This window comes from Dentiradicibacter hellwigii (genome assembly GCF_041770905.1).
GTDB classification, from domain to species: domain Bacteria; phylum Pseudomonadota; class Gammaproteobacteria; order Burkholderiales; family Rhodocyclaceae; genus Propionivibrio; species Propionivibrio hellwigii.
The window spans coordinates 917,755-1,148,440 of record NZ_JBEUWX010000002.1 but is presented as its reverse complement, the minus strand read 5'-3'; the positions used below and the strand labels follow the sequence as shown (position 1 = coordinate 1,148,440).

213 protein-coding genes and 5 pseudogenes (2 of these 218 running past the window's edge) are annotated in these 230,686 nt (G+C 54.0%); 86 read left to right on the top strand and 132 right to left on the bottom strand.

The genetic code is table 11. The annotated features are described in order from the left end of the window. A protein-coding gene (locus tag ABCS64_RS07580) for a cation-translocating P-type ATPase (RefSeq protein WP_418891254.1) crosses the window boundary here: on the top strand, positions 1-2,362 show its 3' portion. It extends 464 nt beyond the left edge of the window; 2,362 of the gene's 2,826 nt are visible here — the last part of the coding sequence; the start codon falls outside the window, past its left edge; the stop codon is at positions 2,360-2,362. A 455-nt stretch (positions 2,363-2,817) separates the two neighbouring features. Further along, positions 2,818-3,051 carry a DUF3567 family protein gene (locus ABCS64_RS07575; protein ID WP_418891253.1) on the top strand — a complete coding sequence of 78 codons (234 nt, stop codon included), beginning with the start codon at positions 2,818-2,820 and terminating at the stop codon, positions 3,049-3,051. A gap of 186 nt (positions 3,052-3,237) precedes the next feature. Here the strand turns inward: ABCS64_RS07575 and ABCS64_RS07570 are convergent, their stop codons facing one another. Further along, complete coding sequence (locus tag ABCS64_RS07570; protein WP_418891252.1) at positions 3,238-4,455, bottom strand: MFS transporter; 1,218 nt, start codon at positions 4,453-4,455, stop codon at positions 3,238-3,240. A gap of 800 nt (positions 4,456-5,255) precedes the next feature. Between ABCS64_RS07570 and ABCS64_RS07565 the strand changes: the two genes are divergently transcribed. Together ABCS64_RS07565 and ABCS64_RS07560 are read left to right on the top strand one after the other, a co-directional pair. Then, positions 5,256-5,558, top strand: coding sequence for a hypothetical protein (locus tag ABCS64_RS07565; protein ID WP_418891251.1), 303 nt, complete (start codon positions 5,256-5,258; stop codon positions 5,556-5,558). Positions 5,559-5,571: 13 nt separating this feature from the next. Then, positions 5,572-5,958 carry a hypothetical protein gene (locus ABCS64_RS07560; protein ID WP_418891250.1) on the top strand — a complete coding sequence of 129 codons (387 nt, stop codon included), beginning with the start codon at positions 5,572-5,574 and terminating at the stop codon, positions 5,956-5,958. Positions 5,959-6,867: 909 nt separating this feature from the next. Here the strand turns inward: ABCS64_RS07560 and thiD are convergent. After that, complete coding sequence (gene thiD, locus ABCS64_RS07555; protein ID WP_418891249.1) at positions 6,868-7,689, bottom strand: bifunctional hydroxymethylpyrimidine kinase/phosphomethylpyrimidine kinase; 822 nt, start codon at positions 7,687-7,689, stop codon at positions 6,868-6,870. A 288-nt stretch (positions 7,690-7,977) separates the two neighbouring features. Between thiD and ABCS64_RS07550 the strand changes: the two genes are divergently transcribed. The 6 genes from ABCS64_RS07550 to ABCS64_RS07525 all read left to right on the top strand — a co-directional run bounded on the left by ABCS64_RS07550 (position 7,978) and on the right by ABCS64_RS07525 (position 13,678). Continuing rightward, positions 7,978-8,826, top strand: a complete 849-nt coding sequence (locus tag ABCS64_RS07550; RefSeq protein ID WP_418891248.1) for an IspD/TarI family cytidylyltransferase — start codon at positions 7,978-7,980, stop codon at positions 8,824-8,826. 1 nt (position 8,827) lies between these two features. Beyond that, positions 8,828-9,331, top strand: a complete 504-nt coding sequence (gene ispF / locus ABCS64_RS07545) for a 2-C-methyl-D-erythritol 2,4-cyclodiphosphate synthase (protein WP_418891247.1) — start codon at positions 8,828-8,830, stop codon at positions 9,329-9,331. 353 nt (positions 9,332-9,684) lie between these two features. Next, positions 9,685-10,908 (top strand): methionine ABC transporter ATP-binding protein, encoded by a 1,224-nt coding sequence (locus ABCS64_RS07540; RefSeq protein ID WP_418891246.1) that lies wholly within the window; start codon positions 9,685-9,687, stop codon positions 10,906-10,908. Further along, a complete protein-coding gene (locus tag ABCS64_RS07535) occupies positions 10,905-11,558 on the top strand; it encodes a methionine ABC transporter permease (protein ID WP_418891245.1) in 654 nt (217 codons plus the stop codon). The genes ABCS64_RS07540 and ABCS64_RS07535 overlap by 4 nt, the downstream gene beginning before the upstream one ends. 34 nt (positions 11,559-11,592) lie before the next feature. Beyond that, complete coding sequence (locus tag ABCS64_RS07530) at positions 11,593-12,393, top strand: MetQ/NlpA family ABC transporter substrate-binding protein (protein ID WP_418891244.1); 801 nt, start codon at positions 11,593-11,595, stop codon at positions 12,391-12,393. A 187-nt stretch (positions 12,394-12,580) separates the two neighbouring features. Then, positions 12,581-13,678, top strand: a complete 1,098-nt coding sequence (locus ABCS64_RS07525) for an oxidoreductase (protein WP_418891243.1) — start codon at positions 12,581-12,583, stop codon at positions 13,676-13,678. A gap of 337 nt (positions 13,679-14,015) precedes the next feature. Here the strand turns inward: ABCS64_RS07525 and ABCS64_RS07520 are convergent, their stop codons facing one another. The 12 genes from ABCS64_RS07520 to ABCS64_RS07470 all read right to left on the bottom strand — a co-directional run bounded on the left by ABCS64_RS07520 (position 14,016) and on the right by ABCS64_RS07470 (position 21,541). Further along, on the bottom strand, positions 14,016-14,396 hold the full coding sequence (locus tag ABCS64_RS07520; protein ID WP_418891242.1) for a hypothetical protein: 381 nt from the start codon (positions 14,394-14,396) through the stop codon (positions 14,016-14,018). Positions 14,397-14,513: 117 nt separating this feature from the next. Then, complete coding sequence (locus ABCS64_RS07515) at positions 14,514-14,924, bottom strand: RHS repeat-associated core domain-containing protein (protein ID WP_418891913.1); 411 nt, start codon at positions 14,922-14,924, stop codon at positions 14,514-14,516. Between the two features lie 731 nt (positions 14,925-15,655). After that, positions 15,656-16,114, bottom strand: coding sequence for an RHS repeat-associated core domain-containing protein (locus ABCS64_RS07510; RefSeq protein ID WP_479686663.1), 459 nt, complete (start codon positions 16,112-16,114; stop codon positions 15,656-15,658). Between the two features lie 52 nt (positions 16,115-16,166). Next, complete coding sequence (locus tag ABCS64_RS07505; RefSeq protein WP_418891241.1) at positions 16,167-16,394, bottom strand: hypothetical protein; 228 nt, start codon at positions 16,392-16,394, stop codon at positions 16,167-16,169. A 359-nt stretch (positions 16,395-16,753) separates the two neighbouring features. After that, entirely contained in the window at positions 16,754-16,897 is a 144-nt protein-coding gene (locus tag ABCS64_RS12605) for an RHS domain-containing protein (protein WP_479686653.1), read from the bottom strand. Positions 16,898-16,934: 37 nt separating this feature from the next. Beyond that, a complete protein-coding gene (locus tag ABCS64_RS07500) occupies positions 16,935-17,318 on the bottom strand; it encodes a hypothetical protein (protein ID WP_418891240.1) in 384 nt (127 codons plus the stop codon). Positions 17,319-17,592: 274 nt separating this feature from the next. Further along, a complete protein-coding gene (locus ABCS64_RS07495; RefSeq protein WP_418891239.1) occupies positions 17,593-18,093 on the bottom strand; it encodes a hypothetical protein in 501 nt (166 codons plus the stop codon). 2 nt (positions 18,094-18,095) lie between these two features. Then, entirely contained in the window at positions 18,096-18,791 is a 696-nt protein-coding gene (locus tag ABCS64_RS07490) for an RHS repeat domain-containing protein (RefSeq protein WP_418891238.1), read from the bottom strand. A gap of 216 nt (positions 18,792-19,007) precedes the next feature. Further along, entirely contained in the window at positions 19,008-19,457 is a 450-nt protein-coding gene (locus ABCS64_RS07485; protein WP_418891237.1) for a hypothetical protein, read from the bottom strand. A 2-nt stretch (positions 19,458-19,459) separates the two neighbouring features. Next, positions 19,460-20,011, bottom strand: coding sequence for an RHS repeat domain-containing protein (locus ABCS64_RS07480; protein ID WP_418891911.1), 552 nt, complete (start codon positions 20,009-20,011; stop codon positions 19,460-19,462). A gap of 59 nt (positions 20,012-20,070) precedes the next feature. Next, positions 20,071-20,559, bottom strand: a complete 489-nt coding sequence (locus tag ABCS64_RS07475; protein ID WP_418891236.1) for a hypothetical protein — start codon at positions 20,557-20,559, stop codon at positions 20,071-20,073. A gap of 313 nt (positions 20,560-20,872) precedes the next feature. After that, positions 20,873-21,541 carry an IS1595 family transposase gene (locus ABCS64_RS07470; RefSeq protein ID WP_418891910.1) on the bottom strand — a complete coding sequence of 223 codons (669 nt, stop codon included), beginning with the start codon at positions 21,539-21,541 and terminating at the stop codon, positions 20,873-20,875. Positions 21,542-21,728: 187 nt separating this feature from the next. On the opposite strand from ABCS64_RS07470, the gene ABCS64_RS07465 reads away from it, so the two are divergent. Next, on the top strand, positions 21,729-22,445 hold the full coding sequence (locus ABCS64_RS07465; RefSeq protein ID WP_418891235.1) for a hypothetical protein: 717 nt from the start codon (positions 21,729-21,731) through the stop codon (positions 22,443-22,445). Between the two features lie 220 nt (positions 22,446-22,665). Here the strand turns inward: ABCS64_RS07465 and ycaO are convergent, their stop codons facing one another. From ycaO to ABCS64_RS07435, 6 genes are all read right to left on the bottom strand, one after another. Continuing rightward, a complete protein-coding gene (gene ycaO, locus ABCS64_RS07460; protein ID WP_418891234.1) occupies positions 22,666-24,504 on the bottom strand; it encodes a 30S ribosomal protein S12 methylthiotransferase accessory factor YcaO in 1,839 nt (612 codons plus the stop codon). 12 nt (positions 24,505-24,516) lie between these two features. Beyond that, positions 24,517-25,749: a cystathionine gamma-synthase family protein gene (locus ABCS64_RS07455; RefSeq protein ID WP_418891233.1), complete on the bottom strand. Its 1,233-nt coding sequence runs from the start codon at positions 25,747-25,749 to the stop codon at positions 24,517-24,519. 170 nt (positions 25,750-25,919) lie between these two features. Then, complete coding sequence (locus ABCS64_RS07450) at positions 25,920-26,726, bottom strand: class II glutamine amidotransferase (RefSeq protein WP_418891909.1); 807 nt, start codon at positions 26,724-26,726, stop codon at positions 25,920-25,922. 683 nt (positions 26,727-27,409) lie between these two features. Continuing rightward, complete coding sequence (locus ABCS64_RS07445; RefSeq protein ID WP_418891232.1) at positions 27,410-28,273, bottom strand: SPFH domain-containing protein; 864 nt, start codon at positions 28,271-28,273, stop codon at positions 27,410-27,412. 5 nt (positions 28,274-28,278) lie between these two features. Then, on the bottom strand, positions 28,279-28,713 hold the full coding sequence (locus ABCS64_RS07440; RefSeq protein WP_418891231.1) for an NfeD family protein: 435 nt from the start codon (positions 28,711-28,713) through the stop codon (positions 28,279-28,281). A gap of 144 nt (positions 28,714-28,857) precedes the next feature. Then, a complete protein-coding gene (locus ABCS64_RS07435; protein ID WP_418891230.1) occupies positions 28,858-29,496 on the bottom strand; it encodes a class I SAM-dependent methyltransferase in 639 nt (212 codons plus the stop codon). 49 nt (positions 29,497-29,545) lie between these two features. Here ABCS64_RS07435 and ABCS64_RS07430 point away from each other — a divergent pair, with 49 nt between their 5' ends. Next, positions 29,546-29,968, top strand: coding sequence for a hypothetical protein (locus tag ABCS64_RS07430; protein ID WP_418891229.1), 423 nt, complete (start codon positions 29,546-29,548; stop codon positions 29,966-29,968). Between the two features lie 21 nt (positions 29,969-29,989). Continuing rightward, positions 29,990-30,991 (top strand): AAA family ATPase, encoded by a 1,002-nt coding sequence (locus ABCS64_RS07425; RefSeq protein WP_418891228.1) that lies wholly within the window; start codon positions 29,990-29,992, stop codon positions 30,989-30,991. A 27-nt stretch (positions 30,992-31,018) separates the two neighbouring features. Here the strand turns inward: ABCS64_RS07425 and ABCS64_RS07420 are convergent, their stop codons facing one another. Together ABCS64_RS07420 and ABCS64_RS07415 are read right to left on the bottom strand one after the other, a co-directional pair. Beyond that, positions 31,019-31,462 carry a universal stress protein gene (locus tag ABCS64_RS07420; RefSeq protein WP_418891227.1) on the bottom strand — a complete coding sequence of 148 codons (444 nt, stop codon included), beginning with the start codon at positions 31,460-31,462 and terminating at the stop codon, positions 31,019-31,021. Positions 31,463-31,801: 339 nt separating this feature from the next. After that, positions 31,802-32,485, bottom strand: coding sequence for a spore coat protein U domain-containing protein (locus tag ABCS64_RS07415; protein WP_418891226.1), 684 nt, complete (start codon positions 32,483-32,485; stop codon positions 31,802-31,804). A gap of 307 nt (positions 32,486-32,792) precedes the next feature. On the opposite strand from ABCS64_RS07415, the gene hemN reads away from it, so the two are divergent. Beyond that, positions 32,793-34,238: an oxygen-independent coproporphyrinogen III oxidase gene (gene hemN / locus ABCS64_RS07410; RefSeq protein WP_418891908.1), complete on the top strand. Its 1,446-nt coding sequence runs from the start codon at positions 32,793-32,795 to the stop codon at positions 34,236-34,238. 94 nt (positions 34,239-34,332) lie between these two features. Here the strand turns inward: hemN and ABCS64_RS07405 are convergent, their stop codons facing one another. Next, the gene (locus tag ABCS64_RS07405) at positions 34,333-34,656 is read right to left on the bottom strand and encodes a branched-chain amino acid transporter permease (RefSeq protein WP_418891225.1); all 324 of its coding nucleotides are present in this window, start codon (positions 34,654-34,656) and stop codon (positions 34,333-34,335) included. Then, entirely contained in the window at positions 34,653-35,423 is a 771-nt protein-coding gene (locus ABCS64_RS07400) for an AzlC family ABC transporter permease (protein ID WP_418891224.1), read from the bottom strand. The genes ABCS64_RS07405 and ABCS64_RS07400 overlap by 4 nt, the downstream gene beginning before the upstream one ends. A gap of 415 nt (positions 35,424-35,838) precedes the next feature. On the opposite strand from ABCS64_RS07400, the gene ABCS64_RS07395 reads away from it, so the two are divergent. From ABCS64_RS07395 to greA, 9 genes are all read left to right on the top strand, one after another. Continuing rightward, positions 35,839-38,352 carry a heavy metal translocating P-type ATPase gene (locus ABCS64_RS07395; RefSeq protein WP_479686662.1) on the top strand — a complete coding sequence of 838 codons (2,514 nt, stop codon included), beginning with the start codon at positions 35,839-35,841 and terminating at the stop codon, positions 38,350-38,352. Positions 38,353-38,404: 52 nt separating this feature from the next. Continuing rightward, the gene (locus ABCS64_RS07390) at positions 38,405-38,617 is read left to right on the top strand and encodes a heavy-metal-associated domain-containing protein (protein WP_418891223.1); all 213 of its coding nucleotides are present in this window, start codon (positions 38,405-38,407) and stop codon (positions 38,615-38,617) included. Positions 38,618-39,020: 403 nt separating this feature from the next. Next, positions 39,021-39,515, top strand: coding sequence for an outer membrane protein assembly factor BamE (locus ABCS64_RS07385; protein WP_418891222.1), 495 nt, complete (start codon positions 39,021-39,023; stop codon positions 39,513-39,515). A gap of 21 nt (positions 39,516-39,536) precedes the next feature. Then, positions 39,537-40,343, top strand: coding sequence for a 4-hydroxy-tetrahydrodipicolinate reductase (gene dapB, locus ABCS64_RS07380; RefSeq protein ID WP_418891221.1), 807 nt, complete (start codon positions 39,537-39,539; stop codon positions 40,341-40,343). A 468-nt stretch (positions 40,344-40,811) separates the two neighbouring features. Then, positions 40,812-40,958, top strand: a complete 147-nt coding sequence (locus ABCS64_RS07375) for a hypothetical protein (RefSeq protein ID WP_418891220.1) — start codon at positions 40,812-40,814, stop codon at positions 40,956-40,958. Between the two features lie 589 nt (positions 40,959-41,547). Further along, positions 41,548-42,693, top strand: a complete 1,146-nt coding sequence (gene carA, locus ABCS64_RS07370; RefSeq protein ID WP_418891219.1) for a glutamine-hydrolyzing carbamoyl-phosphate synthase small subunit — start codon at positions 41,548-41,550, stop codon at positions 42,691-42,693. Between the two features lie 39 nt (positions 42,694-42,732). After that, on the top strand, positions 42,733-43,095 hold the full coding sequence (locus tag ABCS64_RS07365) for a hypothetical protein (RefSeq protein WP_418891218.1): 363 nt from the start codon (positions 42,733-42,735) through the stop codon (positions 43,093-43,095). A 223-nt stretch (positions 43,096-43,318) separates the two neighbouring features. Then, positions 43,319-46,525 (top strand): carbamoyl-phosphate synthase large subunit, encoded by a 3,207-nt coding sequence (carB, locus tag ABCS64_RS07360; protein WP_418891217.1) that lies wholly within the window; start codon positions 43,319-43,321, stop codon positions 46,523-46,525. 66 nt (positions 46,526-46,591) lie between these two features. Beyond that, a complete protein-coding gene (gene greA / locus ABCS64_RS07355) occupies positions 46,592-47,068 on the top strand; it encodes a transcription elongation factor GreA (RefSeq protein ID WP_418891216.1) in 477 nt (158 codons plus the stop codon). A gap of 67 nt (positions 47,069-47,135) precedes the next feature. Here greA and ABCS64_RS07350 read toward each other — a convergent pair whose 3' ends face one another. Beyond that, positions 47,136-47,498: a YhbY family RNA-binding protein gene (locus ABCS64_RS07350; protein WP_418891215.1), complete on the bottom strand. Its 363-nt coding sequence runs from the start codon at positions 47,496-47,498 to the stop codon at positions 47,136-47,138. A gap of 108 nt (positions 47,499-47,606) precedes the next feature. Between ABCS64_RS07350 and ABCS64_RS07345 the strand changes: the two genes are divergently transcribed. The 3 genes from ABCS64_RS07345 (at position 47,607) to folP (ending at position 51,242) form a co-directional block, all read left to right on the top strand. Next, positions 47,607-48,251, top strand: a complete 645-nt coding sequence (locus ABCS64_RS07345; RefSeq protein ID WP_418891214.1) for an RlmE family RNA methyltransferase — start codon at positions 47,607-47,609, stop codon at positions 48,249-48,251. A gap of 99 nt (positions 48,252-48,350) precedes the next feature. Continuing rightward, positions 48,351-50,234 (top strand): ATP-dependent zinc metalloprotease FtsH, encoded by a 1,884-nt coding sequence (gene ftsH / locus ABCS64_RS07340; RefSeq protein ID WP_418891213.1) that lies wholly within the window; start codon positions 48,351-48,353, stop codon positions 50,232-50,234. A 186-nt stretch (positions 50,235-50,420) separates the two neighbouring features. Further along, positions 50,421-51,242, top strand: a complete 822-nt coding sequence (folP, locus tag ABCS64_RS07335; RefSeq protein ID WP_418891212.1) for a dihydropteroate synthase — start codon at positions 50,421-50,423, stop codon at positions 51,240-51,242. 1,466 nt (positions 51,243-52,708) lie between these two features. Here folP and ABCS64_RS07330 read toward each other — a convergent pair. Both ABCS64_RS07330 and ABCS64_RS07325 read right to left on the bottom strand, forming a co-directional pair. After that, positions 52,709-53,908, bottom strand: coding sequence for a sugar transporter (locus ABCS64_RS07330; protein ID WP_418891211.1), 1,200 nt, complete (start codon positions 53,906-53,908; stop codon positions 52,709-52,711). Next, positions 53,908-54,561: an NUDIX hydrolase gene (locus tag ABCS64_RS07325; RefSeq protein WP_418891210.1), complete on the bottom strand. Its 654-nt coding sequence runs from the start codon at positions 54,559-54,561 to the stop codon at positions 53,908-53,910. Before ABCS64_RS07325 ends, ABCS64_RS07330 begins: the two co-directional genes overlap by 1 nt. 73 nt (positions 54,562-54,634) lie before the next feature. Here ABCS64_RS07325 and ABCS64_RS07320 point away from each other — a divergent pair, with 73 nt between their 5' ends. Further along, positions 54,635-55,537 carry an acetamidase/formamidase family protein gene (locus tag ABCS64_RS07320; protein ID WP_418891209.1) on the top strand — a complete coding sequence of 301 codons (903 nt, stop codon included), beginning with the start codon at positions 54,635-54,637 and terminating at the stop codon, positions 55,535-55,537. A gap of 113 nt (positions 55,538-55,650) precedes the next feature. Then, entirely contained in the window at positions 55,651-56,241 is a 591-nt protein-coding gene (locus ABCS64_RS07315; protein ID WP_418891208.1) for a methyltransferase family protein, read from the top strand. Between the two features lie 193 nt (positions 56,242-56,434). On the opposite strand, the gene ABCS64_RS07310 is transcribed toward ABCS64_RS07315, so the two are convergent. Further along, positions 56,435-57,088 carry an NAD(P)-dependent oxidoreductase gene (locus ABCS64_RS07310; protein ID WP_418891207.1) on the bottom strand — a complete coding sequence of 218 codons (654 nt, stop codon included), beginning with the start codon at positions 57,086-57,088 and terminating at the stop codon, positions 56,435-56,437. 105 nt (positions 57,089-57,193) lie between these two features. Between ABCS64_RS07310 and ABCS64_RS07305 the strand changes: the two genes are divergently transcribed. Further along, complete coding sequence (locus tag ABCS64_RS07305; protein ID WP_418891206.1) at positions 57,194-57,610, top strand: DUF2251 domain-containing protein; 417 nt, start codon at positions 57,194-57,196, stop codon at positions 57,608-57,610. Then, positions 57,610-58,500 carry a LysR family transcriptional regulator gene (locus tag ABCS64_RS07300; RefSeq protein WP_418891205.1) on the top strand — a complete coding sequence of 297 codons (891 nt, stop codon included), beginning with the start codon at positions 57,610-57,612 and terminating at the stop codon, positions 58,498-58,500. Before ABCS64_RS07305 ends, ABCS64_RS07300 begins: the two co-directional genes overlap by 1 nt. 443 nt (positions 58,501-58,943) lie before the next feature. On the opposite strand, the gene ABCS64_RS07295 is transcribed toward ABCS64_RS07300, so the two are convergent. Both ABCS64_RS07295 and ABCS64_RS07290 read right to left on the bottom strand, forming a co-directional pair. Beyond that, positions 58,944-59,324 carry an endonuclease/exonuclease/phosphatase family protein gene (locus tag ABCS64_RS07295; RefSeq protein WP_418891204.1) on the bottom strand — a complete coding sequence of 127 codons (381 nt, stop codon included), beginning with the start codon at positions 59,322-59,324 and terminating at the stop codon, positions 58,944-58,946. Next, positions 59,236-59,517, bottom strand: coding sequence for an endonuclease/exonuclease/phosphatase family protein (locus ABCS64_RS07290; protein ID WP_418891203.1), 282 nt, complete (start codon positions 59,515-59,517; stop codon positions 59,236-59,238). Before ABCS64_RS07290 ends, ABCS64_RS07295 begins: the two co-directional genes overlap by 89 nt. 652 nt (positions 59,518-60,169) lie before the next feature. On the opposite strand from ABCS64_RS07290, the gene ABCS64_RS07285 reads away from it, so the two are divergent. The 3 genes from ABCS64_RS07285 (at position 60,170) to ABCS64_RS07275 (ending at position 66,514) form a co-directional block, all read left to right on the top strand. Then, on the top strand, positions 60,170-62,041 hold the full coding sequence (locus ABCS64_RS07285; protein ID WP_418891202.1) for a site-specific DNA-methyltransferase: 1,872 nt from the start codon (positions 60,170-60,172) through the stop codon (positions 62,039-62,041). Positions 62,042-62,071: 30 nt separating this feature from the next. Beyond that, complete coding sequence (locus ABCS64_RS07280) at positions 62,072-64,942, top strand: type III restriction-modification system endonuclease (protein ID WP_418891906.1); 2,871 nt, start codon at positions 62,072-62,074, stop codon at positions 64,940-64,942. Positions 64,943-65,263: 321 nt separating this feature from the next. Continuing rightward, positions 65,264-66,514, top strand: a complete 1,251-nt coding sequence (locus ABCS64_RS07275; protein WP_418891201.1) for a tagaturonate epimerase family protein — start codon at positions 65,264-65,266, stop codon at positions 66,512-66,514. A 188-nt stretch (positions 66,515-66,702) separates the two neighbouring features. On the opposite strand, the gene ABCS64_RS07270 is transcribed toward ABCS64_RS07275, so the two are convergent. Together ABCS64_RS07270 and ABCS64_RS07265 are read right to left on the bottom strand one after the other, a co-directional pair. Further along, entirely contained in the window at positions 66,703-67,422 is a 720-nt protein-coding gene (locus tag ABCS64_RS07270; protein ID WP_418891200.1) for an SAM-dependent methyltransferase, read from the bottom strand. Further along, positions 67,410-67,994 carry a Maf family protein gene (locus ABCS64_RS07265; RefSeq protein WP_418891199.1) on the bottom strand — a complete coding sequence of 195 codons (585 nt, stop codon included), beginning with the start codon at positions 67,992-67,994 and terminating at the stop codon, positions 67,410-67,412. Before ABCS64_RS07265 ends, ABCS64_RS07270 begins: the two co-directional genes overlap by 13 nt. Before the next feature lie 190 nt (positions 67,995-68,184). Between ABCS64_RS07265 and ABCS64_RS07260 the strand changes: the two genes are divergently transcribed. The 21 genes from ABCS64_RS07260 to nagZ all read left to right on the top strand — a co-directional run bounded on the left by ABCS64_RS07260 (position 68,185) and on the right by nagZ (position 85,167). Then, positions 68,185-68,691, top strand: coding sequence for a YceD family protein (locus ABCS64_RS07260; protein WP_418891198.1), 507 nt, complete (start codon positions 68,185-68,187; stop codon positions 68,689-68,691). 44 nt (positions 68,692-68,735) lie between these two features. Next, the gene (rpmF, locus tag ABCS64_RS07255; protein ID WP_418891197.1) at positions 68,736-68,915 is read left to right on the top strand and encodes a 50S ribosomal protein L32; all 180 of its coding nucleotides are present in this window, start codon (positions 68,736-68,738) and stop codon (positions 68,913-68,915) included. Positions 68,916-68,985: 70 nt separating this feature from the next. Next, on the top strand, positions 68,986-69,987 hold the full coding sequence (plsX, locus tag ABCS64_RS07250; RefSeq protein WP_418891196.1) for a phosphate acyltransferase PlsX: 1,002 nt from the start codon (positions 68,986-68,988) through the stop codon (positions 69,985-69,987). Between the two features lies 1 nt (position 69,988). After that, a complete protein-coding gene (locus ABCS64_RS07245) occupies positions 69,989-70,951 on the top strand; it encodes a beta-ketoacyl-ACP synthase III (RefSeq protein WP_418891195.1) in 963 nt (320 codons plus the stop codon). 24 nt (positions 70,952-70,975) lie between these two features. Next, the gene (gene fabD, locus ABCS64_RS07240) at positions 70,976-71,914 is read left to right on the top strand and encodes an ACP S-malonyltransferase (RefSeq protein ID WP_418891194.1); all 939 of its coding nucleotides are present in this window, start codon (positions 70,976-70,978) and stop codon (positions 71,912-71,914) included. 5 nt (positions 71,915-71,919) lie between these two features. Next, complete coding sequence (fabG, locus tag ABCS64_RS07235) at positions 71,920-72,663, top strand: 3-oxoacyl-ACP reductase FabG (protein WP_418891193.1); 744 nt, start codon at positions 71,920-71,922, stop codon at positions 72,661-72,663. 133 nt (positions 72,664-72,796) lie between these two features. After that, positions 72,797-73,036 carry an acyl carrier protein gene (gene acpP / locus ABCS64_RS07230; RefSeq protein ID WP_418891192.1) on the top strand — a complete coding sequence of 80 codons (240 nt, stop codon included), beginning with the start codon at positions 72,797-72,799 and terminating at the stop codon, positions 73,034-73,036. A 113-nt stretch (positions 73,037-73,149) separates the two neighbouring features. Next, positions 73,150-74,388 (top strand): beta-ketoacyl-ACP synthase II, encoded by a 1,239-nt coding sequence (gene fabF / locus ABCS64_RS07225; protein WP_418891191.1) that lies wholly within the window; start codon positions 73,150-73,152, stop codon positions 74,386-74,388. A gap of 29 nt (positions 74,389-74,417) precedes the next feature. Continuing rightward, complete coding sequence (locus tag ABCS64_RS07220) at positions 74,418-74,879, top strand: protein YgfX (protein WP_418891190.1); 462 nt, start codon at positions 74,418-74,420, stop codon at positions 74,877-74,879. Positions 74,880-75,040: 161 nt separating this feature from the next. Continuing rightward, positions 75,041-75,640, top strand: coding sequence for an RNA polymerase sigma factor RpoE (gene rpoE, locus ABCS64_RS07215; RefSeq protein ID WP_418891189.1), 600 nt, complete (start codon positions 75,041-75,043; stop codon positions 75,638-75,640). A gap of 36 nt (positions 75,641-75,676) precedes the next feature. Further along, positions 75,677-76,093, top strand: a complete 417-nt coding sequence (locus tag ABCS64_RS07210; RefSeq protein WP_418891188.1) for a SoxR reducing system RseC family protein — start codon at positions 75,677-75,679, stop codon at positions 76,091-76,093. 286 nt (positions 76,094-76,379) lie between these two features. Next, positions 76,380-77,051 carry a uracil-DNA glycosylase gene (ung, locus tag ABCS64_RS07205; protein WP_418891187.1) on the top strand — a complete coding sequence of 224 codons (672 nt, stop codon included), beginning with the start codon at positions 76,380-76,382 and terminating at the stop codon, positions 77,049-77,051. A 315-nt stretch (positions 77,052-77,366) separates the two neighbouring features. Next, the gene (gene lepA / locus ABCS64_RS07200; RefSeq protein WP_418891186.1) at positions 77,367-79,157 is read left to right on the top strand and encodes a translation elongation factor 4; all 1,791 of its coding nucleotides are present in this window, start codon (positions 77,367-77,369) and stop codon (positions 79,155-79,157) included. 27 nt (positions 79,158-79,184) lie between these two features. Next, positions 79,185-79,973, top strand: coding sequence for a signal peptidase I (gene lepB, locus ABCS64_RS07195; protein ID WP_418891185.1), 789 nt, complete (start codon positions 79,185-79,187; stop codon positions 79,971-79,973). Between the two features lie 11 nt (positions 79,974-79,984). Continuing rightward, positions 79,985-80,341, top strand: a complete 357-nt coding sequence (locus tag ABCS64_RS07190) for a DUF4845 domain-containing protein (protein WP_418891184.1) — start codon at positions 79,985-79,987, stop codon at positions 80,339-80,341. Positions 80,342-80,361: 20 nt separating this feature from the next. Next, positions 80,362-81,030, top strand: coding sequence for a ribonuclease III (gene rnc, locus ABCS64_RS07185; protein WP_418891183.1), 669 nt, complete (start codon positions 80,362-80,364; stop codon positions 81,028-81,030). Beyond that, entirely contained in the window at positions 81,027-81,923 is an 897-nt protein-coding gene (era, locus tag ABCS64_RS07180; protein WP_418891182.1) for a GTPase Era, read from the top strand. Before rnc ends, era begins: the two co-directional genes overlap by 4 nt. A 94-nt stretch (positions 81,924-82,017) precedes the next feature. After that, on the top strand, positions 82,018-82,737 hold the full coding sequence (gene recO / locus ABCS64_RS07175) for a DNA repair protein RecO (RefSeq protein WP_418891181.1): 720 nt from the start codon (positions 82,018-82,020) through the stop codon (positions 82,735-82,737). Then, positions 82,734-83,522, top strand: a complete 789-nt coding sequence (locus tag ABCS64_RS07170) for a pyridoxine 5'-phosphate synthase (RefSeq protein WP_418891180.1) — start codon at positions 82,734-82,736, stop codon at positions 83,520-83,522. The genes recO and ABCS64_RS07170 overlap by 4 nt, the downstream gene beginning before the upstream one ends. Beyond that, the gene (locus ABCS64_RS07165) at positions 83,519-84,046 is read left to right on the top strand and encodes a holo-ACP synthase (protein WP_418891179.1); all 528 of its coding nucleotides are present in this window, start codon (positions 83,519-83,521) and stop codon (positions 84,044-84,046) included. Before ABCS64_RS07170 ends, ABCS64_RS07165 begins: the two co-directional genes overlap by 4 nt. Then, positions 84,043-85,167 (top strand): beta-N-acetylhexosaminidase, encoded by a 1,125-nt coding sequence (gene nagZ / locus ABCS64_RS07160; RefSeq protein ID WP_418891178.1) that lies wholly within the window; start codon positions 84,043-84,045, stop codon positions 85,165-85,167. The genes ABCS64_RS07165 and nagZ overlap by 4 nt, the downstream gene beginning before the upstream one ends. A gap of 713 nt (positions 85,168-85,880) precedes the next feature. Here nagZ and ABCS64_RS07155 read toward each other — a convergent pair. Continuing rightward, positions 85,881-87,260, bottom strand: coding sequence for an IS1380 family transposase (locus ABCS64_RS07155; RefSeq protein WP_418891177.1), 1,380 nt, complete (start codon positions 87,258-87,260; stop codon positions 85,881-85,883). Between the two features lie 300 nt (positions 87,261-87,560). Further along, a complete protein-coding gene (locus tag ABCS64_RS07150; protein WP_418891905.1) occupies positions 87,561-87,791 on the bottom strand; it encodes an RHS domain-containing protein in 231 nt (76 codons plus the stop codon). A gap of 133 nt (positions 87,792-87,924) precedes the next feature. Here ABCS64_RS07150 and ABCS64_RS07145 point away from each other — a divergent pair. Further along, positions 87,925-88,718, top strand: a protein-coding gene (locus ABCS64_RS07145; protein WP_418891176.1) for an IS5 family transposase whose coding sequence is annotated in 2 segments (ribosomal slippage) — positions 87,925-88,201 and positions 88,201-88,718 — 795 coding nt in all. Because the reading frame shifts where the segments join, the coding sequence is not laid out codon by codon here. Here ABCS64_RS07145 and ABCS64_RS07140 read toward each other — a convergent pair. From ABCS64_RS07140 to ABCS64_RS06990, 31 genes and pseudogenes are all read right to left on the bottom strand, one after another. Further along, the gene (locus ABCS64_RS07140; protein ID WP_418891175.1) at positions 88,713-89,066 is read right to left on the bottom strand and encodes a hypothetical protein; all 354 of its coding nucleotides are present in this window, start codon (positions 89,064-89,066) and stop codon (positions 88,713-88,715) included. The genes ABCS64_RS07145 and ABCS64_RS07140 overlap by 6 nt on opposite strands. Before the next feature lie 574 nt (positions 89,067-89,640). Further along, complete coding sequence (locus tag ABCS64_RS07135) at positions 89,641-90,291, bottom strand: RHS repeat-associated core domain-containing protein (RefSeq protein WP_418891904.1); 651 nt, start codon at positions 90,289-90,291, stop codon at positions 89,641-89,643. A 407-nt stretch (positions 90,292-90,698) separates the two neighbouring features. Next, positions 90,699-91,274 (bottom strand): hypothetical protein, encoded by a 576-nt coding sequence (locus ABCS64_RS07130; protein ID WP_418891174.1) that lies wholly within the window; start codon positions 91,272-91,274, stop codon positions 90,699-90,701. Positions 91,275-91,287: 13 nt separating this feature from the next. Beyond that, positions 91,288-91,764, bottom strand: coding sequence for a hypothetical protein (locus tag ABCS64_RS07125; RefSeq protein WP_418891173.1), 477 nt, complete (start codon positions 91,762-91,764; stop codon positions 91,288-91,290). A gap of 16 nt (positions 91,765-91,780) precedes the next feature. Continuing rightward, on the bottom strand, positions 91,781-92,014 hold the full coding sequence (locus ABCS64_RS07120) for a hypothetical protein (protein WP_418891172.1): 234 nt from the start codon (positions 92,012-92,014) through the stop codon (positions 91,781-91,783). Next, positions 92,014-92,313, bottom strand: a complete 300-nt coding sequence (locus ABCS64_RS07115; RefSeq protein WP_418891171.1) for an RHS repeat-associated core domain-containing protein — start codon at positions 92,311-92,313, stop codon at positions 92,014-92,016. Before ABCS64_RS07115 ends, ABCS64_RS07120 begins: the two co-directional genes overlap by 1 nt. A gap of 267 nt (positions 92,314-92,580) precedes the next feature. Beyond that, the gene (locus ABCS64_RS07110; RefSeq protein ID WP_418891170.1) at positions 92,581-93,033 is read right to left on the bottom strand and encodes a hypothetical protein; all 453 of its coding nucleotides are present in this window, start codon (positions 93,031-93,033) and stop codon (positions 92,581-92,583) included. 18 nt (positions 93,034-93,051) lie between these two features. Then, positions 93,052-93,177: pseudogene (locus tag ABCS64_RS07105) on the bottom strand (RHS repeat-associated core domain-containing protein); the annotation flags it as partial. 63 nt (positions 93,178-93,240) lie between these two features. Next, on the bottom strand, positions 93,241-93,567 hold the full coding sequence (locus ABCS64_RS07100) for an Imm58 family immunity protein (RefSeq protein ID WP_418891169.1): 327 nt from the start codon (positions 93,565-93,567) through the stop codon (positions 93,241-93,243). A gap of 9 nt (positions 93,568-93,576) precedes the next feature. After that, complete coding sequence (locus ABCS64_RS07095) at positions 93,577-94,584, bottom strand: RHS repeat-associated core domain-containing protein (RefSeq protein ID WP_418891168.1); 1,008 nt, start codon at positions 94,582-94,584, stop codon at positions 93,577-93,579. A gap of 386 nt (positions 94,585-94,970) precedes the next feature. Beyond that, on the bottom strand, positions 94,971-95,318 hold the full coding sequence (locus ABCS64_RS07090; protein ID WP_418891167.1) for a hypothetical protein: 348 nt from the start codon (positions 95,316-95,318) through the stop codon (positions 94,971-94,973). After that, on the bottom strand, positions 95,315-95,719 hold the full coding sequence (locus tag ABCS64_RS07085; RefSeq protein ID WP_418891166.1) for a hypothetical protein: 405 nt from the start codon (positions 95,717-95,719) through the stop codon (positions 95,315-95,317). The genes ABCS64_RS07090 and ABCS64_RS07085 overlap by 4 nt, the downstream gene beginning before the upstream one ends. A gap of 54 nt (positions 95,720-95,773) precedes the next feature. Then, positions 95,774-96,184 carry a hypothetical protein gene (locus ABCS64_RS07080; protein WP_418891165.1) on the bottom strand — a complete coding sequence of 137 codons (411 nt, stop codon included), beginning with the start codon at positions 96,182-96,184 and terminating at the stop codon, positions 95,774-95,776. Continuing rightward, on the bottom strand, positions 96,181-101,064 hold the full coding sequence (locus tag ABCS64_RS07075; protein ID WP_418891164.1) for an RHS repeat-associated core domain-containing protein: 4,884 nt from the start codon (positions 101,062-101,064) through the stop codon (positions 96,181-96,183). Before ABCS64_RS07075 ends, ABCS64_RS07080 begins: the two co-directional genes overlap by 4 nt. A 99-nt stretch (positions 101,065-101,163) precedes the next feature. Beyond that, complete coding sequence (locus ABCS64_RS07070; RefSeq protein ID WP_418891141.1) at positions 101,164-101,652, bottom strand: hypothetical protein; 489 nt, start codon at positions 101,650-101,652, stop codon at positions 101,164-101,166. Positions 101,653-101,655: 3 nt separating this feature from the next. Continuing rightward, positions 101,656-101,847, bottom strand: coding sequence for a hypothetical protein (locus ABCS64_RS07065; protein WP_418891163.1), 192 nt, complete (start codon positions 101,845-101,847; stop codon positions 101,656-101,658). A gap of 22 nt (positions 101,848-101,869) precedes the next feature. After that, positions 101,870-102,379 (bottom strand): hypothetical protein, encoded by a 510-nt coding sequence (locus ABCS64_RS07060; protein ID WP_418891162.1) that lies wholly within the window; start codon positions 102,377-102,379, stop codon positions 101,870-101,872. A 141-nt stretch (positions 102,380-102,520) separates the two neighbouring features. Beyond that, the gene (locus ABCS64_RS07055; protein ID WP_418891161.1) at positions 102,521-103,147 is read right to left on the bottom strand and encodes a hypothetical protein; all 627 of its coding nucleotides are present in this window, start codon (positions 103,145-103,147) and stop codon (positions 102,521-102,523) included. Positions 103,148-103,184: 37 nt separating this feature from the next. Continuing rightward, on the bottom strand, positions 103,185-104,510 hold the full coding sequence (locus tag ABCS64_RS07050; RefSeq protein ID WP_418891160.1) for an RHS repeat-associated core domain-containing protein: 1,326 nt from the start codon (positions 104,508-104,510) through the stop codon (positions 103,185-103,187). Positions 104,511-104,573: 63 nt separating this feature from the next. Next, positions 104,574-105,367 (bottom strand): IS5 family transposase gene (locus tag ABCS64_RS07045; protein WP_418890083.1). Its coding sequence is split into 2 segments (ribosomal slippage): positions 104,574-105,091 and positions 105,091-105,367, totalling 795 coding nucleotides; the frame shifts between segments, so codons are not numbered across the junction. A 1,078-nt stretch (positions 105,368-106,445) separates the two neighbouring features. Next, positions 106,446-108,899: pseudogene (locus ABCS64_RS12600) on the bottom strand (DUF6531 domain-containing protein); the annotation flags it as partial. A 15-nt stretch (positions 108,900-108,914) separates the two neighbouring features. Then, positions 108,915-109,403, bottom strand: coding sequence for a hypothetical protein (locus tag ABCS64_RS07035; protein WP_418891159.1), 489 nt, complete (start codon positions 109,401-109,403; stop codon positions 108,915-108,917). A 109-nt stretch (positions 109,404-109,512) separates the two neighbouring features. Next, positions 109,513-109,833 (bottom strand): hypothetical protein, encoded by a 321-nt coding sequence (locus ABCS64_RS07030; RefSeq protein ID WP_418891158.1) that lies wholly within the window; start codon positions 109,831-109,833, stop codon positions 109,513-109,515. A gap of 607 nt (positions 109,834-110,440) precedes the next feature. Further along, positions 110,441-110,809, bottom strand: coding sequence for a hypothetical protein (locus tag ABCS64_RS07025; RefSeq protein WP_418891157.1), 369 nt, complete (start codon positions 110,807-110,809; stop codon positions 110,441-110,443). 17 nt (positions 110,810-110,826) lie between these two features. Continuing rightward, the gene (locus ABCS64_RS07020; RefSeq protein ID WP_418891156.1) at positions 110,827-111,459 is read right to left on the bottom strand and encodes an RHS repeat domain-containing protein; all 633 of its coding nucleotides are present in this window, start codon (positions 111,457-111,459) and stop codon (positions 110,827-110,829) included. Between the two features lie 26 nt (positions 111,460-111,485). After that, a complete protein-coding gene (locus tag ABCS64_RS07015; RefSeq protein WP_418891155.1) occupies positions 111,486-111,902 on the bottom strand; it encodes a hypothetical protein in 417 nt (138 codons plus the stop codon). Positions 111,903-112,173: 271 nt separating this feature from the next. Beyond that, positions 112,174-112,791, bottom strand: coding sequence for an RHS repeat-associated core domain-containing protein (locus tag ABCS64_RS07010; RefSeq protein WP_418891154.1), 618 nt, complete (start codon positions 112,789-112,791; stop codon positions 112,174-112,176). A gap of 267 nt (positions 112,792-113,058) precedes the next feature. Next, positions 113,059-118,026, bottom strand: coding sequence for an RHS repeat-associated core domain-containing protein (locus ABCS64_RS07005; protein ID WP_418891153.1), 4,968 nt, complete (start codon positions 118,024-118,026; stop codon positions 113,059-113,061). 99 nt (positions 118,027-118,125) lie between these two features. After that, positions 118,126-118,605, bottom strand: coding sequence for a hypothetical protein (locus tag ABCS64_RS07000; protein WP_418891152.1), 480 nt, complete (start codon positions 118,603-118,605; stop codon positions 118,126-118,128). A gap of 24 nt (positions 118,606-118,629) precedes the next feature. Next, complete coding sequence (locus ABCS64_RS06995; RefSeq protein WP_418891151.1) at positions 118,630-119,145, bottom strand: hypothetical protein; 516 nt, start codon at positions 119,143-119,145, stop codon at positions 118,630-118,632. A gap of 171 nt (positions 119,146-119,316) precedes the next feature. Then, the gene (locus ABCS64_RS06990; protein WP_418891150.1) at positions 119,317-119,883 is read right to left on the bottom strand and encodes a hypothetical protein; all 567 of its coding nucleotides are present in this window, start codon (positions 119,881-119,883) and stop codon (positions 119,317-119,319) included. 144 nt (positions 119,884-120,027) lie between these two features. On the opposite strand from ABCS64_RS06990, the gene ABCS64_RS06985 reads away from it, so the two are divergent. Continuing rightward, positions 120,028-121,407 (top strand): IS1380 family transposase, encoded by a 1,380-nt coding sequence (locus tag ABCS64_RS06985; protein ID WP_418890032.1) that lies wholly within the window; start codon positions 120,028-120,030, stop codon positions 121,405-121,407. Here ABCS64_RS06985 and ABCS64_RS06980 read toward each other — a convergent pair. The 16 genes from ABCS64_RS06980 to ABCS64_RS06905 all read right to left on the bottom strand — a co-directional run bounded on the left by ABCS64_RS06980 (position 121,337) and on the right by ABCS64_RS06905 (position 142,659). Continuing rightward, entirely contained in the window at positions 121,337-122,470 is a 1,134-nt protein-coding gene (locus ABCS64_RS06980; protein ID WP_418891149.1) for an RHS repeat-associated core domain-containing protein, read from the bottom strand. The genes ABCS64_RS06985 and ABCS64_RS06980 overlap by 71 nt on opposite strands. After that, the gene (locus ABCS64_RS06975) at positions 122,467-122,805 is read right to left on the bottom strand and encodes an Imm58 family immunity protein (RefSeq protein ID WP_418891148.1); all 339 of its coding nucleotides are present in this window, start codon (positions 122,803-122,805) and stop codon (positions 122,467-122,469) included. The genes ABCS64_RS06980 and ABCS64_RS06975 overlap by 4 nt, the downstream gene beginning before the upstream one ends. Positions 122,806-123,014: 209 nt before the next feature. After that, a complete protein-coding gene (locus tag ABCS64_RS06970) occupies positions 123,015-123,551 on the bottom strand; it encodes a hypothetical protein (protein WP_418891147.1) in 537 nt (178 codons plus the stop codon). Between the two features lies 1 nt (position 123,552). Continuing rightward, positions 123,553-124,467 (bottom strand): RHS repeat domain-containing protein, encoded by a 915-nt coding sequence (locus ABCS64_RS06965; protein ID WP_418891146.1) that lies wholly within the window; start codon positions 124,465-124,467, stop codon positions 123,553-123,555. Positions 124,468-124,924: 457 nt separating this feature from the next. Next, positions 124,925-125,506 carry a hypothetical protein gene (locus tag ABCS64_RS06960; protein ID WP_418891145.1) on the bottom strand — a complete coding sequence of 194 codons (582 nt, stop codon included), beginning with the start codon at positions 125,504-125,506 and terminating at the stop codon, positions 124,925-124,927. Next, positions 125,503-126,270: an RHS repeat-associated core domain-containing protein gene (locus ABCS64_RS06955; protein WP_418891144.1), complete on the bottom strand. Its 768-nt coding sequence runs from the start codon at positions 126,268-126,270 to the stop codon at positions 125,503-125,505. The genes ABCS64_RS06960 and ABCS64_RS06955 overlap by 4 nt, the downstream gene beginning before the upstream one ends. Positions 126,271-126,442: 172 nt before the next feature. Next, the gene (locus tag ABCS64_RS06950) at positions 126,443-126,685 is read right to left on the bottom strand and encodes a hypothetical protein (protein ID WP_418891143.1); all 243 of its coding nucleotides are present in this window, start codon (positions 126,683-126,685) and stop codon (positions 126,443-126,445) included. 4 nt (positions 126,686-126,689) lie between these two features. After that, positions 126,690-131,594, bottom strand: coding sequence for an RHS repeat-associated core domain-containing protein (locus ABCS64_RS06945; protein WP_418891142.1), 4,905 nt, complete (start codon positions 131,592-131,594; stop codon positions 126,690-126,692). A 99-nt stretch (positions 131,595-131,693) separates the two neighbouring features. After that, entirely contained in the window at positions 131,694-132,182 is a 489-nt protein-coding gene (locus ABCS64_RS06940; protein WP_418891141.1) for a hypothetical protein, read from the bottom strand. Between the two features lie 125 nt (positions 132,183-132,307). Then, positions 132,308-132,754, bottom strand: coding sequence for a hypothetical protein (locus ABCS64_RS06935; protein ID WP_418891140.1), 447 nt, complete (start codon positions 132,752-132,754; stop codon positions 132,308-132,310). 4 nt (positions 132,755-132,758) lie between these two features. Further along, a complete protein-coding gene (locus ABCS64_RS06930; RefSeq protein WP_418891139.1) occupies positions 132,759-137,819 on the bottom strand; it encodes an RHS repeat-associated core domain-containing protein in 5,061 nt (1,686 codons plus the stop codon). Between the two features lie 137 nt (positions 137,820-137,956). Then, positions 137,957-140,206, bottom strand: coding sequence for a type VI secretion system Vgr family protein (locus ABCS64_RS06925; RefSeq protein ID WP_418891138.1), 2,250 nt, complete (start codon positions 140,204-140,206; stop codon positions 137,957-137,959). Positions 140,207-140,455: 249 nt separating this feature from the next. Next, entirely contained in the window at positions 140,456-140,860 is a 405-nt protein-coding gene (locus ABCS64_RS06920; RefSeq protein ID WP_418891137.1) for an STY0301 family protein, read from the bottom strand. 186 nt (positions 140,861-141,046) lie between these two features. Then, entirely contained in the window at positions 141,047-141,466 is a 420-nt protein-coding gene (locus tag ABCS64_RS06915; protein WP_418891136.1) for a hypothetical protein, read from the bottom strand. Further along, complete coding sequence (locus ABCS64_RS06910) at positions 141,454-141,918, bottom strand: N-acetylmuramoyl-L-alanine amidase (protein ID WP_418891135.1); 465 nt, start codon at positions 141,916-141,918, stop codon at positions 141,454-141,456. Before ABCS64_RS06910 ends, ABCS64_RS06915 begins: the two co-directional genes overlap by 13 nt. 252 nt (positions 141,919-142,170) lie before the next feature. Continuing rightward, on the bottom strand, positions 142,171-142,659 hold the full coding sequence (locus tag ABCS64_RS06905; RefSeq protein ID WP_418891081.1) for an Hcp family type VI secretion system effector: 489 nt from the start codon (positions 142,657-142,659) through the stop codon (positions 142,171-142,173). Positions 142,660-142,974: 315 nt separating this feature from the next. Here ABCS64_RS06905 and ABCS64_RS06900 point away from each other — a divergent pair, with 315 nt between their 5' ends. The 27 genes from ABCS64_RS06900 to ABCS64_RS06770 all read left to right on the top strand — a co-directional run bounded on the left by ABCS64_RS06900 (position 142,975) and on the right by ABCS64_RS06770 (position 174,812). Continuing rightward, entirely contained in the window at positions 142,975-144,003 is a 1,029-nt protein-coding gene (locus ABCS64_RS06900) for a type VI secretion system protein TssA (RefSeq protein ID WP_418891134.1), read from the top strand. A gap of 49 nt (positions 144,004-144,052) precedes the next feature. Continuing rightward, on the top strand, positions 144,053-144,607 hold the full coding sequence (gene tssB / locus ABCS64_RS06895; protein WP_418891133.1) for a type VI secretion system contractile sheath small subunit: 555 nt from the start codon (positions 144,053-144,055) through the stop codon (positions 144,605-144,607). A 2-nt stretch (positions 144,608-144,609) separates the two neighbouring features. Then, entirely contained in the window at positions 144,610-146,109 is a 1,500-nt protein-coding gene (gene tssC / locus ABCS64_RS06890) for a type VI secretion system contractile sheath large subunit (protein ID WP_418891132.1), read from the top strand. A 59-nt stretch (positions 146,110-146,168) separates the two neighbouring features. Continuing rightward, entirely contained in the window at positions 146,169-146,798 is a 630-nt protein-coding gene (locus ABCS64_RS06885) for an OmpA family protein (RefSeq protein WP_418891131.1), read from the top strand. Continuing rightward, positions 146,791-147,339 carry a type VI secretion system lipoprotein TssJ gene (tssJ, locus tag ABCS64_RS06880; protein WP_418891130.1) on the top strand — a complete coding sequence of 183 codons (549 nt, stop codon included), beginning with the start codon at positions 146,791-146,793 and terminating at the stop codon, positions 147,337-147,339. The genes ABCS64_RS06885 and tssJ overlap by 8 nt, the downstream gene beginning before the upstream one ends. 29 nt (positions 147,340-147,368) lie before the next feature. Then, positions 147,369-148,736, top strand: coding sequence for a type VI secretion system baseplate subunit TssK (gene tssK / locus ABCS64_RS06875; RefSeq protein ID WP_418891129.1), 1,368 nt, complete (start codon positions 147,369-147,371; stop codon positions 148,734-148,736). A gap of 48 nt (positions 148,737-148,784) precedes the next feature. Further along, positions 148,785-150,011: a DotU family type VI secretion system protein gene (locus ABCS64_RS06870; protein ID WP_418891128.1), complete on the top strand. Its 1,227-nt coding sequence runs from the start codon at positions 148,785-148,787 to the stop codon at positions 150,009-150,011. A 14-nt stretch (positions 150,012-150,025) separates the two neighbouring features. Next, positions 150,026-153,649: a type VI secretion system membrane subunit TssM gene (gene tssM, locus ABCS64_RS06865; protein ID WP_418891127.1), complete on the top strand. Its 3,624-nt coding sequence runs from the start codon at positions 150,026-150,028 to the stop codon at positions 153,647-153,649. Between the two features lie 12 nt (positions 153,650-153,661). Further along, positions 153,662-155,539, top strand: a complete 1,878-nt coding sequence (tssF, locus tag ABCS64_RS06860; protein WP_418891126.1) for a type VI secretion system baseplate subunit TssF — start codon at positions 153,662-153,664, stop codon at positions 155,537-155,539. Further along, positions 155,532-156,563, top strand: coding sequence for a type VI secretion system baseplate subunit TssG (tssG, locus tag ABCS64_RS06855; protein ID WP_418891125.1), 1,032 nt, complete (start codon positions 155,532-155,534; stop codon positions 156,561-156,563). The genes tssF and tssG overlap by 8 nt, the downstream gene beginning before the upstream one ends. Before the next feature lie 237 nt (positions 156,564-156,800). Then, the gene (locus ABCS64_RS06850) at positions 156,801-157,907 is read left to right on the top strand and encodes a DUF2169 family type VI secretion system accessory protein (protein ID WP_418891124.1); all 1,107 of its coding nucleotides are present in this window, start codon (positions 156,801-156,803) and stop codon (positions 157,905-157,907) included. Position 157,908: 1 nt separating this feature from the next. Then, complete coding sequence (locus tag ABCS64_RS06845) at positions 157,909-159,219, top strand: Tle-like phospholipase domain-containing protein (protein WP_418891123.1); 1,311 nt, start codon at positions 157,909-157,911, stop codon at positions 159,217-159,219. 128 nt (positions 159,220-159,347) lie between these two features. Next, on the top strand, positions 159,348-160,052 hold the full coding sequence (locus ABCS64_RS06840) for an ankyrin repeat domain-containing protein (protein WP_418891122.1): 705 nt from the start codon (positions 159,348-159,350) through the stop codon (positions 160,050-160,052). Between the two features lie 114 nt (positions 160,053-160,166). After that, the gene (locus tag ABCS64_RS06835; protein ID WP_418891121.1) at positions 160,167-160,964 is read left to right on the top strand and encodes an ankyrin repeat domain-containing protein; all 798 of its coding nucleotides are present in this window, start codon (positions 160,167-160,169) and stop codon (positions 160,962-160,964) included. Continuing rightward, entirely contained in the window at positions 160,961-162,049 is a 1,089-nt protein-coding gene (locus ABCS64_RS06830; RefSeq protein ID WP_418891120.1) for a polymorphic toxin type 15 domain-containing protein, read from the top strand. Before ABCS64_RS06835 ends, ABCS64_RS06830 begins: the two co-directional genes overlap by 4 nt. Positions 162,050-162,076: 27 nt before the next feature. Then, positions 162,077-162,709, top strand: a complete 633-nt coding sequence (locus tag ABCS64_RS06825) for a GAD-like domain-containing protein (protein ID WP_418891119.1) — start codon at positions 162,077-162,079, stop codon at positions 162,707-162,709. A 207-nt stretch (positions 162,710-162,916) separates the two neighbouring features. Beyond that, positions 162,917-163,258, top strand: a complete 342-nt coding sequence (locus ABCS64_RS06820; RefSeq protein ID WP_418891118.1) for a polymorphic toxin type 15 domain-containing protein — start codon at positions 162,917-162,919, stop codon at positions 163,256-163,258. 41 nt (positions 163,259-163,299) lie between these two features. Then, positions 163,300-163,932, top strand: coding sequence for a GAD-like domain-containing protein (locus ABCS64_RS06815; RefSeq protein WP_418891117.1), 633 nt, complete (start codon positions 163,300-163,302; stop codon positions 163,930-163,932). A 145-nt stretch (positions 163,933-164,077) separates the two neighbouring features. Beyond that, entirely contained in the window at positions 164,078-166,888 is a 2,811-nt protein-coding gene (gene tssH / locus ABCS64_RS06810; RefSeq protein WP_418891116.1) for a type VI secretion system ATPase TssH, read from the top strand. 12 nt (positions 166,889-166,900) lie between these two features. Further along, positions 166,901-168,724 (top strand): serine/threonine protein kinase, encoded by a 1,824-nt coding sequence (locus ABCS64_RS06805; protein WP_418891115.1) that lies wholly within the window; start codon positions 166,901-166,903, stop codon positions 168,722-168,724. 118 nt (positions 168,725-168,842) lie between these two features. Then, complete coding sequence (locus ABCS64_RS06800) at positions 168,843-169,424, top strand: hypothetical protein (RefSeq protein WP_418891114.1); 582 nt, start codon at positions 168,843-168,845, stop codon at positions 169,422-169,424. Positions 169,425-169,431: 7 nt separating this feature from the next. Next, complete coding sequence (gene tagH, locus ABCS64_RS06795; protein ID WP_418891113.1) at positions 169,432-171,312, top strand: type VI secretion system-associated FHA domain protein TagH; 1,881 nt, start codon at positions 169,432-169,434, stop codon at positions 171,310-171,312. Beyond that, the gene (locus tag ABCS64_RS06790) at positions 171,309-172,079 is read left to right on the top strand and encodes a PP2C family protein-serine/threonine phosphatase (protein ID WP_418891112.1); all 771 of its coding nucleotides are present in this window, start codon (positions 171,309-171,311) and stop codon (positions 172,077-172,079) included. The genes tagH and ABCS64_RS06790 overlap by 4 nt, the downstream gene beginning before the upstream one ends. 21 nt (positions 172,080-172,100) lie before the next feature. Next, the gene (gene tagF / locus ABCS64_RS06785; RefSeq protein ID WP_418891111.1) at positions 172,101-172,781 is read left to right on the top strand and encodes a type VI secretion system-associated protein TagF; all 681 of its coding nucleotides are present in this window, start codon (positions 172,101-172,103) and stop codon (positions 172,779-172,781) included. A 35-nt stretch (positions 172,782-172,816) separates the two neighbouring features. Continuing rightward, positions 172,817-173,281: a type VI secretion system baseplate subunit TssE gene (gene tssE, locus ABCS64_RS06780; protein ID WP_418891110.1), complete on the top strand. Its 465-nt coding sequence runs from the start codon at positions 172,817-172,819 to the stop codon at positions 173,279-173,281. A 50-nt stretch (positions 173,282-173,331) separates the two neighbouring features. Further along, positions 173,332-174,111 carry a type VI secretion system accessory protein TagJ gene (locus tag ABCS64_RS06775; protein WP_418891109.1) on the top strand — a complete coding sequence of 260 codons (780 nt, stop codon included), beginning with the start codon at positions 173,332-173,334 and terminating at the stop codon, positions 174,109-174,111. A 14-nt stretch (positions 174,112-174,125) separates the two neighbouring features. Next, entirely contained in the window at positions 174,126-174,812 is a 687-nt protein-coding gene (locus ABCS64_RS06770; RefSeq protein WP_418891108.1) for an OmpA family protein, read from the top strand. A gap of 81 nt (positions 174,813-174,893) precedes the next feature. Here the strand turns inward: ABCS64_RS06770 and ABCS64_RS06765 are convergent, their stop codons facing one another. From ABCS64_RS06765 to ABCS64_RS06725, 9 genes and pseudogenes are all read right to left on the bottom strand, one after another. Then, entirely contained in the window at positions 174,894-176,168 is a 1,275-nt protein-coding gene (locus ABCS64_RS06765; protein ID WP_418891107.1) for an RHS domain-containing protein, read from the bottom strand. 461 nt (positions 176,169-176,629) lie between these two features. Beyond that, the gene (locus ABCS64_RS06760; RefSeq protein ID WP_418891106.1) at positions 176,630-177,400 is read right to left on the bottom strand and encodes a pentapeptide repeat-containing protein; all 771 of its coding nucleotides are present in this window, start codon (positions 177,398-177,400) and stop codon (positions 176,630-176,632) included. After that, on the bottom strand, positions 177,400-178,224 hold the full coding sequence (locus tag ABCS64_RS06755; protein WP_418891903.1) for an RHS repeat-associated core domain-containing protein: 825 nt from the start codon (positions 178,222-178,224) through the stop codon (positions 177,400-177,402). The genes ABCS64_RS06760 and ABCS64_RS06755 overlap by 1 nt, the downstream gene beginning before the upstream one ends. 399 nt (positions 178,225-178,623) lie before the next feature. Continuing rightward, positions 178,624-179,238, bottom strand: a complete 615-nt coding sequence (locus ABCS64_RS06750; RefSeq protein WP_418891105.1) for a hypothetical protein — start codon at positions 179,236-179,238, stop codon at positions 178,624-178,626. A gap of 10 nt (positions 179,239-179,248) precedes the next feature. After that, a complete protein-coding gene (locus ABCS64_RS06745; RefSeq protein ID WP_418891104.1) occupies positions 179,249-179,548 on the bottom strand; it encodes a hypothetical protein in 300 nt (99 codons plus the stop codon). Between the two features lie 111 nt (positions 179,549-179,659). After that, positions 179,660-179,821: pseudogene (locus ABCS64_RS06740) on the bottom strand (RHS repeat-associated core domain-containing protein); the annotation flags it as partial. A 35-nt stretch (positions 179,822-179,856) separates the two neighbouring features. Continuing rightward, positions 179,857-180,162, bottom strand: coding sequence for a hypothetical protein (locus ABCS64_RS06735; RefSeq protein WP_418891103.1), 306 nt, complete (start codon positions 180,160-180,162; stop codon positions 179,857-179,859). Positions 180,163-180,282: 120 nt separating this feature from the next. Continuing rightward, positions 180,283-180,708 carry a hypothetical protein gene (locus ABCS64_RS06730; protein ID WP_418891102.1) on the bottom strand — a complete coding sequence of 142 codons (426 nt, stop codon included), beginning with the start codon at positions 180,706-180,708 and terminating at the stop codon, positions 180,283-180,285. Positions 180,709-180,727: 19 nt separating this feature from the next. Beyond that, positions 180,728-182,527, bottom strand: coding sequence for an RHS repeat-associated core domain-containing protein (locus tag ABCS64_RS06725; protein ID WP_418891101.1), 1,800 nt, complete (start codon positions 182,525-182,527; stop codon positions 180,728-180,730). An 88-nt stretch (positions 182,528-182,615) separates the two neighbouring features. Between ABCS64_RS06725 and ABCS64_RS06720 the strand changes: the two genes are divergently transcribed. Beyond that, complete coding sequence (locus ABCS64_RS06720) at positions 182,616-183,995, top strand: IS1380 family transposase (protein ID WP_418890446.1); 1,380 nt, start codon at positions 182,616-182,618, stop codon at positions 183,993-183,995. A 224-nt stretch (positions 183,996-184,219) separates the two neighbouring features. Further along, on the top strand, positions 184,220-184,495 hold the full coding sequence (locus ABCS64_RS06715) for a hypothetical protein (protein ID WP_418891100.1): 276 nt from the start codon (positions 184,220-184,222) through the stop codon (positions 184,493-184,495). A 489-nt stretch (positions 184,496-184,984) separates the two neighbouring features. Here ABCS64_RS06715 and ABCS64_RS06710 read toward each other — a convergent pair whose 3' ends face one another. From ABCS64_RS06710 to ABCS64_RS06605, 22 genes are all read right to left on the bottom strand, one after another. Beyond that, positions 184,985-185,359, bottom strand: coding sequence for an Imm1 family immunity protein (locus tag ABCS64_RS06710; protein ID WP_418891099.1), 375 nt, complete (start codon positions 185,357-185,359; stop codon positions 184,985-184,987). A 61-nt stretch (positions 185,360-185,420) separates the two neighbouring features. Continuing rightward, positions 185,421-186,023 (bottom strand): hypothetical protein, encoded by a 603-nt coding sequence (locus ABCS64_RS06705; protein ID WP_418891098.1) that lies wholly within the window; start codon positions 186,021-186,023, stop codon positions 185,421-185,423. 12 nt (positions 186,024-186,035) lie between these two features. Next, positions 186,036-186,806: an RHS repeat-associated core domain-containing protein gene (locus ABCS64_RS06700; protein ID WP_418891902.1), complete on the bottom strand. Its 771-nt coding sequence runs from the start codon at positions 186,804-186,806 to the stop codon at positions 186,036-186,038. 303 nt (positions 186,807-187,109) lie between these two features. Next, positions 187,110-192,413 carry an RHS repeat-associated core domain-containing protein gene (locus ABCS64_RS06695; RefSeq protein WP_418891097.1) on the bottom strand — a complete coding sequence of 1,768 codons (5,304 nt, stop codon included), beginning with the start codon at positions 192,411-192,413 and terminating at the stop codon, positions 187,110-187,112. 2 nt (positions 192,414-192,415) lie between these two features. After that, a complete protein-coding gene (locus ABCS64_RS06690) occupies positions 192,416-192,853 on the bottom strand; it encodes a DcrB-related protein (RefSeq protein ID WP_418891096.1) in 438 nt (145 codons plus the stop codon). Positions 192,854-192,872: 19 nt separating this feature from the next. Beyond that, entirely contained in the window at positions 192,873-193,301 is a 429-nt protein-coding gene (locus ABCS64_RS06685) for a hypothetical protein (protein ID WP_418891095.1), read from the bottom strand. A gap of 5 nt (positions 193,302-193,306) precedes the next feature. After that, the gene (locus ABCS64_RS06680; protein WP_418891094.1) at positions 193,307-196,438 is read right to left on the bottom strand and encodes a type VI secretion system Vgr family protein; all 3,132 of its coding nucleotides are present in this window, start codon (positions 196,436-196,438) and stop codon (positions 193,307-193,309) included. Between the two features lie 220 nt (positions 196,439-196,658). Next, a complete protein-coding gene (locus ABCS64_RS06675; RefSeq protein WP_418891093.1) occupies positions 196,659-197,387 on the bottom strand; it encodes a hypothetical protein in 729 nt (242 codons plus the stop codon). A 2-nt stretch (positions 197,388-197,389) separates the two neighbouring features. Next, a complete protein-coding gene (locus ABCS64_RS06670) occupies positions 197,390-198,289 on the bottom strand; it encodes a hypothetical protein (protein ID WP_418891092.1) in 900 nt (299 codons plus the stop codon). A 19-nt stretch (positions 198,290-198,308) separates the two neighbouring features. Continuing rightward, positions 198,309-198,671: a hypothetical protein gene (locus ABCS64_RS06665; protein ID WP_418891091.1), complete on the bottom strand. Its 363-nt coding sequence runs from the start codon at positions 198,669-198,671 to the stop codon at positions 198,309-198,311. A gap of 85 nt (positions 198,672-198,756) precedes the next feature. Then, positions 198,757-199,782 (bottom strand): hypothetical protein, encoded by a 1,026-nt coding sequence (locus ABCS64_RS06660; protein WP_418891090.1) that lies wholly within the window; start codon positions 199,780-199,782, stop codon positions 198,757-198,759. 2 nt (positions 199,783-199,784) lie between these two features. Continuing rightward, positions 199,785-200,834, bottom strand: coding sequence for a hypothetical protein (locus tag ABCS64_RS06655; RefSeq protein WP_418891089.1), 1,050 nt, complete (start codon positions 200,832-200,834; stop codon positions 199,785-199,787). Between the two features lie 19 nt (positions 200,835-200,853). Further along, positions 200,854-201,303, bottom strand: coding sequence for a hypothetical protein (locus ABCS64_RS06650; protein ID WP_418891088.1), 450 nt, complete (start codon positions 201,301-201,303; stop codon positions 200,854-200,856). A gap of 6 nt (positions 201,304-201,309) precedes the next feature. Beyond that, positions 201,310-202,239: a DUF4150 domain-containing protein gene (locus tag ABCS64_RS06645; protein ID WP_418891087.1), complete on the bottom strand. Its 930-nt coding sequence runs from the start codon at positions 202,237-202,239 to the stop codon at positions 201,310-201,312. After that, the gene (locus tag ABCS64_RS06640) at positions 202,232-203,434 is read right to left on the bottom strand and encodes a DUF2169 family type VI secretion system accessory protein (RefSeq protein ID WP_418891901.1); all 1,203 of its coding nucleotides are present in this window, start codon (positions 203,432-203,434) and stop codon (positions 202,232-202,234) included. The genes ABCS64_RS06645 and ABCS64_RS06640 overlap by 8 nt, the downstream gene beginning before the upstream one ends. Before the next feature lie 140 nt (positions 203,435-203,574). Beyond that, positions 203,575-205,800 (bottom strand): type VI secretion system Vgr family protein, encoded by a 2,226-nt coding sequence (locus ABCS64_RS06635; RefSeq protein WP_418891086.1) that lies wholly within the window; start codon positions 205,798-205,800, stop codon positions 203,575-203,577. A 41-nt stretch (positions 205,801-205,841) separates the two neighbouring features. Further along, on the bottom strand, positions 205,842-206,240 hold the full coding sequence (locus ABCS64_RS06630) for a T6SS amidase immunity protein Tai4 family protein (protein WP_418891085.1): 399 nt from the start codon (positions 206,238-206,240) through the stop codon (positions 205,842-205,844). Positions 206,241-206,321: 81 nt separating this feature from the next. Continuing rightward, positions 206,322-206,903, bottom strand: coding sequence for a hypothetical protein (locus ABCS64_RS06625; RefSeq protein ID WP_418891084.1), 582 nt, complete (start codon positions 206,901-206,903; stop codon positions 206,322-206,324). 71 nt (positions 206,904-206,974) lie between these two features. Next, on the bottom strand, positions 206,975-207,364 hold the full coding sequence (locus ABCS64_RS06620) for an STY0301 family protein (protein WP_418891083.1): 390 nt from the start codon (positions 207,362-207,364) through the stop codon (positions 206,975-206,977). Next, on the bottom strand, positions 207,351-207,713 hold the full coding sequence (locus ABCS64_RS06615) for a BPSL0067 family protein (RefSeq protein ID WP_418891082.1): 363 nt from the start codon (positions 207,711-207,713) through the stop codon (positions 207,351-207,353). The genes ABCS64_RS06620 and ABCS64_RS06615 overlap by 14 nt, the downstream gene beginning before the upstream one ends. A 96-nt stretch (positions 207,714-207,809) precedes the next feature. Continuing rightward, entirely contained in the window at positions 207,810-208,298 is a 489-nt protein-coding gene (locus ABCS64_RS06610; protein ID WP_418891081.1) for an Hcp family type VI secretion system effector, read from the bottom strand. Positions 208,299-208,355: 57 nt separating this feature from the next. Then, a complete protein-coding gene (locus tag ABCS64_RS06605; protein ID WP_418891080.1) occupies positions 208,356-210,116 on the bottom strand; it encodes an RHS domain-containing protein in 1,761 nt (586 codons plus the stop codon). A 177-nt stretch (positions 210,117-210,293) separates the two neighbouring features. Between ABCS64_RS06605 and ABCS64_RS06600 the strand changes: the two genes are divergently transcribed. Next, on the top strand, positions 210,294-210,557 hold the full coding sequence (locus tag ABCS64_RS06600) for a hypothetical protein (RefSeq protein ID WP_418891079.1): 264 nt from the start codon (positions 210,294-210,296) through the stop codon (positions 210,555-210,557). Positions 210,558-210,728: 171 nt separating this feature from the next. On the opposite strand, the gene ABCS64_RS06595 is transcribed toward ABCS64_RS06600, so the two are convergent. The 20 genes and pseudogenes from ABCS64_RS06595 to ABCS64_RS06500 all read right to left on the bottom strand — a co-directional run. Further along, entirely contained in the window at positions 210,729-210,998 is a 270-nt protein-coding gene (locus tag ABCS64_RS06595) for a DUF7660 family protein (protein WP_418891078.1), read from the bottom strand. Positions 210,999-211,002: 4 nt separating this feature from the next. Further along, positions 211,003-212,064 (bottom strand): RHS repeat domain-containing protein, encoded by a 1,062-nt coding sequence (locus ABCS64_RS06590; RefSeq protein WP_418891077.1) that lies wholly within the window; start codon positions 212,062-212,064, stop codon positions 211,003-211,005. Between the two features lie 296 nt (positions 212,065-212,360). Further along, positions 212,361-212,798, bottom strand: a complete 438-nt coding sequence (locus ABCS64_RS06585) for a hypothetical protein (RefSeq protein WP_418891076.1) — start codon at positions 212,796-212,798, stop codon at positions 212,361-212,363. 5 nt (positions 212,799-212,803) lie between these two features. Then, positions 212,804-213,457, bottom strand: a complete 654-nt coding sequence (locus ABCS64_RS06580) for an RHS repeat-associated core domain-containing protein (RefSeq protein WP_418891075.1) — start codon at positions 213,455-213,457, stop codon at positions 212,804-212,806. A gap of 148 nt (positions 213,458-213,605) precedes the next feature. Beyond that, entirely contained in the window at positions 213,606-213,899 is a 294-nt protein-coding gene (locus ABCS64_RS06575) for a hypothetical protein (protein WP_418891074.1), read from the bottom strand. Continuing rightward, entirely contained in the window at positions 213,859-216,636 is a 2,778-nt protein-coding gene (locus ABCS64_RS06570) for an RHS repeat-associated core domain-containing protein (RefSeq protein WP_418891073.1), read from the bottom strand. Before ABCS64_RS06570 ends, ABCS64_RS06575 begins: the two co-directional genes overlap by 41 nt. A 63-nt stretch (positions 216,637-216,699) precedes the next feature. After that, complete coding sequence (locus ABCS64_RS06565; RefSeq protein ID WP_418891072.1) at positions 216,700-216,969, bottom strand: DUF7660 family protein; 270 nt, start codon at positions 216,967-216,969, stop codon at positions 216,700-216,702. A gap of 185 nt (positions 216,970-217,154) precedes the next feature. Continuing rightward, the gene (locus ABCS64_RS06560; protein WP_418891071.1) at positions 217,155-217,730 is read right to left on the bottom strand and encodes a hypothetical protein; all 576 of its coding nucleotides are present in this window, start codon (positions 217,728-217,730) and stop codon (positions 217,155-217,157) included. Next, positions 217,717-218,079 (bottom strand): DUF2380 domain-containing protein, encoded by a 363-nt coding sequence (locus ABCS64_RS06555; RefSeq protein ID WP_418891900.1) that lies wholly within the window; start codon positions 218,077-218,079, stop codon positions 217,717-217,719. Before ABCS64_RS06555 ends, ABCS64_RS06560 begins: the two co-directional genes overlap by 14 nt. A 27-nt stretch (positions 218,080-218,106) precedes the next feature. Next, positions 218,107-218,226, bottom strand: a pseudogene (locus ABCS64_RS06550) (RHS repeat-associated core domain-containing protein); the annotation flags it as partial. Between the two features lie 175 nt (positions 218,227-218,401). Continuing rightward, positions 218,402-218,755 (bottom strand): hypothetical protein, encoded by a 354-nt coding sequence (locus tag ABCS64_RS06545; protein ID WP_418891070.1) that lies wholly within the window; start codon positions 218,753-218,755, stop codon positions 218,402-218,404. A gap of 1 nt (position 218,756) precedes the next feature. After that, positions 218,757-224,495 carry an RHS repeat-associated core domain-containing protein gene (locus tag ABCS64_RS06540; protein ID WP_418891069.1) on the bottom strand — a complete coding sequence of 1,913 codons (5,739 nt, stop codon included), beginning with the start codon at positions 224,493-224,495 and terminating at the stop codon, positions 218,757-218,759. A 9-nt stretch (positions 224,496-224,504) separates the two neighbouring features. After that, positions 224,505-225,518 carry a DUF2169 family type VI secretion system accessory protein gene (locus ABCS64_RS06535; protein ID WP_418891068.1) on the bottom strand — a complete coding sequence of 338 codons (1,014 nt, stop codon included), beginning with the start codon at positions 225,516-225,518 and terminating at the stop codon, positions 224,505-224,507. Between the two features lie 15 nt (positions 225,519-225,533). Beyond that, positions 225,534-226,229, bottom strand: coding sequence for a bacteriophage T4 gp5 trimerisation domain-containing protein (locus ABCS64_RS06530; protein WP_418891899.1), 696 nt, complete (start codon positions 226,227-226,229; stop codon positions 225,534-225,536). Between the two features lie 42 nt (positions 226,230-226,271). Beyond that, positions 226,272-226,670, bottom strand: a pseudogene (gene tssI / locus ABCS64_RS06525) (type VI secretion system tip protein TssI/VgrG); the annotation flags it as partial. Next, entirely contained in the window at positions 226,568-227,791 is a 1,224-nt protein-coding gene (locus ABCS64_RS06520; protein WP_418891067.1) for a type VI secretion system Vgr family protein, read from the bottom strand. The gene ABCS64_RS06520 and the pseudogene tssI, both read right to left, overlap by 103 nt. Before the next feature lie 202 nt (positions 227,792-227,993). Next, complete coding sequence (locus ABCS64_RS06515) at positions 227,994-228,353, bottom strand: DUF4150 domain-containing protein (RefSeq protein WP_418891066.1); 360 nt, start codon at positions 228,351-228,353, stop codon at positions 227,994-227,996. Positions 228,354-228,355: 2 nt separating this feature from the next. Continuing rightward, the gene (locus tag ABCS64_RS06510) at positions 228,356-228,808 is read right to left on the bottom strand and encodes a hypothetical protein (protein ID WP_418891065.1); all 453 of its coding nucleotides are present in this window, start codon (positions 228,806-228,808) and stop codon (positions 228,356-228,358) included. After that, complete coding sequence (locus tag ABCS64_RS06505; RefSeq protein WP_418891064.1) at positions 228,805-229,662, bottom strand: hypothetical protein; 858 nt, start codon at positions 229,660-229,662, stop codon at positions 228,805-228,807. The genes ABCS64_RS06510 and ABCS64_RS06505 overlap by 4 nt, the downstream gene beginning before the upstream one ends. Then, positions 229,659-230,686 carry the 3' portion of a DUF2169 family type VI secretion system accessory protein gene (locus tag ABCS64_RS06500; protein ID WP_418891063.1) on the bottom strand. The gene runs 70 nt beyond the window's last position, so only the last 1,028 of its 1,098 coding nucleotides appear in the window; its start codon lies beyond the right edge, outside the window; the stop codon is at positions 229,659-229,661. The genes ABCS64_RS06505 and ABCS64_RS06500 overlap by 4 nt, the downstream gene beginning before the upstream one ends.

Genomic DNA, 230,686 nt, shown 5'->3' with positions numbered 1-230,686 from the left:
TCTGCGCCTGATCGAAAGCGTCAACCTGAAAATCGAGGAAGCTTCGCTGACCGGCGAATCGGTGCCGGTAGAGAAGGATGCCTCGGCACTGCTGGACCCGGCCGCACCGCTGGGCGACCGGACCAATTCGGCCTTTATGGGCACCATGATCAGTTACGGCCGGGGCAAGGGGCTGGCCATCGGCACCGGCATGAATACCCAGATGGGCATGATTGCCGAGATGCTGCAATCGTTTGAAAACGAGCAGACGCCCTTGCAAAAGAAGCTGGAACACCTGGGCAAGGTACTCGGTTCCGTCTGCCTGATTATCTGCGCCTTGGTGTTCATTTATGGTTTGTTCCGCGACACGCATCTGGCCCAAGCCATCGGCGGCGATTTCATGGCCTATCTGCGCGCCGAGGAAAAGGACATCATCAATTTGTTCATGACCGCCGTCAGCTTGGCGATTGCGGCCGTGCCGGAAGGTCTGCCGGCGATCGTCACCGTTTGCCTGGCGCTCGGCATGCAGCAGATGATCAGAAACAACGCGCTGATCCGTAAGCTGCCCGCCGTAGAGACGTTGGGCTGCGCCACCGTCATCTGCTCGGACAAGACCGGCACCTTGACGCAGAATGAGATGACTGTCCTGCAAGGTGTTGCCGGAGACTGTCAATTCAAGGTCAGCGGTGAAGGCTACGTACCGCAGGGCGAGTTTTTTACAGGCGCGTCGGCCAACGATTTTGCCGACGCACAACGTTTCCAGCCGCAGGAATATCCCGACGTTTCCCTGCTGTTGCGGGGCGCATTGTTGTGTAACGATGCGACGCTGAAAGAGGAGCCTCAGGACGGTGGCGCGTCCGTCTGGCGCATTACCGGCGACCCGACCGAGGCCGCGCTGGTCGTGGCTGCTGCCAAGACAGGGCTTTGGCGCGATGCGCTCAATGAACAGCTGCCGCGCGTACAGGAAATCCCCTTCGATTCCGACCGCAAACGGATGACGACCATTCACCGCGTTGATGGCGCGCCGGACATCGTCGCGGCAGTCGGCAGCGCTGTCACCGCTTTTGTCAAAGGCGCGCCCGATGTCATTCTCGACCTGTGCACGCAGCGCCTCGAAGGCGGTAAAACCGTCCCGCTGACGGCGGAAGCGCGGGCGACAATTCTGGCGCAGAACCATGGTATGGCGACTTCGGCCCTGCGCGTGCTGGCGGTTGCCTGCCGGCCGCTGGATAGTGTGCCGGATGCGCCGGTGCCGGAAGCGGTGGAACGAGACCTGGTCTTCATCGGACTGCTCGGCATGATCGACCCGCCGCGCCAGGAAGTCGTCGAGGCGCTGAAAGTGGCGCATGGCGCCGGCCTCAAGTGCGTGATGGTGACGGGTGACTACAAGGACACGGCGGAAGCGATCGCGCGCGATATCGGTATGTTCAAGCCGGGCGGGCTGGTGCTCACCGGCAGCGAAATTGAAAATCTCAGCGATGCCGAACTGGCGAAATGCGCCGAACGCCTGCAAGTGTGCTGCCGCGTGTCGCCGCAGCACAAGACGCGTATTGTCGATGCGATGAAGGCCAACGATCATGTCGTGGCGATGACCGGCGACGGCGTCAATGACGCGCCGGCGCTCAAACGCGCCAATATCGGCGTCGCTATGGGCATCACCGGCACGGACGTTGCCAAGCAGACGGCCGACATGGTGCTGACCGACGACAATTTCGCCAGCATCATCGCCGCCATCCACCAGGGGCGGATCATCTACGCCAACATACGCAAGTTTGTCTACTTCTTGCTGGCCTGCAATGTCGGCGAAATTCTCATCATTTTCTCGGCGATGCTGTTTGGCCTGCCGATTCCGCTGCGCCCCGTGCAGCTGCTCTGGCTCAACCTGGTCAGCGATGGCGCGCCGGCGCTGGCGCTGGGCATGGAAAAGGGCGAGCCGGATATCATGACGCGGCCGCCGCGTTCGCCGGGCGAACCCGTCATCGACAAGATGATGGCGATCAGTATCGGCGTCATCGGCATTGTGGACGCCGTTGCCGTCCTGAGCGTATTTTTGCTGGCGCAGGCGCGTTATCCCGACCATCTGGCCGCTGCGCAGACCATGGCCTTCATTACGCTATGCACGTCTGAGTTGTTGCGCGCCTTTACCGCGCGCTCTGAAACGCACAGCGTTTTCTCGCTCGGGCTGATGAACAACCGCTGGATCGTATGGGCGGTCATCGTATCGTTCCTGCTGGTTTTGATGGTGGTCTATGTGCCGTTCCTGCAACCTGTCTTCGATACCGTACCGCTTGGCCTGAATGACTGGCTGCTGATGCTGCCGTTTTTCTTCATTTCTCCGCTGACGATGGAAGTTCTCAAGGTGTTCGCCCGCCGTAGTCGTTAGTGCGACAGTGTTGGCCGGCGCCCGGCGGGCAAGGCCGGACATTTCCGGGCGGGCGCTCTGAACCCCGCGTGGATAGGGTGTTTCCGGGCACCCCCTCGGAAACCCGCGTGGATAAAGGATCTCCGGGCGTCTGCCCGGAGATGCCCTGTTGATAAGGGTTTCAGAGCCCCCACATGCTGTAGGCGCGCGGCGCAAAATCCGCCATCGCCGCCCTGCCGACCGTATCCATTTTGCCCATGACGCGCCAAAACGCCTGTTTTGTCCGTTACGCCGAATCCGGATGTGTGGTAGAAGGTATCTGCGTGCATCGACCGGGGACAAGCCGGCCGGCACGGGCCCGCGTGAAGCGGCATCAGCGGGCGGGGCGGCGGGCTTGAAACTATAAAAACCGGCCGCATCTTCTTCTCCTGCCGGGCGGCTTCTCGTTCGGCGCCATCGGGCAGAAAGGAGTCACCATGGATATTGTCTATAACAGCGAAAACTATGCCATCGTCGCTTATCCGACGCGGCAGGCTTTCGAGCTGGTCGACAAACAGTCCAGCCGCAGCCTGTTCGTGCAAGGTTCGGTGGCCATGGGGCTGCGTTCGGCCATCGACAATATTCCCGACGCCGAGCGCAGCCAGGAGTCGATTGATGCGCTGCTCGATGATTTCTGCGCCGGTGCGGCGCGGCCGATTGTGATTCACTGAATGACGGAGCATCGCCGGCGGGCGCCTCCTCTGGAGCCCGCGTAAACAGGGCGTTTGCCGGCAGGCGCCTCTGAAACCCGCGTAGATAAAGGGCTAGCGGGCAGGGCGCTTGGAGATGCCCTGTTTATAAGGGCTTCAGGGCGTTCCCCCGGAAACCCGCGTGGATAAAGGAGCTCCGGACGGCTTCTAAAATCGCCGGCGTTTCTCCGCCGCTTGCGCGCATTGCGACAGCGTTTCGGCGCGGGTTGCAGCCCAGGCCAGCGCACATTCGCCGACCATCATCGCCGTGAGAACGCCCATGGGTATCCGCCACGAGCCGAACCCGTCATAGAGCATGCCCATGCCCAGCGGGCCGAAGATTGCGATTGTGTACCCCACTGACTGCGCCATGCCGGATAAGGCGGCCGCTTCCTGCGGCGAGTCGGTACGGAGGGCGAACAGCATCAATGAAACGGAAAATAGCGCCGACCCGCTGATGCCTACGCACGTCACCCACAGCCACATCGTCCCCAGGCCGCCCAGCCAGATGCCGCCGATGCCCGCAACCAGCATCAGCGCCATGCCCAACCCCAGTGCCTGCTTGTGGCGGCTGTGTGCAAAGAGGGCCGAAGCGCCCAGTACGCCGAGCAGCGATACGGCCTGGAACAGCGAGCCGTATGCACCCGCTTCCAGCGCACTCATGCCTTTTTCCGCCAGTACGGAGGGTAGGAAATTCGCCATGGCGTAAAACATGAGTGACTGCACGCCCATCATGGCGCTGATGCACCAGGCCGCAGGCGAAGCCCAGACATTCAGGCCGCCCGCCGCGTGGGGTGTCTGCGTGGGGTTTTGCCCATAGGCAGGCGATTCGGGGGGCGCCGGCGGCGTCTGCCGCTTCAGATACAGCCATACCGGCAGGGCAAGCAGGGCGGTCGTGATCCAGACGCCCAGCGACCAGCGCCAGTTTAGCCAGTGCGCCAACGGCACGGCGACGGCCGCGGCGACGGCCGCTGACAGCGACATGGTGAATGTCATGGCGCCGATAACCAGCCCGACGCGGTGAGGCAGGCTGCGCTTGGCCAGCGCCGGCAATAGCACATTACCCATGGCAATCGCCGCCGAGAGAATGACTGTCCCGGCCACGAGCAGTGCGGCGGAAGGACAGGCCGAACGCACGGCAATGCCGATCGCCAGTAGTATCGACGAGCCGATCAATACGTTTTCGATGCCCCAAAGGCGGGCGAGCCGTGCCGCCAGCGGAGAAAACAGGGCGAACGCCAGCATCGGCAAAGCGGTGACGAGGCCGACGAACGATCCTGAAACGCCCAAATCTTCCCGAATCATGCCAACGACCGGCCCCACCGCCACCAGCGGAGTACGCAGATTCAGAGCCAGAATCACCACCGCACCGATCAGAAGCGGCAACGAAATCGCCACCGCAGACGGAACAGGCGCCGAGCCTGTTTGTGCGGCATTTGGCGCGGGGGGAGCAACCGGCTCAGAAGCAGGGTCGGGGGGAGAAGGAGCGGTCATCGTAAGGGGCGGTCATCGTAAGGGGCGGTCATCGTAAGGGGCGGTCATCGTAAGGGGCGGTCATCGTAAGGGGCGGTCATCGTAAGGGGCGGTCATCGTAAGGGGCGGCAGCATGCTTCCGTCGAAAAATATCGGGCAATGTCTTGCCCGTAAATTTTGGGGCTATGGTTTGAAATTAGAAGGTGTGGCGGTCTGGGAATGATACGCACAGGCCGGGCTGGCCGGCACGCTGTTTTATGGCGGCTTTGATACTACCAGACTGCCCGTGCGGCCTGCGCTGAACGGGCATCCATTCCGCATCAGTGCCAGATGGCAGCCCTAAACCAGGGGGCCGCCCTAAACCAATGAAGCCGCCCTAACCGTCCGATGCAAAACAGCGATGACCCGCGCCAGCATGGGTTCTCGCGATCGGACTTTTCATGATTTCACACCCGAAATTGGATTTCCCATCCCGTTTTGGCGCCACCGAATGGTCGGGAAATGGTTTGCACCCGATTCCGGGCCGCATCTGCCGCGTAATTGCATCCAGCGGTAATTGATGCAATTAATTTGCGATTAATACCCATATTTGGTGTGGCATAAAACAGGATGTAATTTATCGCGTTGGCTTACCGTCGCTGCTTGACGGTGTGATGTTTCATGAATACAGTGCGAGTGAATCCTTATGTGTTTCTGTTTCAAGGAGACCATTTATGGCGAAGACGCTGGCACAGGGTATTGCAGAATTGAAACAGTATATCCAGACCTTGGAGCAAATGCTTGAACGGGCTTACGTCGGTATAGAAAGCTACCGTGATTTTACGCGGGAAATTTTTGTCACGCCGGAAGAGCGCGCGCAGGTAAATTACCGGCGCAGTCGGCACGAAGACCGGCACATTGAGGAACGCCTGCGTGACGGCCGCCTCAGTCATGACCCGCGCAAAGACCCGGAGTGGGCTAAGTATTACGTCCCGCCCCATCAAAAAGTAGCGGCCACCGCTCCGAATCCGAGGTAACAGGAGAACGCTTATGTTTGGCTTTCTTGGCATGTTTCTTAATCGCGCCGATGCGGAGGCGATTTCCAGCGAGCGGCATTACGCCATCATGGATGCCATCAATCAGCGGGCACGGGATATTGATGAGTACAATGCCTTGAGCAAAGAAGCCCGAAGACTGGAGCAAATGCTTGAACGGGCTTACGTCGGTATAGAAAGCTACCGTGATTTTACGCGGGAAATTTTTGTCACGCCGGAAGAGCGCGCACAGGTAAACTACCGGCGCAGTCGGCACGAAGACCGGCACATTGAGGAACGCCTACGTGACGGCCGCTTGAATCATGACCCGCGCAAAGACCCGAAGTGGGCTAAGTATTACGTCCCGCCACGGCCAGAGGATATGCCCGGACACGGGAAGTAGCGTCATGGCGCGGCGTGATACCGGCTTGCGCTCCTGAAATTATGGCGATCTTACGGTCACGGAAAGTTTGCCCCATGAGGATAGGTGGGCGCATCCGGCATGTTCCGCGAAGCCACGTAAGTTAAGCCGTAGGCGTAGGCGAAACGAAGCGCGCCCCAAAGCGCACCCCAAGACAACTTTTCTGATCACTCTGCCGGCACAGTGGTATTTCCTGAAATGATCGGCATCGAAGCAGTTTGTGGGCTTCTCCCAGCCGCGTGAAATGCAGGGGGATCAAGTGGACAAATTATCCTGCGACTGAAAAATAGATTCTTATCGCTGCGTAAAATGCAGTAGCACCGCACCTGCCAGAAACGCAATGACTTGACTAGGTGCTTCCCACCACTGCGCAGGGCGCAGCAGATTCCAAACGAGATCAATAAAAAAGGGGGCGATAAATGCAGGAAGGGTCGGATCAGCTGGGAAGAAAGGGGAAGCGATTGGGAAAAAATTTACAACCGAGGTAATCAATTTTAGCTAATTGATTTTGCCAAGAGTCGCCTCCGCGTCTCAACGATCTCTACCTCGACAGCGGCCTGCAGTTGCCCATCAAAAAACGCCATGTAGGGGCGCGCCGGAAACTGAATTGTGAATGCGCCGGTGCTAAAGCTATGCTCAACCGCTTATTTGTGCTGTTTGCCGGCAAAGACAGGCAGGTTTTGGATATGCCTTGTTGCGCATTAGGTCACCACGGACGTTGTGGGTCCGCAGGCGCGCCATGCCAGCACACGCCGCACGCGCGATCCGTGATCCCGCCACCCAACGAGACAGTCCTGCAAGTAGCTTAATGCATTAAATGCCGTCATTTTTTCGGCTTTGTACCGATGCATTCGTCTGCCGGTTCGTGGCCCGGTATTTTTCTCTTCGACGTCAGCCAAGGGCGGGGCCGTTTGTCTGGCATGCCCAGTGGTTGACCGGGCCGTGCCCTGAACCGATGTTGAGCGGCTGCGAGATGGCGGCGGTAATAAACGCTTTGGCCGACCGGATGGCCGCTTCCATGCCGTGTCCTTTGGCCAGTTCCGCCGTGATGCAGGCGGAAAAGGTGCAGCCCGTGCCATGTGTGTGCGGCGTGTCAAAGCGCGGGCATTCGAGCACAAAAGTGCGGTCAGGCAGGAATACCCGGTCGCGGCAGACGGCATCCTGCGAATTGCCGCTGTGTCCGCCTTTGATGACGATGCTTTTGGCGCCGAGTGCTTGCAGACGTGCGGCAGCCTCGGCGGCGCTGGCATCGTCGGTAATCGGAATGCCGGTGAGCGCTTCGGCCTCGGGCAGGTTCGGCGTGATGATGTCGGCTTGCGGCAGCAGGCAGGCAATCAAGGCAGCGATGGCGTTTTGCTGCAAGAGCGGTGCGCCGCCTTTGGCGATCATCACCGGATCGAGTACCAGCGGGCCGAGGCGGTGTGTTTGCAGGCAGGCGGCCACGCATTCGATGATGTCCGCCGTGCTGAGCATGCCGATTTTCAATGCGGTGGGCGGGAGGTCTTCCGCAATCGCCTGAATCTGGGCGCGCACGGTAGATTGCGGAACGGTGTGGATATCGAAAACGCCGCGCGTATTTTGCGCTGTGATGGCTGTGATCACACTCATGCCATAAACGCCACGCATCTGGAAGGTTTTCAGATCAGCCTGTATGCCTGCGCCACCGCCGCTGTCCGAGCCGGCAATGGTGAGCGCCATGGGAATGCGTGTCATCTCGGAACTCCTCTGTTAAAGCGGGATACCCGCGTGCGGAAAACCACCAGAATGGCTGGTAAAGGCGCCGTCAATCTTGCGCGCCCGATGTTTCCCATTCGACCAAGCCGGCGCCGTTTAGCGACCGAAACCACCTGCCTTGGATTGGTCGCCATGCTATCAGCTTCTCCGGGAAATGGCGCGCCGTCCGGCGTGTATTTGGCGGGGCTTTAAGCGCGCCATCGGTTCATGTTATCGGCGCGTCCATCAGGGCCATCGCTGAACAGCCTTTCCGCTAAAATGGCGGCCATGTCCTCTCCGTCACGTTTTCGGCCGGGTGGCCGGTCTGATTCACGTTCCGATGTTCAGGCCGATGCCCGGCCGCGCCATTTTGCCCTCGTGCCCGCGGCCGGAAACGGCGTCCGTCTCGGCTCACAAACTCCCAAGCAGTATCTGCCGCTGGCTGGGCGGCCGATGATTTGGCACGCGTTGTCGGTACTGTGCCGCCAGACGCGAATCGCGCAGGTCTATGTCGTACTTTCCGCAGGGGATGCCTGGTGGGCTGGCTATGACTGGTCGTCGCTGGGCGATACCTTGCGGCCGGTGTTTTGCGGCGGTGCGACGCGCGCGGAAAGCGTTGTTAACGGCCTGGCTGCAATGGCCGGCGAACTGGCGGAGGACGATTGGGTGCTCGTCCATGATGCGGCGCGTCCCTGTTTATCGCCGATTTTGCTGGATGCGCTGCTGAATGCGCTGGCGGATGATCCGGTCGGCGGTTTGCTCGCCCTGCCGGTGGCCGATACGCTCAAGCGCGCCCACGCGGAGGCGGGGAGTTTGGCTGGGGTGGCTGATTTGGGCGGACAGCCGAATCAGGCCGCGCCGCGACGATGCAACATGCCGCATGGCGCGCAAGCCCCGCGTGTCGCTGCTACGGTCACGCGCGACGGACTGTGGCAGGCGCAGACGCCGCAAATGTTCCGCTACGGTCTGCTGCGCACCGCGCTGGCGGCCGCACCGAGGGGAGTGACGGACGAGGCGAGCGCGCTGGAAATGGCCGGCTATCAGCCCCGACTGGTGCCTTCCGAGTTGCGCAATTTCAAGGTGACGTACCCCGCCGACCTGGCATTGGCGGAGTTGATTCTGGCAGGGAGCCGGTAATATGAACACGATGATTCGTGTGGGATTGGGCAGCGATATTCATGCGCTGGTCGAAGGGCGGCGGTTGATCATTGGCGGTGTCGAGATTCCTTTTGCAAAAGGGCTGCTCGGCCATTCCGATGCCGACGTTCTGCTGCATGCGGTGACTGATGCCTTGCTTGGTGCTGCGGCGCTGGGCGACATCGGCCGCCATTTTCCGGATACCGACGCGCATTACCAGGATGCCGACAGCCGCGTGCTTCTGCGCGCTGTCCGTGATCTGCTGGCAGAGGCCGGCTGGCGCATCGTCAATATCGATGCCACGATTCATGCCGAGCGCCCGAAAATGGCGCCGTATATTCCGCAGATTGTTGCCTGTTTGGCCGAGGATCTGCGGTTGTCTCCCGGGTGTGTCAACGTCAAGGCCAAAACGGCGGAAAAACTCGGCTTTATCGGCCGTGGCGAAGGCATCGCCTGCGACGCCGTAGCGTTGATCGAACGGGATGCCGAGCTTCATGACGCCTGAGGGCGAGCGTATTTTTCAGTCTTTCCGCGCCGCGCCACTGTGGTGAAAAGCCGGTCATCTAACTCGGTCGGGTCATGCCATTGGGCGGTTTTTTTACCGTTCAAGCCATGTCTGCGCCATAATGCACAATTCACCCGTCGGCATCCATTGGCGCGCCCGTGTTGCATCATCCATGTCTTTTCGATGGACGCGTGGATGATGATCTGAGGCCGTCACGACGGGGAATATACTGTTTTGATATATGAAAATAAACAATAATTCTTTTGTTGGAATAAGCGCTGCTTATACAATCGCAATTCGTATTCAGTCTGCTGATTTGAACCGGCCATTATTTCAACCGAATTGCAATCAACATGGATTTGACCCAAGCCTTGATTCCGGCGCCCGGTGTGCGCCGCCGTTTGCCCGAGTACATCGCGCGCTTGCGTACGATGCGCACGCGATTACCCAGGGAGGCGCCCGTGCCATCCGCGCATAATCTGGAGCAAACGCAGCAGCGCGACGCGGCGCGGCCGGAGGCGGCGTTGTTCGACGCGCCGGCGGGGGCCGGTACGGCGCTGTTTTCCCTGCGTAACGCGAGTAAGACTTTTCCGGGGGGCGTGCATGCCTTGCATGGCGTCGACCTCGACATTTACGAAGGCGAGATATTCGGCATCATTGGGCGTAGCGGTGCGGGCAAGAGTACGCTGCTGCGCTTGCTGAACCGGCTGGAGCGCCCGAGTGCCGGGCAGGTGATCTTTGATGGCCGGGACCTGATGACGCTCGATAATGCGGCGCTGCGCCAGATGCGCCGCCGCATCGGCATGATCTTCCAGCATTTCAACCTGCTGTCGTCGCGCACGGTCGCCGGCAACATTGCCCTGCCGCTTGAACTGGCCGGGACGCCGAAAGAAAAGATTGCCCGGCGCATCAATGAACTTCTTGAACTGGTCGGCTTGACGGATCAGCGCGACCGCTATCCGAGTCAGATCAGCGGCGGTCAGAAGCAGCGCGTCGGCATTGCTCGCGCGCTGGCGACGGAACCGCGCGTACTGCTGTGTGATGAGGCCACTTCGGCGCTTGATCCGGAGACGACGCAGTCGATCCTTGCCCTGCTGGCGGACATTAATACGCGGCTTGGGCTGACTATTGTGCTGATCACGCATCAGATGCAGGTTATCAAGGCAATCGCCCACCGTGTGGCGGTGCTCGACGGCGGGTATCTTGCCGAACAGGGGACGGTGACCGATATTTTTACCGTGCCGAAACAGGCCATTACGCGCACGCTGCTCAGTGAGGTGATCGGCAATGAAATTCCGCCGGGCGTGCGTGAGCGGGCATCTGCCCTGGTGGCGAGCGGGGCGGGGCGCATTTGGCGCCTGGCGTTCAAGGACGATGGCTTTGACCGCTTGTCGCTGACCGAAATATCCAACCGCTTCAATGTCGAAATCAAGTTGCTGCATGGCTATATCGATGAGATCCAGGGCGTGAGCTTCGGTTCGCTGGTCGCTGCGGCCAGCGGCGAGGCATCCGCGCTTGAAGCGGCGGCGGCTTCGATCAAGGCGCACGACATTATTCTTGAGGAGGTTGTGTTATGAGTCCCGAGCTGCTGCGCCTTTTTCAGACGTCCCTGCTGGAGACCTTGTGGATGGTTGGCGTTTCCGGCTTTATCGGTACGGCGCTCGGCCTGCCGCTGGGCGTGCTGCTGGTGATTACCGATCAGCACGGTCTGCTGCAGAACCGCCCATTGAACCGCATCCTCGGTGTACTTGTCAATGCAGTGCGTTCGACGCCGTTCATCATTTTGCTGGTGGCGGTGATCCCGCTTACGCGCTGGATCGTCGGGACTTCGATTGGGACGAAGGCGGCGATCGTACCGCTGACCATCGCTGCCATTCCTTTTGTTGCCCGTCTGATTGAAAGCGCGCTGCGCGAGGTCGATCGCGGGTTGATCGAGGCATTGCAGTCAATGGGCGCGACGCCGTGGCAAATAATCCGCACGGTGCTGATTCCCGAGGCCATGCCCGGCATCATCGCCGGCCTGACGATTACCCTGGTCAGCCTGATCGGCCATTCGGCCATGGCGGGCGCGGTGGGTGGCGGCGGGCTGGGGGATCTCGGCATTCGCTATGGCTACCAGCGTTTCCTGCCGGAGGTCATGGCCTTGGTCGTCCTCGTGCTGATTGTGCTGGTGCAGTTTATCCAGTCTGCGGGTGATCGCCTGGCGCACCGCATCAGCCACCGCTGATTTTTATTCTTTGATGACTTTTGAAGGAAGACACATGCTGATACCCAAGATCATTCGTAGTCTGGCGGCCGTATTTGCCCTGGCCGCGTTTTCTGCCCATGCGGCGCTGAGTGAGGATAAACCGCTGCGCGTCGGCGTGACTGCCGGGCCGCATGCCCAGGTATTCGAGGCCGTGAAGAAAATTGCTGCGCGCGATGGCCTCAAGATCGACATCATCGAATTTTCCGATTACGTTCAGCCCAATGCCGCGCTTGCCGCTGGCGATCTGGATCTGAACAGCTACCAGCACCAGCCGTACCTGGACAGCGCCGTCAAGGATCGCGGCTATAAGCTGGTATCCGTTGCCCGTACGATTCTTTTCCCTATCGGCCTGTATTCGCGCAAGATCAAGTCGCTCGACCAGATTCCTGAAGGCGCGCGCCTGGCAATGCCTAATGATCCGACGAATGGCGGCCGTGTATTGCTGCTGCTGGAGGCGAAGGGACTCATTAAACTCAAACCCAACGCCGGCCTGAAGGCGACGCCGATCGATGTGGTCGAAAATCCGAAAAAACTCAAGTTCATTGAGCTGGATGCCGCGCAGTTGCCGCGTGCGCTGGACGATGCCGACGTGGCGGCGATCAATACCAATTTTGCCATTCAGGCTGGGCTGATGCCGGCGCGTGACGCAATCGCTATGGAAAGCCTCCAGTCGCCTTACGCCAACATTATCGTGGTACGCGCTGAAGACAAGGATAGCCCGGTCATCAAGAAGCTGATCAAGGCATTCCAGAACGATGAAATCAAGGCCTTCATCAAGAAAGAATTTAAGGACTCCATTTTCCCCGTCTGGTAATTCTTGTTTCTTCATATGATCCAACCCGCCCGGCAAATCCGCGCATCGACAATATGGTGCGCGTCTGCCGAGCGTCGATATTTCGATCGATATCTCGATGAAACCAGGGGCTCGCCAGGCAGGCGCGAGCCGGCGGGGCTATGTAATGCCGGTTTGAGCGGCGCGATAAATACGGAAGCGAGCGGACATGAGCACGTTTGACGGAATCCGGGTGCAAGCTGGTGCAGCCAACTATTTTTCCGGTGTCGGCGCGCTGGCCCATTTCGATGCATTTTTTCCAGACGCCACCTTGCGGCAGGCGCTATGGATCGGCGGGCCGCGTGCCCTGGCGGCCGCCCGGCCGTATCTGCCGCCGGTATTCGATGACGATGCACGCTCGATCCGCCGCGTATTTTCTGGCCATTGCAGCGAAAGCCTGGTTGCCGGCTACGCTCGGGACGGGCGGAACGCCGATCTGGTGATCGGTATTGGCGGCGGTTCCGCGCTCGATACCGCCAAGGCGGTCGCCGCCCGTTTGGACAAACCCTTCGTCGCCATTCCCACCGTGGCCGCCACGTGCGCGGCATGGACGCCGCTTTCGGTCTGGTACGACGATGAAGGCTGTGCGCTCGGTTTTGAGCTTTTTTCGCTGGCCAGCCGGCTTGTTCTCGTCGATCCGCGCATCATACTGGCGGCGCCGCCGGAATATCTGCGCGCCGGCATCGGCGATACGCTGGCCAAATGGTACGAAGCGCGGGTGTTGTGCGATGCCGCGCCGGCTCTGCCGCTGACGGCGCAGCTCGGCCTGTCGGTTGCCCGTCAGATTCATGACGTATTGCTGGCGCAGGGCGCTGCGGCGTTAACGGCCATTGCGGCCGGTGCGGTGAATGAAGCGTTGGTTCAGGTCATTGATGCCATTATTGCCGGCGGTGGCCTAGTTGGCGGCCTGGGTGAGCGCTATACACGTGTGGCCGCCGCGCATGCCGTCCATAACGGGCTGACCGTCATCCCGGCAACGGCGGGTATCTTGCATGGTGCCAAGGTGGCTTATGGCATTCTCGTGCAATTGGCGCTGGAAGGGCGGAGCGAGGAATTGCTGCATTTAGGGGCAGCACTACGTGCGCTTGGCCTGCCGCGGCGGCTGGCCGATCTGGGCGTCGATCCGATGCAGGAAAGCGATATGGCCGCCTTTGTCGCGCGTATCCTGCGTCCGGAAGAAAGCATTCATTTTTTGCCGGGCATCGTCGATGCCGAGCGGCTGCGCAAGGCGCTGGCCGAAGTTGAAGCGCTGCCAGCAATAACCTGAATGCGCAGTTGATTATCTGCACTGAGTGCTGGATGAAATTAAGGGTGGTCATCTAGGCTCGGACGCTGTAGCAAGGGCCTCGCGAACTTCCGTCAATACTGTTGGCGATCTATTTTTCAAGTAGCTTATTTCGAATGAGATATTGCTGGTTGTATCTGTATTCAGTTAAATCAATATGCCTGAGACAGTCCTGATTGGATTTGCTGTAATTTATAATAGATGTAAGCCATAGAAACTGGTACCAAAAATACCTGAGACTGTTTTATAAAGGGCTATATAATTAACTAAAATGTGGAAATAGATAATACTCAATTTTTAATATAATTATAAGTATTTTCTACTCATCATAAGAACCTATAATCTTTTGAGATAAGACTATTCCTAGAATACTGCCGATGATACTTAATGTCATATTATAGGTAAAAAGAATTATGAATGTTGTTCCTGTGTCGCCAATACGGTCTACATGTCCACCAAAATATTCATAAATACATGCCATTAGTTCTCCAATTATAGTTCCGTATATGGCCATAGAAATTCCTATAAATATCTTCCAATGTGGCGCTAAATAAGCAGATATTAATGCAGCGAAACTAGGTGTGCAAAGTAATATCAGCCGTAGTGGTTCATGGTTGCTAAATGCGACATATAACGCTTGCCCAAGCATGAATACACTAATCCCAACTAATGAAGCTCGTAGTGTAGTCCAATGAGTCATCGCTTATATCCAGATTCTCCTAGCTGTGGCCCTGGATTAATGGGCCAATTAGGCCACTGCCTAGAAGTAATATACTGTCCACAAGCTTTTAAAGCTTGTTCTATACAATAACAACAGTTATTTCTGAAAAAAATTATAGTTTTGACATTTTTGTATTTCCTGTTTTACGCAATCATCCCCTTCCCGACCTTCTGCTTTTCTACAAGTTGCTCCTTGATGCACAGGGTCTGGATGGATTCCATCGGGGTCAAAACTCAATGTGTCACTATCATTGCCATTAAATCGAATAAAGCAATGTTGGCCAGGAATCAACCGAAATTTAATTAAACGGTAACACATCTCTGCTTCGAGGCCTAATAGGTCAATCCAACTTAACGGATTACCTTCGACATAGGCATAAGTATTGATTCTGCCGTACAGTCCGATGGGATCGGACTGCAGATAGTACCCGGAAAGAGGATCATAATCACGGAAGAAATTGTAATGAGTAAAAGACTCCGTGTCGAAATACTGACCGGGGAAGTACAGATTGAGGATGAATCGCCACCCACGTAATGGTAGGCCGTGGTATGGGAGCGCGCGCCGAACGTGCGGGTTTCCTGCCGGAGACGTCCCTGGGCATCGTAGGCGTATTGGTGGCTGCCGGTGATGCTGCCGTTCTCCACTTCATCAATCCGGGAAAGCCGTCCGACGCCGTAGGTTCCTGCATCCCAGGTATAGCGGGTCTGTCGTCCATCGGCATAGGTGATGTGTATCGGACGGTTCAGCGCGTCATAGGCGATACGGGTGATCTGGCCCTTGGCATCGGTATGGGTGATCTCATTGCCAGCAGCGTCATAAATGCTGACGGTGACGCCGGTGTCCGGACTTCGGGTCTGAAGGTGGTTATCCAGGCCGTCAAGGGTATAAGCCGTCACGAGGTTTCTCGGGTCAATTATGCCAATACCGAACCAAGCGTGGCACAAACACAAACCATTGCAGATACCCGGCCATGGTTAGTGGCCCCCACGTCATCACCATCCAAGTCAAAAATGCCGTACCCGTATTAAGCTGATCAATCGGCGTAATTAAAGTCAACCCAGTGTAGATCAACTGAACCGCTAAACTTGCCGGGAACGCCAACGCATATAGCACAATCGATGAAATGAATAATGCTTTATTCTTATATTGAGGCAAAGCGTCTGACCATGATGACCACGCATACCACGCTAACCCAATATGGAAAAGAATAAATAGAGCCCGTACCAATCGACCGCACATTATTGTCTGCCCCTATGTATATTGCAAAGAATCTTGCAACCATAATAGAGATCGTCTGCGTACTCTTGGCAGTCTGTCAGTGGTCCGATGCCATAGCGTGGTTTGCTCGGCTTGGCAAAGTTGCGAAGGACACATTGCTCGAAACATTGCTCCTTGTCGTCATCAACTTCCTTGCAGGATCTCCGGTCGTAATAGTCCTCGTCTGGGCGCGTCAGGCGCGGCTCTCCAGACAATGGATTGCCATCAGTGGTAAGCCCTCCACAGGAAACGGAACCATCAGCACGAGTCACGCAGAGGTATTGATGATTGAATAGTAGTGGCTCTTGAGTGCCGGGGGCAAGTGGACGCTGGCAGTACCAACCTTTCAACCCCTCCGGATCAATCATCATAGTTGGTCGATTTTCGACATAGGCATAAGTATTGATTCCACCGTCTAGTCCGATGGGATCGGAATGCAGATAACGTCCGAGAGGGGATCGTAATCACGGAAGAAATTGTAAGCCCCGGTAGTTACTCTCGTTTTGCAACAACGATGATGTCCCTGTCGAGTTCCGGGGGATTCCCCAAAAAATCTCCAAAATGTGCATGTTCCCAATTTTTTTCCATCTGAATTTCAAAAGCACATTTTGCAAAAAATGCAGCCAAGGCAAGCAACTCTTCCCTGCTCGCCAAAATAGATACCTCACGCAGAGATTGAAGAGCCTCGCTGTCCGTCAAAGAATAACCATAGATATTCATTTAATCAGCCTCAAATTTCAGAACTATCCTGAATAGTATCACTCATGCCTTGGAAAATCTGACATGCAGTTAGATCACCTGCTACACATTGGTAAACAGCCATGCTCATAACTAAATTATTTAGGAATGGCGGGCACCACATGATCTTGAATTCCTTTCCGCGTAAGAAGTTTTTTTCACGGTTCTTGAGTTTCGATGGGTCAGAGCCATGACTACCGGTGCCATCTTTGTTGACCACAATTTCTTTGCACCCCTTCTCATAAGCGTGAGCATGGGATTGCTGTCCCGACACATGCGGAGGGTCGATTCTAATCGTAGTCGAATTACCCCCGGAATTCGAGTGGGTTGGCCAGAACTGGCTAACCCCCGTCCGGATCCTCCTCGGGTGGCATCAAGCCGAAGGGCTCGGAAAGCGGCGGATTTTGCCACAACACCGTATTGTGCTCATCAGTGACCCGGCGCGGCGTATTCAAATGATCCAAATGCACGTAATAAACCTGCATCTGCGCCAGGACGGGAAAGGCATTGATGTTGTTATGTTTAATAAGGTTGGGAATAACTGTTGAAAAAACCTGCGCACGAAAATGTTATAGCATCAGAGCGTGATAAAGCTATTCCTAGATTAATTCTTTGGCGTTCCAAGAAAAATCCTCCTTTTGTTACATACCCAGTACTACCGGTTTTTAGGCGAACCAGAATTACCTGATTGGTTTTTATATCTTCACAAGAGATAACTTCAGCTGTTTCATCTTTGTTTATTATAGCAACTAGATTGCTTCCAACAATAGGTTCTACTGGATTAGTACCGACAGAAATGCTCTCAGTAGCATGCAAAGTAATGACTTCCGCTTTAGATAACAACCAAATTAGGGTAGTTGTCACTACTATGCAAAATAAGATTAAAAATTTTTCCGTGCAATTCATCAGTCAATGATTCACTTTCTGTATGGTAGATTTGTACCAAGGTAACTAGTATTTCCAATAATCTGAGGGGAGGTGGATATAATTTGATAAACATCTTGAGGCAATATCCATTGGTTAGTCGATTATCTATCTTATCATTAATAGATAGCAGTGCTATAAGTCATTTTTACTCTTTTACTCACAGTCCTTGTTGTAATCAAGTATGTATTGCGAGAGTCAATATTCATCCTGTTGTATTTTTCAAACACTAATTGATTATCTCCCGTGTGTAGTGTTAATTTTCATCGGGATTTCTTAATTTTTCTACTAAGCGTGAATAAACAACTGGTAAATCTTTTTCTATAAAGTGCTTAGATTCCTTATGTCCTTCGCTAGAAGCTTGTTTGAATAAGTTAATAGCATATTCTACAGTTTTCCATGATTTATTTCGACGGCCATATGAAAACATTATTGTGGCTAAATCATATTTATCGCTAGTTTTTTTTAGATCAATGTCTTGGCAAAATTTTTCAAGGTTTTCTTTGCTAATCTCTTTCAGCAAGTGAGAATAGTTTCCGAAACCTAATCCGTTAGGCGTCAGTTTTTCTAAGTAATAAAGAATCAATTGACCTAAGGTTTGTTCTAATTCTTGGGTGTTAATCTCAGATTGATCTTTAAAAGAGAAATCTAATAGTTGATAAAAATCATTTTTTTCTCCTTGAGTGATTTTCTGTTTAACAAAGACCAGCTTTTTTAAACTTTCATCATAGTAGATAAATATTCCAATATTATTCATAGTTATTTACACTCTTTTTGGCATTTCTTGTAACATTGTATCCATCGGTCACGAGCCATTTGTATGCACGCACGAACGCTTTCCCGATTACTACGCCCTCCCATTTTGTAGCGCCATTCGCAGTCTACTACTTCCCGTTCTTCAATTTCATCACACTCGTTTTTACATTCCTCTTGCAAATTCTTCTTTATGGTCCAATCTGGCCATGAAAATGGTGGTGATTCCGATTTTGGAGGGGCCAGCAGATTACTTGGGTCATTTGACTTGGGTGGTCGGTTTCCTGGGAGCGGGAATCCGGGAATGTATGGAAATGGAACCGGAATCGCTTGCAACCCCTCCGGATCAATCATCATAGTTGGTCGGTTCTCGACATAGCTATAAGTATTAATTCCGCCGTCTAGTCCGATGGGATCGGACTGCAGATAACGCCCGAAGAGGAGATCATAATCACGAAAGAAATTGTAATGGGTAGAAGACTCCGTGTCGAAATACTGACCGGGGAAGCGCAGATTGAGGATGAATCGCCGCCCATCGCCATCCGGATCCTCCTCGGGTGGCATCAAGCCGAAAGGTTCGGAAAGCGGCGGATTTTGCCATAACACCGTATTGTGCTCATCAGTGACCCGGCGCGGCGTATTCAAATGATCCAAATGCACGTAATAAACCTGCATCTGCGCCAGGACGGGAGAGGTACCCATGAAGCCTAAAAACGACCAAGAATACTCCAATTAACAAGCGGGACAAACAGACAATGAACACTGGGCGAGACAACTTCAAGCTATTTGTACGGATATGCAAACGCTCAGAGAAGAAATCACTTATGCACGCCCACGCCCCTCATTCAAAACAGATGTATCAAGCGACGCGCTTTTTCTTTAGCAGCTATCAGCTGAAGATAGAGAAGTAAGTTTTTGCTATTTACTTTCTTCTTCATCACCAAACATTAAATATCCATCAAAAAAAAGCGATGCACGTATTTCGGCTAAAAATGATATTTGCGTACTGGATAGATAAAAGTAAGGTCGTTCCTCAGGACCCATCAAGTTAATATTGATTACAAAACTGTTAACCACCGAAGGTGTGTTGACCAACTTAGAAAGTACCGCTTGATTGTTATGCAATTCTTCAAAAAGAAAGTTTGTGTACTGCTCGAACAATTCAATATCATATCTAAATAGGGAATAGCCTATCAGCACGGTTGAGAAAGGTTCTTGATAGATACATCCTTTACTTTGTTGGAATTTGACAAACAGTTCTTCAGAAATAAGCTGCCTAAGCTGTCCTGCTGCCGTCGCCATCTCGATACTAGCGTAGGAATCACTTGGGCACTGCGGAGCCAGATACATCTGAATTAACGGGATCATTGCTATTTCCATCGCTCATAAACGTATTCACCACCAGGCGCTTTGCAATTTGAACTGCGTTTTAAAACGATACGCCCATCTTTGCAACCACAAAGATTATAAGCCCCCAAACCTCTGCCTCCAAGCAAATCATTCTTAATCTTATGAGCATCTATACCTAGGCGTCGTAGTAGTTTCTCGTCCAATTTCTTGTCGCAAGGATCTTCTGGGGGTAGAGGTGGGCAAGTTTGGCGAAAAATTCCATTATTATTTGATGAAGAACCTGAACTACTTCCTCTACCGCCTTTAAGTGCTTCATCAATATACGAATTTCCGGTGCTGCTACCTAGTGGCAGAGGTACGCTCTGACATATATAGACGCTGCCAATCAACCGGCAATTGATTGCTAGCCCTTGGGGGTCTATATAACTTAATGGATTACCTTCGACATAGGCATAAGTATTGATTCCGCCGTCTAGTCCGATGGGATCGGACTGCAGATAACGCCCGGAGAGAGGATCATAATCATGGAAGAAATTGTAAGAGCTATAAGTGGCCCCCTTTCTCTTTAGCAGCTATCAGCCGAAGACAGGGGATAAGGTTTACACTTTTTACTATAAGCTTCATCAGCAAGTTATGTTATGAGTAAGAAACGTATTTCGTGCTCAGCAATCAACGCATGCGCTCCAACTAGATCAGGCCTTGTATCCATTCTTGCAATGTAAACTTGCACCAAGGACATGTTTATTTGCTCGTATGGATTCCAATCAAAGAACTGGACGAATTCAAGCTTGGTACTCCCTTCGACTTTAAACCGAACAGGAGAATCCCATACTTTATAACTACTACCCAATAATCCTATTTGAAACTCCAAGTCGGGTATTTCGGGACGAGGCACAACTTGTATAAATGGCAGGGGTGCTTCCCGGTATCTACAGGGTAAGACATAAGCACACTTACACAATACTATTCCCTGAAATAGTCCTTGTTCCACGAGAGTAAAAGCCTCTTGAATTTCCGGACCCATCGGCTCATCAGCATCTTGGAAGTATGTATTCCAGTTGTGCCTAACTGATTCGCGAAATTGAAGCATGACAGAAGTGATGTCGTTAAGCTTGTCCACTATTAACCTCCTACTAAACCTTGGCTTGGACTTTCTTATTTATCTTCCTGTTGTCTGTTGCTATAACTATTACTATTGAGCCGCTTGCGCAGAACTGGCCAACTATCATTCAAAAACCTTTTAGCACCGATATTTGTAATGGATGCATCCTTAAGAATTTCATCAACAAGTTCTAATCGATTCTTGGATGTACCCCCAGAAAATCTATCAATAAGGCTCATTGCTACAGCAAAATCATCAATTTCACTTTTGGAGCCATAACTACACCTGTCCCAACCTTTAAATACCTCTTTGTGCCAGAGCTTGAGAATTCCTAGGGGGGCTTAGGAAGCAAACGCATCAAAGGGGGGACATCTCTGAGCATTTTAAGCACTGTCTTGTAGAGGTCAAGGTGTCGGTGATTGAAGCGAAACTCGGTTTCCTCGATGTGCAGCTCGAACTTGTCCCTTCGCACGCCATGAAACTGCGTCAGCCGATGTTTGGCATCGCTCCAGAAAGACTCGATGCCGTTGATATGCCTGGAGCCTTTGACAAATTCGTTGTTGCCGTGATTGACCCGAAAGTGCTTTTCTAGGCCGAGGTCAACCCGCCCATCGTAGCCTCGCCAGCCATCGGTGTGAATGATGCTGTTAGGATCCACTTTACTCTGGATGATGGCTTGCAGCGTGGCTTTGGAAGCATCGGGGACAATTTCGGTATAAACGCAATCGGCACGTTTGAGCAGACCAAAGACGATGGTTTTGCCATCCGCGCCACGCCCGCGTTTGCCTCGGATACGCTTGGGACAGAAATAGGACTCATCGGCTTCAAGCTCGCCCGAGAACGGAGAGTGCGCAGCGCATTCTTGGGCCAGGCGGACACGGATGCGTTGGTATACCGCATTGACCGAGCGCACGGAAAGGCCGCACAACTGCGCGACATCCGTGGCGGTCAAGTCCATGGCAAACAGGCGCAGTAGCTGGCGAAACTTGGCTTCACTGATTTTTCAATGGCGGTAGTATTTGTTTTTACCTCGCATCTCAAGAATCAAACATGTGTTGAACACTTGTTTGCTTCCTAAGACGCTAATGTATTAGGCTATTCAGCTATTATGCAGATCAACAGGTTAACGCTGGACTCGTTTGATTCTGTTCGTGATGCTAGGGGCTGCCTAATAAAAAGGAGCAAAAATGGTGACGGAAAAATTTAAAAATATGGCTCTTTCATTTGCAGGGTGTGATGGCGGTAACCTGCAGTCTGAAGTTTGGTTTTGCGGGATGGAGTGGGGCGGTACGCAAAATAATGATGAAAAAATAGCGTCAGACTTTGACGCGCAACCTGAGCCCACTTCTTGGCAAGACAAGAATTTTGAAGGCAGCTGGAGCGCACAATATAACCAAAAAATCTGCTGGTTTTTGCACTATTTCTACGATCTTTATTGGGAAAAGATGAGCTATCAGCAGTTTGTCGAAACCTACAAGATCATGTATCGCAAGCCTGATGGCTGTGGGTTCAAGATGAACATGTTCCCTATTCGTTTTAAAGGGCGCAAAGACGTGAAATGGGATGAGTTGTTGGGCAAGGCTACAGGGTTTGATTCATTTCATGCGTACCGTGAGTGGTGCGTGACACATCGCGGTGAGTTTTTTCGAGAACAGATGCGTAAAAATCAACCTAAACTTGTGATGTGCACTGGTATAGAAGAAAAAGAAAACTTTTTCCGATTCTTTGCCGGGGAGTCCAATTACCAAACGCTTGACTGCGGTCGCTTCACTCTCTTTTACGCAATGCACGGCAATACGCTTGTTTGTGTATCACCATTTTGGGGCGGGAAAAACGGCATCAACTCTTACGAAAAAATGGAAGTGCTTGTCCGCAAAGTGCAGGATTTGCTCCGAAAGAGTTGAGAACGGACGCTTAAGTCTCATTTCCACGTCACGGTCGCGGCGCGATGGCGCGGAATGGCCGATGAGACTCGGGCGCGCATAGCGCACAAGTCGTCATGTAGTCATGAAGATGCGGCTACGGCGCGGCAGGCGGGTTGGACGCGCTGCACTCATGTCCCGTCATTCTTGGTTCTTCAATGGTTGCTGTGGGTTTGAGCCAGTCCCATCGCCCGCCTCGAATTTAGTCGACGGCCTGGCGGAGGGCGCGGCGCACTTTTTCGTACGCTTTAAGCAGGCGGCGATGTGTTGTGCAACCGTTGAAATCCCGACCCGGTGCGGTATCGAGGCCGAAAAAGCGTTCTTTACCGGCTAGCAGGGCTTCCGCCTGCTGTAAGGTCTCGGGCGTATACAGGCTGGCGAGTGCTTGCTGGCAGGTTTTTTCCAGCCCCGCTTCGCGCAGATTGAGCAGGGTTTCGATGCAGCGATAGACCCTGCGCCGCGCGGCGTCAATCTGGCCGAACTGGTGAATCCAGTCGCAGCCTTCGCGGATGGCCGTTGCCTCGCCCGCGGCGAGCGCGAGCAGTGTTTTTAGTTCGCCCAGGCGCAGCGTCTCCCAAAATGAGCTGGCATCGGGCGCCAGGCCGATCAGCGCGGCGACCAGATGCTCGTCGGCCAGGCCGGATTCGTTGAGTGCGGCGAGCAGGTCGCGGCAGGCTGCGCCGTCCAGCTGGGGCAGGTTGAGAATGGCATCCCGGAGAGCGTCGGCGGCAGCGTTGTTTTCGTATTCCAGATCGTCGACCGGGTAGATTTCCGACATGCCGGGTACGAGCAGGCGGCAGGCATAGACGCCCAGGTGGGTGTAGTCGGCCGCGTAGATATCGAACCCTTGCGCCTCGATCAGGTGAACCAGCCAGGCGTATTCCTCATCCGTCGTCGCGGAAAAATTCCAATCATGGAAGGCAAAGTCGGGCACATTGCCGAGGAAAGGCCAGCCGACGATGCCGCTTGAATCGACAAAGTGGATTTCCAGATTCGGTGCGCTGGCGATTTCGTCGAGATCAAAGCCGGGTTCCGGAAAGCCGTCGAGCGCATCGAGCGCGCGCCCTTGCAACAGCTCGGTCAGCGCGCGTTCAAGGGCGATCTCAAAGCGCGGATGCGCGCCGAAACTACAATAGCAACCCTGATCATGGGGGTTGAGTAAAGCGATGCAGAGCACCGGGTATCGGCCACCGAGCGAGGCGTCGCGCACCAGAATGCCGAAACCGGCGCTGCGCAGCGCGGCGATGCCGGCGGCAAGGCGGGGAAAGCGGGCAAGCATCGGTTCCGGCACGTCCGGCAGGCATCGACCTTCGCTAAAGATGCGGAATTTGACGTAGCGCTCGATAATTTCCGACAGCGCCTGTACCCGCGCTTCGGACGGCGTGTTGCCCGCGGCCATGCCGTTGCTGACGTAAAGGTTGCCGAGAATATTGACCGGAAACCAGACCTGCGCGTTATCGTGCAAGCGGGTAAAAGGCAGGGCGCAGATGCCCCGCTCCGCATTGCCAGAATTGTGGTCAACCAGGGATCGGGGATCGAGGCTGCCTTCCGGGTCGTAAAAACCGCGCAGTGCCTGCGTGAGCAGCCCATCCGGCCAGCGGCCTTTTGTGGAGAGGGGAAACCAGCGCTCCTGGGGGTGATGGGTAAAGTCCGCATTGGCGTAGCGCGTGCCGAGATCGTAATGCGCCCAAAAGTAATGGCATGACAGCCGCTCGCAGAATTCGCCCAGTGCGCTGGCGAGCGCGGCCGGCCGGGAGCCGCCCTTGCCGTTGGCAAACAGCAGTGGACAATCACGCTCGCGCAGGTGTACCGACCAGATGTCACCCAGCGGGTTGAGCCAGGAACGCTCTTCCACATGAAAGCCCAGCGCCGCCAAGCGCGCCTGCATATGCAGGATGCTCGCTTCGAGAGGCGCGTCCTTGCCGGGCGGGAAATGTTCACGACGTTCGGCCTGTTCGGCGCCTTCAATGCGGCTGGCGACCGGGGACGCGTCATCAGGCGCAGTCACCGCCTCCTTGGGTGGCGTGTTGTCTGGCGTCATTTGAGGCGTGCCTTATTGCGCCAGCGCGGCCGCAAAGTCGGCGATGAGGTCATCCCCATCTTCAATTCCGACGGAAACGCGGATGAGCGATTCGGCAATGCCATATTCTGCGCGGCGTTGGGGGCCAAGCTCAAAATAGATCGTCTGCGCGACGGGCAGTGCCAGCGTGCGGTTATCGCCCAGATTGGTAGAAGGAATGACGATGCGGAACTTGCGAAAGATGTCGAGGCAATCGCAACCCTCACGTAGCTCGAAGGCAAGAATGCCGCTGCAGCCGCTAAATAGCGTCCTGGCGCGTTCATATTGCTGGTGGGTGTCCAGACCGGGGTAATGGATACGCGCGACTTGCGGATGCGCGGCGAGAAACTCGGCCAGGCGTTGTGCATTGGCGCAGATGCGCTCCATGCGCAATGCCAGCGTTTCCGAGCCGACCGCCAGGTGGTGCGCCGATTCCGGGCCAAGTGTTGCGCCGATGTCGCGCAGCCCTTTCTTGCGGATTTGTGTAAGTCCCCAAAGTGCGGGATTGCCTTTTTTATAGAAATCGTAGAGATGCGGATAAGCGGCCCAGTCGAAGCAGCCCGTTTCGGTGACGGCTCCGCCCAGGGCATTGCCGTGTCCGCCGATATACTTGGTCAGCGAATTGATGACGAGCGAAGCGCCGACGTTTTTGGGACGGAAGAGATACGGCGAAGTGACCGTGTTGTCGACAACATAAATCAGAGCCCGCTCGCGGCATAGCTGCCCGATGCCTTGCAGATCGGCGACCTGCGTGCAGGGATTGGCGATCGTTTCAAGAAACACCATCCGCGTTTCTGGCCGCAGTGCAGCGGCCACATGGGCGGCATCCGTCGTATCGACAAAGGAGACGGCGATGCCGATCTGCGCCAGCGTTTCAAACAGGCTGGTGGTGTTGCCGAACAAAAAACGGCTGGCGATCAGGTGGTCGCCGGCACGCAGCAAGGCCAGCAGCGTCGCCGAAATGGCGCCCATACCGCTGCCGAACGTCGCCGTGGCGAGTCCCTGTTCCATGCGTGTGATCCTGTCTTCCAGCGCCATCGTCGTCGGCGTACCCTGGCGGCCATAAACAAAGCCAGCCTGCTCGCCCTGGAATACCCTGACCAGATCGTTGACGTCGGTAAAGCCGAAGGCGGCAGAATTGTGGATGGGTTTATGCACCGCCCCATGTTCAGTGGATTTGGCGCGATCACAGTGCAGATTGCCGGTCGTAAAGCCGAGTTCTTTCATGAGCCTCTCACAGGAAAAATAGAATGTGTCGGAGCAGACACAACAGGGCATAGATTATCGTCGATTTAGCGATGGCGCAGAGGCCGCTTGCCTGAATCAGCGTTGCGATGGAAAGCAATGCCGCGGTCTCCAAGACGGGCTTTTAGCCTCGCCATATGCTTGGCTGGTCTCTAACGTGCCTCCGCGGAAGGGGGCGATTTTACCGGCTGCCACGCTACGGGGGCGCCATTGTGGAAGCGCGTCACGCGGCCGACCGGCAGCGGATGCCAGGTTTCGTTATCGGTCAGCGGCTTGGTCACGATGACGGCGACGCGGTCGTTGGGCGTGGTGACTTCGCTGAAATCGACAGTCATGTCTTCGTCCATCAGATGGGCAACTGGGAAAGGCGCCTGGCGAATGATGTAGTGCAGTTCCGTCGTGCGGTGGGCGAACAAGCTATCGCCATTGGAGAGCAGAAAGTTGAAGGAACCGAAGCGCCGCGTTTGTGCTGCGAATTCGTCAATGGCCGCATGCAACGCCTCTTCTGGCGGCATGCCGGCGGGAAAACGCTGGCGCAGGTCTTGCAGCAGCCGACAAAAAGCCAGTTCACTGTCGGTTTGACCGACCGGCAGAAAGCTACCATCGAGTGTGGGCTCGTAATTCGTCAGATTGCCGTTGTGCGCAAAAATCCAGTAACGCCCCCAGAGTTCGCGGCTGAAAGGGTGTGTATTTTCCAGACTAATGCGGCCCTGCGTCGCCTTTCGGATATGCGCGATGACGTTGAGTGATCGGATCGGATAGTGTCGCACCAGCGCCGCAAGCGGCGATTCGCAGGAGGGATTGTGGTCGAGGAAAAGGCGCGCGCCTTTTCCTTCAAAGAAAGCGATCCCCCAGCCGTCGCGATGCGTATCCGTTGTGCCGCCACGGGCCTGAAAGCCGGTAAAGGAAAAGCAGATGTCGGTGGGGACATTGCAGTTCATTCCAAGAAGCTGGCAAATGGCAGTTTCTCCTTATTGAAGCGTATTTCAGAAGTTTGGGGACCAGCAGCGGCTGCTGTTCCGTTAATGACCAATAAACCGGATGGCGGGCAACACGCGCAGTTTAGGCGTAACTCCTGGCGTTGCCAAAGAAGCATTTTTTATTTGCTTATAGCCGGGCGGCAATGCCGGCGCGCGCATGGCACCGCGTCGGTGCGGAATACCCCCCCCGGAACCCCGCGTGGATAGGGCGTTTCCGGGGTGCCCCCTCTGAAACCCTTGTGGATAAAGGCGCTCAGGGCAACCCTTTAATTTTCCCTCTCCCCAAACCCCTATCAAACCCCTCTCCCATGTGTCCGATCTATACCCTCTCACAGGGCGAGAAGCTTTTAAGGAACCCACCGGAACCCCGCGTGGATAGGGCATTTCCGGGCACCATCCTCTGAAACCCTTGTAGATAAAGGAGCTCAGGGCAGTCACCTCTGGAACCCTTATAAATAAAGGGCTGGCGGGCAGGGTACTCTGAGATGCCCTGTTTATAGGGGGTTCAGGGCATGTGCTCTGAGATGCCCGTGGATAAGGGACTTCAGAGCGTCTGCCCTAAGCCACCCCAAATAGATCGCCCGGGCTTTGCCACAAGACAAGGCGAGGCCAACGCCCAGCGCCGTATTTGGGCAAAGAAGCCGCTATACAAGGAAACCGGCCTAATGCTTGGGTAAATTCTGGAAGAGGCCGCGCAACGCATTTTGCAAATCGGCCGGCAGAACGACGAATTTTGCATTCGGCGAGTCGGCCATTTTGCTCAGGCTGTTGATGTACTTCTCGCCAAGCAGATAGAACATCGGCAGTTCGTTGGCGCCAAAGACTTGCGTCACCTTGGTGATGGCCTGCGAGGATGCATCGGCCAGCGTAATCTGTGCTTCGGCGTCCCGCTTGGCTGACTCCAGCCGCGCTTCGGCGGACAGGATCATTGACTGTTTTTCACCTTCCGCCTTGGTCACCATCGCCTTGCGCTCGCGTTCGGCGGATGCCTGCATTTCCATGGCTTTTTGCATTGAAGGTGAAGGCTTGATGTCCTGGATTTCGACCGACTTGACGGTCAGTCCCCAGTCAAGCGCTTCATCGGCAACGCCGGCTTTCAGGCGAGCCTTGATCATATCGCGCGAGGAAAGCGCATGGTCAAGATCCATTTCGCCGACGATCGAACGCAAAGTCGTCATGATCATGTTGCGGATAGCCTCAACATAATCTTCCACGCCATAAACGGCTTTGACCGGATCAGTGACCTTGATGAAGGCGATCGCATTGACGACGATGACGGCATTGTCGCGGGTAATGACTTCCTGTTCTTGGACATCGAGGATGATGTCCTTGGTTGTGACCCGGTAGGCTACCGAGTCGAGATAGGGGATGATGAAGCGCAGGCCGGGCAACAGCGTAATATGGTATTTGCCCAAGCGTTGAACGATCCATTCCTCGCCTTGCGGCACAATGCGCACGCCCTGGGCGACCGTCAAAGCGATAAAAGCCATAAAAATCAGTGCTGTCAGGGTGGCACCGCTTACCATGATGGTTACTCCTCTACTTTAATGAAATTACCTTCCACGGCGACGATGCGTACGCGCGTGCCAGATGAAATGGGCGTGTCCGCATAGCATTCCCAGCAGTCCGCACCCAATATGGGCTTCTGGAAACGTACGCTGCCGCGCGCATGTGGCGTCAGATTGCTGACAAGAACGCCGGTTTCGCCGATGACATCGGATGCCGAGGTGCCGATGGCGGTCATGGTTTTTGGCCGGAGAAAACGGAACCAGAGGATGACCTGCGCGCTCGACAGTATCGCCCACAGCAGGATCTGTGCCGCTATGCCTAGGCTGGGTATCGCCAGCAAAACGAGGCCGACAGTGATGGCGCCGATGCCAAACCAGAGCGTGAAAAAGGCGGGAATCAGAAGTTCTGCCATGATCAGACAGAAACCGAGTATCAGCCAGTACCACCATTCGATCATGTGTATTCTCCGCGGACGATGCAAAACACCTATGCGCTATGGGGCGCGGGAGGCTTGCGCCAGTTTAGCGCAGACGGACGCGGAATAGGGTGAATAGGGTAATAGGGCGCAGCGAAGGATCGGCAGCGCGCGGGTACGGAATGCCTAGGCGGCCTGGCGGCGGTAAATCCAGATCTTGGCGGGCGGCAGATTACGGAACACGGTGTTGTGGTGGAAACAGGCGATATTGTCATCCTCAGCCAGTTCTGGGATAGGGTTGCGCAGGCCATAACTGAACTGCACCAGAATCGAATCCTGATGGCGGCACAGTTCTCCGTGGAAGCAGCGGATAATTTCACGGACATCATTGGCGGGCAGGCTGCGGAAGGGTAATGAGGAAACAATGGTTTTATTGTTGGCCGAAGTCCATTCCGGCAGATGTTGAATCTTGTTGCGGCGCAGTTCGATGGCGGGCATTCTGTACGCCAGCGCGTCGGCTAACTGTGCGTTGTTTTCGCAGGCCAGGAAGCGGGCATTATCCGGCAGTGCTTTAACCAGGGTTTCGGTAATTGCACCGCTGCCTGCGCCGGCCTCAATGACGAGAGCGTCGGGAGCACCGTAGTGTAGCGCGGCGTTAGCCATCTCTGTGGCTAACGTTTGGGATGAGGGCGCGATGGCGCCGATGCTTTGTGGATGGGTAAAAAACTGACGGATGATGCGGGTTTTCTGACTGGCACTCGTAGCGATTGCTGTCCAGCGTGCCGAAGGTGTTTTAAAAGTCGATAGGCTTGTGTTGGAATCCATTTGAATTATTTGTACCAATCAGTCAATACCAAAAAACCAGGATGCGCGGATGGCAAAAAGCCCAACAAAAACGGCGGATGACCCGCATCCGCCGCAAGTGTTCCGCGAGGCGGATAACGCAGCACGATACAACGCCAAACACCGCAGAATACTGCCGGTGGCCGGCAAATTCACGGCCACCGCTGGGGCTGGGTATTCGGATGCATTTTTTAAGATGGCGACTGCCGCGATCACGGCTTTACCGCCTAGCGTAGAGACACATAATAACCATTACTTTAACCTATGTTTTATGGATTTTGTGAAAACCGGCATTGCCGCCGCAGACGGTGTGTTTGCCTATTTGCGGGAATGCAGGCGACGTTGGTCGTATCAATGCACATGGCGTATTTTGGGGAAGGCTTTGGCGGTGCGCCACTTTCTTGTTTTCTGGATTCATCGGTACATCCGCTATACCATCCGTGTCTGGTCTTGAAGAGTTCAAAGGAAAACCGCCATGCTTGCCAAGGAAGTGACCCCCAGCCTGATCGTCAGATACCTCGACCAGTACGTGATTGGCCAGGAGGCGGCGAAGAAGGTTCTGGCCGTCGCGGTGTATTCGCATTACCGCAAGATTTCGCTCGTGCAGCAGGCGGGTAATGTCGCCAAGAGCAATGTGCTGCTGATCGGCAACTCCGGCACGGGCAAGACGCTGATGTGCGAAACGCTCTCGCGCATGCTGGGTGTGCCTTTCGTCACGGCCAATGCAACTTCGCTGGCGCAGACGCAATATGTCAATCAGGAAATCGAAGCGGCGCTGCTGCGCCTGATCGACCGTGCCGGGGGGGATATCGCCAGGGCGCAGCTCGGCATCGTTTTCATCGACGAGATTGACAAGCTCAAGGCGGGCAAGGGCGAGGCGCGTGTAACTTCGGGCGAGAGCGTTCAGCACGCCCTGCTCAAAATCATGGAGGGTGCGCCGGTCAAGTTTGAGGATGGCCGCTACATCGATACGACGAACATCCTGTTCATTTGCGGCGGTGCTTTTGTCGGGCTGGAAAAAATTATGTCGAAGACGCACGGCTTCGGCTTTATTGCCACGTCCGACAGCGATGACCAAAATATCCTCGAACGCCTGAACAAGCGCGTGAAGCCGACCGATCTTTTTGAGTTTGGTCTGATCCCGGAATTTACCGGCCGCTTGCCCATTGTGGCCCGCTTCGATGATTTGTCGCGCGAGATGCTGGCGCGCATCATGAGCGTGCCCAAAAATGCCATTTACCGGCAGTTTGTGGATATTTTCCGCGCCGAAGGCGTCGATCTTGTCGTCGCGCCGCGCGTGTTCGAGCAGATTGCAGAAATTGCCATCGAGTACAAAACCGGCGCCCGCAGCCTGCGCGGCATTTTCGAAGAGTTGATAACGCCGGTTCTTTACCTTGTGCCGGATAACCCGGATATCGTTCGCGTCGAGATCAACTCGCTGTTCGAAGAGCCGCAGCTCATCCGGCAGGCTTCATAACCGGTGAGGCGCCGGTTCCGTCCTGATTCAACGATAGACCAGTACTGGAATCTTGCTATGCGTTAGCACTTTGCTGGTTTCGCTGCCGAGCAGGAGGGCGCCGATACCGCTGCGTCCGTGCGAGGCCATGAAAATCAGGTCGCAGCCCTGCTGGTTGGCCGCTTCGATGATGGCTTCGTAAGGAATGTCGTTATGGATCGACAGCTTCGTACAGGGAACACCTGCTTCCTGACAGAGGGTCTCGATGAAGTTGAGGATTTTTTGCGCTTCTTCCTCGGCGAGCCGGGCGAATTTTTCCGGCGAACCGGGATCGACCAGCGCACCTTCGCCGAAGAAGCATTCCGGAAAATCCGGCGTGGCGTAGAGCGCGGTAATGCGCGCCCCGCTTTCTTTGGCAAAGGAGACTGCGCGTCTGGCGGTTGCCTGTGAGAGTTCAGAACCGTCCGTCGGGACGAGAATATGCTTGAACATGATGTCTCCTTGCTGATCCGACGCTTCCAATATAGCCGCAATTTTCTAAAAAGGAAAAGTAGCGCAGGATTTCTGGCAAGGTGCCTTGATGCAAACGCATCCCTGCATGCTTCATCAGTATGCTATGGCTGGCGAGCTGATAAGGCAGGTTGTTCCTGATGGCTCTCCTTGTCCGCCGCTTGCCATGTGCCGCTACCACGTATGCCGTAGCGATCGGATGTCCGGCTGGGACGGCCGTGTTTCATGGCCGCCATGCACGAGCTGTAGAGGTGGTTTTGAGGGGGCCTGAAGCCATGCCGCTGATGATGGCTTCAGGCTGCGGTTATTTACACCGACCGATCAGCGAACGGGTGAACAGCCTTTATAAAGAAGGACGTCGTTGGGCGCGGTAATAGTGATATTTTGTGAGCGATAGTTCTCTGCATCCATATAGTCGGTTGTCAGTGAATAACCGCGCCCACTGAAGAAGGTGTCTACGTTATCTGAGCGGTTCTGGTCGTAATTCAGCGTGATTTTCCGACCCTGTAAGCGGGCGGCGGCACGCGTGGGAAGGCCTGCAGAATTGAATTGATAGGACACGTTGACGCGCTGATCATTCTGGCAGACATAAGCGACCTGGGCGCTTTTGACGTGGCTCGTTGGTTTCTCAGCCATACGCTCCGCATTTTTGGCCTCGGGTCTGCAACCCTTGTACAAAATCTGATCATCAGGACCGGTGACGATAATTTGCTGGGTACGATAATTGTTGCTGTCCATATAGGATGAGTCCAGCCGATAACCATTCCGGTCGTTGAAGAAAGTATCCACATTATCGGAGCGATCAAGATTGTAGGCCATTTTCCGGTCTTGACCATTGAGCATGGCACGCGCCTGCGTGGGAATGCCTTGTGCGTTGAAGCTATAACGGACGCTTAGGTTTTTGCCTTGCTGACAACGGTAAGAAACGGTACCGCCAGTATCGGCGGATGCGTAAATAGGTACGCTGAAGATCAGTCCTACAGCGATGGATTGCCATGTTTTCATTTTTTAACTCCAGGTGAATGCAAGATTGTGAGATTTCCGCTGAAGCCCATGCTTTCCAAGGACGGTGTGTCTTCTCCGGATGTCAGAGGCCGTGATTTTGTTGCGGAAGCTTTATCGAACCACTTTTGCGATAGAACGGCTGAATATTCTCATATCACTACGGCTAACGCTTGGACTTTGTGTGAAATTTTGTATCGCTAATGGATTTGACGAATTCCCGTTGAAGAAAGTAAAAGACAGCGTTTGGTTTTTTGCGTGCATTCTGACCATGTAGAGGCGCCCGTTGGACTCAGATTAAACTATGTCCATGCTTACTGTTGCCGATAGCGTCGTTTTCGACGCGCAAACCGTGCGGCGCTTTGACATCAACGGCCCGCGCTATACCTCGTATCCGACGGCTGACCGCTTTGTTCCGTTGGCTCCGGATCGCGGTCAATATTGGCTTTCCCGGCGTGCAGCGGGGAAAAAAGAAGCTTTGTCGCTGTATTTCCACCTGCCGTTCTGCCCGACGATCTGCTACTACTGCGCCTGCAACAAAATTATCACCAAGGACCACGGGCGTTCGGCCAAGTACCTGCGTTACATTGCCCGGGAAATCGCCTTGCAGCGTCGTTTTCTTGCCGGTGATGACAATCTTGTCGAGCAGCTGCACTGGGGCGGCGGTACGCCCACTTTCCTTTTACACGATGAAATGCGCCAATTGATGGCAGCGACGCGCCGGCATTTTCGCCTGCGCGAGGGCGGCGAATATTCGATCGAAGTCGATCCGCGTAAAGTCGATGCCGATACGGTCAAACTGCTTGGCGAGCTGGGTTTTAACCGTATGAGTGTCGGCGTGCAGGACTTTGATACCGCCGTGCAGCAGGTGATCAATCGCCGGCAGAGCGAAGAGGAAACGTTTTCCGTCATTGCCGCAGCGCGCGCCAACGGTTTCAGATCGGTGAGCATCGACCTGATTTATGGCTTGCCGCGCCAGACGGTCGAAAGTTTTGCACGGACGCTGGAACGTACGCTGGCCGCCGCGCCGGACCGGCTGTCCATCTACAATTATGCGCATCTGCCGGGGCTGTTCAAACCGCAGCGGCGTATTCCGGAAGCGGATCTGCCGACGGCCGAAGCGCGTTTGCAGATTCTGGCGCTGGCGATCCGCACGCTGACGGATGCGGGTTACGTTTTCATCGGAATGGATCATTTCGCCAAACCGGAAGACGATTTGGCCGTTGCCCTGCGGGAAGGCCGATTGCACCGGAATTTCCAGGGCTATTCGACGTTTCCGGAGTGCGACATGCTCGCCTTCGGTATCTCGGCGATCAGCCAGGTTGGCTCGGCCTACTATCAGAACTTCAAAACGCTCGATGCGTATTACAGCGCGCTCGACCGCGGTGAGTTGCCCATATTCCGCGGGATCGAGCTGGATGCGGATGACCGGCTGCGCCGTGCGGTCATTCAGGGGCTGATGTGCCATTTCGCCCTGGATTTCGCCGCGGTTGAAGCCATCGCGCAGCGTGAGTTCGGGCATTCCGCCCCTTTCCGCCAAGGGGTGGACGGACAAGGTTTTGATGGCTTTGAAACGTACTTTGCCGCTGAGCTGCGCGCTTTGGCGGACATGGTCGAGGCCGGCCTGCTCACGATCGAAAACCGCCGTCTCCGCGTACTCCCCAAAGGCCGCATGCTGATTCGCGGCATCGCGATGGTCTTTGACCGCCGCTTGCGCGCCGACCGCGAACGCCGGCGTTATTCCAGGGTGATCTGAACGACGGTGCCGGACTGTCGCGCCCTATCTGGCTGCCTCTGGGCGCCTCGGCCGCTTCCGGCCGCCTGCGGCGCAGTCGGCCGCGTTGCCCATATCAGCCGATGTTGCGCAGCAATACGTACACGCCCGTTCCCGCCAGAATACTGAGCAGCGCGTTGCGGCTGCGCCATTGCAGCGCGGCGGTGAGGAGAATGGCAACAATTTCGAACCAGGGGCCGCCGACGTGCTCGCGGCTGGCGCCTGTCGCCGAATGCACGAGCAACAGCATCATGATTGCCGGCGGCAGAAAAACGCCCAGCCGCCGGACGAGCGGCGAATGCTCAAGCCAGAAGGCGGCGATGAAGGGCAAGGCGCGCAGCGCAAACGTCACCAGTCCCATGACAAGAATTGCGGCGATGGTATAGGGCGTATCGATCATCGCGCTTTCCCTTTTCCGGCGGCGAGCAGGGCCTTGTCCGGCCAGCAGAGGCTGGCGATGATGCACAGGACGATGGCAGCGGCCAGCGCATGCTGCGGCAGCAGCCAGACGGCAATGGCATAAGCGGCAAGCGCCGTGAGCAACGGCAACGGATTTCTCCGGCTGCGCCACTGTTCGACGGCGAGCACGGCGAACAGCGTGGGCAGCACGAAATCCAGACCCACCAGATCAATTCTTGCATGCGCGCCGGCCAGTGCGCCCAACGTGGACCCCAATATCCACCAGCAGTGGTTGAGTACGGCAAGCCACGCCATTTGCCTTTGCGTAGCGGTTGTTGCCGTGGTCAGCACCGAATAGGTTTCATCGGTCAGCGCAAAGACCATGTACCAGCGCAAGGGCCAAGGGCGGCGGGGAAAGCGGTCGAGCAGCGAGAGGCCGTAAAAAATATGGCGCAGATTGACGATCAACGTGGCCAGCGCCAGGGCGCCGAGCGGTGTGCTGGCGGCCAGCATGGGCACCATCATGTACTGCGCGGCGCCTGCATAGATGATGAGGCTTGCCAGGGCGGCCAGCCACCAGGCGCCGCCGGATTGCGCGAACAGAAAGCCGAATACCATGCCCAGCGGAATGTAGCCCATGGCAACAGGCATCGTCATCGCCAACAGAGAAAGCGGCGGCGGTGCATGCGGCGATTTCGACTCGGATTCGCGCGGTGTAGGTGGCGCGGGGTTCATGGGCGTGTGGATTTTTGCAGAAAAGATCAGCACAAGTATTCTATGTGAAATCGTCGGGACTGATGTCGACCGCCACACGCGGCCATGTCCGCCCCGTTAGGCGCTCCGCCGGGCGAGTTTTCCGGATGCGTCCGGTAGACATTGATTTGCGCTGCCGCCGGTTTTTTTGCACGATGCTGCGCAAGAAAGGATGCCGTATCAGGAATTTTTGGCCGTATGGTGGCTGCCGCAGCGTTGTCATCGGCGGCTGGAACAAGTGAGGCTGCCCCAGCCTGTGCTGTCTTGTGCCTCGGCGTAGGGCGCGAGATGGCTGAAAGAACGATTCCCCAGCCGAGGGGTCATATACTCCGACGCCGGTGCGCATGCCGATGATCGGCGGGCAGGGCGACCAGACTGGACCGTGCTTGCGCGTTATCAGCGTGCGAACGATATGAATGATGTGTCAATGATGAAAAAGGAAGAAAATCTGCCGGAAAATCAACGGAAACATGCGCAGGCGCCTGGTGGCGCGGGTGCGGCCGTTGTTCTCGATCTGCCGATTGCGGGCATGACCTGCGCCGCCTGTGCCGCCCGCATCGAAAAGGTGCTCAACCGCCTGCCGGGGGTTGAGGCGACGGTCAATCTCGCCTCGGAACGTGCACGCGTGGTCATGACTTCCCCGGAGGCTGCTTCTGCTAATTCTGCGACTCCCGCAACTCCAGCGACTCCCGCGCGCGTGGTGGCGGCCATTGAAAAAGCCGGATTCAGCGTGCCGCCGCAGATGCTCGATGTCAGCATCGAAGGCATGACCTGCGCCGCCTGTGCCGCCCGCATCGAAAAGGTGCTCAACCGCCTGCCGGGCGTTGAGGCGACGGTCAATCTCGCCTCGGAACATGCGCGCGTGCGTTATGCGCCGGGTCTGGCCGATGCGGAGGGCATTCTGGCCGCTATCGGCCGCGCCGGTTTTCGCGGACGCATTGCCGATGATCAGGCGCGCGAGGCGGACAAAGCGCGCAAAGCGGCGCAGTACCGCGCCGATCTGCGCCGTTTCTGGATGGCTGCCTTGCTGACCCTGCCGCTGGCGGCGCAGATGGTGACAATGTTCAACGGGCTGGATTTTTCCGGCCACAGCCACCACGACCTGCTGCCGCGCGGGTGGCAGCTCGCCTTGGCGACGCCCGTACAGTTCTGGATTGGCCGGCGTTTTTACGACAGCGCCTGGAAAGCGCTGCGCGGCGGCGGTGCAAACATGGATGTGCTGGTCGTGCTGGGCACCAGCGCGGCGTATTTTTTCAGCCTGATCGTCACGCTCGGCGGTTTTCATGATCTGCCGGTGTACTTTGAGGCTTCGGCTTCGGTCATGACGCTGGTCTTGCTCGGCAAGCTGCTCGAAGCGCGCGCCAAGGCGCGCACGACCGCCGCCATCGAAGCGCTGGCGCGTCTGCAACCAAAAACGGCGCGCGTCGAGCGCGATGGCCGTATTCTCGAAGTCGATGCTGCGCAGCTGATTCCCGGCGATGTTTTCATCGTCCGGCCGGGTGAAAGCGTGCCCGTCGATGGAGAAATTCTCGAAGGCGCCTCCAGCGTCGACGAGGCGATGCTGACCGGCGAGAGCCTGCCGGTCGCCAAGCATCCCGGCGATAAAGTGTTTGCCGCGACCGTCAACGCCGAAGGCATGCTGCGCTGCCGCGCCACCGGGGTTGGCGAACATACGCTGCTGGCCGGCATCATCCGCTTGGTGGATGCGGCACAAGGGTCAAAAGCGCCTGTCCAGCGTCTGGCCGACCGGATTTCCGCCGTATTCGTGCCGGTCGTCTGCGGTGTTGCGCTGCTGACGTTCATCGGCTGGTGGGGGTATGGCGGCATCTTCAGCGTCGCCCTGGTCAATGCCGTGGCCGTGCTCGTGATTGCCTGCCCGTGTGCGCTGGGCCTGGCGACGCCGACGGCGATCATGGTCGGGGTCGGACAGGGAGCGCGGCATGGCATCCTGATCAAAAACGCGGTCGCGCTGGAACAGGCCGGCAAGGTGCGCACGCTGGCGCTCGACAAAACGGGCACCCTGACGTGCGGTGAGCCGGCCGTGACCGACATCATTGTGCTGGCGGCGGATGCGCCGCTCGATGAAAAAGCAGTGCTGCGCTATGCCGCCGGGCTGGAGCAGGGGTCAGAACACCCGCTGGCCAAAGCAGTATTGCGGCAGGCGGAAAGCCTGGGCGCGAGCGTGCCGCCGCTGGCCGATTTTTGCGCCTCGCCCGGTCTGGGAGTCGAGGCGACGGTCATGGGGCGGCGCCTGCGCCTGGGGTCGCCGGACTGGCTGGCCGGCGTGCCGCTGCCGACGGAGCGGATTGCCGCCTTACAGAACGAAGGCAAGACGGTGACCGTGCTGGCGGAAGTGTCCGCAAATGGCGGACGGGCGCTGGCGCTGCTGGCGATCGCCGATCCCTTACGCGAAACCTCGTCCGACGCCGTCGCGCGGCTCAAAGTGCTGGGCGCGCGGGTCATCATGCTGACCGGCGACAATGCGCGGACGGCGGCGGCGATCGCCGCGCGCGCCGGTATCGACGAAGTACGCGCGGGGGTATCGCCGGCGGGCAAGTCGGACGCCATCACCGCGCTCCGCGAAAATGGCCGGCTCGTGGCGATGGTCGGCGACGGCATCAACGATGCGCCGGCGCTGGCGGCCGCGGATGTCAGCTTTGCGATGGGTGCCGGTTCCGATGCGGCCGTTGAGGCGGCCGATGTCACCCTGGTGAAAAGTAATCTGCACGGCGTGGCCGACGCGATTCGCCTGTCGCGTGCGACACTGGGCAAGATTCGGCAGAATCTTTTCTTCGCGTTTATTTACAACATCCTCGGCATCCCGCTGGCGGCGCTGGGGATGCTCAACCCGGTCATTGCCGGCGCGGCGATGGCGATGAGCTCGGTCTCGGTCGTTTCAAATTCGCTGCTGCTGCGTCGCTGGCGGCCGGAGCGTGATAGTTAGTGCGTGACGTTTAGCGTACGGATTTCCCTGAATTTTTCCGGAGGAGTAGAAAATGGCGGCAAAGCAGACAGTGATCGGTGTCGGTGGTATGCATTGTCAGGGCTGCGTCAAAAATGTAACGAATGTATTGCAGGCCCTGCCTGGCGTCGAACAGGTAGAAGTGTCGCTGGATGCAGCGCGGGCCGTCATCGTTCATGATGAAGCGCGTGTCGGTGAAGCGCAGCTGCGCGAGGCCATCGAAGACGCGGGGTTCGACGCGCTGTGAGGCCGCGCCCGGCCGGCGCTCAGAATGCGTGGAAAGGTGTGGGAGGGGAGGTCGTGAGCGCAAAATGGCGCGGTTCGTGGCCTGTTGAATTGCTTTAAAACTATGTTTGACGAAAGCGGCCCTCTATGCGCTCTGGGCGCCCGACTGCGGAAACGTTCTGGGCAATGCGGCGCTCAGTTCAGGGCAGTGCGGCGTGCGCCGGGCGCTTGCCGGTCTGCCGACGAGGGATGCCTGCACGCCAACGCCGCGCAGGTACGAACCGGCGGGCGGCGGGCGGTGCATTTTCGGTTATCATAGTGGCCTTCTATCGTGTCTGCCGGCTGTTGGCGCGTGGCGCCGGCGGTGAAGCGGGCTTTGCATACATCGACTCTTTTCAATCATTCGCAGAAACTTTCCGCGCATCATGAACTTGAACTGCTTCCGTATCTTTGCGCTGGCCCTGGCGTGCAGCGCGCTGGGCGCGTGTACGCGCGTACCGCGCATCGTCAATGAGTACAAAATTGATGTCCAGCAGGGCAACGTGGTGACGCAGGAGATGGTGTCTCAATTGCGGCCGGGCCTGTCGAAAGACCAGGTGCGCTTTATTCTGGGGACGCCGCTGCTGATGGATATTTTTCATGCCAACCGCTGGGATTACATCTATCGCCTGCATAAAGGCAGCACGGGCGAGACGGAGGAGCAGAAGCTGACGCTGTTCTTCGACGGCGAAGGCCGGCTGGCGCGTGTGACGGGCGATGTCGTGGCCGCGACGGAGGAGAAAACGGATGCGGCGGTGCCCGCCAACCGGATGCAGGAACTCGATCTTGGCTCGGTCGACCCGGACACGGCCGCGCCGCCGCCGGAGCATGAAGGCGAGCGCGGTTTCTTTGGCCGCATGTTCGAGAAAATCGGTTTCTGAAAACTTTGCAAGGAGCGGACTATGGGCGCGATCAAAATTGCTGTCGCAGGTGCGGCCGGCCGCATGGGGCGGATGCTCATCGAATCGACGATCAAGGATGAAGGGGCCGAACTGGTTGCGGCCGTCGATCAGGCCTCCCAGCCGTCGGTCGGCAAAACGGCCGGCGAACTGGTCGGCTTAAGCTGCGATGTGCCGGTGACTGCCGATGTCGAAGCGGCCGTTGCCGCCGCCGATTGCCTGATCGACTTCACCCGCCCGCAAGGGACGCTGGCGCATCTGGCCTTGTGCCGCAAGCATCGGACGGCGATCGTCATCGGCACGACCGGCTTCGAGGCGGACGGCAAGCAGGCGATTGCCGAGGCGGCGAAGGAAATTCCGGTCGTCTTCTCGTCGAACATGAGCGTCGGCGCCAATACCGTCTTCAAACTGCTCGATGTTGCCTCGCGCATTCTTGCGCAGGGCTACGACATCGAGATCGTCGAAGCGCACCATCGGCTGAAAGTCGATGCCCCCTCCGGCACGGCGCTGCGCATGGGCGAAATCGTCGCCAAGGCGCTGGGGCGCGATCTCAAGGCATGCGCTGTGTATGGGCGCGAGGGCGTGACCGGCGAGCGCGATCCCTCGACCATCGGCTTTGCCACGGTGCGCGGCGGCGACATCGTGGGCGATCATACGGTGATGTACTGCGGTATCGGCGAGCGTGTGGAAATCAGCCACAAAGCGGGCAGCCGCATGCCCTATGCCCTGGGCGCCCTGCGCGCCGCGCGCTTTCTGGCCGGCAAAGCAAACGGCCTGTTCGACATGCAGGACGTGCTCGGCCTGCGCTAACCGCGGACGACAGATCGCGCGTCCGCGATCCGCGGGGCTTTGCGGGCAGCGTGCTCCGCAGCCCGCGTGGAATAAGGGCTGTGGCGGTAGGTGGCTTGTAACCCGTGCCACATAAGGGCTGTAGGGTAGGCATCGCTACAACGCCCTGTTTATAAGGGTTTCAGAGGTGCCCACGCTGTAATGCCCTGTTTATAGGGGCTTCAGGGGGGCCGCTTTTCATATAGCCGGAAAAATTTCCTTTCACTGACCGCTGCGCTGTCTCCCGCGCCATATAAGGGCTGTGGCGGTAAGTGGCTTGTAATCCGCGCTACATAAGGGCTGCGGGGCAGGCATCGCTGCAACGCCCTATTTATAAGGGCTTCAGGGGTGCTGCCGCTGCGATGCCCAAAAGACGTGGATGACGGGGTGGCATTTACCGCTCTGCCGGATGGGCGGGAAGAAAGGGAGAGAAAGAAGTGAAAAGGGCGCTTGGCTGCTTTTGACGTCAGTCCGGTGACTTCGTGTTCCTCGTTGATTAACCTTGCTTTGCCGCCGTTTCTGCATCCGGTCGGGATTGCCTTCTCGCTGATCGCTGTGCTGCGCGCTGGCGCCCATTTCCGTTCATCTTTTCTTTGATCGTCGGGGCGACAGGCTTGTACGTCCGCGATCCGCGGGGCTTTGCGGGCAGCGTACCCCGCAGCCCGCGTGGAATAAGGGCTGTAGCGATAGACGCCCTGGAATCCGCGCTACATAAGGGCTGTAGAGCAGGCGTCGCTGTAACGCCCTGTTTATAAGGGTTTCAGGGGTGCCCACGCTGTAATGGCCTGTTTATGCGGGCTTCAGGGTACTGCTTTTTTATACGGCCGGAAAATTTCCTCTCACTGACCGCTGCGCTATTACTCGCATCACATAAGAGCTGTGGCGGTAGGCGCCCTGGAATCCACGCTACATAAGGGCTGCGGGGAAGGCATCGCTACAACGCCCTGTTTATAAGGGTTTCAGAGGTGCCCACGCTGTAATGCCCTGTTTATGCGGGCTTCAGGGGCGCTGCCACTGCAATGCCCAAAAGACGCGGATGACGGGGCGGAAATTGCCGCCCGTGCGGGGCGCGGCTATAATCCTCTCGCTTTCGCAAAGCCGGCGGGATTGGCGTGTGCCGATCCCGCTTTGCATATCCGAGTTGTGCTCCGAGCGGCACATCCAAGCGACGGAACTGGAGATTTTCGTGTCTTTGTTACCCTCTTTTCCCCCGGCGATTCTGGCGCTGGCCGATGGAACGGTTTTTCGCGGCTATGCCGTCGGCGCGGAGGGCCTTGCCGTTGGCGAGGTCGTCTTCAATACGGCCATGAGCGGTTATCAGGAAATTCTGACCGATGCCTCGTATTGCCGGCAGATCGTGACGCTGACCTATCCGCACATCGGCAATACCGGTTGTAATGACGAGGATTTTGAGTCCCCCTCGTGCTTTGCCGCCGGCCTCGTTATCCGCGATCTGCCGTTGCGCGCCGAAAACTGGCGCATGCAGGAGTCATTGCCGGATTTTCTCAAACGCTTTGGCGTGGTCGCCATTGCCGGCATTGATACGCGGCAGCTGACCCGGCTGTTGCGCGACAAGGGGGCGCAGGCCGGCTGTTTGATGGCCGGCGAGATCGATGAGGCCAAAGCGCTCTCGGAAGCGCGCGCTTTTCCTGGCCTGGCTGGTATGGATCTGGCCAGGGTCGTCAGTACCGAAGCGCCCTATGAATGGCGCGACGGCGGCACCTGGAGCCTGGAAGGCTACCAGCCCGCGGGCGAGGCGAAGTTCCATGTCGTGGCCTATGATTTTGGCGTCAAGCGCAACATCCTGCGTCTATTGACGCAGCGCGGCTGCCGGCTGACGGTCGTGCCGGCGCAGACGCCAGCTGCGGAGGTGCTGAAATACCGGCCGGACGGCGTGTTTCTCTCCAATGGGCCGGGCGATCCCGAGCCGTGCGCTTATGCCGTCGATGCGATCCGCGAGCTGTTGGCGGCGAAAATCCCGATGTTCGGCATCTGCCTCGGGCATCAGTTGCTGGCGCTGGCCTCCGGCGCCAGGACGGTGAAGATGAAGTTCGGTCATCACGGCACCAACCACCCGGTGCAGGATCTGAGTACCGGCAAGGTGATGATTACCAGCCAGAACCACGGTTTTACCGTCGATCCCGAAACGTTACCAGATGGGCTGAAAGCGACGCATATCTCCCTCTTCGACGGCTCGTTGCAGGGGATCGAGCGCACCGATGCGCCCGCCTTTTCGTTCCAGGGGCACCCGGAAGCCAGTTCCGGGCCGCACGACGTCGCCGACCTGTTCGATCGTTTCATCGAAAAGATGGCGGCTGCGCCCGCAAAATAGTGTGAATAGTGTGATATCCCTTAAGTAAGGAATACGGTCATGAAACTCTACAAATTTCCCCAGGCACCGTTGGAAAAAGCCATTGCCAAGCGCATGTTGACGCTGGCGCCGCAATATCGGGAATGGTTTGCCAGCCGCTGGGCGCAAAAGCCTTACAAAAAGGCTTTTATCGGAAACAAGGCCATGCCGCTGATTACCCTGCTGGCGAAAGGCAAGACCTGGGACGATGAAACGTTCAACAATGAACTGGCGGCCTGGGATGTAAAGTTTTACGAGGCCGAAATCGAAGTGCTGCGCCCCATCGTCGAAGGGGACGGCCTGTTGCAGCTGATGCAGAAAAACATGCCGCCGGAGCGTGCGCAGGCGCTGATCGACAAGCTTGATCGTAACCGGCATGAGTGATGCTGGAAGGGAATGATGGGGCATGAGGTGGCGCGATGTCGCGCGATGTTCATCTTGTGCCGGCTTCTTGCCGCCGATGCAGTGGCGGCGTCCTTTCCGTATGCCTATGACCGTCCGCCATGTTCAGCGCGCGGCGGCTGACGGTTTTCAGATGTTTGTGGTGTGAGTAAGTGTTTGACTGACTTGATGCGGCGCGTGCCACCGCTTTTCAAAATCCAGAACGATGCCTAAAAGAACTGATCTTCAATCCATCCTTATTATCGGCGCCGGCCCCATCGTCATCGGCCAGGCGTGCGAATTCGACTACTCTGGCGTGCAGGCGTGCAAGGCGCTGCGCGAGGAGGGCTATCGCGTCATCCTCGTTAATTCCAACCCGGCGACGATCATGACCGACCCGGAAATGGCCGATGCGACCTACATCGAGCCGATTACCTGGCAGGTTCTGGAAAAAATCATCGAAAAGGAGCGCCCCGATGCACTGCTGCCGACGATGGGCGGGCAGACGGCGCTCAATTGCGCTCTGGATCTGGCGCGCCACGGCGTGCTGGAAAAATATGGCGTCGAAATGATCGGCGCCCGCGCCGATGCCATCGAAAAAGCCGAGGATCGCCAGAAATTCAAGGCGGCGATGACGAACATCGGCCTGGAGTCGGCGCGTTCCGGTGTTGCCCACTCGATGGCCGAGGCGCAGGAAATCCAGGCGACGATCGGTTTCCCCGTGATTATTCGCCCTTCTTTTACGCTCGGCGGGACGGGCGGCGGGATTGCCTACAACCAGGAGGAGTTTCTGGCGGTTTGCAAACGCGGTTTTGAGGCCAGCCCGGCGCACGAGCTGCTGATCGAGGAGTCCCTGATCGGCTGGAAAGAAATTGAGATGGAGGTGGTGCGCGACAAGAAAGACAACTGCATCATCGTCTGCTCGATCGAAAATCTCGACCCGATGGGCGTGCATACCGGCGACTCGATCACCGTCGCGCCGGCGCAGACGCTGACCGACAAGGAATACCAGCTCATCCGCAACGCCTCGATCGCCATCCTGCGCGAGATTGGCGTCGATACCGGCGGTTCAAACGTGCAGTTCGCCGTCAGCCCGAAGGACGGGCGCATCATCGTCATCGAAATGAATCCGCGCGTTTCGCGCTCTTCAGCGCTGGCCTCCAAGGCGACCGGCTTCCCCATCGCCAAAATAGCGGCCAAGCTGGCGGTCGGTTATACGCTCGACGAACTGGCCAATGAAATCACTGGCGGCAAGACGCCGGCCTCGTTTGAGCCGGCGATCGACTATGTCGTCATCAAGGTGCCGCGTTTTGCTTTCGAGAAATTCCCGACGGCCAATTCGCGTCTGGGTACGCAGATGAAGTCCGTCGGCGAAGTCATGGCCATTGGCCGCACGTTCCAGGAAGCCTTCCAGAAAGCCCTGCGCGGACTGGAGGTCGGCGTCGATGGCATGAACCAGCATACGACCGACCGCGAGGAACTGGAGAAAGAGCTGGGCGAGCCGGGGCCGGAGCGCATCTGGTACGTGGGCGATGCCTTTGAAAACGGCTTTACCCTCGATGAAGTGCACCAGCTCACGCATATCGATCCGTGGTTCCTGGCGCAGATTGAGGACATCGTGCGCATGGAGATGTTGCTTGACGACATGAAGCTCAACGACATCGACGCCCCGACGCTGCGTGAGCTCAAGCGCAAAGGGTTTTCCGACCGCCGCCTGGCGCGTCTGCTGCATACGAGCGAAGGACAGGTGCGGGCGCGCCGCCACCTGCTGGGTATCCGTCCGGTCTATAAGCGCGTCGATACCTGCGCGGCCGAGTTTGCGACGAGCACCGCCTATATGTACTCGACTTATGAAGATGAGTGCGAGGCCATGCCGAGTCACCGAAAGAAAATCATGGTGCTTGGCGGCGGACCGAACCGTATTGGTCAAGGGATCGAGTTCGATTACTGCTGCGTACATGCGGCGCTGGCCATGCGCGAGGATGGCTACGAAACGATCATGGTCAACTGCAATCCGGAAACGGTATCGACTGACTACGATACGTCGGACCGCTTGTATTTTGAACCGCTGACGCTGGAGGACGTGCTCGAAATCGTCGCTATCGAAAAGCCGACGGGCGTCATCGTCCAGTTTGGCGGGCAGACGCCGCTCAAGCTAGCGCGTGATCTTGAGGCCAACGGGGTGCCGATCATCGGCACGTCGCCGGATATGATCGATGCGGCGGAAGACCGCGAGCGCTTTCAGCAGCTGCTCAATGATCTTGGCCTGAAACAGCCGCCTAACCGCACGGCGCGCACCGAGGCGGACGCCTTGCGTCTGGCCGGGGAAATCGGTTATCCGCTCGTCGTCCGCCCTTCCTATGTGCTGGGCGGGCGCGCCATGGAAATCGTGCATGAACCGCGCGATCTGGAGCGCTATATGCGCGAGGCCGTCAAGGTGTCGAACGATTCGCCGGTTCTGCTTGACCACTTCCTCAATAATGCTGTGGAAGTCGATGTTGACGCGCTTTCTGACGGAAAAGAAGTCATCATCGGCGGCGTCATGGAACATATCGAACAGGCGGGGGTGCATTCGGGTGATTCGGCCTGTTCGTTGCCGCCCTATTCACTGTCGCCGGAAATCCAGGATGAGCTGCGCCGTCAGACCCGGCTGATGGCCAAGGGGCTGAATGTATGCGGATTGATGAACGTCCAGTTCGCCATTCAGGGCGAAACGGTTTATGTGCTTGAAGTCAATCCGCGCGCTTCGCGTACCGTGCCGTTCGTTTCCAAGGCAACGGGGTTGCCGCTGGCCAAGGTTGCCGCGCGTTGCATGGCGGGCAGATCGCTGGCCGAACAAGGTGTCGTGCACGAGGTGATCCCCCCGTATTTTTCGGTCAAGGAAGCCGTTTTCCCGTTCAACAAATTCCCTGGGGTCGATACCATTCTTGGCCCGGAGATGAAGTCGACCGGCGAGGTGATGGGCGTCGGCAAAACCTTTGCGGAAGCCTTCGTCAAAAGCCAGCTGGCGACGCATGTGCGCCTGCCGGATCAGGGTAAGGCGTTCATCAGCGTCAGGGATTCCGACAAGGAGAAAGCGGTGGACGTGGCGCGCGATCTGCATGCAAGCGGCTTCCAGCTGCTGGCCACGCGCGGCACGGCGGCGGCGATTGCAGCGGCGGGCATACCGGTCACGACGGTCAACAAGGTGACGGAAGGGCGGCCGCATATTGCCGACATGATCAAGAACGACGAGATCGCGCTCATCATCAATACCGTCGAGGAGAAGCGCAAGGCGATCAGTGATTCGCGCGTTATCCGCGTTTCGGCGCAGGCAGCCAAGGTAACGCTGTATACGACGATCTGGGGCGCCGAGGCGGCGGCGGAAGGGATCAAGAATGGCGGCGGCCTGACGATTTATTCTCTCCAGGATCTGCACGCGCAGATCGTTTGATTAACAGCCCGGCTGCCGGTTTCCGCCGTGCGCGGACCGGCAGTTTGCTTTTTGGATGAAAGATCTATGAGTAAAACTCCATTGACCTTGCGCGGTGCCGAGCAGCTTCGGGTCGAACTGCACCGGCTCAAGACCGTTGATCGGCCGAATGTGATTGCGGCAATTGCCGAGGCGCGCTCTTACGGCGATCTGTCCGAAAATGCCGAGTACGATGCCGCCAAGGAACGTCAGGGATTCATCGAGGGGCGGATTGCGGAAATCGAGTCCAAACTGGCGCGCGCGCAGATCATCGATCCGGCCTTGCTGGATGCTGAGGGTCGCTGTGTTTTCGGGGCGACGGTCGATGTTGAGGATCAGGATTCCGGCGAGCAGGCGACCTATCAGATCGTGGGCGAGGACGAGGCGGACATCAAGGCCGGCAAGATTTCGATCAACTCGCCGATCGCCCGCGCATTGATCGGCAAATTCGTCGGCGATATTGCCCAGGTGCAGGCGCCGGGCGGCTTACGCGAATACGAATTGCTGGACGTTCGTTACGAGTAGTCTGCTCGGCAAGAACAGGTATTGCGAAATACCGAGGTTCAGGCGCGGCGCGGTAGTCGTTGCCCCCTCATTGATAGCTGCGTTTTGTTTTGCGAGGGGCGCTGCGGCGGCGTGTGGAACGCCGTTGCGCCGATATGGGATTCTTTTCGTCATCTGGCGCAGGCCGCCAAACGACGAGCAGTTTGCCGATGTGCTGTACCGGCGCGGCGTTGAGCTGTTCGCAGATCGCCGCCAGATAGGCGTCGCGTTCTGCGCGGTTGTCGTTGAATACGCGGATTTTGATCAGTTCGTGGCTGTCGAGGCTGCGGGCGATTTCCCGCAGAACGGCCTCGGATAAACCGTTCTGGCCGATGGCGACGACGGGCGCCAGTCCGTGGGCGCGGGCGCGTAGCGCGCGGCGTTGTTCCGCATTGATTTCGAGTGTGGGCATTCGGTATCGAGTGTTTGCTTGGTGTTGCCGGGTGGGATAAAAACGTCGGAAGACGTTAAAAAAGTGAAACGTGAAACGCTGAAAAATGGATTCTAACGGGTTTGTACGATGAAGCGGACGAAAAGCGGCAAGGCATGGATGCATGAACACGTCACTGACGTTTTCGTGCAGCGCGCCAAGGCGGAAGGTTGGCGTTCTCGTGCCGTATTCAAGCTGATGGAGATTGATGACCGCGATCATTTGATCCGCCCGGGTGAAACTATCGTCGATCTTGGCGCAGCGCCCGGCGGCTGGTCGCAGCTTGCGGTTCAGCGTCTGCGGGAGAGCGGGCGTATCGTCGCGCTCGATCTGCTGGAGATGGCGCCGCTGCCCGGCGTCGATTTCATTCGCGGTGATTTTGGCGATGCGGAAACGCTGGGGCGGCTTGAAACTTTGCTTGCTGGCGAACGGGCAGGGCTTGTTCTTTCCGACATGGCGCCCAATATTTCAGGTATTGCCGTCGCCGACCAGGCACGCATGATGGATTTGGCCGAAATGGCGCTGGATTTTGCCCGCTGCTGGCTGAAAATGGATGGCTCGTTTCTGATCAAAGTGTTTCAGGGCTACGGTTACGAGGATTTTGTGCGTGCCATGCGTGAGCACTTCCGCAGCGTAATGACGCGCAAACCGGAAGCCTCACGCGATCGGAGCGCCGAAGTGTACCTGCTCGGGAAGGGGCTGAAGACAGTGGGAAAACGGCTTGAAAACGGTTGAAACGAAAGCGGATGCCAGATCTGTCAAAAAGGCAAGGACGTTATACAATCCAACATACTGCTTCCCGTTCGATGGAAGCGATACGCATGAGGTTACGCTTTGAATAACATGTTCAAGAATATGGCGGTCTGGCTGGTGATCGGCGTTGTGCTGATGACGGTGTTCAATCAGTTCAATACGCGCCAGACGCCGCAGCCGTCGATGGAATATTCGCAATTCATGGGCGAGGTTGCCAATGGCAACGTCAGCAAGGTCGTCATTGAAGGACGCACCCTCAAGGGGACGCTAAACGACGGCCGCAAGGTGACTTCCTATGCGCCGGCGGATTTGTGGATGGTGTCGGACATGCTCAAGAACGGCGTCAAGGTTGAGGCGCGGCCGGAGGAAGAGCAATCCTTCCTGGTGAGCGTGTTTGTCAGCTGGTTCCCCATGCTGCTTTTGATTGGCGTTTGGGTGTTCTTCATGCGCCAGATGCAGGGCGGCGGCAAGGGCGGCGCCTTCTCCTTCGGTAAAAGCAAGGCGCGCCTGCTCGACGGCTCAAACAATAGCGTGACCTTTGCCGATGTCGCCGGTTGTGATGAAGCCAAGGAAGAAGTCTCGGAGCTGGTCGATTTTCTGCGCGATCCGTCCAAGTTCCAGAAGCTTGGCGGCCGCATCCCCAAAGGCGTGTTGCTTGTCGGTAGTCCGGGGACGGGCAAGACGCTGCTGGCCAAGGCAATTGCCGGCGAGGCGAAAGTCCCGTTTTTCTCGATTTCCGGTTCCGATTTCGTCGAAATGTTCGTCGGCGTCGGCGCCGCGCGTGTACGCGATATGTTCGAGAACGCCAAAAAGCACGCGCCATGCATTATCTTCATTGACGAACTCGATGCCGTCGGCCGCCATCGCGGTGCGGGACTGGGCGGCGGTAATGATGAGCGTGAACAGACGCTGAACCAGATGCTCGTCGAGATGGACGGCTTTGAGGGGCAGACCGGCATCATCGTCATTGCTGCCACGAACCGTCCCGATGTACTCGATCCGGCCTTGATGCGGCCCGGACGCTTCGACCGCCAGGTCGTCGTGCCGCTGCCGGATATTCGTGGCCGCGAGCAGATTCTTAATGTGCATATGCGCAAAGTGCCGCTGGCGCCGGATGTCAGGGCCGATATTCTGGCGCGCGGCACACCGGGTATGTCGGGCGCCGATCTGGCCAATCTGGTCAACGAAGCGGCGCTGTTCGCCGCGCGTGGCAATAAGCGCCTTGTCGATATGGAGGATTTTGAAAAAGCCAAGGACAAGATCTTCATGGGCGCCGAACGTAAGTCGATGATCATTACGCCCGAAGACAAAAAGAAAACCGCCTATCATGAATCCGGTCATGCCATTATCGGTTCGCTGTTGCCGGGGTGCGATCCGGTGCACAAAGTCACGGTGATCCCGCGCGGCCGCGCGCTGGGCGTGACCTGGTCGCTGCCCGAGCACGACCGCTTCAGCCTTTATCGCGAGCAGATGCTGGCGCAGATTTGTATGCTGTTTGGTGGTCGTGCGGCCGAGGAAATTTTTGCCGATGATATTTCGACCGGCGCTTCCAATGACTTCGAGCGTGCAACGCAGATGGCGCGCGACATGGTGACGCGCTATGGCATGTCCGATCTGGGCGTCATGGTATACGGCGAGAACGAAAACGAGGTATTCCTTGGCCGGTCGGTGACGCAGCACAAAAATGTTTCGGAAGCGACGATGCAGAAAGTCGATGCCGAAATCCGCCGTATCGTCGATGAGCAGTACGGTCGCGCCGTGAATTTGCTGGAAGAGCATCGGGATAAGGTCGAGGCGATGACGCAGGCCCTGCTCGACTGGGAAACTATCGACGTCGAGCAGATCGAGGACATCATGGCCGGTCGGACGCCGCGCCCGCCTAAGCCATCGCAGACAAATACCAACACCGAGTCGCCCAAAGCGCCACCGCCCGACGCCGCACCGACGACGGAAGCTACCGCCTGAGACTGAGGAGACTGAGAATATCCGGCGCGCAGGACGTTCTTGCTCTTTCTGCATGGCGACTATTTTGATCGATGCTATCGAAAAGCGGCATGGGCAGAATCGCGATCAGTTCGAAAATTCGGAATGCTTGAAATACATCACGGGAAAGGCAGCTTTCCCGTTTTCTTTTTTTGAATGAGGTTTGGCATGTTGCGTTGCGGCAGGTTTTCTTTTTCGCTCGATCGCCCGCTGATCATGGGGATCGTCAATTTGACGCCGGATTCATTTTCCGGGGATGGCGTGGCAAACGATACGGCACGCGCCATCGAACATGCCCGGCGGCAAATCACGGCGGGCGCCGACATGCTCGATATTGGCGCCGAATCATCGCGGCCGGGCTGTCAGCCCGTGTCGCTCGCGGACGAGCTGGCACGCCTGCTGCCGGTGCTGGACGCCTTGACCGACTGCGGCGTGCCGATTTCGGTCGATACCTACAAACCGGATGTGATGCGCGCGGCCTTGGCCTCCGGTGCTTCGATGATCAACGATATTTACGCCTTGCGTATGCCCGGTGCGCTGGAAGCCGTCGCCGCCAGCGATTGCGCCGTGTGCCTGATGCACATGCAGGGGGAACCGCTGACCATGCAGCAGGCGCCTGTCTACGGCGATGTCGTCGGTGAGGTGCGCGCATTTTTGGAAGAGCGCGTTATTGCGGCGCGCGCGGCCGGTATTGCCGACGATCGCTTGGTGCTTGACCCGGGTTTTGGCTTCGGCAAGACGCTTGCGCATAATCTTGAGCTGTTGCGCCGCCAGCCTGAACTCAGTGTGGATGGTCTACCCTTGCTGGCCGGACTGTCGCGCAAATCAATGCTGGGAACGATGACCGGCCGCGAAGTGGGGCAACGCATGCCCGCCAGCATTGCCGCTGCGTTACTGGCAGCACAACACGGTGCACGCATCCTGCGTGTTCATGACGTGGCCGAAACGCGAGATGCGCTGGCTGTTTGGCAGGCGCTGGAAGGAATGTAAACAGCGCTATCCGCGACTTGAAGAAAAGGTCCAAGAACGCCGCAGGGCGGGCAGCAGGCACCTGACGGCTTGTCTGAACACCGGCGCAAATTCCGGATAGGCTCGGAAATCAAATTTCAGAAACTGCTCAGGCGATGTTGCCATGCCTGATCACATGACTATGCGCTGCCGGCGATGCGTTGTCGTTGCAACGCCATTCCGGGCTGCCATAAAGTGATGTTGAACGGGTGACGAACGGCCGGTTTGACATGTCGGTACGAGCAATGCCTTCAACAAATGCTGCGTGAATGCGCAGACAAATCGCCGCGCTACAGCGCACGAAAAATGACGCCAGACCCGCAAACAGCCTGAGGCTGCACCCGCCGCAGCCGTTGCGCTTTGTGGTTTTTCCGAGACTGGCATCCTGAATACGGCGCGCTCAGCGCCCAACAATTGTCATCCACAAAAAATCCGGAGTCATGAACAAACTTCATGCTTTCCCCGAGACGCCTGGCGATAATGGACAAAACTCATGCTTCAGGGCCTCATTCTTTAGCGAAATAACCCTTTATAGGCCATACCTTATTCCCATTTTTCAGTCTGTGATGGCACTGCAAAAGCCTTTTCATATCGCTAAATTCGGGCATTTTCCGGTAGGCCGGCCGGAAACCCACGTAAATAGGGAGATTGAAGACAGGCAGGCTGGGAACCCGCGTAAACACTAGGCTGGCGGGTAGCTCCTCCGGAAACGCCCGTTTTACGCGGAGTGCAGGGCAGGCCGCCGGCTGTCTGGGTCAGGCATAAGCCCGACGGCCGCAGCGGAGCGCAATGACTCATCGGCCTGGACCCCGCGTCTTTTGGGCATTTCAGCCCGGTCGCTTCTGTAGCCCTTGTCGATCGGGCATTTGCGGGCAGACCGGCCGGAAGTGCCCGTAAACATTGGGCTAGCAGATAGACAAATCTGGAATGCCCGTAAATACTGGGTTTGCGCATAGGCACACCGGAATCCCACGTAAATAGTGGGCTTGCGGATAGGCAGGCCGGAAACCCGTGTAAACACTGGGCTGGCGGGCAGCCTCTCCGAAGATGCCCGTTTTACGCGGGCTGCGGGGCAGGTGGTGTTGCGTGTCTTCGGTCGCGGCGGCTGTGCTTCGGACGGTGATGCTTCACCCCGGCGCGGCGCGCCAATACGCTCCGGCTATTTTGGGAATTCGCCTGAGTGCTTGCTTTGGCGAGATGAAAACGGATGGATGATTTCTAGGCTGCATTCATGCTGCTTTGCAAGTTGTGCGACAGTCTATTTACCGTCGCGGTAAGGCGGCCGAGGATGTTGAGTCAAGGCGGTTCCCTGACAGAAACCGGCGCTTGCAGCTGCCAATCGCCGTATCACGGTATTGCTGCCGCTCATTGCCGGCGCCGTTTTTCTTGATCTGTTTTGAACCGCAAAAAGGGTCTTTTTGTGTTCAAAGCTTTTCAACTCCTAAAATTCAGCGCGTCATGCGGAAACGCCACTGCGTCCAAGCAAAGAGCGCGCTGCCAACGAGCGCCAGCACCGCTCCGCCCAGGCCGATGAGGGCAAGCTCGCCATGCTGCATCACCAGCCGCCCGATGAGCGCGCCGCCGCCGATACCGATGTTGTAAATGCCAGAGTAGATGGCAATGGCAACATCGGTCGCGTCCGGCGCGAGGCGCAGTACGCGCACCATCAGCGCGAGGCTGAGCGCGGCGATGCCGATGCCCCAGCAAAAGACTAGGGCGAACAGCGCTGGCGGCGAGGCGCCGAGCGGGCGCAAGAGCAGCAAAGCACTGCAAAGCAGCATGACGGCGCAGGTGAGGAAGCGCGTCGGCATGCGCGCGTGCAGGCGGGCGAAGAGCACGCTCGCCACCATGCCGGAGAGACCAAAGACCAAGAGTAACGCGGTGGTCGCGCTTTCGCCCAGGCCGCTGAACTGGCGAGCAAACGGTTCGATATAGCTGTAAGCGGTGAAATGGGCGGCGATGATAAGGGCGGTAAAAGCGTAGAGGCCGAGCAACAGCGGGCGGCGCGCCAGCAGGGGCAGACTAGCGACAGAACCCGCGTTGCGGCTGGGCAGGCGCGGCAGCAGCAGAAAGACGGCAAGCATCACGGCAGCGGCAGCGACGGCAATCAAAGCAAAGGTGGTGCGCCAGCCAAACAGTTGCCCGATAAAGCGGCCGAGCGGCAGGCCCAGCACCGTCGCCAGCGCCGTACCCATCGACAGCCAGCCGATGGCCTGTTGCTGCCTGCCCGGCGGGGCGAGGCGTACCACCAGCGCGGCGGTAATCGCCCAGAACACCGCATGCGCCAGCGCCACGCCGATGCGCGAGATAAGCAGTACGGTGAAATTCCACGCCAGCGCGCTGAGCGCGTGACTGGCAATGAAGAGGGCAAAGAGCGCGAGCAGCAGGCTACGCCGTTCCTGCTGCGCTTCCAGCAACATACCGGGTAGCGAGGCGAGGGCGACAACCCAGGCATACACCGTCAACATCACCCCGGTTTGCGCTGCGCTCATGCCGAAGCCGGCGCCGATATCGGAGAGCAGCGCGATGGGAATGAATTCGGTGGTGTTGAAGACGAAGGCGGCGACGGCGAGCGTCAGCACGCGCAACCAGGCGAGGCGGTACGCGGCGTGGCGCGGGGGCATGGGGGAATGGGGTACAAGCGGCATTATTTCTCCGAACGGAATGGGCGCGAGAAATTGATGGCGCTGTCGCGCTGCGCCAGATGGTAATTCATCGCATTGCGGTCAAAGCCGCCGCTGGTCATGCCGTCTTCGACTAGGGGACTCGCATCCCGTGTGCGCTTGCGGAAGGCGCTTTTGTCGAGCGTGCGGCCGAGGAGAGGCGCATAGACGCGCTGCAACTGTGGCAGGGTGAACGGCGCTGCCAGTAGGAAGGCGAGCCGCAAAGTGTATTCCACTTTGCTGTGCAGACGCGCCAGTGCGGTGCACAGAATATCGTTGTGGTCAAGGGACAGCGGCTGCGCGCAGGCGGCATCGGGCGGCGGCACCAGGGCGAAATAAACGTGCGTCGCCATCCAGCCATGCGGGTTGCGGTCGGCGCTGTCCCGGCTACTGAGCGGTTCCGGATAGGGTGCGGCGAAGCCGGGTTTCTCGCGCAGTGTGCGCAGGGCGCAGTCGTCAAAGGTGGCGTCGCGGCCGATGTCGATATAGCCGCCGGGCAGGCAGAACATAGTGGGGGAGGGCGCGCTGGGGATGAGCGGGTGGCGGCTGAGGAGAATACACAGGAGACCGTCGGTGACGGCGAAAATTACCACATCAACGGTGGTGTACCGTTGCGGGAAAGCAGCCGCCGGATTCATAGCAGGATAGCGGGATAGCGAGAGAAAACAGGGGTGGTATTCTACAACTCCCCATTCCCATCAGGAGCCTCCCATGATCCCTACCATTTCCGCTGAACACATAATCTATGCCATGTCGTCGCAAAACCCGCCCGTACTGCGTGTGGCAGACGGCAGCCGTGTCCGCTTCGAGACCTGCGATTGTTTTACCGACCAGATTCAGCAGCCCGGTGACACCTTAGAGCAACTGGACTGGAACCGCATTAATCCGGCGACCGGGCCGCTTTACATCGAAGGCGCCGAGCCGGGCGACACCCTGCGCGTGCATATCCACCGCATCGAGCTGGACAAGCGCGCGGTGCTGGCGACCCTGCCCGGCGCGGGCGTGGCCGGGGCGCGTCTGACGGCCGGACGCATCGACTTTGTGCCGGTGGCGGAGGATCACGTCGTGCTCTTCGATACGCTGCGCCTGCCGCGTAATTCGATGATCGGCGTCATCGGCACCGCACCCGCCGGAGAAGCGGTCAGCTGCGGTACGCCGGATGCGCATGGCGGCAATATGGACACCAAAATCATCAGCGAGGGCACGACCCTGCTCCTGCCGGTCAACGTGGCGGGTGCGCTGCTGGCGATGGGCGATTTGCACGCAGCGATGGGCGACGGCGAAGTCGGCGTCTCCGGCCTGGAAATCAAGGGCGTGGTTGAGGTGGACGTGCGCGTCATCAAAGGCCGCCCCTATCCGCTGCCGCTGGCGGTCACAGCGGATGCCTGCCACACCATTGCCTCCGCCCCGACGCTGGATCAGGCGGCGGAAATGGCGACGCTGATGATGAGCGACCTGCTCTGCGCCCACGGCGGGCTGGATGCCAATCGCGCGATCGCCCTGCAAAGCATCGCTGGCGATGTGCATATCTGCCAGATGGTTGACCCGAACCGCACCTGCCGCTTCGCCCTGCCGCGCGCGGTGTGCGAAACACTGGGGATTATGCTGCCGTAAATGGGCACTCATGCACATTCCAGAAATCCGGCCGAGAAGGCAATGCGTCAAGTGGACGGGTAAAATTTAAACGCATAATCGCGCGGTGAAGGAAGGTTACGTAAGAGAAATTCTTGTTGAAACAAGAGGCAGGAGCGGCTATGGGAATTTCATTTTTTACGACGCTTAAAATCGGCTGGCTCAATGCGTGGATACCCGCCTTTGCGATGGTATTGATACAGTTTGTGTATATGTTTATCTATAAAGAGGTCGGCAAGCGCGCTGTCGATACCTCATGGTATACCGCCGAAGATAAACGAAATGCGATGATAGGCGCACTGCTGCAAGTCGCCTTGCTTATTTTATCGGTGTTCGTGCCGCTCAAAACGGGCACTGCATGGTTTTGGACGGGAATGGTGATTTACGCGTCGGCTTTTGCGGGCTTTATTCAGGCTTTTTACGACTATGCGGCGACGCCTCGGGACAAGACCGTGCAATGCGGTATTTACCGCCTATCGCGCAATCCGATGTATTTCTTTTTCTTCCTCGGCATGATAGGCATTTGCATCGCTTCGGCGTCGCTGTGGCTATGGGGGGTGACAGTGCCTTTTGCCCTATATAACCACCTGATCGTTTTAGGAGAAGAGCGCTACTGCGCACAGGCCTATGGGCAGGAGTATTTAGAATATAAACGCAAGACGCCGAGATATTTTTTGTTCTTTTAAGCGGACGAATAATAACGCTAGAGCACGCTCGGTGGTCTGAAGATAAGCGGCGAGCATTAGGGGATTCCTCATGTTGATTATTGGTGATGACCGCGCGGGCAGTGGCAAAATCATAAACAAATAGGCCGCTATGAAGTTCCCGCCCAGAAAAAATCCCAATGGAGCGGGATTTTTTCTGGCAACAGCAAAGGCATCACACCGCAGCCACCGTGAAATGCTGATGCAGATGCGCCTTGCGCTCAACGTCATCGGCAATTGCCACCGCCAAGTCGGCCAGGCCGATACCCGCCGGGCCGTCATTGGCCAGCAGCAGCGTATCCGTGCCCAGACGATAACGGCCTGTGCGGGCGGGACGGGCGGCGCGGTCTTCGCCAAAACGCAGCGGTGGGGCGAGAAAAGCCCAATTCACCTCACGCTTCCTGCACAAATCGCGCCACAGATTCCGCTCCGCATCAGCGACGGCAAACAGCTGTGGCGGGAAATCGGGCGTATCGACCAGCGCCACACCATCCACCAGCAGACTGCCCGCACCGCCGATAACTAACAAATAAGGCACTTGTGCCGTCTGCGCGGCAGCCACAATTGCCGCATAAGCCGCCGTGAAATCGCGGGCAAAATGCGGATTATCCCAGCCGGGGCTGAACGCGCTGACTACGGCATCGAAGCCCGCCAATTGCGCGGCAAAATCTGCATCGTGCACATCGGCCCTGACTGCCTGCACATTCGGCGCGGCGAAGACCTTATCTGTGTGGCGCGCGAAGGCGGCGACTGCATGACCACGTGCGGCGAGTTCGCGCACGACGGCATTGCCAACATAACCGGTAGCACCAATGACTGCGTATTTCATAAAAACCTCGTTGAATGACTAAGTGAAGGAGCACTTATTGTAGGTAGGGCCGATACAGCTGATAATACCGCTTGCGCTTCACCCATTATCAAGCAGGACTAAATAATGCACGAAAGAACCCTCTACCTCGGCTGCGACAGCATCGAACACTGCCCCGGCAATAAATGCGTCCTCGAATCCTGGTTTGAAGAGACTCCTTACGGCATCGTCTTTGAAGACGACGGCGATACTGGATACTTCTACGCAGCCCATACGGAGCAAGGCATTCTTGACGCCTTGCATATCTATAACGTCAAAGACGTAACCGACCGTGACCTTCCCTCAACTGTCAGCCTTCTCTGGGACGAAACCTTCGACCTCGCCGCACTGGAAATCAACGGCTACATCCATGCCGTCTTCGACTTCATCGCTCACGCGGGCTACTGCCGCAACGCCTTCCCCGCAGCCTACGGCGACTGGCTGCGCGAGCCGAACCGCCTCCTTGACGATGCCCTGCTCACCCGTCTGCTGACCCTGCACTGATGGACGATTTGCGCCCCCTGCTTGCCTTCGCCGCCGTCCTCGAACATGGCAGCATGAACGCCGCCGCGCAGGTGCTGGGCATGAGCCCATCCGCCGTCAGCCAGCACATCAGCCGTCTCGAAAAACTGCACGGCGTCAAACTGCTGCACCGCAGCACACGACACCTCGCCCCGACCGATGCGGGCAGCGCGCTGGGCGAACACTGCCGTCGCCTGCTCGCCAGCGTACAGGACGCCCGCCTGACGCTAACCAACCTGAAAACTGACATCGCTGGCGAGGTGCGCCTTGCCGCACCGACCGGCATGGCCGATGCTGCCGTCTTCCAGCAGGCCTTGCGACGCATCCGCCGCGAACATCCGGCGATACGCCTTGCCCTCTACTTCGACGAGGCGCTGGCCGACCTGCGCGACGGCAGTATCGACATTGCCCTGCGCGGTGGCGCACACGCGCTGGATGCGCCAGACCTTGTCGCCCGTCACCTCGCCGACTGGCGCTGGCATATCTACGCCGCGCCTGCCTACCTGCACGATGCGCCTGCAATCACCCACCCCGCCGACCTTGCCGCACACACCTGGATTTATTACGAACTGCCGCGCGGCGAACTGCGTCGCAATGGTGAACACCATCTGCTTAATATCGAAGGCGGTCTCTACTGCAACCGCCTCGCTGCCGTGCGCCGCCTGTGTGTGGCGGGGTTGGGGCTGGCGCTGCTGGCCGATGGTGAAGCAGCGGACGCTGTGGCTGATGGCAGTTTGCGCGTCGTCCTGCCTGACTGGACGCTGCCGCCGCTCGCCATCTACGCCGTTACCCCGCACCGCGTGCAAGCGGGCCGCGTCGCGGCGGTGCTGCATATCCTGCGCGAGAGCTTTACCGAGAAAAATCCTGTATAGCATTCAATATTCCCGAAAATGGTGGATTGGCGAAGGCGGTGTTCTGCATAGGGTTGAATAAATCAAAAACCATAACAAGGCGGGCTGCCGCAGGCAGTACGGTAAGTACTTGTAAGTACAGCAGGGCGGTGCAACGCCGTTATGGGTCTGCGGCATTTGACCGTGATTTAAAACATTCCGGATGATTGGCGTGGCAGTGTTTGCTGCGCGCGTGGGCAAATAGCCACTACGTGGCTGATTGACTCAGGTGTTGGCGGCTTGACTTTTGTCGGAAAAGAAACTGTTTGGAATCAAAAAAGCTTATGCAGTAAGCAGGAAATTTTTTACAGGGGAAGAAAAAGTAATCGCTGCGCCTGCCTTCTGTCACCTGCCTTAAATGGCGTAATGGCAGGCTTTTGGGGTCATCGGTAATCCACGCGCAGCGGGCGATGGTCAGAATGTCGTTACGGCAGCGGCGTGGTGGTGGCGTCCAGATTTTTCACGAGAGCATGATCTAGATTGAGAAAAAGCGGGCGCCAGGTCAGGGTGAAATGGCGGGTGGTCGCTGTGGTGCCGCTTGTATGCAGGAAATCGCGGTAGTGCGGGGAATAGGGGCTGCTGTTGAGGTCGCCGACGACCAGCGCTCGCGGCTCGGCGGCGATACGCGCGGCAGTGTCATGCAGGTAGGCGATGCGGGCTTGGGTGAGAACGCTGCTGATGGGCGGTGGTGGATGCAGGGCATAGAGGACAGTGCCATCAGTAGTCGTGGTGCAGATGTAGGGGATCGCCGCCGTAGGCGATGTCGCAGCTGGCGAGCGGCGCGGCGCTCCACAGGGCGAGGGCAAACGGGCTGGCTTCCTGATGCTGGCAGCCGTGAGGGTAGTGCGTGCGCAGGACTTGCCAGCCTGGGTCGTTAAGGTTGATTTCCGCTAGCGCGAGAACGTCCGTCTTTTCGGCGAGCAGGACGGCGCTTTCGCCAGCGGCATCGGGGTTGTTGAGGTGAACGTTGTACCAGATGAGGCGTTGGCGTACTGCCAATCCCCGAAAATCATCTGGCTGTGTTGGCGTGTCTTGCTGCACTGCTTGTGCCGTCTGCGGCGCACTGCCATCCCGGTCTGATTTCTGGAATGGAGAGGGTTCATTCACTGTTGGCAGGGAGAGAGGTTGCAGCAGCCACAGGCTGGCAGCGAGGGTTGCGCCCGCCCATAGCCAGCGCCAGTGTTTGCCACGCGGTAGGTAGCAAGGAGAAAGGCGGCGGCGTAGCAGGGCAGGAAATGGCTGAACAATTCGGCAAACCCGTGCAGGCGGCCAAGCTGGCCAAGGATGAGCGCAGCGAGCGCGAGCAGGGCAAAGGTGTGCAAACGACGGGTAACGGCTATGTATAAAGCCGGTTTTTGTTCCGGTAGTGGTTCGATAAACTTTCTGGTTGTCTAGCGAGCGTAATTTAAGTTTTAGTAGCTGTTAAGAAATGATATAAAACGTAAAACAATAAATTACACTTGACAAATTAAATCAGGAGCAAAAAATATGCTTGCCTTGCCTTGCCTTGCCTTGCCTTGCCTTGCCTTGCCTTGCCTTGCCTTGCCTTGCCTTGCCTTGCCTTGCCTTGCCTTGCCTTGCCTTGCCTTGCCTTCGCGGTAATTGCAAAGCAAAATTTAGCTAAATTCTTAAAAAATTTCGGAGGTTTACAATGACCTCCGAAACGCTATTTTTGACAAGCGGCATCACCTCAACATCTCCCCAAATCGAGCAACTTAAATCCCTGTTCCCCGCCTGTTTTGATAAAGGCGGGCGTTTTTTATGGGATAAATTCCAAGCCGAAATCGCGCAACAAACCGACATCGGCCGCGAGTTTTATTCCATGAACTGGCTGGGCAAATCCTATGCCCGCCTGCTTCGCAACCTGCCGCCCGAAACCCTGCTTGCCGAAGATAAAACGCACAATGCCAAACCCGAAAACCAAAGCAGCCAAAACCTGCTGATTCGCGGCGATAATTTGGAAGTCTTGAAACACCTGCAAAACGCCTACATGGGCAGCGTGAAGATGATTTACATCGACCCGCCGTACAACACAGGTTCGGACGGCTTTGTCTATCAGGACGACCGCAAATTCACACCCGCCGAACTCGCCCGCCTTGCCAATATCGACGAAGACGAAGCCGCGCGGATTTTAAACTTTACCGACAAAGGCTCAAATTCCCACAGCGCGTGGCTGACCTTTATGTACCCGCGCCTGTATGTCGCCCGCGAACTCTTGAAAGACGACGGCGTGATTTTTATCAGCATTGATGATAACGAAGCGGCACAGTTGAAGTTGTTATGTGATGAAGTGTTTGGGGAGGGGAATTTTGTTGCTGATGTGATTTGGAATTCACGAAAATCAGTTTCTAGCGATGCGCTTATTTCTTTAAATCACAATCATATTTTAATTTATTCAATGAATAATGATATTTTTTACAAAAATAAGCATAAATTTAAACTCAAATTAAATTTAGATGGATTTGATAATCCTGATAATGATTCTCGTGGAAAATGGAAAGCAGATCCGTTTGACTCACCAGGAATTAGAGCTAATTTAACTTATGAAATTGAAAACCCTAATACTAAAGAGCGATATTTACCGCCAAATGGTCGTTGTTGGAGAACTGGAGAAAAAGAATATCTTAAATTATTGGCTGACAATAGAATTATTTTTGGAAAAACAGGAAATTCTAAACCACAATTAAAACGATTTCTTAATGAAGCAGAAGAACGTGGCAAAACAACAAAGTCAATTTGGGATGATGTTGGTACTGCAACAAATGGAACTCAAGAAATTCAAGATTTGTTTGGAGAAAAAGTTTTTAGCACCCCTAAACCAACTTCTCTTATAAGAAGAGCTGTTGAGCTAAGTTGCGATAATAATGATTCGATTATGGACTTCTTCGCCGGCAGCGGCACAACCGCCCATGCAGTGATGCAACTCAATGCCGAAGACGGCGGTAGCCGCCGCTATATCTGCGTGCAGTTACCTGAAAAAACCGACGAAAAATCCGAAGCGTACAAAGCAGGCTACCAAACCATTTCCGACATCACCCAAGCCCGCATTGAAAAAGCTGCCGCCAAAATCCGCGCCGAACACCCCAATTACACCGGCGATTTGAGTTTCAAAATTTTTCAAACGGTAGAGAATTTCAGACAGCATCAAGACGATGATTTTGCGCCCGATCAAATGAATTTCCCGTTTAACGATAAATTAAGCGAAGAGCAGTTGCAAACGCTTTTAACCACTTGGGTGCTGTACGACGGGGCAGCATTGACCACGCCGATTGAACCGGTGCAGTTGGGCGGCTATACGGCATATCTGTGCGAAAAACGGCTGTATTTGATGCATGCGGGTTTTGATTCCGCCAATTTGTTGGCGTTTATCCAAAAACTGGACGGTGAGGCCGACTTCAACCCCAACCGCATCATTGTTTTTGGCGGCAATATGCAAAGCCGCATGCAGCAGGAGCTTGACCAGGCCGTGCGCACTTACGCCAATAAAAAAGACATTGAATTGAACCTGATTGTGAGGGTGTAGTATGGGCGGGTTTAATTACGAAAAAACCAGCTGCACCAAATGCGGGCGGTTCAGGCGGTGCTGGGCGTGTTTGATGCAGTGACGCCCAAGCCCCATGCTGCCGACGAAAACCCCGAACTGCTTTTTGCGCAGGGGCAATATCTGAAAAATATACGGGCGGTGCAAACCGCCAATGGCATTGACCACGTTTTGAATGGAGATTCGGACGGCTTCAATGTATTGGATATTGCCATGGAAACAGGCACGGGCAAAACCTATACCTACACGCAAACCATGTTTGACCTGCACCGCATGCTCGGCGTATTCAAATTCATCGTGGTTGTGCCGACTCTTTCCATCAAGGCGGGAACAAAGCAGTTTTTGCAAAGCACGTCTTTGGCACAGCATTTTGCGCAAGATTTTGGTACGGATTATGAAAATGTGCGCCTGAAAACCTATGTGGTGGAAAGTGCCAAAGCCAGTAAAAACAAAAAATCCAATGCACCGGCGGCAATTCACAATTTTGTTAAAGCCGAAAACCGCAGGGAAATTCATGTACTTTTAATTAACGCAGGCATGATTAACTCGCCGTCCATGACCGATTCGGGTGACAAGGCGTTTAAAGATTTGTTTGATAATCCCGTTGACGCCATTGCCGCCGTGCGCCCGTTTGTAATTGTGGACGAACCGCATAAATTCCCAACCCGTGACAGCGCCACAACCTGGAAAAACATCAAACGGCTGAACCCGCAATATATTTTGCGTTACGGGGCAACGTTTAATGACGCGTTTTACCATCTGCTTTACCGCTTGACGGCGGTGGATGCTTTTAACGACGGCCTGGTTAAAGGCGTGCGCGTGTTTGAAGAAGAAATGCAGGGCGGCATGGATGCAAGCATCAAACTGCTCTCGCTGGACGGTAGAGAAGCGGTATTTGAATTAAGCGAAAACGGCAAAAGCAAAAAGTTTGCTTTGGCAAAAAACGAAGATTTGGCGCAAATGCATTCGGCCATTTCTGAACTAAAAATAGAGGCGATGAACAGGATAACGCTGCTATTGAGCAACGGTTTGGAATTGCAAAAAGGCGCGGTTATCAATCCATACTCCTATGCCCAAACAGTGCAGGACAATATGATGCAAAAAGCCATTGCCGAGCATTTTAAGATCGAACGGGAGCTGTTGGTGGAGCGCTCAATCAAAATCAAGCCACTCACCTTGTTTTTTATCGACAATATTGCAGCCTTTCGCAATAACAATGAAAAGCTTGAAAGCTGGATCAAGACAGAAGCCCAACGCCGCCTGAACACCGAAACAGATACCTTTTACCGCAATTATCTGCAAAAAACGCTGAACAATATATCGCTTTGCTACGGCGGTTATTTTTCCCAAGACAACAGCAGCAACGACGAGAAAATCGAGCGGGAAATCTACGAAATTCTGCACGATAAAGAAGCCCTGCTTTCTTTAGACAATCCGCGCCGTTTTATCTTTTCCAAATGGACATTGCGCGAGGGTTGGGACAACCCCAATGTATTTCAAATCTGCAAACTGCGCTCCAGCGGCAGTGCCACCTCCAAACTGCAAGAAGTGGGGCGGGGGCTGCGCCTGCCCGTGAACGAATTGATGGAGCGCGTGCGTGAACCGCAATATGCGCTCAATTATTTTGTCGATAGCAGTGAAAAAGACTTTGTGAAGCAGCTTGTCGGTGAGATTAACGACAGCTCGTTTCAGGAAATCATCCCGGATAAATTTACCGAAGCACTTAAACAAAAGATTCTGCAGAAATATCCCGGTATAAAACCGCTTGCCTTACTGATGAGATTAAGTGCAGACGGCATTATTGACGACGATGAAAATTTTACCGAAAACGGTTATGTAAAATTAAAAGCCGAATTTCCTCATGCTTTTGCCCACAGTCTGAAAAAAGACAAAATTGCCAAAGCAGGCGAAGCCAAAGACTCCATCTTCATGCGTGAGGGCAAATACGAGGAACTCAAAGCCTTGTGGGAGCTGATTCACCACAAAGCAATCTTGCAGTACAAAATTGAGTCCGAAAGTGAGTTTTTGGCGCTGTTTACTGCCTATTTACGCGAGAGTGCCGAAAAATTCAAGCAAGCCGGCATTCGCATGGCGGTGAGCGAAACCTATATCAACAACGGTGTGATGCTTACCAAACGCAACGAAAACATCGAAGAAGAGGATTTTATCCGCTTCAACACCATGAGCTACTGCGCGTTTTTGAAAGAGCTGGCGCAAACGGCGAAAATTCAGATTCAGACCCTGCACAAAGCTTTTTATGCGTTACAGAGTGAACTGGATATTTCCCAGTTTTTGAATATGCAAACCATTGCCCAAATCAAAGGCGGGTTCAACAAATTTTTGCTGCACCATTCATTCAGCAAGTTTGAATTGGGCTACCAGGTGGTTAGCAACCAAATTCACCCAACCAAGTTTACCGATGCAAACGGCAATGCTCGCGCGGTAAAAAAAGCCGACTTAGGCCTGTTTGAAGACACGGTGAAACAGCCGGCGGCGAATTATCTCTTTAACGGAATTTTTTACGACTCGGATATTGAACATCAAAACATTGCCGACAGCGAAATCGAAGGAGTAACGGTGTTTACAAAAATCCCTAAAAACTCCATTAAAATTCCCGTGGCAGGCGGTGGTACGTATTCGCCTGATTTTGCCTATATCGTCAAAACCCAATCGGGCGAGGTGTTGAACTTCGTGATTGAAGCCAAAGGCGTTGCCGGATCAGACGATTTACGCAAAGGTGAAGCGCGAAAGATCAAACACGCCGAGGCGCTATTCGCCAAAATTTCAGAGAATATCAAAGTGGTGTTCAAAACCCAGTTTGAAGAAGACAAGATTGCGGAATTGCTTAGGCAAAATATGGCAGAAGTGTCAAACAGTTGTTGAGCTTGCTGGAACATAAGTTTGCTCCTGCCTGAAATATTGCGCTTGATTGATCTGGAATTATTTGTTTTGACAGGTTTTATGACTGTAATTTCTACTTTGCGCAGCAATTGCAGAGTGCCGTTCTTTCCAGCGTACCTTGCAACTGCCGGAATCCGATGAAAACCTTCAGAGTTTAGCCGGCTCATTTTTGGACATCAGATTAGTGCGTTGAGTTGGTGGGAAGCCTGGTTTACCATTGATTTTGCTTCAGGGAATTCAGGGAACATTGGCTGACGGCAGCCATTCTTTTGCCGCCTTGTTCGCATCGTTCAGGAGATTGAAATGAAGAAACTCGGTAAATACTCGTTTGGCACGGGCGACCGTTTTTCGCATCAGGGCGAAGCCCAACTTGCCGGCCTGCTCAAGGCGCAGCGGGAACTCGGCGTTACCATTACGCCGGTCTGGAATAAGTCCAACCGCGAACATAACTTCATCCATAGCGAGCCGACCGATACGCGCCGTGAGGCTGATGCGGCAGTCAAGGCGCTGGATTATGCCGAGCCGTACTTTGTCGATGCGGATCACATCAATCTCAATACGGTCGATCGCTACATCAAGCCTTGCGATTTTTTTACACTGGATGTCGCCGATTACATTGGAAAACCCGCTACACCCGCTGAAATCGAGGCGTTTGTCGTCAGGCAGCAAAGGTTCGTAGGCCCCCTGAAAATACCGGGCATTGACGAACCCTTTGAGGTTACGTCCGCTTGGTTGGCCCGCTTTGCCGAGAAATTCCTGTTTGCAGTGAGTGAGGCGGAAAAGATCTATCGACATATTGCAAGCCAAAAAGGCGCAGGCAACTTTATTACCGAGGTGTCGATGGATGAGGTCGATGAGCCGCAGAAACCGCTCGATATGCTATTTATCCTCAAAGCATTGGCGGATCTGAAAGTGCCGGTACAGACGATCGCGCCGAAATTTACCGGGCGTTTCAACAAGGGCGTCGATTATCAGGGCAATGTCGGGCAGTTTGGCAAAGAGTTCGAGGAGGATATGCTGGTCATCGACTACGCCATCGCCCATTTTGGCTTGCCGGCAGAGCTCAAGCTTAGCGTACATTCAGGCAGTGATAAGTTTTCGATCTATCCAGTCATCGGCGGGCTGCTGCGCAAACACGACAAAGGTGTTCACGTTAAAACAGCGGGTACGACCTGGCTAGAGGAAGTGATCGGACTATCGATTTCCGGCAAGGAAGGTCTGTCGTTGGCGCGGGCGATTTATGCCGGCGCGTATGGGCGCAAGGATGAGCTGTGCGGCCCGTACGCGACGGTCATCGACATTAGGGAAGAGCAGCTGCCGACGCCGGACGCGGTCAATCAGTGGCGCGGTGAAGATTTTGCATCGGCGCTGCGCCATATTCCCGATCATCCGAAGTACAACCCAAGCGTGCGCCAGTTGATCCACGTGGGATTCAAAGTTGCGGCGGAAATGGGCAAGGTGTACACCGATGCACTGGAGAAAAACCGTCAGGTGATTGCCAGTTGTGTGACGGAAAATATCTTCGATCGGCATCTGCGCCGGATGTTTGGCTAACTTTGGCATGAATCCGGCGCAGGCCGGGCATACGGGCGAAATTTAGCAACGCCCAGCCGTGTGTATTGCCGCTGATGTGTAATAGGCTGGCCTGCGTTGGTTTTCGTTGATTTTGCTTGTTTCCCCAGATGCTTGCTACCGTGTCGTCGGAATGCCTAGGGCAGGCCGGCACCGTGCGCACAGTTCGGTCAGGCCAGTAATAAAAATACTGTTGGCCGCCGGTCGATTTCCGGTGGCGTCAGTTTTTTCCACTGATCGATACGGTGAGTCAGAATGCTTTCATCGGGTAGTGTCAGATTGGTGGCAAGGCACAGCCGGGTCTGGCCGGCGCAGTGGTCGAGCAATGCAGCAAACAGCTTCAGGTTGCGATAGGGCGTTTCGATGAAGATTTGGGTACGCCGGTGAGTGCGCGACTCTTTTTCCAGGGCCGTGATCTTCTGATTTCTGGCTTTTTCTTTGGCAGGCAGGTAGCCGTGAAAGGCAAAGTGCTGCCCGCCCAGGCCGGAGGCCATTAATGCCAGCAGAATCGAGGAAGGGCCAACCAGCGGGGCGATACGAATACCGTTTGCCTGTGCCAGTGCAACGAGTTCTGCGCCGGGGTCGGCGACGGCGGGACAGCCGGCTTCGGAGATCAGGCCAACGTCCGAGCCGGCCAGCAAGGGGGCGAGCCGTTCATGCAATACCGCTGGCGGCGTATGCTCATTCAGCTCGCTGATCGAAATATCCTGGAGCGGCATCCGGCTTGGCAGGGATTTGAGGAAAGCGCGCGCGGATTTTGCATTCTCGGCGATAAAGTACCGTAATCCGGCCACTTGTGCGCAGACAGCCGCGGGCAGGGATTCTGCGGCCGGTATCATCCCCAGCGGCACGGGGATCAGGTAAAGCGTCCCTCGCGTCATAGAATGCATACGCCTTCCAGGCGCAGCAGTTCGCACAAGGCGATCAGCGGCAGGCCGATGAGTGCATTGGGATCCTCGCCTTCCATTTTGGCGATCAGAGCAATACCCAATCCTTCCGACTTGGCGCTGCCAGCGCAGTTGTAAGGGCGCTCGCGGGTCAGGTAATTCTCTATTTCCGCATCATCAAGCGCGCGAAATGTAACCCACGTCGGGACGCCGCGGATATGCATGATGCCGGTTCTGGCGTTGAGCAGGCATAAGCCGGTAAAGAAACTGACGGTACGCCCGCGCATCATTTGTAATTGACGTACCGCATTTTCATGATTCCCCGGTTTGCCAAAGGCTTTACCGTCCAGACTGGCGACCTGGTCGCTGCCAATGATGAGCGCGTTGGAATGTTGTGCGGCAACGGCGTGCGCTTTGGCCTGGGCAAGCCGAAGCGCCGTGTATTCTGGCGTCTCGCCGGGGTGTGCGGTTTCGTCAACCTCGGGTTGGGCGACACTGAAAGGAATTTGCAGGCGATTTAACAAATCTCGGCGAAAAGGCGAGGTTGAGGCGAGGACGATCGGTTGGTCTGGCATGGCAAGTGAAGAATGAGTCAGCAATAGGCGCGATGAGGAATCTTGGTCTTACGGACATTTTTGGTTCAAGGCAGCGCGAGAAATGCAACATAATCCTGAAAAAGTACAGCGTAAAAGCGGCAAAATCCAAAGGCTTGCAGCGTGCGCGTACTTTGACTTCATGGGGCAAAAATAATATCATGCGCGCCTTATGTCGTATCAGCTTGTAATTGAGCCTTCGGTTTTTGCGCGCGAATCAAAAACGCTGCAAGGGAATCTGCCAATTGCTGATTTGCCCAGAGTGCTTGATGCGCTTGCAGAGGCGGGGGGAGCAGTCAGTTACTGGATTGAGGGGCGTATCAGTGAACGCGAACGCCCGCGACTGCTTCTGCGGCTTGATGGCGTTTTTTCTTTGCGTTGTCAGCGTTGTTTGGGAAGTGTCGCTTATCCTTTGCAGGTGCGTAATTTGCTGGAGTTTGTTGGTGATGAAAGCAGATTGACGCAGGAAGAAATTGAGGATGATAGCCGCGATTTTCTTCCATGGAAAAAAGAAATTGATGTCGTGGCGCTGCTTGAGGACGAAATTATCCTTGCCTTGCCGCCGGTGCCGCGTCATGAGCAATGTGATTTTCCGGATCTGAAGTATGCTGCGGATGTCAATATGAAGTCGTCGCCTTTTTCCATGCTCAGGGAATTGAAGGGCAAAATAACGCAGTGACCAGATTTCATTCGATTTTTTGGGTTTTTGGGAGTTAATTAGTTATGGCTGTTCAACAAAATAAAAAATCCCCGTCCAAGCGCGGGATGCATCGTGCTCACGATTTTCTGAGCAATCCGCCACTGGCTATCGAGCCGACGACAGGAGAAGTGCATTTACGCCACCACGTTAGCCCGTCAGGCTATTATCGTGGTAAGAAGGTTACCAAGGGCACGGCAGAGTAATCTCTGCCGGTAAGGCGGCGGGTCAGCCCCGGTTGATGGGTGGCTCGTCCTTTCTTCTGCCATTTTTCGCATGACAGTCACTGTTGCAATCGACTGCATGGGCGGTGATCACGGGCCGGTCGTGACGGTGCCCGCTGCGCTTGATTTTCTGCACAAACGTGAAGATGCGGAAGTTATTCTTGTTGGTGATGAGAAAAGTATCCGCCAGTATTTAAAGGGGGTTGGTCATCCCCGTTTGCGCATTCGTCATGCCAGTGAAGTCGTTGGGATGGACGAGTCTCCGGCATTGGCGATTCGAAACAAGAAGGATTCGTCGATGCGCGTCGCGATTGATCTCGTCAAGAGCGGTGAGGCGGATGCGTGCGTTTCGGCGGGTAACACCGGCGCCCTGATGGCGATTTCCCGTTTTGTACTCAAGATGTTGCCAGGCATTGAGCGGCCGGCGATTTGCGCCGTGTTGCCTACCATGTCCGGGCATGTTCACGTACTTGACCTGGGCGCCAATGTGGATTGTTCACATGAGCACCTGCTGCAATTTGGCATCATGGGAGCATCGCTGGTCGGCGCTGTTGAACATAAAGATCGGCCAAGCGTCGGTATCCTCAATATTGGCGAAGAAGATATCAAGGGCAACGAGGTCGTCAAACTGGCGGCCGAGCAGCTCAAGACCTCGGGATTGAATTTCGTCGGCAATATCGAAGGCGACGGAATTTACAAGGGCGAGGCGGATGTCGTTGTCTGTGATGGCTTTGTCGGCAATGTCGCGCTTAAAACTTCCGAAGGCTTGGCGCAGATGCTCGCAACCTTCCTGCGCGAGGAGTTCGGGCGTAATCTGCTGACTCGTGTGGCGGGGCTGCTGGCGTTGCCGATATTGAAGCATTTCAAACAGCGCGTCGATCATCGACGTTACAATGGCGCTTGTTTGCTCGGCTTGAAAGGCGTCGTTGTCAAGAGCCACGGATCGGCCGATGCTTTTGCCTTTTGCCATGCGCTCGAACGCGCGGCGGATACTGTCCGCAACAACGTGTTAACGCGAATCGTCGAGCGTATTCCGGTTTTGGAGAATGCATAAGATGATTTTTTCACGCATCGCTGGAGTCGGTAGTTGTTTGCCCGGCGCGCCGGTGACTAATGACGATCTGGTGCAGCGCGGTGTTGACACCAGTGATGAATGGGTGACGGAGCGTACCGGCATCAAATCCCGATATTTGGCCGATGATCATTGTCGAACCAGCGATCTGGCGCTGGAGGCAAGCCAGAAAGCGCTGGAATCGGCAAAAATGGCGGCAGAGGAAATTGACCTCATCATCGTTGCGACGACGACGCCGGACTATATTTTTCCAAGTACGGCCTGCTTTCTGCAGGCTCGGCTAGGCGTCAAGGGTGCAATGGCTTTTGATGTGCAAGCGGTATGCAGTGGCTTTGTCTATGCGCTGATCGTTGCCGAGAAGTTTATTCGCAGCGGCAGCCATAAAAAGGCGCTGGTCGTTGGCGCGGAGACTTTTTCCCGAATTCTCGACTGGAAGGACCGCGGGACCTGCGTGTTGTTTGGTGATGGCGCGGGGGCCGTCGTGCTTGAAGCCTCGGACAAACCGGGCATCCTTGCGGCAGCAGCCTATGCTGACGGATCGCAGGCCGCTGTTTTGTCGGTGCCAGGCGCTGTGCATGGCGGCAAGGTCGTAGGCGATCCTTTTCTGCGTATGGATGGACAGGCTGTATTCAAGTTTGCCGTCCATGCCCTGAGCGAAATCGCCGTGGAATGTTGCGCGCAGGCAGGCATTCAGATGCAAGATGTTGACTGGCTGATTCCACATCAGGCCAATTTGCGGATTATCAATTCCATTGGTAAAAAACTGAAGATCGGTACTGATAAAATCATCATCACCGTCGATCGGCATGGCAATACCTCGGCGGCTTCCGTACCGCTGGCGCTTGATGCCGCGGTTCGTGACGGTCGTATCCGGCGCGGTCAAAAAGTGTTGCTGGAAGGTGTGGGCGGCGGCTTTACCTGGGGCGCCGTTCTGCTCGAATTCTAGGCGTCAGGCTAAGGAGATTTTTCCATGGCATTTGCATTCATCTTTCCTGGGCAGGGATCGCAGTCGGTCGGTATGATGGCTGCCTATGGCGATTCTCCAGTCATTCGTGCGACTTTTGATGAGGCGTCGGAAACACTGAATCAGGATCTCTGGCAACTGGCCTCCGAAGGCCCGGCAGACTTGCTTGCGCAAACGGTGAACACTCAGCCTTTGATGCTGACAGCGGCGATTGCCGTCTATCGTCTCTGGCTAGAAAAGGGCGGCCATCTACCCGCCGTCGTTGCGGGGCATAGTCTGGGCGAATATTCAGCACTGGTGGCTGCCGGAGTGATCGAATTCAAGGATGCAGTACCACTCGTCCGTCTGAGAGCTACGGCGATGCAGGACGCGGTGCCGTCGGGCGTAGGCGCTATGGCGGCCATTCTCAATCTGGACAATGAGAAAGTTCATGCCGCTTGTATCGAAGCGGCCGAGAAAGTAGGAAATGGCGCAGTTGTCGAACCCGTCAATTTCAACAGTCCCGCGCAGACCGTCATCGCGGGCAACAAATCTGCGGTAGAAGCCGCCTGTGAGGGATGCAAGGCGCGTGGCGCCAAGCGTACCGTGCTGTTGCCTGTGTCCGCGCCGTTTCATTCTTCTCTGTTACGCCCGGCGGCGGATCGGTTGGCGGCGCGGCTGTCCGAACTGGAATTCAAGACGCCGAAAATTTCCGTGATCAACAATGTCGATGTAGCCGTCGAAAAAGATCCGGCCAAAATCAAGGATGCTCTAGTACGCCAGGCCTACTCACCCGTGCGTTGGGTCGAGACCATGCAGAAGATCGCCGCGATGAATATAAAAATCGCGCTCGAATGTGGTCCGGGTAAGGTCTTGGCGGGTCTTGCTAAACGCTGTGCCGATACGGTCGAGGGCATTGCCTTGGCCGATGCGGCATCCATTGACGCTCATCTTTCGTTGGAGTAAGCGTTATGAAACTTGAAGGGCAGATTGCGCTCGTGACCGGCGCCAGCCGGGGGATTGGCGCGGCAATTTTGTTACGCCTCGCCCAACAGGGGGCAGTGGTTATCGGCACGGCAACTACGGAAAATGGCGCGGCGCAAATTAATGCGGACTTGCAGCAAGCGGGCCTGAATGGGCGTGGTTTGGCGTTGGATGTTTGCGATGAAGCGCAGATCAGTACAACGGTGTCGTTTGTCGAAAAGGAGTACGGCGCCATTTCCATTCTTGTCAACAATGCCGGCATTACCCGCGACAATCTGGCGATGCGCATGAAAGATGAAGAATGGGATGCTGTCATTGATACGAATCTCAAAGCGGTTTTCCGCATGTCGCGTGCGGTCATGCGCGGCATGATGAAAGCTCGCGCAGGCCGCATCATCAATATTTCTTCCGTCGTCGGTTATGCCGGCAATCCTGGACAGGCCAACTATTGTGCGGCCAAGGCGGGGCTGGGCGGTATGACGCGTGCCCTGGCGCGAGAGCTTGGCAGCCGCAATATCACCGTTAATTGCGTGGCGCCTGGATTCATCGATACCCGTATGACACAGGTGCTTGATGAAAAGCAGCGCGCCGCGATTGCCGGCAATATTCCATTGGGGCGCCTGGGAGCGCCTGAGGATGTCGCCGCAGCGGTTGCTTTTCTGGCTTCGCCAGAGGCCGCTTACATTACCGGCTCGACGATTCACGTCAATGGCGGCATGTTCATGGATTGAAGCAGTGTTTTCGAGGGATGCGCCGGTCAGTCTATTGATATGGTTCACGTTTCCGGAAAATTGGTGAGCGCCCCTCATTTTGTTAAAATGCAGCGTTTTGTTTTATTCCTATCAACCTAAAAGGAGCTTTTAGATGGACAACATCGAACAACGTGTCAAAAAGATCGTCTCCGAGCAGCTGGGTGTCAATGAAGCAGATATCAAGAATGAGTCCTCTTTTGTCGATGATCTTGGCGCGGATTCGCTGGATACCGTTGAATTGGTGATGGCGCTTGAAGAAGAGTTCGAGTGCGAAATTCCTGATGAAGAAGCGGAAAAAATCACCAGCGTCCAGCAGGCGATTGATTACGTCGTTTCGCACAAGAAAGCGTAAAAGCTTCCACTGTAATAAAGATACGGACGGCGCCATGTAATGTGTGATGCAGCCGTCCGCGGGCGATAGGGGTATGTGTCGCCCGATTGATTTCCTGTTATCCGGAGAAAGAATTGTCGCGTCGCAGAGTCGTTATTACCGGCCTCGGAATCATTTCGCCGGTCGGCAATACTATTGAGCAGGCATGGCAGAACATTCTTGCCGGCCATTCAGGTATCGATACAATTTCCCGTTTTGATGCTTCTGGCTTCCCGGTGCAGATTGCTGGCGAAGTCCGCAATTTTGATGTCGCCCAATACATTCCGCCCAAGGATGCGCGTCGTATGGATCTTTTCATCCATTACGGTATTGCGGCTGGTATTGAAGCCATCCGCGACGCAGGGCTTGAGGCCAATCCGGCCAACGCCGAGCGCATCGGCATCTCCATCGGATCGGGCATTGGCGGCCTGCCGATGATCGAAAGCACGCACGACGAGTTCAATGCTTCCGGACTTCGCAAGGTGTCTCCTTTCTTTGTACCCGGCTCGATCATCAATATGATTGCTGGCAATCTTTCGATCATGTATGGGTTCAAAGGGCCAAACATTGCAATTGTCAGCGCCTGCGCCAGTGCGACTCATAGCATTGGCGACGCGGCGCGCTTCATCGAATACGGCGACGCCGATATCATGGTTGCCGGTGGCGCGGAATCGACGGTTTCACAGCTTGGCGTCGGCGGTTTCTGCGCAGCTCGTGCCTTGTCCACCCGTAACGATGATCCACAGACAGCGAGCCGTCCTTGGGATCGTGATCGTGATGGTTTTGTCTTATCTGAAGGTGCCGGTGTTCTGGTGCTTGAAGAATATGAACACGCCAAGGCGCGCGGTGCAAAAATCTACGCTGAACTGGCCGGTTTTGGTATGAGTGCCGATGCCAACCATATGACTGCGCCGTGTGAAGATGGCGATGGCGCGGCGCGTTGCATGCTGAATGCCATGCACAATGCGGGCGTGAAGGCCAATGAGGTTGATTACATCAATGCGCACGGTACGTCGACCCCATTAGGTGACAAAGCGGAAACGATTGCCGTCAAGCGCGCTTTTGGTGATCATGCCAACAAACTGGTGGTGAATTCGACCAAGTCAATGACAGGCCATCTCCTGGGAGCGGCTGGTGGCGTGGAAGCCATTTTCTCAGCGCTGGCGATACATCATCAGATTTCTCCGCCGACAATCAATGTCTTTAATCAGGGTGAGGGCTGCGATCTCGACTACTGCACCAATGGCGCCCGCCCAATGAAGATTGATGTTGCGCTGTCCAATTCCTTTGGTTTTGGCGGAACGAACGCTACCCTGGTGTTTCGCAAAATTTAAGTCGTTCTGACCGAACTTCCAGGTCGGCGATGCAGTTCCCGCTGTTCATCGAATTGCGGCGCTCCCGGCGGCTGGATACGCTGTTAATCATTTTCCACTGGGCGGCGGCGTTTTCCGTGTGCTTTGCGCTATGGCCACGGAATGGGCTGCTGTATCGATTTGCCTGCCTGGCAATACTGTGCCTGGTTGCGCTGTCAGCCTGGCGCAGCCTGCATCGGCATCTACCTGAGCGGTTGCGGCTTACCGCTGATGGTAGTTTGTTTCTATATTTCCCCGGTTCTGATGGCGGGATGCGACGGGCGCAGATTCTGCCGGACGGCGTTGCCTCGCCCTATTGGGTGGTGTTGTACGTGCGCCTTGAAAACGAAGCACGCGAATACCATTTGACGCTATTGCCTGACCAAATGCCGGCAGAACAATTTCGCCAGCTTATCGTTTGCCTGCGCTGGCTCATCAAAACGGATCCAGCGCCGCCACTGCTTAAGCAGTGATACTGCGAATGGATAAATTCAAGCGCTGCGCGAATCATTCTCAACGTATGCGCAAAAGTCGGTTCTGACGGCAGTTGCGGCCAGTGGCCTGCGCTAAATGGCTTGGGCTATACTCTCGTAAAAGTATGAAAAACCGAATCTGACAGGAAAGTTTTCATAACATGAACGAACGCGAGGCTGACCAGCGCTTGGTCGAGCGGGTCCAGGCAGGTGATCCGCTCGCGTTCGATGCCCTGGTGGCAAAGTACCAGCGCAAGCTCAATTGTCTACTGTCGCGTTATATTCGTGACCATGCCGAGGTCGAAGATGTGGCTCAGGAGGCTTTCCTCAAAGCCTATCGCGCGTTGCCGTCGTTTCGCGGCGAGAGTGCTTTTTATACCTGGCTGTACCGGATCGGCATCAACACGGCCAAGAATTATCTGGCGGCCAAGGGACGGCGTGCGCCGACGACGACGGAGGTCGATGCCGATGAAGCTGAAACTTTTGAAGAGGCCGGTTTGCTGCATGATATCAACACGCCGGAGCGCATCTTGCAGTCGAAACAGATTGGTCAGACGATCAATATAGCGATGCAGTCTCTGCCGGAAGAGCTGCGTAATGCAATCATGCTCCGCGAAATCGAAGGGTTGAGCTACGAAGAAATCGCCGCCGAAATGGGATGTCCGATAGGAACGGTGCGTTCGCGGATTTTTCGTGCCCGCGAAGCGGTCGCGGAAAAATTGCGCCCCTTGCTCGACATTGCGCCGGATCGGCGCTGGTAGAGAATGCCGGGGAAAGGTCGCTGGTTAAGGAGAAAAATGAACGAGGCGCGCGGGACGGTGATCGAGCTTGACGGTGAATATGCATGGGTGCGCATAGATGCGGCGGGTTGTGGCCACTGTCATGAGGCGGGCGGATGTGGCGGCCAGCGCCTCGAAAAAATCTTTTGCGATACGCCGGCCAGGTATCGTGTGCGTAACCCTGATCTGGCACAGCCGGGAGAGTGTGTGACCGTAACGATGCCGTCTGGCGCCCTGGGACGCAGCGCGATGCAGGCATACGGCCCGCCATTGCTGGGTCTGTTCGCCGGTGCATTTGGCGGTTCGGCGCTGGCTGGCGAAATCGGCGCAATGGTGGGGGCCGGACTGGGATTGTTGGCGGGCTGGCTTGTTCTGCGCTGTTTCCGGCCAACAGATGCTGATGCCAAGCTGCAACCCTACGTCAACAAGCGTTGAACGACGCCGCGCAGGTGATCGGAAATTATCTTGGTGGGCGATATTCTCTATAGGAAATGCGGCGCGCTCGCATGGGGGCACTGGCGGCTAGGGATCCAATCCACGCATTGGATCGGTGTCATGGACTGCGTAATAAAGGTGTCAAGTCTTTGGGGCTGCGAGAAGAAGCTTCCTTTAGCCCTTTTTCCCCATCTATCCATATATCTGGCAGTATGTGGCATGTAAGCAGATTGTCGGCGCCCATCTGCCGGAATATTTAAGGCGTTGATATATTGGGGCGCTAATCGTGAATGAAGCAGTTTTGACATGGCAACAAGCCATCGGGGCAGAGAAACAGCAGCCCTATTTCATGCAGCTATGGCAACGGGTCAAGCAGGCCAGGCAGGCGGGGGTTACGGTTTACCCGCCATCTGGCGATGTGTTCAGCGCCTTTACCTCAACGGAATTTGCCGCAGTCAGGGTCGTGATATTGGGGCAAGACCCTTACCACGGTGCGGGGCAGGCGCACGGGCTGGCTTTTTCTGTTCGACCTGGGGTGGATATACCGCCTTCGCTGCGCAATATCTACCAAGAGTTGGCCAGCGATATTGCCGGTTTTGTACCGCCGCAGCACGGCTACCTGCATCACTGGGCCGAGCAGGGCGTGCTGTTGTTGAACACCGTGCTGACCGTACAGGCGGGGCAAGCGCATTCGCATGCCAATTGGGGCTGGGAGCAGTTTACCGACCGGGTGGTGGCGCAGCTGAACACGCACCGCGACGGCCTGGTGTTCATGCTATGGGGCAGCCATGCGCAAAAAAAGGGCGCCATGATCGACCGCAAGCGCCATCTGGTTTTGCAGGCGCCGCACCCTTCGCCCTTGTCTGCCAGCCGGGGGTTTTTTGGCTGCCGCCATTTTTCACGGGCCAATGCGTGGCTGGAGCAACGCGGTCAAGTCCCCATTGATTGGCAAGTCTAAAAGACTAATTTTCTATGGAGTTGATTTTCCGGAAATTGACATCACGACCCAAATCGAAGCGCTGGAGGCACAATTGTGTGCAGGAAGTGCGCCATGATATATGGCGCGTCAGCGCTGCTGCACGACGGACAGAAACAGGATCGCCATTGCCTTGGCGCTGCCACCGTGCGTGATTATTTGGAGGAAATCGGCTAGAATCGCCGCCTCGCATGAGGCTGTACGACGTGCGGTACAACGAACGACGCAGGGCGCCCGTCAGCGCCCTTTGTTTTTTCGCCTTGCTTTGCAAATTCTGCTTTTCCTGCTTTTTCTCGCATGCAACGAATTCGTAATTTCTCAATCATTGCGCATATCGACCACGGCAAATCGACGCTGGCCGACCGCATCATTCATCTGTGCGGCGGGCTGTCGGAGCGGGAAATGGAAGCGCAGGTGCTCGATTCGATGGATATCGAACGCGAACGCGGCATTACCATCAAGGCGCAGACAGCCGCTTTGCAGTATCAGGCGCGTGATGGCCTGACCTACAACTTGAATCTGATCGATACGCCGGGGCACGTCGATTTCTCTTACGAAGTCTCGCGTTCGCTGTCCGCCTGCGAGGGCGCACTGCTTGTCGTCGATGCCTCGCAGGGCGTCGAAGCACAAACCGTTGCTAACTGCTATACCGCCATCGATCTGGGCGTTGAGGTCTTGCCGGTGCTCAATAAGATCGATCTCCCCTCGGCAATGCCCGAGGCGGCCAGCCAGGAAATCGAAGATGTAATCGGCATCGACGCTTCCGACGCCATTCGCGCCTCGGCCAAGACCGGTGTAGGCGTGGAAGACATCCTTGAAGCGATCATCGCGCGCGTTCCGTCGCCGCAGGGGGATCCGAAGGCGCCGCTCAAGGCGCTCATCATCGACTCATGGTTCGATAATTACGTCGGCGTCGTCATGCTGGTGCGCGTTGTCGATGGCCTGCTGCGCCCCAAAGACAAGATTCGTCTGATGGCCACAGGGGCTTCGTATCTGTGCGAGCAGGTGGGCGTCTTTACGCCCAAGGCCGTGCCACGGGATGGGCTTTCCGCCGGCCAGGTGGGTTACGTCATCTCCGGCATCAAAGAATTGCAGGCGGCGCAGGTCGGCGACACGGTGACGCTGACCGAGCGGCCGGCGGAGGCCCCATTGCCCGGCTTTAAGGAAATCAAGTCGCAGGTCTTCGCCGGACTGTACCCCGTTGAGGCTAACCAGTACGACGCACTGCGCGAATCGCTGGAAAAACTCAGGCTCAACGATGCTTCGCTGCATTACGAACCGGAGGTTTCGCAGGCCCTGGGGTTCGGCTTCCGCTGCGGTTTTCTCGGCCTGCTGCACATGGAGATTGTGCAGGAGCGTCTGGAACGCGAGTTCGACCAGGATCTGATTACGACGGCGCCGACGGTCGTGTATGAAGTCGTGATGCGGGATGGCTCGATCGTTCCGGTCGAAAATCCGGCCAAACTGCCGGAGACAACGAAAATTCAGGAAATCCGCGAGCCGATCATTACCATCACCGTTTTTGTGCCGCAGGAATACCTGGGCAACGTGATGACGCTGTGTAACCAGAAGCGCGGCAACCAGATCGATATGACCTATCACGGCCGGCAGGTACAGCTCATCTATGAAATGCCGATGGCCGAAGTTGTCATGGATTTCTTCGACAAGCTCAAATCGGTATCGCGCGGCTATGCTTCGCTCGACTACGAGTTCAAGGAGTTCCGCGCGGCCGACGTTGTCAAGCTCGATGTGCTGATCAACGGCGATAAGGTCGATGCGCTGTCCACCATCGTCCACCGCGCCAATTCGGTCTATCGCGGCCGTGAGCTGGCCAGCAAGATGCGTTCGCTGATTCCCCGCCAGATGTACGACGTAGCGATTCAGGCGGCGATCGGCTCGAACATCATCGCGCGCGAGAATGTCAAGGCGTTGCGCAAAGACGTGCTCGCCAAATGCTACGGCGGCGATATTACACGCAAGAAAAAATTGCTCGAGAAACAAAAAGCCGGCAAGAAGCGGATGAAGCAGGTCGGCTCGGTAGAAATTCCGCAGGAAGCCTTCCTGGCGGTTCTTCGCATGGATAAATAAGAGACGAACAAGAGGCAAGGGGCGAAAGTGAATTTTGCGCTGATTCTTTTCTATCTGGTGCTGGCAACCGGCGGCATCTGGCTGATCGACCATCTTTTCCTGAAAAAGCGCCGGGCGGCGGACGCCAAGGACCCGTGGTGGGTCGAATACGGCGCCAGCTTTTTCCCGGTCATTCTGTTCGTTTTCATCCTGCGTTCGTTTCTCGTCGAACCTTTTCAGATTCCGTCGCCCTCGATGGTGCCGACGCTCCAGATCGGAGATTTCATTCTGGTTAATAAATTCGCCTACGGTATCCGCTTGCCGATCATCAATAAAAAGATCGTCGACATTGGTCAGCCGAAACGCGGCGATGTCATGGTGTTTCGCTATCCGGTCGATCCGTCAAAGGACTACATCAAGCGCGTCATCGGTCTGCCCGGCGATACGGTGGCGTACCAGAACAAACGGCTGACGATCAACGGCCGCCCGGTCGAAACCCGCCAGATCGGGGATTACCTGCATGCGGAACGGCGCTATTATTCGCACCAGTTCATTGAGCAGCAGGGGGAGGCGCAGTACCATACGCTCAACGATCCCGATGCGCCCGCCGCGATTCCCGGTGCGGCAAATTTCCCATACCGGGAGAACTGCTCTTACAATAATGCCGGTGTGATGTGCACCGTCCCCCCGGGCCATTACTTCATGATGGGCGACAATCGTGATAATTCGGAGGACAGCCGTTACTGGGGCTTCGTGCCGGATGAAAACATTGTTGGCAAGGCCTTCTTCATCTGGTGGCATTTTGGCGACTGGGGACGCATCGGTTCGTTTCAATAAGGAGATTCAACATGCTTAACATGCGTAAACAAGCGGGCGTAACGCTTTCCGGACTGCTGTTCTGGGGCGTCATCATCATTGTCGTGACGATCCTCGGCCTGAAGGTGACGCCCGAGGTGATCGACTATTACAAGATCAAGCAAAGTATCCACTCAATTGCCAACAAGGGGGATGGAAAAACCGTCGCGGAAATACGCAGGGATTTCGACAACTACGCCAACGTCAACCAGATCGACGTGATCAAGGGCGCGGATCTGGATATTGCCAAGAAGGGCAACCGGGTGGTGATCGGGTTCGATTATGAACGGCGCATTCACCTGTTCGCCAATGTCAGCCTGCTGATCAATTTCCAAGCATCGACGGAATAGCGTCGGACATTGCCTGCACTATGCCATCCCGCCTCGAACAGGCGATCGGCCATACCTTCGGCGACGCTGCGCAGCTAAAGACGGCGCTGACGCACCGCAGCTACAGCGCGACACATAACGAACGGCTGGAGTTCCTCGGCGATGCCATCCTCAATGCCGCCGTTGCGCGCCTGCTGTTCGAGCGCTTCCCCCAGCTGCCGGAAGGCGACCTGTCGCGGCTGCGCGCCAATCTGGTGTGTCAGGACAGCCTGCACCGTCTGGCGCAGACGATCGATCTGGGGCGCCATTTACGGCTAGGAGACGGCGAGCTGAAAAGCGGTGGCAGTACGCGCCCCTCGATTCTGGCCGATGCGCTGGAAGCCGTCTTTGGCGCCATCTGGATGGATGCCGGTTTTGAGGCGGCCGATGCCGTAATCCGCCGTCTTTACGCACCGCTGATGCAGTCAGATTGGGCGGGAAAACCGATCAAGGATGCCAAAACGCGCCTCCAGGAATACCTGCAAGGCCGGCATCTGCCGCTGCCCCGTTATGAATCCGTCGCCGTCGAGGGCGATGCGCATGCCCAGCGCTTTCATATGGCCTGCCTTGTCGAATCGCTCGGCATCCGCACAGCGGGCGAGGGCGGCAGCCGCCGCGCTGCCGAGCAGGTGGCCGCCGAGCGTGCGCTCGAACGGATCGGACTGCCATGAGTGCCCCTGAATCGCCTTTCCGCGCGGGGACGGTGGCTATCGTCGGCCGCCCGAATGTCGGCAAATCGACGCTGCTTAACCGCCTGGTCGGCGAAAAGATCAGCATCGTTTCGCGTAAGTCGCAGACGACGCGTCACCGCATCGTTGGCATCCTGACGCGTCCCGATGCGCAGTTTGTCTTCGTCGATACGCCGGGTTTTCAGACGCGCCATGTCAACGCGCTCAACCGGGCGATGAACCGCGGCGTGCGGCAGGCGCTCAACGACGTGGATGCCGTGATCTTCGTCGTCGAAGCCGGGCGCTTCGACGCGCACGACCAACGTGTGCTCGATCTGCTGCCGACCGACCGACCGGTTATTCTGGCGGCAAACAAGGTCGACCGCTGTGCGGACAAGGCGGCGCTGCTCGCTTGGCTGGGCGAGACCGCCGCGCGCTTTCCGTTTGCCGCCATCGTTCCGGTCAGCGCCGCGCGCGGCAGCCAGCTCGACGAATTGCTGGCGGAAGTCCGCCAATATTTGCCGAACGATGCGCCGCTGTACGGCGAAGACGAAATGACCGACCGGAGTGAGCGCTTTCTGGCCGCGGAATACATTCGCGAAAAATTGTTCCGTTTGGTCGGCGACGAACTGCCCTATACCGCCGCCGTCGAGATCGAACGTTTTGCGCTTGACGGTGGCCTGCGCCGTATCTACGCCGCCATTCTCGTCGACCGTGAGGCGCACAAAGGCATCGTTATTGGCAAGGGCGGCGCCATGCTCAAACGCATCGCCAGCGAAGCGCGGCAGGATATGGAGCGCCTGTTCGGCGGCAAGGTATATCTGGAAGTTTTCGTCAAGGTCAAGTCCGGCTGGGCGGATGACGAACGCCTGCTCAAACAGCTTGGCTACGAATAAGCGGTCAATGGTGAACGATGGGCGTGGTGACATATCCGGCGGGCGCCTGAGCGGTGCGCCGGGCAAAGCATAGCGCATTCGCGGACGACAGCTCATGGCCGCTCCTTCACGCAACCGGGTCGATGCCCAGCCGGCATACATTCTGCACAGTTACCCCTTCCGGGAAACCAGCCTGATCATCGAAACCTTTTCGCGCGACTATGGACGCATTGCCCTGCTGGCGCGCGGCGCGCGGCGTCCGCGTTCGGCCATCCGCGGGCTGCTGATGGCCTTTCAACCGCTCGAACTCGGCTGGGCCGGCAAAGGCGAGGTGCCGGCGCTGATGAAGGCCGAATGGCTGGGCGGACAGCCGCTGCTCACCGGTAAGGCGCTGTTTTGCGGCTACTATCTCAACGAACTGCTGATCCACCTCCTGCCGCGCGAAGACGCGCACACGCATCTATTCTCCGTCTATGCCGAAACGCTGCGCCGCTTTGCCGGCGAACTGGCGGAAGCCGACCTGCGCCGCTTTGAATGCGCGCTCTTGCAGGCGCTTGGCTATGGCCTGACGCTGACGCACGATGCGCAGGGCGCGCCGATCGATCCTGAAGGCGATTACGCCTACGAAATCGAGCGCGGCCCGGTGCGGCTGCCGGCGCGCGGTGAAACGCCGCTTTCAGTACGCGGCAAAACGCTGCTCGACCTGGCGGGGGAGGATTTTTCCGACGCCCGTTCGCTGGCCGAGGCCAAGCCGCTGATGCGCGCGCTGATCGCCCATTACACGGGCGGCAGAGAATTAGAATCGCGCAAAATTTTCAAGGAGATACACGAATGATCGAACTGGGCGTCAATATCGACCACATTGCCACGATCCGCCAGGCGCGGCAAACCTACGAACCCGATCCCGTCTGGGGCGCCGTCGAAGCGCATCTGGGCGGTGCCGACGGCATCACCGTGCACCTGCGCGAAGACCGCCGCCACATTCAGGATCACGACGTTGAAAAGCTGCGCCTGCTCACGCAGATCAAGCTCAACCTCGAAATGGCCGCCACCGACGAAATGGTCGACATCGCCTGCCGGATCAGGCCGGAAATGGCCATGCTGGTGCCGGAAGGGCGGCACGAAATCACCACGGAAGGTGGCCTGAACATCGTCGGGCAGGAAGCCAAACTCAAGCGGGCGGTGGCCCGGCTCGGTGAAGCCGGCATCATCAGCAGCGTGTTCATCGACGCCGAACTGCCGCAGATCGAAGCGGCGGCGCGCATTGGCGCGCGGGTCTGCGAAATCCATACGGGGCCTTATGCGCACGCTTTCCACGCAAAAGGCCGGGATGCCGAAAGCCCCGCCGTGCTCGCCGAGCTGGAAAAAATCCGGAATGCCAGCGAAGCGATCCGCAGTCTGGGCATGCGCTTCAATGCAGGCCACGCGCTCAACTACTTCAACGTCCAGCCCGTGGCGCGGCTGCCCGGCATCCATGAACTGCATATCGGCCACGCCATTATCAGCCGCGCCGTATTTACCGGGCTGCGCGAAGCGGTGCGTGAAATGAAGCGCCTGATGCGCGAGGCGCAGGCGTCCGTCAATCCCGTCAATCCGGCAGCGCAGGCCGCCGCGTCATGATCGCCGGCATCGGTACGGATATCGTCGCTGTCGCCCGGCTCGGCCGGCTCTACCGGCGCTACGGTGAACGGCTGCTGGACAAGCTGCTGGCGCCCGGCGAGCGCGCCGCTTTTGACCGCGCAAGCGCCTCTGTCGATGTCGCCGAATCCGCCGATCCCGTTGATTCGACTGGCTCAGACGATTCGGCCGCGCCTGCCTTTGTGCGCCCCGCGCGTTTTCTTGCCAAGCGCTTCGCCGCCAAGGAGGCGCTGGGCAAGGCGCTCGGCATCGGCGTGGCCGCGCCGGCCACACTGCCCAACGTCCGCGTGATGCACGATGCGACCGGACGCCCCGGTTTTGAATTCGCGCCCGAATTGGCAGCCTACCTCGCCGAACGCGGCATCGGCCGGGCGCATCTTTCGCTCAGCGACGAGGCCGACTACGCCGTCGCCTTCGTTATCCTCGAAAGCGCGCCACCCCTGCCAGCAGCGCCCGAAAAACCGGCGCCCGCGGGGATTACGGGCTCAGAGGCTGAACGGCAATGAATCCCGCCGCCTTTTCCCCAAACGCTGCCGCATGCGCCCCCGCGCATACGCCGCTGCGCGGCCCGCTGATGATCGACATTGCCGGAACAGCGCTGACGGCGCTCGAACGCGAACGACTTGCCCATCCCCTCGTCGGTGGGCTGATCCTCTTTGCCCGCAATTACGCCTCGCCCGAACAGCTCGCCACCCTGTGCGCGGAAGTCCATGCGCTGCGCACGCCGCCCCTGCTGATCGCCATCGACCACGAAGGCGGCCGCGTACAGCGCTGCCGCGAAGGCTTTACCCGCCTGCCGCCCATGCGCGCGCTCGGCCGCTTGTGGGAATGCGCGCCGGAGGGAGAAGCAGGAAGCGTAGGAACAGCAGGAAAGGCAGACGAAGCAGACAAGGCAGGAAAAGCGGCGGCCTGCCGGGCTGCCTTCGACATCGGCTTTGTCTTGGCTGCCGAACTGCTCGCTTGTGGCGTCGATTTCTCCTTTACGCCGGTGCTCGACCTCGACTGGGGGCGCAGCCGCGTCGTCGGCGACCGCGCTTTTCACGGCAATCCGGCGGCAGTTACCGAACTGGCCGGCGCGCTGATCGCCGGCCTGCGCCACGCCGGCATGGCCGCCTGCGGTAAGCATTTCCCCGGACACGGCTGGGCCGAAGCCGACTCACACGTTGCCGTCCCCGTCGATACGCGCACTCTGGCGGAGCTGCAAACCGACATCGAACCTTATCGCCGGCTGCGGCTTGACGCCGTGATGCCGGCGCACGTCATCTACCCGGAGGTTGACGCACGCCCCGCCGGATTCTCGAAATACTGGCATCGCTATCTGCGCCACGTGCTGAAATTCAACGGCGCCGTGTTCAGCGATGACCTATCCATGCAGGGCGCCGGCGTCGCCGGCGACATCGTTGCGCGGGCGCAGGCCGCCTGGTCGGCCGGCTGCGACATGCTGCCTGTCTGCAACGCCCCGGACGCAGTTGGCGATCTGCTCGCGCGCTGGCATCCCCGCCTGGTCAAGCGGCGCGCCCGGCGTATCGACAAACTGTTCCCCGCCCCAAAAGTGACGCCTGAAGCGCTCTTCAATTCGCCGCATTACCGAGCCGGCATCAGCGCCGCGCGGCAATTGCTGGCGTAGTCGCCGCCGCCGCGCACTGCATGATGCCGGCCTGAGGCTGCGGCCTCCTCGCTGACGCAAAAACAGGGGCAAGGAAAGCTTGGAGGCAAAGCGCCTGAAAACCGTCGGACGTAGACCCATCGCCGTCGGCAGATGACGGACCGCGAACTTCATCCGCGCCAGCCACTCCACCTGCCCTAAACCCCGCGTAAAACGGGCCTCTCCGGAAGGGCTGCCCGCTAACCCAGTGTTTACGCGGGTTTCCGGCCCACCTGCCCGAAAACGCCCTATTGACGCGGGCTTGCGGGCGGCCAGTTCAGCCAGTTGAGCAGCACATCCAGAACACGCAGACAGCAATGCCGCTGCGGAAAATAAGTAGTGCCTTGTAGCTGCCGCAGCAAACCACGGTTCAGCAATACAGCCGCCACAGAAAAAGCGAAGGGCGAAGTTTCCGCAAAGCGCGGATAAATCTTGGTTTGCCATCTTGAACGCCGCGTAGCTAGCCCACATTTCTCACACCCTCACGGTTCGGCCCCCGTTGGCGCGGCTTTTTCCTTCACGCGTTGCCGTGACCGCGAGGATTCAGGCCCGCGAGCGGCCAATGGAGTGCAGGCGGGTGAGGTTCTGCGGGCGGTCAGGTGCGTTGAGGGGGCAAGCGGCGCTGTTTGGGCATGAGACCGCCTCGCGCGAACGGGAGCGCGATCGGATCAGCAGGGCCACGGTGGCGTGGCGGATCAGCCGGGGGCGAGTCTGGCCTGGGCCAGGCGCCAGGTGGTCTGGAACGGATGACTGCTGGCCATGCTGACATGGATGCGGCGCACGCTGATCTTGACCCGTGCGCCGATCTTGAGCAGTTTCAGGCGCAGGCTCTCGCAGGTGGCCTCGGCCAGTTCGGTGCCAGCCAGCCCGATGCGGCACAGCGCTTCGAGCATGACGTAGGCGAAGGAGGCGAACCACAGCCGCAGCTGATTGGCCCGCATCGTCGCCGTTGAGGTGCGATCGGCGAACAGGTGTAGCTGGCACTCCTTGATGCGGTTCTCCATTTCGCCTCGGGCGCAGTACAGCGCCTCGTACAGTTCGCGTGCCGGCCAGCGCTGAGCGTCCAGGCTGGTGACGATGAAGCGCGGATTGGCCTTGCCCGGCAGCTGCTCGGCCTTGCCGACGACCCGCCGGGCGCACGACCAGCTGTCAAGGGTGCGGTAGGTGAAGTCGCGAAACCGCCGTGCGGGCTTGCCGGTCTGGGTGCATTCGGCCTGCGCCTGGCTCATCTCGGTTTCGATCTGGGCCTTGAGCCGGTCGTTCTTGGCCAGCCCGAAGACGAAGTCGATGTGCGTCTGCTCGCACCAACTCATCAAGGCATCGCGCGCAAAGCCCGAGTCGGCACGCAGCACGATGCGCACCTCCGGCCAGTGGCGGCGGATCTGGGTGACGATGCGTTCGAGTTCATCGATGCTGCCCGCCGAGGCATCCGTGTTGGCCCGGCGCAGCTTGGCGGCGAGCAGATGTCGGCCGCAGAAGATGTACAGCGGCAGGTAGCAGTAGCCGCCGTAGTAACCATGGAAGAAACGCCCTTCCTGCTGGCCGTGCAGCGGGTCGTCGGTGGCGTCCAGATCGAGGATGATCTCGTCAGGTGCCTGCTCCTGCGCCTCAATGAAGCACGCGACGAACAGCGACTCGAAGGCCGCCGGATCGTGAGCGATCTTGTGATAGCGCGAACCGTCCTTGGTGTCGGGGGCATGTTCGAGCCGGTTCAAGGTCGACTTGCCCGCCAGCGGCTCGCAGCCCTTGCGCCGAGCGCTGAGCTTACCGGCCAGCGTGGCCAGTACCGGGTCACGGCGCAATTGATCGTGATCGTTCAGGTCCTCGTAGCCCAGCGCGATCCCCACGATCCGTTGCATCACCAACGTGTGCACCGTGTGTTCGATCAGCTCCGGATCGCGCCCATCCTCGAAGCAGGCCGCCACCCGTTCGGTCAGCCGCAAGGTGCGATCGACCTCGCGCAGCAACAGCGCGCCCGCATCCGAACTGATCTGCCCTCCGTCGAAATCCACCGCCACCTGGCGGCCATCAATACGCTTCGCGCATGGGCTGACTACGGTACACTGTGTCGGCATCGCGGCTTCCTCAGAGATATGGTTAAGTCGTTCTCGCAAAAAAACTTTCTTATATCTCCGGCCGCGATGCACCTTCTATCTGTGAGAAATGCGGGCTAGCTGCCAGCGCATCATCGGCGCACCACCGGTCACGCGGGAGCGAAACATCACTTCGGCTGTTGTCGCTTCGACAGTGTTTTGCGTTGCACTACTGGCTGTAGGGGGAGGAAGCATTACCGACTGAATCCTGCCACCGGTAGCCGCAGACCCGCCATAACCACGTCACAATATCTGCCATAACGCTTGCTCTATGAACACGTTCTAAGCGCCCAGCCTGGGGTCGTAGAAGCGATGACGGTTATAGTATAGGCTGGTGGCTTTATCGTGCCACTGTCCTGGCAAGCGCAGCGTCTGCTCGAAGTGTTCGGGGTCGGCGTTAAACTCTTCTTCGATGTTGCCCCAGGGGTCGTAGCGCGCCGCCCAGATGACCTGTCCCTTGTCGTCGGTCAAAGCCAGCGGCGCGCCGATCTGGTCACAGTGAAAGTAACGGATCTGCAGGGCGTTTGAGGCGCGCGCGTGTTTGCCTTCACCTTCGTGTTTTCCTTCCCGTTCGCCTTCATCCTCCTCTTCCCGGAGTCCGCCCTGCCTGAGAACGTGTTCATAGTCTCTGCTGTAAAGTATCGTTATGAACAGAAAAGCCTACCCAAGCGATATAAGTCGCACACAATTTGCTACTCTTCTTCCTCTTTTGGAAAGTGCTCGCAGACGCACAGCACCGCGCAAAGTGGACTTGTACGATGTCTTTTGTGCCATTCTCTATCTTCTATGCAACGGCTGTGCCTGGCGTGCCTTACCGGGCGATTTTCCCAAATGGCGCACCGTTCATTCCTACTTCCAAAGATGGAGTGAGCCCCGCGAAAGTGGCATCAGTCTCCTTGAGGAAGCGTTAAAAAAAATCAGGTGGCCGCAGCACGTCGCAAGCAGGGACGCCATGAAGCAACCACTTTCCTGATTATTGATGCGCAGAGCGTGAAGAACACGGATACCGCCATGGAAAAAGGCTACGATGCGGGCAAGAAGGTTAGCGGTATCAAGCGACATATAGCGGTTGACACGCAAGGTTTGCCGCATGCCCTTGCGGTAACGACGGCGGATGTTACGGATAGAAAAGGCGGCCTGGTGGCATTGGAACGTGACAGAGATAATCTTGGTGCGGTACAAAAAGTCCTTGCCGACGGAGGTTACACGGGTCAGGCATTTGCTTCGTCGGTACAGGAGTTGATTGGTGCGGAAGTAGAGATTGCCAAACGAAACGAATTGCAGCGTTTTGCGGTATTGCCAAAGCGATGGGTAGTAGAGCGCAGTTTTTCCTGGTTGGAAAAGAACAGACGGCTTTGGAAAAACTGCGAGCGTAAGTTGAGTACCAGTCTGCAAATGGTAGTTTTGGCTTTCTTGGGAATCCTGCTACGAAGACTATGAACACGTTCTGAGAATGCTTTCGGCCTGTTCCTTGATCTGTTGCTGTAGCTCGCGTACCTCTTCGCTGCCCAGCTGTGCAAGGCTGTTCATTACGCGCGCTATGGCTTCTTGCGCTTCGCTTTGCTCTTCCGGCTGCGCACAAGCGGGTTGGTAGAGTTCGATAAGCGGAGTAAAACTGTATTCATCCTCATAGACGATGTGTGTTGTGCCCGTAGGGCTTTTGATCTGAACCAAATGATCCCCGTCCCAGCCGTAATACGTGGTTTGTTCGTTGATGGGCTGTGCGTTGGTGGGACTTCTGACCAGACAGGTTCTTGTCGGGCATTTGTGTTTGACAAATATGAGCAAGTATCAGGTATGAAATTCCGTTTTATGTTTTTTGATGCCCTGAAGCCCTTGTATTTAGGGCATTTCCGGACATTTTATGTTTTCTGCCTTGTTTGCACAGCCATTTTACATCAGTGAATCGGGCATTTATGCCCGACAAAAAGCATACCCTGAAATACTCTATCCACGGAGGGTTCGGAGGAAAGCTTATAATAATAGCAATTGTAGTATAAGTCTATATCCGCCGCATAGCGTAAATTATAGTGGACAAAATAAAACAATTAAACCACGAAAGGTTTAGCAAAGAAGCAAAAAATAATAGGATTAATTTCTGATTAGGAAATTCTCGAAATAGTAACCACATGTAACTCTCATGTAATACAAAGCCAACAATTGCTCCAGCTGCAATAGACATAATTGCTACAACAATAAATCTTCTTTTTTTTGAAATTAAAATTGATACTAGGAAATTTATAACTGAATTTAATGTACAAAAAAACAGCAGTCCATTCAATCGAAAAGATGGAATGGAGCTTAACCATTGGTAGTTAATTAATGTCAATAAAATCAAAACAAAAAATATTGATTTTTTCATTTATTTTAAACTTGGGAAATGAAGATTGCCCGGAAAATAGCTTGGCTTAAACCCCAGAAATAATCCTGACCTTTTTAGCACTTCACTAACACTTGCGGCACAAAGCATAGGACTTCCTCCAACATCTTCAGCAAGAAAGATTAGTTTGTCTTCTTGCTCTTTTGTAGTTTTTGTGCAGGAAAAATGGACAGAGTCGCCTTGGTTTGTGTGATACTTAATATAACTTAATATATCCCAATTATTTTCATCCAGAATATCATCTTTTGTAAGCAGATACGATGTACCTGATGGATGCGTTAAAGTAGTGTCGTAAGATCCTCCTGGGTCATACAGCCATTTTCCACGAGAGGAATTATTCCCATATAGTGCGGCATGCAGGCCGATACCTGTGTTGCCTCCTCTCGCTATAACTAGGCAAGTCTCCAACCCCCACGGATCCATCCACTGTACCGGATTTCTGACATAACTGGAGAGATTGATTCCGCCCTTGAGTCCGATGGGATCCTGACTGATATAAGCGCCCAGCCTGGGGGCGTAGAAGCGATGTCGGTCATAGTACAAACTGGTGATGCAATCATGGAACTGCCCAGGCAAGCAAATGTTCTGGGAAAGGTATTCTAAATCGGTATTATGCTCCTCAACAAGATTAATTTTACTTCTGCCGTAATTACCAAACCATAATTTTTAAAATTATTCTTTCTTATCTTGATTATTTTCCATCTCCTCTAATAAAACTAGATACTTAACATCTATAAATTTAAGTATACAAAAAATAATATAAAGCAATAATATAAAGACTAAAACGGCCCACCAGCTATTTTCAAAATACTGCTTTACAATTATATAAATTAAATATAAAAATGCAAAACATAATGAACCAACTATAAACTCAATAATAAATTTCATTTTTCGCACTTCTCTTTCTTGTTAGTTAATGCGCATTTAGCCAAACCTTTCCCAGTTTGCCATGTTGCCCAAGTTGTTATTTAGTTGGTTATAATTTTTTATGTATAACTATTGCATTTTTAATAACTTTTGCTATTGCCTTGGTTATTTTTTTAATTATCTTCAAGATATTCTATCTTAGCTATGCATTTATAGGAATCTTTCTTTGTATACGCTTTAAATGTAAGTAAAGCATAAGTTGGCTTATTTTTGAAAATTTCATTTTTCTTTTTGACGTTTTTTGAAAAAATAAGAATTTCATTATTCTGATAAATACCATGAACATGGCCCAATAATATTTGATCACGGTATTTTCTATTTATTTCTACAGAAGAAAAATGAAAAGACCCAATACCTTCCTTAAGAATATTTTCAATAGATGTTTTAAATCTAGGTGTTGATAAAAGAGCTGGCACACTAAAAGAAAAAGCTAAGCCCGTACTTTTAAAGCTAGTTCCATCCCAATAGCCGACTTCTGTCATCCAATAATACTCAGGATGTTCGCCGCCGCCTCTTTCCCATTGAGATTTTGCTGTCTTAAATGGAAATGCAGAGCCAAAATCCTGCTTTCTAACAATTACAGCACAGTCAAGATCCGATAAATTTTTTGTAAGACCAGTTTTTGCATATGAATGCTGTGTGCTAACAATCACTAAGAAAAATATTATTCCTGATATAATGTTTCTCATTTATAAAACAAACTCACTCTTTATTTTTTTTAGTGTTTCTGGAAATATCTCTACTTTCTATGTTTATTTTAAATATTTTAGAAATCACTTGATCTTTAAAAAATAAAAAAATTGACATAAATATTATTAAAATAAAAGCTCTTAAAATAATATTAAATAAGTCTATAAACATAAGTTTTATAAATGTTGAAAATCCCAAGCTGTCTACAGATTTTAGTTGAACTAATAAATCTTGATCTAAAATAATTCTGTATACATATTTTGGATTAAAAAAAATCAATACAAAAATATAAAAAAATAATGCTGCCATTTTATTTTCTAGTAGTTTTTTATTAACTAAAAATACCCCTGCAAAACTAATAACTGCACTAAGTATTATTTGGCAAAACCATGCAAGTCCTATATAGTCCGAAGCAATAAGTGATATTGTTGCAATAGATATCAACCAAAAAATTAATGACAAACCAAATAATACTTTAAATAATTTCATTAAATGGCCTTTAAGGCTAGTTGGTAGATAAAAGTATTGAACAATTACGGGCTGGCAAAGCTATAAAATACCCATAAGAAACAGCAGCATTTGCTATTAAACTTTCTCCGAATCCTTGTTCTATAACAGTAGATACAGGACTAGATGCATATATAGCAGTTTTTTTAGCCGCAAGCGCTAATTTAGCTGCTTCTGGTGTTATTTGCTCACGCTCAACTTGATCTGCAATTTCTTTTTCAGCTTTACACATTAAAGTATCTTGTTCTTTTTTATGGCTTTCCCTTTTTCTACATTCTCTTTCCAATCAAATATATCTTTAGCTTTATCCCACCAACCTTTTATTTTCCCAATGTCGGTAGTTTTTACCTGAGTTGGATCCAAACCCCACGGATCCCCCCACTGCATCGGATTTCTGACATAACTGGAGAGATTGATCCCGCCCTTGAGTCCGATCGGATCCTGACTGATATAAGCGCCCAGCCTGGGGTCGTAGAAGCGATGACGGTTATAGTACAAACCGGTAATGCGATCATGGAACTGTCCGGACAAGCAAATGTTCTGGAAAAGACCTTCCAGCAAAACATTATACTCTTATTCCTCAGCAAAATTTCCTTAAGCAATTAAGCCATTATCTTTTATGCAAAATACACATTCAAATATCACGGTCCTCCCAATCAGCAATTAAACCATTTATAATCAATATAAGTCCTACTATAATAGATATAATCCAAAAATTTATCTTAAAGATATAGCTGCCCAATCCACCGACCAGTAATGAAATGGTAAACCAAATAAAAATATAATCTCTCTTTTTCATCAAGGACATCCACAAGTAATATTTACAGAGCCTCCACCGGTTAAATTAGCACCAACTGCATTTACAGTTTGGTTAGTCCGGCCTGCCGCAGCTTGAATAGCTTCGTCTGTACCATATTTATTTAATAAATCTTCATAAGTTTTGATACGATAATTAGAGCCTGCTAATGGGCCTCGCATAACCCGTTTTAATCCATTTCTAAAAGTCATTGCTGCTGCACCATTCATCGCTATAGCAGCTCCAACTTTTGCAATGCCAGCATATACCATGCGTCCTGCTCCAAGACCAAATGAAGCCCATTCCCCTGCTAAATATGCTTTTGAACATCTGTTTACACCACCATCAATACCCATTGCTTGGCGTGCAAGAGGGCCTAAACCAAATGATGCAGAGTCCGCAATCGCAGTTGTAAAATCAAGAATTGGCCCCGGAATAATTGGCAAATCTGCCACAGAAAATAGCCCCCACGGATCCATCCACTGTACCGGATTTCTGACATAACTGGAGAGATTGATTCCGCCGTCAAGTCCGATCGGATCCTGGCTGATATAAGCGCCCAGCCTGGGGTCGTAGAAGCGGTGGCGGTTATAGTACAGGCCGGTGATGCAATTATACTACCGGCTAGGCTGGTACTAATGCTAATTTAAATTTCATGTATACTAATTATCACAAAAACTATGGCTTATGTTGGTTAGCAGTCCTTTTTTAAACTCAAAACATACTTCATTAAAAGAAATATGCTCGCCAATATCTTTTACAATAATTTTAGTATTATCTGTCTTTTCAATATTTTTTAGTAAGTCAAGCACTTCTCTTTTGCTTTTATTTCTTAGTAATTGAAAAATTATTTGAATATAAACATCAGAATTATCTTTTATCTGATCAATTTCTTTCTCTAAATATCCATTAGTAACGTCTTTGTCTAGGTTTTCATAAAAAGAAAATACCAGCAAAATTCCCATTAAAACTAAAATAATATTTTTCATACTATCCCCTTATGGTAATCCAGCAGAAACGGCATCCTTTGCAAAACTTCTGCAATGATTAGGAGAAAAAGGATTCCAACTATATGGTTTTCTTTCCAGATTATTTGCTATATTTTCAATATACTCATAAACGTTTTGTTCATTAGAATTGGAATTACAAGTAAGGGTAACTTTTGTTCCTGCTCCTGCCCTTTTTGATAAGGCAGCAGTTAATCGATCCATAGATTTTTGTGTAGGGTTCCCATCTTTTATGATTAAATCGGGCATACTTATTCTCCTAATATTTCCTTGGCTAGATGGAAGTTTTTGCCCTATCAAATTTCCACTTGAATATCTGCCATACTCATAATAACGGGTTTTCCCTGTTAAACCAATTCCTAAGACTCCTGCATGCCCGCCAAGAAGAGTGTTGGTTTTGCCTTCTGTGTACGTAATAGGGTAGTCAGGAAAATGTACATAACATACCTCCAACCCCCACGGATCAATAGCCCCGAAAGGATTATGCGGATACCTATAGGGCTGCATTCCTCCTGCCAACCCAATCGGATCTTGACTGATATAAGCGCCCAGCCTGGGGTCGTAGAAGCGATGGCGGTTATAGTACAGGCCGGTGGCTTTATCGTGCTGCTGCCCGGGCAAGCGCAGCGTCTGCTCAATGTGTTCGGGGTCGGCGTTAAACTCTTCCTCGATGTTGCCCCAGGGGTCATGACGGGCAGCCCAGCACACGGTGCCGGCCTCATCAGAAAGCGCCAGCGGCAAACCAACGGGGTCACAATGATAATAATAAACCCGCAAGGCCCCATCCGCTACGGGAGCCGATGTGAGGCCTGCCGGTAAAAAGTCTCCCGCCTGTCCGGGTACTTCCTTCTGAGCAAACGCCTCCTTCTCATTTAGCCCGGCCAAAGCCTTAGCCTCTCCCGCCACTCCGGACACCCCCGCCAGGCCAGCCGACCGGAACGCCTGCCGAAGGAGTGCCTCCAGATGTTCTACCTGCGCACTGTTGCCGAAAGCAGCCATACTCTCGCGCATCGCCTCAATAGCCTGTGCCTCCTCCTCCGGCGCCTGAGCAAATGAAGCTGACTGAATTAAGTAATATTTAAATCTAATAATGCCTACAATTTCATCAATTATTTTTTAAATAAGTATAAAATTTTGACTAAAAAGTACTACAAAAAAGAATTAAGCAAAATAAACGAAGTTTCACCATCTATATATTTTAAAATTATAATTGATAAAAAATGGAGTAGCTAGTAAAAAAATTAAAAAACATCCCCAGCTTCCTTCAAAACTAATTAGTTTTATTAAACAACATAAAATAATATAAATAAATATAGTACTAAATGCTAATAAATTTGACTTGTCCATAAGTTTGTCTTAGAAAATTATTAAACGTCTAGTTAACATTATAAGCATTCTTCTGTTAAAAAATTAGATATAGTTGCCTTGGCATTTAAATAATATGTTCCTTGTATTCTATTTGCACATTCATGATTCATTTCGCAATTTTCTATATCCTTAATAAGATCAGGCATGCTATGTTTTATGTAACACACTAGCTCTTTGTTATCTGCAAACATGGTTTTTATCTTACCTAACTCGGTAATTCGTGCAATTGCCCTTATTGCTATTTGCTGTGTAGCTAAGTTATTCATATGGCTAATTGTGTATTCATTGTTTTTTGATATTCCATACCGATAACCAGCAAAAAATATTGCTATAATTAATAAAATTATAAAAATAAATTTTTTCATAGTTTTCCTGGGACCTCATAGCCTGGAAGCAAGCCCATATCTATACTTCTAAGTTTAACATCAACACATACTTCGTTTGGTGATAATTCTGAAGGCGAGGGTGGCCTTATTATTCCTATACCTCGCGAATCTAGTATTATAATATCTGGAGGAATAAAGGCATGCCCTGTTTTACTATTCCTCTGCTTTGAACAAATCAAAGCCTCATCTACACGTTTTTCAACATCATTCTTCCCAGAAATATAATTAATAAACTCTGAAAAAGAATCTGCTACTTCTTGGATCTTATTTTTTATATTATCCCATCCATTTGCAATTTTCTGGGTAGATGTAATATCTGGTTTTGGAAAATTTTCTTGTCCTCTATTCCATCCTCGCCATCCAGATTTTTTAGTCTCCACGGATCGCTCCACTGAAGGGGATCATGGACATAAGCGGAGAGATTGGTTCCGCCGTCAAGACCGATAGAATCCTGACTGATTTTCCGATGTGGACTTCCGTGTCAGAAAATATCCGCAAGTTGCTCCGGCAATACATAACATCCCGTTGAATGCCAAAAAAATGACAACAAGAATCGTCATGCCACGAATTCCAGAAAAATCTACCGCTCTACCGAGAGCCTCGCAAACAAAATTCAGTATGCCGGCCAAGATTGCTGCCAGAAAAGCCATTGATGTTCCCATAAGAATTTTTCTGCGAGGCGTCAAATATGCCGTGACAAATGCCGCCAAGGCAGGCGCTCCCCACAAAAAGAATGCTAGAACCTCGGTAAATTGATTTGCCCACAGTGAAATAAACCACGTGGCATAAGCGAGACATACAATCACAGCTCCGAGCCCCCAAGCTTTTACCATAGAGTGTGTCACGGCGACCTCCTATACCCAGGCTCACCTGGTTGAGGGCCTGGATTGACCGGCCAGTTCGGCCAGTTATCGCGTGGAACGGAAATACCGCATGCATTTATTGCTTGCTCGGCGCAATGACAACAATTGAAACCAGTGAAATCATACTGACTTGCTTGACAGCGTTGCATTTCCCTCTTTATACACATGTCGTTCTCATTTCCGTTCGTGGAACTACAATTCTTCGGCCACCAATCTGGTGCAGGGTCTTGGTGTGTCCCGCTCGGATCAAAACTGGACGTGTCATTGTTATCGCCGTTGAATCGAACAAAACAGTGACGAGCGTAAGGAACAGGCATTGGGTAGAAAGGCCTCGTACACAATTCAGCATAAAGACCTAGAGGATCGACGAAGAGTAGCGGATTATTCTGGACATAGGCATAAGTATTAATTCCGCCGTCAAGTCCGATCGGATCCTGGCTGATATAAGCGCCCAGCCTGGGGTCGTAGAAGCGGTGGCGGTTATAGTACAGGCCGGTGGCTTTATCGTGTTGCTGCCCCGGCAAGCGCAGCGTCTGCTCGAAGTGTTCGGGGTCGGCGTTAAACGCTTCCTCGATGTTGCCCCAGGGGTCGTAGCGTGCCGCCCAGATGACCTGTCCCTTGTCGTCGGTCAAAGCCAGCGGCGCGCCGATCTGGTTACAGTGAAAGTAACGGATCTGCAGGGCGTTTGAGGCGCGCGCGTGTTTGCCTTCGCCTTCGTGTTTTCCTTCCCGTTCGCCTTCATCCTCCTCTTCCCGGAGTCCGCCCTGCCTGAGAATGCTTTCGGCCTGCGCCTTGATCTGTTGCTGTAGCTCGCGTACCTCTTCGCTGCCCAGCTGTGCAAGGCTGTTCATTACGCGCGCTATGGCTTCTTGCGCTTCGCTTTGCTCCTCCGGCTGCGCACAAGCGGGTTGGTAGAGTTCGATGAGCGGAGTAAAACTGTATTCATCCTCATAGACGATGTGTGTTGTGCCCGTAGGGCTTTTGATCTGAACCAGATGATCCCCGTCCCAGCCGTAATACGTGGTTCGGGTTGTTTCCGTGGGCGCCGGCGGGGTTTGCGGCGCTTGCGCGGTTTGCATCGTTTGTCTGTGCGATGATTGCAATGCCTGCGGCGCCTGTGATGCCTGAAGCGTTTGTGTTTCCTGAAGGTCGCCGTCCCGGCCGTAGGCGGTCTGTTCGTTGATGATGGGTGCGCTGGTTTCTGTTCTGGTTTGCCTGGCCGGGCGCGTTTCTTCTCCGGGGCGTGCGGTTTGCGTGGTTGTTGTTTCGTAGGCGATGACGGTTTGACTCAGCCGCCGGCCGAAGGGATCGTAACGGTAAATGCTGGTGTAGGCGGGACGGCCGTGCGCGTCGAACTGACGCACTTCAATGAGCCGGTTATCGACATCGTAGAAGAGTTCCTGACGCCCGCCCTCCTTAAGGGAATCGGCGCCGATGCGGTTGCCCTGGGCATCGTACCGGTAGGCGGCCTCATCGCTGTGTCCGATGCGGTTGTCCGGCCAGCAGGCGATGCTGCCCGCTGTCGCCCCCTCTCCCTCTATCTGCACAGGCGCCATCATGGGGTCTGACGGCACGTGTGGAAGGTGTGTGCGGACAGGCGATTGCCCGGCGGCCCGGAGAAGGGATTGGGATTGGAGTTGTGATTGAAGTTGGGGTTGTTGAGGCTGGGGCTGGAATTGGGATTGGGGGTGAGATTGGGCGTAGGTGCGCCCGCCCGCAGCTTCTCCGGGATGCGACCACGGTAGCCGGTTGCCGGCCGGGTCGAAATGCCAGTGCAGGGCACGGCCGGAAGGGCCGCTGCCGGTCTCCCCAATGAGCCGGCCGGATGCATCGTAGGCGTAATGCAGGACTTGGGGATGGGTCTGGCCCTGGGTGAGGCCGGTAAGCTGACCCAGGGCATCGTACTGATACCGGCGTTTGTAGAGCTGTCCGATGAGCGGCGCCGGGATGCTGGCGGCATTGCCCAGCTGCCAGTGCTCTCCTTCGGTCTGCCCCCTCAGGGTGAATGTCTGGATGCGTTCGGCGCCGTTCTTGTAACGGCGGCGGGTTTCCCGGTGCAGGGCGTCGCGTTCAAGGCTGAGGACTTCTTCTCCGTTCAGGAGGAGGCCATGCAGGTGACCGGCGCCATAGCGCAGGTAATCGACCCGGCAGATGGCCTGCTCGCTGGCGGTGCGCCTGCCCAGCGGGTTGAGGGTGTGGCGAATGGCGTGCTCGTATTCGACGGGCGGCGGGGCGCCATCCGTCGCGAAGTTGCTCTGCGCATAGAGCCTTTGCGTTTCTCCGGTCAGACGTCCGAGGCTATCGTACGCCATGCATAGCTCGCTGCACAGGCGGGGGGTCTCCTGACCGGGCTGCTGCAGGGCGTGCGTGACGCGGTTTAAGGCGCCGGCCTTGTCGTAGTGAAGATGGGCGATGCGCTGGACGGTGCCTTGCGATCCGTGCTGGCTGCTCAGGATTCGGGTGAGATAACCGGCCTTGTTCCACTGGTAACAGTGGCGGCGGCCCTCTCCGTCGTGATGGGCGATGAGATGACCTGCCGCATCGTACTGGTAGCGTTGTACTCTGCCGTCAAAGCCGGTCTCTTCGATGAGCCGGTCCATGAGGTCGTAGGCGAAGCGGCTGACCGCGCCGTTCTCGTTGGTCAGTTCGATGAGGCGGCCGGCTTCGTCGTAGTGCATGCCGATGCGCTGGCCGCCGTGCCGGCGTTCAACAAGGCGGCCCCAGAGGTCGTAGCAGAGGCGGGTTTCGGAACCGGCGACGGCCTGGTCATGGGCATCCTGCTGCCAGAGACGGGTGATCTGGCCAAAGTCGTTCCACTGCTGGCATAGGCGCGATCCGTCAGGCAGACAGGTTTCGGTCAGCTGACCGGCTTCGTCGTAACGGTAGGCGGTGCGCTGGCCGAGGGCATCGGTCTCTTCGGTCAGCGCGCCGAAGAGGTCGTAGGCGTAGGCAGTGCGCTGCCCCGAGCAGTCGGTATGGCCGACAAGCTGGCCGGCCGCATTGTAGGCAAGATGCCGAATGCCGCCGCGGGCATCGATGATGCTGACGGGCAGATGGGCGGTGAGCGGGGCATTCTGTGGGTCGGGGTAGTGGTAGTGGGTGGTCAGCGCGGCCTCTTCGTCCTGGTCGGCCCCTTGCTGATGGATACGGCTCAGGCGGCCGAAGGCATCGTAGGCGTAACGTGTGGTGCGGCCGGCCTCATCGGTGGTTTCGGCAAGCTGGCCGGCGTCGTCGTAACGGGCGCGGCTGTAACTGCCTTCCGGGCCTTGCAGGCCGGTGATGCGCCCCTGTCCGTCACGGCGCAGATAACGGGTGCCGCCCAGGGGGTCGGTGAGGGCGGTGAGGCGGCCGAAGCTGTCGTATTCCATGCGCTCGATGCTGCCGTCGGCGCGCTGGTGTTCGGTCAGACGGGATAAGCCGCCGCTGCCGGTAAAGCGGTAGATGTCCTGCCGGCCCAGGCTGTCGGTCACTTCGGTGCGTTGGCGCATCTGTCCGTCGGGGGACGGGGGCTCGGAGAGGTAGGTGAAGCGGTAGTTCAGGCCCTGTTCGTTGTGCTGTTCGATGACGCGCGCCCCGGGCAGGGGGGTGCCGGATGCCTCGGCCTGGCCTTCGTAGCGGTAGCGGTGCCAGGGGCCGCCGCGATAGCGGTGGGCGCTCATCAGGTGGGCGGCGTAGGCAAATTCGCGGACACGCCTGCCGCTGCGGTCATGAACGCCGATGAGGTCGCCGGCACGGTCATAGACGTAGCGCACCAGGGGCAGGGGAACGCCGGTCGGCGGGTTCTCCCAGTCGATGCGTTCGAGCCGGATGCCGGTCTCCTGCTGCCAGCCGGCCTGGGCATTGTGGCCGGGGCCGGTCGGCGGGCGCGGCAGGGCCTCTCCCCGTGCCAGCGCTTGCAATCGCCGCTCGTGTTCCTGTTGCCAGGCAGCGGCGGCCCGGGTGTCAAGGCAGGTGTAGTGAAGACGGTAGCGCCGGCCTGTGCCGTCCGTAATGAGGCAGGGCAGGTGACCGGGCAAGTCGACCCGGTCAGCGGGTTTGCGCTGCTGTTGCCATTTGAGCGGCAGGGTGCGCTGTTCTGGCGGCAGGTCTTCGGCGTACAGGATCTTCTGTTCACGGCCGATAAGATCGCGTCGTGTAACCAGACGCCAGTATCCAGCTTCTCCAGGGGTGAAGTGCCAGAGGATGCGCCCGTCGCTGTCGCTGGCGATGATGTGATTGTCCGATCCGGCCCAGGCGACAGGAACATGATGCCATTGGGACTGGCTGTGCCAGGCCGGAAGGGGGGAAGCGTTCTCTGTGGCTATGGGTATAACCGAGGCGTCGGCATGGGCGGTACGCGCCGCGGGCAGGGTAGCGCTGGCCACCGGGATGGGGGAACGGGGCTGTAGCGCGGATGCGCTTTCCCCGAAGTGGTGTACGCCATGACCCTCTACAGGGGCTTGTGCCGGTGATGTGCTCTCAGGGCCGGCTTGACCGCCGCGCAGCAGGTAGATGTCTTCGCTGGGGCTGTAGAGGGCTTCTCCCGGGTGCAGCGGTGTCGGGAAGCGGAGGATGCGCCCGGCGCTGTCAAAGAGGCTCACTCCGTTTGTGTCCAGATGCAGGGAAAGTTCCAGGGCGCTCTTCCAGCCGTAGCCGAACAGACCGCAGGCGCCGCCCTGTTCGGCATTGACGTAGCTGGAGTAGTGCCTTTGCCAGATAAGGGACAGGGCGCCGGGCAGGGCGAAGTCTTGTTCTTCTTCTCCAACCAGTACTTTGGCGCCCAGCTGTGGATTGACCGGGGCGCCAACCTGTAGTCCGCCCGGACAGACCGAGCAGGCTACCGCCCCCTGGTCTCCTATCAGGACGCTCGAGGAGCCGCTCACGATCACTCCGTGTGATACCCCGTCTCCTAGGCGCGCCGCTGAACGTCCCATAGGCCATTTCCTTTCTGGTATCTGGCTAAATCAGATAATGATATTAAATCATGGTTTAGCCACCAGGGGCGAGTGTCCCTTGATCTTCAGTCCTGTTCTCTCCTGAAGCATCTGCTCAAAATTGCGGTAAGCCGGTTGTGGGAAGGCTGTTCGGGTAATCTTGATAATCCGGCCGTCTTTCAGGCGCACCTTTAGCGTGTCCAGCGCCTGGAACGGCTTGCGTTCAAACTCAATCCATAACCGCTCAATCTGTGAGTAAGAAATGTCGCGATAATGTCTCTGAAATGAACTGCGGTAACTGAAAAAGGTCTGGTTATACTGGATTTTAAAGGCTTCCAGTATATATATTACATATACGGTGACCAAATTCATTGCAATAAAAAACTTCCCTATTTCAATTGTTTCTTTTCTTCTAAACTCAAATTTAAATGCCCCTATTATTAATATAATATTAAATATAAGAAAAAATGTATAAAAAAACCATCGACCACCCAAATAGGCTCTAATCATTACTACATCATTATTCATGACAGTCATAGATTATTTATTGCACTTGTCAGTACAGGTCAGCGCCTCATAGGCGGTTGCGGCAACTGAGCCACCAACCGTTCCGGGCAAAAGAGCAGCATCGGTCGTGCGCCCAATGAACATCTTGCCGATGGATTTGGCTGAGACGTTCTGGATAGTGCCATTGCCAAGTTTGGTCATGTTGCTCTTGAAAATGGCATTCATGCTGTTTCTGCTATTTGTAATATTAGAGATCTTTGGTCTTTATGGTTATTAGTTTATGAAATATAATTAACAGAAAAATTGCAAGTAATGAAAATGGAAATATTAATATAAAATATACTAAAAATATATCGTCAAGATCAAAAGCATAGGTTGTATTATGACTAATAGAGTCAAATCTAATCTCGATGGGAGTTAATTTCTCCTTAATTATTTCAAAATTTGATATATTTTTCTGATTTATATTATGCCATTTTCTTTTAGACACTCCAACCTTATCTCCATAATATTTTTTCTGATTAACTTCATACTCATAAGTAATATGTACTTGTTTCTTGTCTTTGCTATATTCAATATTTATTAAACGACCTTTTGTAGGTTCCCATTTAACAACCTCTGAGTAGTTTAAATAATAACTCCAAAGCTCAGTAACTAAAAAGTAGGAAAAAACTGTCAAAATAAAGGCAAAAATCCATCCCCAAATGGATCTAGGCCATATTGCAAACTCTATAGTATCTATGATCTTAGAAGACATTTTTATTCACATTTTGGTTTGCATGTAAGACATGGAATTTCAGTAATATTCCCAATTAATGAACCTCCAATTCCTTGCCCAATTGTCGCAGGAGTTGTATTGGCCTGAATTGTTTTCAACATTTGCTGCCGTGCTGCAAATTTACCTGAGAAGACTTTTACAAAAATTATCTAATTCTTCCTGTTTTAGAATACCTTTATTATTTAATTTTTTCCATCCATATGTCCTACCAAAAATAAGCCCATCTAGATTTTTTGGACTTGTAGGACAACAAGACACTGTTGATGCTGGAATCTTTTGATATTGAATACACTGTTTGTTGTTATAGAATGTTGCAACTGGATTCATATCTAAATAAATATAATCGTATATATTATTATCTTGTTTAAAATTATAAATAACATCTATCCCGTCCATATTTAAATCAAAAAATTCATAATTAGAGTTTCTATAAGATAATGAGTTTATATTTTTGTTATACTCAATTGAAAACGATTCAGGAAGTGGGGCATATTTTGAATTAAACAACCTGGAAATTCCTGATATTTCATGAGAAGCTATTATTTTGTTTTTATAAACAACATAAATTGTTTTACCATCTTTAGAAAGTAGAATAGAAAACTTGCCAATTTTATGTAACTCCATTTCCTCTAATAGCCAAATTTCCTTTGATAACTCTAATGCCTTAAATAAACTATCTTTGTTTTCAGCTTTTAGTAATTCAGACTCATAAATTAAAGTAGTTTGTTTAGGAAAAAATGGCCACATCCAGTTAAAAATATTACCATCATAAATGATAAGTATTTCATTTTAAAACCCCTATATTTATATTGCATCTTTTTCCTAAAGCTTCCCAAGCATCTTCAAAATTTTGATATTGGTTCCAGTCCATTTGGTTAACACATTTTCCTAATATAGTTCGATCAGGCATTTTATGTTCACCAGTAGCTTGATAGTGAATAAAGTCATTTTTAACAATGCTTTGTAATCCAGAAGCAGCTGCGGGTGCTGCATTTGCTGGGACAGTTACCGCTGCAGTTGCATTTGGAAGTTTTGCCGCAACCCCTGCTGCATTTATCATGGTGTCACGGATATTGTCAGCCTGTGTAGGGATATTCTGCAACCCCCACGGATCCATCCACTGTACCGGATTTCTGACATAACTGGAGAGATTGATTCCGCCGTCAAGTCCGATCGGATCCTGGCTGATATAAGCGCCCAGCCTGGGGTCGTAGAAGCGGTGGCGGTTATAGTACAGGCCGGTGGCTTTATCGTGTTGCTGCCCCGGCAAGCGCAGCGTCTGCTCGAAGTGTTCGGGGTCGGCGTTAAACGCTTCCTCGATGTTGCCCCAGGGGTCGTAGCGTGCCGCCCAGATGACCTGTCCCTTGTCGTCGGTCAAAGCCAGCGGCGCGCCGATCTGGTTACAGTGAAAGTAACGGATCTGCAGGGCGTTTGAGGCGCGCGCGTGTTTGCCTTCGCCTTCGTGTTTTCCTTCCCGTTCGCCTTCATCCTCCTCTTCCCGGAGTCCGCCCTGCCTGAGAATGCTTTCGGCCTGCGCCTTGATCTGTTGCTGTAGCTCGCGTACCTCTTCGCTGCCCAGCTGTGCAAGGCTGTTCATTACGCGCGCTATGGCTTCTTGCGCTTCGCTTTGCTCCTCCGGCTGCGCACAAGCGGGTTGGTAGAGTTCGATGAGCGGAGTAAAACTGTATTCATCCTCATAGACGATGTGTGTTGTGCCCGTAGGGCTTTTGATCTGAACCAGATGATCCCCGTCCCAGCCGTAATACGTGGTTCGGGTTGTTTCCGTGGGCGCCGGCGGGGTTTGCGGCGCTTGCGCGGTTTGCATCGTTTGTCTGTGCGATGATTGCAATGCCTGCGGCGCCTGTGATGCCTGAAGCGTTTGTGTTTCCTGAAGGTCGCCGTCCCGGCCGTAGGCGGTCTGTTCGTTGATGATGGGTGCGCTGGTTTCTGTTCTGGTTTGCCTGGCCGGGCGCGTTTCTTCTCCGGGGCGTGCGGTTTGCGTGGTTGTTGTTTCGTAGGCGATGACGGTTTGACTCAGCCGCCGGCCGAAGGGATCGTAACGGTAAATGCTGGTGTAGGCGGGACGGCCGTGCGCGTCGAACTGACGCACTTCAATGAGCCGGTTATCGACATCGTAGAAGAGTTCCTGACGCCCGCCCTCCTTAGAACGTGTTCATAGTCTTCGTAGCAGGATTCCCAAGAAAGCCAAAACTACCATTTGCAGACTGGTACTCAACTTACGCTCGCAGTTTTTCCAAAGCCGTCTGTTCTTTTCCAACCAGGAAAAACTGCGCTCTACTACCCATCGCTTTGGCAATACCGCAAAACGCTGCAATTCGTTTCGTTTGGCAATCTCTACTTCCGCACCAATCAACTCCTGTACCGACGAAGCAAATGCCTGACCCGTGTAACCTCCGTCGGCAAGGACTTTTTGTACCGCACCAAGATTATCTCTGTCACGTTCCAATGCCACCAGGCCGCCTTTTCTATCCGTAACATCCGCCGTCGTTACCGCAAGGGCATGCGGCAAACCTTGCGTGTCAACCGCTATATGTCGCTTGATACCGCTAACCTTCTTGCCCGCATCGTAGCCTTTTTCCATGGCGGTATCCGTGTTCTTCACGCTCTGCGCATCAATAATCAGGAAAGTGGTTGCTTCATGGCGTCCCTGCTTGCGACGTGCTGCGGCCACCTGATTTTTTTTAACGCTTCCTCAAGGAGACTGATGCCACTTTCGCGGGGCTCACTCCATCTTTGGAAGTAGGAATGAACGGTGCGCCATTTGGGAAAATCGCCCGGTAAGGCACGCCAGGCACAGCCGTTGCGTAGAAGATAGAGAATGGCACAAAAGACATCGTACAAGTCCACTTTGCGCGGTGCTGTGCGTCTGCGAGCACTTTCCAAAAGAGGAAGAAGAGTAGCAAATTGTGTGCGACTTATATCGCTTGGGTAGGCTTTTCTGTTCATAACGATACTTTACAGCAGAGACTATGAACACGTTCTTAAGGGAATCGGCGCCGATGCGGTTGCCCTGGGCATCGTACCGGTAGGCGGCCTCATCGCTGTGTCCGATGCGGTTGTCCGGCCAGCAGGCGATGCTGCCCGCTGTCGCCCCCTCTCCCTCTATCTGCACAGGCGCCATCATGGGGTCTGACGGCACGTGTGGAAGGTGTGTGCGGACAGGCGATTGCCCGGCGGCCCGGAGAAGGGATTGGGATTGGAGTTGTGATTGAAGTTGGGGTTGTTGAGGCTGGGGCTGGAATTGGGATTGGGGGTGAGATTGGGCGTAGGTGCGCCCGCCCGCAGCTTCTCCGGGATGCGACCACGGTAGCCGGTTGCCGGCCGGGTCGAAATGCCAGTGCAGGGCACGGCCGGAAGGGCCGCTGCCGGTCTCCCCAATGAGCCGGCCGGATGCATCGTAGGCGTAATGCAGGACTTGGGGATGGGTCTGGCCCTGGGTGAGGCCGGTAAGCTGACCCAGGGCATCGTACTGATACCGGCGTTTGTAGAGCTGTCCGATGAGCGGCGCCGGGATGCTGGCGGCATTGCCCAGCTGCCAGTGCTCTCCTTCGGTCTGCCCCCTCAGGGTGAATGTCTGGATGCGTTCGGCGCCGTTCTTGTAACGGCGGCGGGTTTCCCGGTGCAGGGCGTCGCGTTCAAGGCTGAGGACTTCTTCTCCGTTCAGGAGGAGGCCATGCAGGTGACCGGCGCCATAGCGCAGGTAATCGACCCGGCAGATGGCCTGCTCGCTGGCGGTGCGCCTGCCCAGCGGGTTGAGGGTGTGGCGAATGGCGTGCTCGTATTCGACGGGCGGCGGGGCGCCATCCGTCGCGAAGTTGCTCTGCGCATAGAGCCTTTGCGTTTCTCCGGTCAGACGTCCGAGGCTATCGTACGCCATGCATAGCTCGCTGCACAGGCGGGGGGTCTCCTGACCGGGCTGCTGCAGGGCGTGCGTGACGCGGTTTAAGGCGCCGGCCTTGTCGTAGTGAAGATGGGCGATGCGCTGGACGGTGCCTTGCGATCCGTGCTGGCTGCTCAGGATTCGGGTGAGATAACCGGCCTTGTTCCACTGGTAACAGTGGCGGCGGCCCTCTCCGTCGTGATGGGCGATGAGATGACCTGCCGCATCGTACTGGTAGCGTTGTACTCTGCCGTCAAAGCCGGTCTCTTCGATGAGCCGGTCCATGAGGTCGTAGGCGAAGCGGCTGACCGCGCCGTTCTCGTTGGTCAGTTCGATGAGGCGGCCGGCTTCGTCGTAGTGCATGCCGATGCGCTGGCCGCCGTGCCGGCGTTCAACAAGGCGGCCCCAGAGGTCGTAGCAGAGGCGGGTTTCGGAACCGGCGACGGCCTGGTCATGGGCATCCTGCTGCCAGAGACGGGTGATCTGGCCAAAGTCGTTCCACTGCTGGCATAGGCGCGATCCGTCAGGCAGACAGGTTTCGGTCAGCTGACCGGCTTCGTCGTAACGGTAGGCGGTGCGCTGGCCGAGGGCATCGGTCTCTTCGGTCAGCGCGCCGAAGAGGTCGTAGGCGTAGGCAGTGCGCTGCCCCGAGCAGTCGGTATGGCCGACAAGCTGGCCGGCCGCATTGTAGGCAAGATGCCGAATGCCGCCGCGGGCATCGATGATGCTGACGGGCAGATGGGCGGTGAGCGGGGCATTCTGTGGGTCGGGGTAGTGGTAGTGGGTGGTCAGCGCGGCCTCTTCGTCCTGGTCGGCCCCTTGCTGATGGATACGGCTCAGGCGGCCGAAGGCATCGTAGGCGTAACGTGTGGTGCGGCCGGCCTCATCGGTGGTTTCGGCAAGCTGGCCGGCGTCGTCGTAACGGGCGCGGCTGTAACTGCCTTCCGGGCCTTGCAGGCCGGTGATGCGCCCCTGTCCGTCACGGCGCAGATAACGGGTGCCGCCCAGGGGGTCGGTGAGGGCGGTGAGGCGGCCGAAGCTGTCGTATTCCATGCGCTCGATGCTGCCGTCGGCGCGCTGGTGTTCGGTCAGACGGGATAAGCCGCCGCTGCCGGTAAAGCGGTAGATGTCCTGCCGGCCCAGGCTGTCGGTCACTTCGGTGCGTTGGCGCATCTGTCCGTCGGGGGACGGGGGCTCGGAGAGGTAGGTGAAGCGGTAGTTCAGGCCCTGTTCGTTGTGCTGTTCGATGACGCGCGCCCCGGGCAGGGGGGTGCCGGATGCCTCGGCCTGGCCTTCGTAGCGGTAGCGGTGCCAGGGGCCGCCGCGATAGCGGTGGGCGCTCATCAGGTGGGCGGCGTAGGCAAATTCGCGGACACGCCTGCCGCTGCGGTCATGAACGCCGATGAGGTCGCCGGCACGGTCATAGACGTAGCGCACCAGGGGCAGGGGAACGCCGGTCGGCGGGTTCTCCCAGTCGATGCGTTCGAGCCGGATGCCGGTCTCCTGCTGCCAGCCGGCCTGGGCATTGTGGCCGGGGCCGGTCGGCGGGCGCGGCAGGGCCTCTCCCCGTGCCAGCGCTTGCAATCGCCGCTCGTGTTCCTGTTGCCAGGCAGCGGCGGCCCGGGTGTCAAGGCAGGTGTAGTGAAGACGGTAGCGCCGGCCTGTGCCGTCCGTAATGAGGCAGGGCAGGTGACCGGGCAAGTCGACCCGGTCAGCGGGTTTGCGCTGCTGTTGCCATTTGAGCGGCAGGGTGCGCTGTTCTGGCGGCAGGTCTTCGGCGTACAGGATCTTCTGTTCACGGCCGATAAGATCGCGTCGTGTAACCAGACGCCAGTATCCAGCTTCTCCAGGGGTGAAGTGCCAGAGGATGCGCCCGTCGCTGTCGCTGGCGATGATGTGATTGTCCGATCCGGCCCAGGCGACAGGAACATGATGCCATTGGGACTGGCTGTGCCAGGCCGGAAGGGGGGAAGCGTTCTCTGTGGCTATGGGTATAACCGAGGCGTCGGCATGGGCGGTACGCGCCGCGGGCAGGGTAGCGCTGGCCACCGGGATGGGGGAACGGGGCTGTAGCGCGGATGCGCTTTCCCCGAAGTGGTGTACGCCATGACCCTCTACAGGGGCTTGTGCCGGTGATGTGCTCTCAGGGCCGGCTTGACCGCCGCGCAGCAGGTAGATGTCTTCGCTGGGGCTGTAGAGGGCTTCTCCCGGGTGCAGCGGTGTCGGGAAGCGGAGGATGCGCCCGGCGCTGTCAAAGAGGCTCACTCCGTTTGTGTCCAGATGCAGGGAAAGTTCCAGGGCGCTCTTCCAGCCGTAGCCGAACAGACCGCAGGCGCCGCCCTGTTCGGCATTGACGTAGCTGGAGTAGTGCCTTTGCCAGATAAGGGACAGGGCGCCGGGCAGGGCGAAGTCTTGTTCTTCTTCTCCAACCAGTACTTTGGCGCCCAGCTGTGGATTGACCGGGGCGCCAACCTGTAGTCCGCCCGGACAGACCGAGCAGGCTACCGCCCCCTGGTCTCCTATCAGGACGCTCGAGGAGCCGCTCACGATCACTCCGTGTGATACCCCGTCTCCGAGTCGCGCCGCTGAACGTCCCATAGGAAAATCCGTTGCTTATTCTAAATCGACAAGAAAAACGCCAAAATTTACCAATATTCCAGAAATCACAGAACCCTTTTGTTGAATATGACAGTAACTTCTTGAAACAAAAGTCTTCTCTAAAGAACTGTGCTTTTTAATGTTCATCCCGATAAATTTGTCATTAATAGAAAACTGGGATAGCTGGGAGTCGGAACATTTAATATGATCTGCAATAGTTTCATTCCACGCAATAATTGAAAAACTTTTTAAGAGATTTGTATTGGAATCAAAGCCAAATATTATTGCGTTTTCTCCACTTTTTGTTTTGTAACATAAGTCATAAAACGGTATTTCATATATGGTACGCAAACTTTCGGCTTCCCCAAATGCTTTCTTAATATCATTGGCCGAGCTTTTATTGAGAATATAACTGTCGTTATTAATCTTTATCTGGTAAGTGCACTCCTCTGCTGCATAAACAGAGGAACATAGCAATAAGATTATTAATGAAAAAATTCTCATCGTACGACCTCAAGTGAATCGCCATCATTTAATGCATCTCTGACTGATCTGGGCATAATAATACATCCCTGTGATGCGTCATTTGCTGCAAATAAAATATGCAAGATTTTTAACACTTGGGGCATGGAATTTTTCTAAACCCTAAAAAGTCACCAGTAGTAGAATAATCATATTCAAAAATAAATATACATTTATTGCCAAATACTTTTTCTATTCTTTTTATATTATTTCCAATTTCAAATAAAACTTTATAGTATGTCTTTTTTGACAACGCCTCTTTCTCTGATATTTTGTCTTCTGCTTTTACTTGAAACGGATGTGTATAGTTTGAATAAAAAGAAGAATAATATTTAAAGTTTTTATCCATGGCATTTAAATCGGATAAATTAAAAAGCATTGCTAACAATAAAGCTATTCGATTAACTTGCATTTTCTCATTCTTTGTCGTTAGAATGTATGACAGTTCTGACCTAAGCTAAGTCTCCGGGCCTATTTTCCAGAATAATTTTTTGCAAAATCTTAATTAGCGGCTTCGTCGCATAATGGGTTGCTTTATCTTTATTCATCCAAATAACCATCTTTAATACCTTTTGATCTTCGATATAAAAATAATAAAACTCTTCCAATAACAAGTATTATAAAAAATACTACTAAACTTACCCATGGATTCTTAATATAAAAATCAAGAACTTTGTCAAGTAAAACAATGGGAATACATATCAATAAAAGTAAAAAATATTTTTTCATTTTTGCTCCGTACATTCATTATCATCACTACCAAGAGTACATTTAGTTATAGCTTTGGCGCCTTGCCATGCTGCTTGTGAAGCAAGAGTATTTTTAATATGATTTTTATGTTTCTGTGCTCTACTGGCAAGTATCGCTGCCCGATTGGTCGTATTAGCAGCATAACTAAAAAGTACTGAGATAACCTTTATGAAAGAGTATACATTACCTGCCGTAATAAGCCCAGGAGCTATAGTCTTATATGTTGTAGAGAATCCCGTTTTCTTATATTTGATGTCAATATGTTTATACTAATCTAATTTCTTATAAATTTTTCCACAAATTAATCCGAATATGCTGCCGATAACACATAATGTTAGATTATATAAAAAGATAATTAACAGGGTTGTAAATATATCGCCAATATTGTCCACGTGCCCACCAAAACTTTTATAAAAATAAGCCATTAATTGTCCAATGAATGTTTGGCATACAGCCAGAACTGGTCCCATAGCTATTTTATGTCGTGGCGATAAGTAAACAGCTACAAATGCAGAAAAACCTGGCGTCCCAAGTAATATTAATTCTATTAATTGTATTAACTCATGTCCAAGTGTTACAATATATATTATACAGCCAAATGTATATATACAAATTCCAGTTAAAAAAGCTTTTAACATATACTGATTCCGACAAATTATGGTTTGTATCCCGGTTCTCCCGGTTGAGGCCCAGGGTTAATTGGCCAGTTAGGCCATTGACTAACAGGAATATATTGCCTACAAGTTTTCAAGGCTTCCTCCACACAATGGCAACAATTATTCTTAGTAAAATGATAGTCTTGACATTTATTCATTTCTCGTCTTACACAACTATCATTCTCTGACCCTTCTGCCAACACACAAGTTGCCCCTTTAGGTGCTGGATCTGCGTGAACTCCTTCCGGGTCAAAGCTCAATGTATCATTGTTATCACCGTTAAATCGCACAAAACAATGTCGCCCGGGGATTATCGGAAGTTGGATACGGCGATGACACATTTCTGTGCTTAGCCCCCACGGATCCCCCAAAAGCAGGGGATCATGGACATAACTGGAGAGATTAATTCCGCCGTCAAGTCCGATGGGATCCTGACTGATATAAGCGCCCAGCCTGGGGTCGTAGAAGCGATGACGGTTATAGTACAGGCCGGTGGCTTTATCGTGTTGCTGCCCCGGCAAGCGCAGCGTCTGCTCGAAGTGTTCGGGGTCGGCGTTAAACGCTTCTTCGATGTTGCCCCAGGGGTCATGACGGGCAGCGCAGCATACAGTGCTAAAGGCATCGGAAAGCATAAAAGCGTGCCGACCTGATCACACAGCTAACAAGATAAATATTTCCCCCATTTTCTTTCTTTAATTAATCTATAATATCTTTTATATGATGGAATTGAATAGTCAAACATATTCAGAAGCCAAGATAAAAGAAGAAAAAAAAGATAGTTTCTAAAAAAAATTTTTTCTTTAACAAAAATTAGTAATGCGATCAGAAAGATAGATATAATATAAAATATTATTACGCATAAGTAAAATGATATTTTGCTATGATCTCTAGAAGGCATTCCAGGTATAGTTACTAAATAACCTGAAATTGGCGCCATGCCCATAATTATTATAAAAAATACTAATGCCACCCATTTTCCAGTTTCTGGATTAAAAAAAGGTGTGAGAATTTCTTTAAATAATAATATTAACAATAATGTTATATGAGCAAGCAAAAGATGGAAAATTTTTTTCATCACTTTTTGCCTTTGCATCTTTATGCAAATATTATTTACAATTTTGTAGACATGTAATTTGCAATTAAGCCAAGCACTGCAGAAATAAAAAAACAAAAAAACAGTACCATATGAAAATCATTTTTAAAAATTCTGTCTTTCCAATTTGTTGATAAATAATATCCGGAAAAAAAATAAATAAAATATATAATTATTGAAAAAAAAGGCTCAATGTAAAAAAATAGAAAAGTAAAAATAAATATTACTGTAAAAAATGACCAGTTCTTCATTGTCAATCACCAAGTAATATTGCTTTGAAAATATCACCTTGTTGATTCACAGCCGTCGCTGAATCGCCTAAAATTGACAGAATCCCAAATGGGCGTGTTATTACGCTTGTAATAGATCTTCCAACAAACTTTCCAATGTTTTTTGCAGTATAATTATTAAAATCTAGAGCTTCACTTTTTGCTTTCTCCATCAAAACACTTCTTACGTGTTTGTTACTGAAAGCTGTTTTTACTACACGTCTTTCAATTTCAGCTTGTTTGTTGCAAGAAAGATGCCTTGCTCCTTGATAGCCAGCTCTGAACCAGCCTCTCGGAACAGAAGCGACACCTATTACAAACCCCCTTGCATAGTCGAAAATATCATCTCGAACCTGTCCATCAATAAGTCGATTCCAGAAAAATCCAGCAAAATTATCATCATTACCACGCGGTAACGAAGGTATTTCCCATAGTCCCCATGGATCCATCCACTGTACCGGATTTCTGACATAAGCGGAGAGATTAATTCCGCCCTTGAGTCCGATGGGATCCTGGCTGATATAAGCGCCCAGCCTGGGGTCGTAGAAGCGATGACGGTTATAGTACAAACCGGTAATGCGATCATGGAACTGTCCGGACAAGCAAATGTTCTGGAAAAGACCTTCCAGCAAAACATTATACTCTTATTCCTCAGCAAAATTTCCTTAAGCAATTAAGCCATTATCTTTTATGCAAAATACACATTCAAATATCACGGTCCTCCCAATCAGCAATTAAACCATTTATAATCAATATAAGTCCTACTATAATAGATATAATCCAAAAATTTATCTTAAAGATATAGCTGCCCAATCCACCGACCAGTAATGAAATGGTAAACCAAATAAAAATATAATCTCTCTTTTTCATCAAGGACATCCACAAGTAATATTTACAGAGCCTCCACCGGTTAAATTAGCACCAACTGCATTTACAGTTTGGTTAGTCCGGCCTGCCGCAGCTTGAATAGCTTCGTCTGTACCATATTTATTTAATAAATCTTCATAAGTTTTGATACGATAATTAGAGCCTGCTAATGGGCCTCGCATAACCCGTTTTAATCCATTTCTAAAAGTCATTGCTGCTGCACCATTCATCGCTATAGCAGCTCCAACTTTTGCAATGCCAGCATATACCATGCGTCCTGCTCCAAGACCAAATGAAGCCCATTCCCCTGCTAAATATGCTTTTGAACATCTGTTTACACCACCATCAATACCCATTGCTTGGCGTGCAAGAGGGCCTAAACCAAATGATGCAGAGTCCGCAATCGCAGTTGTAAAATCAAGAATTGGCCCCGGAATAATTGGCAAATCTGCCACAGAAAATAGCCCCCACGGATCCATCCACTGTACCGGATTTCTGACATAACTGGAGAGATTGATTCCGCCGTCAAGTCCGATCGGATCCTGGCTGATATAAGCGCCCAGCCTGGGGTCGTAGAAGCGGTGGCGGTTATAGTACAGGCCGGTGGCTTTATCGTGTTGCTGCCCCGGCAAGCGCAGCGTCTGCTCGAAGTGTTCGGGGTCGGCGTTAAACGCTTCCTCGATGTTGCCCCAGGGGTCGTAGCGTGCCGCCCAGATGACCTGTCCCTTGTCGTCGGTCAAAGCCAGCGGCGCGCCGATCTGGTTACAGTGAAAGTAACGGATCTGCAGGGCGTTTGAGGCGCGCGCGTGTTTGCCTTCGCCTTCGTGTTTTCCTTCCCGTTCGCCTTCATCCTCCTCTTCCCGGAGTCCGCCCTGCCTGAGAATGCTTTCGGCCTGCGCCTTGATCTGTTGCTGTAGCTCGCGTACCTCTTCGCTGCCCAGCTGTGCAAGGCTGTTCATTACGCGCGCTATGGCTTCTTGCGCTTCGCTTTGCTCCTCCGGCTGCGCACAAGCGGGTTGGTAGAGTTCGATGAGCGGAGTAAAACTGTATTCATCCTCATAGACGATGTGTGTTGTGCCCGTAGGGCTTTTGATCTGAACCAGATGATCCCCGTCCCAGCCGTAATACGTGGTTCGGGTTGTTTCCGTGGGCGCCGGCGGGGTTTGCGGCGCTTGCGCGGTTTGCATCGTTTGTCTGTGCGATGATTGCAATGCCTGCGGCGCCTGTGATGCCTGAAGCGTTTGTGTTTCCTGAAGGTCGCCGTCCCGGCCGTAGGCGGTCTGTTCGTTGATGATGGGTGCGCTGGTTTCTGTTCTGGTTTGCCTGGCCGGGCGCGTTTCTTCTCCGGGGCGTGCGGTTTGCGTGGTTGTTGTTTCGTAGGCGATGACGGTTTGACTCAGCCGCCGGCCGAAGGGATCGTAACGGTAAATGCTGGTGTAGGCGGGACGGCCGTGCGCGTCGAACTGACGCACTTCAATGAGCCGGTTATCGACATCGTAGAAGAGTTCCTGACGCCCGCCCTCCTTAAGGGAATCGGCGCCGATGCGGTTGCCCTGGGCATCGTACCGGTAGGCGGCCTCATCGCTGTGTCCGATGCGGTTGTCCGGCCAGCAGGCGATGCTGCCCGCTGTCGCCCCCTCTCCCTCTATCTGCACAGGCGCCATCATGGGGTCTGACGGCACGTGTGGAAGGTGTGTGCGGACAGGCGATTGCCCGGCGGCCCGGAGAAGGGATTGGGATTGGAGTTGTGATTGAAGTTGGGGTTGTTGAGGCTGGGGCTGGAATTGGGATTGGGGGTGAGATTGGGCGTAGGTGCGCCCGCCCGCAGCTTCTCCGGGATGCGACCACGGTAGCCGGTTGCCGGCCGGGTCGAAATGCCAGTGCAGGGCACGGCCGGAAGGGCCGCTGCCGGTCTCCCCAATGAGCCGGCCGGATGCATCGTAGGCGTAATGCAGGACTTGGGGATGGGTCTGGCCCTGGGTGAGGCCGGTAAGCTGACCCAGGGCATCGTACTGATACCGGCGTTTGTAGAGCTGTCCGATGAGCGGCGCCGGGATGCTGGCGGCATTGCCCAGCTGCCAGTGCTCTCCTTCGGTCTGCCCCCTCAGGGTGAATGTCTGGATGCGTTCGGCGCCGTTCTTGTAACGGCGGCGGGTTTCCCGGTGCAGGGCGTCGCGTTCAAGGCTGAGGACTTCTTCTCCGTTCAGGAGGAGGCCATGCAGGTGACCGGCGCCATAGCGCAGGTAATCGACCCGGCAGATGGCCTGCTCGCTGGCGGTGCGCCTGCCCAGCGGGTTGAGGGTGTGGCGAATGGCGTGCTCGTATTCGACGGGCGGCGGGGCGCCATCCGTCGCGAAGTTGCTCTGCGCATAGAGCCTTTGCGTTTCTCCGGTCAGACGTCCGAGGCTATCGTACGCCATGCATAGCTCGCTGCACAGGCGGGGGGTCTCCTGACCGGGCTGCTGCAGGGCGTGCGTGACGCGGTTTAAGGCGCCGGCCTTGTCGTAGTGAAGATGGGCGATGCGCTGGACGGTGCCTTGCGATCCGTGCTGGCTGCTCAGGATTCGGGTGAGATAACCGGCCTTGTTCCACTGGTAACAGTGGCGGCGGCCCTCTCCGTCGTGATGGGCGATGAGATGACCTGCCGCATCGTACTGGTAGCGTTGTACTCTGCCGTCAAAGCCGGTCTCTTCGATGAGCCGGTCCATGAGGTCGTAGGCGAAGCGGCTGACCGCGCCGTTCTCGTTGGTCAGTTCGATGAGGCGGCCGGCTTCGTCGTAGTGCATGCCGATGCGCTGGCCGCCGTGCCGGCGTTCAACAAGGCGGCCCCAGAGGTCGTAGCAGAGGCGGGTTTCGGAACCGGCGACGGCCTGGTCATGGGCATCCTGCTGCCAGAGACGGGTGATCTGGCCAAAGTCGTTCCACTGCTGGCATAGGCGCGATCCGTCAGGCAGACAGGTTTCGGTCAGCTGACCGGCTTCGTCGTAACGGTAGGCGGTGCGCTGGCCGAGGGCATCGGTCTCTTCGGTCAGCGCGCCGAAGAGGTCGTAGGCGTAGGCAGTGCGCTGCCCCGAGCAGTCGGTATGGCCGACAAGCTGGCCGGCCGCATTGTAGGCAAGATGCCGAATGCCGCCGCGGGCATCGATGATGCTGACGGGCAGATGGGCGGTGAGCGGGGCATTCTGTGGGTCGGGGTAGTGGTAGTGGGTGGTCAGCGCGGCCTCTTCGTCCTGGTCGGCCCCTTGCTGATGGATACGGCTCAGGCGGCCGAAGGCATCGTAGGCGTAACGTGTGGTGCGGCCGGCCTCATCGGTGGTTTCGGCAAGCTGGCCGGCGTCGTCGTAACGGGCGCGGCTGTAACTGCCTTCCGGGCCTTGCAGGCCGGTGATGCGCCCCTGTCCGTCACGGCGCAGATAACGGGTGCCGCCCAGGGGGTCGGTGAGGGCGGTGAGGCGGCCGAAGCTGTCGTATTCCATGCGCTCGATGCTGCCGTCGGCGCGCTGGTGTTCGGTCAGACGGGATAAGCCGCCGCTGCCGGTAAAGCGGTAGATGTCCTGCCGGCCCAGGCTGTCGGTCACTTCGGTGCGTTGGCGCATCTGTCCGTCGGGGGACGGGGGCTCGGAGAGGTAGGTGAAGCGGTAGTTCAGGCCCTGTTCGTTGTGCTGTTCGATGACGCGCGCCCCGGGCAGGGGGGTGCCGGATGCCTCGGCCTGGCCTTCGTAGCGGTAGCGGTGCCAGGGGCCGCCGCGATAGCGGTGGGCGCTCATCAGGTGGGCGGCGTAGGCAAATTCGCGGACACGCCTGCCGCTGCGGTCATGAACGCCGATGAGGTCGCCGGCACGGTCATAGACGTAGCGCACCAGGGGCAGGGGAACGCCGGTCGGCGGGTTCTCCCAGTCGATGCGTTCGAGCCGGATGCCGGTCTCCTGCTGCCAGCCGGCCTGGGCATTGTGGCCGGGGCCGGTCGGCGGGCGCGGCAGGGCCTCTCCCCGTGCCAGCGCTTGCAATCGCCGCTCGTGTTCCTGTTGCCAGGCAGCGGCGGCCCGGGTGTCAAGGCAGGTGTAGTGAAGACGGTAGCGCCGGCCTGTGCCGTCCGTAATGAGGCAGGGCAGGTGACCGGGCAAGTCGACCCGGTCAGCGGGTTTGCGCTGCTGTTGCCATTTGAGCGGCAGGGTGCGCTGTTCTGGCGGCAGGTCTTCGGCGTACAGGATCTTCTGTTCACGGCCGATAAGATCGCGTCGTGTAACCAGACGCCAGTATCCAGCTTCTCCAGGGGTGAAGTGCCAGAGGATGCGCCCGTCGCTGTCGCTGGCGATGATGTGATTGTCCGATCCGGCCCAGGCGACAGGAACATGATGCCATTGGGACTGGCTGTGCCAGGCCGGAAGGGGGGAAGCGTTCTCTGTGGCTATGGGTATAACCGAGGTGTCGGCATGGGCGGTACGCGCCGCGGGCAGGGTAGCGCTGGCCACCGGGATGGGGGAACGGGGCTGTAGCGCGGATGCGCTTTCCCCGAAGTGGTGTACGCCATGACCCTCTACAGGGGCTTGTGCCGGTGATGTGCTCTCAGGGCCGGCTTGACCGCCGCGCAGCAGGTAGATGTCTTCGCTGGGGCTGTAGAGGGCTTCTCCCGGGTGCAGCGGTGTCGGGAAGCGGAGGATGCGCCCGGCGCTGTCAAAGAGGCTCACTCCGTTTGTGTCCAGATGCAGGGAAAGTTCCAGGGCGCTCTTCCAGCCGTAGCCGAACAGACCGCAGGCGCCGCCCTGTTCGGCATTGACGTAGCTGGAGTAGTGCCTTTGCCAGATAAGGGACAGGGCGCCGGGCAGGGCGAAGTCTTGTTCTTCTTCTCCAACCAGTACTTTGGCGCCCAGCTGTGGATTGACCGGGGCGCCAACCTGTAGTCCGCCCGGACAGACCGAGCAGGCTACCGCCCCCTGGTCTCCTATCAGGACGCTCGAGGAGCCGCTCACGATCACTCCATGGGATACCCCGTCTCCTAGGCGCGCCGCTGAACGTCCCATAGGCCATTTCCTTTCTGGTATCTGGCTAAATCAGATAATGATATTAAATCATGGTTTAGCCACCAGGGGCGAGTGTCCCTTGATCTTCAGTCCTGTTCTCTCCTGAAGCATCTGCTCAAAATTGCGGTAAGCCGGTTGTGGGAAGGCTGTTCGGGTAATCTTGATAATCCGGCCGTCTTTCAGGCGCACCTTTAGCGTGTCCAGCGCCTGGAACGGCTTGCGTTCAAACTCAATCCATAACCGCTCAATCTGTGAGTAAGAAATGTCGCGATAATGTCTCTGAAATGAACTGCGGTAACTGAAAAAGGTCTGGTTATACCGAATCTCAAAAGACTCGTGAGCATATATAAAAAATATGGTAATCAATGTAACTACAAAAAATACCTTGCCTGCTTCAATAAGTCTTGGCTTTGAAACACCATATTTGAATAATATGGCAATAATTAAGCAATATAAAAGAAAACAAATAGAATAAAAAAGCCAGCGTAAACCTGAATAAACTTTAATCGTTAAAATATTATTATTCATAGCCGCTTGTTTAAAACAGTAAACCTAGTCATTTTCACTAATTCCAATAGCGTAAAATGCAAGTCTATTATAAAAATATAAATAATCTTCTAAAATAAAGCATGGCCCATTCTTGCCTTTTAAATTAGTATCATTTTGTTTAAATTCTATCTTAGAATTTTTGTCTTTTAAATTTAAAGATAATGAACCAAGCAGCTTATTATTTATTGCTAGTTTTTCATCTATAGATAAACAAAAAGATTTTTCATGTCCTGTTGGTGGTAATAAAGAAACTTCAACTCTTGATAAAATCATATTTTTATTTCTATTATGAAATCCAAATAATAAAAAATTTTTGCTATTTTGATAACAAACAGCTTGTGTTCCATATTCTCCAAAATCAAATCTTTCAGTAAACCCATACTTCTTGTCAATTTCTTCAAGAGTCGTTTGATTCAAAGAAAAAATATTTTTCCCTATAGTTATAGGGTAATTGCATAAAGATTCTGCTTTGGTGGTAAAAGTAAACAAGATCAATAAAATAAATAAGGTAAATCTCATCTGACTACCTCCAGATGATCTCCAGAATTTAATGTATCTCTAACAGCTCTAGGCATAATAATGCAGCCTTCTGAAGCATCTCTCCTTGAGTTGTCACCATGAATGAATTAATTAAAAATATACTTATTTTGATAAGTACAACTATAAGAATTATTTATAAATAAAATTTAGTTATTTCTCAATATTTGTAATACATGAATAATTACCAACTTGATCAATTGAAAAATATTTTAACTTAAAATGAGTAGGGTTGTCTGATAATATAAATTTATAAGCATATGGAGTGTTTGTAAAAATCATTACTTCATTATCTAATGCCTTCGCAAATATTATATTTTCTCTAGAGTTATCAATAAAATTATTTTTATTTTTTTCTATAAAATATACACTACCCCAGCCATCTTTAAGAAGATCTTCAATATTTCCTGTCTTAATTTTAAACTTATTAGCCCTAAAGCTACCAACGTTATAGCTCATTACTCTCCCAGTAGAAACAAATTTTTCATTTTTAATAAATCCTGCTTCTGCAATCCACATAAATTCATCATAATTTTCTGTTTTTTTATTTTTAAACCATTTTAATTTTTTCCGAGATTTATTTAATGGAAAAAATGCCGCAATCTGCTGATTATGCTGAATAACAGCACAACTAATCTTAGGTTGTACCGATTTTCCCTCGGCGTATAATATCAATGGTAAAAAAATTAATGTAAATAAAACAGATATTTTTATATTCATACTAACGCCTTATATTTGTCCTAAATCTTTGAAAAAGTTTTGTTCCTAACCCGCATTTCTCACAGATAGAAGGTGCATCGCGGCCGGAGATATGAGAAAGTTTTTTTGCGAGAACGACTTAACCATATCTCTGAGGAAGCCGCGATGCCGACACAGTGTACCGTAGTCAGCCCATGCGCGAAGCGTATTGATGGCCGCCAGGTGGCGGTGGATTTCGACGGAGGGCAGATCAGTTCGGATGCGGGCGCGCTGTTGCTGCGCGAGGTCGATCGCACCTTGCGGCTGACCGAACGGGTGGCGGCCTGCTTCGAGGATGGGCGCGATCCGGAGCTGATCGAACACACGGTGCACACGTTGGTGATGCAACGGATCGTGGGGATCGCGCTGGGCTACGAGGACCTGAACGATCACGATCAATTGCGCCGTGACCCGGTACTGGCCACGCTGGCCGGTAAGCTCAGCGCTCGGCGCAAGGGCTGCGAGCCGCTGGCGGGCAAGTCGACCTTGAACCGGCTCGAACATGCCCCCGACACCAAGGACGGTTCGCGCTATCACAAGATCGCTCACGATCCGGCGGCCTTCGAGTCGCTGTTCGTCGCGTGCTTCATTGAGGCGCACGAGCAGGCACCTGACGAGATCATCCTCGATCTGGACGCCACCGACGACCCGCTGCACGGCCAGCAGGAAGGGCGTTTCTTCCATGGTTACTACGGCGGCTACTGCTACCTGCCGCTGTACATCTTCTGCGGCCGACATCTGCTCGCCGCCAAGCTGCGCCGGGCCAACACGGATGCCTCGGCGGGCAGCATCGATGAACTCGAACGCATCGTCACCCAGATCCGCCGCCACTGGCCGGAGGTGCGCATCGTGCTGCGTGCCGACTCGGGCTTTGCGCGCGATGCCTTGATGAGTTGGTGCGAGCAGACGCACATCGACTTCGTCTTCGGGCTGGCCAAGAACGACCGGCTCAAGGCCCAGATCGAAACCGAGATGAGCCAGGCGCAGGCCGAATGCACCCAGACCGGCAAGCCCGCACGGCGGTTTCGCGACTTCACCTACCGCACCCTTGACAGCTGGTCGTGCGCCCGGCGGGTCGTCGGCAAGGCCGAGCAGCTGCCGGGCAAGGCCAATCCGCGCTTCATCGTCACCAGCCTGGACGCTCAGCGCTGGCCGGCACGCGAACTGTACGAGGCGCTGTACTGCGCCCGAGGCGAAATGGAGAACCGCATCAAGGAGTGCCAGCTACACCTGTTCGCCGATCGCACCTCAACGGCGACGATGCGGGCCAATCAGCTGCGGCTGTGGTTCGCCTCCTTCGCCTACGTCATGCTCGAAGCGCTGTGCCGCATCGGGCTGGCTGGCACCGAACTGGCCGAGGCCACCTGCGAGAGCCTGCGCCTGAAACTGCTCAAGATCGGCGCACGGGTCAAGATCAGCGTGCGCCGCATCCATGTCAGCATGGCCAGCAGTCATCCGTTCCAGACCACCTGGCGCCTGGCCCAGGCCAGACTCGCCCCCGGCTGATCCGCCACGCCACCGTGGCCCTGCTGATCCGATCGCGCTCCCGTTCGCGCGAGGCGGTCTCATGCCCAAACAGCGCCGCTTGCCCCCTCAACGCACCTGACCGCCCGCAGAACCTCACCCGCCTGCACTCCATTGGCCGCTCGCGGGCCTGAATCCTCGCGGTCACGGCAACGCGTGAAGGAAAAAGCCGCGCCAACGGGGGCCGAACCGTGAGGGTGTGAGAAATGTGGGCTAACTCAAGCCAGTCATCAATACCTGCCGAACCAGCTCCTTGTGCGGATATTAGCTCTGGAAAATAATAAGGTTCGATGCAAACATATCCTTCTGGAATTTCTGATGTCTTTGTATGAGGTTTATATGGGATATAGTCTGCGGCTGTTTTAATTCCATTTTTTCCACAAGTCAACCCATCATCTTCCATCCATTTTCTACAATATTGAGTGTAATCATAAGGAGAAAGCGCTTCCCATATTTTTCTATTTGGATTCACCTGGTCAAACACCTTATCGATCGGATAATTTGGCTGAGGTACCAGATCAGCGGTGGCCTGGTCCAAGGCTGCCTGTCTTGAAGTAATCCGTGATGCAACCCTGCGTTGAGCGGCATTACCGCTTAAGCCCAAGGGGTCTATCCATCCCAAAGGATTTCTCACATAGGCAAACAGATTCATTTCCCCGCCGTCAAGTCCGATGGGATCCTGACTGATATAAGCGCCCAGCCTGGGGTCGTAGAAGCGATGACGGTTATAGTATAGGCCGGTGGCTTTATCGTGCTGCTGCCCGGGCAAGCGCAGCGTCTGCTCGATGTGTTCAGGGTCGGCGTTAAACGCTTCCTCAATGTTGCCCCAGGGGTCATGACGGGCAGCCCAGCACACGGCGCCGGCCTCATCAGAAAGCGCCAGCGGCAAACCAACGGGGTCACAATGATAATAATAAACCTGCGGCGCCTCTCTAGCGGAAGAAGTCCGTACCGACGGTAAAACAGTCCTCCCCGTTTGTAAAGATTGCCTGCCTGTCCCGCTATTACTGGATAGCTGACTTACTAAATAATTTGGGTGTTTCAATAAACTATTTTTCCTATGCTTTCAAGCTTTCCACCTTTTATATTAAATGCAGTTTGATCAAACCAGATAATATTTTCTTCTTTCTTTATAAATAAATTATGCTCTGGCGTTTTCTTTATAGCGCTTTCCAGCTTAGCTTGTAACTCATTTTCTGTTATTCCTTTCCATTCCGATAAAATAAGAAATTGTAAATTTTCTACCGAGTTTTTTTCAGAATCATATGCCTGTTTCATGTAAGTAAGTGAAATTGAGCAGTCAATCCAAAAATAAGCAAATGCAACACATCCAACAAGGCTAATGATAGAAAATACTAAGAGAAAAGTAACAAAACGCATTTCGGTTCACTTTCCTATACTAAAAGCGCGGTTGGCAAAGTCCCTGCATTGATTGCTATTCCAGGGCGTCCAGCTATATTTAGATCTGTCTGAATTTTCCAAATATTCATTAATGTATCTGCGGACTTTGTTTTCGTCTATATTACTGTCGTATGTTAAGTTGCTTGGCTCCTTTATTTGTATTGTAATTATTTGTCTCAATATAATACTTATAGTATTGAATTAAATTTAGTAGCTATTTTTAATTTAAATCTTCTATATTTTTTATTTAAAAAATAAAATATAAATATATATAAAAATATATTTGTTATAACTTCTGTATATTTAAGAAAGTCTGATTCTATATATTTCTCTATAATAATATTTTTTTGCCCTGCGTCAATGCCTACTAAATAAAGCAAAGCTATTACTAAATATGGTATAGGCTTTATAACTAAATAAACCAAAAAATATAAGCCTGGATAGTTACAAATATAATATTTTAGTATATTTAATTGGCTTCCAGTTTCTTTTTGAAAAGCATAAATAATCCCAATGCTTGTTATAATAATATAAAATATAAAGTCAAAAAGAAAGAAAAAAGATAAATATTCATAACTCGTTCCAAATGGAAGAAGAGATGCTATGCTTGGAATACTAAAACAAAGAAACAAGTAACCTCCATAATTTATTTCCTCGTTTTTCTCTATTAATGCAGCTTCTATTTTTTTAGAGGACAATGTAAAGTATTTTTTACCAGTTTTCATTCTATCTTCCTATTCTTACTGCACGTGCACGAGAGCGTATTAGTCTTTGAAATATTTCTAAAAAATCATCTATATCTGCACTTGGCGCCGAAGGTGTTTCAAGACTTCCTCCTAATTCAGCACATGAACAATTTTTCTCCGGGGGATTTATAGTTGCAGGAGGAATGTAGTTGTTTGATTTTACAATTCTACAAGTTAAACCATCTGAACATATCCATGTTTTGCAAGCTCGATCTAATGTTTTGTAGTCATATGGACTCAAGGATTCCCATATTTTTCTATTTGGATTCACCTGGTCAAACACCTTATCGATCGGATAATTTGGCTGAGGTACCAGATCAGCGGTGGCCTGGTCCAAGGCTGCCTGTCTTGAAGTAATCCGTGATGCAACCCTGCGTTGAGCGGCATTACCGCTTAAGCCCAAGGGGTCTATCCATCCCAAAGGATTTCTCACATAGGCAAACAGATTCATTTCCCCGCCGTCAAGTCCGATGGGATCCTGACTGATATAAGCGCCCAGCCTGGGGTCGTAGAAGCGGTGGCGGTTATAGTACAGGCCGGTGGCTTTATCGTGCTGCTGCCCAGGCAAGCGCAGCGTCTGCTCGAAGTGTTCGGGGTCGGCGTTAAACGCTTCCTCGATGTTGCCCCAGGGGTCGTAGCGCGCCGCCCAGATGACCTGTCCCTTGTCGTCGGTCAAAGCCAGCGGCGCGCCGATCTGGTTACAGTGAAAGTAACGGATCTGCAGGGCGTTTGAGGCGCGCGCGTGTTTGCCTTCGCCTTCGTGTTTTCCTTCCCGTTCGCCTTCATCCTCCTCTTCCCGGAGTCCGCCCTGCCTGAGAATGCTTTCGGCCTGCGCCTTGATCTGTTGCTGTAGCTCGCGTACCTCTTCGCTGCCCAGCTGTGCAAGGCTGTTCATTACGCGCGCTATGGCTTCTTGCTCAAGAAAATATTTTTCATTGTTAACTATGGTTAATTAACTTCCCTGAATGTTAAGCACAAAAAATAAAAAAATTAGAAGCGACAATAATACAGCTATTATGCCAAATATGACTAAGTATATAATGTTAAAAATCCTGTTATTAATATTTATGGATGAAAATATTATAAAGTTATATATAAATAAAGTTATAAATATAACAATAGCAAAGAAGTAAGTTTTATATCCTCCAAAAAATACAGGAAGAATCCAGATATGGATAAGTAATAATAATCCTGTTGCTGATAATATAGAAGCAATTGATTTAAAAATACATGAATTTACCATTACCTTCCTAGCCTTCCCCAAAAATCAAAATTACTAAGAATGTATAATTAAAGTATTATTGGCCGTAAACTATTTATAAAGACTGATACAAATTTATTCAAAATAGCGCCTATAAATAATTTATTTGTGTTATACAGGTATAGGATTGTAAAGGATATGGTGTATGAAACGTCAACTTTGCGTGAGTAGGGTAACTACCAAAAATCAGTTTAACGACATATTCTTCCCTGCTAAAAAGAAGAACATTTTGATTGTGAAAAGCACTTCCTATTTTAATATAGCCAATTTTTATATCTGCATTGGCCCTTTGCTGCTTATCAGTAGTATTCATATAAACACTACCATTACTGCTTATTTCTCTTAATAAATCTTTAAGACTTCCGGTATTATTTTGTTTTTGAGGAAATTCATTTCGATGCCCTAAACCAAAGGCATACGTAGATGGCTGAAATTTATTATTTACGAAGACCCCCGGCTCAACTACCCATGAATAGTCAATCTCATTAATTTCTGCTGGCTTTGTATTCCAAATCCAGGTTTTCTGCTTAGGATTAATTATGGAAAAATTTGCGACAAATTTTGTAGATTGAACAGCTACAATACATTCTGGCGAAAAATTTTGTCCCTTACTATAAGCTATTGAAGTACAAATTATTATTGGCGTAACTAAAAAAAGATAAAGAAATCTCATCGCCGCCCTCCTGTATTTCTGGTACGTGCCTTCTGTATCATCTCTAATAAATCATCAATGTCTGCTGTAGTTGCAGAACCCTGATCGGCAGGATTATCTTTTAAACGAATTCTGTTACATTTTTCACCTGCCGGAAGTGGCATTACTTTTGGAGTCTTTGGAATACTATCAGTACTTCTTCCAATTATTTTTCCAGGTTTTTCATCAAATGGATGGCAAACTCTTTCAGGATTATCAAATTCCCATTCGTGGCATTCCATAGAGTAGTCATATGGACTCAAGGCTTCCCATATTTTTCTATTTGGATTCACCTGGTCAAACACCTTATCGATCGGATAATTTGGCTGAGGTACCAGATCAGCGGTGGCCTGGTCCAAGGCTGCCTGTCTTGAAGTAATCCGTGATGCAACCCTGCGTTGAGCGGCATTACCGCTTAAGCCCAAGGGGTCTATCCATCCCAAAGGATTTCTCACATAGGCAAACAGATTCATTTCCCCGCCGTCAAGTCCGATGGGATCCTGACTGATATAAGCGCCCAGCCTGGGGTCGTAGAAGCGGTGGCGGTTATAGTACAGGCCGGTGGCTTTATCGTGCTGCTGCCCGGGCAAGCGCAGCGTCTGCTCGATGTGTTCAGGGTCGGCGTTAAACGCTTCCTCAATGTTGCCCCAGGGGTCATGACGGGCAGCCCAGCACACGGCGCCGGCCTCATCAGAAAGCGCCAGCGGCAAACCAACGGGGTCACAATGATAATAATAAACCCGCAAGGGACCGCCTCCAGATGTTCTACCTGCGCACTGTTGCCAAAAGCAGCCATACTCTCGCGCATCGCCTCAATAGCCTGCACCTCCTCCTCCAGCACTTGAGTGAATAAAACTGAGAATGAAGCTGACTGAATTAATTAATATTTAAATCTAATAATGCCTACAACTTCATCAATTATTTTTTAAATAAATATAAAATTTTGACTAAAAAGTACCACCAAAAAGAATTGAGCAAAATAAACAAAGTCTCACCACCTGTATATTTTGAAATTATAATTGATAAAAAAGAAAATGGAATAGCTAGTAAGAAAATTAAAAAACCTCCCCAGCTTCCTTCAAAACTAATTAGTTTTATTAAACAACATAAAATAATATAAATAAATGCAGTGCTAAATGCTAATAAATTTGACTTATCCATAAACTTATCTTGGCCAATTATTAAACATCCAGTTAACATCGAAATTCTGTGGTGGTACGTAACAGAAATTTGCATTTGGACCAGGGTCAGGAGATGTATTATTAGCCATCCATACTTCCAATCCTTTTTTGGCTGCCCATGAAATCCCTGATGGTAATTGTGAGTTTCGAGATGCTCCTGCAAGCGCTCTATCACACTGCGTCATACAACTTCCCCTATCACTTGAGGAGCATGGAAAATTTTCTCGACAATGATAATAGCAAATGTCATGGTTCATGCATGCTCTATCAACCATATCAATAGGCTGCTGATAGTAAGAGTTAGGCTGCGGCGTATATGTATGGTGATGTCCGCCAGTCCAGTTAGGACCACACCAATTTCCATGATATTTGAAACCTTCCAATCCCCACGGATCCATCCACTGTACCGGATTTCTGACATAACTGGAGAGATTGATTCCGCCGTCAAGTCCGATCGGATCCTGGCTGATATAAGCGCCCAGCCTGGGGTCGTAGAAGCGGTGGCGGTTATAGTACAGGCCGGTGGCTTTATCGTGTTGCTGCCCCGGCAAGCGCAGCGTCTGCTCGAAGTGTTCGGGGTCGGCGTTAAACGCTTCCTCGATGTTGCCCCAGGGGTCGTAGCGTGCCGCCCAGATGACCTGTCCCTTGTCGTCGGTCAAAGCCAGCGGCGCGCCGATCTGGTTACAGTGAAAGTAACGGATCTGCAGGGCGTTTGAGGCGCGCGCGTGTTTGCCTTCGCCTTCGTGTTTTCCTTCCCGTTCGCCTTCATCCTCCTCTTCCCGGAGTCCGCCCTGCCTGAGAATGCTTTCGGCCTGCGCCTTGATCTGTTGCTGTAGCTCGCGTACCTCTTCGCTGCCCAGCTGTGCAAGGCTGTTCATTACGCGCGCTATGGCTTCTTGCGCTTCGCTTTGCTCCTCCGGCTGCGCACAAGCGGGTTGGTAGAGTTCGATGAGCGGAGTAAAACTGTATTCATCCTCATAGACGATGTGTGTTGTGCCCGTAGGGCTTTTGATCTGAACCAGATGATCCCCGTCCCAGCCGTAATACGTGGTTCGGGTTGTTTCCGTGGGCGCCGGCGGGGTTTGCGGCGCTTGCGCGGTTTGCATCGTTTGTCTGTGCGATGATTGCAATGCCTGCGGCGCCTGTGATGCCTGAAGCGTTTGTGTTTCCTGAAGGTCGCCGTCCCGGCCGTAGGCGGTCTGTTCGTTGATGATGGGTGCGCTGGTTTCTGTTCTGGTTTGCCTGGCCGGGCGCGTTTCTTCTCCGGGGCGTGCGGTTTGCGTGGTTGTTGTTTCGTAGGCGATGACGGTTTGACTCAGCCGCCGGCCGAAGGGATCGTAACGGTAAATGCTGGTGTAGGCGGGACGGCCGTGCGCGTCGAACTGACGCACTTCAATGAGCCGGTTATCGACATCGTAGAAGAGTTCCTGACGCCCGCCCTCCTTAAGGGAATCGGCGCCGATGCGGTTGCCCTGGGCATCGTACCGGTAGGCGGCCTCATCGCTGTGTCCGATGCGGTTGTCCGGCCAGCAGGCGATGCTGCCCGCTGTCGCCCCCTCTCCCTCTATCTGCACAGGCGCCATCATGGGGTCTGACGGCACGTGTGGAAGGTGTGTGCGGACAGGCGATTGCCCGGCGGCCCGGAGAAGGGATTGGGATTGGAGTTGTGATTGAAGTTGGGGTTGTTGAGGCTGGGGCTGGAATTGGGATTGGGGGTGAGATTGGGCGTAGGTGCGCCCGCCCGCAGCTTCTCCGGGATGCGACCACGGTAGCCGGTTGCCGGCCGGGTCGAAATGCCAGTGCAGGGCACGGCCGGAAGGGCCGCTGCCGGTCTCCCCAATGAGCCGGCCGGATGCATCGTAGGCGTAATGCAGGACTTGGGGATGGGTCTGGCCCTGGGTGAGGCCGGTAAGCTGACCCAGGGCATCGTACTGATACCGGCGTTTGTAGAGCTGTCCGATGAGCGGCGCCGGGATGCTGGCGGCATTGCCCAGCTGCCAGTGCTCTCCTTCGGTCTGCCCCCTCAGGGTGAATGTCTGGATGCGTTCGGCGCCGTTCTTGTAACGGCGGCGGGTTTCCCGGTGCAGGGCGTCGCGTTCAAGGCTGAGGACTTCTTCTCCGTTCAGGAGGAGGCCATGCAGGTGACCGGCGCCATAGCGCAGGTAATCGACCCGGCAGATGGCCTGCTCGCTGGCGGTGCGCCTGCCCAGCGGGTTGAGGGTGTGGCGAATGGCGTGCTCGTATTCGACGGGCGGCGGGGCGCCATCCGTCGCGAAGTTGCTCTGCGCATAGAGCCTTTGCGTTTCTCCGGTCAGACGTCCGAGGCTATCGTACGCCATGCATAGCTCGCTGCACAGGCGGGGGGTCTCCTGACCGGGCTGCTGCAGGGCGTGCGTGACGCGGTTTAAGGCGCCGGCCTTGTCGTAGTGAAGATGGGCGATGCGCTGGACGGTGCCTTGCGATCCGTGCTGGCTGCTCAGGATTCGGGTGAGATAACCGGCCTTGTTCCACTGGTAACAGTGGCGGCGGCCCTCTCCGTCGTGATGGGCGATGAGATGACCTGCCGCATCGTACTGGTAGCGTTGTACTCTGCCGTCAAAGCCGGTCTCTTCGATGAGCCGGTCCATGAGGTCGTAGGCGAAGCGGCTGACCGCGCCGTTCTCGTTGGTCAGTTCGATGAGGCGGCCGGCTTCGTCGTAGTGCATGCCGATGCGCTGGCCGCCGTGCCGGCGTTCAACAAGGCGGCCCCAGAGGTCGTAGCAGAGGCGGGTTTCGGAACCGGCGACGGCCTGGTCATGGGCATCCTGCTGCCAGAGACGGGTGATCTGGCCAAAGTCGTTCCACTGCTGGCATAGGCGCGATCCGTCAGGCAGACAGGTTTCGGTCAGCTGACCGGCTTCGTCGTAACGGTAGGCGGTGCGCTGGCCGAGGGCATCGGTCTCTTCGGTCAGCGCGCCGAAGAGGTCGTAGGCGTAGGCAGTGCGCTGCCCCGAGCAGTCGGTATGGCCGACAAGCTGGCCGGCCGCATTGTAGGCAAGATGCCGAATGCCGCCGCGGGCATCGATGATGCTGACGGGCAGATGGGCGGTGAGCGGGGCATTCTGTGGGTCGGGGTAGTGGTAGTGGGTGGTCAGCGCGGCCTCTTCGTCCTGGTCGGCCCCTTGCTGATGGATACGGCTCAGGCGGCCGAAGGCATCGTAGGCGTAACGTGTGGTGCGGCCGGCCTCATCGGTGGTTTCGGCAAGCTGGCCGGCGTCGTCGTAACGGGCGCGGCTGTAACTGCCTTCCGGGCCTTGCAGGCCGGTGATGCGCCCCTGTCCGTCACGGCGCAGATAACGGGTGCCGCCCAGGGGGTCGGTGAGGGCGGTGAGGCGGCCGAAGCTGTCGTATTCCATGCGCTCGATGCTGCCGTCGGCGCGCTGGTGTTCGGTCAGACGGGATAAGCCGCCGCTGCCGGTAAAGCGGTAGATGTCCTGCCGGCCCAGGCTGTCGGTCACTTCGGTGCGTTGGCGCATCTGTCCGTCGGGGGACGGGGGCTCGGAGAGGTAGGTGAAGCGGTAGTTCAGGCCCTGTTCGTTGTGCTGTTCGATGACGCGCGCCCCGGGCAGGGGGGTGCCGGATGCCTCGGCCTGGCCTTCGTAGCGGTAGCGGTGCCAGGGGCCGCCGCGATAGCGGTGGGCGCTCATCAGGTGGGCGGCGTAGGCAAATTCGCGGACACGCCTGCCGCTGCGGTCATGAACGCCGATGAGGTCGCCGGCACGGTCATAGACGTAGCGCACCAGGGGCAGGGGAACGCCGGTCGGCGGGTTCTCCCAGTCGATGCGTTCGAGCCGGATGCCGGTCTCCTGCTGCCAGCCGGCCTGGGCATTGTGGCCGGGGCCGGTCGGCGGGCGCGGCAGGGCCTCTCCCCGTGCCAGCGCTTGCAATCGCCGCTCGTGTTCCTGTTGCCAGGCAGCGGCGGCCCGGGTGTCAAGGCAGGTGTAGTGAAGACGGTAGCGCCGGCCTGTGCCGTCCGTAATGAGGCAGGGCAGGTGACCGGGCAAGTCGACCCGGTCAGCGGGTTTGCGCTGCTGTTGCCATTTGAGCGGCAGGGTGCGCTGTTCTGGCGGCAGGTCTTCGGCGTACAGGATCTTCTGTTCACGGCCGATAAGATCGCGTCGTGTAACCAGACGCCAGTATCCAGCTTCTCCAGGGGTGAAGTGCCAGAGGATGCGCCCGTCGCTGTCGCTGGCGATGATGTGATTGTCCGATCCGGCCCAGGCGACAGGAACATGATGCCATTGGGACTGGCTGTGCCAGGCCGGAAGGGGGGAAGCGTTCTCTGTGGCTATGGGTATAACCGAGGCGTCGGCATGGGCGGTACGCGCCGCGGGCAGGGTAGCGCTGGCCACCGGGATGGGGGAACGGGGCTGTAGCGCGGATGCGCTTTCCCCGAAGTGGTGTACGCCATGACCCTCTACAGGGGCTTGTGCCGGTGATGTGCTCTCAGGGCCGGCTTGACCGCCGCGCAGCAGGTAGATGTCTTCGCTGGGGCTGTAGAGGGCTTCTCCCGGGTGCAGCGGTGTCGGGAAGCGGAGGATGCGCCCGGCGCTGTCAAAGAGGCTCACTCCGTTTGTGTCCAGATGCAGGGAAAGTTCCAGGGCGCTCTTCCAGCCGTAGCCGAACAGACCGCAGGCGCCGCCCTGTTCGGCATTGACGTAGCTGGAGTAGTGCCTTTGCCAGATAAGGGACAGGGCGCCGGGCAGGGCGAAGTCTTGTTCTTCTTCTCCAACCAGTACTTTGGCGCCCAGCTGTGGATTGACCGGGGCGCCAACCTGTAGTCCGCCCGGACAGACCGAGCAGGCTACCGCCCCCTGGTCTCCTATCAGGACGCTCGAGGAGCCGCTCACGATCACTCCGTGTGATACCCCGTCTCCTAGGCGCGCCGCTGAACGTCCCATAGGCCATTTCCTTTCTGGTATCTGGCTAAATCAGATAATGATATTAAATCATGGTTTAGCCACCAGGGGCGAGTGTCCCTTGATCTTCAGTCCTGTTCTCTCCTGAAGCATCTGCTCAAAATTGCGGTAAGCCGGTTGTGGGAAGGCTGTTCGGGTAATCTTGATAATCCGGCCGTCTTTCAGGCGCACCTTTAGCGTGTCCAGCGCCTGGAACGGCTTGCGTTCAAACTCAATCCATAACCGCTCAATCTGTGAGTAAGAAATGTCGCGATAATGTCTCTGAAATGAACTGCGGTAACTGAAAAAGGTCTGGTTATACTGGATTTTAAAGGCTTCCAGTATATATATTACATATACGGTGACCAAATTCATTGCAATAAAAAACTTCCCTATTTCAATTGTTTCTTTTCTTCTAAACTCAAATTTAAATGCCCCTATTATTAATATAATATTAAATATAAGAAAAAATGTATAAAAAAACCATCGACCACCCAAATAGGCTCTAATCATTACTACATCATTATTCATGACAGTCATAGATTATTTATTGCACTTGTCAGTACAGGTCAGCGCCTCATAGGCGGTTGCGGCAACTGAGCCACCAACCGTTCCAGACAGTCATAAAAAAATTAATATAAAAAATTAGCTTAAAAACTGGACTGTTAGTCTTTTGAAGCTTGTTCAACTATTCCTTTTATTAACTCATCAGAGTTGATATTCCATTGGAAAATTTCATATGAATTATTATTTTGAATTAATATGAAAGTTTCAATTCCTGTACCTTTGGAAAATTCAGAGGTATATTGCGCCGCAACTACGGACTCTCCTTTTGAATTGGTTGTTTTTGTTACGCCAGTTAAAGAAGATTTTTTTATTTCCCCAAGAACTTTATAAAGCAAATTAAAAGTTTTAATAAACTCATCTTTGCTGATTGCATTTTTCATTCCTTGATTTGATTTGTCATAAATCTCAGAATCTTTTTTCTTGTTGTAACTTTCATGAAAGTCAGATACTACGGCATCAATCTTGTTTATATCAAACTCTTGCTGGCTGCATGAGGAAATAAATACCACAAAAGAAAAAGCAATAGTTAAGAGAATATTTTTCATTAACTTAATCCTTTTTGCATCCTGGTGTGCATAATGTGTATTGTTGACATGTCATTAAACCACCGCTAGTACCACCACCTAATCCAAGTCCCCCTGATAATGTAATGTTGCTAGGCTTTGATATCTCAGTCAGCACACTCATGCTTCCTTTCCCAAGAACTCCACCCTCGCCAAATAAACCGGCATGAAATGTTACACCAGATGAAGGAGGTGCATTGGTTAATAGCCCATTTACCCCAATCCCTCCACTTGCACCAGGGCCTATTGTTTGGCATGTCGTGATATAAGCACATACTCTTGGTATAAATTCATGTCTATTTTTCCCAATAGCAAGACCAATACTGCCATTTCCTCCCGCCATAACGTGTCCCCCAATATTGGCTTCAACAGATAATGTACCGTTTAAACCTACTGGTGCTCTATAACCGATTGCACTACGGTGCATTGCTTCTGAAATCTGGGCTGGAGTTGCCCCTTGTTGTGCCATATGCATACCAAGTGATACTTGATCTGCTACGCCAGCAAATGAAGATTGAATGAGTCCGGCTATGTCCTGCAACCCCCACGGATCAATAGCCCCGAAAGGATTATGCGGATACCTGTAGGGCTGCATTCCACCTGCCAACCCGATCGGATCCTGGCTGATATAAGCGCCCAGCCTGGGGTCGTAGAAGCGGTGGCGGTTATAGTACAGGCCGGTGGCTTTATCGTGTTGCTGCCCCGGCAAGCGCAGCGTCTGCTCGAAGTGTTCGGGGTCGGCGTTAAACGCTTCCTCGATGTTGCCCCAGGGGTCGTAGCGTGCCGCCCAGATGACCTGTCCCTTGTCGTCGGTCAAAGCCAGCGGCGCGCCGATCTGGTTACAGTGAAAGTAACGGATCTGCAGGGCGTTTGAGGCGCGCGCGTGTTTGCCTTCGCCTTCGTGTTTTCCTTCCCGTTCGCCTTCATCCTCCTCTTCCCGGAGTCCGCCCTGCCTGAGAATGCTTTCGGCCTGCGCCTTGATCTGTTGCTGTAGCTCGCGTACCTCTTCGCTGCCCAGCTGTGCAAGGCTGTTCATTACGCGCGCTATGGCTTCTTGCGCTTCGCTTTGCTCCTCCGGCTGCGCACAAGCGGGTTGGTAGAGTTCGATGAGCGGAGTAAAACTGTATTCATCCTCATAGACGATGTGTGTTGTGCCCGTAGGGCTTTTGATCTGAACCAGATGATCCCCGTCCCAGCCGTAATACGTGGTTCGGGTTGTTTCCGTGGGCGCCGGCGGGGTTTGCGGCGCTTGCGCGGTTTGCATCGTTTGTCTGTGCGATGATTGCAATGCCTGCGGCGCCTGTGATGCCTGAAGCGTTTGTGTTTCCTGAAGGTCGCCGTCCCGGCCGTAGGCGGTCTGTTCGTTGATGATGGGTGCGCTGGTTTCTGTTCTGGTTTGCCTGGCCGGGCGCGTTTCTTCTCCGGGGCGTGCGGTTTGCGTGGTTGTTGTTTCGTAGGCGATGACGGTTTGACTCAGCCGCCGGCCGAAGGGATCGTAACGGTAAATGCTGGTGTAGGCGGGACGGCCGTGCGCGTCGAACTGACGCACTTCAATGAGCCGGTTATCGACATCGTAGAAGAGTTCCTGACGCCCGCCCTCCTTAAGGGAATCGGCGCCGATGCGGTTGCCCTGGGCATCGTACCGGTAGGCGGCCTCATCGCTGTGTCCGATGCGGTTGTCCGGCCAGCAGGCGATGCTGCCCGCTGTCGCCCCCTCTCCCTCTATCTGCACAGGCGCCATCATGGGGTCTGACGGCACGTGTGGAAGGTGTGTGCGGACAGGCGATTGCCCGGCGGCCCGGAGAAGGGATTGGGATTGGAGTTGTGATTGAAGTTGGGGTTGTTGAGGCTGGGGCTGGAATTGGGATTGGGGGTGAGATTGGGCGTAGGTGCGCCCGCCCGCAGCTTCTCCGGGATGCGACCACGGTAGCCGGTTGCCGGCCGGGTCGAAATGCCAGTGCAGGGCACGGCCGGAAGGGCCGCTGCCGGTCTCCCCAATGAGCCGGCCGGATGCATCGTAGGCGTAATGCAGGACTTGGGGATGGGTCTGGCCCTGGGTGAGGCCGGTAAGCTGACCCAGGGCATCGTACTGATACCGGCGTTTGTAGAGCTGTCCGATGAGCGGCGCCGGGATGCTGGCGGCATTGCCCAGCTGCCAGTGCTCTCCTTCGGTCTGCCCCCTCAGGGTGAATGTCTGGATGCGTTCGGCGCCGTTCTTGTAACGGCGGCGGGTTTCCCGGTGCAGGGCGTCGCGTTCAAGGCTGAGGACTTCTTCTCCGTTCAGGAGGAGGCCATGCAGGTGACCGGCGCCATAGCGCAGGTAATCGACCCGGCAGATGGCCTGCTCGCTGGCGGTGCGCCTGCCCAGCGGGTTGAGGGTGTGGCGAATGGCGTGCTCGTATTCGACGGGCGGCGGGGCGCCATCCGTCGCGAAGTTGCTCTGCGCATAGAGCCTTTGCGTTTCTCCGGTCAGACGTCCGAGGCTATCGTACGCCATGCATAGCTCGCTGCACAGGCGGGGGGTCTCCTGACCGGGCTGCTGCAGGGCGTGCGTGACGCGGTTTAAGGCGCCGGCCTTGTCGTAGTGAAGATGGGCGATGCGCTGGACGGTGCCTTGCGATCCGTGCTGGCTGCTCAGGATTCGGGTGAGATAACCGGCCTTGTTCCACTGGTAACAGTGGCGGCGGCCCTCTCCGTCGTGATGGGCGATGAGATGACCTGCCGCATCGTACTGGTAGCGTTGTACTCTGCCGTCAAAGCCGGTCTCTTCGATGAGCCGGTCCATGAGGTCGTAGGCGAAGCGGCTGACCGCGCCGTTCTCGTTGGTCAGTTCGATGAGGCGGCCGGCTTCGTCGTAGTGCATGCCGATGCGCTGGCCGCCGTGCCGGCGTTCAACAAGGCGGCCCCAGAGGTCGTAGCAGAGGCGGGTTTCGGAACCGGCGACGGCCTGGTCATGGGCATCCTGCTGCCAGAGACGGGTGATCTGGCCAAAGTCGTTCCACTGCTGGCATAGGCGCGATCCGTCAGGCAGACAGGTTTCGGTCAGCTGACCGGCTTCGTCGTAACGGTAGGCGGTGCGCTGGCCGAGGGCATCGGTCTCTTCGGTCAGCGCGCCGAAGAGGTCGTAGGCGTAGGCAGTGCGCTGCCCCGAGCAGTCGGTATGGCCGACAAGCTGGCCGGCCGCATTGTAGGCAAGATGCCGAATGCCGCCGCGGGCATCGATGATGCTGACGGGCAGATGGGCGGTGAGCGGGGCATTCTGTGGGTCGGGGTAGTGGTAGTGGGTGGTCAGCGCGGCCTCTTCGTCCTGGTCGGCCCCTTGCTGATGGATACGGCTCAGGCGGCCGAAGGCATCGTAGGCGTAACGTGTGGTGCGGCCGGCCTCATCGGTGGTTTCGGCAAGCTGGCCGGCGTCGTCGTAACGGGCGCGGCTGTAACTGCCTTCCGGGCCTTGCAGGCCGGTGATGCGCCCCTGTCCGTCACGGCGCAGATAACGGGTGCCGCCCAGGGGGTCGGTGAGGGCGGTGAGGCGGCCGAAGCTGTCGTATTCCATGCGCTCGATGCTGCCGTCGGCGCGCTGGTGTTCGGTCAGACGGGATAAGCCGCCGCTGCCGGTAAAGCGGTAGATGTCCTGCCGGCCCAGGCTGTCGGTCACTTCGGTGCGTTGGCGCATCTGTCCGTCGGGGGACGGGGGCTCGGAGAGGTAGGTGAAGCGGTAGTTCAGGCCCTGTTCGTTGTGCTGTTCGATGACGCGCGCCCCGGGCAGGGGGGTGCCGGATGCCTCGGCCTGGCCTTCGTAGCGGTAGCGGTGCCAGGGGCCGCCGCGATAGCGGTGGGCGCTCATCAGGTGGGCGGCGTAGGCAAATTCGCGGACACGCCTGCCGCTGCGGTCATGAACGCCGATGAGGTCGCCGGCACGGTCATAGACGTAGCGCACCAGGGGCAGGGGAACGCCGGTCGGCGGGTTCTCCCAGTCGATGCGTTCGAGCCGGATGCCGGTCTCCTGCTGCCAGCCGGCCTGGGCATTGTGGCCGGGGCCGGTCGGCGGGCGCGGCAGGGCCTCTCCCCGTGCCAGCGCTTGCAATCGCCGCTCGTGTTCCTGTTGCCAGGCAGCGGCGGCCCGGGTGTCAAGGCAGGTGTAGTGAAGACGGTAGCGCCGGCCTGTGCCGTCCGTAATGAGGCAGGGCAGGTGACCGGGCAAGTCGACCCGGTCAGCGGGTTTGCGCTGCTGTTGCCATTTGAGCGGCAGGGTGCGCTGTTCTGGCGGCAGGTCTTCGGCGTACAGGATCTTCTGTTCACGGCCGATAAGATCGCGTCGTGTAACCAGACGCCAGTATCCAGCTTCTCCAGGGGTGAAGTGCCAGAGGATGCGCCCGTCGCTGTCGCTGGCGATGATGTGATTGTCCGATCCGGCCCAGGCGACAGGAACATGATGCCATTGGGACTGGCTGTGCCAGGCCGGAAGGGGGGAAGCGTTCTCTGTGGCTATGGGTATAACCGAGGCGTCGGCATGGGCGGTACGCGCCGCGGGCAGGGTAGCGCTGGCCACCGGGATGGGGGAACGGGGCTGTAGCGCGGATGCGCTTTCCCCGAAGTGGTGTACGCCATGACCCTCTACAGGGGCTTGTGCCGGTGATGTGCTCTCAGGGCCGGCTTGACCGCCGCGCAGCAGGTAGATGTCTTCGCTGGGGCTGTAGAGGGCTTCTCCCGGGTGCAGCGGTGTCGGGAAGCGGAGGATGCGCCCGGCGCTGTCAAAGAGGCTCACTCCGTTTGTGTCCAGATGCAGGGAAAGTTCCAGGGCGCTCTTCCAGCCGTAGCCGAACAGACCGCAGGCGCCGCCCTGTTCGGCATTGACGTAGCTGGAGTAGTGCCTTTGCCAGATAAGGGACAGGGCGCCGGGCAGGGCGAAGTCTTGTTCTTCTTCTCCAACCAGTACTTTGGCGCCCAGCTGTGGATTGACCGGGGCGCCAACCTGTAGTCCGCCCGGACAGACCGAGCAGGCTACCGCCCCCTGGTCGCCTATCAGGACGCTCGAGGAGCCGCTCACGATCACTCCATGGGATACCCCGTCTCCTAGGCGCGCCGCTGAACGTCCTGTCATGATGACCTCGCGCAATGTTGATTTGCCATTTCTTGTATGCCTTTCTTCCCTATATGCTTCTTTCTTTGTCAGCCCTTGTCGGATCAACAGTTGATCTTGACCAGGCTCGACAGGATTTCAATGAGCTGCGGCGTCAGGCGAATGGTGCTGTTTCCGCATGAGATGCTCACTTCTTCCGTGCCGATGAGTTCGATTTTCTTGGCCTTGATGCCCAGGGATTCGCCCACTTCGAGCCCATCATTCCCAACAACTGTGGTGGTGCGGTTCTTGCCAATCTCGGTGGTGCTGTTGTTGCCGATGTTCAGGGTGTTGTCGTGAGAAATGTTTTCTTTACGGTCGTGGCCTACTGTTTCAGTCTTGTCGCGCCCGGTGTTCTCAAAACGCTGGATACCCGCCGTACTCGTGTGTACAACCCCTACCGTTTCTGTGTGGGCTAGACCTGTGGTTGAAAATGAGACCAGCCCAACCGCTTCCGATTTGAGAACCCCGATCTTAACCTTTTCGTTTTTGCCGACTGATTCGGTGCGATTGATGCCGATCGTGATGGTTTCATTCTTCCCGACGCTTTCATTACGGTTATCGCCGATAGAAATGGTCTCGTTGTGATCGACGCGTTCTTTCCGGTTCTGATGGATGGTAATGGTCTCATCAAGATCGACTTCCTCCGTGCGCCAGCCATGCACATTGATCTTTTCATTACGATCGACCACTTCCGTTCTGTCGCGGTGAATGGTGTTGAACTCGTCGCGGTCGATCTCCTTTCTGCGATCCTGTCCCACCCATTTGTCTTCGTCGCGCTCCACTTCGGTGAGCTGGTCTTGCTGGGCGTGCAGCCAGAGTTGTTCGGCGCCGGCCTTGTCTTCAAAGCGCAGGGCGTTGGCCGCGCCGGCGCCGTCACGCAGTCCTTCTCCGGGCGCGCCGCCTTTGCTCGAGCGGGTGAGAAAGCCCGATTGGGTCTTGTTGGCCGGCAATTCCCACGGAGGCATTTGAGCGGCGTTATAGACCCGTCCGGTAATGAGCGGACGATCCGGGTCGCCGTATTCGTAATCGACAATGACTTCCTGGCCGATGCGCGGGATGTGGATGCCGCCGAAGTTGCTCCCCGCCCAGGGACTGGCTACCCGGATCCAGCAGGAGTCGCTGCCGTCTTTCTTGCCGTAACGATCCCAGTGGAAATGCACCTTGACCCGGCCGTATTCGTCGGTATGGATTTCTTCTCCGGCCGGGCCGACAACGACAGCGGTCTCCGGCCCGCGGGCGCGCGGGCCGCTCCGCGCCAGCGGCCGGTAGCCTTTGTCGGCCGGCTGGGCCTTGACGATGACCTGGTAGCCGGCTTCTTCCCGTTCCCCCCAGGCCTCGTAATCGTTGTCAGTGGCCCGGTAGTCGGCGCGGACGACGAGTAGTTCGCGGTTTTGTTCTTCCCGCGGGTGGTTCCTTAGGGTGAAGCGGTAGCCGGGCAGGGCGCCGCGTACTTTGCCGGTGAGGGTGATGAGATCCTGCCCGGCTTGCAGGGCTTCCAGTCGAGCGATGGCGTACTGCTCGCCCTCTCCCGGGTCGGTGTAGTTGCCAGGGTAGGCGTATCTTTCGTATTGGTCAAAGAGGTGGCCGCGCGGGTCGCTATGGCCGGTGGTGAGGTCTTTGGCCGGTTTTTTGAAGTCGTAGTCGCCCTGGGTGTAGCGCCCCGGTTCAGGGCGGCGGGAGAGGTTCCAGTCCCAGTAGTGATCTTCGTCTTCGCGCGCTTCGTCCGGCGGGCAGTAGAGGACGTTTTCGTAGCCAGGGTAGGTGTCCGGGGTGGTGAAGTGGTCGGCAATGATGAGTCTCTCGCCGCCCTTTTTGTGTTCGAACCAGTAGTAGAGACCTTCGTGGGCAAGTAGCCGTTCGAGGAATTCAAGGTCGGTTTCGCCGTACTGGACTTTGTATTCCCAGCGTTTGAGCGCGTTTTTGGTACGCCAGTCGTGGCGGATGGCGTGTTTGCCAAGGAGCTCTTCGGCAATTTCCTTGACGGTGAGGTTTTGCCAGATGCGAAAGTCGCTGGTGCGTCCGGCATGCCAGAGTTTGGGGGATAGATGCGCTTCGTAGCGGTAGTAGCGCCCGGCTTTGCCCAAGGCGCCCATGCGGACAATCTGGCCGCTGAAGTAGCGTTTGGCGCCCCCCGCAGCGAGTAGTTCTACGCTGCCCGCTTCCCCCAACAGTTTCTGGCAGTCGATCTGGCCGTCTTCGCTGATGAGCCGAACGCGGATTCGGTAGAGTGTGCTGAGCGCTTCTGTCCCTTCTAGCCAGACCGCCTTGAGTTTTCCCTCTCCCCCCAGATGCGATGTCAGTAGTCGGTTCATGGGAGGTCCTTTCCTTTTTTGTCAGATGTGTCGGTGGGTGTGGGAAATTCTTGGTCGCCTCCAGGACATCCATTTTGGGCATTGCAGGTGACCGCAGAGGCGCTAATGTTTAAATAGAGCGGCGGTTAAATTATATGAGCGTACCAAGAAGGTCAAGAAGAACAGGTTTTTTGAACAGATGCTTGGAACTTAAATCAGGTTTTGACTCTTTTGGGGGTGTTTTCTCCTCAATTCGCCTTCCGTGACGGATTATTGGCAATGTGCGGAAACAGGATGGTTGGTGGCAGTCTGGAGCCAGCATTGTTTGGCGCCTGCGGCTTCGAGAACAAGGTAGTGACGGGTGCCCAGGTAGCGGCATTTGAGATGGGGAATAAATTGCCTGCCGCCAACGTGCCAGACGGCAAGTTCCGGATGCGCCGGATCCGTTTTAGGAACGAGACCTGCGCGATCTTCAATGGGACCATCGAAGACATTGGCTTTCTCAAGCGGGTAGGTTTTTTCACCCAGCACAAGTTTGGCAGGACATGTGTAGTTCATTGCCGGGGATTTGGAGACCTTGGGGGATCCCGCATAGCCCAGGGTAGCAGCAACAATAGCGACTGTGGCTACAAGCCATTTTCGGCTATTCAATGACATAGAAATGATCCCCATCATTTGAAACGCCTCTTCCGCCAAACCGAATCAGTCACGAATGAAATTTCTGACTGCTCCACTGAGCATAGACGTTCAGGCCTGAGCTGTTTGGGCACTCATAAATAATAGCTGCATGACCTTTGTATTTCCCTTGATCATCAAAGGCGGTAATCGCTGTGCCTGCTTTGAGGTCATGACCGCTTGCCATTATTCAAATATTCGGTAACAGGTTTCGTCATTACATGCAAAGTAGGTGGTCGCCCCGTCGCAGGTGATTTCGCCAATTGCACTGGCCTGGATTTTCCAGAAGCACGATGTTTTACCACGCTGAAGTTTTCCTTCAAGATGGCAGGGGGCAAAATAGTGATTTTTGTTCAGTTCCTGTAGTGAGACCTTTTGTGCCAGCCGGAAAAAATCAGCGATCTGCATTTTGTTCAACGCTACATCTGAGGAACGGCAAATCTCCGGATTCCTGGTGAAAAATTGTGAGGACTGAATCACCAGTTCGTTAGTGCGGGCAGAAGCATGAGGAAGCGTATTCGTGCCGGTTGCACTGCATGCCGAGGGAAGCAGGCAGAAAGCGGTACTCCAGAAGCATAGGCACCACAGAAACTTTACTTTTTCCATACAGCAGACTTTGCTTCACCAGGGTTTTTGTACGAAACGGTTGGATGACGATAAACGTCTTCCGATGTAATTTTGGTAAAGACAGAATACAACTCGTCCAGCAGGAATTGTAATGATGAGTTCTGCTCGACTGTCACAGCTTCATAAGTTTCCGAATCGATGCTTTTACCCACGATTTCAATGCCTATCGAGTCAGCATTCACAGGGTAGCGTGTCGGATAGCTCTTGCTTCGCTCATGTTTGTCTATGGCATTGATCCTTTGTCTCCATGTCAATAGCTTTAATTTAGCGGTATCGATATCACAACTACTAGCGTCAATTTCCAGACATTTTGATTTGATGAGCTTGCCTACGTGGTAGCAGGTCTGTAGGACGCTGGCTGTCTGGTAGATGTGACCATCTTTCCCAATCAAGAAATGGGCGCCATTGCCGCCGCTGTTATACGCATTCAATGTTGCCTGGACCGTTGATGAGTCTGTCTAGTGAATAATGATGCCGACGATTTGTTCCAATTCACGGCTACCCTTTTCAATTCCTTGAAAACGGCGAGGTGTGATTCTGTCGCTAATCAGCATACCTTCCTTGTCAAGCTTTGACACGTATCATCCTCTCTACGCCTGCTTCAACACCAATCCTGGATTTTCAAAATGCCACGTGCGCAGGTCTTCCACACACGCGGCCTTTACAATGACAATGAATATGTATCAAGCCTTCTGATTCTGTTTGACATCCCATGCGCCGGTGACGGCAGCGCCGAGGGAGCCGTTGGCGTTTTGCTCCTTGACCTCAACCTTGATCTTGGCGTAGGAGATGCCAACCGTTTCCTTAACACGGGCATCCTCCGTAGAACCGGAAGGACCGGCATGGGTAATGATGGCATCGGACAGCGTAATGGTGAAATAGACTTGGGAGCCATCACCCACCTTGGCCGCTTCAAGCTTGACTTCGCCAACGTGCTTGCCGGACGCACAGTATTGCATCAGGTTCGGCGTGGCTTTGTCGGCATAGTGTTCGAAAACCAGGGCATCGAAACTTGCCTTGCCTACACCTGATCCGCCTCCAGTAAAAGAAGAACTGGATTGCGAGACACCGTAGCTGAACGACAACACGTCTATCCAGCCCTTGTGCTTGGAGTCCTTCGACTCGCCTTCAATACCTTCAATTTTTACATAAAAATCCTGCAATGAGGCCATTGTGCTCTCCTGTGAGTGGTGAGAAAAAAGATAAAAACTATTATAATAGTAAGAATTGGCTAAAAAAAGTCAAGCTTGACCATAAATATGGTAAGGATTTCTTTACACAATTTACTATCTCACATAGTATATAGCCGCCATGCACGATAGTGAAGTGTATTGCATGAGGAATTCGGCTGTTGCTAGTGTTGGCACATTTTGTGACACAAGGGGATGAATGTGTGTCGGGTATCCGTGAGTTTGCGTGATTGGCGCAGTTGCATGTGTCAATTTTTTGAGACAGGGTAAAATGATGGCTGAAACAGGAAAGGTTGAATGGCGTCATTGAGTATTTATCCAACTGCTACCTATACCATGCAAGATGGTTCAGTGTGTGGGCCTGACTTTGAGTATGCACCCGAATTTGTGGCATTCCGTTCCTTAGTGGTGCCTCAGGAAGAGCGCCAGGTTGGTGATTCGGTATTACCTGCCCGAGAGCCGGATTGGGATGAGGTATTGGCTACAGGGGGTGAGCTTCTAAAGAAAACCCGAGATGTGCGCATTTTGATTCCTATCATATGTGCCGCAGTGCATCGACAAGGATTGCCTGCCCTGGCGAATGGATTACAGCTGCTAGCTGATTGGCTGGAAGGGTATTGGAACGAGTTGCATCCTAGGCTTGAGATAGAGGGTGAACTGGATCCTCTGTTGCGCAGCAATGCAATTGCAGAGTTGGCAGATCCCTCAGGACTTATGCGGGTTGTTCGTGGAGCATCATTTGTACAAACACCTGTTGGCAGAATTTCTGTCGGAGATGTCGAGAAATTACTAAAAGGCGGTGTATTGAATGAAAACGCTGTAGTTCATTCGGTTGATGCACTAAAAAGCGTGATAGATGCGGAGGCGGAACGCAGTAGCGCCTTGTTTTCTGCCGTTGAGCAAGCGCATTTAGCATTAGAGCGGGTTCAACATCATTTGCACAAAAACTTGAGTTTTGAACTTCTTCCAAACCTGCGGCCGCTTGGTGATTTATTGCTTGGGCTTGTAGGCTGTCTGCCAGTTACGTTGGTTCACGAAACGACTGTTAACGCCATTGAAACGAATAATTTGCAACCTTTACCTGTTTCATCATCTTCTATGGGGTTGCCGCTCAGGTTGGAGTCACGTAGTGATGCGTACAGAGCTTTGGCATTAGCACGACAATTTTTTGAAGAGTATGAGCCTTCGCATCCGGCATCATTACTCATCCGGCGGATCGAAGATTTGCAAGGTAAGGATTTTCTTTCCTTGGTGCGGGAACTTACTCCAGATGGCCTTGTACAGTTGCGGGTATTGACCGGTAGAACAGAAGAAAGCGCTTCTTGACGATATAGATGAATAAATTAATAACTTTCGTTTAATAGGAATCTCTGATATGGCAACTAGAAATGATGTAGCAAAAGGGCGAAGTGGGCAAAAATTTATTGGTAGAAACCGAGCTCCTAGGGTACAGATTGAGTATGACGTTGAGCTATATGGCTCAGAAAAGAAGATTCAGTTGCCATTTGTGATGGGGGTGATGTCGGACCTCTCAGGTCGCCCTATTGAAGATTTGCCACCTGTCTCCGACCGAAAATTCCTAGAAATTGATATTGATAATTTTGACGAACGCATGAAGGCAATTAAGCCTCGGGTAGCGTTTATGGTGGAAAACACTCTGACTGGTGAAGGTCAAGTGGCGGTGGATATTACTTTTGAAAGTATGGATGATTTCTCACCTGGTGCCATTGCGAGCAAAGTAGAACCGTTGCGTCGTTTGTTGGAGGCGCGTACTGAGTTGAACAATTTGTTAACTTATATGGATGGGAAGTCGGGAGCGGAAGAGTTGCTGGCCGATGTACTTAAAGATCCGGCACTGCTGAAGGCGCTGGCGTCCGTACCGCAGAAAGAACAAGTCGTCGCAACTAGTGACAAGAAGGAAGAGGATTAAAAATGTCTGGGTTAAATGAATTGTTGAATAAAGAGTCACAGCTTGCCACGACAACCAGCGATTTCTCCTCATTACTGGAGAAGGAGTTTAAGCCTAGAACACAAGAGCAAAAAAGTGCTGTTGAAAATGCAGTTAGAACATTAGCTCAGCAAGCCATTAGTTCTGCGGTTGCAATATCTGGCGATGCCTATCGGACAATAGAGGCAATGATTGCCGAGATTGACCGCAAGATGAGCGAGCAGATCGATCGGATTATTCACCATCCTGACTTTCAACAATTGGAATCTGCATGGCGTGGATTGCATTATCTGGTTAACAACACTGAAACTGACGAAATGCTCAAGATTCGTGTGATGAACATTTCCAAAAAGGAGTTACACCGTACATTGCGCAGACATAAGGGAATTGGCTGGGATCAGAGCCCGATATTTCGTCGTATTTATGAAGAAGAATATGGGCAGCTTGGTGGTGCCCCATATGGTTGCATGGTAGGCGATTATTTCTTTGATCATTCAGCGCCTGATGTGGAACTATTGAGCGAGATGGCAAGAATTTCTGCCGCTGCACATTGTCCGTTCATTGCTGGTGCCGATCCACGGGTAATGCAGATGGACTCTTGGCAAGAATTAGCTAATCCACGTGATCTGACGAAAATATTTGAGAATACAGAGTATGCTCCTTGGAGAAGCTTAAGAAATTCAGAAGATTCACGTTACATTGGGCTAGCTATGCCTCGTTTTCTGGGAAGGTTACCCTATGGAGTAAAAACAAGCCCAATCGACGAGTTCAATTTTGAGGAGGATACTGAAGGATCAAATCATGCGCGTTTCCTTTGGGTAAATGCCGCCTACGCGATGGCTGTCAATATCAATCGCAGTTTTAAGTTGTATGGATGGAGCACCTCTATTCGGGGAGTGGAATCAGGTGGAATTGTCGAAGATTTACCCTGCCATACATTTCCGACCGACGATGGTGGAATAGATATGAAGTGTCCTACTGAGATTGCTATTTCTGACCGACGTGAAGCAGAGTTGGCTAAAAATGGGTTTATGCCATTGGTTCATCGGAAAAATACGGATGTTGCAGCATTCATTGGTGCACAAAGTCTGCAGAAACCTGCTGAATATTACGACCCGGATGCTTCAGCTAACGCAAACTTATCAGCGCGTCTTCCTTATTTGTTCGCCTGTTGCCGTTTTGCACATTATCTTAAATGTATTGTCCGTGACAAAATTGGATCATTTAAGGAACGAGCAGATGTTGAACGTTGGTTGAACGATTGGATCATGAACTATGTCGATGGTGATGCAGCTAATTCAAGCCAGGAAACCAAGGCGCGCAAACCACTGGCCGCAGCCGAAGTAGTCGTTGAGGATGTAGAGGATAATCCTGGTTATTATTCAGCTAAATTCTTCCTGCGCCCCCATTACCAGCTTGAAGGATTGACTATGAGTCTGCGGCTAGTTTCTAAACTTCCGTCAGTAAAAGAGGCAAGAGGATAATCTGTTCTGTTGCTATTCTATAAAATAGTATGAGATTAATATTTGGAGATCATTACATTATGCAAATGATAAAGGAACTAGTTCTAGCGATGGCAATATTCAGCCTAACAGCCTGCTCAGTATTTCAGCATACAGAGGAAGAACCGGTTGAACAAAGCAAAGCACCCGAGCCTACTCAACCGCGTGATTGGGTTACTCTTATCCCTTACTCTGAAAATTATTGGATAGTACGCTTGGATCATGGAGTTGCTCTCCGTTCTGTTTCATCCGGTACATTTGCAAGCGGGAAAGCAACACTTCAACCAGAATCTGCAGTTTTTCTGGATGAGGTTGCTGCTATCCTGAACGATCAACTGGCTGACAAAATCAGTATTCTGGTTGCTGGTCATACTGATGCACATGGTAATCGTGCAACAAATATGAAACTCTCCAAACTTCGGGCGAAGAATGTCATGGATGCCTTGGTTGCACGTAACGTTAATCCTGCACGGCTAAAATTCGAAGGGTTCGGATCAAGTGTTCCAATCGCTGACAATACTTCAAAAGAGGGGCGTCAACAGAACCGACGTACGGAAATCATTATTCTAGATGAGCCTAAGGTAGAAACTTCACATACGTGTACTTGTTCGTGTCCAGAGTCTTCCACTGTGCCCGCACAAACTACACCTCAACAATACAACAATGAGTGACGTCTTTATCTTTACAAAGTTTCGAATTTGGGTAGCATGCCTCCCGTTGCTACTGTCGGGATGCTCTTCGGGGTTAGGCGCGTTGACAGGGCCCAGGCAAGAATTGCCTGTTCCATTGGAAATTACCATCATGGCTGCAGAAAATGCCAACCCTGCAATTAATGGTCGGCCATCTCCAGTCATTGTGACTTTGTTTGAACTTTCGGCAACATTAAACTTTCTTTCTACAGATTTTTTCTCTTTACATTCGCCCGGTGGGGCGAGCTTGGCAAATGAGCTTGTTGGCATGGAGCAACATAGCTTGTTGCCTGGGGAGATTCGGGTTGTACATCGAAAGGCTGGACTTCGTAGTCGTTTCTTGGGAGCCACAGCGGGTTTCAGAGATTTAGAAAATAGTGTCTGGCGAACATCAATACCTTTACCTGCTCCCTATCTTTCAGGCCGGATAATCACAAGGGGGGCCTCACCAACCAAACGGTTGTACGTTGTAGTTACAGACAAGTCAATTGTCATTCGTGACAAGCTGGAAGGCTTGGAATAGAGACAATTTTCTGACAGGGAAGCTGCCTCGTGCCAAAAGAAGATGGTACACGGGAAATAGAGATGAGTCATGAGAAAAAGGTAATCTGGGCAGAAGGAATGTTTCTTCGTACCCAGCATTTCCAGCAACAAGAATATTTCTGGGAGTCATGTTCATTCCGGTCTGTATCATCCCTGAATGGGTTTTACTGGGGATTTACTCATCTGAAGATTGATGATATTGCTTTGCAGATGGGTCAGCTACTTATTCAGCGTGCTGAGGGTATATTACCCGATGGTACGGTATTTCAGATTGGGCGATACCATAGTATGTCTGTATCTTATGATGTACCTGCTTCGGCGAAGGATACAAAAATCTGTTTAGTCTTGCCTCCCGCTCGTTCAAACGAAGAAAATGTAATCTTTGAGGAAGATACGGCTAGTAGTGCGCGATTCTTGGCAGAATCCATAGAAGTTCATGACAGCAACGAAATTGGCGCAGGAGTTGCCGAAATTCAGGTTGGTAGGCCGAGGTTCCGATTGATGTCACAAGAGGATATCCCCCATGGCTGGGTTTCGCTAGGCGTTGTTTGGTTGATTGAAAAACAGGCCAATAATACTTGCCGTCTTGATGAAAACTATATTCCGCCAACACTCCACTGTGGGGGAAATGAGCTTTTGTTCGCCTATCTGCGTGAGGCTATTGCATTGCTTAACCAGCGGGGTGACATATTAGCTGAACGTATAAGTGCTACCAGTGGCCGTGCAACATCAGAAATTGGTGATTTCTTGTTGCTTAAAATAATTAATCATTGGCAACCGCTATTGCGACATCTGGAGACCTTACCCGTTCTGCATCCGGAGCGCCTGTATGAGAATCTTTTGGCCTTATGTGGTGAACTCGCTATTTTCTCAGCAACATCGCGCAGGCCGGCTGGCCTACCAGCTTATGTACATGACGATCTGGGCGGTAGTTTTCGACCGCTGATGATTGAACTTCGCCAGGCTCTTTCCTTGGTGTTGGATCAGACAGTTATTCAAATTGATTTACGGGAGCGTAAATATGGAATCAAGACCGCACTAATTTCTGATAAAACTTTATTGCACAAAGCGTCTTTTGTGTTGGCCGTCCATGCTAATTTGCCAGCAGAACAAATAAGAGCGCAATTTCCGACACAAACGAAAATTGGTCCGGTCGAGAAGATTCGTGATTTAGTAAACCTGCAACTGCCTGGTGTCGTCATCAAACCTTTGCCGGTAGCGCCACGTGAGCTGCCATATAACGCAGGCTATAATTATTTTGAGATAGATACCCAGCATGTGCTTTGGAAAGATTTGGGTCGGAGCGCAGGTCTTGCATTGCATGTTGCGGGTGATTTTCCGGGATTGGAGTTGTTATTCTGGGCTATCCGGAAATAATTCAATATTATGAAATATGTAATGCTGGTCACAGCATAGAATCCTGTTTTGTCATTTGTAGGAGCAATGGCATTGCCTGACAGAATGCTTGATAGCGCCAATCCACTAGTTCGCGCCGCCAGACGCCTAATTGATTTAATGCTACGCATCCGAGAGCAGAAACATCTGGCGGATCCGGCAGCTTTGCGCCAACAGTTATTGCTGGAAGTACGAGAGTTTGAGCGTAATGCGCAAGAAAACCAAGTATTACATGAAGAAGTAATTGGCGCACGTTATTGCCTATGTACTGCCATTGATGAGGCGGCAGCACAAACTCCTTGGGGAGGCCGTGGTGTTTGGGCCAAGCATAGCCTACTGGTTTCATTTCACAACGAGGCCTGGGGTGGGGAGAAGTATTACCAGTTATTAGGACGCTTGGCGCAGAATCCTGAAAGGCATGTCAACCTGATAGAATTGTTGTATTACCTTAATGCCTTAGGATTCGAAGGCCGGTTTCGTATTATTGATGGCGGGCGTTCACAACTCGAACTACTTAAGCAGCGTATAGCCACGATACTCGGTAAGGTTAAGGGAGAATACGAGACAAGATTGTCTCCCCATTGGATGGGGGTTCAGTCAACGCCCCCTGCCTGGCGCATAGTACCTCCATGGGTTGTTGCCTGCATATGCATTTTTCTGGCCGCTTGTATTTATCTTTGGTTTATTTTCTCATTAGCCGAACGTTCAGATGCCACTTATTCACGCATCGCCCAATTGCAGCTTCCTTCTCTTGCGGTCGCACAACCTCAGTCAGTGCCTCGGCTTAGGCGGTTCCTAGAACCAGAAATACAGGCTGGTTTAGTGGAGGTCAGCGATCAACTTGATCGTAGTATCGTGACTATCATGGGAGATGGTCTCTTCGATTCAGGGCAGGCAGAAGTTAAACAACGCTACTTACCTGTGCTTCAACGTATTGCCGAGGCTCTAAAAGAAGTTAATGGCAATGTGGTGGTTAGTGGTTATACCGATAACGTCCCCATGCGTAGCGTCCGGTTTGCATCAAACTGGCATTTATCCCAGGCGCGTGCAGAGGTAGTCAAGCATTTGCTGGACGGATATCTCGGTACTCGTGCGAACGAGCGAATTCGTTTTGAGGGACGGGGAGAAGCAAATCCGGTAGCCGACAACTCAACGCCAGAAGGGCGCGCCAGGAACCGCCGGGTTGAAATTATTGTATTGATGTCAGCTGAAGAAATGCACCGCCAAATCAATACATCTGCACAAGCTGGGCAGTAGATGAGGAGGGTGCCATGATTTCTAACCTGCTACGACGTTTATTGGATCTGATCCGCTCCAGATTTCTATGGATCACCATTGGTCTCGCCCTGCTGGTTCTACTAATTTGGTATATGGGGCCTTTGTTCGCGTTTGGTGAATTTCGGCCTTTGGAAACGGTGCGTGCACGTATTTGGTGCATCGGGATTATTCTGAGTCTGCTTTTGTTGCGTATCCTAGTACGGCACTGGCATTCAAGTAGAATCAATGACCGCATTACCAATATGCTTAGTTCGGCTTTGAGCCGTCAAAAACCTGTAGAACGTTCAGCAGGAAACATTGAAGCGCTGGAAGAAAAATTCGATGAAGCGCTGAAAACGTTGCGTAAAGCGCGCTTTAATAGCGGCAATCAATCTTGGTGGGGGCATCTTACTGGAAGTCATCGTTATTTATACGAATTGCCATGGTATGTGATTATTGGAGCGCCGGGTGCAGGAAAAACTACCGCGCTAGTAAACTCAGGATTGTCTTTCCCGCTGGCCAAGCAGTTTGGTGACAATGCAGTGCGGGGTGCTGGAGGTACGCGCTATTGCGATTGGTGGTTTACCAATGAGGCAGTATTCATCGATACCGCAGGACGTTACACCACACATGAGAGCGATATTGAGGTCGACCGCGCCGAATGGCAGGAATTTCTGGCGCTTCTGAAAAAAAACCGGGCGCGTCAACCTATCAATGGTGTATTGGTTACGCTTTCGGTAGCAGAATTATTAGAAAAAAATACCGAACAACGTGCAAATCATGCGGCAACTATTCGCAATCGCCTGGATGAATTACAAGAGGGCCTAGGCGTTGCTTTTCCTGTTTACGTGTTGGTGACCAAATCCGACTTGTTACTTGGCTTTGATGAGTATTTTGCTTCTTTAGACAAAGTGGGACGTGAACAAGTCTACGGATTTACCCTGCCTATGGGTGATGCATCACAGCCGGATATACCTGATCGGCAAAAGCTCAAAGAAGAGTTTGGCCTTTTACATGCCAGAATCGTTAATGGTCTGATTGATCGGTTGCAAGCAGAACCGGACTTGAACCGGCGTAGTCGAATTTTTGGTTATCCACAGGAATTTGGCGCTGTTTCGGCACTGGTACTGGATTGTGTCGTGCAAATTTTCGCACAGTCGCGCTATTCCAGCCCTCCCATGTTGCGTGGTATCTATTTCACTAGTGGTACGCAGGAAGGCGCGCCTTTTGACCGGATTCTTTCCGCAATGGGCGAGAGCTTTGGGTCTCGTCATAAACCACGGATGGATTCTGGCAGCGGCAAAAGTTTTTTCCTCCACGAACCGTTGACCAAGGTTATCTTTGGTGAAGCGCATCTAGTGAGTACGGATGCCAAGGCCGAGCGCCGTTCGCGCTTATACCATGGCGCCGTTTATGCAGCATGCTTATTGTTACTGTGTTCTGCAACGGGCGCATGGATTGTAAGTTATCGGAATAATCAGTCTTATATATCTTCGGTAGACGCCAAAATTGATCAATTCGAGAATACATTGCAGGCGCTGCCCTCAAGAAATGACAGTAACCTGTATGCCATGTTGCCTATTCTTGATGCAGCCAGAAAGTTGCCGGACGGCTTGCGTTTTGAGGTTGAGCGACCGCTGGTACCTTGGACGTTCGGGCTCTATCAGGGCGATAAATTGAATGCTGCTGCGAGCCCCCTCTACCATAGGCTATTAGTGGAGCGTTTTGCCCCGACATTGAAAATGCGTCTGGAGCAGTTGTTACGTACGGTTGCGGTCAATGACCTAGAGTTTTCCTTTGAAATTCTCAAAGCCTACATCATGATGCATGAACCCGCTCACTTGGATAAGGAAGCGTTTGTTGCATTCGTTTTGGCTGATTGGGACTACAATCTTCCAGCAGGAGCCGCCCTGCCTGAACGGGAAGCGCTGGAGCGGCATATACGGACATTGATTGCCATTGATGGTTTGTTGCCGAAGACGCCAATAGATACGGCGCTGGTAGAGGCAACTCGCTCTCGGCTGGCACAGTATTCCATTTCCCAGCGTATTTATCGGCGAATGGTACGACTGCTCAAGAACAATCGACTGGCGGATTTCTCCGTTGGGGCGTCAGTAGGATCGCAGGCTTCGCGTGTGTTCCGCCGATTAAGTGGCCGGCCGTTAACGGATGGAATACCTTCGCTATATACATATCGTGGTTATCATGAGCTATTCGTGAAGGAGCTGGATCGGGCGATCCGTAATGCTGGGGCGGACGATAGTTGGGTCCTGGGAGTATCGGAGGCAACGCTAAAAGACCGCCTTCAGGCTATTCAGTCAGGCATTTTAGGCATAGAGGTCAAGCGACATTATGCAAGCGACTATATCCAGGAATGGGAACATTATCTAGACGATATTGCACTCATTGAACCAACCAGTCTGGCTGAAGCGGCAGAACTTGCAAGCATGCTTTCTGCGCCTGATTCTCCTCTGATGCGTTTTATGCAGGCAGTCGTCAAAGAAACCACATTATCTGCAGCCAGTAAGCCCGACAGTAATCAGGAGCGTTCATTATTCGATCGCGCAAAGCAAACCATACGATCTACCAAAGAAGATATCACGCACATTGTAGGCCCCAGCGCAATGCCTGGCATGTCCGCTCCTGCCGAGCATCCGGAGCTGATGGTAGACAGGCGTTTCGAGGCACTGCGCAAAGCGGTTGATGGTGGAGGCGACAAATCTGGTGCGCCTTTGCTGGCAATGGCACAGTCTCTATCTGAATTGCATATGTATTTGGCCGGCGCGGAAGCTGCTCGTATTGGTGGGTATCCCCCGCCCGAGACCAATTTGCCGACTTCCTTACGTGCACAGGCAGCGCGTTTGCCCCAACCCAATCGCAGGATGCTCGAATCTTTTACCAGTACGAGTGACAAACTGGTTGCGCGGGAAACACGTCGTGCCAAAGGTCGTGAGTTGGTTGGTCAGGTCACCAAAGCCTGTCGTGATTCAATCCAGGGACGCTACCCACTCGTCCGTTCGGCCAAAAAAGAGGTGGCTCCTGATGACTTTACGCAAATGTTTGGCCCCGGTGGTCGTATAGATGAGTATTTTCGTAAGGAACTGGCAAATTACGTTGATGTGTCAACAACCCCCTGGCGGTTACGTGAAGGCGCCAGGGGGGGGCTTGATGGCGGCGCTTCCATTGCTGCATTTGAAAAAGCTCATGTCATCAAAGACGTATTTTTCCGTGGTGGCAGTGGAGCACCGAAAATTACTATTTCCCTCAAACCCGTAATGATGGACACCACTATTTCCACACTAACGCTGGATGTTGACGGGCAGCTCATCCGCTATCAGCATGGGCCGCAGATCACGCATACGGTGAGCTGGCCAGGTACACGTGGCAGCAACCAAGTCCGTCTTTCCCTTGAGCCCCCGTTGCCGCAAGGAAATTCGGGCATGGTTACGGAAGGGGCTTGGGCGTTGCATCGTTTGTTTGATGCGGCGCAAATACAGCAGGGTTCCAGTCCAGAACGTTTTACGGCCGATCTCGATGTCGGCGGGCGCAAAGTCCGTTTTGAGATTACGGCTGCCAGTGTGAAGAATCCATTCCGTTTAGTTGAACTCAATACGTTCTCTTGCCCAGCGGGACTTTGATTGCGGTGCCGCATGGATCGTAAGTTTCTGGATTATTACAATAGAGAGCTGGCCTATTTGCGCGAACTGGGTGGAGAGTTCGCACAGTCATTCCCCAAGGTGGCCGGAAATCTCGGTATCCGTGAAGACAGCGTATCAGATCCCTATGTAGAACGCCTGTTGGAAGGGTTTGCCTTCCTGGCCGCGCGTATTCATTTAAAAATTGATGCAGAGTTTCCGCGTTTCTCACAACGACTTCTGGAGGTCGTCTACCCCCACTATCTGGCGCCGACGCCCTCCATGGCGATCGTACAAATTCCTTTCGATACAACTGCGGCAACCCAATCTGATTCCGGTTGCGCTTTCCTGCCGCGCGGGAGTGTACTTACCAGCGGCAGGATACCAGGCATCAATACACGGTGTACATTCATCACCGGCCATGATTTGGCATCCTGGCCGATTGATATTGTAGAGGCGACTGCAGGTACGCTGGGAGGCAATCTGGAAATAGGCCGCCACCTGCGAGGCAAAGAGCCCAAAGGAGAAATACGGCTGCGATTGAAGTATCAGGCGGGGGCACATAATGCAGGCTGCCAATATCCTGAGAAATTGACGTTCTACCTAAACGCTGACGATACGCTGGCTTCTTGGCTGTATGAAACCTTGATGGGGCATTGCATGGGGGTGATCGTCAGCAGCCCAGACCATCGGAAAGAGTCAGGATTTCTGCCGGCAAAGATGCTGGAAGCAGAAGGGTTCCACGCTGATCAGGCGCTGCTGCCAACCGATTCCAGAGTATTTCAGGGATATCGACTGTTGCATGAATATTTTGCATTTCCACAGCGATATTTGTTTTTTTCGATTACGGGTCTTGGGCAGCCGCTTAATCGATTGAGCGCAGATACATTCGAATTAACGATCCTTCTGGATCGGGATCCTGGCAACCTGATTGCTGCCGTTGACCATAAGAGTTTCGAGCTTAACTGCGTGCCGGTGATCAATCTTTTCCCCAAAAAAGGCAACCGCATGCTGATTGCCCGTGACGGGATAGAGCACCATATCGTCATTGACCGCACCCGGCCCATGGATTATGAAGTGTATAGAGTCGATCATGTGGAGGGTTTTGATCGCGGGAACAATCCAGTCACGAGTTTTTCGCCTTTCTATCGGCACGTAGGGTCTGATGCGCACGGCGCTCAGGCGTATTTCACAACACGCCGCGAACCGCGACGCCTGTCGGATTCGGCCATTCGTCATGGCGGCCGTTCAAGTTATATCGGCTCTGAGGTTTTTTTATCTCTGGTCGACGCACAGGAAGCGCCCTGGCCACAGAAAATCGAACAGCTTGCCATACAAATGCTTTTGACCAACCGCGACCTGCCTTTGCTAATGCCGGTCGATGGCAACCAGAACTTACAGGTAGAAACAGACCAGGCCCTGAAATGGGCGCGCATCATTCGCGGGCCATCACGGCCACGCTTCGCACTGGCTGACGGCGAAATGACCTGGCGCCTGATCAACCACCTCTCATTGAATTATCTGGCATTACGTGATCAGGACTCACGCAGCGGCGCCGTGGTGCTGCGCGAATTGCTGGAGCTGTATTCAGCCCTGGCTGACCCGATACTTACAAGACACGCTGAATCCATCCTCTCTGTCAAAACCATGCCTGTAACACGGCGATTGCCCGTGAGCGGGCCGCATGTTTTTGGCAGGGGCGTCGCCATCGATATCGGCGTGGATGAATTGCACTTTGCCGGCTCCAGCCCTTACCTGTTTGGCAGTGTGCTTGAGCAATTCCTGTCGCGCCATGTATCAATGAACTCTTTCTGCCAGCTATCCTTGTCCAGCGCGTCGCAAGGGCATTTGGCCACCTGGCCGCCACGCTGGGGAGGTCGGCCAGATGCGTGAGATCCATTCATTGGCCGGCTTGCGGAGCGATAGTTCCTTACAGGCGCCAGGCGATAAGCCTTGGCAGCTTGATTGGTTTCAGCTCATGCGCAGGCTGGAAGCGCGCAATCCGCAATTCCCCCGCTTTGGCTGCGCATTGCATCCTGAAGATGAGCCGGTGCGCATAGGTCAGACGCCGGCGCTGTCTTTCGCCGCATCCGAAATTACAGACGTGCGTCTCGATCAACGAGGCCATGTGCGCATCGAGCAGGCAGGCTTTGGGCTGTTTGGCCCCAATGGTGCATTGCCTTTGCATATCACCGAATATGTGCGTGAGCGGCTAGCTTATGACGATGATCGTGCATTAAGCGCATTTGCCGATATTTTCCATCACCGGTTTGCATTGATGTTCTATCGCGCCTGGGCCAGCGCACAACCGGCGAACAGCCTGGATCGGCCGGAAGACGACAAATTCGCCGACTATGTAGGCGCCATCATTGGCTATCGGGGGAATTCCTATCGTGACAGAGACGCCGTGGCCGATCACGCCAAACGTTACTTCTCTGGCCACTTGGTGCGGCAGACAAGAAACCCTGAAGGCCTGAAGGCGATCTTGGAGGAAGACTTCAACTGCCCTTTCCGCATTCAGGAATGGGTGCCGCAATGGCTGCGGCTCAGCAAAAGCGAACAGACCTGCCTGGGCGACGAATCGGCTTCCGCGCAACTGGGAGTCGGCGCTGTTTGCGGCGCGATGGTTCTCGACCGGCAGTATCGATTCCGGCTTCATGCAGGGCCATTGGATCTGGAAAAATATAGGAGCTTCCTTCCGGGCGCTGGTGCAAACAAAACCCTGCGCGACTGGGTGCGCAACTACCTGGGCTATGAATTTCGCTGGGATATCCAATTGATTCTCAGGTGTAACCAAGCGCCGCCGCTCCGGCTGGGCGGGGATACCCAGCTCGGATGGACGACCTGGCTCGGTAAAGTTGATCCGGCGCGCGATCTGGCCGACCTGATCCTGGAGGGCGAGCGGAAGTTTTCATGACCGGCCGTTTTGGGCTCCGTATTATCTACGCTATTCTGAAGGTACGGGCAAGCGACCACGGCAGCCGGCGTTAGATGCCGCCACAGCCCCCAACGGCAAGTCGCCCGTTCCGGCGGGCTGCGAACAGATTGGGGCAGAAGCGGAACGCACGGGTCTAAACTGTAGAAGGCTTGCCTGCCTTGTTGTATAGTGCCGAAAAACCCACCCGCAGACATGACCTGTACCGGGAGCATCGATATGTCAGGCCCCGAATACGTCCTTGAATCACCGGTCGAACCGGCCAAACTTCCGGAAGTGCGCAACCACACGCCATTTCCCAGCCAGTATTTCCAGATGATGGATACCAATGACAAGGTATTCCATGTACTGGTCAGCCGGCTCACTTTTGACCTGCTGAGTCCGGACAGCAAAGGCGCGCCGCAGCTCTCGCAGACACAGCATCCGCTGGTGCGCGCCGACGAGTTCTACCAGCAGCCCAACACCAGCGCCACCATTCAGGAAAGCGATTTTGCCCCCTACAAACCCAGGTGCGACATTCTCTTCGCGCACGCCACCGCCTATGCGCCGAACGAAAAACCGCTTGAACGCTGGCCCATCGGCATACGCATCGGCGACTGGAGCAAAAAAATCTCGGTGTGCGGCCCGCGCCGCATCGTCCCTGCCGCGCTGGGCTGGAAACTGCAGGCGCCGAAACCCGCCATACAGGTTCCCCTGCGCTACGAGCTGGCCTTTGGCGGCACCCTGCAATGGCCTGAAACCGTCGCTAAAGACGAAGAACCTGAAATCCTCATTCGCCACCCGGCCAACCCGATTGGCTGCGGCCTGCTCAATGCCGCCTGGCTGAAAAAAGCCCGTCCACATGAGATGCGGGCGCCGCAGATGGAAGTCTTCGGACAGCCCTTCGGCGAAACTCACCTGCACAAAAATGACTACCCCGTCATCGGGCTGGGCGCCATTGGTCGCTGGTGGTCGCCGCGTATCCAACTGGCAGGCTCCTACGACCGCCAATGGCAGGAAACACGCTGGCCGAACCTGCCAAGGGATTTTGACAGCGCCTACTGGAACTGCGCTCCGGCAGACCAGCAGATCGACTACCCGCAGGGCGGCGAAGAAGTCGTGCTAGCTGGCCTGACCCCGGGTGGCGGCTCTTTCCGGACGCGCATTCCCGCCCCGCACCCGCATGCCCTGGCCCGCCTGCACGCCGGCCCCATCCTGCCGCGGCGCATGAACCTGGACACCCTCATTTTCGACATGCACGCAATGACGCTTACCTGCGTACACCGAATGGTCATTGCCGCCGACGCAGAAGTACGCGTTCTTGAAATCCGCCGCCGGGAGGCATGACATGGCCGACGAAGCCGCCACCGCCAAAGACGCCCAGTTCATTCTCATCAACCTGCAGCCGGACATCTGCCTGACGCCCGACCGTAAAGGCTGCCCCGTTCCCTACGCCATCACCCACGCGATGGATAAAAGCCGACAGGTTTCCCCCAACGTCTTCTTTGCCGGCAAACCCGCCTACCTGCATGAAGAAAGCTACGTCGACGTCCTCACCGGTGACGAACCCGGCGGTGGTAAGGGCGTCGTTTCCGGCACCCACATCAAAATCAGCCGTAGCATCCGCGCCAGCAACGGCGTCTTTATCAACGGCCGGCGCCTGGTGCGTACGGGCGATGCCGTCTGGATGAACCGCGCCGAACCGGGCGATGCCGGCGGCGAAAGCGGCAAAAGCAAAAAAGCGCGCTGGGAGTGCCGCAAGGGGCAGATCGCCGCCGCCCGTGAACAGCTCAAGGACATGCCGGAAGGCGCCGACAAGGAAAGGCTTGCCCAGGCCACCGAGCGCTTTGCACGCGACAACGTCGCCGTGGAAAAGGCGCGGCTCTCGCAGGACGCCTACAAGCCCACGCCCAGCGGCGAAACGCCCGAAGGCTGGAACGACATCAGCAACGACCCGGAAAAGCTGGCGCAATATGGCCTGAACCCGGACATGCTGCACAAGGAAGGCTCCAATTTCCGCGCCAAGGTTTATGAACCGGATCCGGCCATCTTCGGCAACGACATGCAGCCGACGCTGGCCTTCAAGGGCAGCACCATCAATGGCGAGGACTGGAAAAACAATTTTGCCCAGGGCGCCAACATGCATTCGGAGTACTATAAAAATGCAGTAGAAATTGGTAAAAACATTGGGCGTTCCGGACAAAACATCGACATCACCGGCCACTCGCTGGGCGGTGGGTTGGCCTCGGCGGCTTCGCAGGCCAGCGGCCGGCCGGCGACCACCTTCAACGCCTCCGGGCTGCACGGCAAGACGGTCGAGCGCTACGGCGGCACGGTGCACGACACGGCCATCCAGGCCTACCGGGTCAAGGGCGAAATTCTTACCGGCCTGCAGGAAGGCGGCCTGGGCGCCACGGCGGGCGCGGCTGCCGCCGGCTGGGCGGCGGGTGGCCCCAAGGGGGCGGTCATCGCCGCGCTGGCGCAACTGGGGCTAGCCGGGCTGGCGCCGAACGCCGCCGGCACCCCCTACGAACTGGAAGGCAAGGGTAACCCGGTCGATCGCCACTACATCGACCAAGTCATTGACCGCTTGGAAGAGCAAAAGAAGGCCGATCAGGAAGTAATCGCCGCCGCTACCGGAAAGACCTGCAAAGAATGAACCCGCTACAATCACTGCCCGAACTCCGGCGCTGCCTCCGCGCGCTGCTCATTGTTCTCTGCTGCGGCCTGTTTTGCGTCCTCATGGCCGCCTGTCTGCCGACCTCATCAAGTCAAGGAACTCCGCTTATGTCCGCCAAATACCCCGCCTCCACCTTCTTCCGCGGCCATTATCTGGAAATGGCCCAGGCCATTGAGGCCAACGACATCCCCCGCCTTGAACGCCTCGTCCAGGGGCAGGACTTAACGCTCAAGGGCGAGAAGGACATGAGCCTGATCTGGTTCGCCATCCTCCACGAAAAATTTGACGCCATCAGCGCCTTGATTCGCCTGGGCGTCAATCCGGACACCCAGATTGCCGAAGGGCTGGGCAGTGCGCTTGATGCAGCCTTTATGAAGCACGACGATATCCGCTATCTGAAGGCTATGCTTGACGGCGGGTTGGATCCCAACTACAAGCGCCCGGACAACTACACACTGATGCTCCAGCGCGGCGTTGCTGGCGGGCTGGAGCACGTCAAGCTGCTGCTTTCGCGCGGCACGCGCATCAATGACCGCGACAACATCGGCGGCACGGCGTTGTATAAATCCATTAACCGCATAGAACCGGATATTGCCGCCTATTTGATCGAACACGGCGCTGACTTCAATGCGGCGACGGTTAATGGCGTCACGCCCGCCTGGGCAATCAGCGAATCGATCAAGGAGATGCGCCCGGGCAACCCCATTCAGCTGAAGTTTGTCGGCCTGCGCGATCTGCTCATCAAAAAAGGGGCGAAGTGGCCGCCGCTGCCGCCGGCCGAAGTGCGCGCCCGCGGCGGAAAAACGAAGTAACCGCCAGTCATAAACATGCGGTGTTCCCTGACATTTGGCTTGCTCTGTGGTGGCCTGTTTTGCGTCCTCATGGCCGCGTGTTTGCCGACCTCATCAAGTCAAGGAACTCCGCTTATGTCTGCCAAATATCCCGCTACCACCTTCTTCCGCGGCCATTATCTGGAAATGGCGAAAGCCATTGAGGCCAACGACATCCCCCGCCTTGAACGCCTCGCCCAGGGGCAGGACTTAACGCTCAAGGGCGAGAAGGACATGAGCCTGATCTGGTTCGCCATCCTCCACGAAAAATTTGACGCCATCAGCGCCTTGATTCGCCTGGGCGTCAATCCGGACACCCAGATTGCCGAAGGGCTGGGCAGTGCGCTTGATGCAGCCTTTATGAAGCACGACGATATCCGCTATCTGAAGGCTATGCTTGACGGCGGGTTGGATCCCAACTACAAGCGCCCGGACAACTACACACTGATGCTCCAGCGCGGCGTTGCTGGCGGGCTGGAGCACGTCAAGCTGCTGCTTTCGCGCGGCACGCGCATCAATGACCGCGACAACATCGGCGGCACGGCGTTGTATAAATCCATTAACCGCATAGAACCGGATATTGCCGCCTATTTGATCGAACACGGCGCTGACTTCAATGCGGCGACGGTTAATGGCGTCACGCCCGCCTGGGCAATCAGCGAATCGATCAAGGAGATGCGCCCGGGCAACCCCATTCAGCTGAAGTTTGTCGGCCTGCGCGATCTGCTCATCAAAAAAGGGGCGAAGTGGCCGCCGCTGCCGCCGCTTGAGGTGCGCGACCAGATGCGCGCGCGGCGAGAAGGTCGTCGTTCCCAAAGGACAGCCGCGCTAGCCATGAAACCCCTGCGGCGCGATGTTTTACCCATATTCTTTCATTGCCTGTATTCACCATGAGTTCAACCAATTCTCCTGAAGCTGACGGCACCGCACCCAATAATGGATCGGCTATCCCACCGCTGATACGCCGCAGCCGCATCCACCCCAACGGCTACGCCATGCCCGGCCCCTACGCCAACACCACCGGCATCATTCTCCCCAAAACACAAAGCGCCCCGGCCGGGAACAACACCAACCCTTCCGGCGGCGCCGAAACCGAAGCCGAACAAGACTGGTGGCAACGCTGGGGATCAGATACCCTGCACGGCATCCTCGACGTTGCCGGTCTTGTGCCCGTATTAGGCGAAGGCGCCGACCTCATCAACGCCGGCATCTACCTGGCCGAAGGCGATAAGATCAACGCCAGCCTGAGCGCGGCGGCCGCCATTCCCTTCGCCGGCTGGGGCGCCACCACGATCAAGGCTGCGAAACGGACAAACGACGCCGTCGAAGCGGCCGTCAAGAGCGCCAAAGTCCCGGGCAAGGTCGCGGAAGCGGCCGCCAAGGGCAGCCGGGAAAGCGCACAAGCCATCAGCCGGCATGCAGACGAAGCCGGCGGCTACATCCTCAGAAAGCGGATGAAAGAACACGAAGTACCCTGTTTCAGGAAAGGCAAAGGCAACCGCGCCAGCGACATCGAATACGACCGTCAGCTCAAAGCCCAGCAGGACGCCCTCAACCAGATGAGCGTCGGCGACTACCTCACGGCGCGGGAGGCCTATCAGCGCTTCGGACGGCATCCGGATGCGGCGGCTGAAGTTGCCCGGTTTAGGGAAAAGTTCCAAAAAGAGCAACAGCAAAAACTTCAAGACCAAAAAATCCTCTCCGGCATGGATGAAGAGCTTGCCGCAACACAGGCCGCCCGCGAAGCTGCGGACATGATGAAAGGGCTGGATGCATTGCACACGCCGGACATGGTGGCTGGGGGCTACCACAGTCCGACGCCGACCGGCATGGGCAACGCCTCGGCCAACCGCTCCATCGGCAGCCAGTGGCCGCAGAACACGCGCGTGGCCGGACTTGACGCAGCGGCCAGGGAAGCCTTCGGCGAACTGGGCGAAACCGCCGCCATGAACGTTAAACTCACCCGCTGTCTCAAATAAACCGCCATTGCACGAAGGATTAAAGTTATGCCTGCCATTCCCCAATACTTTCTGAAACAGTGGGGCGAACCCACGCAGCGGATCGAAGCGGACGAAGCCGTGCTCGCGCAGCTGGCGCCGAGCGTGCCGCCGCTCTTGATCGACTACTGGCGTCACCTGGGCTTTTCGGTCTTCAAGGACGGGCTGATGAGCCTGTGCAACCCGCTGGAATGGAAGCCGCTCATCGATGAGTGGCTCAAGGGCACCGAACTCGAACAGCTCGATGTCTTTATCCCGGTGATGAAAGGGGTGTATGGGGAGTTTAAACTCTTTGGCATCAATTACGGTTTCAGGCCGAAGCTGTCCACGGTCAATGGAGGTTACATCGGTTCGCGCGAGATTCCGGAAATTCCACTGGACGTTGTCATTAAAGTGTTATTCATGACCCAGCCTGACGATTTCCTTCCTGCAACTGACCCTGACGATTTTATGCAGGTTTTTCATCGTCACGCCCCCTTTGGGCCGCAGGAGATGCTCGGTTATGTGCCGGCGCTGCCGCTGGGCGGCAGTCGCGATTACGCCAAGCTGCAGAAGGTTGATGCCTTTGCCTACCTCTCCATGCTTCGCCAGATCACCGGCGAACTCAAGGGCGTCATGGAATATGCCGACATTTACAAATAGCCGGTCGTGACCTGTCCGGATGACTCTCTTGAACTACCGTAAAGCCGCATGGCGGAGGGTTTCGGGCAACCGGACAAGGCGTACTGCCGCAGATAGCGCGGCTCAGGAATGAAACGGTCGGACGTACTGGAACAGAATCATCCGTCGGCTTGAAGCCCGCGTCAATCGGGCGTTTGCGGGCAGGCAGGCCGGAAACCCGCGTAAATAGTGGGCTGGCGGGCAAGGCGGCCGGAAACCCGCGTAAATAGTGGGCTAGCGGGCAGCGCCTCCGGAAACGCCCGTTTTACGTGGGGTTCGGGGCAAGCCGCCCGCGAAGCTGCGGACATGATGAAAGGGCTGGACGCATTGCACACGCCGGACATGGTGGCTGGTGGCTACCACAGTCCGACGCCGACCGGCATGGGCAACGCCTCGGCCAACCGCTCCATCGGCAGCCAGTGGCCGCAGAACACGCGCGTGGCCGGACTTGACGCAGCGGCCAGGGAAGCCTTCGGCGAACTGGGCGAAACCGCCGCCATGAACGTTAAACTCACCCGCTGCCCGAAATGAGCGGCAGACACGAACATAAACACACACCCAAGGACTTGCACATGGACGAATATCTGGAAGGCTTTCTGGAAGACTGGGGCGAACCCACGCAGCGGATCGAAGCGGACGAAGCCGTGCTCGCGCAGCTGGCGCCGAGCGTGCCGCCGCTCTTGATCAACTACTGGCGACACCTGGGCTTTTCGGTCTTCAAGGACGGGCTGATGAGCCTGTGCAACCCGCTGGAATGGAAGCCGCTCATTGATGAGTGGATCAAGGGCACCGAACTGGAACAGCTCGATGTCTTTATCCCGGTGATGAAAGGGGTGTATGGGGAGTTTGAATTGTTAGGGATACATTATGGATTTAGTCCTCTTCTCATGACACTAGACGGAGGATTTATTGGGGACAGAGAATATCCAGAATGCTCACTCGAGACGTGTATAAAATCGCTTTTTATGATTCAGCCAGACAAGTTTTTTCCCAGCACAGACCGAGAAGATTTCCTCGACGTTTTTCATCGTCACGCCCCCTTTGGGCCGCAGGAGATGCTCGGTTATGTGCCGGCGCTGCCGCTGGGCGGCAGTCGCGACTACGCCAAGCTGCAGAAGGTCGATGCCTTTGCCTACCTCTCCATGCTCCGCCAGATCACCGGCGAACTCAAGGGCGTCATGGAGTATGCGGATATCTATAAATAACACTTACCCGTTTGGGTGAGCGGTATCCAATGATTTTTTCAACAACCAAGTCCGACAGTAGATTTCATTTCTGAGGCAGCAATTTATAATAGGTTACTTGCAAGATCATTGATGCAACTTTTTTATTACTATTTCGTGAGGGTTTATGGCTAGGATCAGTCGGGTCTCTCTTTTCGGTAAGCTTAATCCTGTTCTTTATAAAGCGATTGAATCCGCAACGGTTTTTGCAAAACTCAGAGGCAATCCCATAGTTGATGTCAGCCACTGGCTCTATCAAATCGTCTTGCTCGACGATAGCGATCTGCATCATATTGGACGCCATTATGGTGTTGACGGTGGAAAACTGGCCAATGATATCTTGCAGCGCCTGGAGCAGCTTCCCAGCGGGGCATTGGCTATAGAAGATCTTTCGGGTGATATTGATCTGGCGGTAGAGCGCGCATGGATCAACGCCTCACTGGTTTTTGGGCGAACAGTTATTCGCAGTGGCAATTTACTTCTGGCCTTGCTAAACCATCCGCAGTTAAGAGAAGTAACACTGCAATTATCCCGTGAATGGGCGCGCATTGATGTCGATGATTTGCAGGAGAATCTGCCAGCAATTACCGCACAGAGTCCCGAGGCTAGTCTTGATACGACAATGAGTACATTGGGAGAGGCTACGGGTCCCGGTGAGGTGTCGGGAGCCATGGCGCCCGCAGCGTTGGGTAAAAAGGAAGCACTGAACAGATATACGCAGGACTTGACTGAACGCGCCAGAAAGGGTGAGCTTGATACGATTACCGGTCGTGATGGAGAAATCCGTCAGATCATTGATATTTTGATGCGTCGCCGTCAGAACAACCCGATCCTCACCGGTGAGGCAGGAGTAGGTAAAACTGCCGTGGTTGAGGGATTTGCGCTACGCATTGCTAATGGTGATGTACCGCCTGCATTGCAGGGCGTACAGTTGCGCGTACTGGATATCGGCCTGCTTCAGGCAGGCGCCAGTATGAAGGGGGAATTTGAGCAACGTCTGCGCCAGCTTATTGAGGAAGTGCAGCACTCCGAACAACCTATTATCCTGTTCATTGATGAGGTACACACGCTGATCGGCGCTGGCGGCGCGGCGGGAACGGGTGATGCGGCCAATTTGCTTAAACCGATGCTGGCGCGTGGCAGCTTACGCACCATTGGCGCCACGACCTGGAGCGAATATAAAAAGTATATTGAAAAAGATCCTGCACTGACGCGCCGTTTTCAGGTTGTACAGGTTGGCGAACCGGACGAAGAACAGGCAACAGCGATGCTGCGCGGTATTGCCGCCGCCTTGCAAGAGCACCACGGGGTGCGAGTACTTGATAGTGCATTACGGGCGGCTGTTTCTCTATCGCATCGTTATATTCCAGCTCGTCAATTGCCTGATAAGGCTGTAGCGTTGCTTGATACTGCGGCAGCGCGCGTGGCCGTGAGCCAACATACCACTCCGGCTCAGCTTGAAGACTGCTTACGTAAAATCAGCACCCTGGACCATGAACTGCAAATGCTCCAGAGAGAGGAAATCCAGGGAATTGCCAATGGAAAACGCATCGCGGAACTGCAGCACCTATTGGCGCAATCAAAGCAGGAGGCCGATGTACTCCAATCCCGGTGGGTGCGAGAAAAAGAACTGATTGGACAAATAATTAGCTTGCGGGATAAGCTGGCAGAATCATTACAGCATGGTCAGGATGCTGAATCCGGTGATATGCCAGATTCTCAGGAAAAAATTTTAGTCACTGAGGATAAGGATAATACTGCACAGCCGTTGCCCTCAGATTTGCTGGCGCAGGTACAGGAGCTTGAGCGCCAATTACAGGCTATGCGTGGAGAGGAGTCATTAATATTTGCTGCAGTAGACGAACAGGTGGTTGCTGCCGTAGTTGCCGACTGGACAGGAATCCCTGTCGGCAGGATGTTGCGCAATGAGGCACAAGCAGTGCTGAATCTGGCTGATAATCTGGAACGCAGAGTCATTGGACAACGCGATGGGTTGGAAACCATCGCACGTCGTATCCAGACGGCTCGCGCCAAATTAGATAATCCTGCCAAACCAATTGGAGTTTTCATGTTATGTGGCCCTTCTGGTGTGGGCAAAACAGAAACGGCATTGGCGCTGGCCGAATTTCTCTATGGCGGAGAGCAAAATCTGATCACCATTAACATGAGTGAGTTTCAGGAAGCCCATACAGTTTCGACACTCAAGGGGGCGCCTCCTGGTTATGTTGGGTATGGAGAAGGTGGCGTTCTCACGGAAGCTGTACGCCGCCGTCCTTATAGCGTTGTGTTGCTCGATGAAGTGGAAAAAGCGCATCCTGACGTACACGAGATCTTTTTCCAGGTATTTGATAAAGGTCGTATGGAGGATGGTGAAGGACGTGAAATCGACTTTCGCAACACTGTCATTATCCTTACCTCCAATGCAGGTACCGATATTATCAACACCCTGTGTGGCGATCCGGATTTGATTCCGGATGCCCAGAAAATTAATGAGGCATTGAGTAAACCGTTAATGGAAATATTTCCGCCGGCATTGCTTGGACGTCTGATAACCGTTCCTTATCTGCCATTGAGTCAAGAAACCTTGGTAAATATTGTTAAATTGCAATTCGAGCGGATCCGTCAGCGAATTGCTGCTTCTCACGCAGCTAAATTTTCCTATGATGATGATGCTATACAGGAGGTAATTTCAAGATGTAACGCAACTGACACTGGAGGGCGCATGATTGATGCTGTCCTTACTAATACAGTATTGCCAGAAATCAGCCGCAGATATTTACAGGGTGTCATGCAGGGTGAAATACTTCGTCGTATTAACCTTAAGGCATCTGGCGGAAATTTTATCTACCAGTTTGAGACAGAACCTGCTAGGCAGGATAAATCGAATGCCAATATGGCAGCAGCAAACCAACAACATCCAGAGATATCCGGTAAATAAGGAATGTGCATCATGGCAAGTCCACAAGAGTCCGTAGGTACTTATATACCTGTGCCTGCCAATAGCCTACCGATAGGGACCCATTTATATGAGTACGAAATCCAGGCAGTACTCGGTGACGGTGGCTTCGGAATTGTCTATCTTGCCAAGGACACTGCGCTGGGACGGGATGTTGCCATTAAGGAGTTCCTACCCATCAGTCATGCTGTCCGGGTACAAGAAAATAAGGTTCAACCGCGCGGCCCCGAACACGAAGTATTGTTCGAGAAAGGGCTGCAAAGTTTTATTGCAGAAGCGCGTATTCTGGCCCAGTTCAGGAATCCTCACCTGGTCGAGGTATTGCGTTTCTGGAAAAGCAATGGGACGGCCTATATCGTCATGCCTTATTACCAGGGAAAAACCCTGCGTGAATTAATTCAGAAGGGCTACCGCGTTACAAGCCAGGCGGAGTTGTTCAACATCATCATGCCCCTGCTGGATGGACTGTCACAAGTTCACAAGGTCGGTTGCTATCACCGTGATATTTCCCCGGACAACATTATCATACTATCCAGCGGTTCCCCTCTATTGCTCGACTTTGGCGCTGCCAGGCATGAAATAATCAATCAGACGGAATATTCTACTGTTATTCTCAAACCGGGCTTTGCGCCTATAGAACAGTACGGCGGTAAAGAAACAGCTCAACAACAAGGAGCATGGACAGATATTTACGCACTTTGTGCTGTCGCATATCAATTAATCACCGGTGTAGCGCCTCCTGCTTCAGTGGCTCGAATCATGCGCGACCCACTGGTATCGTTAAGCAATCAAAGTGATCGGTTGCCCTTGCCCCAAGGCATATTGTCGGCTATTGATGCTGGGTTACAGATACAGCCAGAGAATCGGCCACAGTCCATTGAGGCATTCCGGAATCTGCTCGAAAAACCACAAGCACCGATTCTTGCTACAACTGAAAAGGATCGAATGTATCAACAGAATCTGTCAGCTGATATCGCTGTCGCAGCCCCGACATCGGAATTGACCGCTCCGGTTGCGGAAGTAGTCCATCATCCGGCAGATACCCCAACAGAATCGATACCACAACAATCTAAGCCATTAATGCCTGGTAAGTTATGGCCAGCGGTCCCTGCTGCAATGGTTTTAGGTGTAATCGGGTATATCTTTCTGACGCCATTTTCAGGCACGAAACCATCACCAAATGTGGAGATATCTGGCAAAGAAACAAGTGACTTCAAGGTAGCATCTGTTATAGAAAAAAAAGACCAACCAGAGGAACCGGCAACGCTACCTGACAAGCCACCACATAAAACGAATCAGGATACAACCCGCACGGAGGCCACAGGCGCTCAAAATGTATCGACATTGTCACCATCGGCATCCAAAGCTGAAGCCGAGGCGGAAAAGAGTTTTGTAGAGTCAGATGTGCCAGTAGTAATTGCAAATGAACGTTCTAACCGTCAGCCTGACTCTGCAATGCAGGAAGATAAACCACCAAAATCAAAATCTGCACTTAGTTTGTCTCGTTCAACTGCTGAGGAAACAGTCACAGAGAAATCAGATAAGAAGGCGAACAAACCAGAACCTGTACGAAAGGAAGATACTTCCCCCGCGACAGGGAAAATCGTCGTTGAAGCCAAGCCTTGGGGAGATGTTTATGTAAACGGGGAAATGGTTGGCACCGCGCCGCCACGGGTAACACTGGATGCGCCCGCTGGTGATAGCGTAGTAGAAATACGCAACGATAGCGCAACGGCATATAGCCGTACAGTTAATGTCCGGGCAGGTCGCACGGTACGCGTTTCCCATGATTTCACTCAGAAAAACGATGCGGAGTGATTATGTCCGAAAATGCCTGGCTACATTTTCTAGCATGGGTTTATGTGATGGCCAGGATCTGCCTTGAGGTTATGTTATGAGACTCCACCACGTGGCTCATTGCATGAGTTATTTCTGCATGGCAATGCTGAGTGGTTGCAGCACCATTTTTGATGCGCCGGCCGATCAGACGGATTTTATGGATGGTATTTCTGATCATGTGCGCGATAACCTGAACAGTATTGCCCAACAGCAAAGTTCTGCTTCCCAGGGAAAGATTCCCACCACAATGGCGGGTGTCGCCACTGCCGCGAAGCAGCAGATAATACAAGTAGGGCAAGGACTGGGGGAAAATGTGAGCAGCATCTTTTCCAGAGAAAAGATTCAACGCCAATCACCTGCTGACCAAGGCAGAGAGCCAGAAGTGTATTTTGAGCACATTGCTTCGGACATGCCTCATTTTGTCATCCTGAGCGCTGAAACAGCGGATATTTGGCTAGACGAACATAAGGTTAACGTTCCTGAAAGCAGTTCTAGCCATGCATTCTTAATCAGCCCGGGTAAATATCGTCTAAAAGTAGACTACCGAGATTCGCCCGCGTTTCTGGCGGATATTTGGATAGAACAACATGAGCGTATAACCATTCGCCTGGGCACACCTGTCACGCCACAGAAAACAGTTCAATCGAATACGAATTCCACTCCTAACAGCAAGAAGTGAGCGCGCTATGCTGGAAATCAAGGCTGTCACCTATAACGATCTGGCACCTGTGGTGCCCATCTCGAAAACGATACCTCCAGAGGGAGGAACCATTGGGCGTGGGCCAGATAATGCGCTGTCCTTACCGGATCCGATGCGCCTGATTTCCAGGCAACATCTGCACGTCATCCCCGATGGCAGTGGTGGTTATCGCCTTATTAATATTAGTAGCGCTAACATGGTATATGTCAATTCAGCCGAGCTTCGGCCTGGTCAGAATTGTGCGTTGTCGGCCGGTGATAAGATTTATATTGGTGGCTATTTATTACAAGTACAACTTGAGGACCCGTTGCAGAAGGATCTTTCCAGCATTTCTCCTCCCGCACAATCAGAGAAAACAGATGTATTACGGTCTCCTGTACCAACCAACTCTGTAGCTGTTGAGTCGATAGACGATTTCATTACTGATCTGCTTGGCCCCGCAACCTTATCGCATCAAGATCAGACAACGCCTACGATGTTAGCGGATGATCCGCTAGAGGCCATCCTGGACGCAGATTCACATGATGACAGCGATCCTATGCATACATTGCAGGCCAATGGCGTCGGATTGCGTGATCTGACAGAAAAAGGCGATCTCCTTATCAATCATAGCAATGACGATATTGATCACACCAAAGACTTATTACAGGATACTTCTGGCTTGCCCGCGAGTATGCTGCCGAACAGCGTCGTCGACCCACTGGCTTTTTTCAACAATGGTGGAGATAACCCTTTCCAAGAGTCAAATCTGACGAAGCAAAATACACCAGCTGACACACTGGCTGCTGGTGAAGATGCCGTTGGATTGGCACAGATCTTCCAAGTCCCCCAAAAAGTATCTGCACCGCAGCAGATTGTAGAAACTTCCCCCATTCCGGACGGATACGGCTCTCTTGATCAACCAGATCCTAAGAAAGCATCTTCTGCAACAACCAATCATGAGACCAACAACTTATCTGGATCCCTGTCTGGGATTGCTGGAGAAGATCCTATAGATGACCCTTTGCAACAGTTTTTGAACGAACCATCTGGGGACATACGCGACGTTTTAAATGATCCATTGGGCAATCTGTTGGGGACGACAATTCCCCAAAACAATTCCAATGCCGTGCCGGATATTCAGACGCAACTGTCCTCCAACTCAAATGAGTCTTTACTGTCGTCCTTGTTCGAAACCGATAATGCCTCCACGCAACCTGCCAGTAGATCTCAAGTTCCTGAAGAGTCTACCAGCAACCAGATGAAACAGGAAAATAAAGAGCTGTATCAGGCCTTACTGAAAGGCTTAGGGCTAAAAGAAATCCCTGATCGTTGTGGACTTGATCTAGATTTCATGTATTTGCTTGGAAAACTACTACGCTGCTCAGCCCAAGGCACCGTAGATCTGATGGCCGGACGTGCAGTCATCAAGCGTGAAGTTCGGGCCAATGTCACCTTGATTGCCCCGGAACGTAATAACCCTCTGAAATTCTCGCCTGATGGTGAAGTTGCCATTATGTACCTGCTCGGCCGAACCTATCCAGGTTTTATGCAACCGACAGAAGCCATGGAGAACGCCTATCTGGATCTGCGTGCACATCAAATGGGGCTGGTCTCTGGGATGCGTTCAGCACTTGAACATGTACTGGATAAATTCGATCCAAAAGTTATTGAAAATACCACTATTGAGAGCCGCTCAATTCTAGGGCTTCCCGTAGCACGCAAGGCCCGTCTCTGGGAGGCGTACCAGAATTATTTCCAGACTACCCGGAATGAAGCGCAAGATCGCTTTCAAGAGTTCTTTGGGCAGGCCTTTCTAAAAGCTTATGACGAGGCGACTGCATCACTTGATCCCAAACATATCGTAAAACCAGCAGGAGACCAATGATGCGTCTATCGGTCTCCAAATTCAGTGGTCGTGGCGGCCGCGAAATCAATGAAGACTATCTAGGTTTTTGTGGTAATGAGGCCATTGGCTGTTTTGTTCTGGCAGACGGCGCTGGTGGACACGAAGGGGGAGCAATAGCGTCAAAGACAGTGGTACAACAGGTGTTGAAAGCTTTCTCCCTCACCCCGACAGTGAGCCGAGAAATGGTTCAGGCAAGCATTGCAACAGCCCGGACAGCCTTGAATCAGGCGCGTCGCCAGCATCCAGACCAAAAAAATATGAATACCACCTTAGCGATCCTGCTTCTGGATGTTGATCATAAGGAAGCTTACTGGGCACATTTAGGTGATAGCCGAATCTATCTTTTGCGCAAAGGTCGTGCATATGCACTCACACGTGATCATAGTATTTTGCAATCGATGATTGATGCTGGTCTCACACAAGGTACACCTCGCGGAAGCACAGAGCGCAATACGCTGTATGCTTCTGTAGGCAGTACAGACATTCCGGATCGCACTGTTTGTGAGGCGCCGCTTGCTCTTCAAATGGGAGATGCCTTTCTTTTATGTAGTGATGGATTCTGGGAAAGTGTGGATGAGGGCATCATGGAAATGACATTACGTCTGTCAAACAGCTCTGAGCAATGGCTGCAAAATATGCTTGCATACATCGCCGAACCTTCGGCAGAAACTCAGGATAATTTTAGTGCACTAGGGGTTTGGTTAGGCGATCAGGAAGAAGCTACGCGCATTCAGCGCCTAAGTTAGCAAACACGAGGAAAGCAACTCATGGCGCAACATTTTATTGGGTATTTCGGAAAACTTCCTGCCTCCGGGGATTTTGTAGTACGTGGTTTACCCAAAGAGCTGTCGGATCACCTGTACGTTTGGTTCTCCAACGGTATGTTGGCACTAGAGCGATATGATCCGGCGGAGTGGCAACATGCCTACCTGGTTACACCAGTATGGCATTTCATTTTTAACAGAGGAGTTTGGGGATCCCAGGCGCTGCAAGGCTGTATAGCTCCCAGTATTGATAAAGTTGGCCGCTATTCTCCGCTTGCAATCGTGCGCTCTTTCGAAAGCACATATATTCGTGAAGTGCTGCCGCCAGTCGACTCATGGTTATATCAGGTCGACGCAAGTTTACGGCGTTCAATCAGTGAGCAGGTCCCTGCCGAAGAAATTCTCTCAAGTGTCGATATTCTTTTTTCCCAGAGGCAAATACAAACTAACGCACAATCTGCTGCAACCATTCTCAACGAGCTTGGTATCGTTGATGAAGTAATGCCCGATACCCGTAAACGCTGGTTCTCCTGGCCAGACCTCCCTCAGTCATTTCTGGATCGCAGCCATCGCTGTTTCTGGTGGGCAGAACCTTCACCCAAGCAGCCTCCACGTCAAGTGATCCATAGTGGCAAGCCTGATGAAGACTTGTTTCGCTTATTATTTGGGGGTGGTCTCTTTTGAGCACTGTGTTCAAACCACACTCAGGCAGTATGCATATGCCTGCCTTGCTTGATCGGCTTAGTGATCCAGGTAAAACAAAAAATAAGCATACGCGGCACATGAACAGAAATACCTATCGCCAGGCTGTACTCAGAGATTTACAGTGGTTACTGAACTGCCCCAATCTATATTCCCAGCTTGCTTTGGGTGAGTTTCCTGAAGTAAGTAAATCCGTGCTTAATTATGGCATCCCCTCATATGCAGGCGCTAATTTTACTGATGCCGATTTATCTAGGGTTTCTCAAGCAATCAAACGTGCGATTCTTTATTTTGAACCACGGATCATCAAAGATTCCCTCTCCGTACATACCGTTCGGGAACCAGAAAGCGCTCTTGCCTACAATAAGGCGCTATTTCGGATTGAAGCATCATTATGGTTCGAACCATATCCAATCGATATGACAATTCGTGCCCAATGGGATAGCGAAATTGGTTCCATGCATTTACAGGACGCAGGATGACTCTCCATCCGCAATAATAGTTTTTTTAGTTCTGGTCATATAGGTGTTTCATGATAGTTTTTGATAATTCCAGGTTCCAGGAGCAGTTACAGGCCATCACCAACTGTATCAAAGCTGAACCGCTCAATGCCTCGCACCGAATGGCTTTGGCCAATTTGCGTCTGCTTATGGCCGATTACACCAAGGCCTTACAGCAAATGCAGGCGGCCTGCCAGATAGAACCACAATGGCAGGCATCAGCGTACCTGGCCAAGACCCTGATTCAAGCAGAACATCTGCGTACAGCCGTATTTAACGGAAAAATAAAACCGGATCTTGTCTTACCACCGCCTGCATGGTTACCTACCATAATCGATGCTTTGGCTGCTGACTATCATGCTGCGGCAGATATGCGTGTAAAAGCCCTGGAACAGGCAGAAGAAAATCCAGGAATTCTTAACGGCAACCAATCGTTCGAATGGCTTGCCGACGGTGATTCCAGATTAGGCCCCATTTTTGAAGTTATCATTGCAGGCAACTATTATTGGGTACCAATGGAACAGGTTTATGAAATACAGTTCCAGCCAATTGAGCAGCCTCTTGACTTGCTATGGAGGACCATAAAAATTAATTGCCATGGTGCGCAAATTGTTGAACGTATTTGCCATATGCCTATGCGCTACCCGGTCAAGGAAGGGCAGATACCGTCGGATCAATATGCAACTCAATGGTTTGAAATACCAGGGATGGAAGATGCTTGGACAGGAATAGGGCAACGCGTATGGTTTACGGATCAAACAACGCTTCCTATAGAACAGGCATACAGTATCAAATTCTCAGTCAATAAATAAGGATAGATAAAAAAATGAATCAGATCAAAATTTTCTTGGTGATTCCGTCATTAATGGCGCTGTCCGCCTGTCAGCTACTTGGACAAGGTCAAAAGGAAGAGCCAGTACAGAAGGAAATCGTTATAGTTAAATCCCCTATGGAACGATGGGATGAGACAAGGCCAGAGCTCCTTGCCAAACTGCGCACAGATGCCAGATTGCGTGTGCAAGAAATAGAAAACTCTTCCATTTATATCCAGATCCGTTCTCTAAGCTCTCTTATTTCCAAAAAGAATGAGATATCAAGAGAAATGTCCTCAATACTGAATCACATCCTCGCCTCTATAGAAGGATATGATTCCATCAAAATAGATATTATTGGGCATACAGATAATTCTGGAAATACAAGGAGAAGTATCCAGATATCGAAACAATGGGCAGAAGCAGTTTCCCGATATTTGCATGAGCATGGGGCAAAACAACCTATTAACCATGATGGTTTTGGTTCTGAGCGACCTATCGCCAAAAACAATACATCAGAAGGTCGTGCGGTCAATCGCAGGGTGGATATATTCTTATCTCTTGATGAAACTAGCGCTCAACCAGAAAAGCAGACTCAAGAAGACATGGCGCCTACAGGGGCTGAGGTCACTAAAACTTCAGCTGATACTAATGAGGAACCGAGAGCGCTTCCCGATAGTGGAGTTGAAAAAAGTTTATAAAAACTATAATTTTTAACAAAATAGACCAGATCCAATTAGTTGGATATTGGTAATAGAATTATCTATAAAGACATATGGTGCCTAGATTTTAAATATTGGGGAGCCGTCGATTTTGGCGTACGCCCACGCTTCCCGCACCGTATTGCCCCAGGTCTTGTAACTCGCCTGCCAGATGCGCTGTCCCTGGGCGTTGGTCAGCTCTTCCGGCAATCCAACTTGGTCGGTGTGGAAGTAATAGACCTCGCAGAGCTTGGGCTGCCCTGCAGCCCGCGTGGATTGAGCGTCTCCGGCCAGGCCGGAGCCAATACGCCCGGGCAGGTTGCCTTGCAGCCCTTTATCTACGGGGGGTTCAGGGGAGGCGTTCTGTCGGGGCAAGCCTGTGGCATCGAGCCTTGCCAGCGGGACATAGGAACCCGGCTCATAGACATAGGTAATGACGTGCTGCCCCCGTCGCTCTTCAATAAGGCGCATGCCTTCCCAGATGAAGAAGGTCGTGCCGAAGGCATCGGTTTTGCTGATACGCCGACCCAGCGCATCGTAGGTGAAGCGGACGGTCTGTTCGCTTTGGGCTTTTGTGCCGGGGCGGCGGGTGGTGGTGACGGCAATGAGGTGGTCTTCTTCGTCCCAGGTGAAGCGCTGGCGCGTATGCCGGCCAATCTTCTTTTCAATCAGGCGGCCAAAGCCGTCGTAGGAGAAGCGTTTGTCTTCGAAGACGCGCACGAGGTTGTCGCGCACATAGCCGGCCTGCGGATGTTGGGTGCGCCGGGAGAGCGCCATTTGGGAAGATGGATCGAGCAGGTTGCCGGCCGGGTCGTAGGCGAAGGCTTCGTTGCTGATGGTGTTTACTGAAGTCGCCTTGTTGGTGATGCGGCCGGTGGCGTCATAAGCATAGAGGGTATCGCCCTGAGAACTGTGACGGACGCGGCGCAATTCGCCGGCTTTGTCGTAGATATAGGCTTTCAGTAGTCCGTCGAGCGGGTGAGAGGCCGGGGAGGGGTGTTGCCCGGCGCGGGCGTGTGTGGATTGCCCGGCACGGGCGTGTATGGATTGCCCGGCACGGGCAAGGGCCTGCAGCCAGCCTTCGTCGTTGGCGGCCAGGGGTTGTTCGGGACTAAAGTCAGCGCTTTGGCTCCAGAGGCCGAGGCGGCGGCCGAGGGGGTCAAGGGCGTAGCGGGTGCGTAGCGCCCCCTGGCTGCGGGCAGTTTCCCGGTGCAGGGCGTCGCGTTCGATGTCGGCGATGAGCTGGTGACGAGGGGATTCTTCTCCTGCGTCCTGACGGCTGAAGTTGATCTGGTGCAGGTGGCCGGAGCCGTAGTAGAGGTAGTTGAGCGCGCGCAGTGCGTCTTCTTCCGGCAAGGTCGGCAGGAGGGTACGGGTACGGTTGCCCAGGGCGTCGTGTTCGTAACGCAGGGTGTGGGTTTGACCACAGGTTTCGTCGGTGGCGCGCTCTTCGATGAGGCGGCCGAGTGCGTCGTAGGCAAAGCAAACGCTGTGCAGGGGGGTGAGTTTGGGTTCGGGTGGTTTGTCACCGGGCAGGGCACCCGCTAGCCTACTGTTGACGGGGGTTTCAGAGGCGCTGCCCGCCAGCCCTTTATTGACGAGGGTTTCAGCGGTGCTTTGGCGGGACGCGTTAAAGGAGTAGGAAGAAAGTTCGGAGGGTGTGATGCTTGCCTATGCCGTAAGCGCTAGAGTGCCAAGGAGGTGGGTTAGGAAGGCCAGCAGCTAGAGGAGAAGGCGAGGCCGTAGCATGTGTTGAATTTATGAAATTCGTGCATTTTATAAAAATGCATCATTTTTCAAATAAAGGATAGATGAAACTAGTTTATAAGTGATATTTCAAGTATGTCAAAAAAATTTTTTGCAAAATCACTTCCCTCTATATCCTCAATAAATTTATAATTAAAAATATAATCTTCGTTCCCAGATAATTTTTTTATACGCCTGCTAAGTATTTTTTTTATATTTTCATCAATTGTTTTATCTGAATTTAATTTAACAAGAGCATTTGAGCATCGGTATTTTAAGTTACTAACATAATAATGATTTTTTATTTTAGGCGGGACTGATTGTGAAAGATCAATATTGTGAAATTCAACCCCTTGGAATTTTGATTTTTTAAAATCAAGCTCTAGTTTTTCTTTTCCATCTCCTTCAAATTTTACATCAATTAAGGTTCCATTAAAAGAAGATTTTTGAATCTTGTTAGCATGGAATGTAACTGAAATTATTTTACACTTCTCAAATGTACACTCAAAAAAACTTGTTGACTCAAGGTTCATTCCACGCATATCACAAGCATTAAACTCTGTTTTTTTAAAATATAATCCATTATTTCCAACTCCAATATTTCTCATGTCGCAGTGTAAAAAACGACAATTCTCAAATTCATTAAATTCAAAAAATTTTGAATTATTTAGATCTGATGATTTAAATATACAATTATCAAACTTACACCCATAAAAAATGGGTAAGTTAATATTTGAATCCTCAAAGATTGAATTAAAAAACTTTTCATGCCGATAAACTTCACACCGACCAAAAATGATATTGCTCAAATTTAAGTTTGCCGCAAGTCTCATTATTGCCATCACCAAAATATCCCTTCGTAATCTGTTCCATAAATTGACTCATACTTTCTTTGATGGCCGCCTCGTAACCAATCTTTATGCGTAGTTAAGTCCCACCATTGTCCTTGGTTAGGACCTTCACCAATGACATCTGGTCCACGTTTGCCTGCTGGTGTTGTAGATACTTTTCCAGCCAAATCTGGATCAGCATCAACACGAGCTTTAAAACGCTTGTCAATTTGATTACCAACATACCTTCGATATCTTGAGTGTGCCTGATTCAGATCGCCTCGATCATAGGCACGTTTAATTGCCGCCCTTTGGCGAAGAGATAACATTCGTTGTGGATCGCTGTAAACTTCTTTCCGAGCAGCGGCGGCATGTTCTCTTAAACGGTTTGTTGTCGTTTGACACGCCCACCCCCACGGATCGATCCAGGAGACGGGATTGGGAGCATAGGAAGAAAGATTAATGCCACCATTAAGCCCAATCGGATCAGGCGAGATAAACCTACCGATATCCGGATCGTAATAACGGAACGTATTGTAATGCAGCCCCGTATCCCGGTCGAGATACTGACCCTGGAAACGCAGATTCTGCTCCCGCGCCTGCGGGTCGGGCATCTGCCCCTGGTCTTGGGTAAATATTGGGGAGCCGTCGATGTTGGCGTACGCCCACTCTTCCCGTACCGTATTGCCCCAGGTCTTGTAACTCGCCTGCCAGATGCGTTGTCCCTGGGCGTTGGTCAGCTCTTCCGGCAATCCGACCGGGTCGGTATGGAAGTAATAGACCTCGCAGAGCTTGGGCTGCCCTGCAGCCCGCGTGGATTGGGCGTCTCCGGCCAGGCCGGAGCCAATACGCCCGGGCAGCTTGCCTTGCAGCCCTTTATCTATCCGGGGTTCAGAGAGGCTGCCCGCCAGCCCACTGTTGACGGGAGGTTCAGAGGCGCTGCCCGCCAGCCCTTTATTGACGTGGGGTTCAGAGGCGGTGTTCTGTAATCCCCTATTGACGCCGGTTTCAGCAGTGCTTTGGCAGGGGGGTGCGGGTGGCGCGGGGTATGCGGAGAACGCTAATCCGGCAGAGGGAGTGGTGCTCGCCTATGCTGCAAGCGCCGGATAGCTGAAAAGGCAGGTTAGGAAGGCCAGCAGCCAGAGGAGCAGGCGAGGCCGGAGCATGGGACTATAGGAGTTCTGAGTGCCTAAAGGCAAATATACGCTATTTACTAAGATAAATGCTAAAAACTCTTAAAATTTAATTCCAAGAATACTTTTATCAAAAGTTGAATTTTTTATTATCTTTTTTCCAAAAGAAAATTTCAGATCTTCTGGCTTAATTGAATTTTTTTGCATCACAAATGCAATTAAAGGAGCTGGGTAACTATAAAAATTTGGATTTTCTACAATATCTTTAATTAAAGGTGGGCGAAAAGTAAGAAAATTTTCAACCTTAGGAATATAGTATTCGTTTAAACAATGACCTATATGCATAATAGTTTTATTTATATCTTGTACTTCCGTTAAGTAAATTTTCCCATCTGTTCTTGAAAAAATACCTCGATTTTCCATTAGAGAGCTCATAGAAAAATCATAGCCGAAATCAGGCGGATTATTTGAAATATAGGGGGGGTTGATTTTAGAAATATAATCTGAAAATTCTCCGGAAGAACATACTATTGCAAAATAATATGCTTTCTGCCCTGACAAATAATCAAAACCAATACTCGCCACTGTTCTAGAAAAGTTCTCTGAGGTAAATTTCAGTAATTTCTTGCTTGCTTTCAATTTTTGCGTAGAATAAATATCATTTTGCAGTAAGGTTGCAAGGGCTTCGTCAAAAAGTTTTTTATCCTCTTTACTCATAATCAACCTTCTAGTATTTAAGTACATGGAATGTGGCATCATGTACTGTTCCTTTGGCACCAATATTCGCAGTTTTAAATGGGTTGCCTGTAGCCACTGTAAACTTTCCATTACTGCCCTGTGATGGCCTAATAGTTCCCCCACCAATACCTTGCGCTGTATTCGATGGACTCCCCATATTGTATACACCGGCATTGGTTTGGTTAGTTGTCAGTCCTCCAGATCCATGTTTGACTTCAAACACATGAAGATTTCCATGTGCATCTTTTGCGACAATATCAGCTCTTATGCGAGAACCATTGACTTTCATGGTTACTTCTTCGCCAACAATAGTAAAACCGTTTCTTTCCAAATCGTATCTGGCTTTAGCTGTTCCACGCTTCCCACTAAAACCACTTTTACACGCCCACCCCCACGGATCGATCCAGGAGACGGGATTGGGAGCATAACTAGAAAGATTAATTCCCCCATTAAGCCCAATCGGATCAGGCGAGATAAACCTACCGATATCCGGATCGTAATAACGGAACGTATTGTAATGCAGCCCCGTATCCCGGTCGAGATACTGACCCTGGAAACGCAGGTTCCACTAAATTAACTATAAAATTATCATTTAAATTAAATATTACTATTTTTGAATTTTTTCATATAATTACTTAAGTATATTATTTCATCATCAAGAACACAACAAAATTTATAAGGTTTACTCTTTATGGGATTCCTAATAACTATTCCTTCGGATAAACAATAATCTCCATCCTCTGTATCCATATACAAATATATATAATCCCCTTCTTTAACTCTTACTTCAGCAGCATCAAATCTTTTTACAACATCATCTTGTGTTAAGCCGATTATATTTTTCATTATTCTTTCATTGTCCATATCAGCAAAAACTCTATTGGCTAGACCAACAAATTTCAATTTAGTACCCTCCACCTCTTTTATTTTTTGGAACCAGGTTTTTCTGGGTTTTAAATAATGCACTAGATTACTAATATATTAACCTACTAATAGTAGCGTAATATTACCATGTAATAGTATTTATTTTTTACTACGAGATTTATAAAAATCCCAGTATTCTTTAGGAAACTCTTGAAAAGCTCTTTTCTTTCCGATGCTATAGGCTCTGTTAAACCATTCAAAGGCATTATATTCATCGCCCATTTTCATATAGATTGCCCCAAGTTTTATACTACTAGACGTCTCTTCATCTCCAGCACGTGCTTCAAAAGACTGTTTCATCCACTTTAGTGAATTCTTAAAGTCTTTTTCATAAAAATATATGTCAGATATGCAGTCTGCTATCCAGCTACCAAATAATTCAATATCTGTTTTTTGGCTTGGCAACCTATCCCAACAACCTAAATATATTTCCAGTGCTTTCTGCACTTTTCCGCATTGCTGTAATTTATTGCCATCTTCTATTCTTGTAATCAACTCCTGTCCAAGAATAGGGTCTGTATTCATCAGGTCAATCATAGTTTTATCAGTAATCTGGGGCTGGGGGCGGACCAATAAATTCAGAAGGAGCACGGTATACCTGTCCGAGTTTAGCACCAGCCGATCTGTTTAATGAATAATGATCCAAAGTGTAATTATTTGAATCTAGCATCCAACCTCTTACTTCTTTTGATTTTGCTCCAAAAAATCCCCCTCTTTCATTCCAATATGTGACTGCATCGTAAGTATGTGCCATATCGGCTTCACGCAACGGATACCATTTCCCATTAGACGCTTTAAATCTTGCATTTGACCCCGTACCAATGATTTCTCCATTGGCACGCATTCGAGCAATAACCTCACGGCCAGTACGACTAGATTTACCTGGTGTTCGACCTACCGTATCTGTCCGGGCGCAACTCCACCCCCACGGATCGATCCAAGAGACGGGATTGGGTGCATAGGAAGAAAGATTAATGCCCCCATTAAGCCCAATCGGATCGGGCGAGATAAACCTACCGATATCCGGATCGTAATAACGGAACGTATTGTAATGCAGCCCCGTATCCCGGTCGAGATACTGACCCTGGAAACGCAGATTCTGCTCCCGCGCCTGCGGGTCGGGCATCTGCCCCTGATCCTGGGTAAATATTGGGGAGCCGTCGATTTTGGCGTACGCCCACGCTTCCCGTACCGTATTGCCCCAGGTCTTGTAACTCGCCTGCCAGATGCGTTGTCCCTGGGCGTTGGTCAGCTCTTCCGGCAATCCGACCGGGTCGGTATGGAAGTAATAGACCTCGCAAAGCTTGGGCTGCCCTGCAGCCCGCGTGGATTGAGCGTCTCCGGCCAGGCCGGAGCCAATACGCCCGGGCAGGTTGCCTTGCAGCCCTTTATCTACGGGGGGTTCAGGGGAGGCGTTCTGTCGGGGCAAGCCTGTGGCATCGAGCCTTGCCAGCGGGACATAGGAACCCGGCTCATAGACATAGGTAATGACGTGCTGCCCCCGTCGCTCTTCAATAAGGCGCATGCCTTCCCAGATGAAGAAGGTCGTGCCGAAGGCATCGGTTTTGCTGATACGCCGACCCAGCGCATCGTAGGTGAAGCGGACGGTCTGTTCGCTTTGGGCTTTTGTGCCGGGGCGGCGGGTGGTGGTGACGGCAATGAGGTGGTCTTCTTCGTCCCAGGTGAAGCGCTGGCGCGTATGCCGGCCAATCTTCTTTTCAATCAGGCGGCCAAAGCCGTCGTAGGAGAAGCGTTTGTCTTCGAAGACGCGCACGAGGTTGTCGCGCACATAGCCGGCCTGCGGATGTTGGGTGCGCCGGGAGAGCGCCATTTGGGAAGATGGATCGAGCAGGTTGCCGGCCGGGTCGTAGGCGAAGGCTTCGTTGCTGATGGTGTTTACTGAAGTCGCCTTGTTGGTGATGCGGCCGGTGGCGTCATAAGCATAGAGGGTATCGCCCTGAGAACTGTGACGGACGCGGCGCAATTCGCCGGCTTTGTCGTAGATATAGGCTTTCAGTAGTCCGTCGAGCGGGTGAGAGGCCGGGGAGGGGTGTTGCCCGGCGCGGGCGTGTGTGGATTGCCCGGCACGGGCGTGTATGGATTGCCCGGCACGGGCAAGGGCCTGCAGCCAGCCTTCGTCGTTGGCGGCCAGGGGTTGTTCGGGACTAAAGTCAGCGCTTTGGCTCCAGAGGCCGAGGCGGCGGCCGAGGGGGTCAAGGGCGTAGCGGGTGCGTAGCGCCCCCTGGCTGCGGGCAGTTTCCCGGTGCAGGGCGTCGCGTTCGATGTCGGCGATGAGCTGGTGACGAGGGGATTCTTCTCCTGCGCGCTGGCAGCTAGCCCGCATTTCTCACAGATAGAAGGTGCATCGCGGCCGGAGATATGAGAAAGTTTTTTTGCGAGAACGACTTAACCATATCTCTGAGGAAGCCGCGATGCCGACACAGTGTACCGTAGTCAGCCCATGCGCGAAGCGTATTGATGGCCGCCAGGTGGCGGTGGATTTCGACGGAGGGCAGATCAGTTCGGATGCGGGCGCGCTGTTGCTGCGCGAGGTCGATCGCACCTTGCGGCTGACCGAACGGGTGGCGGCCTGCTTCGAGGATGGGCGCGATCCGGAGCTGATCGAACACACGGTGCACACGTTGGTGATGCAACGGATCGTGGGGATCGCGCTGGGCTACGAGGACCTGAACGATCACGATCAATTGCGCCGTGACCCGGTACTGGCCACGCTGGCCGGTAAGCTCAGCGCTCGGCGCAAGGGCTGCGAGCCGCTGGCGGGCAAGTCGACCTTGAACCGGCTCGAACATGCCCCCGACACCAAGGACGGTTCGCGCTATCACAAGATCGCTCACGATCCGGCGGCCTTCGAGTCGCTGTTCGTCGCGTGCTTCATTGAGGCGCAGGAGCAGGCACCTGACGAGATCATCCTCGATCTGGACGCCACCGACGACCCGCTGCACGGCCAGCAGGAAGGGCGTTTCTTCCATGGTTACTACGGCGGCTACTGCTACCTGCCGCTGTACATCTTCTGCGGCCGACATCTGCTCGCCGCCAAGCTGCGCCGGGCCAACACGGATGCCTCGGCGGGCAGCATCGATGAACTCGAACGCATCGTCACCCAGATCCGCCGCCACTGGCCGGAGGTGCGCATCGTGCTGCGTGCCGACTCGGGCTTTGCGCGCGATGCCTTGATGAGTTGGTGCGAGCAGACGCACATCGACTTCGTCTTCGGGCTGGCCAAGAACGACCGGCTCAAGGCCCAGATCGAAACCGAGATGAGCCAGGCGCAGGCCGAATGCACCCAGACCGGCAAGCCCGCACGGCGGTTTCGCGACTTCACCTACCGCACCCTTGACAGCTGGTCGTGCGCCCGGCGGGTCGTCGGCAAGGCCGAGCAGCTGCCGGGCAAGGCCAATCCGCGCTTCATCGTCACCAGCCTGGACGCTCAGCGCTGGCCGGCACGCGAACTGTACGAGGCGCTGTACTGCGCCCGAGGCGAAATGGAGAACCGCATCAAGGAGTGCCAGCTACACCTGTTCGCCGATCGCACCTCAACGGCGACGATGCGGGCCAATCAGCTGCGGCTGTGGTTCGCCTCCTTCGCCTACGTCATGCTCGAAGCGCTGCGCCGCATCGGGCTGGCTGGCACCGAACTGGCCGAGGCCACCTGCGAGAGCCTGCGCCTGAAACTGCTCAAGATCGGCGCACGGGTCAAGATCAGCGTGCGCCGCATCCATGTCAGCATGGCCAGCAGTCATCCGTTCCAGACCACCTGGCGCCTGGCCCAGGCCAGACTCGCCCCCGGCTGATCCGCCACGCCACCGTGGCCCTGCTGATCCGATCGCGCTCCCGTTCGCGCGAGGCGGTCTCATGCCCAAACAGCGCCGCTTGCCCCCTCAACGCACCTGACCGCCCGCAGAACCTCACCCGCCTGCACTCCATTGGCCGCTCGCGGGCCTGAATCCTCGCGGTCACGGCAACGCGTGAAGGAAAAAGCCGCGCCAACGGGGGCCGAACCGTGAGAGTGTGAGAAATGTGGGCTAAAGTTGATCTGGTGCAGGTGGCCGGAGCCGTAGTAGAGGTAGTTGAGCGCGCGCAGTGCGTCTTCTTCCGGCAAGGTCGGCAGGAGGGTACGGGTACGGTTGCCCAGGGCGTCGTGTTCGTAACGCAGGGTGTGGGTTTGACCACAGGTTTCGTCGGTGGCGCGCTCTTCGATGAGGCGGCCGAGTGCGTCGTAGGCAAAGCAAACGCTGTGCAGGGGGGTGAGTTTGGGTTCGGGTGGTTTGTCACCGGGCAGGGCACCCGCTAGCCTACTGTTGACGGGGGTTTCAGAGGCGCTGCCCGCCAGCCCTTTATTGACGCGGGATTCAGGGGCGGTGTTCTGTAATTCCCTATTGACGCCGGTTTCAGCGGTGCTTTGGCAGGGGGGTGCGGGTGGCGTGGGGTATGCGGAGGACAGCCCGGCGGTATCGGGCGCTTCGGGTAAGGCCAGCGCGAACCTGCGTGCTTCGGTCAGACGGTCGGCGGCGTCATAGGCGTAGCGGTAGAGGTGATGGGCGGTGCGCTTTTCGATGAGTCGCCCGGCAGCGTCGCGGATGAGGTGGGTGTGCTGCGGCAGGCCGCTTTCGTCAGGGGAGGGCAGGCTGCCCGCTAGCCCACTGTTGATGGGGGCTCCGAAAATGGCGGAGTTAAACTGAATGCCTAAAATTTCCGTAGTCTAGCATTGCCGCTAATCTACGGCAGCATCAAAATTAATGTGTAATGCTTACCCTTTACTTTAATATTTAAAATTTAAAGTTCAAAGTTTTTGCCAATGTATGTTTTTAGGAAGGGATTTCTGTTTAAAAAATTCTAATGCCGCAGTTTCCATAGCTTGTTCTTTAACAATACAGGAGCATGGCAATGCTATTTTCGAACCATTATTATTTTCGTAAAATAGGTATGTTTCTTCCTGGGTTGAGTTATTTCCTGTCGATACATAATTCTCCCCGTCTGCCATATAATATAAGACAAATTTATCATCTTTCGCAAAAATATTTAATTGTGGAAACCCACTTTCATTATGAGTCAAAATAAAATTATTAGCCGAATAATTATGCCTTACCTTTAACAGCCTAATTAATTCTTCCTCGTTTTTAACGATAAATTCTTGTAGAAAATCATCTAGGTACATCTTAGAATCTAAATATACAAATTACTCTGCTTTTCAGAGCCCTAGTGTTTTACCTATCTGTTTAGCAGTCGCCATGGGTTCGGGAAGTAAAATATGCCTGAGCATGGTTTGTCAAAAATAATCCATTAACTTGGTCATATTTTTCAATCGCATCAGGCCCTGCATAAAAACCTCTGGCTAATTTTACTGGAACCACCTCACCCGTACTTATATCCAAAGGTTCTACCTTAATCAAATATTTTTTGACAATCTTGAAAATATCCTGAGCAAATTTTTTTGTCTGTAAGTCATCAATATAGAAAGAGGCAGCAAAACGGCCATTCCTCAATCCTCCGGGTTGATACTCGGCAACTCTTGAATGTTCAACCTGAATTAATCCTTCTCCAACCATAGGGCCATGGTATATTTCATGCGTTGGTATTTTGTAAATTATTTTTTTGTAATGCTCAAGGGAAATGATATTCTGGTTGATAATCACACATCCGGAATTAATCGCCCCATGGCACATATCAATGGATTGGCAAATAACGGGTTCCGGAGCCGGCCATGGATATCTGTCAATAAAGTCAATTTTATCAAAATTATTTTTCAGAATGGCGGAAATAGTCTTTTCGTCCTGTGCGGTCAGAAATGTTTCAAAAACCATAGTTCTTTGCTTTTGCATAAAAACACTTTCTTATTTAATGGTTACTTGTCCGGGAGTCATGGTAGAAGTATCCAGCGCCCCCGGCGAAACAGTATTTCCTTTGGGCACCGTAATGACAATCGCGCTCGGATCTTGATTTGTAATTCTTACGGCATTGTTCCATTCTCGTTGACTCATGCCATTAACCATTCCTTTATCTACAGTTTGAACATAAACTGTCCTGCCTTGAGCGTCTGTGAAAGTCATATCCGCATAGGAACCACCCTTTCGCCCTCCATTTATTGGACGCAAATAGGTCTCTGATAATTCAGTACCTGTTCCAATTTTTCTGCCGCCAGCGGTATGTTGAGCTGTTGGATTATCCGTCATAAACTGGTCACGCACACCGTCCATATGTTTCTTTGTGGCTGCATTCCCGCGGCGGCACCACCCCCACGGATCCACCCACGAAACAGGATTAGGGGCATAACTAGAAAGATTAATTCCCCCATTAAGCCCAATCGGATCAGGCGAAATAAACCTACCGATATCCGGATCGTAATAACGGAACGTATTGTAATGCAGCCCCGTATCCCGGTCGAGATACTGACCCTGGAAACGCAGATTCTGCTCCCGCGCCTGCGGGTCGGGCATCTGCCCCTGATCCTGGGTAAATATTGGGGAGCCGTCGATTTTGGCGTACGCCCACGCTTCCCGTACCGTATTGCCCCAGGTCTTGTAACTCGCCTGCCAGATGCGTTGTCCCTGGGCGTTGGTCAGCTCTTCCGGCAATCCGACCGGGTCGGTATGGAAGTAGTAGATTTCGCTTTATTCGGGCGTTGAGTTTGTGGCAGGCTGAAACGTCCTGCCAGAAAGTTATGAATAGGCAATATCATTTACGCGATTGCTTTTTTAGGATCTCAATGTTTTTAACATCTTTTACTGACAGACGAAAATAATCATAGTCAATAAATATATTTCCACATTTACATCCGATGTTATCCTTTACTAAGGAGTAAATAGTATCGCCACATATTGTGCATTTATAGTAAATATTTTTTCCTCTAATGGCGTTGCTTGTATCATCAATTCCTTTTTGAATTAATTTATATATAACTGATACCACTAAAATATCTCCCTCAAATATCCATCCGTAACAAGATCATTCACAGACTTGTCAAATTTATATTGAGTTGCACCACCAGTTGCCCCAAATTCTGGAACAGGTGCAGCAGGCCCAACTTCTGCAGGAAGTGGCTGTATAACTTCATATTTCCTATAAGGTGCTGAATCAGCTCCTTGAGCCATTCCACGCTCTGACACAGTAGCCCCTGGCTGGCCCGCATATCGGCCTGACGGTTTACCAAACCGATCAATTATCGTTCCTGGTTTAATTATTGTAGGTGACCTTGTTACAAAACCATCATTACTTGGCCAAGGCAATTTACTTGGTGAAACAAATTGGCCATTAGATGTATTTCTATACTGTTGGGCTCTAGAGTCAAAGATAAACTTTGGTTTGTTTTTATTAGTATTGCCACAACTCCACCCCCACGGATCGATCCAAGAGACGGGATTGGGTGCATAGGAAGAAAGATTAATGCCCCCATTAAGCCCAATCGGATCGGGCGAGATAAACCTACCGATATCCGGATCGTAATAACGGAACGTATTGTAATGCAGCCCCGTATCCCGGTCGAGATACTGACCCTGGAAACGCAGATTCTGCTCCCGCGCCTGCGGGTCGGGCATCTGCCCCTGATCCTGGGTAAATATTGGGGAGCCGTCGATTTTGGCGTACGCCCACGCTTCCCGTACCGTATTGCCCCAGGTCTTGTAACTCGCCTGCCAGATGCGTTGTCCCTGGGCGTTGGTCAGCTCTTCCGGCAATCCGACCGGGTCGGTATGGAAGTAATAGACCTCGCAAAGCTTGGGCTGCCCTGCAGCCCGCGTGGATTGAGCGTCTCCGGCCAGGCCGGAGCCAATACGCCCGGGCAGGTTGCCTTGCAGCCCTTTATCTACGGGGGGTTCAGGGGAGGCGTTCTGTCGGGGCAAGCCTGTGGCATCGAGCCTTGCCAGCGGGACATAGGAACCCGGCTCATAGACATAGGTAATGACGTGCTGCCCCCGTCGCTCTTCAATAAGGCGCATGCCTTCCCAGATGAAGAAGGTCGTGCCGAAGGCATCGGTTTTGCTGATACGCCGACCCAGCGCATCGTAGGTGAAGCGGACGGTCTGTTCGCTTTGGGCTTTTGTGCCGGGGCGGCGGGTGGTGGTGACGGCAATGAGGTGGTCTTCTTCGTCCCAGGTGAAGCGCTGGCGCGTATGCCGGCCAATCTTCTTTTCAATCAGGCGGCCAAAGCCGTCGTAGGAGAAGCGTTTGTCTTCGAAGACGCGCACGAGGTTGTCGCGCACATAGCCGGCCTGCGGATGTTGGGTGCGCCGGGAGAGCGCCATTTGGGAAGATGGATCGAGCAGGTTGCCGGCCGGGTCGTAGGCGAAGGCTTCGTTGCTGATGGTGTTTACTGAAGTCGCCTTGTTGGTGATGCGGCCGGTGGCGTCATAAGCATAGAGGGTATCGCCCTGAGAACTGTGACGGACGCGGCGCAATTCGCCGGCTTTGTCGTAGATATAGGCTTTCAGTAGTCCGTCGAGCGGGTGAGAGGCCGGGGAGGGGTGTTGCCCGGCGCGGGCGTGTGTGGATTGCCCGGCACGGGCGTGTATGGATTGCCCGGCACGGGCAAGGGCCTGCAGCCAGCCTTCGTCGTTGGCGGCCAGGGGTTGTTCGGGACTAAAGTCAGCGCTTTGGCTCCAGAGGCCGAGGCGGCGGCCGAGGGGGTCAAGGGCGTAGCGGGTGCGTAGCGCCCCCTGGCTGCGGGCAGTTTCCCGGTGCAGGGCGTCGCGTTCGATGTCGGCGATGAGCTGGTGACGAGGGGATTCTTCTCCTGCGTCCTGACGGCTGAAGTTGATCTGGTGCAGGTGGCCGGAGCCGTAGTAGAGGTAGTTGAGCGCGCGCAGTGCGTCTTCTTCCGGCAAGGTCGGCAGGAGGGTACGGGTACGGTTGCCCAGGGCGTCGTGTTCGTAACGCAGGGTGTGGGTTTGACCACAGGTTTCGTCGGTGGCGCGCTCTTCGATGAGGCGGCCGAGTGCGTCGTAGGCAAAGCAAACGCTGTGCAGGGGGGTGAGTTTGGGTTCGGGTGGTTTGTCACCGGGCAGGGCACCCGCTAGCCTACTGTTGACGGGGGTTTCAGAGGCGCTGCCCGCCAGCCCTTTATTGACGCGGGATTCAGGGGCGGTGTTCTGTAATTCCCTATTGACGCCGGTTTCAGCGGTGCTTTGGCAGGGGGGTGCGGGTGGCGTGGGGTATGCGGAGGACAGCCCGGCGGTATCGGGCGCTTCGGGTAAGGCCAGCGCGAACCTGCGTGCTTCGGTCAGACGGTCGGCGGCGTCATAGGCGTAGCGGTAGAGGTGATGGGCGGTGCGCTTTTCGATGAGTCGCCCGGCAGCGTCGCGGATGAGGTGGGTGTGTTGCGGCAGGCCGCTTTCGTCAGGGGAGGGCAGGCTGCCGTGCTGGGGGGCGGCGCTGATCCGGCTGGCCTGGCCGGCTGCGGCGGCTTCTCTTGCGCCGGCGCGCTCCGGGGAGGCGGGGTGTTGGCAGCGCCTGTCATTGCCCGCTTCGCGCTGCCCTGAAGTCGGCGTATTTAGGGCGTCTCTGGCCAGGCCGGAGCCAATACTCCCGGCCAGGCTGCCCGCCAGCCCACTGTTGATGGGGGTTTCCGGGGCGCTGCCCTGTAGCCCTTTATTGACGAGGGTTTCAGAGGCGGTGTTCTGTAATTCCCTATGGACGCCGGTTTCAGCAGTGCGGCTCGCCGGATCAGAGGAATCAGGGAGAATGGGCGCTTCTTCGTCAATCTCGTCGCCTATCCCTGGGGTGCGGGTGAGCAGGATGGGGGCGCCGTTGGCGTCGTACTGGATGCTCAGGCGTGTGCCGTCAGGGCGGTGTTCTTCACTCAGCCGGTCGGCGGCGTCATAGGTGAAGCGGTAGGCAGCGCCGTTTTCGTTGATCAGGTCGGAGAGCCGGCCAGCTTTGTCGTAGTGCAGTTCGATCTGCCGCCCTTCGGCATCCTGTCGGGCGGTGAGGCGGTTCGCGCCATCCCAGGCGAAGCGGCTGATGCGGCTTAAGGGGTCGGTCGCGCCAGTGAGGCGGCCCGCGCCGTCGTAATCGTAGGCGTGGTGCGCGCCGTCCGGCAGGCTTTGTCCGCGCAGTCGGCCGAGCGGGTCGTGGGTAAAGGTGGTGATTTGTCCCAGGGCGTCGGTGATGCGGGTGAGGTGGCCGTATCCGTCGTAGCTGTAGCGGGTGGTCTGGCCTGAGCAGTCGGTATGCGAGCGCAGTAACGCGCGGGCATCCCAGGTGAAGCGCTTGACGCCGCCGCGGGCGTCGGTGATGCGTAGCGGCAGGCCGCGTGTGTCGTAAATATAATGTGTTTGACTGCCGTCAGGATCGGTGCGGCATGAGAGGTTGCCCCGTTCGTCCCATGTGTAGCGGGTGACTTTGCCGTCAGGGGCAGTTTCATGCCACGGCAGCCCTTGCGGCGTCCATCCGGTACTCCGTGTGCGGCCGAGCGCGTCGGTCTCGGAGGCAAGCAGCCCCTGGCTATCGTAGCAGTAGCGGGTGCTGTTTCCGTCAGGCGCTGTGAGACTCAGGCGCTGTTTGTCCTGGTTGTAGGCGGCGCGCCAGCATTGCCCTGCAGGGTTGGTGTAGGCAAGGATGCGGTAGTCTGTATTCCAGTCCCAGGTTTGCACGCGACCCAGTTGGTCTGTGGCTCGCGTCTGGCCGATGACGGTATCGGGCGTGGCGGCAGGTATGGGATGGGCCTGGGATGACGTGGGGGCAATGCCCTCTACAATACGGTAGCTGATTTCGTAGTGTTCGCCTTCATTGGTCCAGTGCCGGACAACCCGCGCCCATTTGCCTGCGCCTTGCCAGGCGTAGTGACATTCAAGACCGGCTGCGTTGGCGTGTAAGGTCATCAGGCCATCGGGGTTGTAGCCAAAACGGCGCACAACCTGCCCCGTGCGGTTGGTGACTTCCGTCAATTGCCCTGTCGCACCATAACCGTAGTTGACCAGAATGCCGGGGGTTTCGCCGGGAGCGCCGGCAATGAGCGCTATTTGGCGCAGGCGGTTTGTGTTGCCATAGCGCAGTTCAAGCAGACGGCCGGTGCTGTCGGTAATCTGATGCAGTTGTCCTTGACGGTTCCAGCGCAGTTCAATGAAGTTTGCGTTGCGGTCCTCGATACGTTGGAGTTTCAGACGCTGTTCCGGCAGATTTTCCTCAGGCGAAGCAAATAGCCAGAATGCTCCTTCAATGCTTTGCACAAAATAATGGCCGCCTTCACTACGCCATAGCCAATAGCCTTCGCTCTGGCTGTAAATACCTGTGCCTGGTTCGAGTTGCGAGAATTCGATGTCACGGCCCTGATCATCATAAAGAATAGCGACGGGCTCACCGCCTTGATTGGCAGTTAGTACCAGTTCCATTGAATAGGGCATGCTCCAGCCGCGGCCTAGCAGGCTTTCATCGCGGACATCGTGACTGCTGTAGAGGCGTTGCCAGGCTAGGGGAATCGGCCCAGGTAGTTCAAAATCAAGTTCTTCAGCGCCGGACAGTACTTTGCCCCCAGTGGCGGCAATGACCGGGTGGCCCACCGAACTGACCAGTCCCCATAGGCCCACGCCTGCCGATAAAGCGCCTTCGACAAGGCAGGGCAAGGCCGAACGTCCTTGTCGCGCCAGCTTAGGTAGACAGCGTAAACCGCGTGCAAGCATTAGCAGACTAAAGATCGTGACGATAGCCTTGGAGATGAAGGGAACTTCATCAGCAACATTGCGGACACGGGCAGTAGGCCCGCCGACGAATACGTTGGGCGAACCTTCGCTGATTTTTGCGCCGCAAGTTGTATGGTCGTCCTTGCGCGACATGACCCAGCTGTTGACAAAGACGGTTTCCGAGCCTTCGGCCAAATAGATGGGTGGGGAATGTTTGGAACAGATGGCCTGGTCAATCGGCGTTTCTGGACTTGCCCTGGCTGCGCCGCGTGCCTTGCTATTAATAAAAACGTCGTGCGAGGCTGTAGTAATTTTGCCGGTCACTGTAAGTTTTTCAGGAATTAGCTTGTCCGCAATGACTTCACCTAATGCAGCGCCTCCCAGCCCACCGAGAAAGCGGGCGCCGCCTACAGCGACAGCGGCCATGATTGGCGCTGCGGCAGCGCCTCCTGTGCCAATGATCGCGGTGACCGCCGCGCCGGCGAGCGCTCCGGCGACAATGCCGCCAACCACGCCGCCAACAAATTTGGCCCAAAAACGCGCATGCGCATTGGTATGCGCAATCGGATCGTTTAATCTTGCCGCAGCCGTGCCTGACATGGTTAATCCATTGGGCGCAGCTTGAAGCTGGAAATTGTGGCGGCCCAATTACGCAAGGCCGCCTCGCTAAATGGTTCAAATCCGCTCAGGGTAAGAATCAACACACGTTGTGTTCCCGGCAGTTTCAGCGCAACCTGCCGCTGGTGTATCTCCTGGCCGTTTTGTGTAAAGGCGCCGGCAAACTCGATAACTTCATCAAACCCGGCGATAATTTTGGTCAGTGTTGGTTTTAGGGTTGATTGATACCCCTTGACCTGGCCAGAAAGTTCATTGAGTTGTCTTTCGACGAACTGGCGAAGGGATTCACCTGGTCGCAACTCATCCCGGCTAATGAGATAGGTATTGCCCGAACCATCGGGTGTCGCCAAGACATTCAGGGTTCGGTCAATGCGTCCTTCCAGTGGCAGGTTGAGATAACCTTCATTAATAATGTATTGCATATTTTTTACCATTGAATCCTTACTGATTATTACGCGCGGCAATTTTTTTACGCAATATCAATAAACGGTCAGACAAAACCTTCCCTCTGATTTTTGCCGAATTTCCAATATTGCCTGCCTGAGCCTCAATGTCGGCAAGCGTCAGCTTCATCCCGGTATCATCAATAATGTCCGGTGAGGAATATGCGTCTCCAAGTTTCTCGATTCCTTGGATAAATTTCATATTGGCAGCCTGCCAATGAGCGTTTTCTAACAGAGTTTGACCTTCCCGGAGGAGGTTGTCGAGGTCTTTCAGGAATCCGTCATGTCGTACATCGTTTGTGCTCATGCTTTCACACCTCGTTTGACTGATTATGGAATTACTTTGCGGATAAACATCGCCTGCGGCAAGGAGGCCGAAAAAACCAACAAAACATAACTGCCACGCCTGTTGAAACAAGTGTCTCATCACAATTATTTCTTTGTAAAAATTCCATCTTGTCCTTCATAGTACGCCAGCCCATGACTGGCTGCAGTCTCCTGGGCCGCAATCTGGCTAGCCTGGCTAAATCCTATGTTCTGGGTTCTTGCGATCTCGCCGATTCTCTGGTTCTGTTGAGCATTGAGCTGCTGGAAATTGACCGAATCCGGCGTTTGCCCAGTCCGCATGTACATGAATTGTTGCGTACCGCTTTGTGCAATGATGACGTCCTGCTTTTTATTGATCAGATACCCGGCGTCTCCGCCACTCAAAGAAACCCCCGTGTGGCCTCCCTCGCTATTATCGTATGGATGCGTATGAAATACGCCCAATACCTTTTCATCAGCGCCAACGTTCAAATCGGGAGAAAAAGTTCCACTCGTGCCACCGCCAGTATTCACGAGTTTTATGTTTCCGTCTTTATCAGAGACCAGCGTTCCGCCAAATTCCTGACTTTTTCCATTAGGAAAGCTTTGTCCCCACAGACTGTCGAATTGTCCTTGTAAATGGGATAGATCAACCTGGTTTGGCGCTTCTTCAGGGGTTGCGGGCGGAGATAATACGCTTGCGCTAGCGCTCCCAACGCTTTCGTCGCCATTGGCTGGTTGCATTGGCTGGCTGGCGGCGGATACCAGATTCTGGCCATTTGCAACGACTGATGAATCCATGGCAACGGGCGCATCACAATTGAGGTAGATTTTCCCACCGCGCTCATCCAGATCTTCAGTAAAGTTGAACAGCCCTTTGACACCGCTAATCTGTACTGTGCCATCTGCCAAAAGCACAATGGATGAGCGGCCGCATATTAGTGCCACACGCTCGCCGCCCATAACAAAGGCATCCTTGGTTTTTCCCTGGAGCAAGGCAGATTTTTCACCAACGACATTGGCGTTGGCCGATGTTGATGTTATTGAAGCATCATTCTGGGCAATAATGTTGGTTGCACCGGTTTGCGCATGTGAGATGATATCTCCGCCCGAAACCACATTGACCTGCCCGCCAGTGCTGACCTGGGTCACCATTCCGCGTTGCGCAAGCTGGGTGAGTTGCGCTCCCGTTGTCAACGTCATTGGGCTGGAAGCGCGTATGGAAATACTTTGCCCTGAGCTGACGACAACGGGTTTGGGACTGATCATTGTCTGTCCCTCAGGGCTGACGATGGAAACGATGGGTTTTTCTATCTGCCTGGAGAGTCCGAGCATGGCCTGCGCATCTGCCATAGCCGGATCCATGTCGCCCGAAACCGACGTTTCTCCTGATTCCGACGTATCTCCCCCCAGAACGGTTGCAGCAATGGCCTGTACTGCAGCTGGAATGCCCGGCAAAGCGGTCGCCAGTGTGGAGTATTGGGTTCCTCGGTTCTGAACAATGCCGGTCAATACGTCTTTGGTTGAATTGACTGCCTGTTCGGTAGCTTGAACCAGTGATTTACTCTGGGCCAGGGTTGCACCCATTTGTTCATGCCCGTCAGGGTTGTCGTGCGCGATCCTTTGCTTGAAATCCTGTGTATAGGTTGTGATGAGCAGCCCTTTATCCGCACGTACGGCTCCCCACTCATTTGTGCGTAATTCAAAGCCGTAACTGCGTTGTATCTGCGAACTCTGGTTCATCAGGTATCCCATGTGCAGGTGGGTGTTGCCATGGTCGGTGGAAAGTTCAATGTGCTCTTGGCCTTTGAGGTCTTCAAAACGCAGCATGTGCTTGCCGCCCCCGCCTTTGCTCCAACGCGTCTGGTAGCCGGATTGCGTTTTGTGTTTAGGCAATTCCCACGGAGGCATTTGAGCGGCGTTATAGACCCGTCCGGTAATGAGCGGACGATCCGGGTCGCCGTATTCGTAATCGACAATGACTTCCTGGCCGATGCGCGGGATGTGGATGCCGCCGAAGTTGCTCCCCGCCCAGGGACTGGCTACCCGGATCCAGCAGGAGTCGCTGCCGTCTTTCTTGCCGTAACGATCCCAGTGGAAATGCACCTTGACCCGGCCGTATTCGTCGGTATGGATTTCTTCTCCGGCCGGGCCGACAACGACAGCGGTCTCCGGCCCGCGGGCGCGCGGGCCGCTCCGCGCCAGCGGCCGGTAGCCTTTGTCGGCCGGCTGGGCCTTGACGATGACCTGGTAGCCGGCTTCTTCCCGTTCCCCCCAGGCCTCGTAATCGTTGTCAGTGGCCCGGTAGTCGGCGCGGACGACGAGTAGTTCGCGGTTTTGTTCTTCCCGCGGGTGGTTCCTTAGGGTGAAGCGGTAGCCGGGCAGGGCGCCGCGTACTTTGCCGGTGAGGGTGATGAGATCCTGCCCGGCTTGCAGGGCTTCCAGTCGAGCGATGGCGTACTGCTCGCCCTCTCCCGGGTCGGTGTAGTTGCCAGGGTAGGCGTATCTTTCGTATTGGTCAAAGAGGTGGCCGCGCGGGTCGCTATGGCCGGTGGTGAGGTCTTTGGCCGGTTTTTTGAAGTCGTAGTCGCCCTGGGTGTAGCGCCCCGGTTCAGGGCGGCGGGAGAGGTTCCAGTCCCAGTAGTGATCTTCGTCTTCGCGCGCTTCGTCCGGCGGGCAGTAGAGGACGTTTTCGTAGCCAGGGTAGGTGTCCGGGGTGGTGAAGTGGTCGGCAATGATGAGTCTCTCGCCGCCCTTTTTGTGTTCGAACCAGTAGTAGAGACCTTCGTGGGCAAGTAGCCGTTCGAGGAATTCAAGGTCGGTTTCGCCGTACTGGACTTTGTATTCCCAGCGTTTGAGCGCGTTTTTGGTACGCCAGTCGTGGCGGATGGCGTGTTTGCCAAGGAGCTCTTCGGCAATTTCCTTGACGGTGAGGTTTTGCCAGATGCGAAAGTCGCTGGTGCGTCCGGCATGCCAGAGTTTGGGGGATAGATGCGCTTCGTAGCGGTAGTAGCGCCCGGCTTTGCCCAAGGCGCCCATGCGGACAATCTGGCCGCTGAAGTAGCGTTTGGCGCCCCCCGCAGCGAGTAGTTCTACGCTGCCCGCTTCCCCCAACAGTTTCTGGCAGTCGATCTGGCCGTCTTCGCTGATGAGCCGAACGCGGATTCGGTAGAGTGTGCTGAGCGCTTCTGTCCCTTCTAGCCAGACCGCCTTGAGTTTTCCCTCTCCCCCCAGATGCGATGTCAGTAGTCGGTTCATGGGAGGTCCTTTCCTTTTTTGTCAGATGTGTCGGTGGGTGTGGGAAATTCTTGGTCGCCTCCAGGACATCCATTTTGGGCATTGCAGGTGACCGCAGAGGCGCTAATGTTTAAATAGAGCGGCGGTTAAATTATATGAGCGTACCAAGAAGGTCAAGAAGAACAGGTTTTTTGAACAGATGCTTGGAACTTAAATGAGATTATATAACTTCCTTTCTGCACTAAGAGTTAATTGGAAATAAAATATTTGAACCGTTGGGTTTTGCTAAATCAAAAGAAATTTTAAGACGGCGAAAAAAATCCCTTCTTGCAAGATCATCAGGAATTAAAATATCAATATTTTTTATCAAGGACGGAAACTGTTGATTGCTCTCATATGCCGCAATGAAAATTAAATACACAGATTCCGGTAAGTCCGGAGTCTGCTGCTTAAGTTTCATATCCCAATCATCTGTTGATAAAAGCCAGTTATCTCGAATTTTAAACCTATCAATGATGGATATCTCAATACTTTCGTAAGCAATTTCTAAAATCTCATAGTCTGATATTGAAATATTAATTGAAGATCTAAATTTTGCATCCCTTCTTACTCTAGATGCAAGATTTATAAAAAATTCGATGCTGTCAATCCAGTTTTTATTAACTGCCAAAGTTTTACTCATTTTTTGAATGCTTAATAATTCGGTAGATGTGCACGATTTTAATCCATCAAAAAATAAGCGCCATACTTTAGTAGCGTGTTCTTCTGAAAAATCAATATTCCAATAAACGGACTCTCCATTCATCATTAAATCAATGCAACTTCTCGCTGCATCTTGGATTCTTTTAAACTTATGATTTTGAGGTTGGAAATCCAAGAAAAAATTCCAGGTTGAGCTAAAATATGAGCTAGATAAATATCGTATGGGATCATAACAATGATTATCCTTGGCAATTTCTTTAATAAACATGTTCATTTGGGGAAGTTTGAAAACGGATAATTAGGCGCCGTGCCTGATTTGGATGGAATGGGAAGCCAAGCCAGATCTCGGACGGATTTTGGTATCTTAGGTTGAACACATTGTGCTACATCGTATTCTTGGATCGAATCTCTGAGGCTGCGTTGTTTTTGCTCAATTTGTTGTAGATGGCCGTGCCACGTTCCGGATCCTTTTGGAAGTGAAGGATGAGGCGAGCCTTTGGACCCATCGGGCTTCACTGTGAGACTGAATAGATTTAGTTTATCTTCGAATAAGTCTAAAAATCGCTTCGCGACTTCGGGAACTTTCGCGAAAACCGCAGCTGCTAACGATTTGCATATTGACCCGTCTCCCTTATCCTTTCCTCCGTCGTTGCTTTTTGCCTTTCTCTCGGCAAGCTCCTTTTCGGTCTTTTTCGCCGCTTCTTTCTGTGCTTTTTCGGCAAGTTCTTCCGCAGCCTCACGTTCTGCCTTCTTGGCGGCGCCTTCAGCTACAGCGCCCGCCGCCTTCTTGCCGATCTTGGCGCCGGTAGCCGCCATGCCGGCGCCCGGCACCATTGCCGCCGCACTGATCGCGGCATTGACTGTATCGCCTTCGGCCAGGTAGATCAAGGCGTTGGCCCCGTCCGCCAGTTCGCCGGCCACCGGGATTAGGCCAATGATATCCAGCCCGGTATGAATGAGTTCGCTGCCCCAGCGCTGCCACCAGCTTTTTTCTTTCTCCGTCGGCCTGATCGGCGGTGCGCTCTCCCCACCGGGATTGGGCCGCGTGTCCGGAACGATCTTGCCCTGGGTGTTGCCCAGCGGCCCCGGCCGGGTGTAATGGTTCGGATGCACGCCGGCGCGCCGCGTAACCGGCGGCAGGTCGGCAGGAATCCTGGGGCGCGTTGCCATGATCCGGGGAGAGTGCGGGTCAGTCGATGTGGGGGGTGATGCTTGCCAGGCAGTCCGGATCGCTCCATCTGAATCCCAGACTGACGCGCACCTTGCCTAGCCGACCCTGCCGGGTAATGAGTGCGTCAGGAACAGGGTTCGAGGGCGGCGTCGGCGGCGTCAGTGCGCCTATGCGGCGTTGTAGTTCTTCCATGCCAATGCAGGTGCCGCCCAGTTGCGAGATGATGATAAACGGGGCCTTGCCCGCCGCCTTGAATTCGCGAATGTCCAGTTTGCCGGCAATCACGCCGCCGGCCAGGCGCAGCGGCGATTCGTTCTCGTAGAAACGTACGTGGGCGTTTTCTTTCACCAGCTTCAGTTCAACGCCAAGCACTCCGCCCACGCGCAAAGCGTCGGCCCCCGGTTGCCCTTGCAGTTCGGCAAGATGTGGGTCTTGCCGAAGTTGCTGCCGGCCCAGGGGCTGACGGTTACCGGATCGGTGGGTTGTCTGGGTGATCCACGCGCATCCAGGCCTTGCCGTCAAAGTAGGCCAGATCCTTGAAGCCAAAGCTCCACAACACGCCGTCTTTCGCTTCCAGAATGTGGGCGTCTTGTAGTTCCGGCGAGAGTTTTGTCCGGTAAGGTTCGATCTTTCCTGTGTCCGGGTCGTAAATGTATAGCCCAAGGTTGGAGGCTAAAAAGAGTTTGCCTTGAAACCATTCGGCGCCGGTGAAATTTTGGTTGTCTTCAATGCCGGAGAGTTCTTTGAAGCCTTGCCGAGCGTTACCCATCAATACCGTTCCGTTGTGCCCGACCATCACGATCTGATCGGTATCGATCGCCTTGATGGCGTTGATGCATTCATCCGTGGGCAGTTGCAGCTGCTCCCACCTCAGGCCATCGTAATGCCAGCATTCGTCACCCGCCGCATAAATGTCGTCTTCGCTGGTGCCGGCAATGTCCATGAAGTCAATGGCATCGTTCTCATCGAGCCAGCGATCAAAGGCTTCGCCGCCGTTGTCATCCGGGGGCTCGCTGATCGGCGCCTGGCGCATCGGCCCGGCAAAGTCTTTCCAGACGCCGTCCAGTACATGCGCAGCGCTGGGCGCAAACCGGTAAACCTGTCTTGACTGGCCGCAAACGTACAGGCTCTGGCCAATGGCGCGAATGCGATTGACGTAGCCGTATCCGGCCGCTTCTTCGCGCATCACCCCAGCATCCGGAAGTCGATAGGTGCGGTCAGGAACGCCGCCTGGACCGTATAAGCGAATATCTCCCTCGCGCGAAAGAATGCAGCGTATTTGGTACATCGGCCAATGTGCAACGCAAACAGTAAGCCAGTCGTAATCTTTAACCAGCCATCTGCGTGCTTGAGCGTCCTTGCCGCTGAAAGCGCCGACAAATGAAAAATCATAATCATTGAAATCAATGGCATCGAGTGTTTCCGCCAGAATACCGGTAAAGGTATCAATAAGCGCTCCAAAATGAATTGTTTTGGTAGTACCAACCGTCATAATTAGATATCTCCAATAGAACGATTAACGGCATTCCGGATTTCATCCGTCACTTTCCCAGCATGCTTTACCGCCCGCAAAACGGCATCGTTATGCGCCCTAAACTGCTCATCGAGCTGCCTGCGGATATCCTCGCGGGCGCAGCCGCCTTTGCCGGGGCCGCCCGTGGCTTTTTCAATGGCGCGCGATGAAATCGCCTTGGCCTGTCCGAGCCGGAGGGTGCCCGGCGTGCCGGTTGCCCGACCGCTTTTTCCGATGCGCGCCGCCGGCCGATCAGTATGCTTGTGTGCAGTATTGTGTTCCTTGCCGCCGCCTTTTTCCAGACAGATGGCCGGCCCCTCTTCCAGCGAGGGCATGCCCGGAATCCGTTCCAGGCCGCCGCGCTTGCCGAGTCTGAGCATCCAGTCGGGAACAACATGGTGCGCTTCCTGGCTTTCGTCACATTGCAGTTCCTTGTAAGGAACCAGTTCGCAGCGCCGGCCGGGGCGGCGCTTTTTGCGCCCCTTGTCATATCCGCCGCTGTTGCCGTCCGCTTTTTTTGTTGATTTTTCGATTGCTTCCTTTTCGGCCTTTTCCGCTGCTTCTTTTTGCGCTTTTTCGGCAAGTTCTTCCGCGGCCTCACGTTCTGCCTTCTTGGCGGCGCCTTCAGCCACAGCGCCCGCCGCCTTCTTGCCGATCTTGGCGCCGGTAGCCGCCATGCCGGCGCCCGGCACCATTGCCGCCGCACTGATCGCGGCATTGACTGTATCGCCTTCGGCCAGGTAGATCAAGGCGTTGGCCCCGTCCGCCAGTTCGCCGGCCACCGGGATTAGGCCAATGATATCCAGCCCGGTATGAATGAGTTCGCTGCCCCAGCGCTGCCACCAGCTTTTTTCTTTCTCCGTCGGCCTGATCGGCGGTGCGCTCTCCCCACCGGGATTGGGCCGCGTGTCCGGAACGATCTTGCCCTGGGTGTTGCCCAGCGGCCCCGGCCGGGTGTAATGGTTCGGATGCACGCCGGCGCGCCGCGTAACCGGCGGCAGGTCGGCAGGAATCCTGGGGCGCGTTGCCATGATCCGGGGAGAGTGCGGGTCAGTCGATGTGGGGGGTGATGCTTGCCAGGCAGTCCGGATCGCTCCATCTGAATCCCAGACTGACGCGCACCTTGCCTAGCCGACCCTGCCGGGTAATGAGTGCGTCAGGAACAGGGTTCGAGGGCGGCGTCGGCGGCGTCAGTGCGCCTATGCGGCGTTGTAGTTCTTCCATGCCAATGCAGGTGCCGCCCAGTTGCGAGATGATGATAAACGGGGCCTTGCCCGCCGCCTTGAATTCGCGAATGTCCAGTTTGCCGGCAATCACGCCGCCGGCCAGGCGCAGCGGCGATTCGTTCTCGTAGAAACGTACGTGGGCGTTTTCTTTCACCAGCTTTAGTTCAATGCCAAGCACTCCGCCCACGCGCAAAGCGTCGGCCCCCGGTTGCCCTTGCAGTTCGGCAAGGGCTTGTGCGAGCGACCAGAGTGTGTGCATGAGTAATTTCTCCATGTTGGTTCATTTCGGTGGGTTCTTGTCGTACCAGCCGCCGTAATAGTCGGCATAGGTTTGCCCGCTAGTGGAGGTGGTTTCGCCTGTGCCGAAGATGGCGCCAATGGATTGGCGCGCCGCAGCTTCGTTGCCGTCTTTGAGGTATTGCTCATAGGCTGCTTCGTAGGCGGTATGGTTGGCGGCGGAGCCGGCAATACCGATATCCGGCCCGCCATTGGCGATGATTTCGCGCTGTACCTGAATGTTCTTTAGCGTCGCAGCGCCTTCGTCGGCCAACGCGCCATTTACGTAAGCACTCCGGGACGAGAAGTCCGGCGTGTAGGCATATCGGGCATGGCCGACTTCGTGCGCAAGAGCCTGGGTGGCCGTTTTGGGGGTGTTCCTCAGATTGCTGTCAAGAACAATCGTCCGCGTTCCGCGATCCGCCCAGCTGCCTCCACCAGCCGTGCCGTATTCGATACTCCATCCTTCTTCCTGGAGTTTGGTCAAATCGGCCTGCAATGTTGGTGACTGCGCAACAATTTGGTCAACAGCGCTGCCCAGCCCCGTCGACATGCCGTTTGTCGGATTGGCGGGCGCCGGTTTTTCCCAGTTCATCCACATCATGTCGCCGGTGCGTACAATCTGCCGGCCATTGACGAAGACTGTGCGACTGTGCTCAATGTCGTGGCTGATGCGCACATGGGTCTGGCTGACCACGCCCTTGCCACCGCCCGCTTCGTCGCCCCGAACATGGTCTACATAGCTTTCGTTGTGCAGGTAGACCGGCTTGCCCTGTAAAAAGACGTTGGGCGAGCATTGCTCGCTTTGATCGAGCAAGTGCGTAATCGGGTAGGGCACCGGATAGCCTGCCCGGTCCGGTGTCAGGCAAACATCCGGCGTCAGCGATACGATCCGGAATCGTTTGTCCTTGGAGACGATGTTTTCTTCAGCCACGGCCTTCTCTTTCGCGTACATGAGCCAGTGCGTTTTGACGGTCAGCTTCATCAAGTTCCATGGCCGTGCCTGCTGGCCATGTCCCCAGTTCAAGTTGCCTAACTTGCGTTTTGGCGCTGACCGTGGCTCTGCGTACCACGCTGAGCGTGTTCGCCTTAAAATCAATAATGAGCGTGTCAATATGCATGGGAGCAAACATGAGTACGCCGACGTTTAGCCGGACAAGCAGCTGAAGATCCTGTTTAGGTAATATCAGCCGGTCTGCTCGACCTTCCATGGCCGACTGTCGTGTCAGGTGAGCGAGTACGATTTCTTCGCCCCCTTGCGGATAGTCGATCTGCTGGTCTTCCGGGGCGCAGTTCCAGTACCGGTAGTCATGATCAAGCGGACTTTTGGGCCATTGTGTCTGTTTCCACCGTGTATCGTGCGTTCCTGCCAGGCGCATGCGCGGCGACCACCAGCGACCAATAGGACCAAAGCCGACTACCGGGTAGTCTCTTTGACCTCTATAAGGATTCTTGAACTGTTCAATTTGAGGGGCCAATAAAGGTTTCTGTTCTATTTGCCCTTGTGTTTGTTGTTGCCGTGGAACAGAGGCTGTCTTGATACGCGCTAAACTCTGCCTTGTCCTGTCAATCGATTTGATTCCTCTGCCGCAACCAATGGGGTTGGCTTGATAGCGCGCCGGTAACTCGTCCATCAATTGGCGCGAAGCTCGCGCTTGCGCCTGCGCTGTTTCTGTCGGTTCCTTGGTCTCGGCATAGGCATTCAGAATGCTTGCCTCGGCTTCCAGATTAGGGCCGCCAAATGCAAGCTCATAGCAAACGGGTACACTGGTACAAGCGGCCGGTTCGCCAAGCACATAGCCGCCCAGCGCGGACAAGGGCTGTTTGTATAAGCGCGGGCCAGTAACTTGCAGATATTTTTCGATGGCATTGCCGAAGCGGAAACCAACAGGCCAGCGCCCCATCGGCTTGCCGCCCGGGCTATAAGCCGTTGCGTTGACCAACAGTACGTCGCATTTGGGTTTATAGGGGGCGTAATCGCTTTCCTGAATGAGGCTGCTGGCGTTGATTTCTCCGGCAAATTCATCGGCCTCACATAAAGGCGTCTGTTTTTCCGGCGGCAACAGTGTCGGAAGTCCGATTTCTTTGCCGGTAAATGCTGGCAGTGAGTAAGTCACTCGCGCTACCACGACATGAAAGATGTCGCCGTATGGATCGACATGCTGGAAATATTGGGCAGGCCAGCCCGTATGGTTGATGACTTCCGGGTTGGGGGCTGACGCAATGACAGCCGGAAAAACGTGAGATGGTCGTGACACTGCGCTTGCTTTCAGTTCAGATCGATACGTTTAGCTTCCAGCCCGATATGCTTGTCTGCCACCAGATCGATCTCCTTGCCATTGACCGTAACCGTACCGTCAGCCTTCATCACCAGCACAGATTTACCCACTTCCAGCGTGATACTTTCTCCGGCCGTCAGCTTGTAATGTTGGCCGACGTTGACACTCTGGTTCCGACCCACGGTGTCGCTACGGCTAAGCAGTACGTTGGTGAGCATCATGGCGCCGACGTTAAGGTTGTAGGCCGCGCCGATATTGACCATCTTCCCCAGTCCGACGTTTTGCATGTACGCCATACCGATCGTCTCGGTCTTGAAACGACCGACCTTGATTGACCAGTTCTTGCCGATTTTGTCCTTCTCGTGCTTGACGACAGTCTTGTCTCGGTTTTTGCCAACCTTGAGCGACTGATCAATGCCAATCTCGACCCGTTCATTCTTCCCGACATTCTCGTTGCGGTTATCGCCGATAGAAATGGTCTCGTTGTGATCGACGCGTTCTTTCCGGTTCTGATGGATGGTAATGGTCTCATCAAGATCGACTTCCTCCGTGCGCCAGCCATGCACATTGATCTTTTCATTACGATCGACCACTTCCGTTCTGTCGCGGTGAATGGTGTTGAACTCGTCGCGGTCGATCTCCTTTCTGCGATCCTGTCCCACCCATTTGTCTTCGTCGCGCTCCACTTCGGTGAGCTGGTCTTGCTGGGCGTGCAGCCAGAGTTGTTCGGCGCCGGCCTTGTCTTCAAAGCGCAGGGCGTTGGCCGCGCCGGCGCCGTCACGCAGTCCTTCTCCGGGCGCGCCGCCTTTGCTCGAGCGGGTGAGAAAGCCCGATTGGGTCTTGTTGGCCGGCAATTCCCACGGAGGCATTTGAGCGGCGTTATAGACCCGTCCGGTAATGAGCGGACGATCCGGGTCGCCGTATTCGTAATCGACAATGACTTCCTGGCCGATGCGCGGGATGTGGATGCCGCCGAAGTTGCTCCCCGCCCAGGGACTGGCTACCCGGATCCAGCAGGAGTCGCTGCCGTCTTTCTTGCCGTAACGATCCCAGTGGAAATGCACCTTGACCCGGCCGTATTCGTCGGTATGGATTTCTTCTCCGGCCGGGCCGACAACGACAGCGGTCTCCGGCCCGCGGGCGCGCGGGCCGCTCCGCGCCAGCGGCCGGTAGCCTTTGTCGGCCGGCTGGGCCTTGACGATGACCTGGTAGCCGGCTTCTTCCCGTTCCCCCCAGGCCTCGTAATCGTTGTCAGTGGCCCGGTAGTCGGCGCGGACGACGAGTAGTTCGCGGTTTTGTTCTTCCCGCGGGTGGTTCCTTAGGGTGAAGCGGTAGCCGGGCAGGGCGCCGCGTACTTTGCCGGTGAGGGTGATGAGATCCTGCCCGGCTTGCAGGGCTTCCAGTCGAGCGATGGCGTACTGCTCGCCCTCTCCCGGGTCGGTGTAGTTGCCAGGGTAGGCGTATCTTTCGTATTGGTCAAAGAGGTGGCCGCGCGGGTCGCTATGGCCGGTGGTGAGGTCTTTGGCCGGTTTTTTGAAGTCGTAGTCGCCCTGGGTGTAGCGCCCCGGTTCAGGGCGGCGGGAGAGGTTCCAGTCCCAGTAGTGATCTTCGTCTTCGCGCGCTTCGTCCGGCGGGCAGTAGAGGACGTTTTCGTAGCCAGGGTAGGTGTCCGGGGTGGTGAAGTGGTCGGCAATGATGAGTCTCTCGCCGCCCTTTTTGTGTTCGAACCAGTAGTAGAGACCTTCGTGGGCAAGTAGCCGTTCGAGGAATTCAAGGTCGGTTTCGCCGTACTGGACTTTGTATTCCCAGCGTTTGAGCGCGTTTTTGGTGCGCCAGTCGTGGCGGATGGCGTGTTTGCCAAGGAGCTCTTCGGCAATTTCCTTGACGGTGAGGTTTTGCCAGATGCGAAAGTCGCTGGTGCGTCCGGCATGCCAGAGTTTGGGGGATAGATGCGCTTCGTAGCGGTAGTAGCGCCCGGCTTTGCCCAAGGCGCCCATGCGGACAATCTGGCCGCTGAAGTAGCGTTTGGCGCCCCCCGCAGCGAGTAGTTCTACACTGCCCGCTTCCCCCAACAGTTTCTGGCAGTCGATCTGGCCGTCTTCGCTGATGAGCCGGACGCGGATCCGGTAGAGGGTGCTGAGCGCTTCTGTCCCTTCTAGCCAGACCGCTTTGAGCTTTCCCTCTCCCCCCAGATGCGATGTCAGTAGTCGGTTCATGGTTTCCTCCCTTATCGTTAACAGTGGCGGTGTTTGGCAGCCTACTTCTTGTTAGCTGATGATTGATGCTGACCAAGGTCGGCAGCGCGGTACCTAGCTGCCAGTGACTGGAGTTCAGCACTGTGGTAGAGGTCGATGCACTTCATGACCGTCAGCGGCGTGTCGCTGTTTTTGCTTTTGTATGTCCGGGCCAGGAATTGATCAACGATTTGAAGGGACTCCATGTAAGCCTCGGCATCGTAAGCGCCGAGTTCGACATAGCTGCCCGCTGCGGCCTTGGCGTCGAGTGCCAGGTCGCTTTCGGGAAAGCCCTTGGCCAGGCAGGTGCTCAAGGCGAAGTTCTTGAGATACTCGTCCGGGGTGTACTGTGCCCGAGGCTGTGCATGTACAACAAAGGATGCCAGACAGAGGAAAATAGGGAAAATTATTCTAGGCACCATAGGAGAGCCTCGGTTGATTCGGGAAAGTAGCAACTATCTGCGCAGACGGTTCCATTCTAACTTGTCAGGCCAACGCGGAACTCACGAGCAGCCTATCGATACCTTTTGCGCTAAATCACGCGCACGGGATTGCTGCAGTTGCAGCTTTTTTTCAAATGCAACGAGGCGTGCATAGTAGTAACGACGATCACATTCAATACCTGTTCGGAAGAATTCCAGCGTCAGGTACCCTTGAGCCGCAACTTCGACAGGCTCTTTGCCCATTTTCGACGCAATTTCTGCGCCAAAAATGGTTTCGATATCGCTCTTGATCTGCGCTTTTTGGAACATGTTGAGTTCAATGAGCGGAGCGCCCGGATTACTGCGCTCACCCTTGAAGCGCACCTGCGGAAGCACATTTTGTGCAGACGCCTTGGGCTTGAAGAACAGGCCAACGCACCACTGGGTTTCGTCATCTATCGTGTTACTTCGGGAAACAGCCAGCAAAGTACCTTCCATTTCTGCTCGTCCCTCGAAGCTCACGAGACTGATATAACTATCGGGCGCATAGAGATGCATATTCGAAGAGTCAGGAATATTGATGCGAAGCTCCTCGGCAAAACTCAGTATTGGCAGTATACAAAGAGCGATGGCACACAGTGTTATTTTATAGGTGTTATTCATAGAAACGCTCTTCGATTTCAAGTGAAAAATTCCCTAAGTCAAGGTTTGTAGCAACTCAGAAATTGAAGCATTCATTCACACTCAACGCGCACAACGGAATTCGCAGTATGTGCAGTGCATTGGCGGGCGTTCTTCGCTTCCAGAACGATGTAGTGCGCAACACCCTGGTAGCGACATTTGACATGCAGCGTGCGCTGGTCTGCCTCGTGCTTCCAGATGGAGCGTTTCGGCACATCCGGTGCTGGCTCCGGCACAAGCGCGACGCGATCTTCTATAGGCCCGTCGAAGACATTAGCACCGCTCAAAGCGTAAGAATGATCGTCAAGCTGCAACTGGGCAGGGCATTGATAGAGCAGCGGGGGTGGGTTTCGGGGTTCCGCCGCTTGCACAGCCTGCGCTGCGCTTATTGAGAGGATGGCGTGACAGCATATTGCTGCCAGAGTGAGTTTATTCCACGACATAGAACTGATCTCCATCGTTAGAAGCGTAGCCCCTCCCACCACGAAAGCGAATGATACGGGGCTGAAATTCGTAGCCGCTCCATTGGTCGTAAACCTGTAGCCCGACGCCGTCCTGTCCTGCGTAGATTGCGGCATGGCCCTTGTACCGGTCATTGTTGTCGAAAGTGGCGATGGCCGTACCAGGACTGACTCTTAGGTTGTTCTTCACCTGCGCCCCTTTGCGCCAGAGCGCTGTCTGTGGAGCTGCACAAAAATACTTGACAGCAGCCACACATTCCTGCGATTCGCCGAAATAGTTCTGACCATTGGCCTGGCGTCTTACAGCGTCGATGTCCGCGATGTATGCCATTTCTCTCTCCTAATTATGGGATAGCCCAGTGCCATACCGTCGGTATGAGCGCCTGGGCTACTATATAGAGCTTGACAAGTCTCTGTATTTAAGCGATCAAGCCTTCTGATTCTGTTTGACATCCCATGCGCCGGTGACGGCAGCGCCGAGGGAGCCGTTGGCGTTTTGTTCCTTGACCTCAACCTTGATCTTGGCGTAGGAGATGCCAACCGTTTCCTTAACACGGGCATCCTCCGTAGAACCGGAAGGACCGGCATGGGTGATAATGGCATCGGACAGCGTAATGGTGAAATAGACTTGGGAGCCGTCACCCACCTTGGCCGCTTCGAGCTTGACTTCGCCAACGTGCTTGCCGGACGCACAGTATTGCATCAGGTTCGGCGTGGCTTTGTCGGCATAGTGTTCGAAAACCAGGGCATCGAAACTTGCCTTGCCTACACCTGATCCGCCTCCAGTAAAAGAAGAACTGGATTGCGAGACACCGTAGCTGAACGACAGTACGTCTATCCAGCCCTTGTGCTTGGAGTCCTTCGACTCACCTTCAATACCTTCAATCTTTACATAAAAATCCTGCAATGAGGCCATTGTGCTCTCCTGTGAGTGGTGAGAAAAACATATTATTTAAGGGCACTAATAATATTATTATCCCTTAATGTCTGAATACAATATATGTATGCTTTTGAATATAGCATATTTCTGCCAGACGATATTACCGTCCTCATCCGTGAGTTCCCTTGGCGTACCGATCTGGTCAGTGTGATAGTAAAGGACTTTCCATGTCTTCGGCGCGTCATCATCTTCCGGCGTAAAAGCGAAGTTGGGACGCGGTGGCTGGGGCAGTGCGGCCGTTTTCATTTGCAGGGAAATAGCGCGCTTCTCGCGCAGCAATCCCTGCATAAAGGCTTCTCTCGCCTGACGCGGATTCCAGTTCAGGTCGGCATCGTCTTCGGCGTTTTCTTCATCGTCCCTGTCGTTTGCCTGCGCATCTCTTTCGGAGAAAGACATGAAGCCGGCGTCCCTTTCAGCTTCATTGGTCGCCCCGGTCTCTTTTTGTCCCTGCCCTGTAGCCCGCGTGGATCGGGCGTTTGCGGAGAGGCTGCCCGCCAGCCCAGTGTTGTCGGGGGGTTCAAGGGCGCTATCCGGTAATGCGGTATTGACGCCGGCTTTAGTCGTATCAACCACCTGCGCCAGCGGGGCAAAGCTATCGGCTTCGTAGAGATAGAGAATGCTTCTGCCCCGGCGGTGCTCCGAGAGCAGGCGGTTACCGTCCCAGTCGTAGCGCGTCCGGCTTGGAGTTCGTTGGCTTGGGCTTTGCCGGCCCGACTTTTGCCGGTCTTGAACATGGACCGTGCATTTATCCAAACGCCGGCCGAAGGCATCGTACCGGTAGCGGGTGCGGGTGGTCTGCGTGCGGCCGCGGAGGGTGCGGGTGACGATGGCTTCCTGCAGCTGGTGTTCAACATCCCAGACAAGACGGATATGCGTGTGTTTGGCGATCCTCTTTTCAATGAGGTTGCCGTGGGTGTCGTAGCGGTAACGGATGTCGCCAAAGACTTCCAGGCGGTTGTTACGGAGGATGCCCTGTCCTGTAGCCGGCATGGATTGGGCGTTTGCGGAGAGGCTGCCCGCCAGCCCACTGTTGTCGGGGGTTTCCGAGGGGGTATCCGCAATCCCTTGATCGATGCGGGATTGCGGCCGGTTATCTGCGCCGGTATGGCTGGGCGTTGCGGAAGGATCGAGCGCCAGCCCGGTATTTACAAGGGACTCGGAGGCGCTGCCCTGCAGCCCGGTATTGTCGGGGGATTGCGGAGCGCTGCCTGGCAGCGCCTTGACCGGCATGAGGTTATGCGCCGGGTCAAAGGCAAAGCGTTCTTCCAGGGCGCCGGTCGTCGCGCGGATTAAGCGGCCGAGCGCATCGTAGGCGTAGCGGGTGGGGCCGGCGATGAGATCGTCGATGCCGGTGAGGTTGCCGGCCGCATCGTAGGCATAGCGGCGGCCGAGCACTTCGTCGCCGGCGTGCGGGTCGGGAAGCTCACCCGGGAATGAGGCGCCGGCCCGGGGGTCGGGCGAAGTCTGCGGATGCGCCCCGCGCCGTGCGGCAGAAAGCGGGGAGGCGGACATTGCGCCGGAAAGCGGATCGGCGCCGGGATGGGTACGATAGGTACGATAAGCGGCCTGTTCGACCGGCCGGCCGAGGGCATCGTACGTGGTGCGACGGGTGAGCGCCCCCTGGCTGCGGGTGATTTCCCGGTGCAGGGCGTCGCGTTCGATGTCGCAGACAGGGTGACCGTCCAGACTGATCTGGTGTAGGTGGCCGGAGCCGTAGTAGAGCCAGCGCAGGTTGCGCCCGTCCGGCAGGGTGGTGGCGATGCGGTTGCCGAGGGCGTCATAGGCGTGATGCAAGATAGCGGCATCCCCCTCGCCGTGGCGCTCTTCCCGGATCAGGCGGCCGAGCGGGTCGTAAGCTAAGGTGATGCGAGCGCCTTCGTCATTGGTCGCTTCGATCAGCCGTCCGGCGACATCGTAGGCGTAGCGGGTGCTTTTGTGCTGGGGTACGGCGCGCCCGTCGGCGAGCAGGATGTGGCCGGCGACTTGTTTGGCGAGAAGATGCCCGGCGTGATCGCGTTCGTAGCGGGTGAGCAGGGTGTGCCCCGGCGGGGGGACAAGCGGCGCGTCGATGTCGGCGGGAAGAAGTCCCCAGGGGTCTTCGAGGGTGGGGATGCCGCGCTGCGGCGGCAGGACGCCGGGCGAGGCTTCGGGGCGTGTGTGCTGCGGGGGTTGGGCGTGCTGTTCGAGCCTTTCCCGGGCGCTGAGGGCGCCGGCTTCGAGGCGGGCAGTGAGTAGTCCACCAGACTGCTAGCCGGTAGTGTTAGCGCTATAAAAGCATAATAGAAACAGCGCAAACAGGAAAAATGCCTGAATAATGCCAAAAATAATAAATTTGGCTTTCACAAAGCAAATAGATAATTTCCAACTTTTAAATTAAAAATAAGTAATTAATCCATTTTAAAGTAACTACTCATATATCTTTCCTGCCATTAAAATATCTGCAAATAATCTCCATGCTTGTGCGTCAACCTGAGGAATAGGAAGAGAATTATTTTTATAATAGTTCTCAAAATATTCTGTAAATATTTCTATTGACAATAAATAGTCATTAATGTTTTTATTTTCCCATTCCGCTTTGTTTATATTAAAATCCTGAATTAAAGAATCTAAAAAAAGCAGAAAGTCTGCCTTAGATTGTACATTGTCAGCTAATTCTTCTGGTCTTATGTTTTTCATATTATTACTCAATTAATATTTTAGATCCATCTTCAAGTTTTAATTCCATTGATTGGCCACCGTTAGCAGTTGTCATTTTTCTGCGAACTTCTTTGGGGTCTGGCTTTACTATATCAACTGGAACACATTTGTTTGCTAATCGAAATGCCGCCAATCTTCTATGGTCTAAAGTCCAATAATTTCCCAAGGTATCTTTCCATATTCTAATTCTCAAGATATTGGGGTCGATTGTTTCTGATCTTAATGCATCAGCATTTCCTAAAACTGTGTAATCCCCTGTTTTATTTTTTGCATTATTCTGCATAAATTTTATATCCTTAGGATCCATTGTACCCTTAGGACAGCATAGCTTACATTTTTTACTAGCTAATCCAAGCGGATCAATCCACGTTGTAGGATTAAGCGCATAAGCAAACAGATTGCTTCCCCCCGCCAGCCCAATCGGATCCTGGCTGACGAACCTCCCCACATCCGGGTCGTAGTAACGGAAGCGGTTATAGTGTAAGCCGGTTTCTTCGTCGAAGTACTGACCCTGGAAGCGCAGGTTCTGTATTGGCCGGTCATCCTCCGCCTGCTCGATCCACTGCGCCCGCAGGGTATTCCCTTCCGCAACGGTATGCAAGATCGGCGGATAGCTGATCTTTACCTGCCTAAAGCTTCCGGTATGACCGCCTGCCGCGCCTGCCGCACTTCTCCCGGCCGCGCCGTCCGCTGCCGGCCAGCTTTCCTGAAGAATATTCCCCCACGCCTTATAAGTGGCCTGCCAGACGATATTGCCGTCCTCATCGGTAAGTTCCCTTGGCGTACCGATCTGGTCGGTGTGGTAGTAAAGGACCCTCCATGTCTTCGGCGCGTCATCGTCTTCCGGCGTAAAAGCAAAGTTGGGACGCGGTGGCTGGGGCAGTGCGGCCGTTTTCATTTGCAGGGAAATGGCGCGCTTCTCGCGCAACAATCCCTGCATAAAGGCTTCTCTCGCCTGACGCGGATTCCAGTTCAGGTCATCGTCTTCGGCGTTTTCTTCATCGTCCCTGTCGTTTGCCTGCGCATCTCTTTCGGAGAAAGACATGAAGCCGGCGTCCCTTTCAGCTTCATTGGTCGCCCCAGTCTCTTTTTGTCCCTGCCCTGTAGCCCGCGTGGATCGGGCGTTTGCGGAGAGGCTGCCCGCCAGCCCAGAATCTACAGGGTTTTAGAAAGGGGCATGTAACTCTGACATTTACAAGATTTTTAGCTTGACCGCCTACCGATGCGGTATAGCTGACTTGTGTCAACAAAGCAAAACGTTAGTCAGTAAGCAAAAAGGTTTTTAAAGAACGAAAATACTAGGCAAATCAAAAATATCTTCGCATAAGGTATAGATTTTCCCTAAACATATAGATGATCTTTTGATCTCCAGTATAACTCTAATGGCGGTTTATCTCTGATTAAAATTCCATCGATAGAATATTTGTCTTGATAAAAAAACAAATACTCATTGTTTATAATATTACATTCTCCAAATTCACTACACCAGTCAAAAAAAACTATCCATTCTATTTTTTCATCAATTACTTTAGAAATAAATCCATCCCCCCCTAATGCACCCCCACCAAAAAAATATTTGTTAAATCCAATTTTTATATTTCCAAAAATATTTAGTTCTACTTCGGTGTATTGATCAAATATATTTAATATATTGTCTTCTTTGATAGAAACCAAATCTCCATTAGGAAATAATTTTAATGATTGAACTATCCCGCTAGAAAAAATTATTCCGTTAAAAGCTAAAGATTTTTTCTGTTCCCAGAGCAATTGAATATTCATTGTTATTACTTGAAAATAGGTAATTTAGAAAGACCTTCCTTGGGAACTCTGCCTCCGAGGGCAATATTCCGTTTGTCGGTCATACGCTTTTCAAATGCTTCAGCCCATGTTTGTCCAGAATAAGGTCCTTCATCACTAGGCATAACTTGTTGTATAGGAACACAATCTTTTTTTGATAAACGTGCTGCTGCCAATCTTCTATTATCATATGAAACCAAATGATTTCCAACCTTCATTACTCTTAACTTAGGGCCATTCTTCCAATCCCAACCACCAGTTCGCATTATTTCTGCATATGTTTCCGCTCCTTTAGGCCCGCTGCCTGTAACACTTCGCTGGGAAAATCTAATTTTATTGGGGTCTGCAGTACCGGGAGGGCATGGGCATTTTTTACATTTCTTTTCTAGACCTAATTGATCCACCCACCCACTCGGATTCGGCGCATATTGGTAAAGGTTATCACCGCCCAATAAACCGATAGGGTCTTGAGAAACAAACCTCCCCACATCCGGGTCGTAGTAACGGAAGCGGTTGTAGTGCAAGCCGGTTTCCTCGTCGAAGTACTGACCCTGGAAGCGCAGGTTCTGTATTGGCCGGTCATCCTCCTCCTGCTCGATCCACTGCGCCCGCAGGGTATTCCCTTCCGCAACGGTATGCAAGATCGGCGGATAGCTGATCCTTGCCTGCCTAAAGCTTCCGGTATGACCGCCTGCCGCGCCTGCCGCACTTCTCCCGGCCGCCCCGTCCGCTGCCGGCCAGCTTTCCTGAAGAATATTCCCCCACGCCTTGTATGAGGTACACTAGAATTCATTTCGCAAATGAAATACTTTTTAGTATCTTTAAATACTCATCAAGAGATAGTTTTATTGTCTCAATCGAGTCATCCCAAAGATGCTCAATAAAAACTTCTTTTTCGTATATTAGTATATTATAAGCATTTCCTGTAATCTCAACTTTTCCTTTACATCCATTATGAATATAGCTCATAGCCCCACCAAGAAAGCTATTAAGAGAAATATCTCCATTTATCTCAGTTTCTAAAAAATCTTTCATTGATACATTACATTTTTGGATATGCGGTATTAATATTTCCTGCTGCATCAATATATCCTTCAATCACAACTCCACTGCATGATGTTCCTTTAAATTTCTTTCCATTCAGCCCTCCGTTGTTAATAGCATCTCGATAAGCACTTTGTATTTCATCTAAAACTTTTGCTCTATTCCAGCTATCAGGAAACATTGTTGATTGTTTTCTTAGATAAATTCCTGTTGCGGAATCTAAAATTGCAACATTTGCTTCATAAACACCAAGTGAATTTGCTGAGCCTTTCTGTATAATAAATGCTTTATCTCCATGGCCAATAGATCCTTGATGGTGAAATCCAACCGGTCTTCTTCTGTTATTTATCTCCCCATGAAAAATATGCTTTAAATTTATTCTAGGGGTACACCTTAGACCAAATACATCAATCCAATCTGATGGATTCGGTGCATAGAAATAAAGGTTATCACCACCCAATAAACCGATAGGGTCTTGAGAAACGAACCTCCCCACATCCGGGTCGTAGTAACGGAAGCGGTTATAGTGTAAGCCGGTTTCTTCGTCGAAGTACTGACCCTGGAAGCGCAGGTTCTGTATTGGCCGGTCATCCTCCGCCTGCTCGATCCACTGCGCCCGCAGGGTATTCCCTTCCGCAACGGTATGCAAGATCGGCGGATAGCTGATCTTTACCTGCCTAAAGCTTCCGGTATGACCGCCTGCCGCGCCTGCCGCACTTCTCCCGGCCGCGCCGTCCGCTGCCGGCCAGCTTTCCTGAAGAATATTCCCCCACGCCTTATAAGTGGCCTGCCAGACGATATTGCCGTCCTCATCGGTAAGTTCCCTTGGCGTACCGATCTGGTCGGTGTGGTAGTAAAGGACCCTCCATGTCTTCGGCGCGTCATCGTCTTCCGGCGTAAAAGCAAAGTTGGGACGCGGTGGCTGGGGCAGTGCGGCCGTTTTCATTTGCAGGGAAATGGCGCGCTTCTCGCGCAACAATCCCTGCATAAAGGCTTCTCTCGCCTGACGCGGATTCCAGTTCAGGTCATCGTCTTCGGCGTTTTCTTCATCGTCCCTGTCGTTTGCCTGCGCATCTCTTTCGGAGAAAGACATGAAGCCGGCGTCCCTTTCAGCTTCATTGGTCGCCCCAGTCTCTTTTTGTCCCTGCCCTGTAGCCCGCGTGGATTGGGCGTTTGCGGAGAGGCTGCCCGGCAGCCCTTTATTGATGCGGGTTTCAGAGGGGTTGCCCGCTAGCCCACTATTGTCGGGGGCTTCCGAGGGGGTATCCGCAATCCCTTTATTGATGCGGGGTTCAGAGAGGCTGCCCTGCAACCCGGTATTGACGCCGGCTTTAGTTGTATCAACTACCTGCGCCAGCGGGGCAAAGCTATCGGCTTCGTAGAGATAGAGAATGCTTCTGCCCTGGCGGTGTTCCGAGAGCAGGCGGTTACCGTCCCAGTCGTAGCGCGTCCGGCTTGGGGTTCGTTGGCTTAGGCTTTGCCGGCCTGACTTTTGCCGGTCTTGAACATGGACCGTGCATTTATCCAAACGCCGGCCGAAGGCGTCATACCGGTAGCGGGTGCGGGTGGTCTGCGCGCGGCCGCGGAGGGTGCGGGTGACGATGGCTTCCTGCAGCTGGTGTTCAACATCCCAGACAAGACGGATATGCGTGTGTTTGGCGATCCTCTTTTCAATGAGGTTGCCGTGGGTGTCGTAGCGGTAACGGATGTCGCCAAAGACTTCCAGGCGGTTGTTCCGGAGGATGCCCTGTCCTGTAGCCGGCGTGGATTGGGCGTTTGCGGAGAGGCTGCCCGCCAGCCCACTGTTGTCGGGGATTTCAAGGGCGCTATCCTGCAGCCCGGTATTGTCGGGGGATTGCGGAGCGCTGCCTGGCAGCGCCTTGACCGGCATGAGGTTATGCGCCGGGTCAAAGGCAAAGCGTTCTTCCAGGGCGCCGGTCGTCGCGCGGATTAAGCGGCCGAGCGCATCGTAGGCGTAGCGGGTGGGGCCGGCGATGAGATCGTCGATGCCGGTGAGGTTGCCGGCCGCATCGTAGGCATAGCGGCGGCCGAGCACTTCGTCGCCGGCGTGCGGGTCGGGAAGCTCACCCGGGAATGAGGCGCCGGCCCGGGGGTCGGGCGAAGTCTGCGGATGCGCCCCGCGCCGTGCGGCAGAAAGCGGGGGGGCGGACATTGCGCCGGAAAGCGGATCGGCGCCGGAATGGGTTCGATGGGTACGATAGGTACGATAGGCGGTCTGTTCGACCGGCCGGCCGAGGGCATCGTACGTGGTGCGACGGGTGAGCGCCCCCTGGCTGCGGGTGATTTCCCGGTGCAGGGCGTCGCGTTCGATGTCGCAGACAGGGTGACCGTCCAGACTGATCTGGTGTAGGTGGCCGGAGCCGTAGTAGAGCCAGCGCAGGTTGCGCCCGTCCGGCAGGGTGGTGGCGATGCGGTTGCCGAGGGCGTCATAGGCGTGATGCAAGATAGCGGCATCCCCCTCGCCGTGGCGCTCTTCCCGGATCAGGCGGCCGAGCGGGTCGTAAGCTAAGGTGATGCGAGCGCCTTCGTCATTGGTCGCTTCGATCAGCCGTCCGGCGACATCGTAGGCGTAGCGGGTGCTTTTGTGCTGGGGTACGGCGCGCCCGTCGGCGAGCAGGATGTGGCCGGCGACTTGTTTGGCGAGAAGATGCCCGGTCTGCTCGCCGGTAGTGTTAGAGCTATAAAAGCATAATAGAAACAGCGCAAACAGGAAAAATGCCTGAATAATGCCAAAAATAATAAATTTGGCTTTCACAAAGCAAATAGATAATTTCCAACTTTTAAATTAAAAATAAGTAATTAATCCATTTTAAGGTAACTACTCATATATCTTTCCTGCCATTAAAATATCTGCAAATAATCTCCATGCTTGTGCGTCAACCTGAGGAATAGGAAGAGAATTATTTTTATAATAGTTCTCAAAATATTCTGTAAACATTTCTATTGACAATAAATAGTCATTAATGTTTTTATTTTCCCATTCCGCTTTGTTTATATTAAAATCCTGAATTAAAGAATCTAAAAAAAGCAGAAAGTCTGCCTTGGATTGTACATTGTCAGCTAATTCTTCTGGCCTTATGTTTTTCATATTATTACTCAATTAATATTTTAGATCCATCTTCAAGTTTTAATTCCATTGATTGGCCACTGTTAGTAGTTGTCATTTTTCTGCGAACTTCTTTGGGGTCTGGCTTTACTATATCAACTAGAGTGTATATGTAATATTCAAATTAGTTCAAACACTAGCTTTTATAAGTTTTTATGACAGCCCAATTAACCCGTTAAATAAATATTTATTTTTGCATTTTCAACTTCTGTAAACAATATATTAATATTTGCAAAGTAATTACTGATTGACTCTATAATTAATTTTGAAAGCTCAATATTTTGAGTACTTATCATTTCCGCAAAAAATATTAAATCAATAACATTTGTAGAAAGAATACTTTTCTTTCCTTGATGTTTTTTTAAATAACTTTGAATTTTTACTTCTGTGCCTTTTTTATTACCCAAAAAAAATGGTAAAAAAACACCATCAAATATTTTTGAATACCAGTCTTCTTTCAAACTTCCATCTTGCTGCAAGGCAGCGTCTGTAAATGTCATTAAGTATTCCTCATATCTACAATGAGGAATATTTTCCTTATATTTAATTAAATTCTCAGCTAAATATGCTTTTGCAAATTTTATAGGTTCAAATTTTATTTTAAGATATTCACTTCTAGTAAGAAATTTTTTTAAGGCTTCTTGATTATTTATAATCCATTTATTGGCATGAATTATATTTGATCCTTCAAGAAGTGTTTTTAGATATTCTAAAATATCTTTTTTACCGTTAATTTTTTCCATATGATCTAGCAAAGCTCCTGCTACCTCGTGGTAAATTATAATTCCGCATCATTAATTTTAATTGGTTCTGTAAATCTTTTTGAGTAAAAGATGGATTTGCCTTAAACCAAGCCTCAAAATCATTGTTCCAGCCATTGCAGTGAATCTGGGTGTGTTTTTCATTATCTATGATAGAAATTTGACGATGAATAAATGCTATCGGATCGCTAATTCCATTCTTTTTAAGCTGGTCTATAAATTTTATATTTCTCAACATTTTTTGCGGGATTAAATGATGTTCCCGTAAGCTGGCTGGACCATGACGTCGCCGCCATTCTGGAGTTGTTCTCTTTTGACCGCCAGCAGTGATGCCTGTGCATTTAATTAATCCATTTGGATCAATCCAAAATGTTGGATTCGGCGCATATTGGTAAAGGTTATCACCACCCAATAAACCGATAGGGTCTTGAAAAACAAACCTCCCCACATCCGGGCCGTAGTAACGGAAGCGGTTGTAGTGTAATCCATTTCCTCATCAAAGTACTGACCCTAGAAGCGCAGGTTCTGTATTGGCTGGTCTTCTTCCTCCTACTAGCCCTTTATTTATAAATAATGTTACTCGCCAAGTTTTATGCGTTAGACAAGTATTCACAATATGCCTTGCCTAAATTCTCTTTAATTACTACACAAATCTATCTTATTGATTCTTTAAATTCACTATATAATTTAACCCAACCATCCTCACCAAAAATTTCACCTGAAATCCCATCGCTTTCATTAACTATATTAGGCCCATCTAAAAACCCAATATGTAAATCATTTTCTTCTAACATTCTTAAAAACCTAAATAAAGATGAGTCTATTACATCTAATACAATTTGGTCTAGCAATTCCTTATTATTTATTAGATCAATATTTTTTTTCATTTCTTTGGCTATATTTGACTTTAATTTCCCCTCCTTTATCATTAAATATCTTTCAAATGCTGAGTCTCTGACCTCTTTAATTAAAAGCTCTCCAAATCTATCTAAATCTGATTTTTTCATATTACTTCTCCCACGGAATTCTGTTCGGTTTGCTTATTCCTAGCTTTCTTAATTCTATTAAACTTTTAGCAGCAAAATTTCTTGCGTCTTGCTCTGAAGCACCACCTTCTTGCAAACATTTTACTGCTATATTTGTATGTTCTTTCATTGTATTTAAAGGGCTACTTCCAACTTTACATTTGCATAATAATTTCTTGAATTCTCTTCTCTGGCATGCTGTAACAGCATCATGGTCTATGCCATTAACTTTCATCCAATCTTGCCCAAGAGAAAACATTTTATCCCTAACATCTTTATAATTTGGCAAATCTTTAAAGGCAGCTTTTGCGTGCACATGATGTCCCCCAACAGTGCCATATGAACCCGTTGATCCTGTTTCTTTTGCCAACCCCCACGGATCAATCCACCCTGTAGGATTCGGCGCGTAAGCAAACAGATTGCTTCCCCCCGCCAGCCCAATCGGATCCTGGCTGACGAACCTCCCCACATCCGGGTCGTAGTAACGGAAGCGGTTATAGTGTAAGCCGGTTTCTTCGTCGAAGTACTGACCCTGGAAGCGCAGGTTCTGTATTGGCCGGTCATCCTCCGCCTGCTCGATCCACTGCGCCCGCAGGGTATTCCCTTCCGCAACGGTATGCAAGATCGGCGGATAGCTGATCTTTACCTGCCTAAAGCTTCCGGTATGACCGCCTGCCGCACTTCTCCCGGCCGCCCCGTCTGCTGCCGGCCAGCTTTCCTGAAGAATATTCCCCCACGCCTTATAAGTGGCCTGCCAGACGATATTGCCGTCCTCATCGGTAAGTTCCCTTGGCGTACCGATCTGGTCGGTGTGGTAGTAAAGGACCCTCCATGTCTTCGGCGCGTCATCGTCTTCCGGCGTAAAAGCAAAGTTGGGACGCGGTGGCTGGGGCAGTGCGGCCGTTTTCATTTGCAGGGAAATGGCGCGCTTCTCGCGCAACAATCCCTGCATAAAGGCTTCTCTCGCCTGACGCGGATTCCAGTTCAGGTCATCGTCTTCGGCGTTTTCTTCATCGTCCCTGTCGTTTGCCTGCGCATCTCTTTCGGAGAAAGACATGAAGCCGGCGTCCCTTTCAGCTTCATTGGTCGCCCCAGTCTCTTTTTGTCCCTGCCCTGTAGCCCGCGTGGATTGGGCGTTTGCGGAGAGGCTGCCCGGCAGCCCTTTATTGATGCGGGTTTCAGAGGGGTTGCCCGCTAGCCCACTATTGTCGGGGGCTTCCGAGGGGGTATCCGCAATCCCTTTATTGATGCGGGGTTCAGAGAGGCTGCCCTGCAACCCGGTATTGACGCCGGCTTTAGTTGTATCAACTACCTGCGCCAGCGGGGCAAAGCTATCGGCTTCGTAGAGATAGAGAATGCTTCTGCCCTGGCGGTGTTCCGAGAGCAGGCGGTTACCGTCCCAGTCGTAGCGCGTCCGGCTTGGGGTTCGTTGGCTTAGGCTTTGCCGGCCTGACTTTTGCCGGTCTTGAACATGGACCGTGCATTTATCCAAACGCCGGCCGAAGGCGTCATACCGGTAGCGGGTGCGGGTGGTCTGCGCGCGGCCGCGGAGGGTGCGGGTGACGATGGCTTCCTGCAGCTGGTGTTCAACATCCCAGACAAGACGGATATGCGTGTGTTTGGCGATCCTCTTTTCAATGAGGTTGCCGTGGGTGTCGTAGCGGTAACGGATGTCGCCAAAGACTTCCAGGCGGTTGTTCCGGAGGATGCCCTGTCCTGTAGCCGGCGTGGATTGGGCGTTTGCGGAGAGGCTGCCCGCCAGCCCACTGTTGTCGGGGATTTCAAGGGCGCTATCCTGCAGCCCGGTATTGTCGGGGGATTGCGGAGCGCTGCCTGGCAGCGCCTTGACCGGCATGAGGTTATGCGCCGGGTCAAAGGCAAAGCGTTCTTCCAGGGCGCCGGTCGTCGCGCGGATTAAGCGGCCGAGCGCATCGTAGGCGTAGCGGGTGGGGCCGGCGATGAGATCGTCGATGCCGGTGAGGTTGCCGGCCGCATCGTAGGCATAGCGGCGGCCGAGCACTTCGTCGCCGGCGTGCGGGTCGGGAAGCTCACCCGGGAATGAGGCGCCGGCCCGGGGGTCGGGCGAAGTCTGCGGATGCGCCCCGCGCCGTGCGGCAGAAAGCGGGGAGGCGGACATTGCGCCGGAAAGCGGATCGGCGCCGGAATGGGTTCGATGGGTACGATAGGTACGATAGGCGGTCTGTTCGACCGGCCGGCCGAGGGCATCGTACGTGGTGCGACGGGTGAGCGCCCCCTGGCTGCGGGTGATTTCCCGGTGCAGGGCGTCGCGTTCGATGTCGCAGACAGGGTGACCGTCCAGACTGATCTGGTGTAGGTGGCCGGAGCCGTAGTAGAGCCAGCGCAGGTTGCGCCCGTCCGGCAGGGTGGTGGCGATGCGGTTGCCGAGGGCGTCATAGGCGTGATGCAAGATAGCGGCATCCCCCTCGCCGTGGCGCTCTTCCCGGATCAGGCGGCCGAGCGGGTCGTAAGCTAAGGTGATGCGAGCGCCTTCGTCATTGGTCGCTTCGATCAGCCGTCCGGCGACATCGTAGGCGTAGCGGGTGCTTTTGTGCTGGGGTACGGCGCGCCCGTCGGCGAGCAGGATGTGGCCGGCGACTTGTTTGGCGAGAAGATGCCCGGCGTGATCGCGTTCGTAGCGGGTGAGCAGGGTGTGCCCCGGCGGGGGGACAAGCGGCGCGTCGATGTCGGCGGGAAGAAGTCCCCAGGGGTCTTCGATGGTGGGGATGCCGCGCTGCGGCGGCAGGATGCCGGGCGAGGCTTCGGGGCGTGTGTGCTGCGGGGGTTGGGCGCTCTGTTCGAGCCTTTCCTGGGCGCTGAGGGCGCCGGCTTCGAGGCGGGCAGTGAGCAGTCCGGTAGCATCATACCGGTAGCGGGTGTGGCGGGCATCGAATCCGGTTTCGGCAATGAGCCGGTCAAGGGCGTCGTAGGTAAAGTCGTAGCGCGCGCCGTTTTCGTTAAGGAGGCCGCTGAGCCGGCGGGCTGAATCGTATTCGTAGGTGAGGGCGCCGCCTGAGGCGTTGGTGCGTTGCAGGGGGCGGCCGTCGGCATCAAGGGTGTAGCCGGTGCGGGCGCCGGAAGGGTCGGTGTAGGCAACAAGACGCCCGGCCTCATCGTAGGTGAAGTGTTCCTGACGCCCGTCGGGGTGGGTCAGCGAAAGGAGGCGGCCGAGGGGGTCGTGTTTGTAGCCGGTGGTCTGACCCAGGGCGTCGGTGATTTCGCTGAGGTGGCCCCAGGCGTCGTAGGCATAGCGGGTGGTTTGCCCGGAGCAGTCGGTGTAGGCGGTAATCTGGCCGGCGTCGTTGTATTGCAGGGTTTTGGTTTTGCCGAGGGCGTCGGTGATGGCAACCGGCAGGCCACGGGCGTCGTAGGCGTAGCGGGTGGTCTGGCCGAGGGCGTCGGTGACTTCGGCGAGGTTGCCAACCTCGTCGTACCGGTAACGGGTGGTGGCGCCGTTTTCGTCGGTCAGCCGGTCAAGCTGACCGCTCGTCTCGTCGTAGTTAAGGGTGATTTCCGGCGAAGATGCGCCGGAAGATGCGGGGAGTCGGATGCGCGTGGGCCGGCCAGAGGCGTCGTAGGCGTAGGTGGTCTTGCGGCCGGCCGGGTCGGTGAGGCCGATGAGGTTGCCGAAGGCGTCGATTTCGCGGACGGTGCGCCCGCCCAGGGCGTCGGTGTGTCCTGTCCATTCGCGATGCCGGTCGAAGCGGAAGATTTGCCGGCGCCCGAGTTGGTCGGTGACCAGGGTGCGCGCGCGCCGGTAGTCAAAGTCGTAGTGTTCGCCCGTGCTCGAATGGCTGCTTAAAACCCGGCCCTGCGGGCTTTCTTGGTCGTAGGTGTATTCAACCCGTACTCCGCCAGAATGTGTGTGGGCGGTGAGGATGTGCCGGCGGTATTCAAAGCGGCGGTGTATCCGGCCCAGACGGTCGCGCACGCTGATCAAGTCGCCCGCTTCGTTGTAGGCGTAGGTGACCAGCGGTTGTGGCGGCAGGCCGATGGGCGGCGGGGTGTCCCAGGCGCCGGGGCCGGCGATGAGGTCGATGCGCGTGAGGCGCTTGGCTGCCGGTGTGGCGTCGGCCTGTTGCGGCAGGGTCTCAAAATGCAGCGCCAGAATGCGCCCGGCGCTGTCGGTGATGCGTTCGGGTAGAGCGCCGACCGGGTCGTAGTGGATGCGGATGATGTTGTCGTTGCGGTCGATGATGGCGCGCAGGGGGTGGCGTTTGTCGCCTTCGGCAAGTCGGCCGAAGAGCAGGTGCCGGGACTGGTCGGGGGTGGAGAGTTCGAACCAGCCCGCTTGCAGGCACTTTAGGGTGACTTGTTCGTAGTCGTGAAAGTGCTGCTCGCCCGGCCGCAGCGGCGGGAAGAGGATTTCGCGCCCGAATTCGTCAACCAGGGTGAGCGTTTTGCCGCGCGGGCTGCGCTTTTCCTCAATGAACAGGCTCAGCGGCGTGCTCCAGCCTTGGCCCAGCCAGCCGATATGGGCGTTACTCGATACGTAGCTGCGCTGCCAGGGGAGGGGAAGAGGCGCCGGCAGGTCGAAGTCGAGGTCTTCTTCTCCGGCCTGCACCTTGACGCCCAGCACCGGGTTGACCGGGTTGCCGACCTGCGGACACAGGACGCAGGTCGGACTGGGCCGCGTGCCGGGCGTGCTGGAGTCATTTTTGCCCGGGGCTTTGGGCGGCTTTTTGGGGATGTCCTTGTCGTTGCCGTTCTTGAATTTTTTCTTGTAGTTCTTGAGTTTTTTGATGGCAGCGGCGAGGTCGTCGCCTTTGCTGACGCCGGCTTTAACAAGCAGCTGCGCGCCTTTGGCGGCAGTGCCGGCGCCCATGGTGGCAGCGACCAGGGCAACCTGCTCGGCGGCTATGCCCAGCATGACGCCCATCGCTTCGCAGCCTTTGCCGTTCTTGACCATTTCTTCGACTTGTTCGGCCATGCTGCACAGGGTGCCCTGCATCATGTCGGCGGCAAAGTCCATCAGGTCTTCCATGGTGATGGAGCCATTGCGCAACCCTTCGATCACGCCAACGACCTGTTTGCCGGATTCGTAAGCCTGTTGGCCGAATTGCTTCAGGCCGTCGATGGCTGCGCCGGCGGTGCCGATGGGATCGGAGAAGAAACTTTTGATGCCGCCCCAGAGGCCTTCGAGCAGGCCGCCGGCGGCCTGTACGTCGCCAGCGATCTGGTTCCATGCGCCGGAGATTGCGTTCTTGCCGCAGCCGACCGGATCGGCAAACAAGCGATCCTTGCCGGCCACGCCCAGCGCTGACAGGTTGGTTTTGAGCTGTTCCCAACAGGCTTTGTCGGCAATGGCGTCCGCCGGATTGACGCCCGTGTAGACCTTGGCCGGGGCATTGCCTTTGTTGATGATGCCCGCATGACCGTGAAAGACGGCAAAGCCCTGGTCGATGTGCAGCGTGTTCGACCATTCGGTCGGCTCGAACTCGTCCATGTAGGTGTTGCTGAGCACGCCTTTGCCTTTGCCTGCTTCTCCGCCGCGGCTTACGGGGACGCGCGATACGCTGATGAAGTAGTCGTTCTTGCGTCCGTTGGACTGGTTGGCGGTGTGTATGGCTTCGTCGAAATAGGCAACAGTCCAGTACGGGACGGGAACGCCTTTGTTCGGTTTCTGTGGGGTGTATTTCCAGTCGGGCGCTTTGGCGACTGCGATGTGTTCGTGGCGTTTTTCCGCCTGCTCAGGAGTAGACATGCTTTGTCCTCAACGCGCCATCAGGCTCAGACTGGCCTGTTTCCAGTGATCCGCCGGGGTGGTTAGCCGCCAGACCAAGGTCGCTACGCGGCGGTCGAGGTCGATGTTGACGCCGCTTAAGTCCATGTCCAGCGATACGATGATGTTGTCGTGATCAACCATCAGCGCGGTGGCTTCCCAGTCCGGCAGACGGAATGTATAAATTTCTTCCTGCAGCAGGCCGGAAAGGGCAATTTTTTCATCCCCGCGCAGAAATCCCTGCGCCTGCTGGTCATCCGGCGCACAGTTGAAAAAGCGCAGATCGAAATCGGCGGGTAAGTGCGGTGCGACTGTTTGCCGCCAGGTTTCGTCCGTGGTGCCGATGCGCTCAACGCGCGGTGCCCAGTCGCCCGGAATCGGGCCAAACCCGTAGGTGTGACCCTTCCCCGGCGTGTCCGGTAGGATGTCGCGCGGCCCTAGAAGCTGCGGCGCCGGCCATTCGCGATCCGTTTCCCAGCGGTGGCGGCCGACGTATCCGCGACCAATAGGGTTGGGCGCCCAGACGTCCCGCTTTTCATCGTCACGGGTCGGGCGTTCTCCGCCGTAGGCCAGTTCATACAAAAGCGGCACGGAGGTTGTACGCTGCGGAGGGGAGAGCTTCCATCCTCCGATCATCCGGTGATGCCATGTACGCGGGCCTGTCAGTTGAATAATCTTGTGAATGTTGCCCACTTTCATTCCGGCCAGCCAGTGTTCGGCTGCAGCGCCTTTGGGCGCCTTTGCCTGACCGATGATGACGACATCCGTGTTCAGGCGGCGGGGGATGAGGTCGGTGGCCGCCAATAAGCTGGATGCGCCTGGTTCTCCGGCATAGCGATCCCCCAGTTCGATGGGGTCGTGTTCTTCGCGCAGACGTAGCGTGCCACGCGGGGTGAGGTCAAAACTGGCTTTGACCGCAAGGCAAAAATATTCCCTGTCATCGTACAGTTCGGTCTCAAAACCGAAAGCCGGATAGGGAGTCTCGTTGAAAAGATGTACGGTCATGGTGCGCCGCGGCAATCAGTTCATGTCAATGATTTTGCCATCCACATCCACAATGGTGGCGCCAAGGATCTTGATTTTGTCACCGCGGATCATGATCGTCCCATCCTTTTTCAGGGTAATGGACGATCCGCCGCATACCAGGCTGATTTCTTCTCCCGCCTGGTGCGCCATGACTGTGCCGGCGCTCGTACTGATGGTTTTGCCCGATTCCAGCGTGTAGGCGGAACCCACGGTGGTGGAATATTTGACGCCGACGTTATGCATATGCATAAACCCGACGTTGCTTATCCAGGCTGCGCCGACATTGAGGTTGTAGGCTGCGCCGATATTGGTCATCTGCGCAATGCCCACATTCTTCAGGCTGGTCAGGCCTATCGTTTCCTGCTTGTTAGATCCGACCCTCAAATTCTGGTTAACCCCGATCTTAACCTTTTCGTTTTTGCCGACTGATTCGGAGCGGTTGACACCGATACGGATGGATTCATTCTTCCCGACGCTTTCATTACGGTTATCGCCGATGGAAATGGTCTCGTTGTGATCGACGCGTTCTTTCCGGTTCTGATGGATGGTAATGGTCTCATCAAGATCAACTTCCTCCGTGCGCCAGCCATGCACATTGATCTTTTCATTACGATCGACCACTTCCGTTCTGTCGCGGTGAATGGTGTTGAACTCGTCGCGGTCGATCTCCTTTCTGCGATCCTGTCCCACCCATTTGTCTTCGTCGCGCTCCACTTCGGTGAGCTGGTCTTGCTGGGCGTGCAGCCAGAGTTGTTCGGCGCCGGCCTTGTCTTCAAAGCGCAGGGCGTTGGCCGCGCCGGCGCCGTCACGCAGTCCTTCTCCGGGCGCGCCGCCTTTGCTCGAGCGGGTGAGAAAGCCCGATTGGGTCTTGTTGGCCGGCAATTCCCACGGAGGCATTTGAGCGGCGTTATAGACCCGTCCGGTAATGAGCGGACGATCCGGGTCGCCGTATTCGTAATCGACAATGACTTCCTGGCCGATGCGCGGGATGTGGATGCCGCCGAAGTTGCTCCCCGCCCAGGGACTGGCTACCCGGATCCAGCAGGAGTCGCTGCCGTCTTTCTTGCCGTAACGATCCCAGTGGAAATGCACCTTGACCCGGCCGTATTCGTCGGTATGGATTTCTTCTCCGGCCGGGCCGACAACGACAGCGGTCTCCGGCCCGCGGGCGCGCGGGCGCGCGGGCCGCTCCGCGCCAGCGGCCGGTAGCCTTTGTCGGCCGGCTGGGCCTTGACGATGACCTGGTAGCCGGCTTCTTCCCGTTCCCCCCAGGCCTCGTAATCGTTGTCAGTGGCCCGGTAGTCGGCGCGGACGACGAGTAGTTCGCGGTTTTGTTCTTCCCGCGGGTGGTTCCTTAGGGTGAAGCGGTAGCCGGGCAGGGCGCCGCGTACTTTGCCGGTGAGGGTGATGAGATCCTGCCCGGCTTGCAGGGCTTCCAGTCGAGCGATGGCGTACTGCTCGCCCTCTCCCGGGTCGGTGTAGTTGCCAGGGTAGGCGTATCTTTCGTATTGGTCAAAGAGGTGGCCGCGCGGGTCGCTATGGCCGGTGGTGAGGTCTTTGGCCGGTTTTTTGAAGTCGTAGTCGCCCTGGGTGTAGCGCCCCGGTTCAGGGCGGCGGGAGAGGTTCCAGTCCCAGTAGTGATCTTCGTCTTCGCGCGCTTCGTCCGGCGGGCAGTAGAGGACGTTTTCGTAGCCAGGGTAGGTGTCCGGGGTGGTGAAGTGGTCGGCAATGATGAGTCTCTCGCCGCCCTTTTTGTGTTCGAACCAGTAGTAGAGACCTTCGTGGGCAAGTAGCCGTTCGAGGAATTCAAGGTCGGTTTCGCCGTACTGGACTTTGTATTCCCAGCGTTTGAGCGCGTTTTTGGTACGCCAGTCGTGGCGGATGGCGTGTTTGCCAAGGAGCTCTTCGGCAATTTCCTTGACGGTGAGGTTTTGCCAGATGCGAAAGTCGCTGGTGCGTCCGGCATGCCAGAGTTTGGGGGATAGATGCGCTTCGTAGCGGTAGTAGCGCCCGGCTTTGCCCAAGGCGCCCATGCGGACAATCTGGCCGCTGAAGTAGCGTTTGGCGCCCCCCGCAGCGAGTAGTTCTACACTGCCCGCTTCCCCCAACAGTTTCTGGCAGTCGATCTGGCCGTCTTCGCTGATGAGCCGGACGCGGATCCGGTAGAGGGTGCTGAGCGCTTCTGTCCCTTCTAGCCAGACCGCTTTGAGCTTTCCCCCTCCTCCCAGGTGCGCTGTCAGTAGTCGGTTCATGGGAGATCCTTTCCTTTTTTGTCAGATGTGTCGGTGGGTGCGGGAAATTCTTGGTAGCCTCCAGGACATCCATTTTTGGCGTTGCGCCTAGACGGCCTGAACGCTCAGACTCTTGTGCCAAATGGGAACAATTCGATTATAAAGAAATCTGTCCCGTGACTCCTGCTAATATTTGGCATGGCATGCCTGCTTTGAGCATGACTTACGGTTTTTTCCAGTTCATCCACACGTGGTCGCCCGTGCGCACGATGGGGCGGCCATTGACATAGACGCTGGCGCTTTTGTCGATGTTGTGGCTGATCTTGATGTGTGTCTGGCTGACCACGCCCTTGCCCGCACCTGGCTCGTCACCACGCACGTTGTCCACATAGCTTTCGTTGTGCAAGTAGGCGGCCTTGCCGCGAAAGAAGACGTTGGGCGAGACCTGCTCGCTCTGATCCATTTTGTGCGTGATGACGTAGGGCACGGGGTAGCCGCTCTTGTTGGGCGTCAGGCAGACGTCAGGCAGGAAACTGATCAGGACGAATCGGGCGTCCTTGGCTGTGGCGGATTCGGTGGACATAACTAGCTGAGCATGAACGGTCTCATTTTGGGCTTACGAGAGTCCCAGTGTCCTCGAGTAAATAGCGCTAGTGCCTTATTATTCTCGTCGTTATCATGAAAACCAGTCAGCGAAATTCCCAGCTTGAAAAAAAACAAAAATCCAAAATATAAAAAGACTTCATGATCTAGGCTGATTAGCTTTCTTAAAACCGACCTCGATTCATCGGAGAAGATATTTATTTCCTCAAGGTAAATTTCCTGCATTTGGCGTCCAAAACCAATATGGTCGACCTGCATTTTATCTGAGTACGCTACGTTCATGAATGAGCGAAATTCTACAGCCTTGCCTTGATGATTGGTTGATTCTGTTTCACTGGGGCCTAATAATTGGGCCACCTCCGCTGGCGTCATGCCAAACCTTATTGCATTGGTGCCAATATAAGGTTGAATATAAAATTTTGTGCGCTCATTCATTTTATTAATCCGTGTTTCTCCAAACATTTGAAATATTCAAGCATTTCCTGTAATGCCTCATTGTATTTTTTTGGGTCTTTGATCTCTTTTGCTACTCTACGTACGTCTTTCACCTCTTGTGCCATTGCATCACGCAATTTTCCGTTATTGATCAAATCGGCAATAAATTCTCTGTACTCTAGTGATCCTGCCATTTGTCCATTGCTGGAAGTTCTGGCGTGATCCTTAGGATCCATTTGTATCGCCGGCCCGTCGTTAGGATGCAGTTGTGGGTTAGCATCTTTTGCCGGTATGTGATGAGAGTCTTTTCCGTCATTTACTAGTTTTCTTGTCTTACTGTGCGCGCCGCCGCGATACGGGCCTTTACCACTACCTTGCTTTAAGTGATCACAAGGACCTCGGTGCTTTGGTCCATCAACTTTACCACCGCTGCCTTTACTTGAAGCCTTCTTGACATCCTTGGTCGCCTCTGCTGCTTTTTCTCCTTTCTTGAACACGCCGGTAGCTTTGGCGCCCTTTTTGAGCAGTTTGGCACCCTTGCCTGCGGGAATCAACTCCCACACCTGCGTAGGCACGAACACTTCAATGACAGCTTTGCCCAGCGCTCCTACGGCCATGACCAGCCTATTGTCGCCTTTGCTTTCGACCCAATCATCGATATTCTGGTTGACACGGTCAACTCCGCGCTCCATAAAGTTCTTTTCTTCGGTCGTCTCTGCGGTAACCGGTGGCCTGGCATTCCCTCCTAGGGGGCCTGTTTCGGTTTTTGGGCAGACGATGCCGCAGGTGTTGCCAGTCGGCCCTGGTCTGCGGTAGTGGTTGGGCTTGATTCTGGACTTCTGTACAGGGCTCACAAGCAAATCTCCAGTACGCGCACGTCTGCCTTGGCAGCTATCGTCATGCGCCAGATGCTCGACAGGGTCATTTCCTTGAGGTTGAGCACAAGGGTGTCCTGATACATGGCTCTGGGCAAAATGGGGCCTGCATGCAGTCTGACCCTGATAAAGGGGTGCTCCTGTGGCAGCTTGGCACGCCATGTCTGCTGTCCTGCAGTCAGGCCGGCCAGTACCAGTTCTTCTCCGCCCAGCGGGTAGTCGATCTGCTGATCCTCGGGGGCGCAGTTCCAATAGCCAAAGTCAAAGTCCAGCGGTAGCTTCGGCCAGCGCGTTTCCTTCCACGCCTGATCGTAAACACCCGCTTTTTGCCTTCTGGGCCGCCACCATTTGCCCACGGGCCCTACCCCTACTGCGGGGTATTGCATGGCGCTGGCCTGCCGGTTGCCGAAGGGGTTCTTAAACTCTTCGATTTGCGGCCCGTCTACATCGGCAACATGGTGTTTTTTCAGCCAGTCCTTGTCTACCCAGCCCGTGCCCAAGGGATTGGCTTCATGGGGTGACCAGATTTCCGGTTCCTGATTGCCTGACAATTGCAATGGCCACTGGCACGTTCCCCCGTAGGCATTCTCCCAGCGCAAGGGGACTTCGGTGGCTTTCTCCGGTTCGGTGACTCTCCAGCCCAGTAGACTGCGCTCCACGTAACGCGGGCCTGTGACGGTGAGTATTTTCTGCCAGTCGCCAATACGGATGCCCACAGGCCAGCGGGTGTGCGGCTTGCCTTCGGGCGCATAAGCCGTAGCATGGGCCAGCAGGATGTCGCATTTGGGCTTGTAGGGGGCGAAGTCGCTTTCCTGAATGCAGCTGCTGCTGGCAGGTTCGCCATAAAACTGGTCGGTTTCGACCAGTGGTATTTGCGCTTGTGCCAAGACAGGCGTACCGCTTTCATCCAGCCGGCTCAGGTTATAGGTGATGCGGGTGGCAATGACATGAAACACTTCATCGTCTACATCCATCATCTGGTAGTACTGGCTGGGATAGGGCG

Bases quoted from the DNA above. Each gene is read 5' to 3' on its own strand.
- ABCS64_RS06730 (WP_418891102.1), bottom strand. From the start codon at position 180,708: ATGAATACAGACCCTATTCTTGGACAGGAGTTGATTACAAGAATAGAA.
- ABCS64_RS07125 (WP_418891173.1), bottom strand. From the start codon at position 91,764: ATGAAATTATTTAAAGTATTATTTGGTTTGTCATTAATTTTTTGGTTG.
- ABCS64_RS06920 (WP_418891137.1), bottom strand. From the start codon at position 140,860: ATGATGGGGATCATTTCTATGTCATTGAATAGCCGAAAATGGCTTGTA.
- greA (WP_418891216.1), top strand. From the start codon at position 46,592: ATGAGTAAAACTCCATTGACCTTGCGCGGTGCCGAGCAGCTTCGGGTC.
- hemN (WP_418891908.1), top strand. From the start codon at position 32,793: ATGCTTACTGTTGCCGATAGCGTCGTTTTCGACGCGCAAACCGTGCGG.
- ABCS64_RS07015 (WP_418891155.1), bottom strand. From the start codon at position 111,902: ATGAAAAAAATTTTCCATCTTTTGCTTGCTCATATAACATTATTGTTA.
- ABCS64_RS06560 (WP_418891071.1), bottom strand. From the start codon at position 217,730: ATGGAAAAAATTAACGGTAAAAAAGATATTTTAGAATATCTAAAAACA.
- ABCS64_RS06835 (WP_418891121.1), top strand. From the start codon at position 160,167: ATGTCTGCCAAATATCCCGCTACCACCTTCTTCCGCGGCCATTATCTG.
- ABCS64_RS07485 (WP_418891237.1), bottom strand. From the start codon at position 19,457: ATGATCCCGTTAATTCAGATGTATCTGGCTCCGCAGTGCCCAAGTGAT.
- ABCS64_RS07310 (WP_418891207.1), bottom strand. From the start codon at position 57,088: ATGAAATACGCAGTCATTGGTGCTACCGGTTATGTTGGCAATGCCGTC.
- ABCS64_RS06800 (WP_418891114.1), top strand. From the start codon at position 168,843: ATGGCAATGCTGAGTGGTTGCAGCACCATTTTTGATGCGCCGGCCGAT.
- ABCS64_RS06960 (WP_418891145.1), bottom strand. From the start codon at position 125,506: ATGAGATTTCTTTATCTTTTTTTAGTTACGCCAATAATAATTTGTACT.
- ABCS64_RS07270 (WP_418891200.1), bottom strand. From the start codon at position 67,422: ATGCATTCTATGACGCGAGGGACGCTTTACCTGATCCCCGTGCCGCTG.
- tagF (WP_418891111.1), top strand. From the start codon at position 172,101: ATGGCGCAACATTTTATTGGGTATTTCGGAAAACTTCCTGCCTCCGGG.
- ABCS64_RS07365 (WP_418891218.1), top strand. From the start codon at position 42,733: ATGAAACTCTACAAATTTCCCCAGGCACCGTTGGAAAAAGCCATTGCC.
- ABCS64_RS06885 (WP_418891131.1), top strand. From the start codon at position 146,169: ATGCAAATGATAAAGGAACTAGTTCTAGCGATGGCAATATTCAGCCTA.
- ABCS64_RS06950 (WP_418891143.1), bottom strand. From the start codon at position 126,685: ATGGATAAGTCAAATTTATTAGCATTTAGCACTGCATTTATTTATATT.
- ABCS64_RS06815 (WP_418891117.1), top strand. From the start codon at position 163,300: ATGGACGAATATCTGGAAGGCTTTCTGGAAGACTGGGGCGAACCCACG.
- ABCS64_RS06915 (WP_418891136.1), bottom strand. From the start codon at position 141,466: ATGGAAAAAGTAAAGTTTCTGTGGTGCCTATGCTTCTGGAGTACCGCT.
- ABCS64_RS07220 (WP_418891190.1), top strand. From the start codon at position 74,418: ATGCAGTTCCCGCTGTTCATCGAATTGCGGCGCTCCCGGCGGCTGGAT.
- ABCS64_RS06790 (WP_418891112.1), top strand. From the start codon at position 171,309: ATGATGCGTCTATCGGTCTCCAAATTCAGTGGTCGTGGCGGCCGCGAA.
- era (WP_418891182.1), top strand. From the start codon at position 81,027: ATGAGTGCCCCTGAATCGCCTTTCCGCGCGGGGACGGTGGCTATCGTC.
- rpmF (WP_418891197.1), top strand. From the start codon at position 68,736: ATGGCTGTTCAACAAAATAAAAAATCCCCGTCCAAGCGCGGGATGCAT.
- ABCS64_RS07465 (WP_418891235.1), top strand. From the start codon at position 21,729: ATGGTGACGGAAAAATTTAAAAATATGGCTCTTTCATTTGCAGGGTGT.
- fabD (WP_418891194.1), top strand. From the start codon at position 70,976: ATGGCATTTGCATTCATCTTTCCTGGGCAGGGATCGCAGTCGGTCGGT.
- ABCS64_RS07435 (WP_418891230.1), bottom strand. From the start codon at position 29,496: ATGGATTCCAACACAAGCCTATCGACTTTTAAAACACCTTCGGCACGC.
- ABCS64_RS07100 (WP_418891169.1), bottom strand. From the start codon at position 93,567: ATGAAAAATATTATTTTAGTTTTAATGGGAATTTTGCTGGTATTTTCT.
- ABCS64_RS06540 (WP_418891069.1), bottom strand. From the start codon at position 224,495: ATGTCTACTCCTGAGCAGGCGGAAAAACGCCACGAACACATCGCAGTC.
- ABCS64_RS06670 (WP_418891092.1), bottom strand. From the start codon at position 198,289: ATGGCAACGCGCCCCAGGATTCCTGCCGACCTGCCGCCGGTTACGCGG.
- ABCS64_RS07300 (WP_418891205.1), top strand. From the start codon at position 57,610: ATGGACGATTTGCGCCCCCTGCTTGCCTTCGCCGCCGTCCTCGAACAT.
- ABCS64_RS06985 (WP_418890032.1), top strand. From the start codon at position 120,028: ATGCCGACACAGTGTACCGTAGTCAGCCCATGCGCGAAGCGTATTGAT.
- ABCS64_RS07090 (WP_418891167.1), bottom strand. From the start codon at position 95,318: ATGAAAAAATTTATTTTTATAATTTTATTAATTATAGCAATATTTTTT.
- ABCS64_RS07065 (WP_418891163.1), bottom strand. From the start codon at position 101,847: ATGAATGCCATTTTCAAGAGCAACATGACCAAACTTGGCAATGGCACT.
- ABCS64_RS06520 (WP_418891067.1), bottom strand. From the start codon at position 227,791: ATGAACCGACTACTGACAGCGCACCTGGGAGGAGGGGGAAAGCTCAAA.
- ABCS64_RS07500 (WP_418891240.1), bottom strand. From the start codon at position 17,318: ATGAATTGCACGGAAAAATTTTTAATCTTATTTTGCATAGTAGTGACA.
- ABCS64_RS06995 (WP_418891151.1), bottom strand. From the start codon at position 119,145: ATGAGATTTACCTTATTTATTTTATTGATCTTGTTTACTTTTACCACC.
- tssE (WP_418891110.1), top strand. From the start codon at position 172,817: ATGCCTGCCTTGCTTGATCGGCTTAGTGATCCAGGTAAAACAAAAAAT.
- ABCS64_RS06900 (WP_418891134.1), top strand. From the start codon at position 142,975: ATGGCGTCATTGAGTATTTATCCAACTGCTACCTATACCATGCAAGAT.
- ABCS64_RS07505 (WP_418891241.1), bottom strand. From the start codon at position 16,394: ATGAATATCTATGGTTATTCTTTGACGGACAGCGAGGCTCTTCAATCT.
- ABCS64_RS06695 (WP_418891097.1), bottom strand. From the start codon at position 192,413: ATGTCAGGCACGGCTGCGGCAAGATTAAACGATCCGATTGCGCATACC.
- ABCS64_RS07565 (WP_418891251.1), top strand. From the start codon at position 5,256: ATGGCGAAGACGCTGGCACAGGGTATTGCAGAATTGAAACAGTATATC.
- ABCS64_RS07055 (WP_418891161.1), bottom strand. From the start codon at position 103,147: ATGTGGCCATTTTTTCCTAAACAAACTACTTTAATTTATGAGTCTGAA.
- dapB (WP_418891221.1), top strand. From the start codon at position 39,537: ATGGGCGCGATCAAAATTGCTGTCGCAGGTGCGGCCGGCCGCATGGGG.
- ABCS64_RS06675 (WP_418891093.1), bottom strand. From the start codon at position 197,387: ATGTTTATTAAAGAAATTGCCAAGGATAATCATTGTTATGATCCCATA.
- ABCS64_RS07350 (WP_418891215.1), bottom strand. From the start codon at position 47,498: ATGCCCACACTCGAAATCAATGCGGAACAACGCCGCGCGCTACGCGCC.
- ABCS64_RS07265 (WP_418891199.1), bottom strand. From the start codon at position 67,994: ATGCCAGACCAACCGATCGTCCTCGCCTCAACCTCGCCTTTTCGCCGA.
- tssG (WP_418891125.1), top strand. From the start codon at position 155,532: ATGCGTGAGATCCATTCATTGGCCGGCTTGCGGAGCGATAGTTCCTTA.
- ABCS64_RS07535 (WP_418891245.1), top strand. From the start codon at position 10,905: ATGAGTCCCGAGCTGCTGCGCCTTTTTCAGACGTCCCTGCTGGAGACC.
- ABCS64_RS07575 (WP_418891253.1), top strand. From the start codon at position 2,818: ATGGATATTGTCTATAACAGCGAAAACTATGCCATCGTCGCTTATCCG.
- ABCS64_RS07285 (WP_418891202.1), top strand. From the start codon at position 60,170: ATGACCTCCGAAACGCTATTTTTGACAAGCGGCATCACCTCAACATCT.
- ABCS64_RS06625 (WP_418891084.1), bottom strand. From the start codon at position 206,903: ATGAATAACACCTATAAAATAACACTGTGTGCCATCGCTCTTTGTATA.
- ABCS64_RS07490 (WP_418891238.1), bottom strand. From the start codon at position 18,791: ATGGGTACCTCTCCCGTCCTGGCGCAGATGCAGGTTTATTACGTGCAT.
- ABCS64_RS06575 (WP_418891074.1), bottom strand. From the start codon at position 213,899: ATGCAGCAGGAAATATTAATACCGCATATCCAAAAATGTAATGTATCA.
- tssJ (WP_418891130.1), top strand. From the start codon at position 146,791: ATGAGTGACGTCTTTATCTTTACAAAGTTTCGAATTTGGGTAGCATGC.
- ABCS64_RS07420 (WP_418891227.1), bottom strand. From the start codon at position 31,462: ATGTTCAAGCATATTCTCGTCCCGACGGACGGTTCTGAACTCTCACAG.
- ABCS64_RS06850 (WP_418891124.1), top strand. From the start codon at position 156,801: ATGTCAGGCCCCGAATACGTCCTTGAATCACCGGTCGAACCGGCCAAA.
- ABCS64_RS07245 (WP_418891195.1), top strand. From the start codon at position 69,989: ATGATTTTTTCACGCATCGCTGGAGTCGGTAGTTGTTTGCCCGGCGCG.
- ispF (WP_418891247.1), top strand. From the start codon at position 8,828: ATGAACACGATGATTCGTGTGGGATTGGGCAGCGATATTCATGCGCTG.
- ABCS64_RS07395 (WP_479686662.1), top strand. From the start codon at position 35,839: ATGAAAAAGGAAGAAAATCTGCCGGAAAATCAACGGAAACATGCGCAG.
- ABCS64_RS06535 (WP_418891068.1), bottom strand. From the start codon at position 225,518: ATGACCGTACATCTTTTCAACGAGACTCCCTATCCGGCTTTCGGTTTT.
- ABCS64_RS07320 (WP_418891209.1), top strand. From the start codon at position 54,635: ATGATCCCTACCATTTCCGCTGAACACATAATCTATGCCATGTCGTCG.
- ABCS64_RS06680 (WP_418891094.1), bottom strand. From the start codon at position 196,438: ATGAACCGACTACTGACATCGCATCTGGGGGGAGAGGGAAAACTCAAG.
- ABCS64_RS07530 (WP_418891244.1), top strand. From the start codon at position 11,593: ATGCTGATACCCAAGATCATTCGTAGTCTGGCGGCCGTATTTGCCCTG.
- ABCS64_RS07210 (WP_418891188.1), top strand. From the start codon at position 75,677: ATGAACGAGGCGCGCGGGACGGTGATCGAGCTTGACGGTGAATATGCA.
- ABCS64_RS06510 (WP_418891065.1), bottom strand. From the start codon at position 228,808: ATGAATGAGCGCACAAAATTTTATATTCAACCTTATATTGGCACCAAT.
- rpoE (WP_418891189.1), top strand. From the start codon at position 75,041: ATGAACGAACGCGAGGCTGACCAGCGCTTGGTCGAGCGGGTCCAGGCA.
- ABCS64_RS06705 (WP_418891098.1), bottom strand. From the start codon at position 186,023: ATGCAAAAGCAAAGAACTATGGTTTTTGAAACATTTCTGACCGCACAG.
- ABCS64_RS06650 (WP_418891088.1), bottom strand. From the start codon at position 201,303: ATGGAGAAATTACTCATGCACACACTCTGGTCGCTCGCACAAGCCCTT.
- ABCS64_RS06545 (WP_418891070.1), bottom strand. From the start codon at position 218,755: ATGAAAAAATCAGATTTAGATAGATTTGGAGAGCTTTTAATTAAAGAG.
- ABCS64_RS06770 (WP_418891108.1), top strand. From the start codon at position 174,126: ATGAATCAGATCAAAATTTTCTTGGTGATTCCGTCATTAATGGCGCTG.
- ABCS64_RS07035 (WP_418891159.1), bottom strand. From the start codon at position 109,403: ATGAGAATTTTTTCATTAATAATCTTATTGCTATGTTCCTCTGTTTAT.
- ABCS64_RS07550 (WP_418891248.1), top strand. From the start codon at position 7,978: ATGTCCTCTCCGTCACGTTTTCGGCCGGGTGGCCGGTCTGATTCACGT.
- ABCS64_RS06655 (WP_418891089.1), bottom strand. From the start codon at position 200,834: ATGGCAACGCGCCCCAGGATTCCTGCCGACCTGCCGCCGGTTACGCGG.
- ABCS64_RS06725 (WP_418891101.1), bottom strand. From the start codon at position 182,527: ATGCGGGCTAGCTGCCAGCGCGCAGGAGAAGAATCCCCTCGTCACCAG.
- ABCS64_RS06715 (WP_418891100.1), top strand. From the start codon at position 184,220: ATGTGGGCTAAAGTTGATCTGGTGCAGGTGGCCGGAGCCGTAGTAGAG.
- ABCS64_RS06610 (WP_418891081.1), bottom strand. From the start codon at position 208,298: ATGGCCTCATTGCAGGATTTTTATGTAAAGATTGAAGGTATTGAAGGT.
- recO (WP_418891181.1), top strand. From the start codon at position 82,018: ATGGCCGCTCCTTCACGCAACCGGGTCGATGCCCAGCCGGCATACATT.
- ABCS64_RS06925 (WP_418891138.1), bottom strand. From the start codon at position 140,206: ATGAACCGACTACTGACATCGCATCTGGGGGGAGAGGGAAAACTCAAG.
- ABCS64_RS06635 (WP_418891086.1), bottom strand. From the start codon at position 205,800: ATGAACCGACTACTGACATCGCATCTGGGGGGAGAGGGAAAGCTCAAA.
- ABCS64_RS07190 (WP_418891184.1), top strand. From the start codon at position 79,985: ATGCTTAACATGCGTAAACAAGCGGGCGTAACGCTTTCCGGACTGCTG.
- ABCS64_RS06840 (WP_418891122.1), top strand. From the start codon at position 159,348: ATGTCCGCCAAATACCCCGCCTCCACCTTCTTCCGCGGCCATTATCTG.
- tssM (WP_418891127.1), top strand. From the start codon at position 150,026: ATGATTTCTAACCTGCTACGACGTTTATTGGATCTGATCCGCTCCAGA.
- ABCS64_RS06940 (WP_418891141.1), bottom strand. From the start codon at position 132,182: ATGACTGTCATGAATAATGATGTAGTAATGATTAGAGCCTATTTGGGT.
- ABCS64_RS07540 (WP_418891246.1), top strand. From the start codon at position 9,685: ATGGATTTGACCCAAGCCTTGATTCCGGCGCCCGGTGTGCGCCGCCGT.
- ABCS64_RS07020 (WP_418891156.1), bottom strand. From the start codon at position 111,459: ATGCTTTCCGATGCCTTTAGCACTGTATGCTGCGCTGCCCGTCATGAC.
- ABCS64_RS07060 (WP_418891162.1), bottom strand. From the start codon at position 102,379: ATGTCTTCTAAGATCATAGATACTATAGAGTTTGCAATATGGCCTAGA.
- ABCS64_RS06760 (WP_418891106.1), bottom strand. From the start codon at position 177,400: ATGGCAATAATGAGACTTGCGGCAAACTTAAATTTGAGCAATATCATT.
- ABCS64_RS06935 (WP_418891140.1), bottom strand. From the start codon at position 132,754: ATGAAAAATATTCTCTTAACTATTGCTTTTTCTTTTGTGGTATTTATT.
- ABCS64_RS06685 (WP_418891095.1), bottom strand. From the start codon at position 193,301: ATGAGACACTTGTTTCAACAGGCGTGGCAGTTATGTTTTGTTGGTTTT.
- ABCS64_RS07345 (WP_418891214.1), top strand. From the start codon at position 47,607: ATGAAGCGGACGAAAAGCGGCAAGGCATGGATGCATGAACACGTCACT.
- ABCS64_RS06620 (WP_418891083.1), bottom strand. From the start codon at position 207,364: ATGTCGTGGAATAAACTCACTCTGGCAGCAATATGCTGTCACGCCATC.
- ABCS64_RS06825 (WP_418891119.1), top strand. From the start codon at position 162,077: ATGCCTGCCATTCCCCAATACTTTCTGAAACAGTGGGGCGAACCCACG.
- ABCS64_RS07520 (WP_418891242.1), bottom strand. From the start codon at position 14,396: ATGACTCATTGGACTACACTACGAGCTTCATTAGTTGGGATTAGTGTA.
- ABCS64_RS06630 (WP_418891085.1), bottom strand. From the start codon at position 206,240: ATGGTGCCTAGAATAATTTTCCCTATTTTCCTCTGTCTGGCATCCTTT.
- ABCS64_RS07525 (WP_418891243.1), top strand. From the start codon at position 12,581: ATGAGCACGTTTGACGGAATCCGGGTGCAAGCTGGTGCAGCCAACTAT.
- ABCS64_RS06720 (WP_418890446.1), top strand. From the start codon at position 182,616: ATGCCGACACAGTGTACCGTAGTCAGCCCATGCGCGAAGCGTATTGAT.
- ABCS64_RS07260 (WP_418891198.1), top strand. From the start codon at position 68,185: ATGTCGTATCAGCTTGTAATTGAGCCTTCGGTTTTTGCGCGCGAATCA.
- ABCS64_RS06595 (WP_418891078.1), bottom strand. From the start codon at position 210,998: ATGAAAAACATAAGACCAGAAGAATTAGCTGACAATGTACAATCTAAG.
- ABCS64_RS07325 (WP_418891210.1), bottom strand. From the start codon at position 54,561: ATGAATCCGGCGGCTGCTTTCCCGCAACGGTACACCACCGTTGATGTG.
- ABCS64_RS06965 (WP_418891146.1), bottom strand. From the start codon at position 124,467: ATGAACAGCCTTGCACAGCTGGGCAGCGAAGAGGTACGCGAGCTACAG.
- acpP (WP_418891192.1), top strand. From the start codon at position 72,797: ATGGACAACATCGAACAACGTGTCAAAAAGATCGTCTCCGAGCAGCTG.
- ABCS64_RS06565 (WP_418891072.1), bottom strand. From the start codon at position 216,969: ATGAAAAACATAAGGCCAGAAGAATTAGCTGACAATGTACAATCCAAG.
- ABCS64_RS06590 (WP_418891077.1), bottom strand. From the start codon at position 212,064: ATGTCTTTCTCCGAAAGAGATGCGCAGGCAAACGACAGGGACGATGAA.
- ABCS64_RS06970 (WP_418891147.1), bottom strand. From the start codon at position 123,551: ATGAAAACTGGTAAAAAATACTTTACATTGTCCTCTAAAAAAATAGAA.
- tagH (WP_418891113.1), top strand. From the start codon at position 169,432: ATGCTGGAAATCAAGGCTGTCACCTATAACGATCTGGCACCTGTGGTG.
- carB (WP_418891217.1), top strand. From the start codon at position 43,319: ATGCCTAAAAGAACTGATCTTCAATCCATCCTTATTATCGGCGCCGGC.
- ABCS64_RS07445 (WP_418891232.1), bottom strand. From the start codon at position 28,273: ATGGTAAGCGGTGCCACCCTGACAGCACTGATTTTTATGGCTTTTATC.
- ABCS64_RS06745 (WP_418891104.1), bottom strand. From the start codon at position 179,548: ATGAAAGTCAATGGTTCTCGCATAAGAGCTGATATTGTCGCAAAAGAT.
- ABCS64_RS07390 (WP_418891223.1), top strand. From the start codon at position 38,405: ATGGCGGCAAAGCAGACAGTGATCGGTGTCGGTGGTATGCATTGTCAG.
- ABCS64_RS07305 (WP_418891206.1), top strand. From the start codon at position 57,194: ATGCACGAAAGAACCCTCTACCTCGGCTGCGACAGCATCGAACACTGC.
- tssH (WP_418891116.1), top strand. From the start codon at position 164,078: ATGGCTAGGATCAGTCGGGTCTCTCTTTTCGGTAAGCTTAATCCTGTT.
- tssF (WP_418891126.1), top strand. From the start codon at position 153,662: ATGGATCGTAAGTTTCTGGATTATTACAATAGAGAGCTGGCCTATTTG.
- ABCS64_RS07030 (WP_418891158.1), bottom strand. From the start codon at position 109,833: ATGCAAGTTAATCGAATAGCTTTATTGTTAGCAATGCTTTTTAATTTA.
- ABCS64_RS07405 (WP_418891225.1), bottom strand. From the start codon at position 34,656: ATGATCGATACGCCCTATACCATCGCCGCAATTCTTGTCATGGGACTG.
- folP (WP_418891212.1), top strand. From the start codon at position 50,421: ATGTTGCGTTGCGGCAGGTTTTCTTTTTCGCTCGATCGCCCGCTGATC.
- ABCS64_RS06805 (WP_418891115.1), top strand. From the start codon at position 166,901: ATGGCAAGTCCACAAGAGTCCGTAGGTACTTATATACCTGTGCCTGCC.
- ABCS64_RS07330 (WP_418891211.1), bottom strand. From the start codon at position 53,908: ATGCCGCTTGTACCCCATTCCCCCATGCCCCCGCGCCACGCCGCGTAC.
- thiD (WP_418891249.1), bottom strand. From the start codon at position 7,689: ATGACACGCATTCCCATGGCGCTCACCATTGCCGGCTCGGACAGCGGC.
- ABCS64_RS12605 (WP_479686653.1), bottom strand. From the start codon at position 16,897: ATGCAGGTTTATTACGTGCATTTGGATCATTTGAATACGCCGCGCCGG.
- ABCS64_RS07095 (WP_418891168.1), bottom strand. From the start codon at position 94,584: ATGGCTGCTTTCGGCAACAGTGCGCAGGTAGAACATCTGGAGGCACTC.
- ABCS64_RS07385 (WP_418891222.1), top strand. From the start codon at position 39,021: ATGAACTTGAACTGCTTCCGTATCTTTGCGCTGGCCCTGGCGTGCAGC.
- ABCS64_RS07560 (WP_418891250.1), top strand. From the start codon at position 5,572: ATGTTTGGCTTTCTTGGCATGTTTCTTAATCGCGCCGATGCGGAGGCG.
- plsX (WP_418891196.1), top strand. From the start codon at position 68,986: ATGACAGTCACTGTTGCAATCGACTGCATGGGCGGTGATCACGGGCCG.
- ABCS64_RS06905 (WP_418891081.1), bottom strand. From the start codon at position 142,659: ATGGCCTCATTGCAGGATTTTTATGTAAAAATTGAAGGTATTGAAGGC.
- tssB (WP_418891133.1), top strand. From the start codon at position 144,053: ATGGCAACTAGAAATGATGTAGCAAAAGGGCGAAGTGGGCAAAAATTT.
- fabG (WP_418891193.1), top strand. From the start codon at position 71,920: ATGAAACTTGAAGGGCAGATTGCGCTCGTGACCGGCGCCAGCCGGGGG.
- ABCS64_RS06615 (WP_418891082.1), bottom strand. From the start codon at position 207,713: ATGGCATACATCGCGGACATCGACGCTGTAAGACGCCAGGCCAATGGT.
- ABCS64_RS06710 (WP_418891099.1), bottom strand. From the start codon at position 185,359: ATGTACCTAGATGATTTTCTACAAGAATTTATCGTTAAAAACGAGGAA.
- ABCS64_RS07000 (WP_418891152.1), bottom strand. From the start codon at position 118,605: ATGAATAATAATATTTTAACGATTAAAGTTTATTCAGGTTTACGCTGG.
- ABCS64_RS06845 (WP_418891123.1), top strand. From the start codon at position 157,909: ATGGCCGACGAAGCCGCCACCGCCAAAGACGCCCAGTTCATTCTCATC.
- ABCS64_RS07170 (WP_418891180.1), top strand. From the start codon at position 82,734: ATGATCGAACTGGGCGTCAATATCGACCACATTGCCACGATCCGCCAG.
- ABCS64_RS07155 (WP_418891177.1), bottom strand. From the start codon at position 87,260: ATGCCGACACAGTGTACCGTAGTCAGCCCATGCGCGAAGCGTATTGAT.
- ABCS64_RS07440 (WP_418891231.1), bottom strand. From the start codon at position 28,713: ATGATCGAATGGTGGTACTGGCTGATACTCGGTTTCTGTCTGATCATG.
- ABCS64_RS07430 (WP_418891229.1), top strand. From the start codon at position 29,546: ATGGCAAAAAGCCCAACAAAAACGGCGGATGACCCGCATCCGCCGCAA.
- ABCS64_RS07165 (WP_418891179.1), top strand. From the start codon at position 83,519: ATGATCGCCGGCATCGGTACGGATATCGTCGCTGTCGCCCGGCTCGGC.
- rnc (WP_418891183.1), top strand. From the start codon at position 80,362: ATGCCATCCCGCCTCGAACAGGCGATCGGCCATACCTTCGGCGACGCT.
- ABCS64_RS06975 (WP_418891148.1), bottom strand. From the start codon at position 122,805: ATGCGTTTTGTTACTTTTCTCTTAGTATTTTCTATCATTAGCCTTGTT.
- ABCS64_RS06690 (WP_418891096.1), bottom strand. From the start codon at position 192,853: ATGCAATACATTATTAATGAAGGTTATCTCAACCTGCCACTGGAAGGA.
- ABCS64_RS07455 (WP_418891233.1), bottom strand. From the start codon at position 25,749: ATGAAAGAACTCGGCTTTACGACCGGCAATCTGCACTGTGATCGCGCC.
- ABCS64_RS06515 (WP_418891066.1), bottom strand. From the start codon at position 228,353: ATGTCCACCGAATCCGCCACAGCCAAGGACGCCCGATTCGTCCTGATC.
- ABCS64_RS07130 (WP_418891174.1), bottom strand. From the start codon at position 91,274: ATGAGAAACATTATATCAGGAATAATATTTTTCTTAGTGATTGTTAGC.
- ABCS64_RS07275 (WP_418891201.1), top strand. From the start codon at position 65,264: ATGAAGAAACTCGGTAAATACTCGTTTGGCACGGGCGACCGTTTTTCG.
- ABCS64_RS07415 (WP_418891226.1), bottom strand. From the start codon at position 32,485: ATGAAAACATGGCAATCCATCGCTGTAGGACTGATCTTCAGCGTACCT.
- lepA (WP_418891186.1), top strand. From the start codon at position 77,367: ATGCAACGAATTCGTAATTTCTCAATCATTGCGCATATCGACCACGGC.
- ABCS64_RS07025 (WP_418891157.1), bottom strand. From the start codon at position 110,809: ATGTTAAAAGCTTTTTTAACTGGAATTTGTATATATACATTTGGCTGT.
- ABCS64_RS06775 (WP_418891109.1), top strand. From the start codon at position 173,332: ATGATAGTTTTTGATAATTCCAGGTTCCAGGAGCAGTTACAGGCCATC.
- ABCS64_RS06660 (WP_418891090.1), bottom strand. From the start codon at position 199,782: ATGACGGTTGGTACTACCAAAACAATTCATTTTGGAGCGCTTATTGAT.
- ABCS64_RS07070 (WP_418891141.1), bottom strand. From the start codon at position 101,652: ATGACTGTCATGAATAATGATGTAGTAATGATTAGAGCCTATTTGGGT.
- ABCS64_RS06750 (WP_418891105.1), bottom strand. From the start codon at position 179,238: ATGAGTAAAGAGGATAAAAAACTTTTTGACGAAGCCCTTGCAACCTTA.
- ABCS64_RS06585 (WP_418891076.1), bottom strand. From the start codon at position 212,798: ATGAATATTCAATTGCTCTGGGAACAGAAAAAATCTTTAGCTTTTAAC.
- ABCS64_RS06990 (WP_418891150.1), bottom strand. From the start codon at position 119,883: ATGAATATAAAAATATCTGTTTTATTTACATTAATTTTTTTACCATTG.
- ABCS64_RS07425 (WP_418891228.1), top strand. From the start codon at position 29,990: ATGCTTGCCAAGGAAGTGACCCCCAGCCTGATCGTCAGATACCTCGAC.
- tssC (WP_418891132.1), top strand. From the start codon at position 144,610: ATGTCTGGGTTAAATGAATTGTTGAATAAAGAGTCACAGCTTGCCACG.
- ycaO (WP_418891234.1), bottom strand. From the start codon at position 24,504: ATGACGCCAGACAACACGCCACCCAAGGAGGCGGTGACTGCGCCTGAT.
- nagZ (WP_418891178.1), top strand. From the start codon at position 84,043: ATGAATCCCGCCGCCTTTTCCCCAAACGCTGCCGCATGCGCCCCCGCG.
- ABCS64_RS06830 (WP_418891120.1), top strand. From the start codon at position 160,961: ATGAGTTCAACCAATTCTCCTGAAGCTGACGGCACCGCACCCAATAAT.
- ABCS64_RS07120 (WP_418891172.1), bottom strand. From the start codon at position 92,014: ATGTGTAAAGCTGAAAAAGAAATTGCAGATCAAGTTGAGCGTGAGCAA.
- ABCS64_RS07495 (WP_418891239.1), bottom strand. From the start codon at position 18,093: ATGAATAATATTGGAATATTTATCTACTATGATGAAAGTTTAAAAAAG.